Raw genomic sequence first — 173,113 nt, 5'->3', positions numbered from 1 at the left:
TCTGCGTATCGCAGTATCCGCAGCTTACGTTGAATCTCGCGTTGATCCTTGTTCATGAACATCTCCTTCTTCCCAAATCTGGGAGGTTAAAGGAAATGTCCCGCGAGTAACGGCATTTCTACAATGTTTTCTTGTCAACAATTTCGGGACAGAATGGCGGCCTGGTGGGAACGTTAGCTGTTTGGCTTCCGAAGATTAGAGATGTGTTCCGCTAGGTTTTTTTCCGAACTTTGCAAAGGTTCACGGTTTGCCTCCAAACGAACAAGCCGAGCGCCACAGCAGTGCGGAGGATCGCACGCTTTGCTTGTTACGTCTATTCTCTCCACTCGCTTGATCTCAGGCATCCGGCAATTGAGGTCCTAGCTCTGGGATCACAATTTCTCGTATTTCCGGAAATGTTGGTCGCATTCGCAATCAGGTGCTAGTGTCAGATATTGATTAGGCTTGGAGAATAAAATGAATTGTTCAGTCAAGAAATTAGCAGCGAGTTTTGGCCTGTCGGTTTTATGTGCCCTGCCCGCCCATGCAGATGGCGTCGACCAAATGTTTACGGCGGATGGAAACTATGTTGACGACATCGAGATCATCGGGGACGTGCAGGTGGCTTCTGGCGACACCATGGCGCTTTTGGAGATGCGCGCGAAGCACATGAAGTTCTATGTCGATCCTGATGCAATCTATGTAACGATGGATGAAAACAATCCTATCCTTACAGAAAACAAACCCTTTTATGGGTTCTGGGTCAGTACTCAGTCTCCTGACGACTCCGATTGGCCCAACTGCGGGTACAATGTCGTGGATGAACATGGAACCCCGTACTATGCACATGGTACCTTGGTCTGGACCAATACCGACATCGCCCCAGACGGCTATAGCCTGGCTTTCGGAATTGACCTCGGCGTATGTGAAAAAGGCCAAGAGCAATGGGCGTACAGCCGCGCTGCGATCGAAATGTCGCCAGATGCGGGTGTTCCACACGGTGATATTCCCGACCAAAACGTCTACACAATAACTGACTCCAAAGGTGCTGAATACAATGTTGAGGCCAGCGACGGCTGGGCCATTTTGACCTCGGTTGATGCACGCGAAATCGTTGTCCCAATGGCTGATGCAGAGCAAAGTACTCAAACGTATTTCGAACAGGACGTCCTGAATATGTATGCCGACTGTGTGACTGGTAGTGTGCACTACGGTTACGGAACATGGAGTTGGGCAAATGGGGGATTTGTGATCGATTTCGACAGCGTCAGCTTTTCTTTCCCGCGTATGGATGCTCCACCCGACAACGGCGGTGCCTGTCGCATGTAACCTGACAGTGTTTTGAGTATGTTCTAGACCGCGACTGTCATTTCCAGTCGCGGATTCAACTAAGGATACGATATGCGATTATTGACCAGAACCTTACGTTTGGCCTTGCCTCTGACCGTCATGATACCATTTGCAACCTATGCCGCCGACGATGGTGGATGGCACTGTACCAACGCTGATTTTGAGATCAGCTGTAGCGATGGAAAATGCACACAGTCCGACGCCCACACCCCCATGAGCATCGATGTTACCCGTGACGAAATCAGCTGGTGTGCCTACTCCGGCTGCTGGACGGGGCCTGCAGGCGCGACAGTGTTGTCTGGCCCGTTCATTTCGTTCCACGGGCTTGCATTGGAAAACAACGTAGATCCAAGCTACATTGTTGATGTTGCGGTTATCATTGACACAAGATCAAAATCGGCGAGTGTTATGGCGTCTGAACTTTTTACAACGCCGGCAATTTGTGAGCCAAAGTAACACCCGAATGGGTGTCTTCTTTGACTTCTTTAATGGACCGAATGTACAGCTGTTCCGGTTTTTCCCACTTTGGTATCTTGGTTTTAGTTCAGGAAAACGAGATTAAGGCCGTCAGCACTTTTTTCCGTCTTGGCCCATGTTGACCTTGCGGACTTTCCAGGTGCCTGCTTCATGTTCGAGCTGTGTTGTCTCGTCAATGGCCTCGCCGTCTAGGCACCCTGTTGCGTGAATGGTGGCTTTGATACCGTTGATCTCTTCACTGACAATTCGAAAATCCGTTTGATCAGCGCGGATACCTGAAATGAAGCCAAGCATGCCTTTCTGGTCGGCGGCAGATAACGCAGACAACTTGCTGTTCGCCGCATCGGACATCAGTGGCGTTATTTGGCTCCATGATGTCGCCGCCGCAACGGTTTTGACGTAGGCTTGGAGGGCGGCTGACGGTGTCGATGAGCCTGCGAAGGCCGGTGAAAAGGTCGCAAGAATGGCAATTGTGGAAATTGCTTTTCTAAACATGGGCTTCTCCTAGCAAATATCTTTGATTTTGTCCTTTAGTTTCAGCCATTTAATACGGGACGTGTCAGTGATCTCTTCCTTACACCGGCCCTGCGACACAAAAATACAAGGTCCATGCATTTCCAAACAGACGCTTGAGCTTGCAATCTTTCAAGTCAACAGCGCAAACTCTGGGCGCAGTTGCGACTTGGGGAATTCACTGCCCATTCCACATTCTAGGTTGGGTTTAAACCAATGCTGGATGCAGAATGAGCCAATGGATTTCTTCAGTTTTTAGCACTCAACAACTCAGGATCGCGACGGGAAGGTTCCAACCAATGCGATAATGCAATTTATCCCGAGATTAGACTCCGTATAATTTCCTTCGCCTACGGGTAGACTGCTCTTTTGACCCAACTTTTTAATTTCAAGTCCAGGTCCATCGCCCGCGTGGACCGGAGAGCGGCCACGCATATCGGGCAGCGCAAAGGTGGTTACCCCGTCACCGCCATAGGTCGTACCTATGAGGGCAAACAGCGCTGTATATTGATTGACGGGCAACAGTTGACCGTCGCAAAATGCCCAGCCACGTGGTGCAAAATTCCCTGCAAACCACGAAATTTCGCCTATATACGGTGTCTCACCAGCCTGTGCCGGCGTGCCGGCCAATGAAGTGAAAATCGTTGATGCCAACGCGATCGATGCTAGTAGTTTTTTCATTTGGTCTCTCCAAGATGTCGTTGAGTAATAGATTAGGTCATGCAAAATTCCGTCGAATTTTCGCGAGTAATAGCAAGATTATTGGTGGAAGATTGAACGAAATCAACGCAAAGCTACCTGTTTTCATAACACGTACTGAAGATTCACCTTAGAGCTGAAACGACTTCCACTGAACAGCTATGGTATTACACTTCGACGCTAATGGACGGCAGGATGGGCGCTGCGCAGTAGAATTTCGATGCAATGCTAGGCACCAGTGTTAACGAAAACTGGACCTCAAATGGCCCTCCTCTTTCAAAGTATAGTTATCGAGCTAATTTCGCTGTAGATCAGTTGGCCCCACTGACAACCTTTACCGCAATTGATGCAGTCACTCCGGGTGCGTTTAAAAATGAAAGCAGCAGGTTCGCAGTCCCTATGCCACGACCAGTTGACGTCAACTGCCCAGCGAATTGGGGTCCATGTGGGTTGTTGTCAAAAACGGGCCATTGTACAATTTCGATCAGATCATAGGGATCACCGCTCACATCATCGATGATCACATTGTCTGCGAAATCTTTTTGATAGGAATGATCAACCGATGTTCCGTCCTCAAAATGGGCAGTCACAAAAATGGCCGGGAACAAATCAAGCTGTGACACCGTATAGGCGCGATCTCGACGGCTTAGGGGGAGCGTATAAGACTGCAATGCCAACGCTGCACTGACGGGTGTTTTGATCTGCGGGATTGCGCTGACCACTGTAGCCGTTACCGAGGCAGTAACATATGGCGCGTCCCTGAATGAAACCAAAAGTTCCGCAGTTCCCACGCCATTTCCAGTCGATGTTAACTGGGCTGCATATTGACCAAGACCGGGGTTGTTTGAATCTATGTCCCAGTAATTGATCTTGATGATGTCATTCGGATCACCTGATTCATCGTCAAACATGATATTGTTGGCCGAGAACTTCTTGTAGTCGTAGTCCCCAGACGTCCCATCCGAAAAGTCCACATTCAGATAGATTGCCGGGTTCTTGTCGAGGCCCTGAACCGTATAAGCAGGATCATTGACGCTTAAGGGGATATGGTCAGATTGTAAGGCAAGAGTGGCAGTAGTTGGTACAACAGGTTCGTTGGCGGACTGGTCCCAAGCATATCTGCCAATGACTTGCAGATCTAGCGACGTTCCGTTGCACCGCCATCTTTGCAAAATGAACTCATCACTGCTGGTCCATTCCATCCGCGCAGAGCCCCATTCCTTTGCGTCATAACCATACGCATCGGTGATTGTTGTTCCGCAAGGATTTATGATTTCCTCAGGCATATCAACGGTGAAATACCCATCATAAATTCCGCCTGACCACCCATCTCTGCCGCCAGACGGGTTGTAGATAAAGAAATCTACTTGGCCCTCTTCGTTTGGCCAAACCCAATGGGTGTATTCTCCGACAGTTTTTTCAAAAGTAAGTTCACCCCATTTGTCGCCATGAGATCCGAAAAGATCATAATACCCGTCGGCAAAGCCCGACGTTGATATAGACATCATGGCTGCGGTTGCTGCGCCCAGTAATTTATTCATTTTGAAGTCCAATACATTTGATTTTGAGATGTTGTGACGTCAAGAATCTAACCTCCGTCTCGAAGGCTGGACAGAAGTTCGCGAATATCTGCTCTCTGGTCCTCGCCCAGTCGATCTGAACCACAGACAAAGTCGCTTAGCTCATTAGTATCCCAGGAATGCCGTTCAATCACACAAGGATCTATGGCTAGCTGGCGGCAAATCGGATCAGGCCTTTTATAGAAATCCACATCCGCAAAGGTGGCGTGAACTTGATCAGCCTCTTGGTTGCTCAATGTTCTCGATGGTTGGGGTTTTGCTTTCAGGCAACCTTCTTGTGCAGCCACGCCGTCTTCGCATTGTTCTGGATCTGGTCCAGCAAGAACCAATAGTGAATGATCGAATGCCATTGTTCCATCAGCCTTACGGGTGATTTTGGCAGAAAACACCAAATCTTTGTCAGCGCAAAATCCAAGACCGGGTGTTTGTTGGAACTGGTATGTCTGAAACGTCGAGTAGTCGCGCGTTGTAACATCGCCGGGTAGACAACCAGCCAACATCAGGGCGAGAAAAACCATTCCGACGCGCCGCTCTTTGCAGAAAGGTCGTAACGCAAAAACATCGAAGGTTTTTTGGTTGGCTGACATAGATAGAACCTCTTGCAGGGTTTAATTCACTGAATGTAGAATAATCTGTCGAGCGGGCAATCAAGTGTCGCTAAATCTATGTTGCATCCTTCCTTTGGAACCACAGTAAGTTTAGGTCCCATCCGCACAATCAACCAAGGCGTATCTACCTAGCCAACAAGGTCAATCTAGATCATTGAAAATATAGCGTTAAGCCCAAACGCAGCTGAAACGCCACCGACCAGAACACACATGACACCAATAATTAGCATGTGATTGCCCTTGGTATGCACAGTGGTGGGATCGTCGAAATCTACCAAAATCGGGTGCTGGCTGCCGATGGAGTAATTCATATTGCTACTAATGCTAGCGGATTTCCCGCGTAAGGCAGATCCATCCGGAGCCAGGAATTCGAAAACTGGTTGATAGACGTACAACGTGCTTTGTGCGTCGGCTGAGTTATTGGTTTTTATAACCTCAACCACCGTGCCAGTAATCGATTGAGCGCGTTCTTTGAAACGCAGTGATTTGAGAGTTAAGCGGCTGCCTATAACAATAAAGCCGATCGGCAGGGCGACAAATAGGGTTGAAATCAAAACGAGAATCCAAAACGGCGGAGTTTCCAAATACTTTCCTTTGATGTTTAGCTGACAGTCCCCAATTAGAATGCCCTATCATGCAGGTTGCAGCTAATTTGCATTCCAATCAAGCCGCCTGTACGATTCTAGACGTCGTTGGGAATTTCTCTCAACGGGTCGCAGCCCTGCTGGGCTGTGGCGTTTCTAGGTATCTTGCAAACGTTTTGTGGTTGGCCGGCAGGCTGCTTAGTTACATTTCCCGATAGCCTCTGTAGAACATATTCTGCCGTCAACTCCAAGTTGTGCCAATCAGGAACACGATGTACATCTCCCCTTTATGAAAAATCAGCTGGAAGTCTCCTCGGGCAACTCATCACGCTGAATCGAGACATCCAGAATGAAAATAAAGCTTGGTTCCGTTGGAAAGGTGACTCTACACTTGCTCAATTGCTTCATATTGAGGATTTCCAAATGAGAATTGTAAATTCAGGTTATTTGACCGCAGCAAGTCTGGCCTTGGCCACAATAGTGTCCACCCCAGCTTCGGCGGACTTTTGGTGGGATACGCGCGAAGGACCTCTGTATTTTGATGGCGCCAGTGGCAATTACGGCGTGTTCTACTTTTTGGATGATAACAACAACCGCAGAAAAGAAGTTGCCATCTATATCGATGGAATGGGACCACAGTACACAGACAACCACCCTGGCGTCTTCCCAGGAAGATATGGGGCGTTTTGGTTCAACTATGATGGCGATAATTGTGAAACACAATCAACCGACCCAGACGGACGGGTTGCAAATGAATGGGGCAAGATGTGGTTCACTGTAGATCAAAACAGCGATTATTTCACCGCAGAGGTTTACGATTGCGACGAACAGACCCCATCGGAAGAATTCAGCGGAACGCCGGGCACTTAAAGCGGAACTTTTCCAGCTGATTATTAGTGCTCATCGCGCATCTGAAGCTGTGTGTTTTTTCTCTCAGGCCCGACAACTTGCAATCGTCAGTTTGGTTAGGCTCTTGGCTCATAACCAAAGCAGTAACGTTGCCGCGAAAGCGGTGGTGGCCATGATGATAATGGCAAACGCAAAGCAGGCTAACATTGGGACGACATCCAGATGGATTTCCCTTCGATTTCAGGAATCTTGGAGGAACAGGATTGCACCGGTCCAATCTTGATAACACTCTGGCCTCATGGTTGAGTCGTCAAATGGACTGTCTCTTTGCCAATACAAAGTGCTTGTCGGATACATTGACTAGGGGCGCCTTGCGTCATTCATCTCCCGGCTAAGAATTGCACTTTGGGATTTCATTCCAATATGGTCTACAAAATCACCAAGCTCATTCCGACAAATCGTAGAGCTGAGGCCAATCGAAAGTTCTTCAATTAAAGAATGACCTATTGTAATTGCAGGATATCAGGAACACAGGGTTGGCGTTTTTGTGGCATGGTTTTTGCCCCATCCGAGCGCGCAAGGCGTCGTGGTCCGTCTTTAACTTTAATTTTGGGTTTCGCAAATGGACCAACGACGGTAAACGGCCAGGGGCTGCGAGACAAGGGTTTCCCGATCTTGCGAGGCTGTCCCGCGAGATCCAAGGATTTTCCCGCTAAGCTCACGTCACCATAGACCACAAGCTGCACTTGGTCCGTTTCCACAACAGTCTGCTTGGTGGTTATGTGCCCATTTGAAAAATAGAGAGGTGCTCGGGCACAAACGATAGGAACGGCTGCGCCTTTGTCCTTTGAAAAAAGCCACGGAATGACACCTAATCCCGCCAGATCCAGCAGTTGTGTATCTATACTCCCGTTTCTCATAGACACCGTGGCGGACCCTGTCGCCGTCCCCAAAAAGTCGCTTACAGAAGTATGGTGGCCCGAGATGTCGAAACTTCCCTTCAAAATGCCATTTGCTTGTTTCTTCACTTCAAGCGCTTGCATCATCTCACCGAAATCCCATCCTCCGGTCGATCCGGTTAGCGTCAAGATATCCGGCGTCTCACCCAAATCTATCGATCCTGTCAGGTCAAAATATGCGCCGCCATACTCTATTTTCATGGGGCCCAGTCGTGCTTTTTGGCTTTTCATCTCTAGCTCGCTGGACAAACTGCTAACGCCTTTTTCCCCCTCGATCTTTCGAAGCTCGATCTTTACCCCAAGATCCAACCCCGACATCAAAACCGCCTGCCCCAACGGTCGCAACGTGACATTGCGAATGGGACCTTGGTTGCCCGCCTGCCCGTCTGCCGCCGGATCTGAGGGGTTAGGAGAATTTAGAACCAATGGCTGGATTACGACGACGTCTTCCGTCGCTCCAGTTTCTTGAGCCCCTTGTTTTGCCTCCACTTCAAGCTCTTCGAGCTTTTTCAACTGTATGTAGGCCGCAACGATCTGACGCAGATGCTCAATCCGGATCAGGTCGCTTTCAATTTGCCCTCGTAACACCGGATGCGGTTCAACTAAGTCAAATTCGGCGTTTAAGCTAAGGTCCGTTTCATCCATATCGATAGCTGCAGCGACCTGCCACTTGGTGGCCTCGCTTGATACATCGGCTCTCAAACCGACCGCCCCCGTTTCGACACCAACCAATCCCATGGTTTCGAGCAAAGCAGAACCCGATGGAACATCTGCCGAAATACTGAGCGCAATATCCTCGAATTTCAGCGCGTTACGAAGCGTTCCAGTGATATTCAGGTTCCACAGGTCAGTGCCACGTGTGGCAGCCTGGAGCTCAGAAAGTTCAAGCGCTCTACCCGTCCCTTTCAAACGAAAACCGCCAGAAACCGTCCCAAGAGCATCTGAGGTTTGAAACAGTTCCGGAGCCACCAGACTTGCAGCAGGCAAGTCAAGCGCTGCCTTGAAATCAATACCTTCAAGCCGCAACGCGTCTGCAATCCCTCCATCAAGGACAATAAACGGTGTTTCTGGTGGCCCAATCCGCAGCACTGCCTTACCCAATCTTAACTTGCCGTCTTCTGTGCGAGAAATCTTGGAGACTTCAATCGGAGGCGGCCCCTCACCTGTGGTGTCTAATATGAAACCGTTGGTCTTGATCACCATGGCCCGCTTGGGGATTCCGTTGGGTTGGGCGACCAGTTCCATCACAACCCCCGTCAGTTTCAAGTTCCGCCGTGACGTTGTTGAGGGCGGCATATTGGATGCGGAATACAGGCTAATATCAGTGTGAACTGAGATATCTGTAGGATCACCCAGCACACCTAAATCACCAGTGACTTTCACGGCTTGACCACTATCCAGCACTGCAACCACACTGAGTTCAGGGATGCGGCTAGCACCCTCTTCAATTTCATACGTCACCGCAACCTGCGCAGTACCGGAAACTGATTTTTCTAGTTTCAGGGCGTCAAGAAGTTGCCCAATCTCGTCCACAGACAAGGAGAGTTTCCCTTTGTATCCCTCTTGATCCACGGCTCCTTCCAAAGAAAGGTCCATCTGGCTGAAATCCGCAGACACCTTGAAGGATTTATCTGCCGACAGTTCCCCCCTGAGCGTCAATTCCTCACCGTTCAGGGCGCCCTTTGCAGATAAAACAAGCGGCGCCAATGTATCCGTTTGGCCGACGTCCACACTGGCCAGCAGCAGATCTAGGTCCAATCCGTTTCTGGCATCTTGATAAATCATATGCGAATTTGAAAACTGAACGCTGATGTCAGACGGGAACTTCCAAAGTTCATTGTCATTGGTATTAGGTGGTTGCGGAGATTTGTTTTCTGAACCCGCTACCCAAAAGTTCTCTCCTTCTGCATCAACAACAAACATAAGGTTTGCCGCGTTAATGCTTAGATCCCGCGGACTAATTTGGCCATTTAGCAGATCCTTCAGAGAAAGTACGAATTCCAACTGCTCAACAGTAGCGAGATTGGCATCGGACAAACCTTCGCGGCTCAAGACTATGCCATTTGCGTTGACTTTCACATTGGCCCCAACCGAAACTATCAAACCGTCTTTGATTTCAACATCCTGTCCAAATCTGTCTGATAAAAGCCGCGCCGCCAAATCTCCTCGGGGCTTTGCCAAAAGCGATGACGACACCAACACCCATGCCGCAAAGAGTGTCAGCCCCATTAAGCCCAGCAACCAAAGTAAGATTTGTTTTATCCGTGGCAGCATGGAACTCTCCGCATAGTCTAACAAAAGCTGTCGATGAGACTGAATTTTGCTCGGCCCCAAACGAAAACCGCGGTCTTAGTGCGGTTCCCCTATCTAAACAGGTCAGCAACTAATTCGATAGTCCGAGATCGCTATGCAGATCAAGGTTCGGTCAATCATAGCCCTAGCAGCGACAAATTTTCAGTTGGCAGACAGCTGCTAAAGGCTAGGTTGTATTCATTAGACCTCTGCGGGCGCCCTGTTTACCGCCCGTGCGAACAGATCAGTTTTGAAATTTGGGGTGCTGGATTATGGCAAAGTGGATTTCCCGGATCATAAAATGGACGCTTGGGACTGCAGTCCTCTTACTTGTCCTTGGCTGGATGTTCCTTGCAGCACCAATTTTTTCAAATTTTAGGGCTGGAATTGTAGAAGAGGTTCTATCCGAGCAGATCGGACAACCGTTATACGTCAAAGGCGATGTCAGCGTGTTTCCTGGCCGGATCAGCCGGATTATGGTCGCAGGTGTTACTATCCCCAGTGAGGACATCTCTGGTACCAATCTGGCGGAATTAAACCTACTGGAACTGGACCTAAATCTAGTTTCGCTGCTTAACCGACAAGTTGATCTGAACAATTTGACGGTGGACGGTCTGCAATTGAATCTGTTGACCCAAGCAGACGGATCCACCAGCTGGACACCGAGGAATAAACTTGCAGATCCAGAAATTGAGACGAAGGTCGATGCCCAGACAAGTGCTCCAGATAGTCCGGTAACAAACAACGGAGGCATTCTCGATTTTCTACGGCACCGAACTGTTTCGTTCACCTCAGTTGGATTGGCAGTTGACGACCAAGTGTCTGGGTTTTCATTTATTTTTGACCTTAAGAACTTAAACCTTGACCAACTAGACGATGGCGCACGACTTGGTATCACCAGCCTAGGTTCGGTTAATGGGCAGGCCTTTGAAATTGATGGCAGCTATCCCACCGGGGCCCCATTCACCACGCGGGCGAAATTTGGTGAACTCATGTTGAGCTTTGATGGCAGTGCCGTCCCTCCCGGGCAAGGTGGAGGGTTCATGGGATCTTTGGATTTGGATACCGGAGAATTTGGCGACTTTCTGGATGTGATTGGATTGGAACGTGTATTGGAAGGCTCAGGAAAGCTCTCTGCTGACCTGACAAGCCAGTCTGGCGCTTTAAACATAGCGAACTTGTCTGTGGTCGTTGATCTCGCCGAAGGCCAACAGATAAAGGCAGAGGGGGCGGTGGAAAACCTTCTGAAGGCGGACGGTATTGAAGTGTCTTTCAGCGCACGCTTTCATCCAGAAGGGCAACCTCCGGTGCCCGCCAATGAGTTGAAGGATCTCAAATTGGCGGGAATTTCAGCAAATATTATCAGTGAAGGCCAATCACTTAAGTTCGACGAATTGCTGTTAGCTACCAATGCCTTTGACCAGGGACTGGATCAAGTTGGACCCGTTTCAATCGGACGTATCCGCCGTACACCCACAGGGCAGCTAGCACTTGAAGACATCTCGCTTCGAGTCGGCCCTCGTGAGCAACCCTACATCGTCGCCAAGGGCAATATCTTAAACCTTTTGCAGCTAAATCAACTTGATCTAGCTGGAACACTTGCAGCCCCAGCTTCATTAGTTCTGAAAGACCTTGGCGAAGACGTGGCTGAATCTTTTGGAGGGATCAAGGCTGATTTTGCAGTTGACGATGCCCAAGGATTCCTGAGTCTGAACAAGCTAAATGCCTTTACTGTCAACACAGATGTTTGGGCATTGAAGGCCCATGTTGCTCTTGGCAACGTTACCGATCTTGACGACTTAGAATTTGACTTTGATCTCGACATCGAGGACGGAGCCCTGTTCCTTCGGGCGCTCAAACTGGATGAAGTGGATACTGGGCCATTGGAGATCAGTGCCTCTGCGCGCGGACAGGGAAAGGATTTCTCTACAACGCTGGGGCTGGGTGCTGGAACTTCTCGGTTGGACGCTTCACTGGAGACCACCGTGTCGGAAGGGCGACCCAAGATTGACGGGCGCATTTTTAGCGAGCAGCTGGACATTAATGACCTGAAAAATGCGATTGCTGGCGTTGTGCAACTGGGCAGGATCGGCGGATCAGACGAAGTGGAAGAACCCGAAACAGACAAACCAGAGGTGCAACCCCTGGTCCTTCCCAAGGAAGAGGGCAAACCAACCGATCTGGTTGATTTTGAGAAACTGTTCCTAGACTCCGATTTGACAGTGTTGATCGACCTTAAGCAAATCAGCGGTCAGAAAGGTGTTTCGAGCGTTTCAAGTGAACTTACCGCTCAGGAAGGACAGGTCCATTTGGGCCCGCTCGAAGTGACCTATGGCGGCGGATACTTCAAGATTGAAGCCAAAATGGATCTGCTGGAAACGCCCGAACTCGTGTCGGTATCTGGCGCCACCAGCGGATGGGATTTTGGGAAAATTCTTGATGCCGTTGGACTGAGTATCGATGCCCATGGTAAGCTGCGCGGTCGGTTTGACGTCACCGGCAACCGAAATTCGATCGAAACATTCATCAATTCCATGTATGGTTCGGCATCCATCTCGATGAGCAATGGTAATGTGGCCACCAGCTTGCTGGAGTTGGCCGGTCTGGGGATTTTTCCATGGCTGTTTTCCGAGGAGCTGCACCAGGGCTATACTGACATTACCTGTGTTGTCGCCCCAGTGCGGATCAATGCAGGTAATGTGACATTCGACTCGGTGGTTGCAGAAACAGACAGCGTTCAACTTGTTGCCAGAGGAGCAGTGGACTGGAGGCAAGACACAATCGCGTTGCGGGCCGAACCGCGTCGCGTTGGCAGGCCACTGGCGCGCAGCGCATGGCCGTTTGATGTGACTGGCAAACTCTCCGCACCAAATTTCAAGCTGGATGTCGGCGGAACGCGGACCAAACGAACCAATGGAGCGGATGAAATGCCAGCGAATCGCCAACCCTGCGTGCCAGATCTTCAGCAGTTGGAGTGACCCGCCACTTCAATCTGAGACAGGTTCAGGTTGCTCTTTCTGGCAGTCCAGAACCGCTTCTATTGCACGCTTGGATCCGGTCAGGTCGATCTCGATCAATCGACCACTTTCGCCAGATATCTTGACAGATTGACGTTGGCCAAATTCGGTAACAAAATTCGGGTTATCGAAAAATGCGTAACCGCCCGGCAAGTCTTGATTAACTTTACCAACCACTTCACCTGCAAACCGAGCATCACCGAAGTCCATATTTACAATGCCAGTTGCACCGATCTCGATATCCGACCACTCGGCGTTATAAGCTGCGAAGAAACCACCATTGCGCACCGGTTCAGCGCCTATCTGCACTAGCGTGCCGTCTTCAAATACTCTCTGCGCCAGGCAACCATTGCCAACAGATGCATCAACCAGAATCTCCCAAGCCCCCACTTCTTCCCAGTGTTCCACATTGGAAGCGGACGCTGGCACGCCAAAAGAACACAAAACAACAACCAAAACACGCATTATCGTCCCCTCCTTCAATCTTACATCAGCATGTTGATCTGAAACGCCGTAAAAACCAAGCATTGCATTTTGCAAACTTTTGATCGGCCTACTAAAAGCCGCAACAAAGTCCGACGCTATTTGTCGATCCAGAGACGGCGCAAAAAGTTCGCCGATATGATCAGCCGACTAGATAGAAGAGTGTAGTCAGGAAAGGAGTCATTCAAAATGAGCTGCGCACACAAAGCGCAACATCGAACTGGATCATCACACAAAATGATTTAACTACTACGGATACGATCTAAGATTTGGATCCATAACTGAAATAAATCTGGCATAGAAAACAACATAAAATCATCCTATAGTCAGCGGAAAAATCTACCATTGGAGGAAACATTGCATTCTCTAAAGCAACTAATGCGCGGATTACGTTTGGCTTTCAGGGACGGTCGAGTAAAGAGTATCTTAGCTTTTACAATAGCGATAGTTTTATGGGCCTCGGTTTTCTATCGTTATGTGGAAGGGTGGAGCTGGTTGGATTCCATATACTTTTCCGTCGTAACAATATCGACCGTTGGGTTTGGTGATTTCTCACCTGAAACCGCTGCTGGTAAGATTTTCACCATGTTCTATATTGTCATTGGTCTCGGGGTTTTCGTCACCGCGGTTACTACAATTGCGGATTCAATTCTTTCGCAAGGGGAGCAAGACGACGGTGACGTTCCGTGAAGGCGAGCACAATGAAAGCGTTTCGTGATCAACTACGAACCTGTCCGGAGCCGTTGATTGAACTTTGAAATGCCAATCAGTTTCCGTGATGAGGAATACGCACTAGGGTAGTCTGCAAACAGATGCCTACACTGTAGTAACGGGTAAGAATGGCCTGAGGGGACAGAAATGGAAAACACTCAAAACGCTAAGTTTGTAGACCTGATAATTAGATTGATATTCCTGGGTCTATTCATTTACAGCGCGATTTTAATGGTGGCGCCGCTGGCAAGTGCAGTATTATGGGCTCTCATCTTGTGCGTAGCCCTCTACCCGCTTTTTGATTGGCTTCAGAGTAAACTTGGCGGTCGAAAAAAAATGTCTGCAACGTTGTTGGCCCTTCTTGGTTTAGCTCTGACATTGGGACCCGTGGCTTCAGCAGTGTTTGGCGCGACCGAACTTTGGTCCGAATTTGCCGACAAAGCAGCCTCTGGGGGATTAAAGGTTCCACCTGCCCCTGAAGGTCTCAAGGATGTCCCTGTGGTTGGCGCCAAGGCTGCTGGCATCTGGTCGTCGTTCGAAAGAAACTTGGATGGGGCACTGGCAAAATATGCACCTCAAATTCTGGAAGTTGCCAAAACAGTCTTTGGAAAAGCTCTGGGAATTGGACTCGGCCTTCTCGGAATGGCACTTTCAGTGATCATCATGGGAGTATTGTTTATTCCCGGCCCAAATTTGGTTCGGGGTCTACAAAAATTTGGCAACCGCATATTTGCCCCTCGTGGCGGTGAGTTCGTGGTGCTGGCCGGCGCCACAGTCCGCAATGTCACCAAAGGGGTCATCGGAGTTGCCGCCATTCAAGCCGTTGTTGTTTGGATACTGTTAAAGGCCTTTGGAATTTCGTCAGCAGCCACACTTGCCTTGATCAGCCTGATCTTGTCGATCATTCAGATCGGCCCTGGGCTCGTCCTTTTACCTGTGATTATATACGCTTGGAGTTCAATGTCGGGCGGTGCTGCTCTGGCGCTGACTGTTCTGGCGGTTCCTGTCAGCATTATGGACAGCTTTTTGCGACCGGTTTTTATTTCCAAGGGATTGGATACGCCAATGCTCGTCATCTTGATTGGCGTGTTGGGCGGGATGATGGCCTATGGTCTGGTCGGTATCTTCATCGGACCAGTGCTACTAGCCGTGTTCTATGAGCTGTTTGTACTTTGGATAGAGGCAGAGCCCGACACCAGTGAAGCAGTTGCCGGAGAGGCGGAATGAAACGCGCCATTTGGTCGACCTTGGCAATTTTGATGCTGTTCCTTGGTTGGTATATCACGGCCGATCGGCGGACACCATTTACCGGAAATGCAAGGGTCAAAGCTGTCGTCACCTATATCGTACCGCAAGTGTCAGGCACAGTGGTTGAGGTTCTGGTTGAGAACGGCCAAGTGGTTTCTGCTGGTACCGTTTTGGCACGCATTGACCGCAGGCCATATGAAATAGGTAAATCCCGGGCGCAGGCAGATCTGGAGGCCGCGACCCAAGACGTCGGGGCTTCGTCAGCGCAGGTCAGCGCTGCTCAAGCCAGTTTGACCAGAGCCCAAAGTGATCTCGACACCACCCGACTTCAGGCCGAACGAGTGTTTGCATTGGAAAAGAAAGGCCTGATTTCACTAGTACAAGCAGATGACGCGCGTGGGGATCTTGCTGAATCCGAGGCCAATGCGGAAAATGCCGCGGCAGACCTGGACCGCGCAAAACAGCAACTTGGGGAAGACGGGCAGGAAAACCCAAAGATTCAACGTGCACTTGCTGCTCTTGCAGAAGCGGAGTTGAACTTGGAATGGACCGAGTTAAAGGCACCTTCCGAAGGGGTGGTTTCCAATATCTTGCTCGCTCCAGGTACGTATGCCCATGCTGGACGTGAACTCTTAACCTTCCTCGATTCAACAGATGTTTGGATCGAAGCCTATCTAACGGAAAACAATTTGGGGCTCGCACAGGTGGGCTCTCCGGTTGATGTGGTGCTTGATATGCATCCCGGGAGGGTCGTTCGGGGCGTAGTTGAAAGTTTCAGCAGCGCAGTCTCGATCAGTGGAGGTGATGAAGTGGGCCAACTGGCCAGCGCGCCCACATCAAAGGGGTTTCTGCGTGAGCCTGAAAGGTTCCCTGTCCGAATTGTTCTACCAGGCTACGAAGCTGGCAGCCTTGATGATGATCTCCGATTTCAACTCAATGGACAGGCGGATATCATTATGTATCTCAGTGACAATACAGTGATGAACGCTATCGGCCGTGCTTATATTGGCGTGGTGTCTGTCTTGTCTTATGCTTACTGAAGACCGACGATCCGTTATTCGCCTGACTCTTGGAACCACAGGGGTGTTTACACTCGGATTGGGTCTGGGCTGGCCATTAGCATCTATTGGGGCGGTTTTCACCGCGCTCTTTTTGCAGGCGCCGGTTGGGTTGACGTTAAAAGCATCAGGAAGTTTGTTTGCTTTTGCCCTTATCGTGATGATGTTCTCTTGGATATTATCGTCAATTTTGATGCCCTATCAAATTGTCTTTCTTGCAACGGTCTGCATTGCGATCGTGGCGTCATTTGCTTGGTCCCTCTCAGGTGCGGGGCTGTTACCTGGCGTTCTTGCGCTGATGGCCGCCATGATGGTTCCAAACCTTGTCCTGCAATCGAAAGACTTAGCACTTGTTCTTGCCGGCTGGGTTCCTGTAAATCTTTTGATTGCTGGGTTCACATCAGGATTGATGTTCACGATTCTGCCCGTGAAACCACCAACCGCAACGAAGAAAGCCCAACAAGCAGCACCGGAATTCGACAAAGGACGGCGAATGTTAAGAATGTCCTTGGTGACCGTTCCATTTGCACTTGTCTTCTTTGTTTCAGGCGGCACTGCCCTTTTGGTCTTGTTTTTTGTGGCTCTGCTTAGTCAGCAGCTGGCTGCTATGCCTGCAGCTGGAAAGAGTGTTGCGAAAGCCATGTTAACGGCAAATATCTTGGGCGCCGGCGTCGCGATTGTGTGCTATGAGATCAATGTTCTTGCTCCTAGTATCGTAACCCCTGCTCTTCTTTGTTTTCTGCTCTGCCTGTCACTAGGCACTTTGGGCAAATGCAGCAACAGTCTCGCCCCCGCTGCGGGCTCGGCGATTACCACAGCATTGATAATTTATGGTGGTTCAATCGCGCCATTTGCAGACGAAGCGGACGTCAAAAGCGTGACACGGGTCCTGCAAATTGCAAGCGCTGCAATTTTTGTTATTCTGGCCTACGTAGTGGTGGACGAGTTTTGGCCTGAAAAAGAGCAGCAAAAGGCATAGTGTCAGCAAAGCAACCCCTGCTTGGACATCACCTTGGAGTGCGTGTAACGATGCTGGAGGCAAGTCGTTTTAACCCGCGCTAACTGGCTGTGCCCCTGTAAGTTCGCTGTATGCATCATATTGAGACAAGTAGATTTCACCTGTCAGTTTGGTCAAAAAATGACCACACTTCAAACGATCCATGACCGGCCCCTTCACCTCTGATAGATGCAATAAGACACCTAGGTCGTTTAGTCGTTGGTTGATGGTCTCCAAAGACTCTAGGGCGCTTAGATCAATGTCATTGACGGCAGAACACATCAGCACAACATGCTCAAATGAACCGCGATCCATGTGCACACGCTCTAGCACTAAATCTTCCATTCTGCGTGCGTTAGCAAAATAGAGGCTTTCATCGATCCGAAGTGTCACCAAACGAGGGTCAGTTAGGACGTTGTGACGATGGATGTTACGAAAATGCTGTGAACCGGGTACCAAACCAACTTCAGCTACATGTGGGCGTGATGTTTTCCAGATGAATAATAGCAACGAAATCAATACGCCAGCGGCCACTCCTGCTTCCACTCCAACCAGAAGTGTCAGCAGCATCGTTGTAGCCACTGCTGCAAAATCGGCTTTAGAATAACGCCAGGCCGTTTTTAGAATTGAGAAATCTACCAGCGATACTACGGCAACGATGATTGTCGCAGCCAAAGTAGCCTTGGGGAGAAAATATAGCAGTGGCGTCAAGTAGACCGCGGCAAACAGCAGTCCAATGGCCGTAAATGCCCCTGCTGCCGGAGTTTGCGCGCCAGCGTCATAATTCACAACAGAGCGAGAGAAGCCACCGGTAACTGGAAAGCCGCCCGATAGTCCAGATGCCAAATTCGAAGCGCCAAGCGCGGTTAATTCCTGATTTGGATCTATACGGTGTTGACGCTTGGCGGCCAGAGTTTGTGCCACTGAGACACTTTCAACGAAACCAATGATTGAAATCAGCGCAGCCGGCCCAATTAAAGCGGACAACACTGACCAGTCTGTCAAGGGGACACTAAATGGCGGCAAACCTGTAGGAACCACACCGACAACACCGACCCCTAATCCTGGAAGGTCTAAACCCCAGGACAGCAAAACTGTACCAACAATCGCAAACACGGGACCAACCCGCGCAATAGTTCCCGCTAACCCTATCGGCATATCTAGTCGATCTTGAAGAACACGCGATAGGCTCTGGCGCATCCAAACCAATGAGGTGAGCGCAAAGGCAGCAATCATCATCGTAGAAAGGCTGATATCACCAACATTGGAACAAAGCGTTTCGATAATCTCAGGTAAATTGTGACCACTGGAAGAGACACCAATTAGGTGCTTAACTTGCCCTACAGCGATCAATAGACCTGACGCTGTGATAAATCCGGCAATCACAGGGTGTGACAAAAAATTCGCTACCACACCAAGCCGAAGCAGTCCCATACCGAGTAACATCAACCCGCTCAAAAGTGCTAGCACGCCAGCTGCCGCGATATAGTCAGTAACGCTACTTATCCCTAACGGTGCCAACGCAGAGGCCGTCATTAGCGACACAACTGCAACAGGTCCCACTGCAAGCGCCCGCGAAGTACCAAATAGTGTGTAGGCAACTAGTGGCAGAATTGAAGCATAGATCCCCACCTGTGCTGGCAAGCCCGCTAAAAGAGCATAAGCCAACGACTGAGGGATTAGCATGATCGTGACGATGCCTGCTGCTGTCAGATCTCCCGCTAGCTTTCTCTTACTATATCGCTGCCCCCAATCGAAGATTGGTAGATGTTGTTTCACCCTTAGGACCCGATTGATAGATTTCACTGCACGCCTCTCTGGCTTTGTAGCGAGCCACTACAACACATCAACATATACAAAAAATCATATATGTAAAAATAGGAGAGAACGAAAGCCACTTTTGAACTTTTTATTCAGTGATACTATCAGCTAGGTTGAGAATCGATTGAAGATGTTTGCTCACTCTGGAGACGCAGTTCCCCCAAAGATGAACCGTCAAAAATGCAATGGTTTCCACAAAAAACTCCCATTGAGCCGCAAAAAGCGCAAAATTAAGGCCTCCTGCGTTAACCATAAAAGAGTTAGGAGCGAGTGCCTTAGCCATCAAGAGATTGCAATTCCGTCATCATCACGCTCGGGAACCCCACGGATATGAAGCAATGCAATAATCAGCTGCAACAGAAGGAAAAACCATTAGATGGTTGCAAAAAAGCAAAGGAGTTGCCTTCGGAATTAGACAAAGTACACGCTATTACTATTCCGCTCGCAGCAACCGCAGCCATGCGAATAGGGAGCAATCTCCCAAAAATGTCAAAGTCCAACGTGTAGAAAGCGGAAATCTTTGCAGTTGCGATATCCCTTCCGACGAAGATCCCTAAGAGCCAATTTTCTTAGTTTCGTTTTGCACAAATACCTGCGCCTACAAGATTTGCGTTTCTGCAAAGCAGATTTTCAAAAATACAGCTGCACACAAACGTTAACTCGTAAGAAGCACGCTGACCGCATATCTCTCAATCCGTTAAATGTGCGTTCAACGGCCGCATTTCAATCCACTAGAAAAAAGAAACACGGCCGCAAGCTCAGCAGATTAGAAAAATGCCTGAAGACCAGTTTGGGCACGTCCCAAAATCAGCGCATGGACATCATGAGTACCTTCATAAGTATTCACTGTCTCTAAGTTCATCATGTGACGGATCACATCAAACTCAAGTGAAATCCCGTTTCCACCATGCATGTCGCGGGCATGACGAGCTATTTCCAGTGCTTTGCCACAGTTGTTGCGTTTGATGATCGAAATCATCTCTGGCGCAGCTTTGGCTTGGTCCATCAAACGCCCTACTTGCAGTGATGACTGTAGTCCTAAGGCGATTTCGGTTTGCATATTTGCCAGCTTCAACTGGAATAGTTGGGTCTGTGCCAACGGGCGGTTAAACTGATGGCGGTCCAGCCCATACTGGCGTGCTGAGTGCCAGCAAGCTTCGGCCGCCCCCATTGCGCCCCAACTGATTCCGTAACGTGCACGGTTCAAACAGCCAAATGGGCCTTTCAATCCCTGAACATGGGGAAGCAGGGCGTCATCACCAACTTCCACACCATCTAAAACAATCTCTCCGGTGATTGATGCGCGCAGTGACATTTTGTTTTCGATCTTTGGCGCAGTCAGCCCCTCGAGGCCCTTCTCGAGAATAAAGCCACGGATTTTGCCACCATGTGCTTCGGATTTTGCCCAAACCACAAAAACATCCGCGATTGGCGCGTTGGAAATCCACATCTTGGATCCAGTCAACTTGTATCCGTTGGAGGTTTTTTCAGCGCGCGTTTTCATACCAGCTGGGTCCGAACCTGCATCCGGTTCAGTCAATCCGAAACATCCGATATACTCACCTGAGGCCAGCTTTGGCAGGTACTTCTGACGTTGTTCCTCACTGCCGTAAGCATAGATAGGGTACATAACAAGTGAGCTTTGCACCGACATCATCGACCGGTAGCCAGAGTCTACACGTTCGACTTCACGGGCAACCAGGCCATAAGCAACATATCCTCCCCCTAGCCCACCATATTCTTCTGGGATAGTAGTTCCGAGCAGGCCCATTTCGCCCATTTCACGGAAAATTTCAGGATCACACTCTTCGTTAGCGTAGGCACTTGTCACCCGAGGCTGCAGTTTGTCCTGAGCATACGCCTTGGCGGACATAGCAATCATCCGCTCATCCTCTGTCAACTGATCGTCCAGACGCAGTGGATCGGCCCAATCAAAGCTAGTCAGGTCTGGCGCATCTTTGGCTCGGAGGGTGGGTTTGGTATCAGTCATTATGCTATTCCTTGCTCACAGCTGAATTTGAGCGGACCCTAACTGCAGGTTAACGGAAAAAACAGCGAGACTTCCACATCAAAATATGACTATTAATCATACATGATTGCACCTCGTCGTTTCCTACCCTCCATTTCTTCTTTGCGCGCACTTGAGGCACTTGATCGCCTAGGCTCAGCCTCAGCGGTTGCAGAGGAGTTATCGCTTACCCAAAGTGCGATTAGCCGACAACTACAGGCTCTTGAACGTCAGCTGGGAATTGATCTGATTGTGCGTGACAAAAAGCGCCTAACCTTGACAACCGAGGCTAAGGAATATGCGTCTGAAGTCCGTCAGGCACTTAATCAGATTGCCCAATCTACACTTCGATTACAAACATCTCCCTTGGTTGGGACCCTCAGCTTGGCAATCCTTCCTTCCTTTGGAATGCGATGGTTGATGCCGAGATTACCTAACTTTTCGCGATTGCATCCAGAAGTAACGATCAACATGGCTACTCGCCTCGAGCAGTTTAACTTTGCTGGTGAACCCTTTGATGCTGCAATACACTATGGTCACGCAGATTGGCCTGGAACGCAGTCATTGTTGCTAAAAAACGAACGCTTGATACCCGTCTGTGCTGCATCGTTGATTGAAAAAAAACAGATTGCTGCACCATCAGATATTTTGGACCTTCCCCTTTTGCACATTCAAACCCGTCCACTGGCATGGGCGCATTGGTTCGAAAGTCAGGGGGAGCTGAATCTACCACCTCTTTCGGGCACCATGTATGATCAATTTGCAACCATCATTCAGGCTGCGTTGCACGGACTAGGTGTAGCCCTATTACCCGACTATTTGGTCGAACAAGATCTTGCATCCGGCCGCTTACGAGCTCTACATCCTTTCCCGGTTGAAACAAGCGGTGCTTACTATCTAGTTTGGCCAGAAACAAAATCACGACATAACGCATTGCACAAATTTAGAGATTGGTTGGCAACCCAATCACAACCCGAAGACCCGCTGCCCCGGTGATTTTGAAACGTGGAACAACGAGTTTCCGGAAAATGTCCTCGCTATGCGAGATTTTATGACTTTTGCTCAACCAAGCGCATAACCGGCGCCACGTACGGTGCGCAGTGGATCATCTCCACCAAATTGGCTCAGAGCCTTACGCAACCGCCCGATGTGTACATCCACAGTTCGCGTATCCACGTATATGTCTCGCCCCCACACACGATCTAACAATTGTTCGCGGCTCCAGACGCGTCCTGGTTTTTCCATAAACGTGGAGAGTAGCCGGAATTCTGTTGGGCCCAATTTGAGTGGATGGTTGGCGCGGCTAACCCGGTGAGTTTCAGAATCTAGAACGATATCAGCGTATTCCAACTTGACACCAACGGATGAAGGTCGAACCCGACGCAACTGCGTACGTACCCTGGCCATCAGCTCAATTACAGAATACGGCTTTACCACATAGTCATCAGCACCAGTTTCTAACCCACGAACCTTGTCGATCTCTTCTGATCGCGCTGACAACATAATCACTGGAATATTGCGGGTTTCGGCACGTGACTTCAGACGTCGGCATACCTCTATTCCGCTGAGGTTTGGCATCATCCAATCCAAAACTATAATATCTGGATTTTCTTCCTTTACCAACAACAGTGCTTTTTCACCGTCTTCGGCCGTAAGGACACGAAACCCATCCGCTTCCAAATTGTAACCAAGCACTTCTCGTTGTGCCATTTCATCTTCGACAACAAGGACAGTTGGCTGATCAACGGACATAATTTAGGCCTCCTGAACCGCGGTCGAAGTCGTATCGGCTTTTGATCGGCCCTCTTCGGGACGCTCACCGGTGACCAGATAGATCACTTGTTCAGCAATTGATGTTACGTGGTCACCCATACGTTCAGTGTTTTTTGCTATGAAATGCAGATGCATACATGGCGTAATGTTGCGAGGGTCTTCCATCATAAAAGTCAGGAATTCGCGAAACAACGCATTGTACATCTGATCGACATCTAGGTCGCGTGCAATCACATCCGTCGCCAACTCAACATCTCGCTGAATGTACGCGTCCAACGCATCTTTTAGCATTCTCTCAACTTCACGCGCCATCCGGCGCAGAGCTGCCGTGCTGTCACTGACAGCAGGTCCTTGTGCCAACACGACGGTCCGTTTCGCCATGTTCTTCGCATAGTCCCCGATGCGTTCTAGGTTCGCAGAAATTTTCATAACTGATAGAACCAATCGTAGATCACTGGCCGCAGGTGAACGAAGCGCTATGAGCCGGGCAGCTTCTTCATTAATTTGCTCCTCGAGCATATCAATAACTTTGTCACCTGCACGAACCTGCAGTGCCAATTCTTCGTCACGGGTTTCAAGTGCCCGTGCTGCCTCGACAATTGCGGCCTCTACCAAGCCACCCATTTTCATAATCCGGGCCTGAATGGCCTCGAGATCACGATCAAAAGCCGATGCGATATGTTGCTCTTCCATGTCTTGTTCCTCTGGGTCAGCCAATACGGCCTGTAATGTAACTTTCGGTTCGCGGGTCGTTGGGGTTGGTGAAGATCTGACCTGTTTCCCCGAACTCCACTAAACTACCTAGGTGAAAGAACGCTGTTTTTTGACTTACACGCGCGGCTTGTTGCATCGAGTGCGTAACAATCACCACAGAAAACCGCTGGCGAAGTTCGTCGATCAATTCCTCAACCTGCGCCGTCGCAATCGGATCAAGCGCGGAGCAGGGTTCATCCATGAGCAGTACTTCGGGTTCAGTTGCCACGGCACGGGCAATGCACAGCCGTTGCTGTTGACCTCCCGACAGGCCCGTTCCAGGAGCATTCAAGCGGTCTTTGACTTCCTCCCAGATTGCAGCCCTTCGAAGCGCCTTTTCCACGATCTCGTCAAGTTCGCTTTTGCCACGCGCCATGCCGTGAATTTTTGGACCATAAGCTACATTATCATAGATAGATTTTGGGAATGGGTTTGGCTTTTGGAAAACCATTCCAACCTTGGCGCGCAGCTGCACCACATCTACACGTTTGTCGTAGATGTCTTCTCCGTCAAGAAGAATATTCCCTTTAACTGAACAGGTTTGGATGGTGTCATTCATTCTGTTCAAGCAGCGAAGAAAAGTCGATTTTCCACAACCGGACGGGCCGATAAAGGCCGTTACCGTCTTGTCCTCAATTGATACATTTACATCTTTTATGGCATGGGTTTCGCCGTAATGAACCTGCACATTACTTGCCGCGATTTTGATATCTTTTATATCCACGTTGCGCTCCGTTAGCGTCATGTCATTCATAACCTTTGCCCCTACCAGCGACGTTCAAAGCGGCGGCGCAAGATTACGGCCACCAAGTTCATAGAGACCAAAAACAACAGCAACAGGATAATACCACCCCATGCCCGTTCGTAGAACGCCGGATCGGCGCGCTTGGCCCATTCGTAAATTTGCGCCGGCATAGCCGAGTTTGGCGACAGCAGCCCCGAGGCGATGCTGTCCGGCGCGTTTGAAGCAACAAAACCAACCATACCGATCAGCAGCAGCGGTGCGGTCTCACCCAGCGCCTGTGCCAGACCGATAATTGTACCAGTTAATATTCCAGGCGCGGCGAGCGGCAAAACGTGATGAAACACTGTTTGCATGGGAGAAGCTCCCACCCCCAGTGCTGCATCTCGAATACTGGGTGGGACTGCACTTAAAGCCGCGCGCGTCGAGATTATAATCGTTGGTAGTGTCATAAGGGTTAGCACCAACCCGCCGACCAAAGGAGCTGACATTGGCAAATGCATGTAGTTGATAAATACAGCTAACCCCAAAATGCCAAACACAATCGATGGGACTGCAGCCAGGTTAGAGATGTTCACCTCAATGACATCAGTAACCCAGTTCTTAGGTGCAAACTCCTCGAGGTAAATTGAGGCGCCAACTCCGATTGGCAAAGCAAGGGCTAAGACAACCAACACCATCGAAAGCGAACCCAAAATGGACACCCCCATACCTGCAGCTTCGGGACGCTGATCCGAAGCATCTGCGCCGATGATAAAGTCAATATTGAAAGTTTTTTCGATAAGGCCTGCCTCTATCAATGAGTCAACCAAATCAAGATGTTCTGGGGCGATACTCTTGTCGTTTTCAATACTAGAACGGCTTACTCTACCTTTCAGATATCCGTCCACACGGCTTGTGGCGAGAAAACGAAATTGAACGGTGTCACCAATTCGACCCGGGTTGGCGATGACGTAGTCCCGTAGTTGAGCAGCTGCGCCTTTTGACAAAATTCCAGCCATCTGCTTTGCCTTTAGCCCGGTTACAATCCCCAGTTCTTCGACGGTTTCCGTGATAGATGCTTTGATGAGTGGAGCGTACCCAAAAGTTGAAACCTTTTTGATGTCGGTCAGATTTCGGTTGCCCTTTTTGTCCAATTTCTTCTCCAAGAGTTCCACTTGCAAGGTGATAAACGTCTGCTGATAGGCACCTAAACCTTTGCTTACAATTGTGGTGAGCAATACCATTAGCATAAGCAGGCTGACCGCTATGGCGGCGATACCGTATAGTTTGAACCGGGTTTCTGCAGCGTTTCGTCTTTTGGTCCTCGTGCTTTGCATCAGCAAAGAACCACCAGAATGTCTGTCTAAAGAAGTTTTCATCAGTCGTACTGCTCTCGGTAAGTGCGCACGATAGCTAGCGCTAGAATGTTCAGGCCTAGGGTCAACACGAACAGTGAGAGTCCCAAAGCAAAGGCCACCAGCGTTTCGGGGCTGGCGAAGTCCGTATCGCCGGTCAATTGGCTGACGATACGGGTTGTGATCGTGGTCATTGCCTCTAACGGGTTGGTTGAAAACTTAGCGATTGCCCCCGCCCCCATCACCACAATCATTGTTTCACCAATGGCACGCGATGCGGCCAACAGTACTGCACCGACAATCCCAGGAAGAGCTGCAGGAATGACCACCTGACGCACGGTCTCAGATTTTGTGGCCCCCAGCCCCAAAGAGGCATCTCGCATGGATTGAGGCACCGCATTGATGATGTCATCAGACAAGGAGGACACAAATGGGATCAGCATAATGCCCATCACCAGTCCAGCAGTCAGCACAGATGTGGCTCCAGTCATCCATGTCAGCCCTAGCAAACCTTCGGATCCACGACCAAAAATACGAACCAACATCGGACCGACAGTGAGCAAAGCAAACAACCCGTAAACGATGGTGGGGATACCGGCCAAAATTTCAAGCAAGGGCTTGGCAAAGGACCGCGTAGAGGAACTCGCGTACTCAGACAGATATATTGCTGCATACAATCCAATTGGAACCGCAACCAACAGGGCAATCAGTGAAATGTAGATTGTTCCCCACAAAAGTGGCAGTATCGATAGTTCACTATCGCCTCGAAAATTTGGGGCCCAAGTCGTTCCTAGGAAAAAATCTTTCCAGCTGTGCAAGCCAAAAAAACTTATGGTCTCGAACAACATCGAAAATACGATACCAACCGTTGTCAGGATGGCGAGCGAAGCCGCCAGCGCCAGCAATGCAAATACACAGCGCTCAACAACATTACGGGCCCGAAAGTCTTTGTCAGTAAGACCGTAAGATCTAGCAAATCCAACAATGGCCAACAACACGACTACAATCGTCATCATCAATCGACCAGCATGTGTCATATCCTGATGTTGACGGGCAGCAGTCAGGATTTCAGGTCGCACTTCGGACCCTAACGCAATACCCAGATCTGCTAACCTGCTACGCAGATCAACAGTGTCAGCATCCATCACACGAATTTCTTCGTTGGTCATTTCATTGCGGGCAACAGCAATGTTCAGACCTTCACTTACTCTCTGAACGTCGCTCATCATTAGTTCAGCACTGGTGTTTTCGGAGTTCATATCCGTGGAGATCATCCCAGACACTCGGGCGTCAATAACCAACGGTTGCAAGATGGACCAAAGAGCCAGCGCTGCGAGCGCCGGCAGCAATGTGGATAGCGCGACGTTGTAACCGTAGTAAGAGGGTAAAGAGTGCAGTTTTCGAACCTCGCCGCCAGTGGAAAGCACAGCGCGATAGCGGCCAAGGATAAATCCTGCGGCTGACATCAAAAACAAGCAGGCGATAAGCCAGAAAGTGGGCATCAACGGCTCCATTAGTGTTAGCAGGCTGGATTTTCAAGGTGAGAAAATGGATTGAGAACCGGGGCGAAACCCTTACCCCGGTTACATTTTTCTAAGCGGATTAGGAATTTCCGCCCATCACAACTTCGTCCGAGACAGACTCTTGAGTTTTTTCAAGTTCTGGGTCAGCAACCAAACCGTATTCGGCCAACGGACCATCTGGACCGGCAACTTCATCGGCAACAAAAAACTCAGTGTATTCCTTCAAACCTGGAATAACGCCAATGTGGGCTTTCTTGACATAAAAGAACAAAGGACGAGACACTGGATATTCGCCGGTCGCAATGGTTTCAGTCGAAGGGACAACTCCTGACATAGTCGCCGTCTGGAGCTTGTCGGTATTGTTTTCATAGAATGCCAGGCCAAACACCCCGATGCCGTTTTTATTGCTTTCAATTCGGGCCAAAGTTTCTGTGTAATCGCCATCGATATCTACCGACAAGCCATCGGTCCGCAGCGAGATACAGGCCTTTTCAGCAGCTTTCTTTTTGGCTTTTGCAGTATCGCCTGTTGCTTGATCCAACAGCACATCAAAGGCGCCTGTGGCCTCACAGCCTGCAAGGACCACTTTATCTTCAAACACTTCGCGGGTGCCGTGTTTAGTTCCTGGAATATAGGCTTGGATCGGCTGAGCCGGGAATTCTGCGTTTACATCAGCCCAGGTCTTGGCGCTATTTGCTACCATTTTTCCGTCGACCAAAACTTGGTCAGACAAAGCAAGGAACCAGTCGGTCGGCGTAAATTCAAACGCATTGCCCTGAATATCACTGGCAAATACAATACCGTCATATCCGATCTGTACTTCAATAATATCGGTTACACCGTTTTCAGCGCATTTTTCAATTTCTTTGGTTTTTATACGGCGTGAAGCATTGGCCACGTCGATGGTGTTTTCTCCAACACCCTCACAGAACCGCTTCAGTCCGGCCGATGAGCCACCGGACTCAACAACTGGGGTAGGAAAGTCGAAGTTCTCGCCAAAAGCTTCAGCAACGATTGATGCATATGGCAGAACCGTGGATGAGCCGGCGACTTGTACTTGGTCGCGGGCAACGGCAGCGGTTGCAGACACAGCAGCAATTGCCAGAGCGGAAGTTGTCAGTTTCACAAAGGACATCTCATGTTTCCTTGAGTAGGATTAAACTCGATCACCCCATGGTGATCTTGCTGCCCTGATAAGCGGGCTGCATGTGTCTTTTGTGACGGCAATGTAACAGGCACATGACAACCTGAAAAATTACTAACTAATTGCGCGTTGCATCAAGAGAGGTGAACCCAAACTCGATAGGAAACCCTTTATCGCCAGAAGGTTATTGACCACACCGCACTCAACTAACTATTTTTTCGGGGCAAAGCGGGAGGACAACAGTAAATGTGCTTCCCTGTTCCAGTATGCTCTCCACCCGAAACTTACCCCGGTGTCGATTGGTAATATGTTTAACAATTGCCAACCCTAGACCTGTACCGCCCATCTCACGTGATCGGTGACTATCAGCGCGATAGAATCTCTCTGTCAGACGGGGCAGGTGGTGTGGCGCAATGCCAGGCCCGTTATCAATCACCTGCACCTGTGCGGCACTACATCTCAGACCAGGGTCGCGCTGCAAATTGGTCAGCTTAACCAGTACCCGAGTGCCACCATACTTGATGGCGTTTTCCACAAGATTGGTGAAAACCTGTTGCAACTGGTCAGGGTCACCTATCAGTTGAGCCGGCTTTTCATCCGTTTCAAGTATCAGCTCAACTCCGCCGGATTTGGAAAGTGGTTCCAGCGAAATCAATGTCGAAGACAACAAAGACGTAAGATCCACCTGCATTTTGGGGCGAATTCGTTCCTGGCTTTCGACGCGGTTAAGTGAAAGTAAGTCGCCCACCAATCTGTTCATCCGGCTGGCTTCACCTTCCATGATTGATAGGAATCGATCACGAGCGTTTGCATCATCTTTGGCCGCGCCGCGCAGGGTTTCTATGAACCCCATCAGCGCAGTCAGAGGGGTGCGCAATTCGTGGCTGACATTTGCAACAAAATCCCGGCGCATCTGGCTGGCCTGCTCTACCTCGGTAACATCGGCGAAACAAAGCAACACTGCCCCTTTGTCATCCACACCAATGCCTGGAACAAACCGCAATGTAACGTCGTACGTGGTGTCCTGAGTGCCTTCGTTCGATTGATGGCGGGTAATGCGTGGCTGCTGGTCATTCAGACAAGATTCAACGGCATCTATTACCGCTGGCTGCCGAAGAATGGTGGCAAAATGACGGCCCTGTATTTGTTGTCCCAGTAATGACCGGCTTTCAGTATTGGTGCCAATTATACGTTCTCGCTGGTCGACCAGCACAGCTGGCAACGGCATGGCGGACAAAAAACCGTTTATTAGCTGCTGGGTCATTGAGTTGCCACCGATATTCCAATCACGGAGTGGCAAGATTAAGTTCACAATCCTGCCACTCGTTTAATCTGTTCAACTGACTCTATATCCGCCAATTGTAACTATGACGTGGCAGCCGCTACCGCATTGGTAAAGACCTGCAACAGGGCGCCAGGTTCTTCTAGCCCTACAGACACCCGAAAAAAACCTTCGCTCAGCCCAAGAGCCGCCCGATCGCCGGCACTAAGCGCCCTATGCGATGAAGATGCAGGATGAGATAAGGTCGTTCCAACATCGCCCAGAGTTGGTGCAAAATTTAATCCTTCTGCCTCGCGGGTAAAGGTATTGGCGGCTGCACGTCCCCCTGACAGTTCAAAACTGACCATGTTGCACCCCGAAGAGCCCAACAATTCAGAAGCTCGATCGGCATCTGGGTGGTCACCGCGCATTGGATAGATAACACGTTTGATACCGGGCATTTCTGCAAGATGATCTGCTAGCAGTGCTGCTGTTTCCTGTGCCCTGTCAAAGCGAAGTTCGAATGACAACATCCCCCGTTCAGCCAACCAGCAATCAAACGGGCTTGGGGTCATTCCAGTTGTAACGCAAAACACGCGCATACGGTCATTAATCGCCGGATCCCGGGCCACCGCATAGCCTAACATTACGTCCGAATGTCCTGCCAAAAGTTTGGTGATGGAATGAATGACAATATCGGCGCCGTGCTCGAAGGGCCTGAAGCCGCGGGGTGTCGTGAAGGTATTGTCAACCACCAACAGAATATCGCGATCAGCACAAAGTTTAGCCAGCCCTGTAATATCGGCAACTGCGAGTGTCGGATTTGAGACAACTTCAACCAGTATCATTTTGGTTTCAGGACGAATTGCCGCTTCGATAGCCTTCACATCTGCGGGATCTGCAAGTGTGGTTGCGATTCCTAACCGCGGGAGATCTTCAGCCATAAGCCGTAAAGAGCGACCATAAAGCTGGTTGGCACCAATCACGTGGTCCCCAGCCTTAAGCAATCCTATAAGAACCGTTGAAACCGCCGCCATGCCCGAACTTGTCACGACACCACCGGAAACGCCTTCCATTGCGTCTAGCCGTTTAGCCACCACATCAGCATTGGGGTGCCCCTCGCGCGAGTAGGTGTAGCCATGCACCCTGCCCTCGTACTGGTCATCCAAAGCGTCCGGAGTATCGCTGGCATAGACCACGGATGGGCTAAGCGGTGTCACCACCGGTCGACTGGCACTATATGGGAGCGGATCGGGGCGCATCAGTGAACCCTTGGTATTACGCATTAGTTAGATCTCTTTCAACTTGTCGCGGAAGTGCCGCATATTGTCCTGATAATGCAGGGCGCTCTGGCGTAATTTCTCTACTGTTGCCTCGTCAACGTCGCGGACGATTTTCCCCGGAGACCCCATTATCAATGAGTTGTCGGGTATGAGTTTGTTCTCAGTAATCAATGCGCCGGCACCTATCAGGCAGTTTTTTCCAATCTTGGCACCGTTCAGTACAATTGCCCCCATGCCGACTAAGGTATTGTCGCCAATTGTGCATCCGTGCAGCATAACTTTATGGCCAATAGTACAATTTCGGCCGATGGTAAGTGGAAATCCCGCGTCGATGTGCATGACGCAGTTTTCCTGAACATTTGAACCCTGACCAACCCTGATCTCTTCATGGTCAGCTCGAATTGTGCAGCTGAACCAGACCGAGCCCCCCTGCTCGACTACAACCTGTCCGACCAGATTTGCATCTGGCGCAATCCAGGCGTCATCGTGGATTTCGGGGCTGTGTTCTCCTAGTGCATAGAGAGTCATTGCTGGTCCTCGAATTCGTTTTGCAAAACCCTTACATGTTGAGTAAGCGATGGCTGTTGAATACGACGCATACGTTCGGCTTGAACGATTGTTTTCAACCGTTCTTCGGTTTCATTCAGATCATCATTGATCAGCACATAGTCATAGTACCCCCAGTGACTGATCTCATCCCAGCTTTTCAGCATACGTTTGCCAATAACGTCTTCGCTGTCTTGCGCCCGGGTCTCTAGACGACGGCGCAATTCACGGATTGAGGGAGGCAAAATGAAGATCGAAAGGGCGTGTTTACCAAGGTCTGAATTTCGGATCTGAATTTCACCCTGCCAATCGACGTCAAACAAAACATCTTGACCGGAATCAATTGTCTTCTTTACCGGTCCAGCAGGAGATCCATAGAAATTACCAAAAACATGAGCATGCTCAAGCATTTCACCGTCAATAGCTTGTTGTTTAAACTCTCTCTCCTCGAGAAAGAAGTACTCGCGTCCATGCTCTTCTCCGGGTCGCGGCTGACGGGTCGTGGCGGACACAGAAAATTTTAAGCTAGGATCCCAGTCCATTAGGCGGCGTGCCAATGTTGATTTACCAGCACCTGATGGTGAAGACAGGATTATTAATAGGCCGCGCCGATCTGCCATGGCGTGCTCTCCTTACTACTCTATGTTTTGAACTTGTTCACGCATCTGGTCAATCACCGCCTTCAGCTCTAGACCGGTGGCTGTCAGGTCACTGTTTTGTGCCTTAGAGCAAAGTGTATTTGCTTCGCGATTGAACTCTTGCATCAGAAAATCGAATTTTCGCCCAACCGCACCACCTTTGCACAGCAATTCACGTGCAGCCGCCACATGGGCACCAAGACGGTCAATTTCTTCAGTGACGTCCGCCTTTACAGCCAAGACCGCTAGTTCCTGAGCCACCCGCGCCGGGTCAGCCCCTTCGCTATTGTCTATAACTTTAGCCAGATTTGCCTTTAGAGCAGCCGCCACCAGCGGTTTTCGAGCCTCTGCACGTGCTGCAGCTTGGGTAGTCAACTGCTCAACCTGCCCCAATTGTTTGGTTAATATTTCTTCTAATGCAGCGCCTTCTGCGTCACGCATTTGAACGAATTCGGACACAAGGCTTTCGAACTCCTTAGTCAACTCTTTAACAAGCGGCGCAGGATCGTCACTACTGACTGAATGCTCTAAGACTCCACGCAAAGCTAAAAGATCCGCAGGATTTGCAGGAGTAAGTGTAACATCAGCAGACAACGCAGCTGCTTCAACAACCCCCACCGCCTTGAGTATCGATTCTAGAACCGAGGTATTCACTTCAAGCTGACTGCCGCTATCTTCAGTGCGCGAAACTCGCAAGGCTAAGGAAACATTTCCCCTTTCCAAAGCCTTAGCGAGTTGAGCCCGCAGCAAAGTTTCCAAGCCTTCCAGCCAATCGGGCACCCTCAGCCGAAGGTCCAGCCCTTTGGCGTTAACGGAGCGTATTTCCCAACTCCAACTATGAGCCCCCAGATTTCCCTGGGAAGAAGCAAAACCAGTCATTGATCGCAGGGTCATACGGCGGACTCCATACAGGGCTAGAATTTATGTACAGCACCTAAGCCCATGGCTGACTGCTGTACAGGGGCGGAAGGCTGTGTCTGGCAACCTTTATGGTTAACGTATTGGCGGAGGGAGTATTAACCATTGTTTAAACATTTAGTCCAAAATTGAACTAGATTGTGTCATCTTAACTCCAGAGTAACCATTCCGGTATTAATCATTACGAGCAAGTTTGCTCCGAATGAAGCGGGAATGACAATCGGACGCGAATGGAGGGATAGGACATGTTTTTTGGTAGCCGCAAAGGTTCCGAGCATAACTCGGGTCAAGACAAGGTGATATCGATGGATCGGTTCCGTGATGGCAGCTCCCTTTCACCAATCCGTCAGGCCGAATCATATTGGACCGCTCTACGTCAGGGCGAAGATGTTCCGAAACGCTCCCAGATCGATCCTCGTGGGCTTGAAAATATCTTAAGCCAAACGTTTATTCTGGAGCGTATTGCACCGGGCATCGCGCGGTTCCGCTTAGCCGGCCAAAAGCTTAACGAAATGGCAGGTATGGAAGTACGTGGCATGCCTCTCACTGCGTTTTTCACTCCAACAGCGCGTAAACAAGTCAGCGCAGCCTTGGAACATATGTTTGATGCGCCTGCGGTTGTCGAATTGTCACTTCAAACCGAGGCAACCCGCAACCGCCCTTCACAAGAAGCGCGCATGCTGTTGATGCCACTTCGCAGTGACCTGGGTGACGTGAGCCGCGCATTGGGCGTATTTGTATCCGAGGGAAATTCGATGAAGACTTCGCAGCGATTTAATGTCGTTGCTACAGAACTTCGCCCGGTCACACCGTTGTTGAAACCCCAAAAATCGCCTGCATCAAAGTCTCCAAACGAAGTCAATGCAAGTTTTGCTGAAACCCAAGCTAAGTTTGGTGATGAGCGATCAGTAATGGATGAGGCACGGGCGCTGGTTGAAGCTAGTCGTCAATCTATGGATGAGGCACGTAAGAGCCTGAGCGAAATTAGGAACCCACCGGAAAAGACAAAACAAAATCGCTCTTCACATCTGCGTCTCGTTGTTAGCCGGGATTAATCCAAAATAGTTTTGTTGAGGAGTAATGAGTTCAAGCCGTAATTTTCGGCATTGGTTAAGATGCGCCCTGTGGAGAAACCCAGGGCGTTTTAATTTTTTCGATCATCTAAATCTCAGAATTCATAAATTGATAGACGTCCAAAAAAATGCCCGGCAAAACCGCCGGGCATTGGTGTGCTCAAATTTAGGCAAAAGTTAACAAGCTTGACGCGTAGTCCGTTCAGTACGAAGTGCTGACAGTTCTTCGGCAACCAAGAATGCAAGCTCTAGGGACTGGCTGGCATTCAGCCGCGGATCGCAAGCCGTATGGTAACGAGCACTCAGATCTTCGTCTGTTACTGCCCGCACTCCACCAGTACATTCTGTTACATCCTGGCCAGTCATCTCAAAATGCACGCCACCCGGTACGGTTCCTTCGGCACTGTGCACTGCAAAGAAATCTCGCACTTCCTTAAGAACACTATCAAAGGGTCGTGTTTTGTAGCCTGATGACGATTTGACGGTATTGCCATGCATTGGATCACAAACCCAGGTTACATTTGAACCCTCTTCCTGCACCGCATTGACGAGGCGTGGAAGGTGTTCCGCAACTTTGCCAGCACCAAACCGTGCAATCAGTGTCAACTTACCTTCTTCGTTCTCTGGATTAAGCTTTGACATCAGAACCTTAAGGTCTTCTGCTGATGTCGTTGGACCGCACTTCAGACCTATGGGGTTCAACACACCACGACAGAATTCGACGTGTGCACCATCAGGCTGGCGAGTACGATCGCCAATCCAAATCATATGCCCCGAACCAGCCAACCATTTGCCAGAAGTTGAATCCAGTACGGTAAGCGCCTCTTCATACTCCAACAGCAAACCTTCATGGCTGGTATAGAACTCGACAGACTGCAAAGTATGTGCAGTTTCTTGAGTAACACCTGCCGCTTTCATGAAGTCTAGCGTATCGGTAATACGCGCAGCCATTTCTCGGTATTTGTCGACTTTTTCAGTCTCAGTAAAACCCAGTGTCCAGGCATGCACCTGGTTTACGTCGGCGTAACCACCGGTTGAAAACGCACGCAGAAGGTTTAGAGTTGCAGAGGCCTGAGTGTAGGCCTGCAACATCTTGTTTGGATTTGGGATTCTGCTTTCAGGAGTGAAGGCCAGCTCGTTGATGATATCACCGCGGTAGCTGGGCAGCTCAACACCATCGATCACCTCGGTCGCAGCACTACGCGGCTTGGCAAATTGCCCAGCCATACGCCCCAACTTGATAACAGGTACCTTAGCGCCATAGGTTAGGACCATTGCCATCTGCAACATCACCTTGAAGGTGTCACGAATATTGTTAGCGCTGAACTGTTCAAAACTTTCCGCACAATCTCCACCTTGCAACAAAAAGGCTTCGCCGCGAGCGGCGGCTGCAAGATGTTGCTTCAGGCGTCGCGCTTCACCGGCAAAGACCAAGGGTGGATAATTAGAAAGCTGCGCCTCGACACCCGCAAGGGCGTCAGCGTTGGTATAGTCAGGCATTTGAACCCGCGGTTTCGCACGCCAGTTCGATTTTTGCCACTTACTCATAGCTTTGTCTCCGCATCAAAGGTCTTCATTTACTTGAGGCCTCTCTATACAAAAGTGCAAGGCCTGTGACCAGTTCCGAATTGAGACTACTTGACGCCGCTTGTAAGCTGTGATCACGCTCTCAATAACGCCCCGGAATATCTCCCTCAGGCGACCCCAGGTTTTGAGGACTAACGCGCCATGCACGAGCAAAAAAAGCTTGTCGAAATCGACGGCACCCAGGACAAGCCTCGTCGGTTTGTCTTTGTTTTAATGAACAACTTTTCAATGTTGTCGTTCGCCTCCGCCTTGGAATGCCTACGGATTTCTAACCGGATGGGGAATAAGGATCTGTATAGCTGGACTTTGATTGGTGAAGGCGGCGAAGGAGTAACTTGTTCGGCGGGCACTTCGTTTCAGCTTGATGCTGATCTGGGTGACTTACAGCGTGACGATGTCGTCCTATTGTGTTCGGGTGTTCAAGTGCAGTCGGCAACCACCAAAAAGCTATTGGGCTGGCTGCGCCGTGAAGCTCGCAAAGGTCTGAAGGTTGGGGGATTATGCACTGCGGCATATGTTCTGGCCCGAGCTGGGTTGCTGGACGGAAAAAAGGCAACCATTCACTGGGAAAACGCAGACAGCTTTATTGAAGAGTTTGATGAAATAGAGCTAACCAAATCTGTATTTGTGATCGATGGGAACAGGATGACCACCGCAGGCGGCACTTCCTCTATCGATCTGCTGCTAAAATTGATCGCCAATGATCATGGCGAAGATCTTGCGAATGCTGTGGCAGACCAACTGATCTACTCGTCGATTCGAACCGATCAAGATACTCAACGGCTTTCGGTACCAACACGGATTGGCGTTCGTCATCCTAAGCTGTCGACGGTAATTCAGATGATGGAAGCCAATATCGAAGAACCGATCAGCCCGTCAATTTTAGCGCGTGATGTCGGAATGTCGACCCGCCAACTGGAGCGCCTATTTCGCCGTTATCTTAACCGCTCTCCCAAACGTTACTATATGGAATTGAGATTGCAAAAAGCACGTAACCTGTTGATGCAAACCGATATGAGCGTGATCAACGTCGCACTTGCTTGTGGTTTTGCCTCACCTTCACATTTCTCAAAATGCTACCGAGCCCACTATGATACCACACCGTATCGCGAACGCGGTAGCCTCGCCTCCAAACCATAAAGAACGCGGTGGTGACTATCTGTTGCATTGGGTTCCTGGACTAACAGCCGAAGGTCGGAGTCGTTCACGTTTTCTAGTTCGCAGGCGTAAGCCGATAGATTGCCCCATCATTTTCTGATGCAAACCAGATACTTCCATCTGGGGATTCTGCGATGTCCCGTATCCGGCCTGTTGCTGGCCCCTTCAACCGCTCTTTTTCAGCAAGGCTCTCGCCTGACAAACGCGAAATAAAGTCAAGTTTCAGCGATCCGACGAAAAAATGGCCGCGCCAACTAGGCCAGAGCTTTCCAGAATAGATCATCATGCCTGACGGTGCGATCGATGGATCCCAGTACCAAACTGGTTGTTGCATACCGGGTTTTGATGTTCCTTCGCCAATTTTCGCTCCAGAATAGTGCCGCCCAAAAGAGATTACCGGCCAGCCATAGTTGGCTCCTTTCCGGATCAAATTTATTTCGTCACCGCCTTTGGCGCCATGTTCAACAACCCAAAGCCTTCCCCGCCTGTCAAATGCAATCCCTTGTGGGTTTCGATGTCCATATGACCAAATCTGTGGCTGTGCGTCACGGCGCGAAACAAAAGGATTGTTGGCAGGAATTCCCCCATTTCGGCTCAAATGTATAACTGACCCTTGATGCCGTGATAAATCCTGTGCGCTGTCTCGCTCACCTCGTTCGCCCAAGGTCAAGAACAACGTTCCATTGGTCGATTCGATTACACGAGCCCCATAGTGCCGAGATGTGGAGGAACTGGGGGTGGCCTCAAATATCACACGAAGATTAGTCAGGCGTTTGAAATCAGTGCTCAACGTTCCTACAGCCAATGCTGTCCCGGAACCATTCCCCTGCGATTTCGAATAGGACAGGAATAATTGCCGACTTCGAAGAAAATCACGTGGCACAAGGACATCCAATAGGCCTCCCTGCCCCCGCACTACAACCCGGGGTACGCCTTTGATACGAAATTTATTCTGCCCAAGCACATAGTTTAAGTGACCTACACGTTCGGTCACCAATGCGGCTCCGTTAGGCAGAAAATCAATAGCCCACGGAACATCAAACCCAGAGGCTATTCTTTCCAATTTCAGCTGGCCTTGGCTGGTGTCCATTGTATCTGCATGGGCACCTACAACGGATAGTAGAAAGATAACTAGAAGAATGATCTTTGTCATTTTTCCTTCCTTTCAGGATCCTTTAAGTATATTGGATCCAACACAGCTGACCACCCCCAAGAAGTGGCAGCAATGGCCCGAAACAGGAACCGGTTTGATAGCACTTTTCTTTTCAACCGCCCTTGCCTAGGGTCAAAGATGAACAGTTATGTTCCAACAATGGGAGTTTTCTAATGAAAAAATTGCTGATGGCCACCGCTGCTGTTGCACTAACCGCTGGTACGGCCTTTGCAGGCGGCCACGCCAAAGAAGTCAAACTGGGAATTCTGTTTGGTTTTACTGGACCAATTGAATCCTTGGCTCCGTCCATGGGCGCTGGCGCCGAATTGGCAATGGCAGAAGTAACAAAGTCTGGCATGCTGCTGGACACTGCAACCGTAACCCCCATGCGCGCCGACACTGGCTGCATTGACAATGGACTGTCCACTGCCAACGCTGAAAAAATGTTGGCTGATGGCGTCAGCGGCATCATTGGCGGCGACTGTTCCGGTGTAACCGGTGCGATCCTGCAGAACGTTGCTATCCCTAACGGTATGGTCATGATCTCGCCATCCGCGACATCGCCTGGTCTGTCGACCATGGAAGACAACGGTTTGTTCTTCCGGACAGCTCCCTCAGATGCGCGTGAAGGTCAAGTTATGGCCGAAGTCCTGACCGACCGTGGCGTTAAGTCCATCGCTCTGACCTATACCAACAACGACTATGGCAAAGGTTTGGCCGACGCCATCAAGACTTCGTTTGAAGCAGTGGGTGGTGAAGTTACCATTTCCGCAGCACACGAAGATGGCAAAGGCGATTACTCTGCTGAAGTTGGCGCATTGGCCTCAGCTGGCGGTGATATCCTTGTCGTTGCGGGTTACCTCGATCAAGGTGGTCTGGGAATCATTCAGTCTTCGCTCGATAGTGGTGCATTCGACAAGTTCGGCCTGCCAGGTGGCATGATCGGAGACTCGCTGCCAGCTAACGTTGGTGCAGATCTGAACGGTTCATTTGGTCAAATTGCCGGCTCCGGTGGCCAAGGCGCAGAAGCTTACTTTGCTATGGCTGAGGAAGCTGGTTTTGACGGATCTTCGCCTTATTCGCCAGAATCCTATGATGCAGCTGCACTGGTGATGTTGGCAATGCAGGCCGCGAATTCCAAAGATCCAGCCGACTATGGCGCCAAGATCATGGACGTTGCCAACGCTCCGGGTGAGAAAATCTATCCGGGTGAACTGGGCAAAGCACTAGAATTGCTGAAAGCTGGCACAGACATCGACTATGTTGGTGCCTCCGCTGTTGAACTGATCGGACCCGGTGAAAGTGCTGGTTCCTACCGTGAGATCGAAGTCACAGACGGCGCTAACAAAACTGTGCAGTTCCGCTAATCCTCTAAGGATTGTTTAGTAAAGATCAGCCCGGGTTCAACCCGGGCTGTTCCAACATATGGGCTGCGAAAAAGCAGTTTGGGGGAATAGTGAAATGATCGTCGTCGAAGACGTACACAAGCATTTCGGGGGATTCCACGCAGTTGACGGTGCTACACTGGAAATTGCCAAGGGATCTATTACTGGCCTAATTGGACCAAACGGTGCCGGAAAAACCACTCTTTTCAATGTAATCGCAGGCGTTCTTCCACCAACCTCCGGGCGGGTGAAAATGGACGGTGAGGACATCACCGGTTTGCCGCCACATACATTGTTTCACAAAGGGTTGTTGAGAACGTTTCAGATCGCGCATGAGTTTTCATCAATGACCTGTCGGGAAAACCTGATGATGGTACCCGGTGGGCAATCCGGTGAGACCTTGTGGAACACTTGGTTTGGTCGCAAACGGATTGCTGATGAAGAGCGCGCACTGCGGGCTAAGGCTGATGAGGTAATGGAATTCCTTACCATTGAACACATCTCCGATCTCAAGGCCGGACAGATCTCTGGTGGGCAGAAAAAGCTGCTGGAACTGGGCCGCACAATGATGGTCGACGCCAAGATTGTGTTCTTGGACGAAGTTGGAGCCGGTGTGAACCGTACACTGCTTTATACCATCGCTGACGCTATCAAACGGCTGAATGAAGAGCGCGGATATACCTTTGTCGTGATTGAACACGACATGGAATTCATTGGTCGCTTGTGTGATCCGGTGATCTGTATGGCCGAGGGTAAGGTCTTGGCGCAGGGTACTCTGGACGAGATCAAAGCCAACGAACAGGTTATCGAAGCTTACTTGGGTACAGGTTTGAAAAACAAAGACAAACTGGAGGCCGGAGCATGAGCGGCAATCCATACCAAAACGATCGCGGCAACAAAGACGCATCGATCACCAGCACGTCGGGCCGGAGCACTATAGAACCCGGACTAAAGCACAGCGGCGAGGTCAAACCCGTTATCGGTGACAGCCCGTTTTTGGTTGGCGACACCATGACCGGTGGATACGGCAAGGGCCCGGATATTTTGCATGAGTGTACAATTGCAGTGAACCCAGGCGAAATTGCAGTGATCGTAGGGCCAAATGGCGCCGGCAAATCCACCGCGATGAAAGCCGTCTTTGGAATGCTGAATGTGCGCTCGGGCAAGGTGCTGTTGGATGGTGAAGATATCACCAATCTCAGTCCACAAGACCGTGTGGTTAAGGGCATGGGCTTTGTACCACAAACTAGCAACATTTTCACTTCTCTCACGGTTGAAGAAAACCTGGAGATGGGTGCTTTTATCCGCACCGATGACATCCGCAATACAATGGAGCAGATATATCACCTGTTCCCCATCCTTAAGGACAAGCGCAATCAAGCAGCCGGAGAGCTGTCTGGCGGCCAGCGCCAACAGGTGGCAGTAGGTCGTGCGCTGATGACGCAGCCCAAGGTGCTGATGCTGGATGAACCAACAGCAGGCGTTTCGCCGATTGTCATGGATGAACTGTTTGACCGGATTATCGAAGTTGCCCGCACAGGAATTCCGATCTTGATGGTGGAGCAGAACGCCCGACAAGCTCTTGAAATTGCAGACAAAGGGTATGTTCTGGTTCAAGGGCGCAATGCCTATACCGGCACGGGCAAGGAACTTTTGGCTGATCCCGAAGTCCGCAAATCGTTTTTGGGAGGCTGATAATGGATCTGCTCAACGCCCTTGTGGCGCTTACTAACTATGTAATGATCCCTGCGGTCGCCTATGGCAGCCAGCTGGCGCTAGGTGCGCTGGGGGTTACCATGATCTACGCCGTGTTGCGGTTCTCAAATTTTGCACACGGCGATACAATGGCCTTTGGTACCATGGTGACCATTCTGGTCACCTGGTGGATGCAATCTATGGGGATCAATCTTGGTCCACTGCCGACCGCGCTACTTGCTCTGCCTTTTGGTATATTGGGCTGTATGGCGCTGTTGTTGTTCACCGACCGGGTTGTCTATCGGTTCTACCGCGAGCAAAAAGCCAAACCGGTGATTTTTGTCATGGTGTCACTTGGTGTGATGTTCATGATGAACGGTTTGGTGCGTTTTATCATTGGCCCAGGTGATCAACGGTTCTCAGATGGTGAACGTTTCATCGTTTCGGCACGTGATTTCAAAGCAATGACCGGTCTTCGTGAAGGACTAGCGTTTAAAACCAGCCAGGGTATCACTATCATCACTGCTGTTGTGGTTGTGGCGGCCTTGTTCTGGTTCCTGAACCGCACCCGCACGGGTAAATCCATGCGTGCCTACTCCGACAACGAAGATTTGGCGCTGCTGTCTGGCATCAACCCAGAACGCGTTGTGATGTACACTTGGATGATCGTGGCTGGCTTGGCAACGATCGCCGGCGTATTGTATGGATTGGATAAATCCTTCAAACCTTTCACCTATTTCCAATTGCTACTGCCCATCTTTGCAGCGGCAATTGTAGGTGGATTGGGGAACCCAATCGGAGCCATCGCTGGCGGTTTTGTCATCGCTTTCTCTGAGGTTTCAATCACTTATGCCTGGAAGAAAATACTCAGGTACCTGATGCCAGAAAATTTGGAACCTGACGGATTGGTGCAACTATTGAGTACGGACTACAAATTTGCCGTCTCTTTCGTGATCCTTTTGATCGTCCTTCTGTTCAAGCCCACCGGCCTCTTCAAAGGAAAATCGGTATGAGCGAGACTGTAAAACACTCCCTTATGTTTGCCTTCGTCGGGGTGCTGATCATCTTGGATGGTACCACCAGCTTTGGCATTTTCGCGGGTTCTTGGAACTCAGCCCTTGGAATCCTAAATATGGGGCTTGTCTCAGCAATCATGGCCCTAGGTGTAAACCTCCAATGGGGATTTGCCGGGTTATTCAACGTCGGCATCATGGGCTTTACTGCTCTTGGTGGACTTGCTGTTGTTCTGGTCTCTTCCTCTCCAACGCCGGGTGCGTGGAGCCAGGGTGGTATTGGCATCATCATGGCCCTAATTCTTGGCGCACTTACCGTTGTAGCTGCTGTATTCATCACCAAGAATATGACAAAAGGAAAGCCGAGAGTTCTCGCTCTTACAGCGCTTTTGATCGCCGGTTTCTTTGCCTATAGAGCTGTTTTTGATCCTGCCGTATCTGGTGTCGAGGCCATCAATCCAGCGCTGTATGGCAGTCTTGGCGGGCTTGGTTTGCCAGTCTTACTGGCTTGGCCGGCCGGCGGTCTACTTGCAGCTGGTGCCGCTTGGTTGATTGGTAAAACCGCACTGGGGTTACGCTCTGATTATCTTGCGATTGCTACCCTTGGCATTGCTGAGATTATTATTGCGATCATGAAGAACGAGGACTGGCTGTCGCGTGGGGTCAAAAATGTTGTTGGCCTACCCCGCCCGATGCGCAAAGAAATTGTTCTGCAGGAAGATCCCGGTTTTCTGGACACAGCGGCTTCACTCGGTCTGGATCCGGTAGTTGCATCGACCCTCTACGTTAAGATCACCTATTCTTTGTTGTTTACAGTGGTGTTGTTGGCATTGTTGTGGATGGCTCAGATGGGTCTAAAAAGCCCTTGGGGCCGGATGATGCGTGCAATCCGTGACAACGAAGTTGCTGCCGAAGCAATGGGTAAAAACGTTACCCGTCGGCATTTGCAGATCTTTGTATTGGGCTCTGCCATCTGTGGTGTTGCCGGTGCGATGATGACCACACTGGATGGTCAGTTGACACCTGGCACCTATAACCCACTGCGGTTCACCTTCTTAATCTGGGTGATGGTTGTTGTTGGGGGTTCGGGTAATAACTTTGGTGCGGTACTGGGCGGTATCTTTATATGGTTCTTCTGGATCAAGGTCGAACCAATGGGCGCCGGGTTGATCAATTTCGTCACCTATGGATTGGCCGAAGACAGTGCCCTGAAACTTCATCTGCTGGACAGCACCGCCCATATGCGATTGTTCACCATGGGTTTGATATTGTTACTTGTCCTCAGGTTCAGCCCACGCGGATTGATCCCTGAGAAATAAAAATGCGCCGCCCCGGTAATTTGGGGCGGCGTTTCTTTTTACTGCGAACTTTGGTACTAAGCGCGGGCTTCATTCAACCTAGAGCCCTCACATTCAACGTCCTTTAAACAAGCTTCCCAGAATTCCGCGGACAAGACGGCGGCCCGTGGTGCCCTTCAGCTCCTTGATCACGGCTTCGCTCATCGCAGAACCAAAGGTATCTCGTGATCGGTTCATACGCGACGAGGATCTGCTGACCCGGTTTCCACTAAAACGCCGTGCGGATTGGTATTCACGTTCCCTAACGGGCAGTTCCTGCGATTCTTCTTCAACGACCTCTGCTTCGGTTGCCGCAGCCTGCGCGCGTTTTGATAGAATTTCATAAGCGGAGCGCCGATCCAACGTGCTGTCATACTTACCCGCCATATCGGATTGCCGCATGATTTCTTCGCGCTCTTCCGCGCTAATTGGTCCAAGTTGAGAACTGGGTGGACGGATCAGCGTACGTTCGACAATGCCGGGAATGCCTTTTTTCATCAACATAGAAGTCACGGCTTCACCAACACCAACTTCTCGGATTGCCTCTTCCGTCGAAAAACGAGGATTCTCACGGTAGGTTTCGGCTGCAAGCTTCAGGTTTTTGCGATCCCGCGCAGTGAAGGCACGTAAAGCGTGCTGAATTCGGTTCCCAAGCTGGCCTAGAATATCTTCGGGTACATCAGCTGGATTTTGGGTAATAAAGTAGATCCCAACCCCCTTGGAACGGATCAACCGAGCAACCTGCTCAACCTTGTCAACCAAGGCCTTGGGAGCGTCATCAAACAACAGATGCGCTTCGTCAAAAAAGAATACCAGCTTTGGTTTGTCTGGATCACCAACCTCAGGCAATTCCTCAAATAATTCGCTCAGCAACCATAACAGAAAGGTCGCATAGAGACCTGGCGAAGCCATTAGCTTGTCTGCAGCTAAGATATTGACCACACCCTTTCCATTTTCATCACAGCGCATCAGATCCGCAAGATCCAAAGCCGGTTCACCAAACAACTTGTCGCCCCCTTGGTTCTCCAACACCAGCAACCGTCGCTGAATGGCTCCGATCGAGGCCGTCGAGACGTTTCCGTACCGTAAGGACAGTTCACCGCGGTTCTCGCCAATCCAAACCAACAACGCCTGCAAATCCTTGAGGTCAAGTAGCGGCAGGCCTTCGCTGTCTGACAATCGAAAAGCGATATTTAAAATCCCCTCCTGCGCTTCACTCAGCTCAAGCAGACGGGCCAACAACAATGGCCCCATTTCTGCGATTGTTGTGCGGACCGGATGGCCCTGTTCGCCAAACAAATCCCAGAACGTTACTGGGCAGGCATGATAGGAAAATTGATCAAAACCAATAGTTTCTGCACGAGATGAAAAAGCCTGGTGCAATTTATGAGTGGAGCTACCTGGTTTCGCTAGCCCGGAAAGATCCCCTTTAACATCAGAGAGAATTACCGGAACGCCTGCGCTGGAAAACCCTTCAGCCAAAATCTGTAGGGTCACTGTTTTGCCTGTTCCGGTCGCCCCGGCGACTAGGCCATGCCGATTTGCGTATTTCAGAGTTAAACCCTGTTTGACGCTATAGCCGGCCGCTCCGCCACCTACAAATACCGTCTGTTCCATGCTCGATTCCCGATCAAATTCTCTATTTTTTGATATTGCACATAAAGTTAACCATTGTGTGCGAAAGTAACAATTGTCCGCTGCTGCCATCTTGGTGGGTTTGGCGGGCATTCCTCCCTGTCAGACTGGACCGTGCCGCATGGCACGGTCATTTTTTTTGCCTCTTGGAGAAGTAGAGCGTATTTCGCACAAAATTCAGCAGTTTTCAAACTCATCTACCTTTTTTCGAACCTAGCTGTTGACCGAACGCTGCCCCTTTCGTAACGTCACAACCAATAAATAAGTCGGCCAGTCCGACGGGGAGAAAAAATAGAAAGGGAGCTGTAATGGTTCCCTTTTTTAATTTTTGGGTCCAGCACGTTCACTTCATAACAGCATCAGCATACAATTCCTCGCCGAAGCGAAGGATAAATACCTGACACTGCTTTAACCCCATGGTACAGCCTATTTGGACGTCCAGAAAAAAAGAGGCCTTCATGTTCAATTCCCTGACCCCGCTTTCATTGTTAGCGATTCTTGCGCTCGCAGCCCCGCTGGCGGCACAGGAAGGCAGCACCGCTGCTACCACCGCAGACACTGAGGCAACCCAACCAGAAGCCGTTGCAGATCAGGGGCTCGATCTTGGTGAACCCGTTGATGCCGGCCCGCAAATTGGGGACCGTTATTCTAAAGAGAAATTTGGTGATTGGGATCTCGCTTGTGTCCGGACGGAAGAAGAAACAGACCCCTGTTCATTGTTGCAAATTCTAAAAGATTCTAACGGCAACCCTATGGCCGAGTTTTCTATGTTCCGGATCGGTCAGCAAGGTGGACAAGCCGTTGCTGCAGCCACTGTCATAGTTCCATTGGAGACTTTGTTGCCTTCCGCACTGACAATCTCAATCGATGGTGCACCCGGCAAGCGCTACAATTACTCCTTTTGTAGCCCATTAGGTTGTGTAGCACAGATTGGGCTAACTCAATCAGATATCACTGCCTTAAAGAAGGGTGGCGAAGCGACTTTGTCGCTGCGACCAGCACCTGCCCCAGACCAGATCATTGAAATGAAAATGTCGTTGAAAGGATTTACCGCCGGCTACAATATCGTAGATGTTGTTGAGCAGTAAACTCAACTGGAACTTGTCTTAGAATCCGCCGCTCCATTCTGAGTGGCGGTTTTTTCTTTGACGGATGATCAGATCTGCCGAAGCGCCAGCACAGCGTTCAATCCACCAAATGCAAAAGCATTACTAAGAGCAACCTTGACCTGCACCTCGCGAGCCTCGTTCGGAACCACATCAAGTGCACATTCCGGATCGGGTTCCTGATAGCCAATTGTTGGCGCAACCACGCCATCTCGAAGAGCCATAATACAGGCCAACAATTCTACAGCGCCAGTACCACCTATCAGGTGACCGTGCATTGATTTGGTAGACGAAATCATCAATTGATCTGCGTGTGGCCCAAACACATCCGCAACTGCTGCGCATTCAGTTTTGTCATTTGCAGCAGTGCCAGTTCCGTGGGCATTAATATAGCCAACGTCATCGGTATTTATACCAGCATCTGTCAGCGCTCCAGAAATGGCCCTAGCCGCTCCTTGCTTGCTTGGCATTACAATATCAGCAGCATCTGATGACATTGCAAACCCAATCACTTCACACAAAATATCAGCCCCGCGTGAACGGGCATGATCAAACTCTTCAAACACAAAAATTCCTGCACCTTCACCTTGGACCATCCCGTTACGATTTGCACTAAATGGGCGGCAGGCGTCTTTTGACATCACACGCAACCCTTCCCAGGCTTTGACCCCTCCAAAACACAACATGGATTCAGATCCACCGGTGACCATAGCAGGTGCCATACCTGTACGAACCATCTGAAAGGCCTGCGCCATAGCATGGTTGGAAGACGCGCATGCCGTTGAAACGGTGAAACTTGGGCCCTTCAGGTTATGCTGCATTGAAACATGGCTGGCGGCGGCATTGTTCATTAGCTTTGGCACAACAAAAGGATGTACCCGGTTCTTTCCATCTTCATAGACTGAACGGTAGTTATCATCCCAAGTCGAAACACCGCCGCCAGCAGTGCCCAGCACAACACCGGATTTGGCGGCGAGCTCACCGGTAAATTCAAGGCCAGACTGCTCCACCGCCTCACTGGCAGCAATTAGGGTGAATTGCGTGAACCGGTCATAAAGGCTCATCTGCTGCCGATTGAACCGGCCCTCTGTTTCAAAACCGCGTACCTGACCGCCGATCTTAATCATCAAACGATCGACGTCACGAAACTCAAGCGCACCAATGCCGCACAGGCCCTCGCTCATCGCTTTCAGCGTAGCTGGAACCGAATGCCCTAGTGCATTTATCGTACCAGCCCCAGTGATGACAACGCGTTTCATGGAAATAGTCTCTGCTCACAGGTCGTTGTTATTTCTTAGAAATCAGCTTTTCAATGCCTGCAACGATAGAACCAACATTTGTAATATCGAAGTCGCTTTTCGCGGGTTCATTGGCATTAAACGGTACGGTAATGTCAAACTCTTCTTCGATAGCGAAGATGCATTCTACCACCCCCATACTATCAATTCCAAGTTCCTCCAACGTGCTGATGAGCGAGACATCAGAGGGTTCTAGAACCGCTTGTTCGGCGATGATGGCAAAAACCTTTTTCTGTATGCTCATATCTGTTCTCTGATCGATTGCGGTAATGATGAACTAGCCGCTTGCCTGCTATTTGAAAACAGCCTTTTTCAGCGCATCAATGTCGCGCATAATGCGTGGTAACCGTCGCTGCGACTTATACATTTCGGTATGCGTGTCCATTTTAACAGCCGGATACCCCATTATCACCCGCCCAGCTGGGACATTTGAGATGATTTTGGTCCCGCCGCCAGCTACAACTCCATTGCCTATAAAGATATTGTCGTTCACACCGCATTGTCCCGCTAGCACCACATTGTCTCCAATATCCACCGACCCCGACACTCCAGTTTGGCCACAGATCAGGCAGTCCTTTCCGACACGAGTGTTGTGACCGATGTGAACTTGGTTGTCGAGCTTGCTACCATTCCCGATAACAGTATTGCGAATGGTTCCATTATCAATTGTGCAATTGGCTCCAATTTCAACATTATCACCGATAGATACCGCACCTAACGAATGTATTCTCAACCAAGTTTGCGCCTCGGCATCCCCTTGATCCGCCAATGATTTCCGAACATTTTCAACCGCTGAGGTTTCAGGTGTCACAAACGAAAATCCGTCACTACCAACACGGGCGCCGGGTTGTGCGATAAACCGATCTCCGATCGTCGCTCTCGCGCCAATTGACACCATTTCGCGCAGGAAACCAGCCTCGCCGATCACCACATCAACCCCGACAAAGCAATGTGGGCCGATCACAGTTCCGGCGCCGATCTTAGCGCCTGCGCTGATAATGGATAACGGCCCAACACTCACATCACTGGCCAAGATCGCAGCGGGATCAACAACAGCGGTTGGATGAATGCCGCCGCCAAAACCCTGCCCCAGGTCCAGTGTCGCAGTCACTCCTGCCATTGCCATACGTGGACGAGGGGCAAAAATCGCTGCACGGAGCCCCATCGACTGCCAATCTGCTTCAGGCCAAAGAAGCGCCGCCAATGCTGATCCTTGCCCCAGTGCGTCACCATATTTAGGAGACATGGCCATCGCAAGGTCTTTTGGCCCCGCATCCTTAGGCTCGGCAGCACCGGAGATCATCAAATCCAGATCGCCCTGTGCTTCTGAGCCCAGTGCCTCTGCTATCTGGCGAATGGTATACATTTCAGGCCCTTCCCGGCGATTTGGTATTGGGCCTGAGGATTACCCCTGAACGCCGCTTAACACCACCCCTGCCCGTTCAAGCGCATTCCAAACTTTTGCATCACGACCATAAACATCACGGCGGTATTCAGCCCGACCTTTAGCCGACACAACTGCAGTCCGGTAAATGATGTGAACAGGAACCTTTTTATCAAGCTCCACTTTTGTCTCTTTACCGCTGTTCAGAACGCGATGGAAAAACGCCTTGGGGTCTTCGGTTTGACGTGCAAGCAATGCATAAGCAAAATCAAAGGGTTGCTGCAAGCGGATACAGCCATGTGAATAGGCGCGTACTTCACGCGAGAACAGGTTTTTAGCCGGAGTGTCATGCAGATAAATATTGTACTTGTTCGGAAACATGAATTTGACCAGCCCCAACGCATTTCGACTGCTCGGTGGCTGACGCATCGCAAAAGGGAAGCTTCTTGTAGTAAACTGCGTAAAGTCTACCGCACTGCGGTCAACTCTACGACCTCGGCTGTCAGTGATTTCCATGTGGCCAGCTGCATTTGGGTTCTGTTTGAGCTGAGGAAGGTACTCTTTGGTTACAATCGAGCGCGGCACATACCAGCTCGGGTTAATCACCATATGCTCCATTACATCAGAGAATTCAGGGGAGCGGCGATCACCTTGGTTCTTTCCAATCACCGAACGGGTTTCAAATGTGACGTTGCCGTGGTCAATAATTTTGGCCGTAAAGTCCGTTTGGTTGACTAGGACATGGCGTTCACCCCGGTCAGTCGGCAACCAACGTTCACGCTCCATCGCGACAATCACAGATTTCAAACGGGTCAGAACGGATTTGTTGATTTCCGCTACCGTGCCTTTTCCTGCGACACCGTCAACTTCCAACCCATGATCTGACTGAAATTGCTGAACAGCACTTTCCATCGCCAAATCGTAGTCTCGGGTAGCACTACGTTGCAGATACCCCATGACAATCAACCTGTCGCGAAGAGCAACAACATCCGCGCCGCTTTGGCCTGGTTCCAGTTTGCGGTTTAGAACAGTGGGCCCCCAGCCGCCCTGCTGTAGCAAAGCTTCGAGGCGCAGTTTTTCTTTCATTAAAGCACGGTACTGAGGCGAAGCAGGTGTAAGAGAGCGAATAAAGGACATCGGCTGCTCATCCCGCATGCCGACCAAATATGTTGTCCCGTCAACACTCGGCTTTTCGCGCACCATCCCATCGTCAATCTGCGATGGGACTAGAAGTCCCGTTTGAACGTCGCGAGCATAGTCCACCAGTGCACGGCTTAATGCGACCTCGACCAGTCCAACGTCGCGAGTCGTTCGAGCATTTTTCATCTGTTCAGTCAGACGGGCAACTTCGACAGAACGGTCTGGCAAGCCATGTACTGACACATTACCAAGTGCTTCTAGCAATGCTGCGCGACGTGCTTGGCCCTCTGTGTCGGCCCCGGTCCAAATCGGCTGATAATTGTTCTCACGGTAAAACGCTGCCACGGCATCGTCGACCGAAGCAGCCTCGGCAATTGCTTGTTTGAACGCGGTAACCTGCGCATACGCAGGTGCGACACCAGTCCCCGCAGCCAGCCCACCAAGGACCAGAGCAAAAGCACCTGCTTTTAGTTTAGCCGCCAGTTCAGCGCGGGGAATACACATCATATTATAAAGTCCTTGAACAGCTCACAGATCGATTAAAGGCACTGCCTATATGAAACTTTGGTAAATACTAGGGGGAGAAGTCCATTCACATTTGCATCATTTTAGATTGGAATTCCTATCTGATGCAGTGTGGTCTCAACGTAGAACCCTAGAAGTTGAATGAAGGGGAAAAAAGTCTGGTTAACATCATAATTTGCGCAAAAATTCGCCGAAAATCCTAGATAGATACAAGTTGCGACAATCCTTTCTTGGCACACGAATCGACCTATGGCATACATGTTACATCCGGGGATGGATGAAAACAGCGCTCGTAACATCGAGTGCAGGCAGGAATAGCGTACGGGACGGCGCAGTAACTATGGTAGAAACCAATTCTTCGGGTATCACCCGACGCAGCTTGCTGGGTGCTTTTGCGGCAACCACTCTTGTTGCAACTCCAACTTTCTCAAAGGCAGCAGGTTTTCTGCGCGGTGCAGGCGACATTCGGCGAATTCGAATGTATTCAGGCCGAACAGGCGAGCGGATCGACATGATCTATTGGATCGATGGCAAGTACATCAAAGATTCAATGAAAGAGATCAACCACTTCATGCGGGATTGGCGAAACGATCTGGTCAAAGAAATTGATCCCCGCACAATTGATATTATGGCCGCATCGCACAACCTCCTTGATGTAAACGAACCCTACATGATGCTTTCGGGTTATCGCAGCCCGCAGACCAACGCTATGTTGCGTCGCCGGTCTCGTGGTGTTGCTAAGAACTCATTACATATGCGTGGCGAAGCTGCAGACTTGCGGCTTGCTTCACGTTCAGTCCACCAAATGGCACAGGCCGCTCAGGCTTGTAAGGCTGGCGGAGTCGGTAAATACCGCCGCTCCAATTTCGTCCATATGGATTGCGGCAATGTCCGCAGCTGGAATGGCTAAGCCATAAATGTTTCGGCCATGCGCCCACCCCGCAAGCGCAAGGTTTGCGGGTTTTTTGCATTTAGTTTGCTGAGCTTCTGTAACTTCTATCAATGGTGCGTTTGATAGGCGTCGACCCACAATTAGCCATTGCGGCTGCTACCTTCCGCAGCTATACCGCCGTTGAAATAAGCACCTGTAGCTCAGCTGGATAGAGCGCTGCCCTCCGAAGGCAGAGGCCAGAGGTTCGAATCCTCTCAGGTGCGCCATTTCTTTCAACTCTCAAATAATCCAGAAGTTCTTGATTTGTAGATTCTGACGTATTGGCCAGATCGATCGAACTGACGACAGCTTCAAGTTTAAGCGACAACCAGAACAGCCCAACATATCTTGCAACCAACATGTATGGCTTGATCAGTGTTGTAGGAAATCCGTCCAGAACACTTGGCATAGTCTGTAGCTGCATGGATGAAGAATTCTGCAATCCCTAACGCAAGTGAACCTGTGATGATGCCGACAAACCCTGCGTGAATTGTACAGTGAGCAGCTAATGCATGGTACCATGGAACGCCACATATCGGGGCTGTGTGGTTTTTTGCACGAGCAAGAAAGTCACCTTGCAAAGGATAGTCTGCCATCGCATGAGCAAAGATCAACAGCGCCAGAACTTCCATATTCACCTCAAGTTTTGAAATATTGGTGCGTAGAGAGCTCTAACGTAACAAAGCCAACGCTCTACCTCTGTAACCTTGTTCACTTTGGCGCAGGCAGCTAGCGAGTAGCTGACAAAGTGCTCAATACTCACGTCAACTCGTTTTGGCAGAATCGGACTATGGCGAGAGCTCTAGAACAAGGACGTCGCGCAACTTTTTTCCACGGCGAAATTGAAGCGACATGCAAGAGCTTACCAGGCGATGCGTTTATAGTTTGGCGTACAGGAGAGCTGTTGCCAGCTAACTCCGTGCGGATTCAGAATACCAATGTATGACTGATATGATATCGCATCACTCAATGTTATCACAAGATGTCACCCAATTACGTTGCTCCGGATCTCCCATTGATATTAACGTCGACCTGTCGGCCTGACGTGATTTGAAATCATGTTTTGACGCCATGTTCTGCCATCCCCCCAAGACCAAAGATTGCGCAACAGCGCCGCCGAGAGTCGTGCCCGGTCCTGTGACAATGAAGAGATCGGGAGCAAACTCCTGGGCAGCAGCCTGAACTGCAAGGGTGAAATTGTAGGGCTGCACAACTTGTTGTCCCAAAGTGTAGTCCCATAAAACTTGGGTATCACAGGCCCCTGGCCACCATGTTTGGCCACGTCCATCGATCAACGCAACATTAGGCTGACAAAACAAGCTTTCTGGCAGTAGTTGACGACCCAATTCTGCAACGGGGGTCTGTAGATGGGTATGAAACGCTGCATGGTTTGGCAGCCGCATTGGAAACCGCTCCTGCAGGACAGGTACAGCCTGCTCAAAACCTTGCAATCCCGCCTCATTACCGGCCAAAACCAACATACCCCCCAAATCAATTGACAGCGAAAGGGTCTGTCCATTTTCTCCATTAATTCTTGCTATTAGTGCTAGTAGCTCATCCTTCAGATGTGGTTTAGGCAACCAATTTTCGTCCACAAATGGATAAACCAACTGACCACCAATAAGGTGCTGTTGCATCAGCGTGCCCATGGTATTCACCACATGAAATCCATCGTTTGAAGCAAGCGCACCGGCAACGGCGAGCGCGATGTACCACCCCATTGAGTTGCCAGTAACTGCCACAACTTCAATATCGTCCGATAAAGATTGTGCATCCGCAACAGCGCTTGCATAGATCAACGGCGAAGCGACATCACCTCGTGAATATTTAGCCATTGAAAATTTGGCAGCACGATCAAGTTCGATGACCGGATCCTGTCCTCCAAGGCCTCGCAATTGGTCAAAACCCGAAAGCAATTCAGCCTTATCAGCGTGATAGCGATTAAGATAGCCCAGCTCAGTTTTGTTATATGTACCACGTCCAGGGCAAATTAGAACTGCGGTACGTGTCATCGTACATCTCCGAGTAAATCAAGGGCCGCATTGGTAATGCTTTCTTTTGACGGCAGACTGGCGGCATAGGCCGGCCCCGTGGCAATGAAGCAATCACCGGCAACATGGCGGGCCGTTTCTATCTCCGTATGTTCTGAAAACAATGTCATCAGTGCCTCAGATTGGCTGCCTGTACTGCGGCATTCATCGACGATCAGAACGCGTTTACACCCTTTTGTGGCTGCCAAAAGCGCCTCAGCAGGTAAAGGCGCGAGCCATCGCATATCAATTATACGAACGTTGTATCCCTTAGCCTCCAACTCCACCCGTGCTTGGGTCGACAGGTACCGCCCATTTCCGTATGTGACGATAGCCAGATCATGGCCGTCGCCATGAATACCGACCTCTCCCAACACAATACTTTGGCCAACTGGAGGATAGGTTTGCATCCACCCCCCATCTTTGGCCGAATGCAGATCACGCATCGGATAAAGTGCGATCGGTTCTACGAACACCACGACCCGTTGTTCTTGTCGTGCCAGCCGAACGCATTCCCTCAACATCATCGCCGCCTCGGCCCCATCAGACGGACAAGCAATAATTACACCCGGAATATCACGAAGAACTGCTAGCGAATTGTCGTTGTGAAAATGGCCGCCAAAGCCCTTCTGATAGCCCAGTCCAGCAATCCGAAGCACCATAGGATTTGTAAACTGACCGTCCGAGAAAAACGGTAAAGTAGCTGCTTCGCCCCGGATTTGGTCTTCAGCATTGTGAAGATATGCCAAAAATTGGATTTCCGGGATTGGAACAAAACCATTGTGTCCCATTCCTATGGCTAACCCAAGAATGGATTGCTCATCCAAAAGCGTATCGATAACGCGATCCGGGCCAAACCTGTTGTGCAGTTTCTGTGTGACCCCATATACACCACCCTTACGGCCAACGTCTTCCCCCATCATCACCACGTCAGGGTGCTCCAACATGAGATCGGTAAGCGCCCAATTGATCAATCGGCTCATTGGCTGCGGATCAGCAAGTGCTTTCAAATCGCTGCCAAAGGCTGCCGCGCGCATGTCATCACTTGGCCCGTTAGTTGTTTTGCAAGAGCGTACTGGTGGGACTAAACTACGCGCCACCTCCGAAGCTGTTTTCAAATGTGGTCGCTCGACAACTTCTGCTGCAATGCGCTCTACACGCGCAAGCGTTTCCTGATAAATATTTAGTGCAAGTTGTGGCGATAACGAGTTGGTATCTCGCAACAAACGGACCGAATGCAAAAGAGGGTCATTGGCTTCATCCGCCTCCACTTCAGCTTTGCTAAGATATGTTGTCGGCACATCTGCGCCCGCGTGACCATAGAGCCGAACGGTTCTAAGATGTAAAAAGGCGGGTTTACGGTGACAACGTACATATTCAGCAGCTTCGGCCACGACGCTATGTGTTTCAAATAAATCAAGGCCGTTCGCCTTGAAGTATTTGATACCTGGACGGTGGGCCATAGAAGACTCTATCCAGCCCATCGGCGTTTTGGTGGATATCCCAATCCCATTATCTTCACAGACAAATAGCAGTGGCAGCGGCACTGACTGTACCGACGTCCAGCCAGCTGTATTGATGGCACCTTGAGCAGTAGAATGGTTGGCAGATGCATCACCGAAAGAGCACATAACAATTGAATCGTCCGGCAGTTTCTGATGTTCGGGAGGATGACGACGTGCAGCCCCAATTGAGTATGCTGTGCCCAAGGCCTTGGGAAGGTGGCTGGCAATGGTTGATGTTTGCGGCGGGATCATAAGGTCTTTTGAACCCAACACCTTGTGACGCCCACCTGATGTGGGGTCATCGCTGGAACAGGCAAAAGATAGCAACATATCCCAGGCGATGGTTTGACCGGGAACCTGCCCCGCGCGGGCGATCTGAAACGCGGCATCGCGATAATGAAGAAACGCCATATCGCTGGGGCGCAAGGCATGGGCCACCGCCGCCATTCCTTCATGGCCGCTAGATCCAATCGTATAGAACCCCTGCCCGTTTTTCTGCATTTGACGACTGGTTAAGTCCAGCGCCCGACTAACACATTGCGCGCGGTAAATAGCGACTGCCTCAGAGGCTGTCAGAGAGGCCGATGGTGCATGACCTTCCGGTAAATCATTTACCCCCACCCGGTGGCGAAAATTACCGTCAACAATCTGAGCGCGATCCATTTGAAATCCTCAATTCAGGTCAACTCCGCTACTGCGTATCGGTCAACTTAAGCGGAAAATCCAATGAAATAAAATCGTGAAAGTATGAGTAAAGCGAATAACACCGAGCCTCCAAACCAACTCACCCAGATTGACAATAAAAAGGCCGGTCAGAGGTATGACCGGCCAAATTCATGTTTGCATTCCCATGTTACCCTCGACGGCGACGACCACCGCCTCGACGGCCACGCCCCTCGCCTTCGGCTTCTGGAGCTTTGTTAGACCTGATCCACTCTCCGCCATGTGGATCATTGTTGGTCAGGAAGTTGGCAGCACGTATCGCCTCCATTTCGCTTCCTGAACGTGCTTTGGTCGACCCAAGGCCAAACATGGTAACAAAAGCTTCGTCCTCCATGCCTTCAGGTAGGATGATGCCAGCAGCTTCTACAATTGCCTTTTTCTCAGCAATCTTCTTCTGTGTAGCAGGCAAGGCAACAGGGTTCATAATGGCACTGGTCATGCCCGCCCCCATGGCCATCGGCAAAAAGGCATTGTTGATACCATGCCGATTAGGCAGACCAAACGAGATGTTTGATGCGCCACATGTGGTATTTACGCCGAGCTCTTCACGTAGTCGACGCACCAATGCAAATACCTGCAGGCCAGCGGTTCCCATTGCGCCAATCGGCATAACCAATGGGTCAACGACGATGTCATGTGCTGGGATACCAAAGTCAGCGGCACGTTCGACGATCTTTTTGGCTACTGCAAAACGAACGTCGGGATCTTCGGAAATACCTGTATCATCGTTAGAGATTGCCACCACAGGAACATTGTATTTTTTGACAAGTGGTAGCACCAATTCCAACCGATCTTCTTCACCGGTGACTGAGTTAAGAAGTGGTCGCCCCTCAGCAGCTGCAAGTCCAGCCTCAAGCGCACCTGGAACGGAACTATCAATACACAATGGTATATCGACCAAACCCTGAACCATATTAACGATCTTAGCCATAAGCGGTGGCTCAGTCTCGTTTGGGTTTGGGTTCGAGTTGTAGACAACGCCAGCGTTGATATCCAGAATGTTAGCACCGGCCAAAACCTGTGCCAAAGCGTCTTTCTCAACAGTTGAAAAATCCCCCGCTTCCAACTCGGCCGCCAATTTTTTTCGCCCCGTGGGGTTGATACGTTCACCAATGACGCAGAACGGCTCATCAAAGCCCAGCGTTGCGGTTTTTGTTTTTGATTCTACGACGGTACGGGTCATTATTGATCCTTAGGAGTTGACCGGCTTCGCCGAAGCGCCGCCATTGTTGATCGCCCAATTGGCATTGGTTTTGATCCCGCCCAACGGGAAGAAATGCACATTGGTGATGTTGAAATCTGGGTTTGCAGCTTTGTGCGCCGCCAACTTAGTAATCACATCAGTTGGTTCATATGGCAGCAGCAACTTGGTTACATCCATTGCACGTTTCTGGAGTACCTTCAACGAAGGTCCGACACCACAGGCAATGGCAAATTTAATCAACGTCTGAAGCTTGGCCGGTCCAGCAATACCAATGTGGATAGGAATATCAATGCCTGCATCGCTCAACGCATCAGCCCATTCAATTATTGGATCGGCTTCAAATGCAAACTGCGTTGCAAGCGCCATTTTTGCGTCGGTACGTTCAGAGAATTTCTGTTTCCATTTAAGAGCTTCGACAACGTTCTTGTCAGATCCATCGGGATCGATATCCCGATTTCCCTCTGGGTGACCCGCGACATGCAAGCTGCTAAATCCGGCCTTATCGAACAGCCCAGTTTCCAGCAATTGCAACGAGCTTTCAAAATTTCCATGTGGATCTTTGACGCCACCGGCAAGCAACAGAGCTTGTTTGACGTCTGCCTCACCCTGGTACCGTGCGATCCAGTCAGCAAGCATCGCATGATCTTGAATGATACGGGCCGGAAAATGAGGCATCACAGGGAAACCCTGATCATTCAATTTCTTGGCTGTCGCAACCATATCTACAATTGGGGTGCCTTCGATATGGGCAACATAGACTCGGGTGTCTTCGGGCAACAGGTCTCGAAAATCCTCGATCTTAGATGCGGTGCGCGGCATCACCTCAATCGAATATCCCTGCAAGAATGCTTCAACCTGAGGGTTGACGGGCTGAACACCAGCGGCGTCACGTTTTTTAAAGTTCAACAAAGCCATCACGGCCTCCCATAGTCGTGTCGAGCCTAGGCCCATCCGTCATTCTGAATCAGTGTCTTAAGAAGATCCTGATCATATTCAGCTTCGAGCCGTTCGGCCTCGGAAACAACAATTTCGGCAGCGTCACCTTCAACAGTATAGGATGCCGCTTTGCGCCATTCTGCCAGGTAGGCATCGGCGTCTTTTGCGTTCACCCTCATGGCTGCACGGTCGATCGCTTGCTCGAACCGTTCCTCCAATTGGCGCTTAGAGCCACGACGACCCTTTCCGACAATAACCTGCGCCGGAATATCGCGCCAGTAAACGATGGTGACCTCAGGCATTGCTGCTTCCTTCCAGATAGCTCTGATACCTTTGGTTTAGTGCGCCTATGGGATGCGCGTAGGTCGAATTTCGACAAACCGGGGGTTCTGAGCGACGTTTTCAATATCAGGAAATTACAATTTTGCTTCATTGAAGGCTACAACCCTGCACCCTCATAATTTTCATCTGGTTTATGAATTTGACGGGAGCGAATTCAAGCAGATGTCAGACAGAGCGTCACAGCGTCTTGCGTGTGCCAGCCTGCGCACCTATTGTCGGATGTAACACGATAATCGGAGGGCGTGACTCATGGCGCCCAAGCGTTCTAATGGTGCGGGCGCGTTCCCCAAGGCGGTAGAGCCACCTGTGCCAGCCCGACCCAATCCTGATGCGCTGTATGCAGCGTTGGATCTGGGTACAAATAGCTGCCGGATGCTGATTGCCCAACCCAAGGGCAGCGGCTTTCATGTAGTGGACAGTTTCTCCAAATCGGTGCAGCTCGGCGCCGGGTTGGAGCGGACCGGACGATTGTCACGGTCTTCAATGGCGCGTACCGTTCAGGCGCTGCGCATCTGCCAACAAAAACTGAAACGAAACCGCGTCACCCACATGCGGCTGGTTGCCACTGAAGCCTGCCGCCGGGCTAAAAACTCTCGAGAGTTCATTCGTCAGGTTCGGCGCGAGACCGGGCTGACATTGGAAATCATTCAGCCCGAAGAAGAGGCGCGACTGGCTGTTATTTCCTGTGCGCCACTGGTTTCGACCCAAACGGAACAATTGTTGGTGGTTGATATCGGCGGCGGGTCGACCGAATTGGTGTGGATTGACATTTCATCGGTTCCTCGTCGCGACCGGTCTGCCGCCATTATGCGCCTTCACAATGGGTTCCGGACAACCGACAGCCTGTTTCCTGCGGCCAAAGTTGTTGACTGGATCTCGGTTCCTTTAGGTGTGGCCACTCTGCGCGATCAGTTTAACGATGTCGAAGACGACGGCGCTCGCTTTGCGTTGATGAGTTGGTTTTTTGAAGAAAATCTGGCTGATTTCGCCCCCTATAAGGATGTGCAAGCTCGGGCAGGATTTCAAATTGTTGGAACGTCCGGTACAGTTACTACTGTTGCAGCCTCACATCTCGGGCTAAAACGATACGACCGCACCAAGGTAGACGGATTGCGGATGACCAGTGATCAGATTGACAAAGTTATCCGTGGGTACCTGGACCTTGGACCCATGGGGCGGCGCCAAGATCCACGCATTGGCGAAGACAGACAGGCCCTGATCATGTCTGGTTCAGCCATCCTGCAAGCCTTGTTGCGTTGCTGGCCAACTGATCGGTTGTCTGTTGCGGACCGCGGCTTACGCGAAGGTTTGCTTTATGCCCAGATGAGCGCGGCAGGTGTTTTGGACGATGGTCCGTTTTAGGAATTCAACACTTCGAAAGCGTAGATGTTGGCTCCACATTCCGGCAAATTTCGCGTATAAGTCAAATACATGCGGTCGATTGCTGTGAGACAAACGACTCATTAGGTGCGGCCAAATAGCTTTGTTTACAAGCTCTTTGCCTCGCATTTTTCTTATTCAGCATTCCAAATATCATCGGTCCGCCCTCCCCATTTCTGCATAAGCCTCTTCAAACACTTGGCCCACTCACTCCCTAAAACCTTTGAAAACAAGGATACTAACCTCCAAGCCCACAACAACAAAGTACAAGAGTGGCGACTTTTCCAGCATTTTGCTTTAAAAACCGAACCACACGCTTTAGTTTTTAAAGCAGACAGTTTTGAGGGATGCTAAGTGGCAAAAACTCGGACTTATAAATTAGGTTGCCCAATTGCCCGCGCACTGGACCGCGTTGGCGATCGATGGACTTTACTAATTTTACGCGACCTCCACGCTGGCCCAGGACGGTTTACAGAACTACAAAAGGGGTTAACTGGAATTGCTGCGAACCTATTGACCGACCGCCTGACCAAAATGACAAGCGATGACCTGATCGAAAAGACTCAAGAAAAACATGGTGCAGTTCTGTATCAACTTACTCAAACCGGAATGCGCACAAGCAGCCTATTGTTTGAGCTTGCGCAGTTTGGAAGGCAGTTTCCGCTGCAAGGTGAGGTCTCCCGCCCTGGTAATCTACGAACACTTGCAGCAACCTTAGGAACCGCCTGTCAGCGCGCGGTCACTTCAAATACTCGCTTAGAAGTGTCCATATTGGTTGATGGAGAAAATTTTTTACTCATCGCCAATTCTGGTCAAGCAGAATTGACTTATCAAGCTGCGACGAACCCTGACCTGGAGCAAAAAACTTCGTACGATGCGATGGTGGCTTTGACCGATGGGAAGATCACATTTGAAAAATTTGCTGCTGAAGAATGCGAATTCAAGGTTCACACGAAAGGCAAGGAATTCGAGTTCATGGCCCTGATGACGGCGGCGCTGGAGCAGCTGCAGGGTTAATGCCCCTTTTCCTTTGGCTCATGTTACCCTAAATCGGCATGTAACACGCTGATGGTTTCAAGTTCTGAACCGACTGGCGGAATGAAACGGATCTATGTGATGGCTAAAACACCAACTGGCAAGAATACCTCTGGACGCGGTCAACGCGACCTCAAGGTAAAGGTCAAAACAGCACGCGGCCGCACACTGAGTTCGAGCCGCTGGCTGCAGCGACAGTTGAATGACCCATATGTTAAGCGCGCCAAGCTCGAGGGCTACCGCGGGCGTGCAGCCTACAAAATCATGGAAGTCGATGATAAATATCGCTTTCTAGTCCCTGGCGCGCGTGTAGTCGATCTTGGGTGTGCGCCTGGAGGTTGGTGTCAGGTTGCGGTCAAACGCATCAATGCTCTGGGTGAAAAAAAGGGGAAGGCAGTCGGCACAATTTTGGGCGTCGATCTTCAGGAAATGGAGAGTTTGGCCGGTGCAGAGTTGTATCAGCTCGACTTTATGGATGATGGTGCTGACATTCAGGTTAAAGAATGGCTCGGTAGTAAGGCTGATGTAGTGATGTCAGATATGGCTGCGGCCAGTTGCGGTCACAAACAGACTGACCACTTAAGGATCATATCTCTTTGCGAAGCTGCAGCCTATTTCTCATTCGATGTTCTTGAAGAAGGCGGTACTTTTGTCGCCAAAGTTCTTGCCGGCGGTGCCGAAGGTGAACTTCAGAAACTTCTAAAGCAAAAATTCACGAAAGTGATGAACATGAAACCACCTGCGTCTCGCTCGGACAGTTCAGAGAAATTCGTTGTTGCAATGGGCTTTAGAGGTTGACGTTAATCAAGCCAAATCCCCTAAACACGCCCGTTTGACGGTACAATTAGCGAACGCTCAGCCATAGTGCGTAGCATCAGTGTATCTTTACCCTCGCCGTCACTGCGGCGAGAGACTTGAAGGCGTCGATTGACCTGGTCTGACGCATTTTTTTGACGCAGCATTTCAAACAGTTGCGAGTGGCGAATTTTTTTACCCAATTTTGTCATCGAAACCCTCTAACCGGTCACCAAATGATCCATGCTATGGTTAATGGCTAGCTAACAACTAAGCCGGGCAAATGGCCGAAATAAGGCAATTTGGCCACTTTTCGTCAAGTGCCATAGTTGCGATCGAGAAAATCATCGATTGCATAGCGGCTTTTGTTCATGCCCCATCAATCATCAAGGCTACTAGCATCCAGATCCTTGCTTGAGTTCACGTCTTGGTCTTCTTCATCAAAAGTGCGGATCAAGGCGCCGTTAAATTCAGCGCCAAAGATCAATATCGCTGCATTCAAATAAAGAAACATCAGAGCGGCCATCGCACCAGCTAAGCCAGCATAAGTCGCTGAATACCTGGCGAAACCTCCGACATATACCGAAAACCCCCAACTGGCGACCCACCACAATAGCACTGTCAATGCTGCGCCAGGCAGTATCTGTACAAGACTGTGTAGGTGTCCAGGCAACCAAACATGACAACCTAACACCGCAATCAAGGGTATAAGTGCCACCAACAGCCCATTCACCCCAGTCTCCCATCCCTGAGAGATAGATAGTTGGGGGAAGTACTCGGCCAAATTCAACACAAACAACGGTAAAAGGAATTCGAAAAAAGCTACTGCCATAATTCCGGCACCACCGAGGATGACAAACATCAAGCATAACAATCTGCTTTTCCAGAATGGCCTTGAATCGCTATCGCGATATGCTTGAACCATGGCCAATCTTACCGCATCAACGCCATTTGAGGCAAAATACAAGGCCAGCACTCCGCCCAAAGTCATCAGCTTCGAATTAGATGCTGCCAGCACAGCGTACAATTCCCTTACAATCGGCTCAGCAACGGCTTGTGGCCATGCGCCAAACAACAGATCCAGCATATCATCCAGTTGCACATCCTGTGACAACGCTCCGGCAATTGCGCCTGCTAGCGCAACGGTGAAAAGGACAAATGGGAACAAGGCCAACATCATCGACATTGCGATATGGCTGCTAAGCACCCAACCTTGTTTTCGGTTGAAACGCTTAGCTGCAGCCACTAGCGCGGGTGGCAAGGCTTGAACAAAGGTCAGCGGCATTGGGCCTGTCTCATCGTTAGAAATTCGGGGACAAGTGCTCTTGGTTGCAGCTTAGCCCTTTCGGCAATTAGGTCTTACGCGCAACAGGTATGCAACAACTTTGTAAAGTATCCCATCGAAACTCTGGTGTGGTTGAAATCGCTATTGATCAAAGTGCTAGGTCTGGAGCTTTATGAACATATGCAACTCATTGTAACGCTAGATGGAAACCTTCTAAGGAGTAGATACCCGATGACGCGGTCAAGATGTAGCCCGTTAAAAATCTATTGAAACAAGATCAGCCCCAGATGGCCACAAGTGTGGCTGTAACCAAAAAAATCTAGTAGGGACAGAACTTATGTTATCGGTAACTCTTAGCTCACTCATCGTGCTAGTCATGTGGACCGCAGCAGGCATATCTGCCCTAAGTGCAGCTCGCACCGCCAGAACACCACAAGGCGCTATGGGATGGGTCGTTTTCTTGCTGGCCCTGCCCATTGTCGCTTTGCCCGCCTATATGTTCTTCGGCCATCATCGTTTCAAAAACTATCGCGCGACGAGACTGCAATCTGAACGGGTAGTACGCAAAATTAAAAGTTTCCCGGAGGACCACATCGCATTTCCCGAAAAACTAACGATCAACCCTGCCCCGTTCCAAGCCGTTGCCGGGCTGCCGATATGCCGAGGGAATGGATTTGAGTTGCTGATTGACGGACCGGAGGTGTTTGACTCTATTTTTCAAGCCATGGACACCGCGCAGGAATATGTATTGGTACAATTCTATATCGTCCGTGACGATGACTTGGGTAAACAATTACGAGACCATATGATTGCAGCAGCCCACCGTGGAGTGGCTGTCTGGTTCATAACAGACGCAGTGGGCAGCCATGCGCTGCCCCGGAGCTATTTTGCTGCGTTAGGGGCTGCGGGAGTAAACCTCGTGGATCCAACAACCAGACGCGGACCAAAACACCGCTTTCTGTTAAATTTCCGCAACCATCGCAAGACTGTGATCGCAGATGGGCAGATCGGATTTATTGGAGGTCTGAATGTAGGTGATGAATACCTGGGGAAAAATGTTAAGATTGGTCACTGGCGAGATACCCATGTCCGCTTGACAGGTCCAGTAGTCCTGCAGTTGCAGCTGGTCTTTGCCGAAGACTGGCATTGGCTAACAGAAGAGCCACTGTTGGATTTGCTAACTTGGGACGCTAAACATGCAAGCCAAGATCTTTCCGCACTCATCATCGCAACCGGTCCAGGGGACAATACAACCGAAACTGGGTCTATGATGTTTTTCTCAGCGATTTCAGCAGCCCGAAGACGAGTCTGGCTTGCCTCGCCCTATTTTGTTCCAGATTTAGATGTTGTTGCCGCACTGAAGCACGCAGCCTTACAGGGTATAGACGTGAGGATCCTTTTACCGAACAGTATCGACCACTATGCCCCTTGGCTAGCTGCCTATTCCTACTTCGACGACCTTCGTCGTGCGGGAGTTAAGATTCTACGTTACAGCCATGGTTTCATGCACCAAAAAGCCATTCTGGTTGACGATAGTATTGCTGGTATAGGTACAACCAACCTGGACAATCGATCGTTTCGCTTAAACTTTGAAGCTATGGTATTTTTCTTCGACAACGGAGCTGCACAAAAGGTGGAGACAATGCTTGAGCAGGACTTCTTGCATTCGGTTGAGCTTACGCAAACTCTGGATCAGCAAAAATTCTTGATCCGGATTGGAGCTCCCGTTGCAAGATTGTTTTCGCCAGTACTTTAATTACTATTGCTATCCTCATGGGAAAAAACGAAAACTTTCCCCATCGCCCCTACCAGAAAAGCAGTACTAATACCAAACCCCAGCAATCCTGTTACAGCTCCAAAAGCAGCAAAAATGCGCAAATCAGGCCCCACAACAACGTCGCCATACCCAACAGTTGTGTAAGTCACCAACGAGAAATAAATCGCTGTATTCCAATCTGGCAACGCCCCTGAGAGAACAAAGCCAGACGACCAAATCCATACCTGCAACGTGTGCGCAAATAGGATGTATGACAGGGCCACCGATATCAGAACCGTTGTATGCCATGGCATAAACAACTTACCCAACCGACTGGACATGTTTCGCAGGGTGTTGGCACACCTCAGCAAAATGGCGGTTTCCAAAATCAAACATAGTATCAGAACCAGACTGCCCCAAAGTAACTGCTGTAGAAGCGACATCTTGTATCCCTTTGGTTCCAACTACGTAATAGCAGTCAGCCTGTCTTTTTTTCTGGGCCACTATATTGGATTATTGCGCCTTCATGCAATCGTCAAACACTCTCCAGTAAAGATCTACCTTTGCATCCTGTTTACGGTCTTCTGCACTTTCACTACTATTGGAAGGCTTTGTATCGGTGTTACCGCCAGTTGATGTAGAAACCCCAATCGAAACTGACCCGGATAATCTCAATCGCCCACGGTGGTCTCCGATGGTCAGCCCACGAGGCTTGTAGCCACTGTAGTTCTCCGCACGTTTAGCGCAGACATCTTTCATCAAATTTGCACGTGCCGGCGCTGCGAGCGCAAATACGATACAAGCAGGTCCCACGAACCAGCCAAATTTACTCATGTGATGTTCACCTTCGCTCAAAGATGCCCTGTTGTCTCCTCGAGCTTGGGCAACGTCAATTCAGTTCTCCAAACCACGCGGCAATCCGCCATCCCTCTTGGTGCTGGACACTCTCCTTCAACAGGTATTCTGTTACACCAACGGATCGCAGCCATATGGTGGATTGGGAAATGACCGATAACACACTGCTTCAGATACGTAATGTGAGCAAATGTTACGCAGGCCTAGGCGAGTCACGCGCAGTTTTACGTGATGTCTCGCTCGACTTACAGGCCGGAGAAAGCATCGCGTTAACTGGTGAAAGTGGTTCCGGCAAAAGCACCCTTCTGCACTTAGTTGGAGCACTGGACTACTACGACAGTGGTGAAATAGAGATCGATGGCACCAGCCTGACCAATCTGAATGACAGTGCCCGATCAGAATTGAGACGCAATACGGTTTCCTTAGTTTTTCAACAATTCAATCTCGTACCCTCGTTGAACGTGGCGCAAAATATTTCCCTTCATGCCCGGTTGGCCAACCGTGTCGATCTGACCTGGATTACATCATTAACTAGTCGGTTAGGTTTGACGGAGCTAGGCGATCGCTACCCTGAGCAGTTATCCGGTGGACAGCAGCAAAGAGTGGCCATTGGACGTGCATTAGCTGTACGGCCAAAGTTGCTTTTGGCGGACGAACCAACCGGCAATTTGGACGAAATAGCAAGCTCCGCGGTGATGGATTTGATGCTTAAACTTGTCCGTGAAAGCGGGGCAGCCCTGTTCTTAGTGACCCATTCGGTACAGGTAGCAAATCAGCTGGACCGAAGGGTACATCTTAGTGCTGGAAAAATTGCATGAAACGAGCAGCCTTAGGAGCATTACTCTCGCATTGGTGGCGTCATCGTTTGCAGCTGATAACATTACTCACAGGGCTCGCATTGGCCACCGGACTGTGGTCAGCGGTCCAGGCGATTAATGGAGAGGCAAAAGCCAGTTATGACCTTGCGACCTCCAAAATGGGGGCAAGGCAAAATGAAACACTCGTCCCTAAAGCCGGATTTATTCCTCTTTCGCGTTACGTAGAGTTGCGTCGTTCAGGCTGGAGGCTGTCTCCGGTACTCGAAGGACACTGGCCGCAGAATACCGGCTCTCTTAGACTTATTGGGGTGGATCTACTTAGCCACCCAACCTTTTCAAATATCGCCAAAAATTCAACTTCCGGGTCGTCCTATTCTCTTGATGCACTTAACTCACAAGGACAGCTATTTCTTAACCCCAAAACGTTGAAACAGTTGACTGTTCAAGTTGATTTACCGCCAATCGTCCAGTCTGACCAAATTCCGATTGATGTTGTGCTAGGCGACATTAGCTTGGTCGAACGCCTATTGCAGCGGCCAGGTCAGATCACGAGATTGATAATTTTACCCGAGCAACCATTAGGTTTGCATCCGTTAGAAGATCTGGCTCCTGAATTGCAGCTTCAGTCATACGATGCGGGTCAGATCTCGCGACTGACTGATAGTTTTCACCTGAATCTTACCGCGTTTGGCTTGTTGTCTTTTGCAGTTGGTCTTTTCATTGTGCACGGTTCGGTTGGTTTGGGTATCGAACAGCGTCGCGGACTGTTTCGGACGTTACGAGCAATGGGCGTTCCGTTGCACTTGTTGACTGTCCTACTTCTTAGTGAACTTTTGTTGATCGCAATTGTTGCTGGGTCCGCTGGTCTCGTACTCGGATATTTGATCGCAGCCGCCCTATTGCCCGACGTCAGTGCAACGCTTTCTGGCCTATACGGCGCCACAGTGGAGGGCAGCCTGAACCTACGGCCTGGCTGGCTTATATCTGGTATTGCTATGGCCGTGGTTGGTACGCTGATTGCAAGCACTCAGGCCATCACAAATATCTACAAAATGCCCCTGTTAGCCGCACCTGGACTTCAAGCTAGGGCTCAGGCTGCGAGTAACCAACAATACGGCATAGCAGTTTTAGGCCTTGGCCTAATCGCCTCTGGAACAGCTTCAATGTTGGTTTTTGATGGATTGATTGCAGGATTCGCCCTGCTCGCAGGGGTGATGTTGGGGACAGCTTTGATGTTGCCATTGCTGCTATCGTGGGTTTTGACACTTGGCCTACGCAATGCACGTAGTGCACTCGGTGAATGGATCTGGGCCGATATGCGTGCACAACTGCCGGGGATCTCACTTGCTTTGATGGCTCTCTTATTGGCCCTCGCTACAAACATTGGTGTAGGAACAATGGTTTCCAGCTTTCGCCTCACTTTCCTTGGCTGGATGGATCAGCGATTATCTGCAGAGCTGTACGTAACTGCAAAAGACGAAGAACAAGCGCAGAAATTCGTCCTTTGGCTGGTCGGTCGCGATGTTACAGTTTTGCCAATTCGCTGGAGTGAAGTGCCCTTCCACGAAACAAAGTTACGTATTTATGGTGTACTAGACGACCCCACTTACAGAGAAAAGTGGCCAATGCTGCAGGCTCAAGACGGGGCTTGGGACCGGGTTTCAAATGGCACAGCCGTGATAATCAATGAACAGTTGGCCCGTCGTCGTAATCTATGGCCGGGCGATGATCTGAACCTTACATCCAGTTGGAAAATGACCGTGGTTGGTGTCTACTCTGACTATGGCAACCCGCACGAGCAAGCGATCGTTACTCTACCAGTACTACTGCTGCATGCTGACAACGTTCCAAACCTTCGGTTTGGCTTGCGGCTACCGCCATCAAGCGTTCAAAACCTAATTAAGGAAGTCCAGCAAGAGGCTGACTTCGAAGGTATAACGTTGGTTGATCAAAACGACCTAAAAGCCCGTTCGCTTGCTGTTTTTGACCGTACGTTTGTAGTAACTGGCGCATTGAACCTGCTCACATTGGGGGTCGCGGGATTTGCTATCCTGACCAGCTTATTGACACTGTGGAATATGCGTTTGCCACAACTAGCACCAATTTGGGCATTGGGGATCACGCGACGCCAGCTTGCATGGCTGGAGTTGTGGCGAAGTCTTGCACTGGCCGCGCTAACCGCCATTCTTGCCCTGCCTCTTGGGTTGTTGCTGGCCTGGGTGCTTCTATCGATAATTAATGTCGAGGCTTTTGGCTGGAAACTGCCAATGTACCTATTCCCACTAGACTGGCTGCGTCTTCTTTTACTGGCTTTGGTTGCAGCGGCTATCGCTGCCGCGATCCCTGCCCGAAAACTCGCGCTCATCAAGCCGTCTGACCTACTCAAGGTGTTTGCTCATGAACGCTAAGTTCTTTTTGACGGCACTCTTCCTATGCTTACCAGTCACTGCTTCTACACAGGGATTTGCGGGGCTCGGGACCAATGCAAAAGGCTTCGCTATCCCTCAGCGGGGAGCGGTTTTGTCTTTCCCCGAAGACCATGGATCACATCCTAACTTTCGCATAGAATGGTGGTACTTAACTGCCAACCTTAAAGGAGATGATGGTCTGGATTACGGGGTCCAGTGGACGCTGTTTCGTAGTGCACTAAGACCCGGATCAGAGGATGGATGGAGCAGCCCACAATTGTGGATGGGTCACGCCGGACTAACCACGCCAACACATCAGTTCTTTGCTGAACGATTGGCTCGTGGTGGCATCGGTCAAGCTGGCGTTACAGCCGAACCCTTTATGGCCTGGATCGATAATTGGGAGATGACCGGTGTAAGGCCAGCCCTTCAACACCTGGACCTGAAAGCCAGTGGGGCTGACTTTGCTTATGACCTCGACATGTCAACACAGGGTCAACAGTTGGTTCTGCATGGCGATAACGGTTACTCTGTCAAATCCGCTGGAGGCCAAGCCAGCTATTACTACTCACAACCCCACTACCAGATCACAGGTACGTTGATCCTGCCCAATGGTCCTGTAGCAGTTACCGGACAAGGCTGGCTGGATCGAGAATGGTCAAGCCAACCCCTAGCCGAAGATCAAAGTGGGTGGGATTGGTTCTCTCTGAGTTTTGATAGCGGCGATAAGCTGATGGGGTTTGTTCTGCGGGGAGCCAGCGCTGACTTTACCTCAGGCAGTTGGATATCAGCGGATGGAACGATAACAGCTCTGCAGCCCGGCGACTTTCAGGCGCTCGCGCTGAAACATAGTGACGTTTCTAGAAGGAGCATCCCAACAGAATGGAAAATCACTCTTCCGACGCAAGAGCTATCTGTTGTGATTCAAGCTGTTAACGAACAAAGCTGGATGGGAACATCCTTTCCTTATTGGGAAGGGCCTGTCACCATCTCAGGCAGCCACACTGGCCGCGGATACCTGGAAATGACTGGATATGAATAGGGGCGCCCTAAGGCGCCCCTATTTAGTTTAACGTACAACAAAAACTGAACAGCTTGAATGGCGGACCACTCTGGCAGCATTTGGCCCCAACAGATAGTCCTGCAGATCTGGCTTATGTGCTCCAATCACAATCAGGTCAGACTTGGCCGTCTTTGCGGTTTTCAAGATTTCCTGATAGGCAGTCCCTGTGGCAACCAAGTGACGGATCTTTGCGTTACGCTCAGCCCCGACGGCTTGCTCACAAACCTCACGCAGTAGTATGGAGGTTTCCTTGACCGCTTTCTCGTGGTGATGTTCTTCAAAGAAACCCGACACCCAGCTTTCGCCAAAATCGGGCAAAACCGTCACCACATCAAGCTGCGCACCGTCCTGTTCAGCCAGCTTAGCCGCCTGAACAAGGACCCTATTGTCAGTCTCAGCATTACCAAGATCAACAGCGCATAAGATAGACTTGCTCATGCCGGCACTCCTTCTTTACTAGCCCGCCCACGCTGCAGCATGGCCACCAGTGCCAACAGCAGTAGCGCCGGCAAGAACACCAGTTCTTTAGGCAATTGATCTGCAGGCGCTTGAACTGCGGTGATTTGAACGGGCTCGTCACCATAGAAATCAAAGCTCTCGATCTTGGTTGAAACCGGCGTGCCAAACATTGGCTCGTCTAACTTCATCAACCCATCTTCTGCAAGCAGCATGAACCCATAGGCATCAGCTCGGGATTGCCCATCGCCCTCTCCTTCTATCACCATGACCAAGGTGGTAGATTTCACTTTGGATGTGTCGAAATCCGGACCTTGTACGGTAATACGAAGCTCAGATCCGACTTCCGCAGCAGTCAAGGCCTGCACCAACTCAGTTGGTGCGACGTCACTATGGGCGGGCATCAGCCGGTTCATAAAGAAGTCAGGCCTGAACAGCACAAAAGCAATCAGCACCAATGCTACGCTTTCGTAGATACGGGATTTGGTGATAAAGTGGCCCATAGTACCAGCGGTGAACACAAGAATGGCAATCGTCGCCGAAATCGCTACGATTATACCCTGGACAAGAGTGACATCAATCAACAGCAGGTCCGTGTTAAAGATGAACACAAACGGAAGTGCCACCGTGCGCAAGCTGTAGAAGAATGCAATGAACCCGGTCTTGATAGCGTCCCCACCAGATACAGCAGCAGCCGCAAAACTGGCCAGTCCCACCGGCGGCGTCACGTCCGCCATAATGCCAAAGTAAAACACAAACAGGTGCACAGCGATTAGTGGAACAACAAGCCCCGATTGAGCGCCCAGTTCTACAACGACACCAGCCATAAGAGAGCTAACAACGATGTAGTTTGCCGTTGTCGGCAATCCCATGCCCAAAACCAGAGACAATAGGCCAACCAGAACCAGCATCAGGATCAGGTTGCCGCCCGATAGGAACTCAACCAGATCAGCCATCACCTGACCAATACCTGTCAGGGTCACAGTGCCAACGATGACACCGGCCGTAGCAGTGGCCAAAGCGATGCCGATCATGTTGCGCGCGCCTTCGATCAAGCCGTCCCACAGATCCACCAATCCCTCTTTAAAGGCATTGGCCGTTTCGCTTTCACCGCGAAACATGGATTTGATTGGTTTTTGTGTGAGCAAGATGATGAACAGCAGCGCCGTTGCCCAAAACGCGGACAGACCCGGAGATTTTTGTTCAATCATAAGAAAATAGACCAACACGATGATTGGCAGCAGGTAATGCAAACCAGCTTTGTAGATCTCAGACACAACCGGCAGTTCAACAACCTTGGCGTTTGGATCATCCGGCACCAGATCTTCGACACCGGAAGCAACCCACAACAGAGCAACATAAGTCGCCGCTACAATTGCTGACATCACAATGTTTGAAACACTAGGCATCAGATAGGCAACGAGCTTAACCGGGTATTGAACACCATAACACAGCCCAGCAAAACCGGCAAAGAACAGTGCCATGCCGCCAATGGTTCGTCCCATTGAAATCACCCGGTTGCCCAGGGTTGGCATGTTGCGCTTAACCGCCTCCAAATGCACGATATAGACAAGTGCAATGTAAGAGATCGTTGCTGGCAGGAAGGCATGAGTGATCACTTCGACATATGAAATGCCGACATATTCAACCATCAAGAAGGCTGCTGCCCCCATAACAGGTGGCATGATCTGTCCATTGACGGACGAAGCAACCTCAACTGCACCAGCTTGCTCTCTGGAAAAGCCCACGCGCTTCATCAGCGGGATGGTAAACGTACCGGTGGTCACAACGTTAGCGATGGACGAACCCGAGATCAGGCCAGTTGCCGCGGAGCCAACGACCGCCGCTTTGGCTGGGCCACCGCGTAGGTGTCCAAGGGCACCAAAGGCCATCTTGATAAAGTAATTGCCAGCGCCAGCTTTGCTCAGCAGCGCGCCGAACAACACAAACAGGAAGACGAATTTTGTAGAAACACCCAGAGCAATGCCAAACACCCCTTCCGAGGTAATCCACATATGGCTCATTGCCTTTTTCAGGCTAGCGCCTTTCCACCGAATAACGTCAGGCAGAACATCAGAGGATCCAAAGAACACATAGCCGAGGAAAATCACCGCAATGATTGCCATCGCCGGGCCTAACGCTCGACGGGCGGCTTCAAAAAGAAGAACGAGGCCAGCCAGTGCAAACCATTTGTCGACATCATCTGCCAAACCACCAGAATTCACCACTTTTTGGTAAAAGATATAACCATACAAAGCGATGAACGCCCCGCCTACTGCCATGATCCAATCTTGAACCGGAACATAGTTCCGCGGGCTGGTCTTAAGCATCGGGTAAGCTGTGAAGGCAAGAAACATGGCAAAAGCCAGGTGGATCTGCCGCGAGTTATTCACCACGCTGCCTGGAAGCAGAACATTCGAAAGTGGTGAGGCCAGAATGACCTGAAACACCGACCAAATTACCGCAACAATTGCCAGAAATAGCCCGATTGACCCTGGTGGGTTTCGTGCGCCGGCGTCCGAGGACGATACCAGATCTTGCAATTCTTCTTCGGTAAGCGGCCGATTTTCATGAACATTAGATGTCATGGATAATCTCCCCTATGGCCGTCGTCTTATACGCGGCCTTAATTTTTGACGTTTGGGCTGCCCCAAGCGTAAAACGGGGCGCTAAAAGCGCCCCGCCGTATTAGATAAGTAGGACTATTCGATCCAACCTTGCTCTTTGTAGTACTTGGCAGCGCCAGCGTGCAGCGGAGCGGACAGACCTGCAGTTGCCATTTCTTCAGGCTGAAGGTTGGCGAAAGCTGGGTGCAGCTTGCGGAAGGCATCGATGTTTTCAAACACCGACTTAACCACGGTATACACGGCTTCTTCCGAAACCTTATCCGAAGTCACGAAAGTTGCGCCAACACCAAATGTCATAGTATCAGCATCCGACCCGCGATACATGCCACCAGGAATGGTAGCTGTCCGGTAGAACGCGTTGTCGTCGATCAGGCCAGACACGGAGTCACCGTCAACAGTAACCAGAACGGAATCACAGGCTGTTGTGGCTTCCTGAATGGAGCCCGAAGGGTGACCAACGGTGTAAACCATCGCATCAATCTGGTTATCGCACAGCGCCGCAGACTGCTCAGCAGCCTTCAGCTCGGTTGCCAGAGCAAAGGCATCCATGCCCCAGCCTTTGGCTTCCAGCAGCACTTCCATTGTGCCGCGCTGACCGGAACCTGGGTTGCCAATGTTTACGCGCTTACCTTTGAGGTCATCAAAGTTGGTGATGCCTGCATCTGCACGTGCAACAACTGTAAAGGGCTCAGGGTGAACCGAAAACACAGCGCGCAGACCTTCAAACGCACCAGCGTCAGAAAACTTGGATGTGCCGTGGAACGCATGGTGCTGCCAGTCTGATTGCGCAACACCAAACTCCAGCTCGCCTTCGCGGATGGTGTTGATGTTGTAGACTGAACCACCGGTTGATTCGACCGAGCAGCGAATGCCGTGCTCTTTACGGCCTTTGTTGACCAGACGACAGATCGCGCCACCTGTTGGATAGTAAACGCCGGTTACGCCACCGGTGCCAATCGTGATGAACTCTTCAGCCATAGCTGCAGGTGCCATAACAGCAGCTGCCAGCAAGGCGCCGATGGTCATTTTTGTGTTTTTCATGATCAAGTCTCTCCCACTTGTATTATGTACAGATCGGAAGACGGCCAATTCACGTTCTTAAAGGTGACCCCATTTAAGACGTTTGAAAGGCTTGGTAGGCCTGTTTTTAGCTTTATCCCCGATCCTGTCGAAAGGTTTCATTGCCCCAAGTTCAAGTCAAGAGTGCACATTATTGTCGCACCCCTCTGACAGGTGAAAATCGCGTATTTGACAACCGCAGCGAAACTTTCCCCGTCCCTGACAAAACAACTCACCGTCGAATTGCCCTTTCGCTGGCCACGACCAACAAACAGATCTCAGGAATTGTCAAAATTGACCCTACGGCAACTTCAAGCATGACAAATCGTAAAAAACCCGCTATGCACTCGAAAATTATTTCTGGTCAGTTTACACAAGATTTTTTTGGGAGACATTTAGTGACATTGTTAAGCCAGTTAATTTCAGACAATCCATCAGTCGATAGTTTTTGGTCACTGGAACGCTGCGTGTCAGTGGCTGCCCGATCTGAACCTCATGGCCCGCGATCACCACTTATGTTTGATGTTGAACCGGAATTTCGCTCAACCCCACGTAAATGGGATCTAATTTTAACTGCGGCCTATGAACGTGGTATGCGCGCGCGTTAAATCACCTTTCCCGTTGTCGCAGAAATTAGCCGAAATGTCGTAGTACCGATGGACCTTCGCGAAACAGGCGCCTAATCTCCCGCTCTGGAAAATCCTTTTTCCAAAACAGAGTCGAGGAGCCTCCATGCAATACCACCGCCCAACTAGCTTCAACGAGGCTGCCGCCTTAGCCAATCAAGCGACTGGTGAAACCCGCTTCTTGGCTGGTGGGACCGATGTATTGGTGCAATTGCGCGCCGACATCGTTACACCCGACACCCTGATAGACATTAAATCCATTCCAGGTGTTGGCGATATATCCCAAGCCCCAGATGGAAGCTGGACCATAGGGATTGCTGTCCCCGGAGCCGAGATGCGAGAGCATGTTCAACTTGGTCAGGATTGGCCTGGATTGGTCGAAGCCATGGACCTGATCGGTTCAACTCAGGTCCAAGGACGCGCCACATTGGTAGGAAACCTGTGTAATGGGTCACCCGCTGCTGATTCCGTACCTGCAATGGTCGCTGCTGGTGTAGAACTGTCAGTAACTGGCCCAACCGGCAACCGTCGTATCGCGGCGGTTGATGTTCCAGTTGCCCCTGGACGCACCTCTCTCGCAAAAGGTGAAGTTGTGTCAGCCGTTCATGTTCCTGCACGTGGTACAAACGCAGGCGACGCCTATTTGCGTTTCATTCCCCGAACAGAGATGGATATTGCTGTAGTCGGATGTGCTGTAAACTTGTCTCTGGACACAGAGGGTACTGTCACCGCCGCACGGGTTGCACTTGGTGCGGTCGCTCCAACCGTATTGCTGGTAGAAGATGCAGCCAACGCTCTTATTGGCAGTTCATTGGATGATAAGGCCCTCGACCGATTGGCCTCAGCCGCTTCAGCAGCCTGCAACCCAATTTCTGACAAGCGTGGGACCGTCGAGTTCCGAACTCATGTCGCCGGCGTGCTGGCAAAGCGCACCGCCAAAATAGCCTATGCGCGCGCTCAAGGAGAAAACACATGAAGAAAATTCACGTTACAACCACTGTCAATGACGACAATGTCGAGTTCCTGTGTGACCCGCGTGAAACACTACTGGACGTTCTCCGTGATCGCCTGAACCTGACTGGTGCCAAAGAAGGCTGCGGAACGGGCGACTGCGGAGCCTGTTCGGTCACTGTAGATGGACGTTTGGTCTGCTCTTGCCTGGTTTTGGGCGCTGAGGCAGAAGGCAAGAAAATTGCGACTGTTGAAGGCATTGCAAAAGGCGAAGAACTGCACCCTTTGCAGCATAAGTTCATTGAATATGCAGCCCTGCAATGCGGAATTTGCACGCCGGGCATTCTGGTCGCTGCAAAATCTCTGCTAGAGAAAAACCCAGACCCAACTGAGACCGAAGTTCGCTATTGGCTCGCAGGCAACCTGTGCCGCTGCACAGGTTATGACAAAATCATTCGCGCCGTGATGGATACGGCAGCAGACATGCGGGAGGCTTCTTAATGGCTCTGGACGATCAAAAACCCTCAGGTTTCAAGTTTGTTGGCACCTCCCCTGACCGCCCAGATGGTTTGGACAAGGTCACTGGGCGCGCACGATTTGGTGCAGATGCCTATGCCCCTGGCATGTTGCATGGGGCCGTCGTTCGCAGCCCTCACGCGCATGCTCGTATCATTCGAATTGACACATCCAAGGCCGAGGCGCTGGAAGGCGTCAAAGCCGTTGTAACCCGTGCTGATTTTGTTGACGGGCTACAGGGGGAATTTGGCTTTGTACTTGAAAACGTCATGGCCGGCGAAAAAGCACTGTATGATGGCCATGCAGTGGCCGCAGTTGCAGCAAGCTCGCAGCTGATTGCCCGCGATGCAGTCAAACTGGTCGAAGTTGAGTATGAAGTTCTACCACATGTGACCGATGTTGATGCGGCTATGGCAGAGAATGCCCCGGTACTAAACGACAGCTATGCAGATGCATCAGTGCCTGCAGGGCACCATCCCAATGTCGTGCGTTATCACGACAGCGGCCACGGCGACATTGATGCAGGCTTTGCCGAAGCTGATCTTGTCATCGAAGACAGCTTTAAAACTGAAGCCACTCACCAAGGCTATATCGAACCACACGCCTGTTTGGCCTCCCTTGGCGGCGACGGTAAAGGCGAATTGTGGTGCACAACGCAGGGTCATTGGATTGCGCAGAAAACCTGTGCTGCATTGGTTGGCATTGACACGTCGCAATTGCGGGTCACAGCATCCGAAATCGGCGGTGGGTTTGGTGGTAAAACCACCGTATTTATTGAACCTGTCGCTTTGGCGCTGTCTCGCAAAGCAAATCGGCCGGTCAAAATCGTTATGACCCGCTCCGAAGTGTTTCGCGCAACTGGCCCAACCTCGTCCACTTCGATGGACATCAAAATTGGCATGAAGAAAGATGGCACCATTACCGCCGCTCAGGGTATCTTCCGCCTCCAAGGAGGAGCATTCCCCGGCGCGCCGATGGAGTTCTCAGCCATGTGTGCCTTTGCGCCTTATGCACTGGCTAACGTCCACCAGGTTGGCTATGACGTGATTTCCAATCGCCCAAAGCAGGCTGCCTACCGGGCCCCGGGGGCTCCAATGGCTTCATTTGCCGTTGAATCAGTCATTGACGAGCTCTGCAGCCAATTGGATCTGGATCCAATCGACGTTCGTTTGAAGAATGCCTCACGCGAGGGCACAAAAGCATCTTATGGACCTAAGTTCGAGCGCATCGGACTTGTTGAGACCCTTGAGGCAGCCAAGGCACACCCGCATTACTCAGCACCACTAGAACCAGGACAGGGACGCGGAATTTCTTGCGGATTCTGGTTTAATCACGGCGGTGAAACCTCTGTTTCTCTTGCCCTTTCTGAAGATGGTACTTGCCAGATATCGGTCGGTACGCCGGACATTGGCGGCTCTCGTGCCTCAATGGCGCTGATGGCTGCTGAAGAACTGGGCATCCCTTACGAAAACATCCGGGTCACCATCGCAGATACAGCGACACTTGGTTACAATGATGTCTCCCACGGCAGTCGAGTAACCTATGCATCGGGTTTAGCCACAATCAAAGCGGCCAAAGATGCTGTTGGAAAACTGTGTAAACGTGCCGCCGCTAAATGGGGCATCCCTGAGGATGCTGTTTATTGGGAAGACGGCTGTGCCAAGCCGTCAGGCGCAAATGCTGGTAATTTTGATCCGATGCCACTGGCAAAGATCACCAAAAGCATGGGCCGCACCGGAGGGCCAATCTCAGGTCATTTCGAAGCAACACCTGAAGGAGCAGGCGTTTCATTCGGCACCCATATCGTAGACGCCGAAGTGGATCCAGAAACAGGCAAGACAGCGGTGGTGCGCTATACCGTCATTCAGGATGCAGGCAAGGCTATCCATCCGTCATATGTAGAGGGCCAATTTCAAGGCGGCGCTGCGCAAGGCATCGGATGGGCGCTGAATGAGGAGTACATCTACGGTGAAGACGGTCGGTTGCAGAACTCGATTTTCCTGGATTATCGCGTTCCGGTCGCCTCGGATCTGCCAATGATTGACACAGTGATCGTCGAAGTACCAAACCCCGGCCATCCTTACGGTGTTCGTGGGGTTGGCGAGACCGGGATTGTGCCACCTCTTGCGGCCATTGCGAATGCGGTATCCGCTGCTGCTGGTGTCCGCTTGCGTCACTTGCCGATGTCACCTCCTCGCATTTTGCGCGCCCTGAAAGACAAGGGTTAAATGGTAAAGGTCCATCTTTGGTCCGGTCTGCGAACGCTCACCGGAGGGTTAGAGTGTGTGGAGGTTGAAGCCTCCACCACTGGCCAGCTATTGGCCGCTCTGAGCTTGAGCTATCCTGAGCTGGAACCGGTAATTGAAGCAGGAGTATCGATTGCGATTGACGGACGCATCATCGCCACCAGCCTGACCGAACCAGTATCACCGGAGAATGAAATCTTTCTGATGCAACGTTTGAAGGGCGGATAGAATTGGGGCCCTGCCCCAAGCCCCGGGATATTTCTAGCTAGATGAAGATGGATAAAAATTAGGCCCGCCGGTACAAAACCGGCGGGCCTTTGTGATAAATTACAGTTAACCGACTGATGTCGTTTTACTTCCTGTGCCCTTCACACGTTCTCGCAGCCCCTGCATAAAGGCATAGAGCACTGGGATTACGATGACACCCACGGCTGTTGCCATCAGCATGCCGCCAAACACTGCAACGCCAATTGCCTTTTGGCTGGCTGCCCCTGCGCCCGATGCAATCAACAGCGGAACAACGCCCAGCAGGAATGAAAAGGCGGTCATCATCACAGCCCGAAATCGCTGACGTCCAGCCTCATAAGCAGCATCCTTAATCGACAGGCCGTCTGCTCGACGCTCCATCGCAAATTCGACGATTAGAATACCGTTTTTAGCCGCCATACCAATCAGCATGATCATACCGATCTGTGTATAAAGGTTGATGTCGCTGCCAGTTAAGGACACCGCGGAAACCGCACCAAACATGGCCACAACCACCGACAACAGAATTGCCACCGGCATCGTCCAGCTTTCATATTGGGCCACCAAGAACAAATAGGTGAACAAGACAGCCATAAAGATGATCACAATCACAAACCCGGATGAGGATTGCTGCTGCTGGGCGGTTCCAGTCCATTCAAAAGCGTAGCCTGGAGGCAGTGCTGTCGCAGCTTCTTCCTGCATAACCCGGATAGCATCCCCAGTTGACAGGCCCGCCGCAGGTACCGCGGTGACAGTGGCCGACCGGAACATATTGTGACGCTTCAACATGACTGGACCGAGGATGTTTTCGACATCCATCAGCGTGGACAACGGAACCATATTCCCAGCCTGAGACCGGACATAGAGATTGCCGATATCTTCGATCTTGTCTCGGTAAGAGCCATCAGCCTGCACCATAACCCGGTAGACCCGGCCAAACAGGTTGAAATCATTCACATAGAATGACCCCAGGTGTGCCTGCATAGTCTGGAACACTTCTGAGATTGGCACGTCCAGAGTTTTGGCTTTTTCGCGGTCCAGATCAACAAACACCTGCGGTACGTTGGCCCGGAAAGTGGTATATGACTGACCGATTTCAGCACGCTGATTGGCGGCATATACCAAGGACCCAACTGCCGCAGCCAAATCCTGAGGCGTACCACCCGCAGTTTGTTGAACTTCCATCTCGACCCCAGCTGACATACCTAGACCTGAAATCGGTGGTGGGTTAAAGGCAACGATGCTGGCAGCAGCCTCACCATTTGCAATGCCATAAATCTGACCCAAGATAGCATTGGGCTGCAATTCATCCGCTTCACGCTCATCCCAGGGATCAAGGTTAACAATGATCATAGCCCCGTTTGCACCAGAGCCATTGAGCAGGCTAAAGCCATTGACCAGAATGGTGTTATTCACCCCTGAGATTTGCTCTATCTGTTCGTTGACCCGCTTGGTTACCACTTCAGTACGACCCAATGCCGCAGCATCTGGCAGCTGTACATCAACAAACAGGTAGCCATTGTCCTCGGCTGGCAAGAAACCCTTGGAGGTGACGCCAAAAAGTGTTCCCGTGCCGGCATACATTGCTATGACGATTGCCACCGCCAAGAACGGCCACCGTAGTAGACGACCAACAATGCCAAGATAACCATTGCGCATAACATCAATCACGTTTTCAAACTTGGCCAGTAGTCCCGTCGGAGGACCAGAACGCGCCTTAAGAACCAGTGCGCAAAGTGCAGGCGACAGCGTCAGAGCGTTGATCGACGAAATCACAACCGCCACCGAAATGGTCACAGCAAACTGAGAAAACAGTCGGCCAGTGATACCGGGCATAAACGTCACTGGAACAAACACCGCCAACAAGACCAATGTGGTCGCAATCACGGGTCCGGTGATTTGCCCCATGGCCTTACGGGTTGCATCAGCGGGGCTCAGCCCTTCCTCGGCGATAATGCGTTCTACGTTTTCCACTACGATGATGGCGTCATCAACCACGATGCCAATGGCAAGAACCAAAGCAAACAGCGAAATTGTGTTCAGTGACATCCCCAGCAGCAGCAAGAATGCAAATGTGCCGATCAGGGATACAGGGATTGCGACCGCTGGCACAATTGTTGCACGCCATGAGCCAAGGAAGACAAAAACCACTGAAACTACGAGTACAAAGGCAAGAATTAGTGTCGACACCACATCGTTTAGAGATTGTTCAACGAAGTCAGTTGTGTTGAACGGTACTGAATAAACGACGTCGTCTGGAAAAGACGCTGACAAGCGGTCCAGTTCCGACAACACATTCTCTGATACGGCAAGTGCGTTGGCTCCTGGCGCCTGATAGACAGCCAGAATTGTTGCTTTGTTACCTTCATAATAGCCTGAAACACTGTAATATTCGGCTCCCAGTTCCACGGTGGCCACGTCGCGCACACGTACGGTGCTGCCTGCCTCACCGGTACGGATAACAATATCACCAAACTCTTCAATCGTTGTCAGACGGCCTTTGGATTTGATGGTGTACTGGAATGTTTGATCTCCGGGAACCGGTGGCGCACCAATTTGCCCTGCAGAAACTTCGAGGTTTTGCTCTCGTACCGCATTGATCAAATCACCGGGTGTGATGCTCAGCCCAGCCATTTTGTTCGGATCCATCCAGATCCGCATAGCATAGCTCAGGTTGTTTAGAATGTCAGCTTTACCAACGCCCTGGACCCGGCTGAGCGCGTCCTTGATGTTGATGGCTGCATAGTTAGACAAGAAAACATCATCATAGGTATCATTGGGCGAGGTCAGCGTTGCCACCAATAGCATATTGGTGGAACTTTTTTGCGTCACCACGCCGGACGATGTGACTTCAGCCGGTAGGCCAGACATCGCCTGAGCTACTCGGTTTTGAACGTTGACCGAAGCAATGTCGGGATCAGTTCCCACTTCAAAAGTAACAGAAAGGGAATAGCTGCCAGTGTCAGAAGAACTGGACGACATATAGATCATGTCATCCACACCGTTCACCTGCGCTTCAATTGGTGCGGCAACACTTTTCTCAACTGTTTCTGCGTTGGCGCCAGTGTAGTTGGCGCTCACGCTGACCACGGGCGGTGTAATATCGGGAAACTGGGCGACTGGTAGAGCTAGGTACCCAATTGCCCCCATAATGGTCAGAACCAGAGAAATTACGATCGCAAACTTAGGTCGCGAAATAAATACGGATGAAAGCATGGCTTATTCTCCGGCCTGATTGGCCAGAACCGGATCGACCTTGGCGCCGGGGCGTATACGTTGCAGGCCTTCCACTACGACGGTTTCACCCGCTTCAAGCCCATCCAGCACAATAATACCGGTTCCCACAACATCCCCAGTTTCGATGTACCGCTGTTCAACCAACTGCTGGTCATCTACTACCAGTACAAATGGTCCTTGTTGATCGCGCTGCATCGCGGCCTGGCTGATGACAATCCGGTCCTCAGCTTTCTGCGCCTCCAACCCAACCGTAAGAAACGATCCATCAACAATCAAACGGCTGGTATTCTCAAACTCAGCTCGCAGAGTGATTGCACCTGTGTTTGGATCAATTCGGTTGTCAGCAAATGCAAACTTACCACGTTTTTCCAGCTCGGTACCATTGGGAAGGATTACAAATACTTCGAACAGTTCTCGTTCTTGTTCTTCCGTAACTTCTGCGCCTTCTATCTTTTGCAGAATGCTGACGAACTGTTTTTCGTTCAAAGCAAAAGACACATAGATCGGGGCTTCGCGCACAACATTTACCAGCGGCTTGCTGGTTGGACCGACCACATCGCCAACACTGACAGCAACCCGGCCTACACGACCAGCAAAAGGCGCAAACACTTCGGTATAACTCAGGTCAAGCTCCGCCTGTTGAATAGCTGCCTTGGCTGCTCGAACCTGTGCTTCACTTACTTTTTCATTTGCCAAAGCGGTATCTCGCTCTGCTTCGGGAACCGCACCACGCGTGAAAAGTTCCTGTTTTCGGGCAAGATCAACTGACGCCAGCTGTAGATTGGCTTCGGCCTTGTCTAAATCGGCGCGTCGGGCTTCCAACGTAGCCTCATAGGCACTTCGCTCAATACGAAACAGCAGATCACCAGCCTGCACTTCAGCGCCGTCTTCGACCAACACTTCTTCAAGATACCCACTCACGCGTGCAATTACATCCACCTTATCTTTGGCTTCGCCGCGGCCAATGAAGGATTCCGAGTTGCGGATGGGCTTAGTCACCGCCGCCATCACCGACACCTTTGGTGCTGGAGCTGTCTCTTGTGCGATGGCCATTGGTGCAGTGCAAAGGGCTATTGCGGTACTCACCGCCAAAATCCGGCGTGTCACGGAACGCAGTGCTGGTTGTGTTTGTTTGATACGGGTCATTCTTGCGCCTTTCGGGTGCATCCGGCGGGCAACTGCCTGCCGTGGCAAAGGAATCCCTAATGTAATTTAGGTTCAATTCACCCATGTGTATCAAGCGTACAGCCAACTGCAAGAATCCTAGAACATTTGGCATAAGTTCGCTGATCTTCTGGATCTGGCCGTAGGGCCGCAATTCCGGAGGTCCAGAAACAAAAATCCCGGTGCGAAACCACGCACCGGGATCAATTAGTCGATATTTGGCAGAATTAGCGCTTCGGCAAAGGCATCCAGTCAGCCATCGAAACATCAGCGTGGGCGAACTGCGGCATTTTCGAACCGAGATCCCCCATGTTCTTGATGTCTTCGGCATTCAGGAAATCCTGAGTGATCAAGGTTGGTGGCACAATAACCTGTGCATCAGGCGTTTCACCGGCCAACATCAGCGCCAAAGTCCGGACTGAAACTTCACCAACAACAGCTGGGTTAGTGGCAACAGTTGCTGCCCAGGCAGACCCCGGCTCGCGCATTGCCGAGATATCAGCTGTCGACACATCCGCCGAATAGATCTTGATGTCTGAAGTCAATCCAGCCTCGTCCACGGCGATTTTTACACCCTTGGCAAATTCATCATAGGGCGCAAAGATCACATTGATATTTGGATTGGCCTGCAAGACAGACCGCGCCTGGTTGGCAACCGAGTTTGCAATTGGATTATCCAAAGTCCCAAACATTGCGGCTTGCTTGATGCCTGGGTTGGCCGCTTTGATATCCTCCCAAGCCACGTCACGACGGTCCAGCGGTGCAATACCTGGAACGTAGACATAGCCGGCGGTGAAGTTGTCGCCATTGTCAACCACTGCCTGCTCAAGCGCCAGTTTACCCAGCATATAGTCCGATTGCTCGACCTGCGGAATAGCGGTGTTTTCGACATTCACATCAAAAGCGACAACCTTAATGCCTGCTTCGACAGCGCGTTGGGCTGCGTCCTTCATTGACTCAGTCAGTCCATGCTGAATGATGATCCCGTCAACCCCAAGCGCAATCGCCTGATCCACCATGTCAGCCTGCAAGGCCGCATCCTGGCGACTATCAAATACCCTTAGATCGACACCCAGTGCTTCCGCTTGGGTCTCAACTCCAGACAGGTAGGATTGGAAAAAGTCACCCGTAGACAGATAGCGGACAAGGGCAATTTTCACCTCACCAGCCTTATCGAAGGGTGCAGGCATATCACCAGCCAGCGCCGCCCCGCCCATTCCCAAGGTCAGCGCCGCAGCGCCCGTGAGTTTCAACATCTGACGTCTCAGAAACATGTGTATTCCTCCCATGAAATAACGATATTCAATGCCGACCAGCAGAGGATCTGCGGGACGACAGGTAGAATGTGAAAACAAGCGCTGCGACCAGCACCGCTCCCTTCACAAAATCCTGTGTGTAGTAAGGGGCGTTCATCATTGTTAGCCCTTGCAACAAGATGCCAACAAACAGCGCACCAATTGCGGTGCCAAATGCGTTAGGACGAGCGGCTCCCAGCACTGCAAACCCGATCAGTGCCGCCGCCACACTATCCAGCAGCAGATTGTTACCTGAGGCAATATCTCCGCGCCCAAGGCGTGCTGCCAATAAGATCCCCCCGACCGAGGCCAGAACACCGGAGATCATGTAAGCTAGGACTTTGTAGCGGCTGACGTTGGTCCCCACCAGTTCAGCGGCGCGTTGGTTTGAGCCGATCGCGTACATAAGTCGACCGTGGCGCGTGAAACCAAGGAAAAGCCAAACCGCAACAGCCACCAGTAGGAACACCACTACGGGCATCGGAAAGAGCTTTTCTATAAACATATCAAACCGGTGACGGCCAATCCAAAGAAATTCAGCTGCAAAGGTTCCCTCTGCAATGCTCCCATCGGGCAAGCGCATACCGGTCGCAATCGAGTTCCCTTGAGTAGGAATGCGCTGCAATCCAATCAGCAGAAACATCATACCCAATGTTGCCAACAAATCCGGCACCCGCATTTTGACGATCAGCAACCCGTTTACCAACCCAACTAGGGCGCCCATTGTCAGGCAAAGCAAAACTGTTACAAACGCGGAATATTCCAGAATAACCATAGAATACGCAGACAGCATCAAAGATGAGGTCGCAACAGATCCAATGGAAAGGTCAAAACCATCGACCACAAGTGTGCTGGTCACCCCAAGTGCCAGAATGCCGGTGATAGCCACCGATTGCAGCACAAAAACGGCCGATCGAGGGCTGGCGAACCCTTCTGCCGCAAGGCTGAAGTACATAACAATACCGGCTAGCAGAACCAAAAAACCATAGCGGATTGCCAAATTTAAAATACGTTCGTTGTTCATGATTTTCGCCGACTTATCCTGCTAAGGCTGGGCTGAGCGACGGGCCAGAGACCTCTGCCACCAGTTTTGCCAAGTCTATGTTTTGGTTGATGTGTTCGCCGGCTATTGCGGCCTCGTTCAGCACAATTATCCGATCGGCTATTTCAAGCGCCTCGTCGATCTCAGCGACAAATACAATTGTTGCACGCCCCTTGGCGGTGGCTCGAATATGGCGACCAATGTCCCGCCGAGCGCCAATGTCCACTCCCTGAAACGGCTCATCAAGTAACAAGACCCGACCGGGCTTTAGCAGCCATCTCGCAATCATCACCTTCTGTTGGTTTCCTCCAGACAGGGTGCCAATCCCGTCACGATTGGATTGGCATACGATGCCAATGTTTCCGATCATCTCTTCGGACGCGCGCCGCTGCTTTCGATCCGACAGCTTATAGTAACGGCTAAAGCTCCCCAGGAATGGCAGCGTCATATTATTCGCAATGTCAAAATCAGGGATAACCGCATTACTTGCGCGATCTTTGGGCGACATGAAAACGCCGGCACTCACGGCGGACTTTGCATTGGCGGGCTGATAGCTACCGCCATCCAACTTCATTTTCCCTGCAATGGGCCGCGACAATCCAAATATGACCTCAGCCAATTGGCTTTTGCCGCTACCAAGCAAGCCAGTCACCGCGATCACTTCACCATCATTGGCAACCAGATCAATTGGAGGACTGTCTTCACGGAGCTTGATGGCCTTTAAACACAAAATAGGTGCGCTGTTGGTCTCCGGGGTGATATCCACATCCGTCATAGCGTGACCCAACATGGATGTAACCGCCCCCTCATAATCCAACGGTTGAGTATCAAACAAACCCGAAATACTACCATCACGCATTGATACAATTCGGTCAGCAATGCGCCTGATATCAGACATCCGGTGAGAAATATATAAGATCGCCACACCGGCTGACCTAAGTCGATCGATCAACGCAAATAACCGCTCGGCTTCTGTTGCTGAAAGAGAAGACGTAGGTTCATCAAGGATCAACAATTTGGGAGAACGCGCGAGTGCGCGCGCGATGGCAATCATCTGACGGTCAGCCACATCCAGCTCAGATACCAATTGGCGCACATTCATCGTCAGCCCCATGGCCTCTGCGACTTTTCGCGCTTCAGCCCGGAGTTTGCGGTCATTCACAAACAGTCCAGCGCCTGGTGCAGTCAGCTTATCCAACATCAGATTAGTGGCGACATCCAAGTCAGGAATAACCCCGTCATCGATAGATTGGTGAACAGTTACAACCCCTTGGGAAATTGCATCTGCTGCATCCACTGGCGTGTAAGGGTTTCCAGCCAAAACCAGCTCCCCTTCATCCGCTGAATGAACACCACAAAGCACTTTGACAAGCGTCGACTTGCCGGCACCGTTTGCCCCCATAAGGACGGTGACTTCCCCCGCACACATAGAGAGGTCAATTCCACGCAGAACACGATTGCTGCCAAAGGACTTCTCGACGCCACGCACTTCGCAAATTGTTTGGCTCATACATCCCCCAACACGCCACGATGAAGGCGCTCCTTACCTGTTCCTAACCTCGATATCAAACATTGTCAAACGATTTGACATATGTAGAAGTTTGTGCGATTTCCGATCTAAGCCAAAGGGAGGAAGACCCAGCACATGCTTCAAACGACAGCGTATAAAGCTTTGACGTCAGACACATTGAGTACCCGCCTGGGCGAATTGACCTCTCTCACCAGCCGGGTCGGGACAGAAACCAAGGACTGGAAGATTCAGGAGGTCGGTGACGGCAATCTCAACCTAGTGTTCATCGTCGAGGGCAGCAAAGGCAGTGCTATTGTAAAGCAGGCCCTGCCCTATGTTCGCCTGGTTGGTGACAGCTGGCCGCTGCCGCTGTATCGCGCCTACTATGAACATGAAGCACTTGTTCGTCAGGCTGCACGCAATCCCGGTACCGTGCCCGAGATATATCACTTTGATAATGACCAGGCGTTGATCGTGATGGAGTTTCTATCGCCCCATACGATATTGCGGCACAAATTGATCGCAGGTGAAAGAGTTCAGGGTCTGGCGACTTTCCTTGGAACATTTTGCGCCCGCACAGCCTTTCGTGGATCAGAGCTTTCCATGAAAAGTAGTGATAAGAAGACTGACGTCAGCCTGTTTGCAGGCAATATTGAAATACCAGCAATTACCGAGGCTCTGGTATTTGCTGATCCGTATTTCAACGCGGAACGAAATCATCACACCCCTGAATTGGATGATGTGGTCAACGAATTGCGGCAAGATGTCGAATTAAAGACGCGGGTCCAAGAGTTATTCATGAGTTTTGCCTCTAACACTGAAACCATGGTGCACGGCGACCTGCACAGCGGTTCGGTGATGTCTACGGCAACCGACAGCATGGTGATCGACCCGGAGTTTGCACAGTACGGTCCAATGAGCTTTGATCTCGGAATGCTGATTGCGAACTTCCTAATGGCCTACTTCAGCCAACCCGGCCATCGCAGTGAGGATACACTCGATGAGTATCAGGAATGGATACTGGCCATAATCAGTGAGAGCCTTGTCACGTTTGAAGACGAATTCACCACACTTTGGAACAATGAACGAACCGGTATGCTATATCCGGCGACATTGTTTGAGGATCAGGGACATTCCTCGCAAGCCGCACTACAGTCGCTGTTAAACCACCTCCGCACCGAAGCCATGGGTTATTGTGGCATTGAAATGCATCGCAGGACACTATCATTGGCCCACAACGCAGATTTTGAAGAAATCAAAGACAGCGCATTTCGGGCGTCGCTAGAAGCCCGTAACCTTATGATGGGCCGAGAACTTATTCTTACATCAGATCAAATTTTGGACGCCGGAACCCTAGTTGCCCTGGCACGCCAATACAACAAGGGGGATTTCCTGTGAAAGTAAATGGAACTCACTACCGCTCGCTTTGGTGGGACACAGACAAGAACGCATTGCAGATTATCGACCAGCGTTGGCTGCCACATGACTTTCGCGTTCAGCAGATCGATACCCTAACTGAATTTGCCGACGCTATTATTGAAATGCGCGTGCGAGGCGCTCCGCTCATCGGCGCCACAGCAGCCTATGCCATGGCACTGGCAATGCGGCTGGACCCGTCAGACAGTGCAATGGACAAAGCTTGGGAATATTTTAATGCAACTCGCCCCACTGCGATCAACCTGCGCTGGGCGTTGAACCGCTGCCGGGATCTACTGCGTCCAATACCCACTGAAGCACGCGCTTCTGCAGCACTGGCTCTGGCCCATGAAATGGCAGATGAAGATGTCGAAATCAACCGCATGATCGGCGTGCATGGGCTAGAAATCATTAGAGAAATTGCGGCTAGGAAACCAGAAGGCGAACCGGTTCGCCTGTTGACACATTGCAATGCAGGCTGGCTCGCAACTGTTGACTGGGGCACGGCCACCAGCCCCATGTACCACGCACATGACGCAGGTCTTCCGATCCATGTCTGGGTGGATGAAACCCGTCCGCGCAATCAAGGTGCTCTGACCTCATGGGAACTGGGCTGTCACGGTATTGACCATCAGTACATTACCGACAATGCTGGCGGCCACCTAATGCAACATGGTCAAGTAGATATGGTCATTACTGGCACGGATCGCACCACCCGGCGCGGCGATGTCTGCAATAAAATTGGAACCTACCTCAAAGCGCTTGCAGCGCGAGATAACAATGTACCGTTTTATGTCGCCCTGCCCTCATCTACCATCGACTGGACCGTTGATGACGGTGTTGCCGAAATTCCGATCGAGGAACGTGGTCAGGAAGAAATCACTCATGTACAGGGCCGGTTGGTGGACGGCCGCATTGGGACAGTTCAGGTAACCCCAGACGGTACCGCAGGTGGCAATCCAGCCTTTGACGTCACACCTAATCGTTTGGTCACAGGTTTAATCACTGAGCGCGGAGTCTGCGAGGCGAGCACCCAAGGCCTGGCCGCGATGTTCCCAGATCGCGCCGAAGCTGACGCGGCTTGATCATGGCCCCACCCAAAGGCAAATCCACCGTTATGGCTAGTTCCTCCCGATCTGACCGCCAAGACGATGCAATTCTGGAAGCAACCTGGTGTTACTATATAGAAGGCCTGAACCAAAACGATATCGCCAAGCGTTTGAACATCTCCCGGGCGTCTGTGGTGAATTACCTGCAAGAGGCACGTCGGCGCGAATATGTTCGGATTACAATTGATCCCGATATTTTCCGGCACCAGAAATTGGCGCGCGATATGGTTGCAAAATTCGGCCTCAAGGATGCATTGGTGGTGCCCTCCGAATTGACAGATCGCGGCACGTTGGAGCGTGTCGCGCGCGGCACTGCGGATTGGTTGCCAACATTGCTGGAACCCGGTGATCGATTAGGTGTTGCCTGGGGCGAAACTGTTTATCGCGTGGCCGAGGCCGCACCTCACACAGTCATGGATGACTTAACCGTGGTGCAGCTGGTCGGATCGCGCCCTGCGGCCCTTGGATTTGCCGCAGAGACCTGCTCTGCAACGCTGGCGCGACGGTTTGGCGCGCATTGCATCAACCTTCATGTCCCATTATTGCTGACAAATAAGAACCTTGCTAACCAACTCCGTGCTGAACCCGTGGTGGCAGAACAACTTCAGGCCGTAGAAAGCTGTAATAAAACGATATTTGCTGCCGGCACTTGCCGTGAGGACAGCCATGTGGTGCAAGCAGGTATCATCAGTGCGGCCTCAATGCGCGATCAGGTCACCAAAGGGGCTAGCGCTGTAATCTGCGGCCGCATTGTCGATCAGGGCGGCGCAGCCCTGCCGATATCTATCGAAGACAGGATGATCGGAGTTTCGTTGGATCAGATGCGCAACAAAGATTTGTCTTTGATGGTTGGTACTGGGCCCGATCGAATTATGCCGATGCTGGCAGCCATTAAAGGTGGCTATGCCACCCATATCGCAACCTGCACCGATACCGCTGCTGCCATGCTGGAGACAACAACTTGAAATCCCCCTATTCTGACTGCACTGAAATTCGTCAAGCAGTGATCGATGCCTGTCTTTCGATGAACACTCTGGGTATCAATCAGGGCACATCAGGCAATATTTCTGTTCGAGCGGGTAACAAGATGCTGATCACCCCGTCTGGGGTCGCATATGATCAACTGACCCCCGAAATGATTGTTTCGATGCCGCTTACGAGCGACACGCCAGATCCTGGACAGTTGAAACCTTCTACCGAATGGCGGTTTCATCAATCGCTGCTGCTTTCCAAACCTGACAGTCATGCCGTGGCGCACGCCCATCCAGTCTATTGCAGCGCTCTGGCCATGAACCGCCGCGAAATCCCTGCCTGTCACTATATGGTTGCCGCTTTTGGTGGCAATTCAGTACGACTGGCCGACTATGCAATTTTCGGCAGCGCAGCACTCTCGGACAACTTGGATAAGGCGATGCAAGACCGGCACGGCTGCCTAATGGCCAACCACGGTTCCGTCGTTGTTGGTGACACTCTGGAGCGCGCCATGTGGCGGATGGTTGAGCTTGAAACACTCGCCAAAGGATATGTCGCAAGCCTGAGCATTGGTGAGCCACACATTCTAAGCAATTCTGAAATCGAGGATGTTCTCGCTGCGTTCAGCAACTACGGGCTGAAAGACGCGTAAATAAAAATACCTCTTACTTTCATCAATTTAGGCGGCATACTTAGCAATATGAGAAGTCCATTTGTCACTCAAAGGTCCGCTAGACCTATGAACTCATTGAATAATGCTGCAAGGTGCCACTTACGACGATTCACTCCAAAGGACTATTCATGCACGAACCGCTGATTTTCGACGGGCACAATGATGTTCTTCTACGCCTCCACCAACGCGATATCAGCCCGGGCAAAGATGGCTTCCAGGGATCAGGTGGTAAGCAAATCGATCTAGACAAAGCTCGTACCGGTGGTTTTGCGGGCGGGTTCTTTGCGATCTACATCCCCGGTGCAGCAGCTCTGTCCGACAGTCACGACGAGATGATGGCAAGTAGCTATGACTTACCGCTGCCCCCTCAAGTTGAATGGGGCGATGCCATCAAGGTGGCTCTGTCACAGGCATCAGTTCTATTCAATCTGGAACGTGATGGTGCACTAAAAGTCTGCCGATGTACGCAAGACATCAAAGACGCAATGGCCGAAGGCAAAATGGCTGCTGTAATGCACATGGAAGGCGCCGAAGCCATTGATCCAGATTTTCACACGTTGGAAGTGCTTTATCAGGCAGGTTTGCGGTCTCTTGGCCCAGTGTGGAGCCGCCCAACCATTTTTGGTCATGGTGTTCCCTTCCGCTTTCCTAGCACGCCGGATACCGGCGAAGGACTGACCAGCGACGGCATTCGTTTAGTCAATAAATGCAACGACCTAGGCATCATGGTTGATCTGTCTCACCTGAACGACGCTGGGTTTTGGGATGTTGCGAAGCACAGCACTAAACCGCTGGTCGCCACCCACTCGAATGCCCATACACTTAGTACGCACAGCAGGAACCTGACTGAGCGTCAGTTGCACGCCATTCGCGAAAGTGACGGAATGGTTGGTTTAAATTTTGCGGTTGCCTTCTTGCGTTCCGATGGTCGAATGGATGAAGATACCCCCATCACAACCATGTTGGATCACCTTGACTATCTTATTGCACAGCTTGGCGAAGAACGGGTTGGACTTGGGTCCGACTTTGATGGTGCCGCTGTGCCAATTGAAATCAAAACCATCGCTGGATTGCCAAACCTGCGCACCGCTATGGTTGACCGCGGTTATGACGCCGCACTTATCAGGAAGCTTTGCCATGAGAATTGGCTGCGCGTCCTCGACCTGACCTGGATGTAAAAATACACAGGGTCTTATCTGCTAATAAACAAAAGGGAGTAATATCATGAATGCTTTTACAAAATTAATGGGGACAGCTGCACTTGGCTTTGCCTTGGGCGGCGTTGCCCTGCCAGTTATGGCAGAAACACCAGCGAACATGCTGGTCATTGCCAATCGCATAGACGACATCACAACTCTGGATCCAGCACAAAGCTTTGAATTTGCTGGCTCAGACGTGCTGCGCAACATCTACGGCAAACTGGTCAACTTTGACCCCAACAACTTAGACGCTGGTTACCAGCCTGATTTGGCCGAGAGCTGGACTGTCTCAGAAGATGGCAAAACCATCACCTTCACCATGCGAGAAGGCGTCAAGTTCCATTCGGGCAATCCAGTTCGCGCCGAAGATGTGGCTTTTTCGTTCAAGCGCGTTGTCGCACTGAACAAAACACCATCCTTCATCCTGACACAGTTTGGCTTCACTCCTGAGAACATGGACGAAACCATCACTGTCAGCGGCAACACAGTGTCGATCACCACAGACAAAGAATACGCGACATCTTTTGTTCTGAACTGCCTAACAGCAACTATCGGTGGTGTTGTTGATGAGTTGACCGTTATGGCCAACGAAGTTGATGGCGATCTTGGCAATGAGTGGCTGAAAACCAACTCAGCTGGTTCCGGCGCCTATAGCCTTGCCAGCTGGAAAGCCAAGGAAAGCGTCACTCTGACTGCTAACCCTGACTTCTATCTTGGTGCGCCAGCCATGCAGCGCGTGATCGTTCGTCACGTTCAGGAAAGTGCTACCCAGCGTCTGATGCTGGAACGCGGCGACATTGACGTGGCTCGCGATCTGAACCCATCAGATGTTGAAGGTGTTCGCAACGCAGAAGGCGTCGAAGTGCTCGAAGAGATGCGCGGTCGTCTGATGTATATCTCGATGAACCAGAAGCACCCGGAGCTGTCCAAGCCCGAAGTCCGTCAGGCACTGAAGTACTTGATCGACTATGAAGGCATGCAGAACAGCTTCCTCAAGGGCGCATATGTTACTCACCAGAACTTCCTGCCGCGCACCTATCTTGGTGCCGTCGACGAGAACCCGTTCTCAATGGATGTTGAAAAGGCAAAGGCTCTATTGGCCGAAGCTGGTGTTGACGGTCTGGAACTGACTGTTGGTGTACGCGAAGCTCAGGAACGTCTGGAAATCGGTCAGTCGCTGCAAAACACCTTTGCGCAGGCTGGCATCACGCTGAACCTGGAAGTTGGGACTGGTAAACAGGTTCTGTCCAAGTACCGCGCCCGTGAACTGGACATTTACCTTGGTGCTTGGGGCCCGGACTATCCTGATCCCCACACAAACGCTGGCACCTTTGCTTACAACCCCGACAATTCGGACGAAGCTCAGGCGACTGGTTTGCTGGCATGGCGTAACAGCTGGGATACTGGCAAGCTGACTGGCATGTCTGCCGCCGCCGTGGTCGAAGGCGACCGCAGCAAGCGTGAAACGATGTATCATGAAATCCAGGCAACATTCCGCGATACCTCTCCTTTTGCTGTGATGTTCCAGAAGATTGAGCCAGCAGGCATCAACGAAGATGTCGAGGGTCTGAACCTCGGTGGCGCGATTACTGCGGTTTCATATTGGACCGTGACCAAGTAAATGTCGTCAACGCACTATAATCCGAAGAGGCAGCCCCGGCTGCCTCTTCCTTCTTGGCTCAAGGGCACGCTCGTCACCCTTGCGTCAATCTCGGTCACAATGCTTGGCCTGTTGTTTGTCACCTTCTTCATTGGTCGGGTTATGCCTATCGAACCGGTTCTGGCTGTTGTAGGCGAACGCGCCACGCAGGAACAATATCACGCGGCATATCTTGAGCTTGGGCTCGATAAGCCGCTCATCGTACAGTTTTCTTACTACGTTTGGGATGTCCTCCACGGCGATTTTGGCATGTCGTTGTTGACGGCAAGACCCGTCTCTGACGACATCGGACGTGTGTTCCCCGCTACAATGGAACTGGCCACAATTGGAATTACCATTGGTATCGTTCTGGGTGTCCCACTTGGTGTGATCGCTGCCGTGCGCCGTGGCAGCTGGATTGACCAAATTGCCCGCGTGGTGGCTCTTGTTGGATATTCCATGCCCATTTTCTGGCTGGGCCTTATGGGACTATTGCTGTTTTATGGTGTGCTGGGATGGGTTGGAGGACCCGGTCGTCAAGGTATTTTCTACGAAGACATGATCCCGTCCGTGACAGGCATGATCCTAGTGGATTCCGCTCTTGCACGTGATTGGGGGGCCTTCCGCGACGCCTTTTCCCATATCATCCTGCCTGCCTCTTTGCTGGGTTACTATAGCCTTGCCTATATCAGCCGAATGACACGGTCGTTTATGTTAGAGCAGCTTTCAGCAGAATACGTCACCACCGCCCGGGTCAAAGGTATGAGCGAATGGGCCGTAGTATGGCGCCATGCATTCCGCAATATTCGGGTCCAGCTGATTACGGTAATCGCGTTAAGCTACGCTAATCTGTTGGAAGGCTCAGTGCTGACCGAGATCATCTTTTCTTGGCCTGGTATCGGGAACTATCTGACAACTGCACTGTTGTCTGCGGACATGAACGCTGTGCTGGGTGCGACCGTGGTAGTCGGGTTGATCTTCATCTGCCTGAATATCTTCTCCGACCTTCTTTACAAAATCTTCGACCCGAGGTCCAAATGAGCAGCCAATCACTTACTCTGCGCCAATGGTTGCTGACCGACACACCAACCTCGCGCCGTCAAGCCCGCTTTGCCGCCCTGTACAAGGGTTGGTTATCGCTGCGTTCAAACCACATGGCTATGATTGGTCTGGCCATTCTGGTTGTTCTGGTAGGATCTGCAGTGTTTGCGCCTTTGCTGGCACCGCATGATCCCTTTGTTCAGAACCTTGCCAATCGTTTGCAACCTCTGGGCACCGAGGGTCATATTCTGGGAACGGATTCACTAGGACGCGACATTCTTAGCCGCATGATCTACGGATCCCGGATTACCCTGTATATCGTTGCGCTGGTTGCGATGATTGCACCTGTTGCAGGCCTCTTGGTCGGCACAGTCTCCGGGTATGCTGGTGGATGGACTGATATCGTCTTGATGCGTATCACCGACATCTTCCTTGCCTTCCCTCGCCTGGTTCTGGCTCTGGCCTTTGTTGCCGCTTTGGGTGCCGGTATCGAAAACGCTGTTCTGGCGATTTCACTGACCGCCTGGCCTCCCTATGCCCGTATGGCGCGCGCCGAGACGTTGACGATCCGCTCATCGGATTACATCAGCGCCATTCGCCTGCAGGGTGCCGGTCCGATGCGGATCATCACCAAACATATCTGGCCTCTGTGTATCAGCTCGCTGATCGTCCGGGTTACGCTTGATATGGCGGGCATCATTCTGGCCGCTGCGGGTCTGGGTTTCCTCGGCCTTGGTGCCCAACCACCTTCGCCTGAATGGGGTGCGATGATTTCAGAAGGGCGCCGGTTCATTCTGGATCACTGGTGGATTGCCACCATGCCTGGTCTTGCCATTTTTGCCGTCTCTTTGGCCTTCAACCTCCTGGGTGATGGTCTGCGTGACGTGCTAGATCCAAAGGACAGCGCATCATGAGCACTCTTCTAGACGTAGATAACCTCTGGGTGAAATTCCCGACCCGCAACGGCATTTTTGATGCCGTACGCGGGGTCTCCTTCTCGCTGGGACGTGAACGACTGGGAATTGTTGGGGAAAGTGGGTCAGGTAAATCCCTGACCGGCCGCGCCATCCTTCGCCTGATCCGCAATCCAGGTATCGTCGAGGCAGGCCATATCAGCCTGCACGGTGAAAACCTGTTGGATAAATCTGAAAAGGATATGCGTGCGATCCGAGGCGAGAAAATCTCGATGGTGATGCAGGATCCTAAATTCTCACTGAACCCCGTTATGACCGTGGGGGATCAAATCATCGAGGCCTATCGGTTGCATGCCAAAGCCAGCAAATCCGAAGCTTACAAAAAATCGGTAGAGATGCTGGAAGCGGTAGCAATCCGTGACCCCAAACGGGTGATGAAAGCCTATCCGCATGAAATGTCCGGCGGTATGGGACAGCGCATCATGATTGCCATGATGCTGATCCCTAATCCGGAAATCCTGATTGCGGACGAACCCACCTCAGCACTAGATGTTTCAGTTCAGGGCCAGGTTCTGTCGATCATGGACAAACTGGTCAAAGATCGTGGCATGGGTCTGCTCTTTATCAGCCATGACCTGAACCTGGTTTCACAGTTCTGCGACCGGGTGCTCATCATGTATTCTGGTCGCATTGTCGAAGTCTGTGACGCCGACAAACTACATGAGGCGCAACATCCTTATACCAAAGGGTTGCTGGGCAGCCTGCCAAAGTTTGATGAACCAAGCGATCGGTTGCAGGTCCTAACCCGCGATCCGGCATGGCGAGACGCCCCCAGCGTGGAGGGACGCGCATGAGTACTGCAATTTCCATCGAAAAACTGAGCGTCTACTTTGGCGAGCATCACGACCTGTTTCAGGCAGTGAAAAATGCCAGTCTGTCGGTAGAGCAAGGCGCCAGTTTTGGTCTCGTTGGGGAAAGTGGGTCAGGAAAATCCACTATCCTGAAAGCGATCACTGGCTTAGCCCCACAATGGGATGGCCACATGGCCATCGAAGGCGCTGATCTGACACACAAACGCGACAGGGCATTCTACAAGACCGTGCAGATGGTTTTTCAAGATCCCTACGCTTCACTGCATCCGCGCCATTCGGTTGATCAGGTGCTCACTGAAACCCTGCATCTACACGGGTTTGATGACATAAATAATCGGATCAACAAACTGTTGTTGGATGTAGGGTTAGGGCCAGCGTTCCGCTTTCGCTATCCACACCAGCTATCTGGCGGACAGCGTCAACGGGTGGCCATTGCCCGTGCACTCGCACCCGAGCCTGATATCCTGCTTTTGGATGAACCAACTTCGGCATTGGATGTATCCGTTCAGGCTGAGATCTTAAATCTGCTCAGTGACTTGCGGTCTGAACATGGTCTCACTTACCTGATGGTGTCACACGATTTAGCTGTGGTGGCCCATATGTGTGAACGCGTCGCAGTCATGCAGAATGGCGAGATCGTTGAGATCATCGACGTTGCTGATATGCGGGCAGGCAAAACAACTCAGGACTATACGGCAACCCTCCTGCATGCCTCCGCCAACCGGGTAGCATAACCCTCAAATACTGTCCGGTCACATTGTGGTCGGACAGTAAAACTAGTGCTGTGTCTTGGTCTTTGGAACCGAAAAGAAATAGTCTGATGCAATGTCATCAGACAATACTGTATCGGGTATGCACTCTGGCCCGGCCAGAAACACTGAACTGCCAAAATGCGCATGCAGACGCGACAAACGCTGCAACCGCTCACCAGTCAATTCTTCATAGAAATCACTGTATTTTGGGGCTTTCTTCAACTCGTCAATCCGGGTGCGATGGCGCGCAACTGAATACACGTGGGCCGCCGCGATATCAGGGTCTGCCAGCAATCGATCCATCTCAACTTGCAGCGCCGGCAACATACGGTAAATAGAGCGATCCTGCTCAGCATTGTTGTTCATCCGAAACCAGTAGGCCATGCCTTGATCCCGGTCGACATGGTTCACCCTGCCCCTGTCCCGTTTAACCAGAAAGCTTTCAGCTGACCGCAGAGCATAATGATTTAGTGTCACCAGGTTATATCCAACCGTCTGCACAGTTGAACGCCAGGCATTTCGGTATTCTTCTTTTGGCATGTTGACGCCGGAACCATTGACCCAGTTAATCTGATCCACCAATTGCGGCTTCAGTCCTTTGGGGCGATGTACCCCCAATTTCTTGAACAGCCCAATGTTGCGGAACAAAGTTTTGAACCCCCAGGCCTGATGCGGTTTGCGGGTCATCAAAGGCGCGCAATGTGTGAACCGTTCGGTGATCAACTCGTCACGGAATTCTTCAACATCAGCGTTACCAAACAGCCGCCAGGTCAACGAGATCATGTTGGCATCTGGCACCGCCTCGAACAGCGCCTTCAAAGTCCCATCTCCAGTGTGAACTGTGATGAATTCATCCACATCCATACAAATCGCCCAACCCGCATTTTGGATCAACGGCTCCTTTTCAGCCGAGGCCAGGGCCGCATGCTGAGGCTTCAACCCGGTGTCGCGAAAGCGATTATCGCGATGTTGTACAATCCCTTTCTCCTGCAACATCGCCAACATTGTGTCAGTGCCGTCATCGCAGTCATTGGTGTAAACTAAAAAATCATCGACCCCGATTGCACGGTGATAGGCCAACCATTCCAAAATAAATGGCCCCTCGTTTTTCATCGTGGTGACAATCGCCACCCGGTCACTGACTTGTTGTTGCGTCTCTGTCTTTTCTTTTGGCATCCGAACAGGCTTACCCGTCCAATACTTTGCTATTTTCAACAGTTCATCATTTTCTATCAAGCTGGATTTGGGGACGATCCTCGAGATCTTACCCGCATCCTCGCCATCTGCCCGGTAACGTAACGACATGCAGCGATAAAAGGGGACAACCTCTGCAGCAGGATCCGCTCCCACTACGCGAACCAAACGCCAGACAACTGTTTTCGGGGCAACAGCGGGAGCAATAACCCAGCGCCCGTGCCGCCTTGTTCCATCAAACTTGCTACAAATATGATCGCCAAATTTTGCCTTGCGTCCCTTGCGCAACGCCCATGGATAAACCCGCTCTCCGGCTAGAACCACCAGGCCTTGTGGGGCCGCCACGGCCTTATCAAAAACTGTTGCTGCATTCTCCGCGGGTGCAGGTATCAAGTCATAGACATCGATATTCATTACGGCGCGCGCATTATACAGAAACCTTTGGCGTACAAGTTCATACAGATTCAGAACTCCCAGCGGCGCATTCCAAGGATCGGGATCGGGAGCCTCCATGCGATCCTTACCTGGTGCATCCGGTGCGTTCATGGGGTGCATTTCCGGCCCAGTATCCGGTTTACCCAACGGCTTATCCGCCGCTAGCACCACAATGGTCAGCTGATCACCCAGCCCATCGGTCAATGCAATTGTCCGCTCCAGTTCAACAGCAAAGTGGTCCGCCTCATCCGGCAGTGAACGGTCCACAATCACAGCACCCTGTAACCCGTGCCATCTCTGATGCCACTGCAACCAATCACACAGAGTGCGCGCAGTTTCACCGTTGCGCTCACTGATCGCACAGTTCAATCCGGAAAACAGATCAAGCTCAGGAGTGGTCGCAGGCAAGTCAAGAATGTCAGCGCCCAGTCTTACTACATCACTTCTGCTAGTAGTATTTTGTAATGTGACAATCCCTGCCCCACCGATACTCCTAAATCCATGCTCTACTCCGGGACCCTCAACAGCAATGTCTTGCTCTGCAATACCTGGCATCAAGAACAAATGGGTCACCTGTTTACCATCAGAATCTGGCGCCACGTGGATATTGTCCAACACCATATCTTTTGTGTCAGGCTGCACAGTTCCAATTTGAGGAGATCGCCCCAAATTGCGTCTTAGGACAGTCACTTACTCACTCCCTGAACTCGCCGCATTTCGGCTCGCTTTGCGTCGTCGTTTGAACCCAGTGCGCAGCATATCCACCAATCCGGACTTGCCCCGCGCCAGCAAGTAAGTCTCCATATGCAAACGATACATATAGATGTCTTTGCGGTTGCGAATGAGCTGATAGAACTCATGCGGGCTCAGCTTACCAGTTACGGCTAATTTCATAATCGGCTTCAGTCGATCCATTCGCCTTAAAACCAGAGCCGATTTGTGACCCAGACCAAAACTATGAAGGTGGACGATATTGTCACCGTTCAGACGCGACACCTGCTTGACGTCATCCTCATAGAAAGGATCGTACACTACATAAACTTGTTCTGCGCGCGATGTTTGGCTGGCAGCATCTGAATAGGGCAATGTCCAATCCATCTTGCGCCCTTTTCCGAACCGCTTTTCCCAAGGCACCAGATCAGCCGCCAGCGTTGACTGGGGGCTAAAGGCTATGACCGTCGATCCCGGCGACAGATCGCAAAACGTCAGCGCCCCAAATCCCCCCATAGAAGCGCCACAAAAAGTCACCCGATCAAAGCGCTTAAAAAAGCCTGCGTCGCGTAGGTGCTCCAGGAAGTGGATCAAAGGCTTGTCGCGAAACCACGAAGGAGGCTGCGCCAAAATACCCAAATGACTCCAGCCATTGTCAGCGCAAAATTTAGCGGCCCAGGGTTCCCGGTCATAGCGCCTGCCACCGGCTTCGGCCAGATTATCAAACGACACCACTAATTGGTGCGCACCCCGATCGACGTACACGGCCGAATGCAAGCCAAGTTTTTGATAAAACCCATCGCGAGGTCCATTCGGAAAAATTTCGCGATACCAAGAAGGTACCCCGCCAAGCTCTTCTTTCTTTTGATCAATATTGTCCGGCATGATGCTTATCGCTTATGGATGACCGCAACTTGATCACGCTTCTTCTTATTGAACCCGGCCTGAAATACAAAACACCCCGAAATGTCTTTGCGCAACGCATTGAATTGATCCTGCACATCCGGATCGTTATGGGTAAAGACACCGTCGACCTGGTATCCTTGGAACATATCGGCCGTTTTGGTAATCCCGGATTTTTCCATCATCTTGGGTTGCCAGCGTAGATCTTCAACCACATAGAGCCCGCCTGATTTCAGCCGGGGAAACAGCTCTAAAAACGCGTTCTGTTGATGATGCGAGGCATGTGAAGCATCGTCAATCACTATATCCATAGACGGCATCGCGCCCGACGCTTCAGCGATATTTGCGCGTGAGTCCATATCGCAGCGGAAGAACTTGAACCGTTCATGTTCAAACCAGGAAAAATCTGACACGTCCAAGCCGTGAATTTTGGCTTTGGCGAAATACTCCAGCCACATACGGATTGACGGAAGGTCCTCGGTTTTACGATCTTTGTCGATACCATGTTCTGGTCCGCCAATCAGCAAACCCATTTCGAGGAAATTGATGTCACGCTCACGAAACGGCAGGAACAACATTTGATACAGTTCGGTATAACGATGTTTAGTTGATCCCTTGTCAGACCCAAACCGATCCGCCAAGTCAGTCAGGTTTTTCTGCCCACGACCAATACGGTCCGAGGCTGGAATTGGTCCGTTTTCTGCAAGCTTCTGCGCCGCGCGTGGCATAGGCAACGGGGCCTTTGCAGGATCGATATCATGTTTGATCAACAGCTTGCCCAACAGGCTTTTGTTGTTCGGTGCACCACCTTCTTTTTCGACTAAACGGGCGCGCATACGCCGTCCATACAAGTGAATAGAATACGTGTTTTCTGTCACATAGGGTGCGACATCAAAGTTCCGTTTCAACATCATACGGCGGTCTTTAAAAGTAAAAGGGTACAATCCTTCTTGGGGCAATGCGTATTTTGCCTCTCCTGTCTGGTGCAGGAAATGAGTGACCGCATGTGGCCCCCATACCCCCCAGGGCTGCTCGCTGGCATGAACCGGATTGCCTGCGTCACGTGCCTCCTCCAGCTCTCTGACGTACTCTTCCCCATACCAGCTAGGTATCGCAAATTCATCCTCGGTGTATTCCAGCAGTGCACGTAATGTTTCGCTGTCTGCTGGCAATCCCAACACGCCGCCATTGATGTGTTTATCTGACTCCCAGCCGTAGAAATGGCCGTTGGATGTTTTAAATGCCTTCATGCAATAGGCATCAGTATCCGCCCAAATCGTGTTTTCGCTTTTTTCCAGCATCTTGTAGCGAAACAAATCTGAATGCAGAGCCGGGCTGCCGGTACGTTGATGAGTCAGAAAGTCTGTACGCGGAAGAATTTCATCTGCACTTGCCAGCTCAATTCCATCCGGTACGTTTTGCAATGGTCCATAGTGATACAATTTCACCTGATGCCCTGCGTCGACAAAGGACTTGAGGCACAGTTGTTCCAAAAAACTTAGAGATCCCTCCATCCAAAGGGCTGCAATTGTATAATCTTGTGATGAAGAACCTGGAGTTGCCACGTTAGCCTGCCTCATGCCTGCCCGAGCTGGATCGGACCAAAAGAACGCGACCTGCCTACGGGGTTTTGTGTCGCAATAACAAACCATTCACCCGTAATTGGTTGAAGAACCTGTCCGACGATTTGCGCCCTTATATTCCTGGGCTGTTTTGCTCGATACTCGGCGAAACAGTCCCTCATTCCAGTCAAAATGTCAACGAAGCCGGGACCCGCGACAAGCGTAAGCTGCACACCTGCATCACTTTGCAAAGGCCATGCAGCATGAAGAGGGCAGTAGACAGTCTACTAGTACATTTGTTTCTCATGTTTGACGCATCAGCTAAGCTTTACCCCTCAACAATGTCAGACATAGTTGACTCATTGTCAGACATTGTTACATTCCATTACGAGTCACTACAAACGCGAGACCAAAAGTGCTAAGACCGGAAAGAAAAACGCTCCCCTCAGACGATCTGAAGGCAAGCAAGGTGTTAAACCACATCAAACCTCTTGTGGCTGGGCGGGATGTGCTTGACGCATTGGTTGAACTGATTGAGGCAGCCAAGCTTACTGTTGGTGACAAACTGCCCCCCGAAGTTGAATTGGCGCGGCGATTGGGGGTTGGCCGCTCCAAAATTCGCGAGGCACTGAATGCCTGGCAGAAAATGGGCATCGTGGTGCGCAATAAGGGTGCAGGAACCCGGCTCGCGGCAGAAATCGCTTCGCATTCTGTCCATATGCCACTGACCATGAAACTTGAGGCGGAAAGCCTGCTTCGAACCCACGCGGTGCGTCGCCCACTAGAGATTGAGGCCGTCCGCCTTGCCACAGTTGAAGCAACCGATCAGCAACGGAAAGTTATCCTCGCCCGCATGGCAGAGCTAATGGCTGTCTACGAAGCCGGAGAAGACTGGCGCCCAGCCGATCACCGATTTCACAATGAGATTTTTGCAGCCACCGGAAACCCCCTTTTTGGCCAGCTAATTGCGCAAATACAAAAGGCCTTTCAGGACATCTATGAAGCTCCATTTGGCAAACCTCATCTGGGTCAAAACAGCATCGTCTTGCACCGGCCAATGGCCGAAGCAATCGCCTCTGGTGATCAAATCAGCGCTGTAAATTATACAACGCAAATCATGGACATCGTGGAAGCCGAAGTGCGCGAGATCATTGGTGCGGGCAAATGACTGGCACAGACTATCCAAATCTCTCGTTGGCGACGATATTGGCAGAAGCGCACGCAGAGAGCGGCGGCTCAGTGACACCACCCATCGTTCAAAGCTCTCTCTTTACCTTCGACAGCTATGAATCCTTCGAACACCGTATGGCCGGACATGGTTCTGATCCGATCTACACGCGGGTACAAAATCCAACTGTCGCCGCCTTCGAAGGTTTGATGGCAAAAGCTGAAAAGGGAGAGGCAGCTGTGGGGTTTGCCTCGGGCATGGCAGCTATTTCGTCCACACTAATGACATTTCTCAAACCGGGTGACAGGGTTGCATGCATTGAACACGTCTACCCAGACACATACCGCCTATTTGAACGCCTATTGCGTCCATTCGGCGTCGAAATATCCTACCACTCACCCACAGCATTTGAAAATGACCCCAATTTGCTGGACGGTGTGCGGCTGGCTTACCTCGAAAGCCCTTCCTCAACGGTGTTTGAAGTCACCAATTTGCTGAAGGTTGCAGAACATGCGCGGCGTCATGGTACACTAACGGTAATAGACAATTCCTGGGCCAGCCCAATATTGCAAAACCCTCTGGCTTTGGGCATCGACATCACCCTTCATTCTGCCTCAAAATACATCTCGGGACATTCCGATACAGTGGCTGGAGTTGTGGTCGCAAGCCAAGACATGATCGACCAAGTCCGAGAGCTTGCCCTGCCACTTTTAGGTGCCAAACTGGCCCCGTTTGAGGCCTTTTTGCTGACACGTGGTTTGCGAACATTAGATGCACGAATCCAACAGCATCAACGCACTGCGGATCTGATGGTGGATCGGTTGTCACGCCTGTCCTGTGTCACCAGAATTCACTCTCCCAGCTCAAATTCCGTTCCCGGCTTAAAAGGGCGGTCTGGCCTGATGTCGGTGGAATTCGCGTCAAACATCGACATCAAGCGTTTTTCAAATGCGCTGTCTTTGTTCCGGCTGGGCGTTAGCTGGGGCGGTTTTGAAAGTTTGATAATGCCAGCGCAGGTCGGTCTTTCGCAAAAAGGCGAAAAAAACTCAATGCAACGGTTTGGCGTATCGCCGTCATTGGTACGCCTCAACCTCGGGCTGGAGGAGCCAGAGGACCTATGGGCTGACATCACAACAGCCCTCTCACACGCAACATTGTGAAGCGGGACTAACCCGCCATTTCTTGGAGGAGAAAACATGAAGACTCTGATTAAAGGCCTTGGCCTAGCTGCAGTGCTGTCTGGATCAGCAGCATATGCCGACACGACCTTGAAACTGGTAGAAGTGATCACCAGCCCGGAACGCACCGAAGTTTTGCAGGCAATGGTAGATAAATACGAAGCCGCCAACGAAGGCGTCGAAGTTGAAATCATCTCCCTTCCGTGGGGACAAGCGTTTGAAAAATTGGCGACAATGGTCGCAGGTGGAGACATTCCGGATGTGGTCGAAATGCCTGATCGCTGGCTTGCGCTCTATGCCGGATCAGGCAAACTGGCCAATCTGGAAGACCAGATTTCAGCATGGGAGCACGGCGGTACGCTAACGGACAAAACCATGGCCATGGCACGTCTGGCCGGCGGCGAAGCCCATATGGTGCCTTATGGGTTCTATTTGCGGGCAATGTTCTACAATAAGAAACTGCTCGCTGAAGCTGGTGTTGAAAGCCCCCCTGCCACTATGGATGAATTCATGACAGCATCGGCCAAAGTGTCGGAACTGGATGGAAAATCTGGTTATTGTCTGCGTGGTGGCCGCGGAGGCCTGAACGCATGGGTGATGATGGCGGCTGCGATGAACGGCACCAATGATTTCTTCACTGAAGACGGTAAGTCCCGCATCAACGAACCGGACTCGGTCAAGGGCTTTCAGTTTCTGATCGACATGTATCAAAATGGGAATGCACCAAAAGATTCAGTCAATTGGGGCTTCAATGAAATTGTTGCCGGCTTCTACTCTGGTACCTGTGCGTTCTTAGATCAAGATCCAGATGCCCTGATCGCGGTGGCTGAACGTATGCCAGCCGAGGATTTTGCTGTTATCCCAATGCCGGTTGGTCCCTCGGGCAAAGCCTTCCCTACTATTGGTTTTGTTGGCTGGTCGGTGTTTGATTCATCTGAGCACAAAGAAGACTCCTGGAACCTGGTTGCACATCTCTCCAGCCCCGATGCCAATTCCACCTGGACCAAACGTGTCGGCGTAATCCCAATCCACGAAGGCGCTGATCAGGATCCTCACTTCCAGACAGATCAGTTTGCTGGTTGGTTCAAAACCCTCAATGGGGCCGAATATGTGCCGACTATCATGCCGTCATATCTTGAAAAATTCGGTTTCTTTGCAGATTCCATCGCGTTGGAAAGCAGCCAAGAAGCTCTTTTGGGACAACGCAGCGCACAGGATGTTGCGGATGAATGGGCTGCATTTTTGACTGACGAATACACAGCGTGGAAAGCGGCGCAATGATCGCCAACACCCATACTTCAGTCACGTCCGGGGAAACCCGGGCGCGGCGCTCATTCTACTGGCGATACATGGTCGAACCCTACTTTTACCTGTCGCCAGCCCTGATCCTGATCGGCGTGGTCATGCTGGTGCCACTGATTGTTGGCATTTCCTATTCGTTTCAATCAATTGCACTGCTCAAACCGTTTGATACCGGCTGGGTTGGTTTGGAAAACTACGCAGCACTCTGGGATGATCGCAAATTCTGGCTGGCACTGGAGAACACCTTTCGCTGGACCATCGGTTCGTTGAGCCTTCAGTTCCTGCTTGGGCTGGGGCTGGCTTTGCTTCTCAACACCCAGTTTCGCGGCAAACGGTTGTTTCAGGCATTGGTGTTTCTGCCTTGGGCCGTGCCCACATTTTTATCCGCCCTCACATGGGCCTGGTTGTTCAATCCAGTCATCGGCCCCCTGCCCCATTGGCTGCATGATCTTGGGCTATTGTCTGAGCCATACAATATTTTGGGCGATCCAGATCTCGCCATCTGGGGCCCGATCACTGCAAACGTATGGTTTGGGGTTCCGTTTTTTGCCATCACATTGCTGGCAGCCCTGCAGTCCATTCCCAGTGAATTGTATGAGGCCGCCGAAATGGATGGCGCATCCGCCTGGCAGTGCTTCACCAAAATCACCCTTCCGTTTCTCGCTCCAATGATTGCGATCACTGTAATGCTGCGCACGATCTGGATCGCGAACTTTGCGGATATGATCTATGTTATGACCGGTGGAGGGCCCGCAAATTCCACCCAGATCCTGTCCTCCTATATCTTCACCACCGCATTTCGAAAGCTCGATTTCGGCTACGCCTCTGCCATCGCCGTTGCACTGCTTGGATTGCTTTTGATCTATGCGGTCATTCTGCTGTTTGTTCGGCAGAAACTTGTCAAAGTCTGAGTACGGCCGATGTCTGACACCACTCGTCGAAACCCAATGCTGATGATGGGCAAATCTGCTGCCATCACGTTCTACCTAACCTTTGCGCTGTTCCCGCTCTACTGGTTGCTCAAAATAGCGCTGACGCCAGATCGCCTCATCTTCACCGAAGGCACAAATTTAGCGCCCAGCGAAATTACATTCAGCAATTTCACTTCAGTCTTGTTCAAAACAGATTTCCTCTCCTATTTTGGCAACAGCCTGATTGTTTCACTGGGGACAGCAGCGGTGACAACCGTAATTGCTGCCGGTGCAGGATATGCGTTCTCCAGGTTTCACTTCAGTGGCAAGAAAATCATCATCGCCGTGATGTTGATTACCCAAATGTTCCCACTCCTGATGATCATTGCGCCAATCTACAAAATCATCGCCTCATTTGGTTTGCTGAATTCCCTGTCCAGTCTGATCATCGTCTACACTGCGTTCAATATCCCTTTTGCGACCTTCCTGATGCAGTCATTTTTTGACGGCATTCCCAGGGACTTGGAAGAAGCAGCTATGATGGAAGGCTGCACCCGTTTCCAGGCTTTGCGCAAAGTTGTCATACCGCTTACTTTGCCAGGCCTGGGGGCTACTTTAGGATTTGTTTTTACCGCAGCCTGGTCTGAATTGCTGTTTGCGCTGATGTTAATCAGCAAGAATGACACCATGACATTCCCGGTTGGCTTGTTGACATTTGTGTCCAAGTTTTCAGTTGATTGGGGGCAGATGATGGCCGCCGGTGTGCTGGCACTGATCCCCAGCTGTCTCTTCTTCATCTTCATCCAACGTTACCTCGTCCAGGGGCTCACCTCTGGCGCGGTTAAAGGATAGGAGGCCCAAATGGCCCGTATGGAAATTAAAAACCTGATGAAACGCTATGGCCAGACCGAGGTCATGCGCGACATCAATCTTGACATAAAAGACGGCGAATTCATCGTTTTGGTTGGGCCCTCGGGCTGTGGGAAATCAACGCTTCTGCGTATGATTGCAGGGCTTGAACCGATTTCTGGCGGCGAATTTCTGATTGACGGGCTTCGTATGAACGACATGCGACCGCGCGACCGAGACATTGCAATGGTGTTCCAGTCCTACGCGCTCTATCCGCATATGGATGTGGAGCGGAACATGGGATTTTCGATGGAAATCCGCGGCGACGATAAGATCAAGCGTAAGCAACGTGTGCTAGAAGCTGCCAAAGTTCTCGGTCTCGAAAATCTGCTGTCTCGTTACCCAAAGGAACTGTCTGGTGGCCAACGCCAACGGGTCGCCATGGGGCGCGCCATCATCCGAGATCCCCGCGCCTTTTTGTTTGATGAGCCATTGTCCAACCTTGACGCCTCTTTACGTGTTGAAATGCGATTGGAGATTGCGCGATTACACAAAAGACTTGGCGCAACAATGGTCTATGTCACCCACGACCAGGTAGAAGCCCTCACCCTTGCAGATCGAATTGTGGTGTTGGAAGGAGGTAACATTCAGCAGGTCGGGTCTCCCCTTGAACTCTATGAACGCCCTGCAAACCGATTTGTTGCCCAATTCATCGGATCTCCAACAATGAACATCATCCCCGTATCACCTGCCAAAAATGGTGTGACACTGGCCAATGGAACAAAAATTTCTCTTTCTGACATGCTCGACTTGAACGCAGCAGCCGAGCTCGGAATTCGTCCCGAGCACATTGACGTTCTGCCATATGGGACCGGAGATTTCGACGCCGAATCGGAGGTGGTTGAACATTTAGGGTCTGACACAAACCTCTTTGTCCGGGTCGATGGTATTGGGCCTTTGATGGTGAGGGTCCACGGCAATGTCCCAAACCAACCTGGTGACAAAATCGGCCTGCGTTTTCAGCTCCATAACACCCATATTTTTTCAGCGGATGGCCAGTCCCTTGGCCAGCGCATCACGCTGGCTGCCTAACTTTGTGCACCTCACCATACCCGGACGACCTGCGCTCCGGGTATGGGTTTCAAGAAAAAACCCGTTTTATAAGTGACTTACGTCATTTGAGAGTTGTCAAAACATCTTTCAATTCGACGCCAGGCTTGGAAACACCTGTAGGCAACGGGAAAAGCGCGGCTTGCACAGAGTGATAAATGTCAGGTTTCCCGTTGAACTGTATTGCTGTTGGATCCCCTCGAGCATCAATTTCCGGAAACCAACCTCCGTGCTGATGGTCGATGAAATGCGTATCGGCAAACTTCCACAAACGACTGTACCACTGGTGTAGCTCTTCCGTCGGCTCAAGCTTTAGAAAGCTGGCCAGAACACCAATTGCCTCGGTCACCGGCCACCAGTACCGTGAAGTGACCGCAGGCACTCCCTCAAAATCAAGCGTATAGACAAACCCGCCAGTCTCTGGAACCCACGCATCCGACAGTGCGCGCTTGGTAAGTAACCACGCAGTATCGATGACATCAGCGTTCGATCGCCCGGATAGATCCCAATGCTGTAACAAAAGCCGCGCCAGTTCAAAGGAATGGCCAGGCGTTGTCCCGGCCGGACGGAACATCGGATTCCCACTATAGGTGCGATCGATTTTCCAATCTTGCGTATAGTGTTCCGGTAGTCGCCACCCTTCATTTGCTCCTATCCGGTATACAAGAAAATCAAGGATCCGTCCTGCCATAACCAGATAGCGTTCGCGGCCGGTGGATTCATAGGCTGTCAACAATGCCTCAACACTGTGCATATTTGCATTCAATCCACGATAGGTCGAAAACGGTGACCAATCACGGTTCCATTCATCAGAGAAAAGCCCATGGCTGTCTTCCCAAAAGCGGGTTTCAAGAATGGTCGTGACATCATCAATCAATCGGTCCGCATCGGGGTGATCGGCCATTTTGGCACTTGCACCCGCCAACAATACAAAAGCATGCCCATAGGCAAGCTTACGGTCATCGTGGATCTCATTCCCATCCAGCGCCCAAAGATACCCACCATGATCGCGATCCCGGTGATGGCTCCAAAGGTAGTCCATCCCCGTGCCGATTACCGCCTCACATCCCTTATGCCCGGCAATCTTCCCCAATGCATACGAATGGATCAACCGAGTGGTCGTATGCAATTCCTGCACTGTATCTGTCAGCGGCAACCCTTTGTAATCAAGCGTGTGAAATCCGCCTTCAGGTCGAACGCTGGCTTGAAAAAAATCAAACTGCCGTCGCGCATCTTCGATCAAAAAGGCACGATGTGCAGCTGTTCCAAATCGATACTGGTCAGCCTTAGAGTTGTGGTCATGGGATATATTTTTCAAAGTAGTCTCACCATGTTAGCTGAAGGTTTAGGTGCACAATTTTGGTTCGGCGTGTACAGCCGTGCCCGTTTGTGTGCTCAGAACAGGTTGGATAAACTGAAGGCCAGCATTGGGTTCACCAGAAATCCGTTTTAGCAAGAAGTCTGTCAGGTGTTCACCGGCTGCTGACAGGTCCTCATATAGGCTGTCCACCTTTGGTCTAACAAAGTCGAAGACCCTGGACGTGTGCTTGACGACGACGTTGATATCTCGCCCTGGGATCAAACCCAAATCCTGGATCGCCGCAAGTGCAGCTAAACCAGATACATCTCCCGGAAGGACCAACCCATCCGGAGCATTCGGAGCGTTGAATCTGGTCTGGAACCATGCATGTATTTGGTCTGCCCCACTATCTAGTGTGACATCCTTTATGATCTCGAATTCAACACCCGATTTGTGCACGCAAGACATGAATCCATGCAGAAGGTGATGGTGAAACGTAAACTCTTTTGGCGGTAACAAAATACTCAAATGCTTTGACCCACGGTCTAACAACATCTTTGCAGCGCTTTGTCCAAATCCAAAATTGTCAAAATCAACAAACGGATGCTGCGTCGCCAATTCCGAACGACCATGTGTTACAAATGGAAACTCCGCCTCCGAAAGAAACCGAATTCGACTGTCGTTAGGCATCGTGCGCGAGAAAATGATACCATCCGCGAGTTTGTCCTGAACGATCCGCTCAATATGTTCAACAGACTGCTCAGTGCCAAAATCAGGCAGCACCACAAGATGATAATTGGTGCTTTCAAGGCGGGTGCTGATACCCCGGATCAACTGTGTGCCAAATCCAAGAATTTCCTCATGTGGTGGCAATATCAAATTGATAACATGTGTCCGCCCTGTGCGCAGCCGTTGCGCCGCTCTATCAGGTGAATAGCCAAGCTCTTTGGCAGTCTTCTGAACCAGAGCCCGAGTGTCTTTTGCCATCATTGGATCATTTGCCAAAGCTCGCGACACCGCTCCAACAGACATCCCAACCTTATCAGCGATTGTACGCTGGGTGGGGCGCGACTTAACAAGATTTTCAGCCATCTTTGCACATCAACTTCAGGAAAGCTCACATCGATTTAGATCGTTATAAATGAGCATGTCACCATTACAAAGATAAACACCAACCAAACCCCGAAAAACCTACACTTTTGACAGAAAACAATGCGATGACGTCTTGATAAGGACTAACATTACTACGTTATAAATTGCTAACTGCAAACATCACGCAAAAAAAATCTCGCCACTAGATGTTTGATGTCGCTCTCCATCGATATTTGAGAGCGAGAGAAACACCACGACCCTCTGTTGCAGTGAACCACAAATTGACCCGATACCAGCGCTCTTGGCATCAGATGCCCGTCACCGTCAAAGATAACATTATTGGAGTAGTCTACATAAGCCGCACCCCAAATCACATCTTTCGCTTCCTTTACGGCGAACGTTTCACCCTTGCCAAAGCGGGCGCTTTCATCTTCATTTCCACGGCTTTGATTGGCCTGGTGTTCTGGCGTTTCATTACCCGCCCGATACACACCTTAATGCAGCGCACACGGTCAATTGGGAACGGAGGCAGAAGATGGGAACCTATCAACCACTATGGAACCCGAGAAATTGAAAATCTCAGCAACAGTTTTCAATCACTGACGGCGCGGCTTCAGGACCAGCAAAACGCATTGAAATCCTATACGGCTCATGTGACGCATGAATTAAAATCGCCACTGACTGCGGTGAAGGGCGCCGCTGAATTGCTGCGTGAAAATGAAATGACGGATGAACAGCGGCATAGGTTTCTTGATAACATCGAGAATGATGCAGCCCGCATGGAAGAGCTATTGGCCAGCATGCGCAAATTCAGCCTAGCTGACCAAAATGCAAACGTTGGGGCCTGCAATCTAGGTGGGTTAGAAAAAGACATCTGTTCCAGCTTCCCCCACCTCGACATCGGGGTGAAAACGAGAATTTTACTCTGCCTGTCCACCAAAACACATTGCGGATCATCTTGGCACATCTTTTGGAAAATGCCGCCCAACATGAGGCCGGTACAGTCAATCTGGAAGCTGGCACGAATCCCAAAGGAGTTTGGTTGACGGTTAGCGATGATGGCACTGGTATCAGTAAGGGAAATCGGGAAAAAATCATGACTCCCTTTTTCACGACACGGCGAGAACAAGGCGGGACTGGAATGGGGCTAAATATCGTAAAATCAACTGTTGAGGCACTGGGGGGAAGCCTGTCCTTAGAACCTCGGGAAAACGGGACCTGTTTTCGCATCGTTTTCTGACAATTATAGTTTCGGTCGACGCAAAACTCGCCTGCGACATCTCAGGGCCGAAAGCTCCAGTTGGGCCCTACAGCTGCGTACGATCGAAATGCTTTTCATAGCAGTCGTTGACGGTGGATAAATGGACACGTCCCAGCAATGTCGGTTGGTCGCTGTTTCACGACCTAGGCGGGTCGTACAGCATCCGATACAAAAGGCGGACAGCACGACGGCCGTATCAACGGCGGCAAGGCGCAGTTAGCGACCTTTGCATAGCCTGTACCTTCAAACTTCGTGCAAGGGGGTGAGCTGCCCAGCGGATATTCATGAAGATGCGTTTTCCAACTTCAGTGTTAAGCGAGTAACCAAAGCCCCTGTTGCCTTCGACAAGAGAACCAACTGGGGAGTCACTCAAATCACCGTCAGACCAGCTGAACTGCGCCTGATTATCAAAATAGAACCCACTATGGCCCAACCAAGCACCCGTGATACCAAGACCGTAGCCTTCAGTCGATATTGAGCCACTTCAATATTAAGACATGACATTGGTATTAGACGCGCCATAGTAGCCCCAGACCGCACTTTCGTCTGCAGCCCATCGATCACCTGACAACTCGACACTCATGCGGGACACTTATGCTATAGGGAAACTTGCACATACAGCCGCCGCTACCTGTTCCAGAAGGATCGTCAAGGTAATCCGTTAACGCTGCCTATACAACCGAATTGCAGTGCGCTAGCGTGCTGGAGATAGGAAATTCACTGCAGAGGACGGCATGTCAGAATTCAAGATCGAAGGCCCTGAGCTGAAGAAAATGATAAAACTGGCACGTAAGGGACCGTTGCCGTTTGCCTTTAACCCTGGCAAGAACGAGTCCGAACACTACTTAGCTATGCACCGCAAACGCTCGGCCGAGATTTTAGGCAAGGCTGCCAAAAAAGAAGGCATGGGCGCTAAAGTTGCCTTTGGTATGTGCGTCGTTGAAGAAAAACTAATGTCGCTGACTTGCGAGCGTGCTGTCCCTGCGCTGGCGCGCCTGTTAAAGAAATTCCTGAAAGCCAACAAAGTATCGCTGAACGTCCGGGTTCTTGATGCCGACGGAAATGTGCTGGACGAAGACATCGAAGATCTGCCTACCGACCCCAGTCAGCAGGATGAGGGCACCCGGGCTGTCATCAAAGGTGGCGACGCAGCAGGACTCGTAACCCGTATTAAGGCCGCACAACCCCGTGTCGCCACAGCCCCAGCGCCCTTCTCCAAAAAACTCAAATCCGCACTTGATGGTGTGGTTGCACAGGTTAAAGCTCAAGATTTCGCCGCCGCCGATCAGGGAATGGTCCGGATCGAAGCAGCGCTGGACAAGCTACGAGCTGAACAAGGTACAGCAACCGAGGCAGCTGGCGCTGGGGATTCATCCGACTTAGTTGCCCGGATCAAAGTAGCTCAGCCGCTGCTCAAACAGGCGCCAGACCAGGTAGCTGACAAGCTCAATCAGGCCTTGGCGGACGTTGTTCAAAAGATCAAACGGGGAGAATTGGAGCCTGCTCGCACCACAATGGGCCAGATAGAGGCCGCACTGGCGAAAATTAGCGGGACCTCTGCCAGCGAGGAGGCGGCGGAGATCTCTGCACAGCAGCCCGAAAACGCAGACTTGGCTGCGTTGATCACCCGTCTAAAAGCGTTGCAGCTGCGCATTGCAAAAATGCCCGAAGTTACCGCCGAAAAGCTGCAAAAAGCCTTGCTGGGGGTCGCAGCCAGTATCAAGAAAAAGGATGCAACCGCTGCCGAAACAGGCCTTTCGAGAATTGAAGCCGCTCTGGATAAACTTGCGGGAACCGATACGGCTCAGGCTGCGGCCAAACCGGAGCAAGATCCGCGTGTTGCAAAGATTCTGGCCGACGTTGACGCGGTGCGCAAGAACGTTAACGCGCTGCCGCCAGGCGATGTGCAATCATCGTTGATCACTCAACTTGACCAGATACAGAACAATCTTTCTGGTGGCGAGATAAAGGCGGCGGTCAGCGGGCTGGATAAGGTCCGCGACGCGTTGAAATTGCAGGCAGCGATAGATCGGGTGATGCCCAATTTCGTAGCGGCCATATCGGCGGGTAAAGTCGCGGATCCGAACAAGCTGAGTATCCTGTTCAACACCGCGGTTGAACTGGTGCCGGGCCCGGATCATGCAAAGGCGTGGAACCAACTAAAGCTCGCGGAAGAGATGATTGCAGCTGGCGCGACGCTGGAGGAAACGGCCCAGCATTCGGAAATTCCGTCGGATGTTCAGCCTTTCGCGATTTCCCGCCTGAACTGGAACAAAACGCGCGGCGTGCTCAAATTGGAAATTGAGAAATTGCAATCGGCCATTCTCAAATTTTGCTCGGGAAACAATGATTTGAAAGAGGTTGGTGATAGAGTTGGAAATCTGACTGGTTATATCGAAAAGCTAGATGCCCGACTGGAAGATAAGCTCGATGAAATCGTCAATTCCAAGGAAGGTGAGCAGCGGGAAGCCGCGAAAAAACAGGCTCGTTCGTTGGTGAATGAATATCAAAACGAGCTCAATGCTCCATTTTTCAAAGATGTCGATCAGGGCAACGGGTTTGCGAATGTTGCCGTCGCGTCCACTTCACGCGCTGCACTTGGCGAAATTGACAAGGTCCTCGCGGCCTGACGGTATCAGCGGATACTATGGTGTCAGGAAAAGGCGATCGTTTTCTGTTTCGGCAGTTCTCTGCCGTCTGGGCAATGTTGACTCAAGGCGTCATTGCCGCTCGTTTCACCTCACGTTATTATCTCTAATAAAGTCTCTGGAAACTATTTACGTCCTGCACGCCAGTTTTGTTGACACACACGATATTGCACACGACAGTGGGTTAATTTTCTTAGGAAACTGTTTCTAAAGAGTTTCGCGAGTTGCCAGCAATGGATTGTTCTAATGACTGAATTGACATCAACCCAATTGACGTTCCTAGCAAATTATCTACACGTCGTGCCGTCCGCAGGAATGTTCAAGCGAAAAAAGGCCAAACAGAACGCGGAAATTGAGCATAACGAAAAGGTCAAGCAAGACTACCAGAGCTATTTGGAGAAAAAAGCCGAAGTAGACTCTTTGCTTGATGCAATTCGGGCCATGTTGGGACAGTGCAGCCAAGCTCTTAAGTCGATACCCAAAGGGCAGGTAAATGCGGAAGTTCTGGATTTTCGTGAAACAGTTGTCACCCTGACTAAGTCATATACGTCAATCAAGCAGGCGGTGGACGGTATCCACGTTTCTATAACAAACGCGGATTCTGAAAACCCTGAATTTGAACAGGGCAGGAGAAGTCTGGAAACACATCAAGTAAACCTTGTTTATTTGAAGGCCAAAATACCAGATCAGCCCAAACTTATAGAAGATGGAACAATTGGAGTTCTGTTCAAAAAACGCACAGAGATTCAGTCGCTTAAACAGTTTGAAGACACTAAGCTGTTATCAGAGAGCATCGTGAGACTGGAGCTGCCGGATGAGGTTGCTGAACGACAGCGATCTCAGGCGTTGGCAGATCATGATTTGCTGTGCCGAAAATGCCGTGATCGTATTGATGCGATGATTGTTGACGCCCAAAACCCGGATAAGGCTTCTCTGCGAGATAGTTTGGTCTCGTCGGCTGGGGACCTGGTTGAGAAACTCAAGGGCGACCGCCAACCCATAATTGATATTTTGATCAATGCAATCAACGGGCATGCGCACGATAAAATTGCCCAACTGATGGCAGATGGTAGTCCTGTTGCGGCACGTGAAATGCAGCGCACCAAGATTATCACCGAAAGCCTGAAAACGTTGAACCGACAGACCGACGCGCTGACATTGGACGTTACGGAGCTGCGCGTCGCCTTTGCCGATGCCAAGCCTGGTGTTGCCAAACGAGAAGCCGCAGCAGCGTTTCACGAGGCGCAGGCGCAACTGGATGAGCTCGTAGCCCGTAAACGCCGACTTGAAGCCTATGAAGCCTTGATGGCCCAACATGCAGCCAAGATCGCCGAGGCTGAGAGTGAGTTGTGGGAGTGGTTTGAAGACCCGGTGGAGACGGTTACCAATTTGCTTGCTGATCCGGAAACGAAGTTGCGGCCACCTGGCGAACCGTCATTGGAGATGTTGGTTGGCAATGGCGGGATGTATTTCAATCAGGCCAATCAATACGAAACTGACCGAAAACGCGTTGTCCTGGATGCAAAGCTGTTTCCCGACGAAGAGGAAATTACCTATCTTGATGAGGATCAGTTCAACATCCTTATGAGCATCATCGACGAAGGTAAAAAACTTGCTGAAGCGGGTAAAAACCCAGAAGCAGAATTTGCCTTTATCAAGGCGCGCAGTCTGCACCAAGTCTTTCGCGAGTCCGCCCGGATGGCATTGCCACCGGCACAGGAACCGCCGTTGTCAGAGATTGAAAAGCTGAACAAACAGCTCGCGTCGTTTAATGTGGAACTCGACCGGTTTTGGGGCCGTGGAGGGGACGAGCAAAACACACTACGTACCCAGCTTAAGAAAATTGCCAAAGCGCGGGACATTGAAGTCGCAAAAGACGTACCTGATGTTGCAAGCATTCAGGCCCATGCTGACAATTTTGATAAGGCACTGGCACAGGCAATTGCTGCCTATGTACCGCAGCAGCGTGACCAATTGGCCCGCGACCGGGCGCAGGATGCAAAGAACGAGATCCTGCAGGGCCTGTTATCTATGTATAATACAAAGGAATTACAGGAAGCCCAGTTGGCTGATGTCCCTTCGGACAAACTGTTGGTCATCGAACAAGACGGTGTCACAAAGTACTTCGAGATAAAGACGGAGCGTGGTGGAACACAGGACAAAGTTTCAGACAAGCATATTCCGCGCGAAGCTATGGACCTGCTGCTTGAACAGGCCACAATGTTGGAACTGCTTGCCCAAAGTCAGTCCCCGGATTGTTTCGCTGAAATTGAAGCCGCCGTTGCCAAGGGCCAGGCGGACCTGGCTGCAATATCAAAAGGTGGCCCCGACTATGATTACGTGGCGAAACAGGTCAAGGAATGTACTAAGCTGCTGGCGGCAAAGCGATTTTCTTCCTGGGTTCCGGACGGCCTTTACGAACTGAAGGTTGAATTTGAGAATTTCAAAGACAATTATATCACTGGTTACCTGCCAGCGAAGGCCAAACTAAAAGTGGATGAACTGCACGCGGCACTCGAAGCCAAAAAGGTAGAGGCAACAGCTTTGTCCAAAGCATATGACAAAGCGGAAATCGTCGTAAAACGGGTCGAAGCAAAGCTGGCTGGTGGTAAAAAGGCGCCTAAACCAAACCTGGCAGATCAATTGCGAGACCTTATTAAGAAAGGGCCCGGGGCCTTAATGCTTGGGTACACCAGTGCCCCCGGAGAGCTTAAGGAAGCAGACGCTTTGTTGGCCCGCATGAAAAAAGCGCTGGAAGACATCGGCCCGGCGCTGGAAAGTGACGGGCTCGAAGGTGAGTTTAAATCCGACATCAATACGGCGCGCCAGACGCTCGAGACCAAATCGGAAACCGGTATCAGAACTGCTAAGGCGAAAGCCGAAGCGATAGAGGCCAAGATAGACGGCAAGATGGCCGAATTTGATCCATCGAGTAATGGCCTTAAAGCTCTCGAGGATTTTGCAAAATTCCTCGAGAAAGAAGCCAAAGGCGCGTCTGACCGCAAGGCTGCGGTCGCCGAATTTGAAAGTGGTAAGGAAAAAGTTGAAGCATCTCTGAAGCATGCGGCCGCGACTTTGGAAAAAGAGAAATCTACTCTCGCGTCTTATACCGAATACAAAAACGTATATGATGCTATGAAAGCGCAGTTTGATGCGACCAAGAAAATAACTGACCCCGTACAGGGGGTGGCTCAGATCAAGCCGCAAATTTCCAGTGCAAAGCAATTGGATGACGAACTTCAGAACCTTTCGGTCATCAAATCAGGCAAGGCAACGGGCCCTGATTTCCCCGGATGGGAAGATGCGCTGAAAACCAAAATGGAAAATATCTCACAGTCAGCGTCGAACGTTGCAGACAGCATCATTGATAAGGCCAAATACAAACCTTCGGGTGTGGCCGAGGAAGATAAGGCGCTGGAAGAGTTGAAAGACGCGGCTGCAGACGTCGCCGGAACCCTTCGGTTGGTTACCTACCCCAATTTTAAGAAAATCCTGACCCTGGACAAAAACATTGCTGTTGAAGCGGCCGCGGCCCTTGCGGACACAAACACCGTGACCCGCAAGAAAGCACTGGCTTTGGTTAGGGAAAAAGCTTTGGCGGAAGTGCGTAGAATACGTACCGAAATGGACGCCCATCCGGCGCTTAAGGTTTATCGCGGCAATCCGTTCTCAAACAAGTCATGGGACGGTTTTGCCTCGGCATTACACGGATTTGACGTAGATGTTCTTACAAAATTACAACCGGCTTAATCGGGGTCCGACACATGTCCTTTAGCGAAAACGAAGCCAATTGGATCAAATGGGTCTCGGGCAAGAAAATCGACATTGCAGCGGTCAATGATCAGATCGCGCATGACGCTTTAAAACAAAAGGTTCTTGACGAAAATATTCGCCAACGCCTGGATGAAGTGCGTGACGAAATAGACGAGGCGCAGGGCATCGTTGTTAAGAAAACTAAGGATCCAGGTGCCCTAAAAGCTGCTTGGCGTCAGATGACCGGTTCTGACGCGAAAGATGTTGGCGAAATGAAATGGCGCGCTGACGACAGCGACACCAATAAGGGGCTGTTGTCAAAATATGAACTGCGGGCCGACGTGGAAGTCGACACGATTGCCGATATCAACGAGAAAACCCAAAACATCGACCCAAAAGACTTGATCGCGCTGACTGACTCTTTTCAGCGGATCAAAGAGATGGAAAAGACCATGCGGTTGCAGTTCGATGACAAAGGCAATCCCCTTTTTACCGATGAAGACATCCGTAATGAACTTTGGACGCCTTTGGTTCGATCGGGACTGATCCCAGAAAACATGGTGCCGGACGATTTTTCCGAACACGCCATCGCCTTCAAAGGCGCGCAGGAGCTGTACGGCGATAAACTGGCAGCCTACACAGCCACGCATACTAAAACACAGGATAATTTGGCCTTTGGTCTGCGCATTGCCAAAGAGACGGTCACCGTGACCGGGGCCATCGTGTCCGGGTCGTTTCAGATGAAGAATGCAACTGACGTCGCCGCTGGTAAGACCGAATTGAACGAACTGAAAGAGCAAAAAGAAGTCCTGAAAGGTCAAAACCCTCCGGGTGATACAGCAGCGGTTGACGCACAAATTGCGACAAAAGACAAGCAAGTGAGGGAGCTGGAGAACATACCCAGGTACATCGATGCGGGCACGGCGTTGTTGAACGGTGGACTGTCGATGACTGAGCTTGCAATCGAGCATAAATACGCCCCAAAGGATCAGGACAAATGGGCAAAATGGGCGCAAACCCTGACCAAAGGTCTGGAAATTGCGCAGGGCATGGCGGTGAAAAGCGCAACGGCAGGGATTTTGGCGGGTTCCCAAGATGGGGGCAAGTCCGAAGCCGGATTTATAACCTGCATTACCTGTTCACTGAATGCTGGCTTTGCTGGTGCACGTTTGGTTCCCGCGGCATACGCCATCTGGAAAGAACCAGATGAAGCCAAAAGGGCCGCCATGATTGCGGGGGCGGTTGGGACACTTGCTGGGGCTGTCGCCGACAGTATCAACGCAGCGGCTTCGCAGATCAACACCGTTGACAAGAACGCAACAGCCGAAAAGCAAGCTGAACAAAAGCAGGCCGATAAAGACAGTAAAGCTCAGCTTGCTCTGCTTGCCAATGGTCTAAAAGTGGCAATCACCCAGGCTGGAAACGGCCCGGCAATTGTTGCGGCCTACAAGCGCGGTGATACCAAAGCATTGGGAATGCTGCTTGGCGGAGCTGCTGTTGCCGCCGCACTGGCTCCTTCATCCGAAGCCATTTTTGACGCGATGCACAAAGATGTCAGTGCAGAGGAAAACTATCGCCGACAGGTGTCTGACACCCCCATTGAAGGCAACTACCTAGAAACCACAGGTGCCAATCAGGAGGCATCTCAGGATGCCGCGGCTGCCAAGGCGATGGATGCGATCAACAGTTCAGTCTCAGGCGTTCAGAAGATCAACATGGCGCAGATCAAACCGAACCTTCCAACGATGGACCCGGCTTCGGTAGAGGAGCTTCAGAAGCTTATCGATGCCGAAGTCGACGCCAAACAACAGGAACTTGCAGAAAAAGAGTTGAAAGACGCTCTGAGTCCAGCAGTGGTTCAGGAAATGTTCGACGACGTTGATGCCGAAGTTGGCGCCTTTGAGGAAACCTATTCCAAGGCCTTCCCCGACACCGGGATTACGTCTCGAACACCGCAAGAAATTGCTGACGCCGGAGATGCCATTGACCGGGCTATGGCAAACACAGCAGCACTGCGCCAGAAAGTGGCGTTGATCAACGGCCTGTCCGGAGGGGCGGCTGGCGTAATCGTAGCGCTGGTTCCTGGTGCCAGCGCCGTCGCTTCAATGCAGGCACTGGTGCGCGACATTTATACGCTAGTCAAATGCGTCGAGGTTCATAACACTTGGTGCGACAGCATGGATGTGGCTATGGCCGGGCAAGGTGGTGCGGCGGCGGCGATTCAGAACACTGTACGCAATGCCAAAATCCATCTTTCCCAAGCTGCAATTGTGGCCATTCTGTCCGCGCTGAAAGCCTCGTCTGACGTGGCCCGTATGTTTGATCCCTCAGGCGTTGCGACGGCAGTATCTGCTGGGGCAAGTATGGCTTCGGCTGTGGTGAATTTTGCCTATAAAATGCAAAAAGAAGCCGAAATCAAAATCGGCTGGGCTACTTATAAAGATGCCCGTAGCAATCCGGGCAACCGAAAAGCTGCGCGAAAGGCTTTGAGGTTGAACAGTACGCTTGCCAAATGCTGTATCGCCTATGGCGCAGCCATTCAGGGGGATACTGCCGCCAAGCAGGCGATAAAGGCCACCGGTTTGACGATCACTGCCCTGCAAAATGATAAAGACATCTGTGTACGTCTTGTCGCATACCTTGAAAATGAACTTGTCGACGATCCAACTGTTCTTGCTGTTGATTACCAGAAAAATAACAAGTGGGCACCGGGCAAGCCCGCTTTGGAACTGGCGAACTGGACGATGTTCAAAGCGACAGCGCGGAAATCGGCGACACCTCTACTAAACGAAGCCAGCACGTCCACCCCAGCCATTGACCGCCTTCTTGCCAATCTCGCCCAAGTACCCGACTGGGGCGAAACCGCGAAATTCGACGGGGCCCGCAGTGCAAAAGCGGCCCAAAGCGAAGAAGGCGTAGCCAAAGATTTTCCGGGTAAACATCAGGCAGTGCTGGATCGACTTGAGACACAACAGGATATTCTCGACCGCCTTGAGGCCGCTTATTCTGCCTATCAGCCGATGAATGAAGCGGGCAGCGATAAACATGACGGAATGGCCAAGGCATCAAAGACATATGCCGCAATTGCCAAAGCGGGCAGCAAGGTTGTGACCGGTAATATTACGGCCCTGAAGGCCTACCCTGAACTGGTAGCCTAAGCCTAGATGCTTTTGATCATCCGCCCCCCCCCAAAGGATTGGCGGATGATCGACAGTTTTGGTGCATTATTTTGAACTACATACTTGCAGGCCAACCTGTAGTGAACTCCGGCAGAGAAATTTGAGACATGTGTTGCGACCAACAGTTCAAGCGCAACCCAATGAGGAGTGGTTGTTCTTGGATCAGCCAAAAACGCGTTCTGCGCCGCTGTTACGATCTTCCTGGCAAGATATCGGATGATTGGGGTCAGCCCCACATCGCTAACAATGTTCGGGCATCTTCTAGACAATAGTCAGTCTGCCCCAGTCGTAAAGCACTAACTTCAGGTGGGGTAGTCTTCAATTACTTGAATGGATTAGCATTCATTGTTAATTTTTTTCGCCGAACCTTCGACTTTTTGCACGGTTGCCGCAAACTGCCATGTCGCACCACAGCCGGGATTTGTTTTTGGAAAAATCATGGAAAATGAATTTGCAATCGAGTGCAGGACAACACTTCAGTCTCGCACTATCAATCTTTGACAGATATTCAAAAAAGGACTGCAATATGGGACCAAAAATTGCTGCTCCCAACACGTTACTTTCCCGCCAATCCCAGCGTCCATAATTGTCGTGAACAGCAAATCTGGCCACGCGCAGGCACGCAACATAATGATCCTGCAAAACCTTCAATAGATCCGCCGAGGGTGTTTCATTATCACCAATGGCCAATATTACAGCGTACACGTTTTCTCGAATTGAACGCGCTGTACGAACGAGCGATGCTGTTTGTCGCGGGTTTAACGCATTGACGGCAGTCTCGATCCTGTTTTCCGCCCAAACCAGACATTCTGACTGCAGAGACCATGCAATCAAATCTGAAAGTGTAAGGATACGCTCTTCATAGAATGCACCGTCCCTTCCACTACATGTATTGGCAAAATCCAGGCAAAGCACACCACCAATAAGAGTGAAGCCGCGATCAGTTGGACGGTTTATTGCATTACACATTTAACCAGTGTAACCTGTTTTAGCGGTTAGGATCAATTGACAAACTTTGCCGGTTGATCATCAAGTATATATGTCGCCACGTAGACGATCGCATTTGTAAATGAATGGGCCATCACGGGTGCTGAGTAATCGCACCCGGTCACCTCAGTCGAAGAAGCATGGATTTTTTTTACCAACGAGGATATGAAATGATACTGGTTTACCGTCGAGGCATTGGTCATTGGGTCGCTTTGAGCGCTGTTTTGACAGCGATCTGCCTGCTAACCGTTATAGCTAATCAGGCCCATGCCGCGGATGAAAGAACCAGTTTTTTCATAACAAGCGAAGGCAAAGGAGAAGGTGCCAATTTGGGTGGCCTTGAAGGGGCGGATGCGCATTGTACCCAGCTTGCCGAAGCTGCGGGTATTTCAGGAAAGGTTTGGCGGGCCTATCTAAGCACTTCTGGTGATGATGCCGTGAATGCACGGGATCGTATTGGAACCGGCCCGTGGCACAATTCAACTGGTGTCATGATTGCGCGCGATCTGGATCATCTGCACAGTGAAGATACTGGCATTGGCAAGCAAACCTCTTTGACCGAAAAAGGTGACGTTGTGAATGGTCTGGGGGACAAACCCAACATGCATGATATTCTCACAGGGTCATTGCCAGATGGGACGGCAAATTTGGAATACAACCTGACATGTTCAAATTGGACAACAAACGGGAAAGGTAAGGCGTTGGTTGGCCATCATGATCGCGTTGGTGGCGGAGCACGTCCCAAACAGTGGAATTCAGCACATGTGACATGGGGGTGTAGCCAAACGAAACTTCAGGGTTCAGGCGGGACTGGGCTATTCTATTGTTTTGCTGAAAACTAGCGATTTTTTGGTTCGTTTTGCTACGTTTAAACCTGCTGCATATTCATAATGCGCAATCACATCTAAATGGCGTCCTTGGCACCCTTCCATATCAAGGGGTCGGACTTATTCGCCAATCAGCCCACTGAAGAGACTCCGACCAGTTTGACTGCATTGGGTTTGGTTAGGTGAAAATTAGGACTATCAGGTGTGGGGTCGCTCATCCAGAAGATCTGGTTTTGTTTGAAAGTCGACTTATGGGAAGATCCTCATCGTGAAAATAGTACTGCGTTTTCCCCCCTGAATACATCATCAATGCAAGCAGGGGTTCTTCAATTCTCCTGCCCTCTCTGGTGATATGCATCGGAATGGGAAAGCTATCTCGCAGCTTCCCGCCCGCATATGCCTCAACACGCTCTTGCAGCTCGATCAGCCCGGTCTCAGCCATGCAAGCCAGATTCTGACAAAGCACCGTTTTAGACCGCAGTCAGCCCGGCTTGAGTATTGTCGATTTCTTACCTAACCCCATGTACTCTGGCGGCGTGCCCAACAAACCCATCACCCGCGTTTCACCAGCCACCCGTTAAATCGCTTCCATTTCACTGCGCTTACTCTTTCTAGGCAAATTCGATTTATCCATAGGCAGAACGTCCGCTGTCTCGCGCAACTGTCCTGACTGGCATGACTGTCCTAGATTGAGCATGTGGGTGGCCCAAGCTTTCATTGCCCTCTCGACCCATTCACCGCCCCGATAGGTGCAGCCCTCTTTCGTCAATTACTCATCCATCCAGCGAATGACGGCATCGTTCTTAGCCAAATAAACCTGATAGTCTGACACAGTGCCCCGCATAAACGATAAGGCACCAAACACCAAACTGCTCCAACGTCTTCATTGCAGGTACTTTTCGCAGTGCGATAGGCAAACAGTCTATGCCGACAAACAATTTCCGTCTTGTCGCAAAAATTTCTTTAATCACAGCATACCAAACCGAACAAAACTGGCGCTTCCAAACCACTTGGGATGTTACTTTATCCCCGGAACGCCTGCGATCAATGGGAGAGCAGAAATTTCCAAGTCTCAATAGATGGCGCGCCAAAAATTCAGCCACCGCACGGTATCTCTCAAGATTTCATGTACACAGGCAGACTGGACACGTTACCCAACAAGATGGCCTTTGCCATTTCTTCAAATCCCCTGTTCAAGAACTCAATTGAACCCCAGTCAATCTAGTCTCCTGAACCGCACTAAAAAATCATCTAACTTTCTGTCGCACACGACCATTCTCTGCACGATTTTCACTCGCTACAGGTTGCAACACACGCTAGTGTTGTGCAACAATTTGTATGTTTTGTACGATAAATTGGACTTTACATGCCCACTATCCACGAAAAAATCGAATGCCTCATCGCAGATAGGGGGCTAACGAAGCGAAAAGCAGCCGAGATGGCGGGTATCAAATATACCACTTTCCACAGCGCCATGACCAGTCAACGTAAGATGGATTTCGAGACCATAGACGCAATTTCAAAAGCCCTCCGCGTTGATATTCGCTTCTTCTCACAAACTAAATCCAAGGTAACCTTGGAGCCATGCTCAGAAATTGATGACCTCAACTCTAAAGCGATAGGCCTCCTCGACGAAGCCTTTCAAGCTGGCGTTCGGAGCCACCTATACGCCGGTAAGGAAATTTCGCTAGAAGCTTTTCTTAATTGGTGGTTTGCTAGCAGTGGGAGACTGGAATACGCTGATCAACTAATTCCATATATAGATCTATTCAACAAACCCACGAGCGATGACAAGAGAATCCAACCGCTCCAAACGGGCCCACAGAGTCTCGCTTCTGTTTGCTTTGACGTACAGCATCCAGGTCAGCTTATTGAAACCCTGGAAGGATTTGATGGTAACATAAATGCAAGACTGTTGAATGCCCACCGAGAAGCATTGGAGAAGGGTGAACCTGTAATCAGCCACCCTTCGCTAGATGTAAATTTACGAGACGGAAAACGATTTACTCGTAGATACCGAAGGGTTTTAGCCCCAGTCACCTTAGCAGATGGCACGACCTTGGTGGCAAACTACTCACAGGACATTCGCCCTCAGTAAATCCGCCTGAAGAATGTGTTCCAACTCTGATCGAGGCGCCCCAACCCACCATTCGGTGCTGCAACGCAGTTTCGGCTCTGGAGTGGTCCATTTTTGTGCTGCGGACAATGATTGCGTAAAGCCGTAAACCAAATCTAACCGGGCTTGGATATGCCTTTCAGGAATGAATGCATAGACCCAGTCTACGTTCCATTGTGTAATCGCTAACACCTGCAACAAGCGCATAAACGAAGCTAGTCGATCCCGCTTCCCCCTGCGACCTGGCTGAAACGTCAGCTCCCCGATATAGGCAAGCCTTCCCGACAGTTTTTCTCCCAATGGGGGAGCAACCCAGTCCAACGCAGCTCCCGATCTATTGGGGAAATGATGGCGTGAAATTCGCTTTTGGTATTGGATGAAATTTTCTCGCCCAATATCCTGCAACATCGCCGCTGCGCCACCGATACGTTGATCCCCATCCTTTAGATACAGCCAGAACGCCGTCTTTTCAGTGTGGTCAACTCGTGACACATCAAATCCTGGCATTTGAAAATTTCTTTCAAACTCTCGCGCATCTTCCGGCACCGCCTCAAAGTCGGTCGAATATTCGACCGACAGCCCCTGCTCTTTCAGCTTTCGCAAGTATAAAGACGCCACCTCTAGAATTTGAAGCTGGTTCATCTCACTATCTCTCCCTCACTTTTAGATTTCGGTCACGATATATGCCCCATTACCCTCGTCCAAGTTCGTACGTGATCTAATAAATTTAGATTTGGGAGATCGAAAGTGTGCCACGTCAGTGGGAGACACCAAAAACAGCGCGCGGTGAGACACTGAACATGGTCTGCCAGCCCCCCCCAGCAAACCTCCACTGGCCCCACGCATCTTGACACGCGCCAAATCCTTTGGCGCAGTACCCGTCGCCAGCCAATATTCTTAGATGACGCAACACTCTCCAATAGAGACTTGTAGCTAGGACATCTATTTGGCCGGGTTTCGGGCCCCGGCCCTTTCCCACACCGGCGCGCTGCGGCACATCACAGAGGGCGCGCTTTTCACTCACGGAATTCCCCCGGGACCCCCCGCAAATCCAACAAAGGAACCTAAGAGGACGCCATGCAGGTACAAACGGAAACCTCAATCTGTACACCAGAAACTGGTGCACAGCAGCACTTCGAAACGAGTTCTAAAACACCCTAGCTGTAGCCAATAGCCGCTTGTGGCTTACCGCTTTCCCTAAATAAATTACTCTTTGAACCCCAACGCTACACGTTGGATCATCAGATTTTCGCCTAGCTATTTGTCGAGTATGAGGTGTGAGCCAAATTGAAACGTGCCTCAATTTGATCACAGAACTCTGCCACAGATCCTTCGTGAATTGTATTATTGCTCGGCATATTATTATTAGGTACTCAATGAAAACCAATATCATAATTCTTGCATTTCTCGGCGTCGCGGGATGCAGCGAACCGGTGGAAGGGCCCAAAGGCTATGGGTTTGGACCGGTCACCTCGGCGGCTCCTTACAACTCCCGTACAAGGTCTGAAACTTTGACCTACGGAGAAACGCATTCTCGTCAAACTGGACATCTCGGTCGGGCTCCCGGGCTGTACCAAACGTCGACCGGAGTACCTTGGCTCGTTTTTGAATCATCGAACGCTGCAAAAGGAGGCGCTCCATTGCAAGGAACCCCTGCCATGCGAAGTGCGATCAGCTACGCAAGCAGTAAGTGGACCCCACCTTACGCCAAGCGCATAAAGAGTGATGATGGTGATGCGCTAATTCGTGTGGTGACCGTTGATGGTAATTCGTTTGCAGTCATGAGAAGTATTCGTCCGAAGAACCTTTTGAATGCAATGTTTTCGAACGACACCTACTACAAAATATTGGATCAAGGCATTAGACAATCCGGTTGTGTGACATCGGGTGAAACCATTGCTCAAAGCTCACAAGGAGTGATTCAAAGCCTTACCGCGCCAGTAAATTGCTGATCTGACTTTCTATTGTAGTAGCAATGTTCAGTGTTGCTATCTGGATATTCGGCGCACGGAGAATCCTAAGTCTGCTCTGGGCCGTTTGCGTTGGTTGGGTCATCAACACTGAGTGACCGCAAGGTCCCGCATAGTTGCCGTTGATGCCCCTAAATGGTTTGGCGACCCTTCGATGTTGCACTTCAGAAGACCCACATTGACCAATAGTAAAACTGCAGATTGCAACTGATTGACGAATACTCACTGCACACATCTACCAGCCCAACGAACTCCAATGAAAGCAGACGGCAAACAAATGAAGAATGGGAGAACGAAAATAAAGTTCCCCGCCTATCAGCACGTGATCGATCCGTAGAATCAAAAAAGTCTCTGCCTTTTCTTTCGAAAAAACAGAGACTTATCTTGGTACCCAAGGCCGGACTCGAACCGGCACGCCCGTTAAGGCGGGGGATTTTGAATCCCCTGCGTCTACCATTCCGCCACTTGGGCCTCGGGGAACTCTCTAACCAAGCCCGCGACTGAGGTCCAGAGGCAATTTTCCTTCTGAGGCCAACATTTTGACGAATTATCTGCCCTTCATGTTGACCAGCCACCCAACACCAGTATTCAACCTATAAAAACCGATAACAGGACACCCAACAATGCTTCGCAGCCTTTACAATCGTACAATGGCGCTTGCCGATCATCCGCATGCTTTGTGGTGGCTGGCTGCAGTGGCCTTTGTTGAAAGCTCGTTTTTTCCCATTCCACCAGATGTCCTGATGATTCCGATGATTCTTGCGCGTCCTTCTCGGGCTTGGCTGATTGCGCTTGTGGCACTGGTGGCCTCTGTCCTGGGTGGAATGCTGGGCTATGCGATTGGTGCCTTTTTCTACGACAGCATTGGTCAGCCATTTTTGGAGGCTATGGGCAAAGGTGACGCCATGTTGGCATTTAATGACAAGTTCAACGATTTTGGATTTTGGGCCGTACTGGGCGCGGGGATTACCCCGTTCCCGTTCAAAGTGATCACCATCATGTCCGGCTGGACAGGCATGCCGTTAGGGACCTTTATTGCCACTGCCATTCTGGCCCGTGCACTGCGGTTTTTCCTGGTCGCTGCCCTGTTATGGAAGTTTGGGACACCAATTCGTGACTTCATCGAGAACCGTTTAGGGCTTGTCTTTACTGTCTTTCTGGTGCTGCTGTTTGGCGGATTTCTATTGCTCAGGTATATTTGACATATGCGCCGACTTCTTATTCTTGCCGCTGCTGGCGGCTCTGCCGCGCTCCTTCTGGGGGCGCTTGGGTTCCAGTACATCGGTGAAATGCCGCCCTGCAAACTGTGCTACTGGCAGCGTTATCCCCATGTCGCAGCCGCCGGTATCGGTGTACTAGCACTGATGATCCCCGGCGCGCTACTGCCCTACCTGGGTGCGCTGGCTGCGCTCACCACATCTGGCATCGGCTTCTACCACAGTGGCGTTGAACGCGGATGGTGGGAAGGCCCCACAACCTGCACCTCTGGGCCCATTGGCAACCTCACACCGGAACAGCTGATGGAACAAATCATGGGTGCGCCATTGGTGCGCTGCGATGATATCCCATGGGAGATGTTCAGCCTTTCCATGGCCACATGGAATGGAATTGCATCTTTGATTTTAGTTGGAATCTGGATTGCGGCAGCCCGGACCAGCGCCCACTGAAGCAAACAGGGCCTGAGGTGGTGAGATTGCCGCCTCAGGTTTCTTTTTTGGTCGACAACAGCAGATTTGTTTCACTACTGACAACCCCGTCAAAAGTCCGGATCTTGGCCAGAGCCATATCCAGCGTCTCCAGCGTCTCGGTCCCCAGTTCAACGATCAAATCCCAACGCCCATTGGTCGAATGAATGGCTCGCACTTCAGGAATACCTTGTAATTGCCTGGTAATCCTGTTGGCACCACGCCCCTCAATCCCAATCAGCATCAACCCGCGTACAGGGTCCCGTAGCACGTCCTCTTTGACAACAACTGTAAAGCCAAGAATATCGCCACGCGACTGAAGCCGCTCAATCCGTGCTCTCACTGTGGTTCGTGACAGGTTTAACTGCAGCGCCAGGTCCGACAATGAAGCCCGCGCATCATGTCGTAGCGCTGACACCAGTCGCTCATCCGTTTTGTCCATATTAACTTCCAATTTGGCAATACAGCTACCCTTATGTACAAATTCATCCCTGTATTCCACCACTAAACGGAGATTTGTTGCACTTAACCAAACGCAAATCCAAGGAGTCCACCCACGTGACCCCGCAAACATGTATTCTCATCGGTGCTCCGGTCGACAGTGGCAAACGCCGCGATGGTTGCCTGATGGGACCAGATGCCTTTCGCACCGCTGGCCTGAACGCAGCCCTGTCCGATCTTGGTCACAGGGTCGAAGATTTGGGCAATCTATCCCCTGCCCCATATACGCCTGACACTGATGACGGCCCTCTTGTTGCGCCAAATGAAACCATTGGCTGGACCAAACAGCTTATGGCCAGCGCGGAACAGGCCATGACACAGGGGATGCCAATCTTCCTTGGTGGTGATCACGCGCTGTCGCTTGGCTCAGTTGCGGGTGTTGCCAACTATGCTGCAGATCAGGGGCGCCCACAGTTTGTGCTTTGGCTAGACGCCCACACTGATTTTCACACACCACTGACCACGGACAGCGGCAATTTGCACGGCACACCAGTTGGCTATTTCACCGGTCGCAGTGACTTCAACGGATTTCCGACCGTGAAAAACCCGGTACCCCAGGAAAATGTCTGTATGATTGGGTTGCGTTCCGTCGACACGCCGGAACGACTGGCGCTAGAGGCCAGCAATATCCATCGCCACGATATGCGTGACATTGATGAAAATGGTATCGCCCGCCCACTCTCCACCTTTTTGAACCGTGTGGCACAGGCCAATGGGTTTCTCCACGTCTCTCTGGACGTAGATTTCCTGGACCCCTCGGTTGCTCCGGCTGTAGGCACCACAGTCCCCGGTGGCGCGACTGTTCGTGAAGGCCACCTAATATGCGAAATGTTACATGATTCCGGCCTGATGACATCTCTCGATTTAGTCGAGCTCAACCCCTTCTTAGACGAGCGCGGTCGTACCGCACATCTGATGGTCGATCTGTGTGCCTCAGCTCTTGGGCGCCGTGTATTTGACCGCCCTACGCGGAGCTATCCGTGAATACGCTGCAAGCACCAAGTGCGGTTGTCATGATACGACCGCACCAGTTTCGTTCGAACCCAGAAACCAGCGGCGACAATGCCTTTCAAACTCTGCCGAGCCGCTCGCTCAGTGACACTTCAAAGACTGCACTTGCCGAATTCGACGGTGCAACCAAGGCGTTGCGCTCTGCTGGTGTAATCGTACATGTGTTTGACGACACAGGAACAGAAACTCCTGACAGTGTCTTTCCCAACAACTGGTTCTCGACCCATGTCGGTGGTCACGTCGCCCTCTACCCGATGTCCGCTCCAAACCGCCGCAAAGAGCGGCGGTCCGATGTGATCGAGATGCTGAAACAGAAGTATCGGGTGCAGGATGTCATCGACTATTCCGGGCTTGAACACGACAATTTGTCGCTCGAAGGCACCGGTGCCATGGTTCTGGATCACATTGGCCGCATCGCATACACAGCTAAATCCAATCGCGCGGATCCCGTGCTGCTGGAGCGTTTCTGCACGCACTTCAACTATGAACCCATTGTATTTGAAGCCAAAGATTCAAACGGAAACGACATCTATCACACCAACGTTCTGATGGGTATCGCCACTGAATTTGCATTGATCTGTCTAGACATGATTGTTGATCCAGCTCGACGCGCAACAATTGTGCAGCGGCTAGAGGAAAGCGGCCGGGAGGTCATTGATCTGACAGCAGACCAGATTTCCTCATTTGCTGGAAATGCCATGGAGCTGAACGGACACCAGCGCCACCTTGCCCTGTCCGCGCGCGCTCTCGATGCACTCACACCCAGTCAAATTGCAACAATCGAACGCAGTGCAACGCCACTGCCACTCACCATTCCCACAATCGAAACTGCCGGAGGATCCGTACGCTGCATGTTGGCCGGCATCCACCTGAACGCCCGCGAAAGGATCATCCAATGACTCAACCTTCCAATAAGGCACTTGTACCTTTTGTCAGCGTAGACAACATGATGCGGCTTATTCATCATGTTGGAATTGAGCAAATGCTGATTGATTTGGCCAACTATGTTGAAGATGATTTCAAGCGCTGGGAGAAGTTTGACAAAACCCCTCGCGTAGCCAGCCACTCAGAGGTTGGTGTCATTGAACTGATGCCCACGTCAGATGGCGAGGCCTACGGCTTTAAATACGTCAATGGCCACCCCAAGAACACTTCGGAAGGGCTGCAAACCGTTACTGCATTTGGCCTGATGGCGGATGTCTACACCGGCTATCCGGTGTTGTTGACAGAAATGACAATACTGACGGCTCTACGCACTGCGGCAACCTCAGCCATGGTGGCAAAATACCTGGCTCCAAAAGGCGCTGACACAATGGCCATGATCGGCAATGGCGCACAGTCCGAGTTCCAAAGCTTAGCTATGAAAGCCATCTGCGGCATTACGTCGGTTCGCCTTTACGACACCGACCCAGCTGCCACTGCAAAATGCGCAGCAAACCTGGCCAGCACTGGATTGGATGTGGTCATTTGCAAAACGCCGGAACAAGCCATTGAGGGAGCACAAATCCTCACCACCTGCACCGCGGATAAGCAATGCGCCACAATCCTAACCGACAACATGGTTGGCGCAGGTGTCCACATCAATGCAATCGGCGGCGATTGCCCCGGCAAAACCGAGCTGGCGGCCGGGATCCTAACCCGTTCGGACGTTTTTGTTGAATTCCCACCTCAGACCCGTATCGAAGGTGAAATCCAACAGATGGCTGAGGATTTTCCGGTCACTGAATTGTGGCAAGTGATCAACGGTACGAAAACCGGCCGTACCAGTGATCGCCAGATCACGTTGTTTGACAGTGTTGGCTTTGCGATCGAAGACTTTTCAGCACTCCGCTACATCCGAGACCGCATCAAAGACAGCGATTTCTTCTTTGAATTGGACATGTTGGCCGATCCAGATGATCCACGTGACCTGTTTGGTATGGTTCAACGCGCCGCCCAATAAGCCAGCAAATCCCGGCATTCTGTGCCGGGATTTCTCCCTCAACATTGCCTATGCATCCAACTCAGCGTCCCAGTACAGAAAGTCCATCCAACTTCCATGCAAGTGGTTCGGTGGGAATTTTCGGCCTGTATTGCGCAATTCTTCTGCGCCAGGTTGCCTTGGCGCCTTTTGCAAGAACATGTCCAGCCTGTGCAACGGTTTTGACCCCTTGCGCAGATTACAGGGTGAACAGGCCGCAACCACGTTTTCCCAGCTGGTAACACCGCCGGCGGCTCTTGGCACAACATGATCAAACGTCAGGTCACCACGTGCCCCGCAATATTGGCAACAAAATTCGTCCCGCAAGAATAAATTAAAGCGCGTGAAGGCCACGCGCTTTTGGGGTTTCACATAGTCCTTTAGCACCACCACCGAAGGTATTCGGATCACTGTACTGGGGCTGTGCACCTCTTCATCGTATTCGGCTACGATATCAACACGCTCCAGCCAGGCTGCTTTGATCGCATCCTGCCAAGGCCATAGGGACAAGGGATAATAGGACAATGGCCGATAATCGGCATTCAACACCAGCGCCGGATGTTGTTTCAAGGCGCCTGGCGTGCGCACAAAGTCAGTTCTAAAGTCGCCATCCATCTGAAACGTCTTCCTCGCCCTGTCTACCCGTCTATCCGGTACCAGAGCGGGGAACCCGCCCCAGCATATGATTAACTATATATCGTGGTTGAAACCTGACAAGCCCCCAGTTTCCACTATATCTCGCAATTAGCATATGCGGGAATTGTAACAGCAAAATGATAGCAACCCTTGATTTGCCTGTGCCCGCCTCGTATGGGCGGGCATGACCCGTTTGATCCGCTTTAACAAACCCTTCGATGTGCTGCCACAGTTTACTGATCGTGGCACAGCAGGTGGGACTCGCCGCACCCTGAGCGATTTCATTACCCTGCCCGGTGTTTATCCAGCCGGACGGCTTGACCGGGACAGCGAGGGCTTGATGCTGCTGACCGACCACGGCCCGCTTCAGGCCAAGATCTCGGACCCCAAGCACAAAATGGCCAAAACCTATTGGGTGCAAGTTGAAGGCACCCCAGACATGGCCGCCCTGCAAGCGCTTGCCCAGGGGGTTGAACTAAAAGACGGGCTGACCAAACCAGCCCAGGCCCGCGTCATCGACGAGCCAGAAAACCTGTGGCCGCGCACACCGCCCATTCGTGTTCGTAAAAACATACCCGACACTTGGGTTGAACTAACGCTGCGCGAAGGCCGCAACCGTCAGGTGCGCCGAATGACCGCTGCAGTGGGCCATCCGACCCTGCGACTGATCCGCTGGAAGATCGGAAACTGGACATTGGAAGGGCTGAAACCAGGAACCTGGCAAGATGCCCCCCAAACGACCAAACCAACCCGAACGCGTCGCTAGCGCATATGGGCCAACAATAACCTGAGCCAGCTGTTGCCAGTACTGCGTACGGTCAGGTCATCGGATGTTCGGAACTACCATTCAGTATAGCGCCCAATCGCGATTGCCGTCGGGTCTGACACCCCCGACATCAGGATCAGGGCCCTGTTTAAATCAGGGCGCTATTGAGATGCATTTACGCTCGGGGATAAAATCCCCGGCCTACCCCGCTTGCGCGGTACCGCCGCTAGTATTTGCCTTTACCACCAGCTTGAATGCTGAAATCCAAACTGGATCAGAACCGGCAGGGATCTACCCTGCCGGTCCATAGACTGTGGTTACAACCCCAATTTGTCGCGCATAAAGGCCAGCGCAACACTCAGCCCATCCTGCGCAATTCCATGACCAGTTCCCTTTTGGATATGGGCAAACACATCCTGAAAGCCAGCTTCCTGCAAGGCTTCTGCGGCCTCAGGTAGCGATTGCGGTGGAACCACGTCATCCGCGTCTCCATGGACCAGTAGGATCGACATTTTGCTGACCACTTCATCCTTCAGCGTTTCGGGTGACAGTAAGCGGCCCGAAAAGGCGACGATACCCGCAACCGGATCTTCGCGACGCGGTGCGACATGCAACGCCATCATCGTGCCCTGGCTAAAGCCAAACAGGACCACCTGTTCGGGCAGCACGTCCTCGTCCACCATCAACGCATCAAGAAATGCATTCAGATCATCAATCGCCGACCGCATCCCGCGCTCAGATTCTTCCTCAGATGACCCGTCAATCCACGGGATAGGAAACCATTGGTACCCCATCGGCGCCCCAGCACAGCGCTCAGGGGCATCAGGAGCAACAAACAGCGTATCCGGCAGATGTTCACCCAAAGGATCTGCCAGCCCAAGCAGGTCAGCACCATTGGCCCCATAGCCATGTAGAAACACCACAACCGAACGGGTGGTGCCTGACACAGGCTCTTTTCGTTCGGCGGTCAATACTCGAGTCATCTGATACCTTCTCTGGATTTTGCTACATGGTAATAGGAAAACAAAAGCCGGGCTGCAACCGACCGCCAAGGCGACCAATCCTCAGCCATCTTGCGCAACTCTTTTTCTTTTGGGCGGTCCGGCAATTCAAACAACATTCTTGCGGCTTCCTGCAAGGCCAAATCCCCCGGTGCAAAAACATCCGCACGGCCAAGCGAAAACATTGCATAAATCTCTGCGGTCCAGGCTCCTATCCCAGAAACCGTGACCAATTGCTCCACTACTTCGTCATCAGGAACATCGCGCAAAGCATTGTAATCAATATTCGCTTCAGCCAAAGCACGCGCATATCGAACCTTCGGTCTGCTTAAACCTGCCGCTCGCAACTCCTCTTCGCTGGCTGCCATAACCTGAGACAATTCAGTAAGGTTGGCCTCCTCCATCCGCCGCCAAATGGCCCGCGCCGAGGCAACACTGACCTGTTGACTGATAATCGCCGACAACAACTCAGAAAATCCATCAGGTTTGCGTCGAAGCGGCAATGGGCCGGTTAATTCCAGCGCAGCCGCAAAACGCGGATCGTAATTCGCCAACCACTCGGCCCCCTCCGCTACACAGGCATCACTTGATATTATGCGGCCAATATTTTGATCTGACGCCACGTCATTCTCCTGCTTCACAATCACTTGCAGATTAGCCACAGGTTCCAGCACAGCAAGCGGCTTGTGCACACTGTTTTTCGCAGCTACGCATTCGCCATGACAATTTGTATGACCACTCACGATGACCGTGCCGCCAAACGCAATGTCGCCATTCTGGTAATGGCGCAGGCTTTCCTTGGCTCGCAAATGCCAATCATCTTCATCGTTGGCGGCTTGGCTGGCCAATCCCTGGCCTCTAACGCCTGTTTTGCAACCTTGCCAATCTCACTGATTGTTCTTGGCTCGATGTTATCGGCCACACCTATTTCAGCCATCATGCAGAAATGGGGTCGCAGGTTCGGGTTTATCATTGGCGCTCTGGGTGGCGCCGTCGGCGCTATGGTTGGTGCTTATGGTCTATATCTTGGGTCATTCCCCATTTTCCTAGCCGGGAGTTTCCTGACGGGTGTCTACATGAGCGCGCAGGGTTTTTATCGCTTTGCTGCGGCAGACACAGCCAGCGAAGGCTTTCGCCCAAAGGCCATTTCATATGTTATGGCTGGTGGTTTGCTCTCCGCAATCATTGGCCCACAACTGGTCAAAGCCACCAGCGATGCCTTTGTCATTCCATTTTTGGGCGCCTATATGGCGGTGATCGCAATCAACGTAATTGGCGCGCTCTTATTCCTGTTTCTCGATATCCCCAAGCCCGCGGCCCCTAGCGCAGACGCGCCGCATGGTCGGACCCGTTGGGAGCTGTTGAAAACGCCCCGCATTGCCGTTGCGGTGATCTGCGCCATGGTTTCATACGCTTTGATGAACCTGGTGATGACTTCGACACCGCTCGCTGTGGTTGGCTGTGGTTTCACCCAGAACAATGCGGCTGACGTGGTCACAATGCATGTACTGGCGATGTACATCCCTTCGTTCTTCACCGGTCACCTGATCTCCCGCTTTGGTGTTGAAAAGGTAGTTGCCGCAGGTCTGGTCATTTTGGCTGGCGCAGGCGCTGTAGCCCTGAATGGGGTTGAACTCAGCAACTTCTTTGTTGCGCTAATTCTCCTGGGACTGGGCTGGAACTTTGGTTTCATCGGTGCCACCACCATGTTGGCTGGGGCCCATGAACCACACGAACGTGGCCGGATGCAGGGTCTAAACGATCTGTTGGTCTTTGGCGGCGTGACCTTTGCCTCGCTGTCCTCAGGCGGCTTGATGAACTGCTCGGGCGGCAATCCGGTAGAAGGCTGGAACGCCGTCAACATGGCAATGGCACCGTTCCTGGTTCTGGCTGGCGGAGCACTACTGTGGCTAACCCTTAGGCCCAGTACCGATAGCCTTCCAGCCGAAAAAACATAACTCACCACCTCTCGGTATTCTCCAGGGAGGGTTTCACCAACGCCTATTTACTTCTTTTCAAACGATAACACTAAAGCTTGCGAGATTTCATGTTCTGGAAACAGTCATTGATTGGTGAAGATTTACGCCATTGGATCGAAGACAACTACGATTGGGTGCATGAACATCGCCCGACCTGGTGGAAAACCGCCCAATTGGTAACTCCTACTCGAAAACATTTTTCAGCCACACACGGTGACGACCACAAAACTGCTCAGGCTGTTACACACGATATAATGCGGCTGCTAGGTATGGATTACCAAATACAACTGGAACCGCTTCCAGAACTACCGGACGAGTTGCGTCACGAATATGGTAAGTCTTCTGAAGTTGTTGGAGAATACTGGCACGACGATGATGCTCCTCTCATCACGTACCGCCCCAGCTTGCTCCGAACACCACTCGCCTTCATCAACACTATGGTACATGAACTAATCCATGCCCGGCTTGCACCAGTTGCAGATGAACTTCCTGGTGGTCTTGTTGCGCATGAACTTGCAACCGACCTACATTGCATAATTGCAGGATTTGGCGTGATCCAGCTGCAGGCCGCGGAGCAAATGGGTTGGACTGGATACATGACACAACCCTCTCGCGCAGTTGCTCTGGCTGAATTTCTGCGTCTCAAGGAATTCGAGCCCGAGCAGGCACTGAAGCACCTGTCCGGCCGCCCCAACAGGTGGCTGAAAAAAGCTATGAAGGCCGCCTAGATTTACCAGCGCCCCAATGCTGCACGCCACAATAAACCCGACCGACGGTTGAATTCGCTTAATCCCAAAGCGCCCTGTACAACCCGTTCAGGCTGTTTGATGGCCTGTTTTAAAATACCTTCGGCCTGCCATCCAGCCAACAGAGCAACACCGGACTTCGTCGAAACCCGTCCCGAGTTTTTACGGGCATTCAGCAACCGTTCCAGTGCCTTGCGTGCCAGCGCTCGTACACCTTCGGGTGTCCCATCCAAAAGTGGAACTCGTTTTTGGGCTTCCAGTTCCGGAATTGCACGCAACCAATTTGCCACCCCGACACCATAAGCGAAATCGCGCACGACGCCCTCCTCCGCGGGGCCCAGTGCCCCTGCAGCCATCCACATTAGCCCCCCCGATGTAGCATCGATATAGGCGTCAAACTCCGCCTCATCCCCAAAGGGGTCGCGGTAGATGTCCCAGCGCCGCGCCTCAGCCATTGCATCAATGACACGCGCCAGTTCGGGTTTCAGCAACCGCGCTAAAGGTGTGGCCACAAAATGCCGCCGAACCGACTGACCTGCAGCAATCTCAGTTCCCAGATCACGCCACCACTGTAGTCTCATTTCAGCAATCATGCTCTCCGAGCTGGCCCAGGGCGCACGCGACAGCTCTACATTGAAAGCATAGATCGCAAACAGCACCTCACGTGCGGCGACTGGCGCAGCCATAACAGCCTGAAACCGGTCCGCGTCTCCGGTCTGCACCAGTTCGGCACAAGACCGCAGATCATCATCAAAACCCATCCAAATAGTCCTCAATCGCGGCTAATGCCTGCGGTGAATCCACGATATCCAAATGTCCTGTTTCAGGAACAATGTGATATCGACCTTTTACCGTTTGCGCCGACATCAGCGGCTTGTATTGTTGTGCCACAAAAGCCTCGTCCTGCTCACCCGCAACAACAAGAAAGGGTGGCAAGCTACTGATATCAGACAAATAGTCAGATCTCGGCGAATAGCTGACATTCATCCGGTATGAATACTGTGTTGTCGCAAGATCCCCTAGTGGCCCGTCCAAAACGGCATTTGGCATGTTAAACTCAATCACCGAAACAGAGTTCAACAGCTCAATACCAACAGCATTTAACATGCTCACGCCGATAATGCGTCGGGTCAGTGGTCGTGCCCAGCCACCAGAATTTCGTCGAGTCGTTGGTGCGTTGTACTTCAAAAACGGCGCTAACAAGATAGTGCCATCTAGCATGTTTCTATGCGCACCACCTGCCATCCGCACCGCCAGACCACCGCCCGATGAATGTCCGAGCAACACGACTTTTTGCCCCGGGGCCCGCTCTGTATCTATCAGATCAGCCAAGTCATCTTCAAGCTGGCCAATGTAATCTACATCCCCACGCCGACCCGGTTTGGCGCCATGGCCACGCAGGTCCGGAACTAAAATTCGACCATACTTCAAAAGGCTCGACGCCAGTCCGCTAAACTGTAATCCATTCCAGCCAGAGCCGTGCAGCAAAAGGATCAATGGCCCATCTGCGCCCGAGGTATATTCGCGCACTTGCAGATCGTAGCCATCACGCATTGTTACAGCGCCGGGAACCGGCGCATCATCGCTTTTGGCCAAGACCTGAGTGAAGTCCAACCCGCCGTCAGTGAACGTGCCATTGGGTCGCTGCGAGGCAATCAGCCCCAGCGCCAACACTCCGAACCCAACAATGCCATAGACGACACAGCGCAACAGCGGCGCGATCACTTGGCCTCTCCGTCACGGATAAGTTTCCAGCGTATTGCATCCAGCAACGCCTCGAACGAGGCATCTATTATGTTTGGGCTGACGCCAACGGTGGACCAACGTCGGCCTGTGTCGTCTTCGCTGTCGATGATGACACGGGTCACCGCTTCGGTGCCGCCCTGAGTAATTCTCACTTTGAAATCCACCAGACGCATGTCGTCAAGCGCCGCCGAATACCGCCCAAGGTCCTTTATCAGCGCCTTGGCCAACGCGTTTACTGGCCCCCGGTCACTGCCGGTTTCATCAACCGATTCACTGACCGACAGCCGCTTTTCGCCATCGACCTTAACAACCACAACGGCCTCAGACAGGCTGATCATCCGGTTGTACTTATTCTTGCGACGCTCAACGGTGACTTTGTACCGTTTCACCTCAAAGAACTCAGGAAGCTGCCCCAATTCAGCCCGGGCCAATAGCTCAAAACTGCCCTGCGCGGTGTCATAGGAATAGCCCAGATCCTCGCGGACCTTGATTTGCTCCAGAATACGACCCAACGCCGGATTGCCCTTTTCGACATCCAGCCCGGCTTCGGTCAATCTCCTGCGCAGGTTGCTTTGCCCGGCCTGATTTGACATCGGAATGATGCGCGCATTGCCCACCAGTTCGGGTTCAATATGTTCATAAGTCGTAGGATCTTTCAGGATCGCACTGGCGTGCAGCCCGGCCTTATGCGCAAATGCCGAAGCCCCGACATATGCCGCTTGCCGCATTGGCACTCGGTTCAGTATATCGTCCAGCATTCTGCTCACGTGGGTCAACTGTGCAAGCGCCCCCCGGTTCACACCAATGTCAAATTGGCTTGTGTAGGGCTCTTTTAGCAGCAACGTCGGGATCAATGAGGTCAAGTTGGCATTGCCACACCGTTCCCCCAGCCCGTTCAACGTCCCTTGAACCTGCCGCACACCAGCCTCTACGGCTGCCAGCGAACAGGCCACTGCATTTTCAGTGTCGTTATGAGTGTGGATACCTAAACGCTCACCGGGCAGTCCAGCCGCGATCACCTCTGCGACGATGCGGTGCACTTCACTTGGCAGCGCGCCACCATTGGTATCACACAGCACAACCCAGCGCGCGCCAGCATCCAGTGCGGCTCGACAGGCGCTAATCGCATACCCCGGATTATCCTTGTACCCATCAAAGAAATGCTCGGCGTCATACAGCGCTTCACGCCCCTGTACCACGATATGAGCAATCGAGGCGCGGATGTTTTCGATGTTCTCTTCCAGCGAAATGCCAAGCGCAGCCGTCACATGGTAGTCATGTGCCTTACCTACCAGACACACGGACTGCGTCCCCGCGTTCATCACTGCCGCCAGCACATCATCATTCTCGGCTGAACGCCCGGCCCGTTTGGTCATCCCAAAGGCGGTCAAGCGCGCCTTGGTTTTGGGTGCCTCGTCAAAGAACGCGCTATCGGTCGGATTTGCTCCGGGCCAGCCACCTTCGATATAATCTACACCTAGGTCGTCCAATGCCTGGGCAATCTGCTTTTTCTCGGCAGTGGAGAACTGTACGCCTTGGGTTTGTTGCCCATCACGCAATGTCGTGTCGTAGAGATAGAGGCGCTCTTTGGTCATGCCACCGCCCCCAAATCTAAATCAGCCCCGTGCCTTTGGCACGGACAGCGCCCGACCCTCCCCATGGGAGGGAGCATCAAGCCCCCCCAGGATCGGTCGCTGTCTTGTGTGGGTATTGTCAGGACTTTCACAGCAGCCCCTCCAGTTTGGAAGCATCAAAGCCAGGGCCCGGAACCAGTTCCACCCCAGCCTTGCTCATCCGGACCTCAAGACCGGCCTCAACAAAGCCTGCCTTCAACCGGTCCACTTCAGAGAAGTCTTTACTCGCCATGGCCGCGGAACGCGCCTCGGAAAGTCTGACCTCAAAACCAGACAAATCGATATCGGCAGTCTGAGCCCACTCACCAGCCTCATCGCTGAGCAGCCCAACCAATTGCCCTGACGCCAGCAACCCAGCCGCATCACCAGCCGCAGCCAGTTTATGCAGTTCGGTAATGGCACCCGCAGTATTCAGGTCATCCGACAGTGCCTCGACAACCGCGGCAGCAGCGTTGGCGGCGGGTTCGATGCCCTCCGTCAGCGCCCGCCATTTACGCAGAGTGACCCCCGCTTCCTTTGCCTTTTTGTCAGTCCAGTCCATCGGTTTACGATAATGGGTCGACAAAAACACAAAACGGATCACTTCTCCCGGAACGCCCTGCTCCAGCAAATCCCTGACAGTAAAGAAATTACCCAGGCTCTTGGACATCTTCTTGCCCTCTACCTGCAACATTTCGTTATGCAGCCACACTTTTGCAAAGCTATCGTCGCCATTTGCGCAGCAGCTTTGCGCAATCTCATTTTCATGATGCGGGAACATCAAGTCATTGCCACCACCGTGGATGTCAAAGGTATCCCCCAGCAGCTCAAACGACATGGCAGAACATTCGATGTGCCAGCCCGGACGTCCACGACCCCAGGGGCTGTCCCAGCCCGGCTGTGTCTCGTCCGATGGCTTCCACAGAACAAAGTCCATCGGGTTGCGTTTATATGGTGCCACCTCAACCCGAGCGCCAGCAATCATGTCATCAACTGAGCGACCAGACAGCTTGCCATAGCCCTGCTTCCAGCTGTCCACCGCAAATAACACATGACCTTCTGCTTCATAGGCATGGCCCTTTGCGATCAGTTGTTCGATCATTGTCACCATCTGCGGGATGTACTGCGTGGCACGCGGCATGTGGTCCGGCTCATTGGCCCCCAAGGCAGCCATATCATCGAGAAACCATTGGATGGTTTCATCGGTAATCACCCCAATATCACGGCCGCTCTCTGCTGCACGAGTGTTGATTTTGTCGTCAACATCAGTGAAATTTCGCACATAGGTCACCCGATCCGCACCATAGGTTTGACGTAGCAATCGGTTCAATATGTCGAAGACGACCACCGGGCGTGCATTGCCTAGATGGGCGCGGTCATAGACTGTTGGGCCACAGACATACATCCGCACATTATCCGGATTAATCGGCGTAAAGACCTCTTTAGTGCGGGTCTTGGTGTTGTGCAGTTTGATCACGGTCTCGGTCCTCATGACAGATTCTTAGTACGGCACGAGCAAGTGCCTGGCGCGCAGCGCGGGCTTAGCAATTTGTCAGATAGATTGAAACGACAGATACCGGCCCGCTGGATTGATCAGCAGGTAATGCAGCAAATAATAATGGTGCGGGTCTGGTTCATGGGTCGTGGATACCACGACTAACGCGCTTCGCCAAGCCTGTTCTGACTGTTCATGCTTCACAAAGCCAAAACCGGCTACTGGTCTCCCTGATGTCGCAAACTGACGAGGCTGTCGCAGTCAGTGTTGACAGCCTTCACAATGCCTGCCCCTCTCGGGGCCTGTAGACAGGAGGGCCAACATGTCGTTGTCGCAACGGATTACACATCTGAACAAAAACGGGACAGATGGCTGGGAAGTGTTTTTGCGCGCGCGCTCAATGAAGGCCGCAGGTTTGCCTGTTGTTGAACTAACCATCGGCGAACACGATATTCGCACTCAAGCAGACATCCTGGAGGCCATGCATGTTTCCGCCATGAATGGTCATACCGGTTACGCAATGGTTTCGGGTACAGATCAGTTACGGGACACAATCGCTAAACGAGTCAGCCTCCGCACAGGTGTTCCAACCGATCGTGACAATGTTCTGATCACCCCCGGAGGCCAATCGGCCCTATTTGCCGCCCATATTGCGCTGTGTGACCCCGGTGATCGAGCCCTGTATCTGGATCCTTACTATGCCACTTACCCAGGCACCATCCGTGGCACAGGCGCCCAGGACGTTGCTATCCAAACTCATTCGCGCGACGCATTCCTCCCACAACAGGCGCCATTGGACGCAGCAGCGCCGGGTGCAAAATCCCTGCTGATCAATACGCCCAATAATCCATCTGGTGTCGTCTATCCAAAGGAAACGATAGAAATGATATCGGGAGTCTGTCAGCGCCATGACCTGTGGCTGATTTCGGACGAAGTTTATGACACGCAGATTTGGCAGGGAGAGCATGTCAGCCCTCGTGCCCTGTCCGGCATGGCAGAGCGCACGCTGGTGATTGGTTCAATGTCAAAGTCCCACGCGATGACAGGGTCGCGCTGCGGTTGGATCATCGGACCGAAAGATGTGATTGCGCATCTGATCCATTTGGCGACCCATACCACCTATGGCGTTCCGGGGTTCATTCAGGATGCCGCTGATTACGCCTTGAAGCAGGGGGCTGATCTTGAGGTCGTTATTGCAGAACCATTCAAACGACGCAGGGCCTTGGCCCTAGAGGTTCTTTCCCAGCAAACTTTGCTGCGTGTGATCCCACCGCAGGGGGCCATGTATCTGATGCTGGACGTTCGGGAAACCGGACATAGTGGAAATAGCTTCGCCAATCTATTGCTGGAAACGTACAACATTGCAGTAATGCCGGGTGAAAGCTTTGGTCACGCTGCTGCGGCTCATATCCGTATCGCCATGACCGTCGATGACGATGTATTTGTTACTGCACTTCAAGTGTTGTGTGACTTTGCTCAATCTCTTGGCAAGTGACCGTTCAACAGTTGGCAGGCTAAAACCGAAACGACGCGCGCAGGGACAAGGAATTAGAACGCATCATGCCCCCGTTCTCCAATCCATTGACTTCCTGATGCAGAATTTCGCCACCAACCCGTAGGTTTTGATTTAGGGAATACGACATTCCAAGCCCGATCACCGCGCCGATATCGTCATCCAGCTCAGTTTCAGCCCGCACCCCCCCAATAGCAACATAACCAAGGGTCTGGCCAAAATCATAACCAACACGCAGTTTTATCCGCTGCATTTCCTGGGTTTCGATACTACCAAGTTGGATTTGGGCGCGCTCGACCTCAAGCTCACCGCCAAGAACCAGTTGACCAAAATCAAGATCATACCCCAAGTGAAGTCCAGCGGCTCCAGCGTCATGCCCAGTCGAACTGTCCATACTTGCATTCTGACGGGCAATGGATGCGCCAAGAAGAAAGCCACTCCAATCAGCAGAGGTAACCGGTGTCGCGACCGCCAATGCAGTCGTCAGGCTAACCACAAGCCAGGTCAGGTTTTGATTTTGTTTGGCAACAGGCATGATCTTGTCTTTCTTCAGGCGCCCACAGGTATCTACTACCCCCTTGGCCTTCAGTATCACTCAAATTGCTTAACAGTTGGTTCCTCAGATCACGTCTTGCGCGCCCATGTCGTCATCTTTCTAGCGCTCGTTTTGCAATTCGGCACGCAAACCAAAGCAGCCCCCTGACATTTGCCCAACCTCCTGGATCCGGATCTAAAAGCCAGACGATTTAGGAAGCGGCTTGAACTTCAAGTTTATCCCGATGACATGATGGGCCTAAAAAATAAGGGGGGCCATAGCCCCCCAGTTTCGTTATCCAAGCTCAATAGTTTACCGCTCGTATTTTATTGCCTGCGGCTTGAATACCGTCTGGGGCGAGCGCACCCACCCCTTGTTCTCTTGAGACCTGAAAATAAGTCTCATACATCCGTTATTTTGAAATCTGGGCCGTACTGGGTACAAATTTCATACGCATTCAAGCTGACATAGTGCTGACACGCGCCCCAATTATTTGGGGCGCGCAACACCTTAGCTACAACCAGACGTTCCTCCACAGGTATTACACTTCATGCATGTTCCATTGCGCACCAGTGTGTAATTCCCACATTCATTGCAGGCCTCACCTTCATATCCCTGCATCTTCGCCTTAACACGTGCATCCATTCCGGTACTGGACGTCACAGGTGCTGCCGAGCCCGAAGAGGTTTCTGGCACCAGAGTCTGCAATGCAGAAACCGGATCGGCACCACCGCTCAGAGCAGTGGTCTCCCCCTGCCCGCCCTGTAGCACGACCAGCTCTTGCGGTAGACGTTTACGCAGATACCCTGTTGATGAGATCTGCTTTAGCACCTCCAGCGATTTGCTAGCCGCACTTTCACTCAGTTCCGAGACGTTAGAAACGCCCTCTTCCTCACCACGCCCCAGATCATCAAAAGCCGCACCTTGCGGTTTAACGTGGGCCAGATCGGTCCGGTCCAGATAGCTGACGGCCAGTTCGCGGAACACATAGTCTAGGATTGAGGTGGCGTTCTTAATGCTGTCGTTGCCCTGTACCATGCCGGCGGGTTCAAACTTGGTAAAGGTAAAGGCGTCGACGAATTCCTCGAGCGGTACGCCATATTGCAGACCAACGGACACTGCGATGGCAAAGTTGTTCATCATCGCGCGGAAACCAGCACCTTCCTTGTGCATGTCGATGAAAATCTCGCCCAGGGTGCCGCTTTCATACTCCCCAGTCCGCAGATATACCTTGTGGCCCCCAACAACAGCTTTTTGGGTATACCCTTTGCGACGATGAGGCATCTTTTCGCGGTGCGATTTGATGATCTCTTTGACGATGACCTTTTCAACGATTTTTTCAGCAAGCACCGCTGCTTTTTCGTGCGAACTGCCGGTTTCCAGAACTTCAGCCGCATCATCGTCATCTTCGACCAGTGCCGCCGCCAAAGGTTGGCTCAGCTTGGATCCGTCACGGTACAGGGCGTTGGCCTTAATACCCAGGCTCCAGCTTAGCTCATAGGCTTTCTGACAATCCTCGATGGTCGCATTGCTCGGCATATTGATGGTTTTGGAAATCGCTCCCGATATAAACGACTGGGCTGCAGCCATCATGGTGATGTGGCTGTTCACCGACAAGAAACGCTTGCCCTTTTTCCCACAGGCATTGGCGCAGTCAAAAATGTCGTAATGCGCCTCTTTCAGGTGCGGCGCACCTTCCAGTGTCATGGTGCCACATACGTGATCATTGGCGGCTTCTATATCTGCCTTGGTAAAGCCAAGGTGGCGTAGCAGGTCAAAGGTTGGGTCGTTCAGCTTGGTCGCTGGGATCCCTAGAACACCGGTGCAGAAATCTTCGCCTAGCGTCCACTGGTTGAACACGAAGCGGATGTCAAAAGCACTTTCCAGCGCGGCATCAACTTTGGCCAGTTCATTGGGGCCAAAACCATGGCCGGCCAACGATGTATGGTTGATCCCCGGTGCATTGCCGATGGTCGCATGCCCCACCGCATAGCCGGTGATTTCTTCGATCTGAGCCGAAGAGTATCCCAATCCTTCAAGCGCAGAGGGCACCGAACGGTTTATGATCTTAAAGTAACCGCCGCCGGCCAGTTTCTTGAACTTGACTAAAGCAAAGTCAGGCTCGATCCCAGTGGTGTCGCAATCCATCACCAAACCGATAGTGCCAGTTGGAGCAATCACAGTGGTTTGAGCATTTCGATAGCCGTGCTTTTCGCCCAATTCCAAGGCTTCGTCCCAGGCACTCCGCGCCAGTTCAGTGAGCTGTGCATCCGGACAATTGTGCAGATCCAGCGGAACCGGCGCTACAGACAGGCCTTTATAGCCATCAGTGTTACCATAGGCTGCATTCCGGTGATTGCGGATTACACGCAGCATATTTTCAGCGTTACGGTCATAGGCCTCAAACGCGCCCAGTTCGCCGGCAATTTCAGCCGAGGTCATGTAGGCAACACCCGTCATCAGGGCCGTCAGAGACCCGCACAAGGCGCGACCTTCGACGCTGTCATACCCGTACCCCATATTCATCAGCAGACCACCGATGTTCGCATAGCCTAGCCCAAGGGTGCGGAAGTCATGCGACAGCTGGGCAATTTCCTTGGATGGGAACTGCGCCATCATCACCGACACTTCCAGTGTCAGCGTCCACAGACGGCACGCATGCATATAATCCTCGGCCTGAAACGCCCCATCTTTTAGGAACGTCAGCAGGTTGATCGATGCAAGGTTACATGCGGTGTTGTCCAGAAACATATACTCGGAACAGGGGTTGGATCCGCGGATCTCGCCATCTGCCGGGCAAGTGTGCCAGTCATTGACCGTGTCGTGGTACTGAATGCCCGGATCTGCACAGGCCCAGGCCGCATGGCCAACTTGATCCCACAGTTCACGTGCCCGGATGGTCTTAGCAACTTTGCCATCGGTACGATTAATCAGCTGCCAGTCAGCGTCTTTTTCAACAGCCGTCAGGAACGCATTGGTGACCCGAATTGAGTTGTTCGAGTTCTGCCCCGAAACAGAGCTGTAAGCCTCAGAATCCCAGTCAGTATCATAGGTGGGAAACTCAATGCTGGTGTGACCCTGCTTGGCATAGTCCAAAACCCGCTTGATATAGGTTTCAGGGATCATCATCTTCTTAGCTTCGCGGATCGCGGTTTTCAGACTAGTATTATGTGCCGGATCATAGGCGTCTGCCTCGCCGCCATCCCAGGACCGGATTGCTTCAAAAATGCCGTTCAGCATCTTTTCATGCATTTTAGAGCCAGCAACAATCGAGGCAACTTTCTGCTCTTCGATCACCTTCCACTCGATGAATTTTTCGATATCTGGGTGGTCTGCATCAACGATAACCATCTTGGCGGCCCGACGGGTTGTTCCACCTGATTTAATCGCACCGGCGGCCCGATCGCCGATTTTCAGGAAGCCCATCAAACCAGAGGATTTCCCACCGCCAGACAGCGCCTCGCCTTCGCCGCGCAGGTGACTGAAGTTTGTGCCCGTACCGGATCCATATTTGAACAGGCGCGCCTCGCGAACCCAGAGATCCATGATGCCACCATCATTGACCAGATCATCCTGAACGCCCTGAATGAAACAGGCATGCGGCTGTGGATGCTCGTAAGAGCTGTTGGATTTGGTCAGCTTTCCAGATTTGTAGTCGACATAATGGTGGCCCTGAGCTGGTCCATCTATCCCATAGGCCCAGTGCAGGCCTGTGTTGAACCATTGCGGGCTGTTGGGTGCAGCGCGTTGGCTGGCCAGCATATAACGCATTTCATCGAAATAGGCGCGAGCGTCTGCTTCACTAGAAAAGTAACCACCTTTCCAGCCCCAATAGGCCCAAGCGCCAGCCAAACGATCGAATACCTGCTTGGACGAACTCTCCCCCTGGAAAGTAACGTCATCTCCGTCTGGAACCGAACGCCACAAGAAGTCTGGTACGCCTTTTTCACGCACCCGCTTCAATTTGGAGGGGACGCCGGCCTTGCGAAAGTACTTCTGCGCGATGACATCGCTGGCCACTTGGCTCCAGTCAGATGGGACCTCGACGTTATCAAGACGGAACACTATTGTTCCATCCGGATTACGGATTTCCGACGTCGCAGAAGTGAATTTCAGACGTGCATAGGCATCTTGCCCAGCTGTTGTGAACTTTCTTTCGATCTTCATGCTGCTGCCTTCACTTTTTTTGTTGCCTTAAAGTGCTGCCCGCACACCCCACATTCGTAAACTGATGAAACAACCATAAGCACCACACAACACAGCAGGCACCTGACCAAGCTGGCCATTTGAACGGTTGTTTCAAATATCTTATTTGTAGTTATACGGGCGGACATCGCCACTATATTTAGTGGCACCCCGATCTACCGCTACAATTTGGCGTATATCTCCATACATGGTCAACGCTAAATTTACTTTTAATTAGGGATCTTTTCGGTTGACCGACCGTTAGGGTTTGGACGCGCGTAAGGGCAGATGATTCATCCACAAGTTATCCACTAACGCCGACCGGGATCCTCGTTTCAGGTCATCCCCAAATTATACCGAAACCGTAACGGGTTGCTTCCTTATCTTCATGGCAAAATCACACAGTTCCATGACTTGGAAAGTTGAATATGGAAAGTATGGCTAATCAATACACCAACACAATCATTTCCAAGTGGGTAGAGAATGCCGCGGGACAGCATTCGTATAAGTTGCAGGGGTAAATATCGAACTGTGGACGCGCGACCACAGTTGTTAACATAAGGTTAAAGTAGGCGGGTTTTCATAGTCATTCTAGAAACAAAACTGACCTTCACAGTCGTTGGGCAAGAATCAAAACTGCAGCTGACTTACGCTCCACGTCGCCTGCCTTCGCTCAGAGATCACTGAGAAAAATGAAGACAGAAGAGTGAAAACTGGTCGGGACGGCAAGATTCGAACTTGCGACCCCCTGTACCCAAAACAGGTGCGCTACCAGACTGCGCCACGCCCCGGACCGTGCGCCTTCTCTAGCTGCGTCAAACGGTTTTGAAAACCCCTAACAAGGCCATTTTCCACCGCCTGGTGAAAAAACACTGTGCCGCATCTCAGTGCCGACCGAAATCCCATAAAGGGCGGTCAAACCAGCATTAATTTCGAGGACGGCTAAAACGTTGTCGCCGCCGGGTATAGGTTTCAGGTCACCCGGCACAGCATCAGAATGCACATGCGTGACCACACCACTTTCATCTGTAAAAATGATATCCAACGGAATCAGGGTGTTTTTCATCCAGAAGCTGGCGCGTTGAGGGTATTCATAGACAAACAACATGCCGGCCCCCCGGGGCATGCTTTCCCGGAACATCAGCCCGCGGGCGCGCTCTTCATTGTCATCAGCAATTTCAATGCTAAACGAAGCTTGGCCCCAATCGCCGCGCAAATCCACTCGATCCGCCTTGCACTGGGCATGGGTAAGACCAGGAACTGCTGCAGCAAGGACCAAAGTAAAAGCTGCAGCATATTTGTTCATCGGTCCTACCTTACGCTACTGTTGGGACAGCACTTTCCCAGGCCATGACTTCAACTGCCATGCGGCCACGATTGCCATCTATCACGCGCATCGCCAAGGCTTCTCCCGGTTGTAGATCAGCCAGACCAGATTGACGCAGGACTTCTACATGCAAAAACACATCGTCGTTGCTGCCGAAAACATTGGCAAAACCAAACCCTTTGCCCTTGTCGAACCACTTGACGCGTGCCGCTTCCAAAGGCTCTGAACGCAGCTCATCAAAATCAAGTTCGGCAAAGTCAGCCAGCACCGGCGTATCCTCACGCTCTGGTGCAACAATCGAGATCACTTCAACCGCCTGAACGCCGCGATCAGTACTATGAGACATGATTACGATTTCGGCCCCATCCGCAACAGAGCTTTGCCCAAAATTCCGTAACACATTCACGTGCAACAAAATATCGGGGCCGCCGTCATCAGATACAACAAAGCCATACCCTTTGGCCGGGTCGAACCATTTAACAAGGCCCCTTACTTGACGCATACCGCTCAGATCGTCTGCCAATTTGTAGTCCACCAGTGTTCTTGTTTTTATTGCTGTTCACGACGTTGATGCGCGAAAATGGATACATTTTTCAAGCCTAAAAGTTTCGAATATCGGCAGTTTTTGCTATTCTTGTCACACTCAATTTAGGGAGATAAACGCGCAATCTGCCATGGTAATGATGGCGTTTTGCGACGCCAAACAAACCGGTCATGCAACCGGAAGGTGCCATCTGCCCAAAATTCAATTTCCTGTGGAACCAATCGATACCCCCCCCAAAACGGCGGACGTTCTGGTGACGTCCCTTTGGCAGCGGTCACTTTTGCAACTTCGGCCATCAGCGCCGCACGGCTGGACAGAGGTCGGGATTGCTGCGAAGCCCAAGCACCCAAACGGCTTTTCAAAGATCGTGACTGATAGTAGGCATCTGCCTGAGTACCGTCTTCGCGACTGATCGCGCCACGGACCCTCACCTGTCGACGCAGAGATTTCCAGTGCATTACAAATGCCGCCTTGCCTGCCCCATCCAACTCCTCCGCCTTGGCACTCTCGTAATTGGTGTAAAAAACAAAGGCCGTGTCTTCGATCTCTTTCAACAGAACCATGCGCGCATTTGGCACGCCCTCTGAATCGACCGTCGACAAAGCAATTGCATTTGCATCATTGGGTTCTGTCTTTTCAGCCTCGGCTAACCAAGTGCGGGCAATCTCGAACGGATCATCGCCTGCAAAAATTCCACTGCGGTCTGACATAGCGTCCCTCATTTGTTGTTACCGGCAACCTAGGCAGGTTCTGTCAGACCAACAAGACCTCCTCCCCTTGAAGCAAGCCGCTCAATAACTTAAAGATCGCTAAATCAATCGAACACGGGCGGAGAACCTGCATGTCTAATCAGCTGATGGCCGGAAAACGTGGCCTCATCATGGGCCTGGCCAATAACAAATCAATCGCCTGGGGTATCGCCAAAGCCTGCGCCGACGCTGGCGCAGAACTGGCCTTTTCCTATCAGGGCGAAGCCCTGAAGAAACGCGTTGGTCCATTGGCCGCAGAATTGGGCAGTGACACTGTCCTGCCATGCGACGTCTCAGATGAAGCCTCGATTGACGAATTGTTTGCGTCGCTTGAAGCAAAATGGGGCAAGTTGGACTTTGTCGTCCACGCGATTGGCTTTTCCGACAAGGGCGAGCTGCGCGGCCGTTATGTTGATACCAGCCGGTCGAACTTCCAGATGACCATGGATATCTCGGTCTATTCCTTCACTGCCGTTGTAAAACGCGCCGAGAAGATGATGAGTGAAGGCGGATCATTCCTGACCATGACCTATTACGGTGCTGAGCAGGTGATGCCACATTATAATGTCATGGGTGTTGCCAAGGCGGCGCTCGAGGCCTCGGTCAAGTATCTGGCCGAAGATCTGGGCAAGGACGGTTTGCGCGTCAATGCCATCTCGGCTGGTCCAATTAAGACGCTGGCCGCCAGCGGTATTGGTGATTTCCGCTACATTATGAAATGGAATGAATACAACTCTCCACTGCGTCGCAACGTGACCATCGATGACGTGGGCAAATCGGCATTGTATCTTCTGTCTGACCTCAGTTCAGGGGTAACGGGTGAAAACCTGCACGTCGATGCGGGCTACCATGTTGTAGGCATGAAGGCCGTGGACGCGCCGGACATCACCAAAGCATGAGCCTTGCCGCCTTCATTGCTGCAGTTCTGCTCTGCCTGATGGCAGCCATCAGTCCTGGCCCTGCCGTGTTGATGGCGGCCCGCATCGGGTTGGCCGAAGGTTGGCGCACCGGTGTTGCGCTGGCCATTGGGATTGGCGCAGGCGCAGTGATCTGGGCGGCAGCAGCTCTGTTTGGGCTGGCACTGTTGTTTGACTATGCGCCGGTTCTGTTGACAGGGTTGAAAATTGGTGGTGCAGCCTTACTCATCTGGCTCGCCATCAAAATGTGGCGTCGTGCTGATGATCCTGTTGCTCAAGCTGAGATGCCACCGACACCGCGTTCACCTTTTGCTGCGTTTCGTCTTGGCCTTGTGACACAGCTGGCCAACCCAAAACCCGCGGTGTTTTTTGGTGCGGTTTTTATTGGCACAGTACCCGTTGGCACACCTGGGGTGGTCATGGCTGCGCTGCTTGCCTGTATCTTCCTTGTCGAAACCCTCTGGAATGCCCTGATTGCCCGGCTTTTCTCGTTGGAAAAAAGCCGCCGTATCTATATCAACCTGAAACATATTATCGACCGGACCTTTGGCGGGCTGCTTGCCTTGCTGGGGGTCAAGATCGCTGCAACCTGACGCGCTAAGCGGGGAGCCCAAACATGACCGATCGTTTGCCACACGAAAAAGGCTTTCACATCTCGTGGGACCAAATCCACCGAGACAGCCGAGCCCTGGCCTGGCGACTGGATGGCCAAGGGCCAAATGACGGGGCCTGGCGCGCCGTTGTCGCAATTACTCGTGGTGGCATGGCGCCAGCCATGATTGTTGCGCGTGAGCTGGATATCCGCACCGTCGACACCATTTCAGTTCGCTCTTACCACCATCAGGAACAGGGTGAGGCCGAGGTGTTAAAGGCACCGGATGCGGACATCATGGGGGACGCAGGCGAAGGCATCCTGATCATTGATGATCTGGTCGACAGCGGCAAAACCCTTGATCTGGTGCGGAACCTGTATCCCAAGGCACATTTTGCCACCGTCTATGCCAAGCCAAAGGGCCGCCCGATGGTGCATACGTTCATCACCGAAGTGAGCCAGGACACCTGGATCTTCTTCCCTTGGGATATGGCTCTGCAGTATGTCGAGCCATATCGCGGAACCGACTGATTTATAATTATATATCCGAGAAAACGCGTCCGATGGGCGCGTTTTTTTTTCGAACACTTACCTGCCGTGCTCGGTGACCAGCTGCAAAGTCAGCGCCAGTAGTTCTGCCCCGGCAGGTTCACCATGACCGGGGACGACCAGTGTCGCGTCAGGAAACTGGTGTCGAACAGATCCAACAGCATCCCCCCAATGCATCAGATTCGCATCAGCAATATTACCCAATCTCTTTGCACGGGCCGAACGGATCAAGCAGCCTCCGAACAATATCTCTGCCTCTGGAATATAAGCGACGAGGTTGTCCGCTGAGTGACCAGCGCCAGGATAGAAAACCTCTACTGGCCCAAAGTTCAACGCTTTATCATTTTGATTCAACGTTAAATCAAATTCTGCAGGCATGAGCCCACTCGCGGATGCGATCTGATTACTCAAAGCCAGCGCGTGGGTGTCGATGCCGCGCGCCAGAACAGCCCCAACGCCTCCCATTTTGTCGCTATGTGCATGGGTGAAAATCGCCTGTTTAACCGGATGACCCAGCTCATTGCGCGCCCAGTCCAAAATCTCAGTGGTCTGTGCATCCGTCCAGGCACTATCAATCAGGATCGAATTGGCGCCATCAACAACAACCAATCCATTTGAAGGATAAGCACCAAATTTTTTAAGCACCTTATAGCTGGTGTGCATCCATACCGTTTCAGACAGCTGCAAAAATTTGACCGGTGGGACGGGTTGCTCCGTTGAGGTGTCAGCCATGACCGCTGACGATCCAAGGCTGAATACTGTCACAACGACATGCAGAATCTTTTTTGAAATCATCTATTGGCACCAAATTTTTGGAAAGCTTGGTCGAAAGCAATCCCAGAATGCAAGCGCTTGGCAAGCAAGCTGGCACATCTTCGCGCATGGTAAACATGTGGTATCGGACTGAGCGATTTGTCGGGCTACGCGCATTTCGACTTGAGCCTCTGGTCGTCTCATCGCAGGATCGCCAAAACTTGAGGCAAGATCTAACACAAGATCATATGCCAGAAACACCAATCGCCCGACAGGACCCGCCGATGTCACTCCCCCGTACTGCTGCAACTTTTGTCTCGCCAATTGTCGAATCCCGGCGCTGGCTTGAAGGTGTTCACTTTTCTGCCGAGCAGCCGTTGATCAATGTCAGTCAAGCCGCCCCGATTGATCCTCCCCCCCAAGGCCTGCGTCAGGCCATTGCACAGGCCGCGTTGGATGATGACAGCGCCCATCTATATGGTCCGGTATTGGGGCGCCCTGATCTACGCACCGCCTTGGCTTCACAGATTTCAGAACACTATGCAGCCAACCTGACCAGCGACCAGATTGCGATCACCTCGGGCTGCAATCAAGCCTTTGCAGCCGCGATTGCAGCCCTGTGCGGTGAAGGGGATGAGGTCATCATTCCTACCCCATGGTACTTCAATCACAAAATGTGGCTTGATCTGGCTGGCGTTGCGGCTTGCCCGCTGCCTGTCGGTGCAGAAATGCTGCCCGACGTCCAGCACGCCGAAGACCTGATCACGCCGCGAACCCGCGCCATTGCACTGGTGTCCCCCAACAACCCCTGTGGCACAGAATACCCTGCCCCCTTGTTACGGGCTTTTTACGAGTTGGCCAAATCGCGCGGCCTGACGCTGATTCTGGACGAGACCTACCGCGATTTTGACAGCCGCACCGGCGCTCCACACGATTTGCTGCAGTCAGATAGCTGGGATCACACCCTTATTCACCTCTATTCTTTTTCTAAGGCTTACCGCCTGACCGGGCACCGAGTTGGCGCAATTGCCACCTCTCCTGCCCGGTTGTCCGAGATGGAGAAATTCCTGGACACCGTCACCATCTGCCCAAATCAGCTGGGTCAGATCGGCGCGCTTTGGGGCATTGAAAACCTGTCTGACTGGTTGGCTGGCGAACGGGCAGAAATTCTGGATCGCCGCGCTGCAATCCATGAAAGCTTTGGTATACTGGCTGAACGCGGCTGGAAGCTGCTTGGTTGCGGCGCGTATTTTGCCTATGTCGAACACCCGTTTGACGCACCATCAGAACAGATCGCACGTGACCTTGTCACTCAGGCCTCGGTACTGATGTTGCCGGGATCGATGTTCCTGCCGGTAGATGATCCGGCTGGGGAACGTCAATTCCGAATAGCCTTTGCCAATATTGATCGGGCCGGCATCACTGAATTGTTCCATCGCTTAGCTGCAGTTCAACACTAGGTGCACGCAACACCGCTTGCTCCTCAACGGGTGGCAGCGTATTCAGGGCACCAGACATTTTTTCACCCCCTGCCACGGCTGTTGCATAGACGCTGACCGGCAGAGGCACCGACAATATGAGGGCATCATGGCCGCAGGCATGAAACATCTTTCCAAAACCTTTGTGTGGATCCTGATGGGATTGATCATGCTGAGCCTTGTCGGCTTTGGTGCGGTGAATTTTTCCGGCTCAGCCAGTTCCGTAGCGACAGTCGGCAACCAAGAGATATCAGTGCAAAACTTCTACCGGGAATTGCAGCGCGAGCAGCAGGCCCTACAGGCACAGACCGGACAGTTTATCCCGTTGTCGCAGCTATCTGCACTGGGAATGGACCAACAGGTGCTGTCACGGTTGATTTCAATTGCAGCCATCGACAATGAGGTCGATCAACTGGGTATATCTATCGGCGATGAAAACCTGTTAAAGGAAATCACCGAAATCCCCAGCTTTCAGGGATCAAGTGGTGAGTTTAACCGCGACACGTACGAATATACACTAGACAACGTTGGTCTGTCTGAACGCGAATTCGAAGACGACCTGCGCCGCGAATCTGCCCGTACACTGGTACAGGGTGCCATGATGGTCGGCGCAACAATGCCAGCAACCATGCGCGACACCATCACCAGTTTTATTGGCGCGCGCCGCAGTTTCTCTTGGGTGCAGCTGCAAAATGATGAGATGGCGATGATCGCTCTGGCGCCCACCGACGCAGAACTTCAGGCCTTCTACGATAGCAACCCTGACCTGTTCACGCTGCCCGAAACCAAACAGATCGCCTATGTTCAGTTGACCCCGGCCATGCTGATGGATCAGGTCGATGTCGACCAAGACGCACTGCAGACATTGTTCGACCAACGCGCCGATCAATATCAGTCCCCGGAACGCCGTTTGGTTGAACGTCTGGTCTATTCAGACGACGAAGCAGCTTCTAGCGCCAAGGCGCAGCTGGAAACTGGCGGCACCACCTTTGAGGCCTTGGTTGAAAGCCGCGGCCTTGCTCTTGCCGATGTAGATATGGGTGACATGACCATTGGTGCGCTTGGTGCCGCTGGTCAGGACATCTTTTCGGCCCAAGTCGGTGATGTTGTTGGCCCGTTGCCATCTGACCTAGGCCCCGCCCTGTACCGGGTGAATGGACGTCTGGAAGCCCGCGTCACACTGTTGGCTGACGTCGAAGCCGAATTGCGGGAGGAACTGGCCGCTGGTCGGGCCCGTCGCCTGATTGAGCAACAGTCCGAAGAGATTGACGATATGCTGGCTGGCGGTGCCACGCTCGAAGAGATCGCCGATGAAACCGACATGCAGCTGGGCCAGATCAGCTGGACCGAGCAAAGCCGCGAAGGTATCGCAGCCTATGATGGGTTTCGTCAGGCCGCTGCCGCTGTCACTGTAGACGATTTCCCGGCCGTAGAGTTTCTGGATGACGGAAGCCTGATTGCTCTGCGTCTTGATACAGTATTGCCCCCTCGTGCCGAACCGCTGGCTGACGCTTATACAGCCGCTTTGCAGGGCTGGAACGCTGAACAGCGCCAAAATGCAATCACCACCGAAGCTGAAGCAATTGTGGCCCGGACCAAAACCAATGGTGATTTTGACGAGGCGCTGACTGTCACCACTGAAACCGGTCTGACACGTACTGCCTATATCGACACCACACCGGTCGATATGCTGAACCAGGTTTTTGAAATGGAACCCGGCGAAATGCGTATTGTTTCAGATGAGAACTCAACTGTTGTATTGCGTTTGGATGAAATCCTTCCTCCGGGTGACAGCGACGATCTGCGAGCGATGTCCAACGCATTGGAAGCGCAGCTAAACCAGGCGCTGTCACAGGACCTGTTTGAGGCTTTTGTGCAAGATGCCCGGACCCGTGCACGACCCCAGGTTGACCAGCAGGCGCTAAGTGCCTTGCAGGCCAATTACCTTCAGTAACCTAGGCAACAGATCATGGCACTGACTCCCGATTTCGATACCTTCGCCAAGGCCTATGAAGCTGGTGAAAACCAAGTTGTTTATACGCGACTGGCTGCGGATCTAGACACCCCGGTGTCGCTGATGCTCAAGCTGACAGGGGCCCAAAAGGACGCCTTTATGCTGGAATCAGTGACTGGTGGAGAGGTCCGCGGGCGCTATTCGATTATTGGGATGAAACCGGATCTGGTCTGGCGTTGCCGGTGCACAACCTCGTCACTGAACCGATCGGCGCGGTTTGATGCGGATGATTTCAGCGATCAGGCAGGCGATCCAATGGATAACCTGCGTGCGCTGATTGCCGAGAGTCGCATCGATCTCCCCGAGGACCTGCCACAGGCCGCCGCAGGCCTGTTTGGCTACCTTGGCTATGACATGATCCGACTGGTCGAACATCTGCCCAACGTCAATCCCGACCCTCTGGGATTACCCGATGCCTTGATGTTGCGGCCTTCGGTTATTGCTGTGCTGGACGGGGTAAAGGGCGAGGTTACAGTGGTGTCGCCAGCCTGGGCCAGCGATGGCCAGTCCGCCCGTGCGGCCTATGCGCAAGCGGCCGAACGAGTAATGGATGCGGTCCGCGATCTGGAACGCGCCATGCCTGCCGAAACCCGCGATTTAGGCGAAGCGGACGATGTGGCTGACCCGGTCAGCAATTTCACCAAATCCGGCTATATGGAAGCGGTTGAAAAGGCCAAAGAGTACATTCGTGACGGTGATATCTTTCAGGTGGTCCCTGCGCAGCGCTGGACACAGGAATTCCGCCAGCCGCCGTTTACACTATATCGGTCGCTGCGCCGCACTAACCCGTCGCCGTTCATGTTCTACTTCAATTTTGGCGACTTTCAGGTGGTTGGCGCCAGTCCGGAAATCCTGGTGCGAGTGTTTGGCGATGAAATCACCATTCGTCCCATCGCCGGTACTCGCCCGCGTGGCGCCACACCAGAAGAAGATCGGGCACTAGAGGCCGACCTGCTGGCCGACAAGAAAGAACTGGCGGAACATTTGATGCTGCTGGATCTGGGGCGCAATGACACTGGCCGCGTCGCCAAGATTGGCACCGTGCGCCCAACTGAAAAGTTCATCATTGAACGTTACAGCCATGTCATGCACATCGTTTCCAATGTCGTTGGAGAGATGGCAGAAAACAAAGACGCGCTGGATGCGTTTTTTGCCGGTATGCCAGCAGGTACGGTATCAGGCGCGCCCAAGGTGCGAGCGATGGAAATCATCGACGAGCTGGAGCCCGAAAAACGCGGTGTCTATGGCGGCGGTGTTGGCTATTTCTCAGCTGGTGGCGACATGGATATGTGTATCGCGCTGCGCACTGCCGTGGTGCAGGATCAAAAGCTGTATATTCAGGCGGGTGGCGGTGTTGTCTATGACAGCGACCCCGAGTCTGAGTTCATGGAAACGGTCCATAAATCCAACGCCATTCGCCGCGCTGCTGCAGATGCCGGTCGTTTTACCGGCGGTGGCAACAGATAATCTGTCCCAGTTAGGGTCCAACACTCATCAGTTTAGCCTGAAACTATCTGTTAGTTTCAGGCTAAACTACGGGCGAAAAACACGGCTGTCATCACCAGCCCCACAACGACCACGATGCTTTTGACCATCGCCACCGGCATCAGTCGCGCCAATCGTGCGCCGATATAGCCGCCAATAGTGGCTGCCACCATCATGATAGCCGCTTCGTACCAATAGACGATACCCGCCAGCGTGAAGGTTACGACCGAGGCTGCTGACAAAACAAATGACAGGATGTTCTTCAACCCGTTCATCAGGTTAAGATCGCGCATCCCCTGGGCAGAAAACAGCGCCAACAGTACAATACCCAGCCCACCGTTGAAGTAACCGCCGTAGATTGACACCACCAATGTGGCGAACCAACTGTTTTTGTCCTGCCTGCCACGCGCTTCGATCCAGGAATTGATGCGCCCCCCTAACAAAAATAGTATAGTGGCAAACAATAACAGCCATGGCACAACCCAGTTGAACACACTTGCCGGCGTGACCAGCAGCAGCAATGATCCAGCGACACCGCCGACAATCGACAGCCCAACTAGCTGAAGCAACGCCCGCCGATCAAAGCTGCGCAACTCGCCCAGAAACCCCAATGCGCCACTGGCATAACCGGGGAAGACGGCCACCGCGCTGGTGGCATTGGCTGCAATTGGTGGAATGCCTGTGAAAACCAGTGCCGGAAACGTCAGAAAGCTCCCCCCGCCTGCAATTGCATTTAGTCCGCCAGCCAGAAATGCAGCGGTGCAAAGAACCACAAAATCAATCACAGTGTCCGGTCTTTCTTCAAGGAATTAGGAATAGCCCTAAACTAAGTCAGAAACTTAGCGGTCGATGACCTGTTGGGACAATGCGGCCGACACTGGTGACAGCGCAACTCGCGTCGCTCGGTCCTGCAGCCCCCACAGCAGCAAGGCCGAAATGGTATCCGGTTGCACCCGACCCAACATAATCACCGCACCTTCCTGACCAGCACGGAAGGCCGCCTGATCCAGAAAGCGCCGGATAGCGCGGGGATTTTGCCCAGCCCCATCAAAATCGCGAAACACCACTGCAGCAGGGATGCCATCACGGGCCGCCAGTTTTTGGACAGTGTTCAGCCCGTGGTCTTGTGTCAACAAACCACGACCGGATGCCGCCGCAACCGCCGACACTTGATCCGCCAAAGGCCGGTTTCCCTGAAACCCGGTACCGGTGCCTTCCAGCACTGCAATGGTTTCAGGCAGGGTATCAAACCAAACCGCCAGCGACGTTTCGGCATCCTGCGGCGCGGCTTCGCGCGGCAGATTGGTTAGCACCAAGACTTCAAACCCAGCTGCCCGTCGCGCCGCCATTTTCTCAGCGGCTTTGGGATCCTCGGGATCGATGGCAAAACTCAGGGGATAAGGAAACCCAACCAGGGCTTCGGCCCCAATCGAATTTTCATCATCAATCAGCACAATGGCCATCAACGGACGACCTTCGGGATTATCCAGAGGCTCAGCATATAGTTCAAATGGAGAGCCATCCTGCGAGCCGTTTGAAATTCCACTCTCATTTAACCTGTTGCGTTCCGTCAGCGGCACCACAGGCGTTCCAATTGTTGGGCCATCGGTTCTTGTTTGTGCGCCTAATGTGGTTGGCAGGGCCGCAATTCTCTCACTTACTGCATCTTCTTCGGCGGTGCCTGATGCCTCGCCACGAGATTCGCCCGGAACCAATTGCTCTGCTGGAGCATTGTCGACAGTCGGTAAAATGGACGGCAAAGTTCCAATAGGCACATTTCCAACTTCTGGCGTTGCCAAAACAGGAACATCAACGCCGACATCAGGCGCGGCCACCGTTGCATTTTCCGCAACTTCTGGCGCAATCGGTGCGGTTTCAGTTTCCGGGTTAGCGACAATATCCTGGCTGCGTGCGCTGGAGGGCACCGTGTCACCGTTATCAGGCCCGACTGATGTTATCTCGGGTGCAATCGTTGGGGGGGTAATGGTGGCCAATTCAGGCACGACAACCGGAGCCGGAGGTTGCGCTGGCTCGCTGGACACCACAATTTCGGATTCCTGTGAAGGTAAAGCTGGAGCCGGAAGTGTTTCAACCGGCACCACAGGTGTATCAGTTTGCAAAGAAATATCCGGAGCAGAAGTAGAATTGTCTCCGGTGTCGGTGGACTCGGTCAGAATTGTATCATCAGCCGCAACTGACGGTCGGGCAGCAGGCTGAGTATCTGCGTCACGCAACGCACTGAGGTCATCGACCGCTTCACCCTCTGGCGCGGCTGGTGCTGCCTCGACCAGATCGGCGTCCTGCCCAGGAGCTTCATCCGGGGCAGAGGTTGCGTCCACTGGTTCAAGCGTTCCTGCGGGGGGCTGTACGGCAACATCCACCACCTTGGGAAGCGGAGCTGACAAGGACAACATTGCCGCTCCGGCGGCAGCCACCAGCGCCCCAATACTTACACCACCCAGGAATCCTCGCATGCCTGTCTCGCCTCTCACGTCTTGTTTCTGCCCTTCGGAACCTAAGGATCTACGCCCAGATGCCCCTATGGAAAAGTTGCTGCGCCACCCTGCGCCCTTGACGCTGCCGCGCAACCCTGAACATGTATGTTACGACCACTATACTGCGGCAGGGCCCTGCCCCGCCAGCCCTTAAAAGAGCCTGCCAAGATGTTGCTGCTAATCGACAACTACGATTCCTTTACCTACAATCTGGTTCACTATCTGGGCGAGCTGGGCGCAGAGATCGAAATCCGCCGTAACGATGCCATTGATGTCCAAGAGGCGATGGCAATGAAACCGACAGGGATTTTACTATCCCCCGGCCCCTGCGATCCAGACCAAGCCGGGATTTGTCTGGCCCTGACCGAAGCCGCCGCCGAAACCAAGACACCCTTGATGGGTGTTTGTTTGGGGCACCAGACCATTGGTCAGGTGTTTGGCGGCAAAGTAGTGCGCTGCCACGAGATTGTGCATGGCAAAATGGGCAGCATGTCCCATACCGGCAAAGGTCTGTTTGCTGGCCTGCCCTCGCCGTTTGACGCGACCCGCTATCACTCTCTGGTGGTTGAGCGTGAAACTCTGCCGGACTGTCTGGAAATCACTGCCGAGCTGGAAGATGGCACCATTATGGGCCTGCAGCACCGGGAGTTACCCATTCACGGCGTTCAATTCCACCCGGAATCAATTGCATCCGAGCATGGCCACGCCCTGCTGCAGAACTTTTTGAACGAGATGAAGGACCCGACATGAGCGATCGTCTAAAGCCACTGATCGGGGCCGCTGCCGAAGGTCCGCTGACACGTGAACAGGCTGAGACCGCCTTTACGCTGCTCTTTGAAGGCGAAGCCACGCCAAGCCAAATCGGCGGCTTGCTGATGGCGCTGCGCACACGTGGTGAAACTGTCGACGAATACGCTGCAGCCGCTGCGGTGATGCGATCCAAGTGCAACGCCGTAAAGGCCCCAACCGGTGCAATGGATATCGTTGGCACCGGTGGCGATGGCAAACATACGCTGAATATTTCAACCGCGACCGCCTTTGTCACCGCTGGTGCGGGTGTGGTTGTTGCCAAACACGGCAACAAAAACCTGTCGTCCAAGTCCGGCACAGCCGACGTTCAGACCCAAATGGGTATCAATGTCATGGTGACACCTGATGTTGTCGAAAAAGCAATTTCCGAGTGTGGCATTGCCTTTATGATGGCCCCGATGCACCACCCGGCAGTTGCCCATGTCATGCCCACCCGGCAAGAGCTGGGCACCCGCACCATCTTTAACATCCTTGGCCCGCTAACCAATCCGGCTGGGGTAAAGCGCCAACTGACCGGCGCCTTTTCCCGTGACCTGATCCGGCCAATGGCCGAAACTCTGGGACAATTGGGATCCGAACGCGCTTGGCTGGTGCATGGGTCAGACGGTACAGACGAGCTGACCATCACCGGCGTAAGCTGGGTTTCGGCGCTTGAAAATGACGGCAGTGTTGTTGATTTTGAATTGCACCCGGAACAGGCAGGCCTGCCTGTGCATCCCTTTGAGGCCATTGTAGGCGGCACACCCGAAGACAATGCCAATGCATTCCGCGCTTTGCTGGATGGGACACCATCGGCCTACCGCGACGCAGTCCTGCTAAATTCAGCCGCTGCACTGGTGGTAGCGGATGCCGCCAGCGACCTTCAAGAAGGCGTTGAAAAAGCCCGTGAAAGCATCGATTCCGGCGCAGCCAAAGCCAAGCTTCAGGCCCTAGCACGGATCACAACAGGAGCCACCTGATGGCATCGCCGCCTTTGCCAAAGGCTTGGGAGCATTTGGCTTTTTTTACTCAGGAATGGCCTGGTATCAACAGCGCCATTGAAACGGATCCGCGGCAAGTTTTGCCCCCCGTGCAGGATCGGTTTGCTGCACTAGATCTGACCTCGCCCAAGAGCACCCGTGTGGTAGTCTTGGGCCAAGATCCCTACCCCACTCCGGGTCACGCCCATGGATTGGCTTTTTCGGTCAAACCAGATGTGCGTCCTTTACCGCGATCACTGTACAATATTTTCAAAGAGCTGACCGACGACATCGGCCAGTGCCCAACAAGCGGAGATCTGCGCGGTTGGGCCAATCAAGGCGTTTTGCTGCTGAACACGGCACTTTCAGTTCCGGCAGGTGACGCAAATGGCCACAAGAGCCTTGGTTGGACGAAACTGGTGCATCAGGTGCTGGATCTGACGTCACTGCGCCCCACGGCATATATTCTCTGGGGCAATGCAGCGCAAAAGCTTGAATCTTTTATCAATCCGGGCGATCACCTGATCCTGAAATCTGCCCACCCCTCTCCTCTGTCAGCTCGGCGTGGTTTTTTTGGCTCGCAGCCATTTTCCACTGTGAACCGCTGGCTGTCCGAACGGGGCGAGGCTACCATCAACTGGACTGCACCATCGGAGGCGTTGGAATGACAACAAATGTGCTGGATAAGATCAAGGCCTACAAGCTGGAAGAAGTCGCCGCCGACAAAGCTGCCAAACCGTTGTCCGAGGTCGAAGCAGAGGCCCGCGCTGCCAGCCCAGTTCGTGGCTTTGCGCAAGCCCTGATGTCCGCCAATCGCGAAGGCTATGGGCTGATTGCCGAAATCAAGAAAGCCAGCCCTTCCAAAGGTTTGATCCGCGCCGACTTTGATCCTGCGGCGCTGGCCCGTGCCTACGAAGAGGGTGGTGCCACCTGCTTGTCCGTACTGACCGACACCCCCAGTTTTCAGGGAGCCAAGGATTTTCTGGTACAGGCCCGTGCCGCCTGCGCGCTGCCAGCCCTGCGCAAGGATTTCATGTATGACACCTATCAGGTGGCAGAGGCCCGTGCCCTAGGTGCCGATTGTATTCTGATCATCCTGGCCTCGGTGTCGGATGCTCAAGCCGCGGAACTGGAACAGGCTGCGTTTGACTGGGGCATGGATGTACTGTTGGAAGTGCATGATGCCGAAGAGCTGGAACGTGCTTGCACGCTGAAATCACCACTGATGGGCATCAACAACCGCAATCTCAAGACCTTTGAGACCACGCTGGACACGACACGCACCCTGTCCAAAATGGTTCCCGCTGACCGTACGATTGTCTGCGAAAGCGGTCTCAGCGGTTCTGATGATCTGTCTGCCATGGCGAAATACGGGGCACGGACCTTCTTGATTGGTGAAAGTCTGATGCGTCAGGATGACGTGGCCAGCGCCACCCGCAACCTGCTGTCTTCGCCACTGATGCCCGGAGCAATGTAATGTCACTGACCCATTTTGACACCAAGGGCGATGCCCATATGGTTGATGTCTCGGACAAACCCGTCACGTCGCGTGTCGCCACTGCTGAGGCTCACATTCGTATGGCGCAGGCTACATTTGACATCATCGCCGATGGGCGCGCCAAAAAGGGTGACGTTCTGGGCGTGGCCCGTTTGGCAGGTATCATGGGGGCCAAGAAAACCCCCGATCTTATCCCGCTGTGTCACCCGCTGCCCGTCACCAAAGTAGCCGTTGAGCTGATCTTGGATCCTGACCTGCCAGGCGTTCAGATCGAGGCGACTGTTAAAACAACAGGGCAAACCGGTGTCGAGATGGAGGCCCTGACTGCGGCCAGCACCGCAGCCCTTACTGTCTATGACATGAGCAAAGCGGTTGATAAGGCCATGGAAATCGGCGGCCTGCGCGTCACACTGAAAGACGGCGGAAAATCAGGTCGTTACGAGGCATAAATGATCACAGTTGATGACGCTCTTGCGCAATTGATGACACTGGTTTCCGTTCTGGAGGCCGAAGACGTTCCCCTGATTGAAGCGGCGGGCCGTGTGCTGGCCACTGATGTGTCTGCACGTCGGGATCAGCCCCCCTTCGCAGCTTCGGCTATGGATGGCTATGCGCTAAAATCCACCGAGGTCGAACAACATTCCATCCTGAAGGTGATTGGCGAATCTGCAGCTGGCCACAGGTTTGATGAGCAGGTCGGCCCCGGTCAAGCAGTGCGTATTTTCACTGGAGCGCCCGTACCTGAAGGCGCTGATTTTGTCGTCATACAAGAAGACATCACCCGCAATGGGGATCTGATTACCATTGCAAATGCACCAAGCTCTAATTCCAACATTCGTGCCAAAGGCAACGATTTCGCCATCGGCAGTACCCTGGATGCGCCACGCGTCTTAACCCCCAGTGATATCGCCCTACTGGCGTCGATGAACGTCGCCACGGTTTCGGTGATCCGCCGCCCCGATGTGGCGCTTATCTCAACCGGGGACGAGTTGGTCATGCCCGGCGACACGCCTGGCCCTGACCAAATTATTGCCTCCAACACTTTTGGCCTGAAGGCCATGATTGACGCATTGGGGGCGCATGCGCGTATTCTGCCCATTGCCCGCGACAACACCGCATCCTTGCGCACCGCGTTCAAACTGGCACGTGGGGCTGATCTGGTGATCACCATTGGTGGGGCCTCAGTTGGCGATCATGATCTGGTTGGCAAAGTTGCAGCAGATCTTGGACTTGAACAATCGTTCTACAAAGTTGCAATGCGCCCCGGCAAACCGCTTATGGCGGGGCGGATGAATGAGGCCGCGATGGTTGGGCTGCCGGGTAACCCGGTTTCAGCGATGATCTGTGGTAAGATTTTTATCGCACCAATGATCGAGGCAATGCTGGGCCTTGATACAGATGCACCGCCCCTTCTTAAGGCACAGCTGTCCGAACCTCTTACTGCCAATGGACCGCGTCAGCACTATATGCGCGCCCAACTGGATGGGGCAGAAATCCACGCGTTTGATCGCCAGGATAGCGCTCTGTTGACAGTTTTGGCCTCAGCCAACGCGCTTTTGATCCGCCCACCATTTGATCCCGCTCGTAAAACTGGCGAAATGGTAGATTACCTGCCGCTCTGACCCGTACTCGCATTATGATCAACACCCCCAACCCAAGGCTGATGGCCTAGGTTGGGTTGCACCTGTTCGCGCGAGCTCTAATACCGTTGACACAAAACGGGAACATGCGTAGAACAAAACAAAACGCAATACGGCGGAGGGAAAACCCATGTTGACCAAGAAACAGTTGGACTTGCTGGAATTTATTCACAAGCGCCTGCAAAAAGACGGTGTGCCTCCCAGTTTTGACGAGATGAAAGTGGCTTTGGATCTACGCTCAAAATCCGGCATTCATCGATTGATCACTGCCTTGGAAGAGCGTGGCTTCATCCGCCGTCTTGCACACCGGGCGCGGGCCATTGAAATCATCCGCCTTCCGGAATCTCTTGGCGGCAGTCAGACGCCGGTTGGATTTACGCCGCGGGTGATCCAGGGCGGCCACCAAACGCCGCCCCCCAGCCAGCCCGCAAATGTCGAACCAAGCCATATGATGGCGATGGAGTTGCCGGTGATGGGCCGTATTGCGGCTGGTGTGCCAATTGAGGCGATCAGCCAGGTATCACATCAGGTGGCCGTGCCCAGTTCGATGCTTTCAACCTCGGGACAACACTATGCTCTTGAGGTCCGCGGTGATTCAATGATCGAGGCCGGCATCAATGATGGGGATGTGGTGGTCATCCGTGAAACCAAGGTAGCCGACAACGGTGACATTGTTGTTGCATTGGTTGAAGGTCACGAAGCGACACTAAAGCGGTTCCACCGTCAGGGTGGATCTATTGCGCTGGAAGCCGCAAACCCAGCCTATGAAACCCGCGTTTACCCTGAAGATCAGGTAAAGGTGCAGGGCCAGCTGGTTGGGTTGATCCGAACCTACTGATCCGGCATCACTGACCAGCCCCAAGCATTTGCGGGGCTGGTGCATTTGTCCACAAGCGGTGCCCGGACAAGTCTTGCGCGCTGTACAGCTTTCCCTCGGCAGTTAGCATCACACTTCCGATATCGCGTAACCGCACTGGATCGATAATTTGGCAACCTCCGGTCAGGTCTTTTGCAACGGTTGTGACAATGATTTGACCAGCGCGGCACTCGGAAAACGCATCAACGGCGCGCTTGCCAATCACATGTATAACTTCGGTTGAGCCTATAACCACCCGCCTTGACGCCCCTACCCAACGCGCCGCCGCATCAGACTGGTTCACGTCGTCCCCGTCATTTTCCAACCAAATCCGCGCCGAAAATCCTGCGCCTTTGGGTTTTGACAGCGCGCGACCCTCACTGGTCATTTTGCCAACCAAGGCCGCATCCGCAGAGATGAGCACCGCCGGACGCTCATGCTGGCTCCACAAAACCAAACCAAATAATGCAGGTACCAACCCCAAAACCCGTAGCCACCCTTGCCAGAGGATCAACAACAACATCCCCGTTCCAATCAACGGAAGCACCATAGGCCCGGGGGCGATCACCCTGCCCTGGGCCCCCTGCAATCCGGATACCCAATGCGCAACCAACAAAATCCACTCCAATCCCCAGCCCATAAGCGTCAAGCCGATCATCTCCAGTCCAAACGGCGCAAGACTGAGCGCCAATACTGCCGAAGGGATGGCCAGTACCCCCATCAAGGGCACCGATAGAAGATTAGCGATCAACCCATAGTACGATAATGTGTTGAAATGGGCCGCTCCAAATGGCGCAGTCGCGGCACCAGCCACGGCGGACGATATTATCACCGCAAGCACCGGACGCAGCCAGGCAGGCCCCAGTGTAATCCCACTGTCGCGAATCCATCCGAACACGGCCACCAACGCCGTTGTGGCGGCAAAGCTCATCTGAAAACCGGGGCTCATCAGGCTTTCAGGGCGACGTATCAATACAATCAGCGCGGCCAATGCAACTGCGCGCAGGGAGAAGGCCCTCCTATCCATCAACACAGCCCCCAAAACCACGGCCACCATTACAAAGGCGCGCTCGGTGGCGACATTTCCGCCGGACAATGCCAGATACCCCGCCGCTACCAATAAGGCCCCGATGGCAGCAAGCTTTTTGACTGGTAGTCGCAGCCCGACCCTTGGCCACAGATTTAGCAACACCCGCAGGGATGCAAAGACAAACCCGGTCAAGAGCCCCATATGCAAACCTGAAATAGCCAATAGATGGGCCAGGTTACTTCCCCGCAGCGCCAACAGACTTTCCTGCCCTATGCCACTACGATCTCCGGTGGTGATGGCAGCGGCGAATCCGCCGATGCTGCCCGGCAATTGCTGTTGTATGTAAGTTGACGCAACACGGCGCAGCCGTTGCAGCCACAAGTCCTCACCGCCGGGTGTCACCAACAAAACTGGTACGCGGGTGTACCCTACCCCTCCGAGACGCTGAAACCAGGCATGCCGACGGAAGTCAAAACCACCCGGCTCCGCCGGCCCCTGAGGCGGCATAAGATGTGCAGTGGTCATAATACGGCTACCTGGCGCGGGTAGCTCCGTGACACCATGTAATGATATGCGGACCCGCTCCGGCGTGTTGACCGGAGATATTTTGTGCAACCGGACCTGATCCAGCGTCAGACGCAGCGCATCGCTGGCCGAACGATCAATCACAACCACCCGCCCCTCAACCGGGCCGTAGTAGCGATACGTCAAAACCGGAGCAGTAACCCCGTGCGCGCGAAGGCCTGCCACACAAAAACCCGCCGCAACAAGTAAAATCATCCAACCCAGAATCGAGGCATTGCTCTTGCTCCGCAACACGATCAAACCACCGATACCGCAGATCGCAACCAAGGCCAGATAGTTTTCAAGTGTGGGTTCTGTCGTTTGAGCAAAATAGCTCCCAACCCCTGCCCCCAGCAATACTGGAGCGAAAGGGAACAAATGTCCCCGCTGTTTCACCAACAGGGAGTCCAGGGCAGCGATCGTACGCATCTTGCTCCTCGCCGTTTGGCTCGGTAGACAGGCATCAAATCTAGCTCTTCAAAAGTTTCCAAAAGGTAAATGGCCCCATGTCCAAACCGGTCGTCACCCGTTTCGCACCGTCTCCTACCGGCTTTCTACATATCGGTGGCGCGCGTACTGCTCTGTTCAACTGGCTATACGCCCGTGGTCGTGGCGGAAAATTCCTGCTGCGCATCGAGGACACTGACCGTGAGCGTTCAACACCCGAAGCAACAGCTGCCATTTTGCAGGGCATGGAGTGGTTGGGTTTAGACCATGATGGCGAGGTCATCAGCCAGTTTGACGGCGCCGCTCGTCATGCAGAGGTGGCACATCAATTGCTGGCAGAGGGCAAAGCTTACAAATGTTTTGCCAGTCAGGATGAAATTGCTGCCTTTCGAGATCAGGCCAAAGCCGAGGGTAAATCGACCCTCTATCGTTCACCCTGGCGCGAAGCCGACGAGGGCGACCACCCCGATATGCCTTATGTCATTCGCATCAAAGCGCCGCAAAGCGGCGTTACCACTATCAAAGACCAGGTTCAGGGCGATGTGACGATCGGCAATGACCAGTTGGACGATATGATCCTTCTGCGTTCTGATGGTACCCCAGTTTATATGCTGGCAGTTGTTGTTGATGACCACGATATGGGTGTGACCCATGTGATCCGGGGAGACGATCACCTGAACAACGCCGCCCGCCAGATGACAATCTATGAGGCTATGGGGTGGGACATCCCTGTTTGGGCCCATATCCCGCTGATCCACGGCGCCGACGGTAAGAAGCTGTCCAAACGCCACGGTGCATTAGGCGCGCAGGAATATCAGGCGATGGGCTATCCTGCGGCCGGAATGCGCAACTATCTGGCCCGTCTGGGTTGGAGTCACGGCGATGATGAGTTCTTTTCAGACGCTCAGGCGTTGGAGTGGTTTGATCTGAATGGAATCGGTAAAAGCCCGGCCCGGTTTGACACCAAAAAGCTCGAAAACCTATCCGGCCAGCACATCGCCGTTAGCGATGACGCTGCATTGCGGCAGGAAATTCAGGCCTATCTCGTTGCTGCTGAACAACCAGTGTTGAATGACGCACAGTCAAACAATCTTGAGCGGGCCCTGTATTGCTTCAAAGAGCGTGCAAAAACATTGCCTGAACTCGTTGACAAAGCACATTTTGTTCTAATTTCACGACCTGTGGAACAAGACGAGAAAGCAGCTAAAGCGCTTGCATCAGTATCCGATGGTATACTGGATGAATTGACGCCGCAGCTGCAAAATGCTAGCTGGTCCAGAGATGATCTGGAGATGCTTCTGAAAAACTTTGCAGAAGCCCATGACACCAAGTTTGGTAAGCTGGCTGGCCCACTGCGGGCAGCACTGGCCGGACGTGCGGTGACACCTTCAGTTTTTGACATGATGCTTGTACTGGGCCGCGATGAAACCATGGCCCGTCTAACCGACGCCGCAGGTTGAACACATTAAATGTTGTTCTGACCTGCTCAAAAGTGACAATGCCTGCACTCTGAATTCGCAGGACTGCCCGCATGGAATGGCCCGGTGCCATTCCATGCCAGTAACAGGAAGGGATATCCATGACCGACACCAAGAAATCCGCTACGCTCAGCCTCAATGGCGAATCCTACGAGTTGCCTATTTTTTCCCCGACTGCCGGACCCGATGTCCTTGATATCCGTAAACTCTATGGTCAGGCTGGTGTCTTCACCTATGATCCGGGTTTCACCTCAACTGCCAGCTGCGACAGCACCATCACCTTTATTGACGGTGACAAAGGCGAGCTGCTGCACCGCGGCTATCCAATTGATCAATTGGCCGGAAAATCGCATTATCTAGAAGTCTGCTATCTGCTGCTTTATGGTGAGCTGCCAACCGCATCTCAACTGGAAGATTTTGAAGCACGCGTGACCCGTCACACCATGGTGCATGAGCAAATGCACAACTTCTTCCGTGGTTTCCGTCGTGATGCCCACCCAATGGCCACGCTTGTGGGTGTTGTTGGTGCGATGTCTGCCTTCTACCACGATTCCACCGATATTTCTGATCCTTGGCAGCGCGAAGTCGCCTCGATCCGACTGATTGCCAAATTGCCGACCATTGCTGCGATGGCCTATAAATATTCAATTGGCCAGCCATTTGTATATCCTCGCAATGATCTGGATTACGCAGCCAACTTCCTGCACATGTGTTTCTCGGTTCCCGCCGAGCAGTACGAGGTCAACCCGATCCTGGCCCGTGCCATGGACCGGATCTTTACACTTCATGCGGATCACGAGCAGAACGCGTCGACCTCGACCGTACGTCTGGCCTCATCTTCGGGTGCCAATCCGTTTGCCTGTGTCGCGGCTGGCATCGCATGTCTTTGGGGGCCGGCACACGGCGGCGCAAACCAGGCCTGCCTGGAGATGCTGAAAGAAATCGGCAGTGTTGACCGCATTCCGGAATACATTGCACGCGCCAAGGACAAGAGCGATCCGTTCCGTCTGATGGGCTTTGGTCACCGGGTTTACAAAAACACCGACCCGCGTGCCACTGTTCTGAAGCAATCGGCTGATGAGGTTCTGGACCTGCTGGGGATCGAAGATAACCCGTTGCTACAGGTTGCAAAGGAACTGGAGCAAACCGCTCTGAATGACCCCTACTTCATTGAGAAGAAACTGTTCCCCAACGTCGACTTCTATTCGGGCATTATCCTCGAAGCGATGGGTTTCCCAACATCAATGTTCACACCGATCTTCACTCTGTCACGCACCGTTGGTTGGGTATCACAGTGGAAAGAAATGATCGCAGACCCACAGAACAAAATCGGGCGGCCTCGTCAGTTGTATCTTGGTGAGACTGCTCGCGACTACATCGACATCGAGAATCGCTAGTAATTTCGATCACCTGATTGAAAAACAAGGTTAATGAGCGCCCCAAACCGGTTGGTTTGGGGCGCTTTTTTTGAAACAACCTTTCATCGGGCCGGGTATTGTCCCGTGCTGCCTTATAATCGCCATATTCTCTTGACGCACCAAAGGTAGAAATCTTAACAATTCATTAAGTTGCATTTTAATTCAAATAGTTGAAAGTGAGTACTCAATATGCTGTGGATGACATTGCTGGGCCTGGGCTTGCTAGTTGGAGTTGTTTCCAATGATGATGACGCAGAGGCCACTGGAGATACAGCAGAAGAACCTTCGGTCTGTAAGGTGCGGTTACCCGTGGTACATCCCGTTTGTTGACTATAGCTTTTCCCTGAGGACTTCGTAAGGCGTCTTTCCGTCGTGTGCGCCGTGAGGTCGGTGGAAGTTGTAAAAGCTCTCCCA

At 51.8% G+C, this 173,113-nt stretch carries 147 protein-coding genes, 3 tRNA genes and 2 pseudogenes; 79 read left to right on the top strand and 73 right to left on the bottom strand.

Annotated elements, in window-relative coordinates:
* Nucleotides 1-456 precede the first annotated feature (456 nt).
* Together FEE96_RS20825 and FEE96_RS20820 are read left to right on the top strand one after the other, a co-directional pair.
* Entirely contained in the window at nt 457-1,308 is an 852-nt protein-coding gene (locus FEE96_RS20825; protein WP_138165056.1) for a hypothetical protein, read from the top strand.
* Between the two features lie 72 nt (nt 1,309-1,380).
* On the top strand, nt 1,381-1,785 hold the full coding sequence (locus FEE96_RS20820) for a hypothetical protein (RefSeq protein ID WP_138165055.1): 405 nt from the start codon (nt 1,381-1,383) through the stop codon (nt 1,783-1,785).
* 111 nt (nt 1,786-1,896) lie between these two features.
* Here the strand turns inward: FEE96_RS20820 and FEE96_RS20815 are convergent, their stop codons facing one another.
* From FEE96_RS20815 to FEE96_RS20795, 5 genes and pseudogenes are all read right to left on the bottom strand, one after another.
* On the bottom strand, nt 1,897-2,301 hold the full coding sequence (locus FEE96_RS20815) for a hypothetical protein (protein WP_138165054.1): 405 nt from the start codon (nt 2,299-2,301) through the stop codon (nt 1,897-1,899).
* 383 nt (nt 2,302-2,684) lie between these two features.
* Nucleotides 2,685-2,949: pseudogene (locus tag FEE96_RS24150) on the bottom strand (phage tail protein); the annotation flags it as partial.
* 380 nt (nt 2,950-3,329) lie between these two features.
* Nucleotides 3,330-4,559, bottom strand: coding sequence for a hypothetical protein (locus tag FEE96_RS20805; RefSeq protein WP_138165052.1), 1,230 nt, complete (start codon nt 4,557-4,559; stop codon nt 3,330-3,332).
* A 47-nt stretch (nt 4,560-4,606) separates the two neighbouring features.
* Entirely contained in the window at nt 4,607-5,116 is a 510-nt protein-coding gene (locus tag FEE96_RS20800; protein WP_138165051.1) for a hypothetical protein, read from the bottom strand.
* A 236-nt stretch (nt 5,117-5,352) separates the two neighbouring features.
* The gene (locus FEE96_RS20795; protein ID WP_171021770.1) at nt 5,353-5,790 is read right to left on the bottom strand and encodes a DUF3592 domain-containing protein; all 438 of its coding nucleotides are present in this window, start codon (nt 5,788-5,790) and stop codon (nt 5,353-5,355) included.
* Nucleotides 5,791-6,213: 423 nt separating this feature from the next.
* Between FEE96_RS20795 and FEE96_RS20790 the strand changes: the two genes are divergently transcribed.
* Entirely contained in the window at nt 6,214-6,660 is a 447-nt protein-coding gene (locus FEE96_RS20790) for a hypothetical protein (protein WP_138165049.1), read from the top strand.
* 482 nt (nt 6,661-7,142) lie between these two features.
* Here FEE96_RS20790 and FEE96_RS20785 read toward each other — a convergent pair whose 3' ends face one another.
* The gene (locus tag FEE96_RS20785; protein ID WP_138165048.1) at nt 7,143-9,872 is read right to left on the bottom strand and encodes an AsmA family protein; all 2,730 of its coding nucleotides are present in this window, start codon (nt 9,870-9,872) and stop codon (nt 7,143-7,145) included.
* 290 nt (nt 9,873-10,162) lie between these two features.
* Between FEE96_RS20785 and FEE96_RS20780 the strand changes: the two genes are divergently transcribed.
* Complete coding sequence (locus tag FEE96_RS20780; RefSeq protein ID WP_138165047.1) at nt 10,163-12,868, top strand: AsmA family protein; 2,706 nt, start codon at nt 10,163-10,165, stop codon at nt 12,866-12,868.
* Nucleotides 12,869-12,877: 9 nt separating this feature from the next.
* On the opposite strand, the gene FEE96_RS20775 is transcribed toward FEE96_RS20780, so the two are convergent.
* Entirely contained in the window at nt 12,878-13,372 is a 495-nt protein-coding gene (locus FEE96_RS20775) for a hypothetical protein (RefSeq protein WP_138165046.1), read from the bottom strand.
* Between the two features lie 396 nt (nt 13,373-13,768).
* Between FEE96_RS20775 and FEE96_RS24015 the strand changes: the two genes are divergently transcribed.
* From FEE96_RS24015 to FEE96_RS20755, 4 genes are all read left to right on the top strand, one after another.
* Nucleotides 13,769-14,080 carry a potassium channel family protein gene (locus FEE96_RS24015; RefSeq protein ID WP_138165067.1) on the top strand — a complete coding sequence of 104 codons (312 nt, stop codon included), beginning with the start codon at nt 13,769-13,771 and terminating at the stop codon, nt 14,078-14,080.
* Between the two features lie 168 nt (nt 14,081-14,248).
* Nucleotides 14,249-15,328: an AI-2E family transporter gene (locus FEE96_RS20765; protein ID WP_138165045.1), complete on the top strand. Its 1,080-nt coding sequence runs from the start codon at nt 14,249-14,251 to the stop codon at nt 15,326-15,328.
* A complete protein-coding gene (locus FEE96_RS20760) occupies nt 15,325-16,389 on the top strand; it encodes an HlyD family secretion protein (protein WP_138165044.1) in 1,065 nt (354 codons plus the stop codon). The genes FEE96_RS20765 and FEE96_RS20760 overlap by 4 nt, the downstream gene beginning before the upstream one ends.
* A complete protein-coding gene (locus FEE96_RS20755) occupies nt 16,379-17,386 on the top strand; it encodes a DUF2955 domain-containing protein (protein ID WP_138165043.1) in 1,008 nt (335 codons plus the stop codon). The genes FEE96_RS20760 and FEE96_RS20755 overlap by 11 nt, the downstream gene beginning before the upstream one ends.
* Before the next feature lie 69 nt (nt 17,387-17,455).
* Here FEE96_RS20755 and FEE96_RS20750 read toward each other — a convergent pair whose 3' ends face one another.
* Both FEE96_RS20750 and FEE96_RS20745 read right to left on the bottom strand, forming a co-directional pair.
* Nucleotides 17,456-19,201, bottom strand: coding sequence for a SulP family inorganic anion transporter (locus FEE96_RS20750; protein ID WP_138165066.1), 1,746 nt, complete (start codon nt 19,199-19,201; stop codon nt 17,456-17,458).
* Between the two features lie 790 nt (nt 19,202-19,991).
* Complete coding sequence (locus tag FEE96_RS20745) at nt 19,992-21,215, bottom strand: acyl-CoA dehydrogenase (RefSeq protein WP_138165042.1); 1,224 nt, start codon at nt 21,213-21,215, stop codon at nt 19,992-19,994.
* Nucleotides 21,216-21,317: 102 nt separating this feature from the next.
* Between FEE96_RS20745 and FEE96_RS20740 the strand changes: the two genes are divergently transcribed.
* Nucleotides 21,318-22,229 (top strand): LysR family transcriptional regulator, encoded by a 912-nt coding sequence (locus FEE96_RS20740; protein ID WP_138165041.1) that lies wholly within the window; start codon nt 21,318-21,320, stop codon nt 22,227-22,229.
* 66 nt (nt 22,230-22,295) lie between these two features.
* On the opposite strand, the gene phoB is transcribed toward FEE96_RS20740, so the two are convergent.
* The 11 genes from phoB to FEE96_RS20685 form a co-directional block, all read right to left on the bottom strand.
* Nucleotides 22,296-22,985, bottom strand: a complete 690-nt coding sequence (gene phoB / locus FEE96_RS20735; protein WP_138165040.1) for a phosphate regulon transcriptional regulator PhoB — start codon at nt 22,983-22,985, stop codon at nt 22,296-22,298.
* 3 nt (nt 22,986-22,988) lie between these two features.
* Nucleotides 22,989-23,699: a phosphate signaling complex protein PhoU gene (phoU, locus tag FEE96_RS20730; RefSeq protein WP_138165039.1), complete on the bottom strand. Its 711-nt coding sequence runs from the start codon at nt 23,697-23,699 to the stop codon at nt 22,989-22,991.
* Nucleotides 23,700-23,715: 16 nt separating this feature from the next.
* Entirely contained in the window at nt 23,716-24,513 is a 798-nt protein-coding gene (gene pstB, locus FEE96_RS20725) for a phosphate ABC transporter ATP-binding protein PstB (RefSeq protein ID WP_138165038.1), read from the bottom strand.
* An 11-nt stretch (nt 24,514-24,524) separates the two neighbouring features.
* Nucleotides 24,525-25,862 (bottom strand): phosphate ABC transporter permease PstA, encoded by a 1,338-nt coding sequence (pstA, locus tag FEE96_RS20720; protein ID WP_138165037.1) that lies wholly within the window; start codon nt 25,860-25,862, stop codon nt 24,525-24,527.
* A complete protein-coding gene (gene pstC / locus FEE96_RS20715) occupies nt 25,862-27,340 on the bottom strand; it encodes a phosphate ABC transporter permease subunit PstC (protein WP_138165036.1) in 1,479 nt (492 codons plus the stop codon). Before pstC ends, pstA begins: the two co-directional genes overlap by 1 nt.
* Nucleotides 27,341-27,440: 100 nt before the next feature.
* A complete protein-coding gene (locus FEE96_RS20710; RefSeq protein WP_138165035.1) occupies nt 27,441-28,496 on the bottom strand; it encodes a substrate-binding domain-containing protein in 1,056 nt (351 codons plus the stop codon).
* 211 nt (nt 28,497-28,707) lie between these two features.
* Nucleotides 28,708-29,769, bottom strand: coding sequence for an ATP-binding protein (locus FEE96_RS20705; protein ID WP_138165034.1), 1,062 nt, complete (start codon nt 29,767-29,769; stop codon nt 28,708-28,710).
* Between the two features lie 101 nt (nt 29,770-29,870).
* Nucleotides 29,871-31,052: a trans-sulfuration enzyme family protein gene (locus FEE96_RS20700; RefSeq protein ID WP_138165033.1), complete on the bottom strand. Its 1,182-nt coding sequence runs from the start codon at nt 31,050-31,052 to the stop codon at nt 29,871-29,873.
* Nucleotides 31,053-31,055: 3 nt separating this feature from the next.
* On the bottom strand, nt 31,056-31,577 hold the full coding sequence (locus FEE96_RS20695) for a gamma carbonic anhydrase family protein (protein ID WP_138165032.1): 522 nt from the start codon (nt 31,575-31,577) through the stop codon (nt 31,056-31,058).
* Complete coding sequence (gmk, locus tag FEE96_RS20690; RefSeq protein ID WP_138165031.1) at nt 31,574-32,215, bottom strand: guanylate kinase; 642 nt, start codon at nt 32,213-32,215, stop codon at nt 31,574-31,576. Before gmk ends, FEE96_RS20695 begins: the two co-directional genes overlap by 4 nt.
* 15 nt (nt 32,216-32,230) lie before the next feature.
* Nucleotides 32,231-33,127: a YicC/YloC family endoribonuclease gene (locus tag FEE96_RS20685; protein WP_138165030.1), complete on the bottom strand. Its 897-nt coding sequence runs from the start codon at nt 33,125-33,127 to the stop codon at nt 32,231-32,233.
* Nucleotides 33,128-33,396: 269 nt separating this feature from the next.
* Here FEE96_RS20685 and FEE96_RS20680 point away from each other — a divergent pair, with 269 nt between their 5' ends.
* Nucleotides 33,397-34,206, top strand: a complete 810-nt coding sequence (locus FEE96_RS20680) for a PAS domain-containing protein (protein ID WP_138165029.1) — start codon at nt 33,397-33,399, stop codon at nt 34,204-34,206.
* 195 nt (nt 34,207-34,401) lie between these two features.
* Here the strand turns inward: FEE96_RS20680 and FEE96_RS20675 are convergent, their stop codons facing one another.
* Nucleotides 34,402-35,772 (bottom strand): class II 3-deoxy-7-phosphoheptulonate synthase, encoded by a 1,371-nt coding sequence (locus FEE96_RS20675; RefSeq protein ID WP_138165028.1) that lies wholly within the window; start codon nt 35,770-35,772, stop codon nt 34,402-34,404.
* 180 nt (nt 35,773-35,952) lie between these two features.
* On the opposite strand from FEE96_RS20675, the gene FEE96_RS20670 reads away from it, so the two are divergent.
* Complete coding sequence (locus FEE96_RS20670) at nt 35,953-36,951, top strand: GlxA family transcriptional regulator (protein ID WP_138165027.1); 999 nt, start codon at nt 35,953-35,955, stop codon at nt 36,949-36,951.
* 73 nt (nt 36,952-37,024) lie between these two features.
* Here the strand turns inward: FEE96_RS20670 and FEE96_RS20665 are convergent, their stop codons facing one another.
* Complete coding sequence (locus FEE96_RS20665) at nt 37,025-38,122, bottom strand: PQQ-dependent sugar dehydrogenase (RefSeq protein WP_138165026.1); 1,098 nt, start codon at nt 38,120-38,122, stop codon at nt 37,025-37,027.
* Nucleotides 38,123-38,295: 173 nt separating this feature from the next.
* Between FEE96_RS20665 and FEE96_RS20660 the strand changes: the two genes are divergently transcribed.
* From FEE96_RS20660 to FEE96_RS20640, 5 genes are all read left to right on the top strand, one after another.
* The gene (locus tag FEE96_RS20660) at nt 38,296-39,489 is read left to right on the top strand and encodes an ABC transporter substrate-binding protein (RefSeq protein WP_138165025.1); all 1,194 of its coding nucleotides are present in this window, start codon (nt 38,296-38,298) and stop codon (nt 39,487-39,489) included.
* Between the two features lie 94 nt (nt 39,490-39,583).
* Nucleotides 39,584-40,372: an ABC transporter ATP-binding protein gene (locus FEE96_RS20655; RefSeq protein WP_138165024.1), complete on the top strand. Its 789-nt coding sequence runs from the start codon at nt 39,584-39,586 to the stop codon at nt 40,370-40,372.
* Nucleotides 40,369-41,202, top strand: coding sequence for an ABC transporter ATP-binding protein (locus tag FEE96_RS20650; protein WP_138165023.1), 834 nt, complete (start codon nt 40,369-40,371; stop codon nt 41,200-41,202). Before FEE96_RS20655 ends, FEE96_RS20650 begins: the two co-directional genes overlap by 4 nt.
* A gap of 2 nt (nt 41,203-41,204) precedes the next feature.
* A complete protein-coding gene (locus FEE96_RS20645) occupies nt 41,205-42,215 on the top strand; it encodes a branched-chain amino acid ABC transporter permease (protein WP_138165022.1) in 1,011 nt (336 codons plus the stop codon).
* Nucleotides 42,212-43,534: a branched-chain amino acid ABC transporter permease gene (locus tag FEE96_RS20640; protein ID WP_138165021.1), complete on the top strand. Its 1,323-nt coding sequence runs from the start codon at nt 42,212-42,214 to the stop codon at nt 43,532-43,534. Before FEE96_RS20645 ends, FEE96_RS20640 begins: the two co-directional genes overlap by 4 nt.
* A gap of 93 nt (nt 43,535-43,627) precedes the next feature.
* On the opposite strand, the gene FEE96_RS20635 is transcribed toward FEE96_RS20640, so the two are convergent.
* Complete coding sequence (locus FEE96_RS20635; RefSeq protein ID WP_138165020.1) at nt 43,628-45,169, bottom strand: helicase HerA-like domain-containing protein; 1,542 nt, start codon at nt 45,167-45,169, stop codon at nt 43,628-43,630.
* A gap of 476 nt (nt 45,170-45,645) precedes the next feature.
* Here FEE96_RS20635 and FEE96_RS20630 point away from each other — a divergent pair, with 476 nt between their 5' ends.
* Nucleotides 45,646-46,275 carry an invasion associated locus B family protein gene (locus FEE96_RS20630; protein ID WP_138165019.1) on the top strand — a complete coding sequence of 210 codons (630 nt, stop codon included), beginning with the start codon at nt 45,646-45,648 and terminating at the stop codon, nt 46,273-46,275.
* 68 nt (nt 46,276-46,343) lie between these two features.
* On the opposite strand, the gene FEE96_RS20625 is transcribed toward FEE96_RS20630, so the two are convergent.
* The 4 genes from FEE96_RS20625 to FEE96_RS20610 are packed head-to-tail and all read right to left on the bottom strand — an operon-like array spanning nt 46,344 to nt 50,619.
* Nucleotides 46,344-47,552, bottom strand: coding sequence for a beta-ketoacyl-[acyl-carrier-protein] synthase family protein (locus FEE96_RS20625; RefSeq protein ID WP_138165018.1), 1,209 nt, complete (start codon nt 47,550-47,552; stop codon nt 46,344-46,346).
* Between the two features lie 28 nt (nt 47,553-47,580).
* Complete coding sequence (locus tag FEE96_RS20620) at nt 47,581-47,835, bottom strand: acyl carrier protein (RefSeq protein WP_138165017.1); 255 nt, start codon at nt 47,833-47,835, stop codon at nt 47,581-47,583.
* A 48-nt stretch (nt 47,836-47,883) separates the two neighbouring features.
* Entirely contained in the window at nt 47,884-48,957 is a 1,074-nt protein-coding gene (locus FEE96_RS20615; protein ID WP_138165016.1) for a UDP-3-O-(3-hydroxymyristoyl)glucosamine N-acyltransferase, read from the bottom strand.
* A 39-nt stretch (nt 48,958-48,996) separates the two neighbouring features.
* On the bottom strand, nt 48,997-50,619 hold the full coding sequence (locus FEE96_RS20610) for a L,D-transpeptidase family protein (RefSeq protein ID WP_138165065.1): 1,623 nt from the start codon (nt 50,617-50,619) through the stop codon (nt 48,997-48,999).
* A gap of 361 nt (nt 50,620-50,980) precedes the next feature.
* On the opposite strand from FEE96_RS20610, the gene mepK reads away from it, so the two are divergent.
* Together mepK and FEE96_RS20600 are read left to right on the top strand one after the other, a co-directional pair.
* On the top strand, nt 50,981-51,550 hold the full coding sequence (gene mepK, locus FEE96_RS20605) for a peptidoglycan L,D-endopeptidase MepK (RefSeq protein WP_138165015.1): 570 nt from the start codon (nt 50,981-50,983) through the stop codon (nt 51,548-51,550).
* A gap of 171 nt (nt 51,551-51,721) precedes the next feature.
* Nucleotides 51,722-51,798: transfer RNA gene (locus FEE96_RS20600), tRNA-Arg, on the top strand.
* A gap of 90 nt (nt 51,799-51,888) precedes the next feature.
* Here FEE96_RS20600 and FEE96_RS20595 read toward each other — a convergent pair.
* The 6 genes from FEE96_RS20595 to FEE96_RS20570 form a co-directional block, all read right to left on the bottom strand.
* Nucleotides 51,889-52,203 (bottom strand): DUF3307 domain-containing protein, encoded by a 315-nt coding sequence (locus FEE96_RS20595; protein ID WP_245227019.1) that lies wholly within the window; start codon nt 52,201-52,203, stop codon nt 51,889-51,891.
* 330 nt (nt 52,204-52,533) lie between these two features.
* Nucleotides 52,534-53,583 carry an ACP S-malonyltransferase gene (locus FEE96_RS20590; RefSeq protein WP_138165013.1) on the bottom strand — a complete coding sequence of 350 codons (1,050 nt, stop codon included), beginning with the start codon at nt 53,581-53,583 and terminating at the stop codon, nt 52,534-52,536.
* A complete protein-coding gene (locus FEE96_RS20585; protein WP_138165012.1) occupies nt 53,580-55,769 on the bottom strand; it encodes a thiamine pyrophosphate-dependent enzyme in 2,190 nt (729 codons plus the stop codon). Before FEE96_RS20585 ends, FEE96_RS20590 begins: the two co-directional genes overlap by 4 nt.
* A 190-nt stretch (nt 55,770-55,959) precedes the next feature.
* Complete coding sequence (locus tag FEE96_RS20580; protein ID WP_138165011.1) at nt 55,960-57,012, bottom strand: dihydropteroate synthase; 1,053 nt, start codon at nt 57,010-57,012, stop codon at nt 55,960-55,962.
* 9 nt (nt 57,013-57,021) lie between these two features.
* Nucleotides 57,022-57,948 carry a methylenetetrahydrofolate reductase gene (locus FEE96_RS20575; RefSeq protein WP_138165010.1) on the bottom strand — a complete coding sequence of 309 codons (927 nt, stop codon included), beginning with the start codon at nt 57,946-57,948 and terminating at the stop codon, nt 57,022-57,024.
* Between the two features lie 26 nt (nt 57,949-57,974).
* The gene (locus FEE96_RS20570; RefSeq protein WP_138165009.1) at nt 57,975-58,271 is read right to left on the bottom strand and encodes a virulence factor; all 297 of its coding nucleotides are present in this window, start codon (nt 58,269-58,271) and stop codon (nt 57,975-57,977) included.
* Between the two features lie 289 nt (nt 58,272-58,560).
* Between FEE96_RS20570 and FEE96_RS20565 the strand changes: the two genes are divergently transcribed.
* From FEE96_RS20565 to FEE96_RS20555, 3 genes are all read left to right on the top strand, one after another.
* A complete protein-coding gene (locus tag FEE96_RS20565; RefSeq protein ID WP_138165008.1) occupies nt 58,561-59,673 on the top strand; it encodes a Ppx/GppA phosphatase family protein in 1,113 nt (370 codons plus the stop codon).
* A 372-nt stretch (nt 59,674-60,045) separates the two neighbouring features.
* The gene (locus FEE96_RS20560; protein WP_138165007.1) at nt 60,046-60,708 is read left to right on the top strand and encodes a winged helix-turn-helix transcriptional regulator; all 663 of its coding nucleotides are present in this window, start codon (nt 60,046-60,048) and stop codon (nt 60,706-60,708) included.
* Nucleotides 60,709-60,807: 99 nt separating this feature from the next.
* Complete coding sequence (locus tag FEE96_RS20555; RefSeq protein ID WP_138165006.1) at nt 60,808-61,524, top strand: RlmE family RNA methyltransferase; 717 nt, start codon at nt 60,808-60,810, stop codon at nt 61,522-61,524.
* Between the two features lie 20 nt (nt 61,525-61,544).
* On the opposite strand, the gene FEE96_RS20550 is transcribed toward FEE96_RS20555, so the two are convergent.
* Nucleotides 61,545-61,733, bottom strand: a complete 189-nt coding sequence (locus tag FEE96_RS20550) for a hypothetical protein (RefSeq protein ID WP_138165005.1) — start codon at nt 61,731-61,733, stop codon at nt 61,545-61,547.
* Nucleotides 61,734-61,900: 167 nt separating this feature from the next.
* Entirely contained in the window at nt 61,901-62,806 is a 906-nt protein-coding gene (locus FEE96_RS20545) for a YihY/virulence factor BrkB family protein (RefSeq protein WP_138165004.1), read from the bottom strand.
* A 337-nt stretch (nt 62,807-63,143) separates the two neighbouring features.
* On the opposite strand from FEE96_RS20545, the gene cls reads away from it, so the two are divergent.
* Nucleotides 63,144-64,562 (top strand): cardiolipin synthase, encoded by a 1,419-nt coding sequence (cls, locus tag FEE96_RS20540; RefSeq protein WP_138165003.1) that lies wholly within the window; start codon nt 63,144-63,146, stop codon nt 64,560-64,562.
* Here cls and FEE96_RS20535 read toward each other — a convergent pair.
* Both FEE96_RS20535 and FEE96_RS20530 read right to left on the bottom strand, forming a co-directional pair.
* Nucleotides 64,559-64,954, bottom strand: coding sequence for an ion channel (locus tag FEE96_RS20535; RefSeq protein WP_342770989.1), 396 nt, complete (start codon nt 64,952-64,954; stop codon nt 64,559-64,561). The genes cls and FEE96_RS20535 overlap by 4 nt on opposite strands.
* A gap of 121 nt (nt 64,955-65,075) precedes the next feature.
* Nucleotides 65,076-65,396 (bottom strand): hypothetical protein, encoded by a 321-nt coding sequence (locus FEE96_RS20530; protein WP_138165001.1) that lies wholly within the window; start codon nt 65,394-65,396, stop codon nt 65,076-65,078.
* Nucleotides 65,397-65,566: 170 nt separating this feature from the next.
* Here FEE96_RS20530 and FEE96_RS20525 point away from each other — a divergent pair, with 170 nt between their 5' ends.
* The 3 genes from FEE96_RS20525 to FEE96_RS20515 are packed head-to-tail and all read left to right on the top strand — an operon-like array spanning nt 65,567 to nt 69,685.
* Nucleotides 65,567-66,235 (top strand): ABC transporter ATP-binding protein, encoded by a 669-nt coding sequence (locus FEE96_RS20525; protein ID WP_138165000.1) that lies wholly within the window; start codon nt 65,567-65,569, stop codon nt 66,233-66,235.
* Nucleotides 66,232-68,643 carry an FtsX-like permease family protein gene (locus tag FEE96_RS20520; RefSeq protein WP_138164999.1) on the top strand — a complete coding sequence of 804 codons (2,412 nt, stop codon included), beginning with the start codon at nt 66,232-66,234 and terminating at the stop codon, nt 68,641-68,643. Before FEE96_RS20525 ends, FEE96_RS20520 begins: the two co-directional genes overlap by 4 nt.
* The gene (locus FEE96_RS20515; protein WP_138164998.1) at nt 68,633-69,685 is read left to right on the top strand and encodes a lipocalin-like domain-containing protein; all 1,053 of its coding nucleotides are present in this window, start codon (nt 68,633-68,635) and stop codon (nt 69,683-69,685) included. Before FEE96_RS20520 ends, FEE96_RS20515 begins: the two co-directional genes overlap by 11 nt.
* Nucleotides 69,686-69,712: 27 nt before the next feature.
* Here the strand turns inward: FEE96_RS20515 and FEE96_RS20510 are convergent, their stop codons facing one another.
* The 3 genes from FEE96_RS20510 to FEE96_RS20500 form a co-directional block, all read right to left on the bottom strand.
* On the bottom strand, nt 69,713-70,144 hold the full coding sequence (locus FEE96_RS20510) for a universal stress protein (protein WP_138164997.1): 432 nt from the start codon (nt 70,142-70,144) through the stop codon (nt 69,713-69,715).
* Nucleotides 70,141-72,750, bottom strand: a complete 2,610-nt coding sequence (locus FEE96_RS20505; RefSeq protein ID WP_138164996.1) for a TRAP transporter permease — start codon at nt 72,748-72,750, stop codon at nt 70,141-70,143. The genes FEE96_RS20510 and FEE96_RS20505 overlap by 4 nt, the downstream gene beginning before the upstream one ends.
* Nucleotides 72,751-72,864: 114 nt before the next feature.
* Nucleotides 72,865-73,830 carry a TAXI family TRAP transporter solute-binding subunit gene (locus FEE96_RS20500; protein WP_138164995.1) on the bottom strand — a complete coding sequence of 322 codons (966 nt, stop codon included), beginning with the start codon at nt 73,828-73,830 and terminating at the stop codon, nt 72,865-72,867.
* A 416-nt stretch (nt 73,831-74,246) separates the two neighbouring features.
* Here FEE96_RS20500 and FEE96_RS20495 point away from each other — a divergent pair, with 416 nt between their 5' ends.
* The 5 genes from FEE96_RS20495 (at nt 74,247) to FEE96_RS20475 (ending at nt 78,415) form a co-directional block, all read left to right on the top strand.
* Nucleotides 74,247-74,456: a hypothetical protein gene (locus tag FEE96_RS20495; protein ID WP_138164994.1), complete on the top strand. Its 210-nt coding sequence runs from the start codon at nt 74,247-74,249 to the stop codon at nt 74,454-74,456.
* Nucleotides 74,457-74,580: 124 nt separating this feature from the next.
* Entirely contained in the window at nt 74,581-75,450 is an 870-nt protein-coding gene (locus tag FEE96_RS20490) for an FAD binding domain-containing protein (protein WP_138164993.1), read from the top strand.
* Nucleotides 75,447-75,926, top strand: coding sequence for a (2Fe-2S)-binding protein (locus tag FEE96_RS20485; RefSeq protein WP_138164992.1), 480 nt, complete (start codon nt 75,447-75,449; stop codon nt 75,924-75,926). Before FEE96_RS20490 ends, FEE96_RS20485 begins: the two co-directional genes overlap by 4 nt.
* A complete protein-coding gene (locus tag FEE96_RS20480; protein ID WP_138164991.1) occupies nt 75,926-78,169 on the top strand; it encodes a xanthine dehydrogenase family protein molybdopterin-binding subunit in 2,244 nt (747 codons plus the stop codon). The genes FEE96_RS20485 and FEE96_RS20480 overlap by 1 nt, the downstream gene beginning before the upstream one ends.
* On the top strand, nt 78,170-78,415 hold the full coding sequence (locus tag FEE96_RS20475; RefSeq protein ID WP_138164990.1) for a MoaD/ThiS family protein: 246 nt from the start codon (nt 78,170-78,172) through the stop codon (nt 78,413-78,415).
* Nucleotides 78,416-78,520: 105 nt separating this feature from the next.
* On the opposite strand, the gene FEE96_RS20470 is transcribed toward FEE96_RS20475, so the two are convergent.
* The 5 genes from FEE96_RS20470 to FEE96_RS20450 all read right to left on the bottom strand — a co-directional run bounded on the left by FEE96_RS20470 (nt 78,521) and on the right by FEE96_RS20450 (nt 86,681).
* Entirely contained in the window at nt 78,521-81,649 is a 3,129-nt protein-coding gene (locus FEE96_RS20470) for an efflux RND transporter permease subunit (RefSeq protein ID WP_138164989.1), read from the bottom strand.
* Between the two features lie 3 nt (nt 81,650-81,652).
* Nucleotides 81,653-82,816, bottom strand: coding sequence for an efflux RND transporter periplasmic adaptor subunit (locus FEE96_RS20465; protein WP_138164988.1), 1,164 nt, complete (start codon nt 82,814-82,816; stop codon nt 81,653-81,655).
* Between the two features lie 245 nt (nt 82,817-83,061).
* The gene (locus FEE96_RS20460; protein WP_212744806.1) at nt 83,062-84,108 is read right to left on the bottom strand and encodes a substrate-binding domain-containing protein; all 1,047 of its coding nucleotides are present in this window, start codon (nt 84,106-84,108) and stop codon (nt 83,062-83,064) included.
* 28 nt (nt 84,109-84,136) lie between these two features.
* Nucleotides 84,137-85,153, bottom strand: coding sequence for an ABC transporter permease (locus tag FEE96_RS20455; RefSeq protein ID WP_138164987.1), 1,017 nt, complete (start codon nt 85,151-85,153; stop codon nt 84,137-84,139).
* Nucleotides 85,154-85,166: 13 nt separating this feature from the next.
* Nucleotides 85,167-86,681: a sugar ABC transporter ATP-binding protein gene (locus FEE96_RS20450; protein ID WP_138164986.1), complete on the bottom strand. Its 1,515-nt coding sequence runs from the start codon at nt 86,679-86,681 to the stop codon at nt 85,167-85,169.
* 135 nt (nt 86,682-86,816) lie between these two features.
* Between FEE96_RS20450 and mtnK the strand changes: the two genes are divergently transcribed.
* From mtnK to FEE96_RS20400, 10 genes are all read left to right on the top strand, one after another.
* On the top strand, nt 86,817-88,079 hold the full coding sequence (mtnK, locus tag FEE96_RS20445) for an S-methyl-5-thioribose kinase (RefSeq protein WP_138164985.1): 1,263 nt from the start codon (nt 86,817-86,819) through the stop codon (nt 88,077-88,079).
* Nucleotides 88,076-89,182 carry an S-methyl-5-thioribose-1-phosphate isomerase gene (mtnA, locus tag FEE96_RS20440; RefSeq protein ID WP_138164984.1) on the top strand — a complete coding sequence of 369 codons (1,107 nt, stop codon included), beginning with the start codon at nt 88,076-88,078 and terminating at the stop codon, nt 89,180-89,182. Before mtnK ends, mtnA begins: the two co-directional genes overlap by 4 nt.
* A gap of 2 nt (nt 89,183-89,184) precedes the next feature.
* Nucleotides 89,185-90,171, top strand: coding sequence for a sugar-binding transcriptional regulator (locus FEE96_RS20435; RefSeq protein WP_138164983.1), 987 nt, complete (start codon nt 89,185-89,187; stop codon nt 90,169-90,171).
* Nucleotides 90,168-90,830, top strand: coding sequence for a class II aldolase/adducin family protein (locus FEE96_RS20430; RefSeq protein WP_138164982.1), 663 nt, complete (start codon nt 90,168-90,170; stop codon nt 90,828-90,830). Before FEE96_RS20435 ends, FEE96_RS20430 begins: the two co-directional genes overlap by 4 nt.
* Before the next feature lie 149 nt (nt 90,831-90,979).
* Complete coding sequence (locus FEE96_RS20425; RefSeq protein WP_138164981.1) at nt 90,980-92,029, top strand: dipeptidase; 1,050 nt, start codon at nt 90,980-90,982, stop codon at nt 92,027-92,029.
* A 46-nt stretch (nt 92,030-92,075) separates the two neighbouring features.
* Nucleotides 92,076-93,671 carry an ABC transporter substrate-binding protein gene (locus FEE96_RS20420; RefSeq protein WP_138164980.1) on the top strand — a complete coding sequence of 532 codons (1,596 nt, stop codon included), beginning with the start codon at nt 92,076-92,078 and terminating at the stop codon, nt 93,669-93,671.
* A complete protein-coding gene (locus FEE96_RS20415) occupies nt 93,672-94,730 on the top strand; it encodes an ABC transporter permease (protein WP_138164979.1) in 1,059 nt (352 codons plus the stop codon).
* On the top strand, nt 94,727-95,644 hold the full coding sequence (locus tag FEE96_RS20410; protein WP_138164978.1) for an ABC transporter permease: 918 nt from the start codon (nt 94,727-94,729) through the stop codon (nt 95,642-95,644). Before FEE96_RS20415 ends, FEE96_RS20410 begins: the two co-directional genes overlap by 4 nt.
* Entirely contained in the window at nt 95,641-96,498 is an 858-nt protein-coding gene (locus tag FEE96_RS20405) for an ABC transporter ATP-binding protein (protein ID WP_138164977.1), read from the top strand. Before FEE96_RS20410 ends, FEE96_RS20405 begins: the two co-directional genes overlap by 4 nt.
* A complete protein-coding gene (locus tag FEE96_RS20400) occupies nt 96,495-97,250 on the top strand; it encodes an ABC transporter ATP-binding protein (protein WP_138164976.1) in 756 nt (251 codons plus the stop codon). Before FEE96_RS20405 ends, FEE96_RS20400 begins: the two co-directional genes overlap by 4 nt.
* 42 nt (nt 97,251-97,292) lie before the next feature.
* Here the strand turns inward: FEE96_RS20400 and FEE96_RS20395 are convergent, their stop codons facing one another.
* Genes FEE96_RS20395 through FEE96_RS23865 form a run of 3 tightly spaced genes read right to left on the bottom strand, consistent with a single transcriptional unit; the run spans nt 97,293 to nt 102,025 of the window.
* Nucleotides 97,293-99,587 carry a glycosyltransferase family 2 protein gene (locus FEE96_RS20395; protein WP_246079530.1) on the bottom strand — a complete coding sequence of 765 codons (2,295 nt, stop codon included), beginning with the start codon at nt 99,585-99,587 and terminating at the stop codon, nt 97,293-97,295.
* Nucleotides 99,588-100,493, bottom strand: a complete 906-nt coding sequence (locus FEE96_RS20390) for a hypothetical protein (protein ID WP_138164975.1) — start codon at nt 100,491-100,493, stop codon at nt 99,588-99,590.
* 5 nt (nt 100,494-100,498) lie between these two features.
* Complete coding sequence (locus FEE96_RS23865; RefSeq protein ID WP_246079529.1) at nt 100,499-102,025, bottom strand: hypothetical protein; 1,527 nt, start codon at nt 102,023-102,025, stop codon at nt 100,499-100,501.
* Nucleotides 102,026-102,542: 517 nt separating this feature from the next.
* On the opposite strand from FEE96_RS23865, the gene FEE96_RS20375 reads away from it, so the two are divergent.
* The 6 genes from FEE96_RS20375 to FEE96_RS20350 are packed head-to-tail and all read left to right on the top strand — an operon-like array spanning nt 102,543 to nt 108,573.
* A complete protein-coding gene (locus FEE96_RS20375) occupies nt 102,543-103,241 on the top strand; it encodes a FadR/GntR family transcriptional regulator (protein ID WP_246079528.1) in 699 nt (232 codons plus the stop codon).
* Complete coding sequence (locus tag FEE96_RS20370) at nt 103,238-104,401, top strand: aminotransferase class I/II-fold pyridoxal phosphate-dependent enzyme (RefSeq protein ID WP_138164974.1); 1,164 nt, start codon at nt 103,238-103,240, stop codon at nt 104,399-104,401. Before FEE96_RS20375 ends, FEE96_RS20370 begins: the two co-directional genes overlap by 4 nt.
* A 36-nt stretch (nt 104,402-104,437) precedes the next feature.
* The gene (locus FEE96_RS20365) at nt 104,438-105,700 is read left to right on the top strand and encodes an ABC transporter substrate-binding protein (protein ID WP_138164973.1); all 1,263 of its coding nucleotides are present in this window, start codon (nt 104,438-104,440) and stop codon (nt 105,698-105,700) included.
* Nucleotides 105,697-106,632, top strand: a complete 936-nt coding sequence (locus tag FEE96_RS20360) for a carbohydrate ABC transporter permease (protein ID WP_171021767.1) — start codon at nt 105,697-105,699, stop codon at nt 106,630-106,632. The genes FEE96_RS20365 and FEE96_RS20360 overlap by 4 nt, the downstream gene beginning before the upstream one ends.
* A gap of 9 nt (nt 106,633-106,641) precedes the next feature.
* Nucleotides 106,642-107,484, top strand: a complete 843-nt coding sequence (locus tag FEE96_RS20355; protein ID WP_138164971.1) for a carbohydrate ABC transporter permease — start codon at nt 106,642-106,644, stop codon at nt 107,482-107,484.
* A 9-nt stretch (nt 107,485-107,493) separates the two neighbouring features.
* Nucleotides 107,494-108,573, top strand: a complete 1,080-nt coding sequence (locus FEE96_RS20350) for an ABC transporter ATP-binding protein (protein ID WP_138164970.1) — start codon at nt 107,494-107,496, stop codon at nt 108,571-108,573.
* Between the two features lie 82 nt (nt 108,574-108,655).
* On the opposite strand, the gene FEE96_RS20345 is transcribed toward FEE96_RS20350, so the two are convergent.
* Complete coding sequence (locus tag FEE96_RS20345; RefSeq protein WP_138164969.1) at nt 108,656-109,909, bottom strand: AGE family epimerase/isomerase; 1,254 nt, start codon at nt 109,907-109,909, stop codon at nt 108,656-108,658.
* Between the two features lie 27 nt (nt 109,910-109,936).
* Nucleotides 109,937-110,983, bottom strand: coding sequence for a LacI family transcriptional regulator (locus FEE96_RS20340; protein ID WP_138164968.1), 1,047 nt, complete (start codon nt 110,981-110,983; stop codon nt 109,937-109,939).
* Between the two features lie 311 nt (nt 110,984-111,294).
* Between FEE96_RS20340 and FEE96_RS20335 the strand changes: the two genes are divergently transcribed.
* Nucleotides 111,295-112,029, top strand: coding sequence for a histidine kinase dimerization/phospho-acceptor domain-containing protein (locus FEE96_RS20335; RefSeq protein WP_212744805.1), 735 nt, complete (start codon nt 111,295-111,297; stop codon nt 112,027-112,029).
* Nucleotides 111,930-112,223, top strand: a complete 294-nt coding sequence (locus tag FEE96_RS23705; protein WP_342770988.1) for a sensor histidine kinase — start codon at nt 111,930-111,932, stop codon at nt 112,221-112,223. Before FEE96_RS20335 ends, FEE96_RS23705 begins: the two co-directional genes overlap by 100 nt.
* Before the next feature lie 217 nt (nt 112,224-112,440).
* Here the strand turns inward: FEE96_RS23705 and FEE96_RS24145 are convergent, their stop codons facing one another.
* Entirely contained in the window at nt 112,441-112,719 is a 279-nt protein-coding gene (locus FEE96_RS24145) for an autotransporter outer membrane beta-barrel domain-containing protein (protein ID WP_138165060.1), read from the bottom strand.
* Between the two features lie 259 nt (nt 112,720-112,978).
* Here FEE96_RS24145 and FEE96_RS20325 point away from each other — a divergent pair, with 259 nt between their 5' ends.
* The 3 genes from FEE96_RS20325 to FEE96_RS20315 all read left to right on the top strand — a co-directional run bounded on the left by FEE96_RS20325 (nt 112,979) and on the right by FEE96_RS20315 (nt 121,803).
* Nucleotides 112,979-114,874: a hypothetical protein gene (locus FEE96_RS20325; RefSeq protein WP_138164967.1), complete on the top strand. Its 1,896-nt coding sequence runs from the start codon at nt 112,979-112,981 to the stop codon at nt 114,872-114,874.
* A 264-nt stretch (nt 114,875-115,138) separates the two neighbouring features.
* The gene (locus FEE96_RS20320; protein ID WP_138164966.1) at nt 115,139-118,642 is read left to right on the top strand and encodes a hypothetical protein; all 3,504 of its coding nucleotides are present in this window, start codon (nt 115,139-115,141) and stop codon (nt 118,640-118,642) included.
* Between the two features lie 14 nt (nt 118,643-118,656).
* Entirely contained in the window at nt 118,657-121,803 is a 3,147-nt protein-coding gene (locus FEE96_RS20315) for a hypothetical protein (RefSeq protein WP_138164965.1), read from the top strand.
* A gap of 369 nt (nt 121,804-122,172) precedes the next feature.
* Here the strand turns inward: FEE96_RS20315 and FEE96_RS20310 are convergent, their stop codons facing one another.
* Nucleotides 122,173-122,793, bottom strand: a complete 621-nt coding sequence (locus FEE96_RS20310; protein WP_138164964.1) for a CGNR zinc finger domain-containing protein — start codon at nt 122,791-122,793, stop codon at nt 122,173-122,175.
* Between the two features lie 188 nt (nt 122,794-122,981).
* On the opposite strand from FEE96_RS20310, the gene FEE96_RS20305 reads away from it, so the two are divergent.
* Nucleotides 122,982-123,653, top strand: a complete 672-nt coding sequence (locus tag FEE96_RS20305) for a hypothetical protein (protein WP_212744803.1) — start codon at nt 122,982-122,984, stop codon at nt 123,651-123,653.
* Between the two features lie 1,351 nt (nt 123,654-125,004).
* On the top strand, nt 125,005-125,736 hold the full coding sequence (locus tag FEE96_RS20300) for a helix-turn-helix domain-containing protein (protein ID WP_138164963.1): 732 nt from the start codon (nt 125,005-125,007) through the stop codon (nt 125,734-125,736).
* Here FEE96_RS20300 and FEE96_RS20295 read toward each other — a convergent pair.
* Nucleotides 125,713-126,396, bottom strand: a complete 684-nt coding sequence (locus FEE96_RS20295) for a hypothetical protein (protein WP_138164962.1) — start codon at nt 126,394-126,396, stop codon at nt 125,713-125,715. The two genes, FEE96_RS20300 and FEE96_RS20295, sit on opposite strands and share 24 nt — an antisense overlap.
* 734 nt (nt 126,397-127,130) lie before the next feature.
* Between FEE96_RS20295 and FEE96_RS20290 the strand changes: the two genes are divergently transcribed.
* A complete protein-coding gene (locus tag FEE96_RS20290; RefSeq protein WP_138164961.1) occupies nt 127,131-127,706 on the top strand; it encodes a hypothetical protein in 576 nt (191 codons plus the stop codon).
* 403 nt (nt 127,707-128,109) lie between these two features.
* Here the strand turns inward: FEE96_RS20290 and FEE96_RS20285 are convergent.
* A tRNA-Leu gene (locus FEE96_RS20285) sits at nt 128,110-128,195 on the bottom strand.
* A gap of 152 nt (nt 128,196-128,347) precedes the next feature.
* Between FEE96_RS20285 and FEE96_RS20280 the strand changes: the two genes are divergently transcribed.
* A complete protein-coding gene (locus FEE96_RS20280; RefSeq protein WP_138164960.1) occupies nt 128,348-128,926 on the top strand; it encodes a YqaA family protein in 579 nt (192 codons plus the stop codon).
* 3 nt (nt 128,927-128,929) lie between these two features.
* Nucleotides 128,930-129,391, top strand: a complete 462-nt coding sequence (locus FEE96_RS20275; protein ID WP_138164959.1) for a disulfide bond formation protein B — start codon at nt 128,930-128,932, stop codon at nt 129,389-129,391.
* A 34-nt stretch (nt 129,392-129,425) separates the two neighbouring features.
* Here the strand turns inward: FEE96_RS20275 and FEE96_RS20270 are convergent, their stop codons facing one another.
* Nucleotides 129,426-129,851, bottom strand: a complete 426-nt coding sequence (locus tag FEE96_RS20270; RefSeq protein WP_138164958.1) for an Lrp/AsnC family transcriptional regulator — start codon at nt 129,849-129,851, stop codon at nt 129,426-129,428.
* 116 nt (nt 129,852-129,967) lie between these two features.
* Between FEE96_RS20270 and rocF the strand changes: the two genes are divergently transcribed.
* Genes rocF through FEE96_RS20255 form a run of 3 tightly spaced genes read left to right on the top strand, consistent with a single transcriptional unit; the run spans nt 129,968 to nt 132,863 of the window.
* Nucleotides 129,968-130,894 (top strand): arginase, encoded by a 927-nt coding sequence (gene rocF / locus FEE96_RS20265; protein WP_138164957.1) that lies wholly within the window; start codon nt 129,968-129,970, stop codon nt 130,892-130,894.
* Nucleotides 130,891-131,820 (top strand): citrulline utilization hydrolase CtlX, encoded by a 930-nt coding sequence (gene ctlX / locus FEE96_RS20260; RefSeq protein WP_138164956.1) that lies wholly within the window; start codon nt 130,891-130,893, stop codon nt 131,818-131,820. Before rocF ends, ctlX begins: the two co-directional genes overlap by 4 nt.
* A complete protein-coding gene (locus FEE96_RS20255) occupies nt 131,817-132,863 on the top strand; it encodes an ornithine cyclodeaminase (RefSeq protein ID WP_138164955.1) in 1,047 nt (348 codons plus the stop codon). The genes ctlX and FEE96_RS20255 overlap by 4 nt, the downstream gene beginning before the upstream one ends.
* A 48-nt stretch (nt 132,864-132,911) precedes the next feature.
* Here the strand turns inward: FEE96_RS20255 and FEE96_RS20250 are convergent, their stop codons facing one another.
* Complete coding sequence (locus tag FEE96_RS20250) at nt 132,912-133,496, bottom strand: HNH endonuclease (protein ID WP_138164954.1); 585 nt, start codon at nt 133,494-133,496, stop codon at nt 132,912-132,914.
* Between the two features lie 205 nt (nt 133,497-133,701).
* Between FEE96_RS20250 and FEE96_RS20245 the strand changes: the two genes are divergently transcribed.
* Nucleotides 133,702-134,283: a pseudouridine synthase gene (locus FEE96_RS20245; protein ID WP_138164953.1), complete on the top strand. Its 582-nt coding sequence runs from the start codon at nt 133,702-133,704 to the stop codon at nt 134,281-134,283.
* A gap of 317 nt (nt 134,284-134,600) precedes the next feature.
* Here FEE96_RS20245 and FEE96_RS20240 read toward each other — a convergent pair whose 3' ends face one another.
* Both FEE96_RS20240 and FEE96_RS20235 read right to left on the bottom strand, forming a co-directional pair.
* Complete coding sequence (locus tag FEE96_RS20240) at nt 134,601-135,266, bottom strand: alpha/beta hydrolase (RefSeq protein WP_138164952.1); 666 nt, start codon at nt 135,264-135,266, stop codon at nt 134,601-134,603.
* Nucleotides 135,263-135,907 carry a DNA-3-methyladenine glycosylase family protein gene (locus FEE96_RS20235; RefSeq protein WP_138164951.1) on the bottom strand — a complete coding sequence of 215 codons (645 nt, stop codon included), beginning with the start codon at nt 135,905-135,907 and terminating at the stop codon, nt 135,263-135,265. Before FEE96_RS20235 ends, FEE96_RS20240 begins: the two co-directional genes overlap by 4 nt.
* Before the next feature lie 96 nt (nt 135,908-136,003).
* Between FEE96_RS20235 and FEE96_RS20230 the strand changes: the two genes are divergently transcribed.
* Both FEE96_RS20230 and FEE96_RS20225 read left to right on the top strand, forming a co-directional pair.
* Complete coding sequence (locus tag FEE96_RS20230) at nt 136,004-137,242, top strand: MFS transporter (RefSeq protein WP_138164950.1); 1,239 nt, start codon at nt 136,004-136,006, stop codon at nt 137,240-137,242.
* Between the two features lie 89 nt (nt 137,243-137,331).
* Entirely contained in the window at nt 137,332-137,991 is a 660-nt protein-coding gene (locus tag FEE96_RS20225) for a hypothetical protein (RefSeq protein ID WP_138164949.1), read from the top strand.
* Between the two features lie 2 nt (nt 137,992-137,993).
* On the opposite strand, the gene FEE96_RS20220 is transcribed toward FEE96_RS20225, so the two are convergent.
* The 4 genes from FEE96_RS20220 to cysS all read right to left on the bottom strand — a co-directional run bounded on the left by FEE96_RS20220 (nt 137,994) and on the right by cysS (nt 142,860).
* Nucleotides 137,994-138,770 carry a squalene/phytoene synthase family protein gene (locus FEE96_RS20220; RefSeq protein ID WP_138164948.1) on the bottom strand — a complete coding sequence of 259 codons (777 nt, stop codon included), beginning with the start codon at nt 138,768-138,770 and terminating at the stop codon, nt 137,994-137,996.
* On the bottom strand, nt 138,760-139,734 hold the full coding sequence (locus FEE96_RS20215) for an alpha/beta hydrolase (RefSeq protein ID WP_212744802.1): 975 nt from the start codon (nt 139,732-139,734) through the stop codon (nt 138,760-138,762). The genes FEE96_RS20220 and FEE96_RS20215 overlap by 11 nt, the downstream gene beginning before the upstream one ends.
* Nucleotides 139,731-141,350: a citramalate synthase gene (gene cimA / locus FEE96_RS20210; RefSeq protein WP_138164947.1), complete on the bottom strand. Its 1,620-nt coding sequence runs from the start codon at nt 141,348-141,350 to the stop codon at nt 139,731-139,733. The genes FEE96_RS20215 and cimA overlap by 4 nt, the downstream gene beginning before the upstream one ends.
* A 127-nt stretch (nt 141,351-141,477) precedes the next feature.
* Nucleotides 141,478-142,860, bottom strand: coding sequence for a cysteine--tRNA ligase (cysS, locus tag FEE96_RS20205; RefSeq protein WP_138164946.1), 1,383 nt, complete (start codon nt 142,858-142,860; stop codon nt 141,478-141,480).
* A gap of 325 nt (nt 142,861-143,185) precedes the next feature.
* Between cysS and FEE96_RS20200 the strand changes: the two genes are divergently transcribed.
* On the top strand, nt 143,186-144,358 hold the full coding sequence (locus FEE96_RS20200) for a pyridoxal phosphate-dependent aminotransferase (protein WP_138164945.1): 1,173 nt from the start codon (nt 143,186-143,188) through the stop codon (nt 144,356-144,358).
* Nucleotides 144,359-144,377: 19 nt separating this feature from the next.
* Here FEE96_RS20200 and FEE96_RS20195 read toward each other — a convergent pair whose 3' ends face one another.
* The 6 genes from FEE96_RS20195 to pdxH all read right to left on the bottom strand — a co-directional run bounded on the left by FEE96_RS20195 (nt 144,378) and on the right by pdxH (nt 151,677).
* A complete protein-coding gene (locus FEE96_RS20195; protein ID WP_138164944.1) occupies nt 144,378-144,911 on the bottom strand; it encodes an outer membrane protein in 534 nt (177 codons plus the stop codon).
* 510 nt (nt 144,912-145,421) lie between these two features.
* Nucleotides 145,422-149,078 (bottom strand): vitamin B12-dependent ribonucleotide reductase, encoded by a 3,657-nt coding sequence (locus tag FEE96_RS20190; protein WP_138164943.1) that lies wholly within the window; start codon nt 149,076-149,078, stop codon nt 145,422-145,424.
* Nucleotides 149,079-149,810: 732 nt separating this feature from the next.
* Nucleotides 149,811-149,887: transfer RNA gene (locus FEE96_RS20185), tRNA-Pro, on the bottom strand.
* A gap of 44 nt (nt 149,888-149,931) precedes the next feature.
* Nucleotides 149,932-150,402 (bottom strand): DUF192 domain-containing protein, encoded by a 471-nt coding sequence (locus FEE96_RS20180; RefSeq protein ID WP_138164942.1) that lies wholly within the window; start codon nt 150,400-150,402, stop codon nt 149,932-149,934.
* A 10-nt stretch (nt 150,403-150,412) separates the two neighbouring features.
* A complete protein-coding gene (locus FEE96_RS20175) occupies nt 150,413-150,946 on the bottom strand; it encodes a cold-shock protein (RefSeq protein WP_138165057.1) in 534 nt (177 codons plus the stop codon).
* A gap of 125 nt (nt 150,947-151,071) precedes the next feature.
* Entirely contained in the window at nt 151,072-151,677 is a 606-nt protein-coding gene (gene pdxH / locus FEE96_RS20170) for a pyridoxamine 5'-phosphate oxidase (RefSeq protein WP_138164941.1), read from the bottom strand.
* A gap of 131 nt (nt 151,678-151,808) precedes the next feature.
* On the opposite strand from pdxH, the gene fabI reads away from it, so the two are divergent.
* From fabI to gpt, 3 genes are read left to right on the top strand one after another with little or no spacing between them, the layout of a single operon-like run.
* Complete coding sequence (fabI, locus tag FEE96_RS20165; protein ID WP_138164940.1) at nt 151,809-152,615, top strand: enoyl-ACP reductase FabI; 807 nt, start codon at nt 151,809-151,811, stop codon at nt 152,613-152,615.
* A complete protein-coding gene (locus FEE96_RS20160; protein ID WP_138164939.1) occupies nt 152,612-153,226 on the top strand; it encodes a LysE family translocator in 615 nt (204 codons plus the stop codon). The genes fabI and FEE96_RS20160 overlap by 4 nt, the downstream gene beginning before the upstream one ends.
* Nucleotides 153,227-153,249: 23 nt before the next feature.
* Nucleotides 153,250-153,756 (top strand): xanthine phosphoribosyltransferase, encoded by a 507-nt coding sequence (gene gpt / locus FEE96_RS20155; protein WP_138164938.1) that lies wholly within the window; start codon nt 153,250-153,252, stop codon nt 153,754-153,756.
* Nucleotides 153,757-153,813: 57 nt separating this feature from the next.
* Here the strand turns inward: gpt and bla are convergent, their stop codons facing one another.
* A complete protein-coding gene (gene bla, locus FEE96_RS20150) occupies nt 153,814-154,569 on the bottom strand; it encodes a subclass B1 metallo-beta-lactamase (protein ID WP_138164937.1) in 756 nt (251 codons plus the stop codon).
* A gap of 242 nt (nt 154,570-154,811) precedes the next feature.
* Between bla and FEE96_RS20145 the strand changes: the two genes are divergently transcribed.
* The 3 genes from FEE96_RS20145 (at nt 154,812) to trpE (ending at nt 159,486) form a co-directional block, all read left to right on the top strand.
* Nucleotides 154,812-155,987, top strand: a complete 1,176-nt coding sequence (locus tag FEE96_RS20145) for an aminotransferase (RefSeq protein WP_138164936.1) — start codon at nt 154,812-154,814, stop codon at nt 155,985-155,987.
* Between the two features lie 127 nt (nt 155,988-156,114).
* Nucleotides 156,115-157,959, top strand: a complete 1,845-nt coding sequence (locus FEE96_RS20140; protein WP_138164935.1) for a peptidylprolyl isomerase — start codon at nt 156,115-156,117, stop codon at nt 157,957-157,959.
* A gap of 15 nt (nt 157,960-157,974) precedes the next feature.
* A complete protein-coding gene (gene trpE, locus FEE96_RS20135) occupies nt 157,975-159,486 on the top strand; it encodes an anthranilate synthase component I (RefSeq protein WP_138164934.1) in 1,512 nt (503 codons plus the stop codon).
* A 56-nt stretch (nt 159,487-159,542) separates the two neighbouring features.
* Here the strand turns inward: trpE and FEE96_RS20130 are convergent, their stop codons facing one another.
* Nucleotides 159,543-160,289 carry a sulfite exporter TauE/SafE family protein gene (locus FEE96_RS20130; RefSeq protein ID WP_138164933.1) on the bottom strand — a complete coding sequence of 249 codons (747 nt, stop codon included), beginning with the start codon at nt 160,287-160,289 and terminating at the stop codon, nt 159,543-159,545.
* A gap of 54 nt (nt 160,290-160,343) precedes the next feature.
* Nucleotides 160,344-161,978 (bottom strand): divergent polysaccharide deacetylase family protein, encoded by a 1,635-nt coding sequence (locus tag FEE96_RS20125; protein WP_138164932.1) that lies wholly within the window; start codon nt 161,976-161,978, stop codon nt 160,344-160,346.
* A 189-nt stretch (nt 161,979-162,167) separates the two neighbouring features.
* On the opposite strand from FEE96_RS20125, the gene FEE96_RS20120 reads away from it, so the two are divergent.
* The 7 genes from FEE96_RS20120 (at nt 162,168) to lexA (ending at nt 167,744) form a co-directional block, all read left to right on the top strand.
* The gene (locus FEE96_RS20120; protein WP_138164931.1) at nt 162,168-162,749 is read left to right on the top strand and encodes an anthranilate synthase component II; all 582 of its coding nucleotides are present in this window, start codon (nt 162,168-162,170) and stop codon (nt 162,747-162,749) included.
* The gene (gene trpD / locus FEE96_RS20115) at nt 162,746-163,768 is read left to right on the top strand and encodes an anthranilate phosphoribosyltransferase (RefSeq protein WP_138164930.1); all 1,023 of its coding nucleotides are present in this window, start codon (nt 162,746-162,748) and stop codon (nt 163,766-163,768) included. The genes FEE96_RS20120 and trpD overlap by 4 nt, the downstream gene beginning before the upstream one ends.
* On the top strand, nt 163,768-164,436 hold the full coding sequence (locus FEE96_RS20110) for a uracil-DNA glycosylase (protein ID WP_138164929.1): 669 nt from the start codon (nt 163,768-163,770) through the stop codon (nt 164,434-164,436). The genes trpD and FEE96_RS20110 overlap by 1 nt, the downstream gene beginning before the upstream one ends.
* A complete protein-coding gene (gene trpC / locus FEE96_RS20105; protein ID WP_138164928.1) occupies nt 164,433-165,245 on the top strand; it encodes an indole-3-glycerol phosphate synthase TrpC in 813 nt (270 codons plus the stop codon). The genes FEE96_RS20110 and trpC overlap by 4 nt, the downstream gene beginning before the upstream one ends.
* A complete protein-coding gene (gene moaC / locus FEE96_RS20100) occupies nt 165,245-165,715 on the top strand; it encodes a cyclic pyranopterin monophosphate synthase MoaC (protein ID WP_138164927.1) in 471 nt (156 codons plus the stop codon). Before trpC ends, moaC begins: the two co-directional genes overlap by 1 nt.
* Nucleotides 165,716-166,888, top strand: coding sequence for a molybdopterin molybdotransferase MoeA (locus tag FEE96_RS20095; protein ID WP_138164926.1), 1,173 nt, complete (start codon nt 165,716-165,718; stop codon nt 166,886-166,888).
* Between the two features lie 148 nt (nt 166,889-167,036).
* Complete coding sequence (lexA, locus tag FEE96_RS20090; RefSeq protein ID WP_138164925.1) at nt 167,037-167,744, top strand: transcriptional repressor LexA; 708 nt, start codon at nt 167,037-167,039, stop codon at nt 167,742-167,744.
* Between the two features lie 7 nt (nt 167,745-167,751).
* Here the strand turns inward: lexA and FEE96_RS20085 are convergent, their stop codons facing one another.
* Nucleotides 167,752-169,785: a ComEC/Rec2 family competence protein gene (locus tag FEE96_RS20085; RefSeq protein WP_138164924.1), complete on the bottom strand. Its 2,034-nt coding sequence runs from the start codon at nt 169,783-169,785 to the stop codon at nt 167,752-167,754.
* Between the two features lie 77 nt (nt 169,786-169,862).
* Here FEE96_RS20085 and gltX point away from each other — a divergent pair, with 77 nt between their 5' ends.
* Nucleotides 169,863-171,263: a glutamate--tRNA ligase gene (gene gltX / locus FEE96_RS20080; protein ID WP_138164923.1), complete on the top strand. Its 1,401-nt coding sequence runs from the start codon at nt 169,863-169,865 to the stop codon at nt 171,261-171,263.
* Nucleotides 171,264-171,382: 119 nt separating this feature from the next.
* The gene (gene gltA, locus FEE96_RS20075) at nt 171,383-172,678 is read left to right on the top strand and encodes a citrate synthase (RefSeq protein ID WP_138164922.1); all 1,296 of its coding nucleotides are present in this window, start codon (nt 171,383-171,385) and stop codon (nt 172,676-172,678) included.
* A gap of 351 nt (nt 172,679-173,029) precedes the next feature.
* On the opposite strand, the pseudogene FEE96_RS20070 reads toward gltA, so the two are convergent.
* A pseudogene (locus FEE96_RS20070) lies at nt 173,030-173,113 on the bottom strand (IS481 family transposase); the annotation flags it as partial.

Source organism: Parasedimentitalea maritima (genome assembly GCF_005771405.1).
GTDB classification, from domain to species: Bacteria; Pseudomonadota; Alphaproteobacteria; order Rhodobacterales; family Rhodobacteraceae; genus Parasedimentitalea; species Parasedimentitalea maritima.
Note: the sequence above shows the minus strand (reverse complement) of the source record. Positions and strands in the feature narration are given on the sequence as shown.

Bases quoted from the DNA above. Each gene is read 5' to 3' on its own strand.
- FEE96_RS20825 (WP_138165056.1), top strand. From the start codon at position 457: ATGAATTGTTCAGTCAAGAAATTAGCAGCGAGTTTTGGCCTGTCGGTT.
- FEE96_RS20820 (WP_138165055.1), top strand. From the start codon at position 1,381: ATGCGATTATTGACCAGAACCTTACGTTTGGCCTTGCCTCTGACCGTC.
- FEE96_RS20815 (WP_138165054.1), bottom strand. From the start codon at position 2,301: ATGTTTAGAAAAGCAATTTCCACAATTGCCATTCTTGCGACCTTTTCA.
- FEE96_RS20805 (WP_138165052.1), bottom strand. From the start codon at position 4,559: ATGAATAAATTACTGGGCGCAGCAACCGCAGCCATGATGTCTATATCA.
- FEE96_RS20800 (WP_138165051.1), bottom strand. From the start codon at position 5,116: ATGGTTTTTCTCGCCCTGATGTTGGCTGGTTGTCTACCCGGCGATGTT.
- FEE96_RS20790 (WP_138165049.1), top strand. From the start codon at position 6,214: ATGAGAATTGTAAATTCAGGTTATTTGACCGCAGCAAGTCTGGCCTTG.
- FEE96_RS20785 (WP_138165048.1), bottom strand. From the start codon at position 9,872: ATGCTGCCACGGATAAAACAAATCTTACTTTGGTTGCTGGGCTTAATG.
- FEE96_RS20780 (WP_138165047.1), top strand. From the start codon at position 10,163: ATGGCAAAGTGGATTTCCCGGATCATAAAATGGACGCTTGGGACTGCA.
- FEE96_RS20775 (WP_138165046.1), bottom strand. From the start codon at position 13,372: ATGCGTGTTTTGGTTGTTGTTTTGTGTTCTTTTGGCGTGCCAGCGTCC.
- FEE96_RS24015 (WP_138165067.1), top strand. From the start codon at position 13,769: ATGCGCGGATTACGTTTGGCTTTCAGGGACGGTCGAGTAAAGAGTATC.
- FEE96_RS20765 (WP_138165045.1), top strand. From the start codon at position 14,249: ATGGAAAACACTCAAAACGCTAAGTTTGTAGACCTGATAATTAGATTG.
- FEE96_RS20760 (WP_138165044.1), top strand. From the start codon at position 15,325: ATGAAACGCGCCATTTGGTCGACCTTGGCAATTTTGATGCTGTTCCTT.
- FEE96_RS20755 (WP_138165043.1), top strand. From the start codon at position 16,379: ATGCTTACTGAAGACCGACGATCCGTTATTCGCCTGACTCTTGGAACC.
- FEE96_RS20745 (WP_138165042.1), bottom strand. From the start codon at position 21,215: ATGACTGATACCAAACCCACCCTCCGAGCCAAAGATGCGCCAGACCTG.
- FEE96_RS20740 (WP_138165041.1), top strand. From the start codon at position 21,318: ATGATTGCACCTCGTCGTTTCCTACCCTCCATTTCTTCTTTGCGCGCA.
- phoB (WP_138165040.1), bottom strand. From the start codon at position 22,985: ATGTCCGTTGATCAGCCAACTGTCCTTGTTGTCGAAGATGAAATGGCA.
- phoU (WP_138165039.1), bottom strand. From the start codon at position 23,699: ATGGAAGAGCAACATATCGCATCGGCTTTTGATCGTGATCTCGAGGCC.
- pstB (WP_138165038.1), bottom strand. From the start codon at position 24,513: ATGAATGACATGACGCTAACGGAGCGCAACGTGGATATAAAAGATATC.
- pstA (WP_138165037.1), bottom strand. From the start codon at position 25,862: ATGAAAACTTCTTTAGACAGACATTCTGGTGGTTCTTTGCTGATGCAA.
- pstC (WP_138165036.1), bottom strand. From the start codon at position 27,340: ATGCCCACTTTCTGGCTTATCGCCTGCTTGTTTTTGATGTCAGCCGCA.
- FEE96_RS20710 (WP_138165035.1), bottom strand. From the start codon at position 28,496: ATGTCCTTTGTGAAACTGACAACTTCCGCTCTGGCAATTGCTGCTGTG.
- FEE96_RS20705 (WP_138165034.1), bottom strand. From the start codon at position 29,769: ATGACCCAGCAGCTAATAAACGGTTTTTTGTCCGCCATGCCGTTGCCA.
- FEE96_RS20700 (WP_138165033.1), bottom strand. From the start codon at position 31,052: ATGCGTAATACCAAGGGTTCACTGATGCGCCCCGATCCGCTCCCATAT.
- FEE96_RS20695 (WP_138165032.1), bottom strand. From the start codon at position 31,577: ATGACTCTCTATGCACTAGGAGAACACAGCCCCGAAATCCACGATGAC.
- gmk (WP_138165031.1), bottom strand. From the start codon at position 32,215: ATGGCAGATCGGCGCGGCCTATTAATAATCCTGTCTTCACCATCAGGT.
- FEE96_RS20685 (WP_138165030.1), bottom strand. From the start codon at position 33,127: ATGACCCTGCGATCAATGACTGGTTTTGCTTCTTCCCAGGGAAATCTG.
- FEE96_RS20680 (WP_138165029.1), top strand. From the start codon at position 33,397: ATGTTTTTTGGTAGCCGCAAAGGTTCCGAGCATAACTCGGGTCAAGAC.
- FEE96_RS20675 (WP_138165028.1), bottom strand. From the start codon at position 35,772: ATGAGTAAGTGGCAAAAATCGAACTGGCGTGCGAAACCGCGGGTTCAA.
- FEE96_RS20670 (WP_138165027.1), top strand. From the start codon at position 35,953: ATGCACGAGCAAAAAAAGCTTGTCGAAATCGACGGCACCCAGGACAAG.
- FEE96_RS20665 (WP_138165026.1), bottom strand. From the start codon at position 38,122: ATGACAAAGATCATTCTTCTAGTTATCTTTCTACTATCCGTTGTAGGT.
- FEE96_RS20660 (WP_138165025.1), top strand. From the start codon at position 38,296: ATGAAAAAATTGCTGATGGCCACCGCTGCTGTTGCACTAACCGCTGGT.
- FEE96_RS20655 (WP_138165024.1), top strand. From the start codon at position 39,584: ATGATCGTCGTCGAAGACGTACACAAGCATTTCGGGGGATTCCACGCA.
- FEE96_RS20650 (WP_138165023.1), top strand. From the start codon at position 40,369: ATGAGCGGCAATCCATACCAAAACGATCGCGGCAACAAAGACGCATCG.
- FEE96_RS20645 (WP_138165022.1), top strand. From the start codon at position 41,205: ATGGATCTGCTCAACGCCCTTGTGGCGCTTACTAACTATGTAATGATC.
- FEE96_RS20640 (WP_138165021.1), top strand. From the start codon at position 42,212: ATGAGCGAGACTGTAAAACACTCCCTTATGTTTGCCTTCGTCGGGGTG.
- FEE96_RS20635 (WP_138165020.1), bottom strand. From the start codon at position 45,169: ATGGAACAGACGGTATTTGTAGGTGGCGGAGCGGCCGGCTATAGCGTC.
- FEE96_RS20630 (WP_138165019.1), top strand. From the start codon at position 45,646: ATGTTCAATTCCCTGACCCCGCTTTCATTGTTAGCGATTCTTGCGCTC.
- FEE96_RS20625 (WP_138165018.1), bottom strand. From the start codon at position 47,552: ATGAAACGCGTTGTCATCACTGGGGCTGGTACGATAAATGCACTAGGG.
- FEE96_RS20620 (WP_138165017.1), bottom strand. From the start codon at position 47,835: ATGAGCATACAGAAAAAGGTTTTTGCCATCATCGCCGAACAAGCGGTT.
- FEE96_RS20615 (WP_138165016.1), bottom strand. From the start codon at position 48,957: ATGTATACCATTCGCCAGATAGCAGAGGCACTGGGCTCAGAAGCACAG.
- FEE96_RS20610 (WP_138165065.1), bottom strand. From the start codon at position 50,619: ATGTGTATTCCCCGCGCTGAACTGGCGGCTAAACTAAAAGCAGGTGCT.
- mepK (WP_138165015.1), top strand. From the start codon at position 50,981: ATGGTAGAAACCAATTCTTCGGGTATCACCCGACGCAGCTTGCTGGGT.
- FEE96_RS20595 (WP_245227019.1), bottom strand. From the start codon at position 52,203: ATGGAAGTTCTGGCGCTGTTGATCTTTGCTCATGCGATGGCAGACTAT.
- FEE96_RS20590 (WP_138165013.1), bottom strand. From the start codon at position 53,583: ATGACACGTACCGCAGTTCTAATTTGCCCTGGACGTGGTACATATAAC.
- FEE96_RS20585 (WP_138165012.1), bottom strand. From the start codon at position 55,769: ATGGATCGCGCTCAGATTGTTGACGGTAATTTTCGCCACCGGGTGGGG.
- FEE96_RS20580 (WP_138165011.1), bottom strand. From the start codon at position 57,012: ATGACCCGTACCGTCGTAGAATCAAAAACAAAAACCGCAACGCTGGGC.
- FEE96_RS20575 (WP_138165010.1), bottom strand. From the start codon at position 57,948: ATGGCTTTGTTGAACTTTAAAAAACGTGACGCCGCTGGTGTTCAGCCC.
- FEE96_RS20570 (WP_138165009.1), bottom strand. From the start codon at position 58,271: ATGCCTGAGGTCACCATCGTTTACTGGCGCGATATTCCGGCGCAGGTT.
- FEE96_RS20565 (WP_138165008.1), top strand. From the start codon at position 58,561: ATGGCGCCCAAGCGTTCTAATGGTGCGGGCGCGTTCCCCAAGGCGGTA.
- FEE96_RS20555 (WP_138165006.1), top strand. From the start codon at position 60,808: ATGGCTAAAACACCAACTGGCAAGAATACCTCTGGACGCGGTCAACGC.
- FEE96_RS20550 (WP_138165005.1), bottom strand. From the start codon at position 61,733: ATGACAAAATTGGGTAAAAAAATTCGCCACTCGCAACTGTTTGAAATG.
- FEE96_RS20545 (WP_138165004.1), bottom strand. From the start codon at position 62,806: ATGCCGCTGACCTTTGTTCAAGCCTTGCCACCCGCGCTAGTGGCTGCA.
- cls (WP_138165003.1), top strand. From the start codon at position 63,144: ATGTTATCGGTAACTCTTAGCTCACTCATCGTGCTAGTCATGTGGACC.
- FEE96_RS20530 (WP_138165001.1), bottom strand. From the start codon at position 65,396: ATGAGTAAATTTGGCTGGTTCGTGGGACCTGCTTGTATCGTATTTGCG.
- FEE96_RS20525 (WP_138165000.1), top strand. From the start codon at position 65,567: ATGACCGATAACACACTGCTTCAGATACGTAATGTGAGCAAATGTTAC.
- FEE96_RS20520 (WP_138164999.1), top strand. From the start codon at position 66,232: ATGAAACGAGCAGCCTTAGGAGCATTACTCTCGCATTGGTGGCGTCAT.
- FEE96_RS20515 (WP_138164998.1), top strand. From the start codon at position 68,633: ATGAACGCTAAGTTCTTTTTGACGGCACTCTTCCTATGCTTACCAGTC.
- FEE96_RS20510 (WP_138164997.1), bottom strand. From the start codon at position 70,144: ATGAGCAAGTCTATCTTATGCGCTGTTGATCTTGGTAATGCTGAGACT.
- FEE96_RS20505 (WP_138164996.1), bottom strand. From the start codon at position 72,750: ATGACATCTAATGTTCATGAAAATCGGCCGCTTACCGAAGAAGAATTG.
- FEE96_RS20500 (WP_138164995.1), bottom strand. From the start codon at position 73,830: ATGAAAAACACAAAAATGACCATCGGCGCCTTGCTGGCAGCTGCTGTT.
- FEE96_RS20490 (WP_138164993.1), top strand. From the start codon at position 74,581: ATGCAATACCACCGCCCAACTAGCTTCAACGAGGCTGCCGCCTTAGCC.
- FEE96_RS20485 (WP_138164992.1), top strand. From the start codon at position 75,447: ATGAAGAAAATTCACGTTACAACCACTGTCAATGACGACAATGTCGAG.
- FEE96_RS20480 (WP_138164991.1), top strand. From the start codon at position 75,926: ATGGCTCTGGACGATCAAAAACCCTCAGGTTTCAAGTTTGTTGGCACC.
- FEE96_RS20475 (WP_138164990.1), top strand. From the start codon at position 78,170: ATGGTAAAGGTCCATCTTTGGTCCGGTCTGCGAACGCTCACCGGAGGG.
- FEE96_RS20470 (WP_138164989.1), bottom strand. From the start codon at position 81,649: ATGCTTTCATCCGTATTTATTTCGCGACCTAAGTTTGCGATCGTAATT.
- FEE96_RS20465 (WP_138164988.1), bottom strand. From the start codon at position 82,816: ATGACCCGTATCAAACAAACACAACCAGCACTGCGTTCCGTGACACGC.
- FEE96_RS20460 (WP_212744806.1), bottom strand. From the start codon at position 84,108: ATGTTTCTGAGACGTCAGATGTTGAAACTCACGGGCGCTGCGGCGCTG.
- FEE96_RS20455 (WP_138164987.1), bottom strand. From the start codon at position 85,153: ATGAACAACGAACGTATTTTAAATTTGGCAATCCGCTATGGTTTTTTG.
- FEE96_RS20450 (WP_138164986.1), bottom strand. From the start codon at position 86,681: ATGAGCCAAACAATTTGCGAAGTGCGTGGCGTCGAGAAGTCCTTTGGC.
- mtnK (WP_138164985.1), top strand. From the start codon at position 86,817: ATGCTTCAAACGACAGCGTATAAAGCTTTGACGTCAGACACATTGAGT.
- FEE96_RS20435 (WP_138164983.1), top strand. From the start codon at position 89,185: ATGGCCCCACCCAAAGGCAAATCCACCGTTATGGCTAGTTCCTCCCGA.
- FEE96_RS20425 (WP_138164981.1), top strand. From the start codon at position 90,980: ATGCACGAACCGCTGATTTTCGACGGGCACAATGATGTTCTTCTACGC.
- FEE96_RS20420 (WP_138164980.1), top strand. From the start codon at position 92,076: ATGAATGCTTTTACAAAATTAATGGGGACAGCTGCACTTGGCTTTGCC.
- FEE96_RS20415 (WP_138164979.1), top strand. From the start codon at position 93,672: ATGTCGTCAACGCACTATAATCCGAAGAGGCAGCCCCGGCTGCCTCTT.
- FEE96_RS20410 (WP_138164978.1), top strand. From the start codon at position 94,727: ATGAGCAGCCAATCACTTACTCTGCGCCAATGGTTGCTGACCGACACA.
- FEE96_RS20405 (WP_138164977.1), top strand. From the start codon at position 95,641: ATGAGCACTCTTCTAGACGTAGATAACCTCTGGGTGAAATTCCCGACC.
- FEE96_RS20400 (WP_138164976.1), top strand. From the start codon at position 96,495: ATGAGTACTGCAATTTCCATCGAAAAACTGAGCGTCTACTTTGGCGAG.
- FEE96_RS20390 (WP_138164975.1), bottom strand. From the start codon at position 100,493: ATGCCGGACAATATTGATCAAAAGAAAGAAGAGCTTGGCGGGGTACCT.
- FEE96_RS23865 (WP_246079529.1), bottom strand. From the start codon at position 102,025: ATGGAGGGATCTCTAAGTTTTTTGGAACAACTGTGCCTCAAGTCCTTT.
- FEE96_RS20370 (WP_138164974.1), top strand. From the start codon at position 103,238: ATGACTGGCACAGACTATCCAAATCTCTCGTTGGCGACGATATTGGCA.
- FEE96_RS20365 (WP_138164973.1), top strand. From the start codon at position 104,438: ATGAAGACTCTGATTAAAGGCCTTGGCCTAGCTGCAGTGCTGTCTGGA.
- FEE96_RS20360 (WP_171021767.1), top strand. From the start codon at position 105,697: ATGATCGCCAACACCCATACTTCAGTCACGTCCGGGGAAACCCGGGCG.
- FEE96_RS20355 (WP_138164971.1), top strand. From the start codon at position 106,642: ATGTCTGACACCACTCGTCGAAACCCAATGCTGATGATGGGCAAATCT.
- FEE96_RS20350 (WP_138164970.1), top strand. From the start codon at position 107,494: ATGGCCCGTATGGAAATTAAAAACCTGATGAAACGCTATGGCCAGACC.
- FEE96_RS20340 (WP_138164968.1), bottom strand. From the start codon at position 110,983: ATGGCTGAAAATCTTGTTAAGTCGCGCCCCACCCAGCGTACAATCGCT.
- FEE96_RS20335 (WP_212744805.1), top strand. From the start codon at position 111,295: ATGCCCGTCACCGTCAAAGATAACATTATTGGAGTAGTCTACATAAGC.
- FEE96_RS20325 (WP_138164967.1), top strand. From the start codon at position 112,979: ATGTCAGAATTCAAGATCGAAGGCCCTGAGCTGAAGAAAATGATAAAA.
- FEE96_RS20320 (WP_138164966.1), top strand. From the start codon at position 115,139: ATGACTGAATTGACATCAACCCAATTGACGTTCCTAGCAAATTATCTA.
- FEE96_RS20315 (WP_138164965.1), top strand. From the start codon at position 118,657: ATGTCCTTTAGCGAAAACGAAGCCAATTGGATCAAATGGGTCTCGGGC.
- FEE96_RS20310 (WP_138164964.1), bottom strand. From the start codon at position 122,793: ATGTGTAATGCAATAAACCGTCCAACTGATCGCGGCTTCACTCTTATT.
- FEE96_RS20305 (WP_212744803.1), top strand. From the start codon at position 122,982: ATGATACTGGTTTACCGTCGAGGCATTGGTCATTGGGTCGCTTTGAGC.
- FEE96_RS20300 (WP_138164963.1), top strand. From the start codon at position 125,005: ATGCCCACTATCCACGAAAAAATCGAATGCCTCATCGCAGATAGGGGG.
- FEE96_RS20295 (WP_138164962.1), bottom strand. From the start codon at position 126,396: ATGAACCAGCTTCAAATTCTAGAGGTGGCGTCTTTATACTTGCGAAAG.
- FEE96_RS20290 (WP_138164961.1), top strand. From the start codon at position 127,131: ATGAAAACCAATATCATAATTCTTGCATTTCTCGGCGTCGCGGGATGC.
- FEE96_RS20280 (WP_138164960.1), top strand. From the start codon at position 128,348: ATGCTTCGCAGCCTTTACAATCGTACAATGGCGCTTGCCGATCATCCG.
- FEE96_RS20275 (WP_138164959.1), top strand. From the start codon at position 128,930: ATGCGCCGACTTCTTATTCTTGCCGCTGCTGGCGGCTCTGCCGCGCTC.
- FEE96_RS20270 (WP_138164958.1), bottom strand. From the start codon at position 129,851: ATGGACAAAACGGATGAGCGACTGGTGTCAGCGCTACGACATGATGCG.
- FEE96_RS20255 (WP_138164955.1), top strand. From the start codon at position 131,817: ATGACTCAACCTTCCAATAAGGCACTTGTACCTTTTGTCAGCGTAGAC.
- FEE96_RS20250 (WP_138164954.1), bottom strand. From the start codon at position 133,496: ATGGATGGCGACTTTAGAACTGACTTTGTGCGCACGCCAGGCGCCTTG.
- FEE96_RS20245 (WP_138164953.1), top strand. From the start codon at position 133,702: ATGACCCGTTTGATCCGCTTTAACAAACCCTTCGATGTGCTGCCACAG.
- FEE96_RS20240 (WP_138164952.1), bottom strand. From the start codon at position 135,266: ATGACTCGAGTATTGACCGCCGAACGAAAAGAGCCTGTGTCAGGCACC.
- FEE96_RS20230 (WP_138164950.1), top strand. From the start codon at position 136,004: ATGACAATTTGTATGACCACTCACGATGACCGTGCCGCCAAACGCAAT.
- FEE96_RS20225 (WP_138164949.1), top strand. From the start codon at position 137,332: ATGTTCTGGAAACAGTCATTGATTGGTGAAGATTTACGCCATTGGATC.
- FEE96_RS20220 (WP_138164948.1), bottom strand. From the start codon at position 138,770: ATGGGTTTTGATGATGATCTGCGGTCTTGTGCCGAACTGGTGCAGACC.
- cimA (WP_138164947.1), bottom strand. From the start codon at position 141,350: ATGACCAAAGAGCGCCTCTATCTCTACGACACGACATTGCGTGATGGG.
- cysS (WP_138164946.1), bottom strand. From the start codon at position 142,860: ATGAGGACCGAGACCGTGATCAAACTGCACAACACCAAGACCCGCACT.
- FEE96_RS20200 (WP_138164945.1), top strand. From the start codon at position 143,186: ATGTCGTTGTCGCAACGGATTACACATCTGAACAAAAACGGGACAGAT.
- FEE96_RS20195 (WP_138164944.1), bottom strand. From the start codon at position 144,911: ATGCCTGTTGCCAAACAAAATCAAAACCTGACCTGGCTTGTGGTTAGC.
- FEE96_RS20190 (WP_138164943.1), bottom strand. From the start codon at position 149,078: ATGAAGATCGAAAGAAAGTTCACAACAGCTGGGCAAGATGCCTATGCA.
- FEE96_RS20180 (WP_138164942.1), bottom strand. From the start codon at position 150,402: ATGAACAAATATGCTGCAGCTTTTACTTTGGTCCTTGCTGCAGCAGTT.
- pdxH (WP_138164941.1), bottom strand. From the start codon at position 151,677: ATGTCAGACCGCAGTGGAATTTTTGCAGGCGATGATCCGTTCGAGATT.
- fabI (WP_138164940.1), top strand. From the start codon at position 151,809: ATGTCTAATCAGCTGATGGCCGGAAAACGTGGCCTCATCATGGGCCTG.
- FEE96_RS20160 (WP_138164939.1), top strand. From the start codon at position 152,612: ATGAGCCTTGCCGCCTTCATTGCTGCAGTTCTGCTCTGCCTGATGGCA.
- gpt (WP_138164938.1), top strand. From the start codon at position 153,250: ATGACCGATCGTTTGCCACACGAAAAAGGCTTTCACATCTCGTGGGAC.
- bla (WP_138164937.1), bottom strand. From the start codon at position 154,569: ATGATTTCAAAAAAGATTCTGCATGTCGTTGTGACAGTATTCAGCCTT.
- FEE96_RS20145 (WP_138164936.1), top strand. From the start codon at position 154,812: ATGTCACTCCCCCGTACTGCTGCAACTTTTGTCTCGCCAATTGTCGAA.
- FEE96_RS20140 (WP_138164935.1), top strand. From the start codon at position 156,115: ATGGCCGCAGGCATGAAACATCTTTCCAAAACCTTTGTGTGGATCCTG.
- trpE (WP_138164934.1), top strand. From the start codon at position 157,975: ATGGCACTGACTCCCGATTTCGATACCTTCGCCAAGGCCTATGAAGCT.
- FEE96_RS20125 (WP_138164932.1), bottom strand. From the start codon at position 161,978: ATGCGAGGATTCCTGGGTGGTGTAAGTATTGGGGCGCTGGTGGCTGCC.
- FEE96_RS20120 (WP_138164931.1), top strand. From the start codon at position 162,168: ATGTTGCTGCTAATCGACAACTACGATTCCTTTACCTACAATCTGGTT.
- trpD (WP_138164930.1), top strand. From the start codon at position 162,746: ATGAGCGATCGTCTAAAGCCACTGATCGGGGCCGCTGCCGAAGGTCCG.
- FEE96_RS20110 (WP_138164929.1), top strand. From the start codon at position 163,768: ATGGCATCGCCGCCTTTGCCAAAGGCTTGGGAGCATTTGGCTTTTTTT.
- trpC (WP_138164928.1), top strand. From the start codon at position 164,433: ATGACAACAAATGTGCTGGATAAGATCAAGGCCTACAAGCTGGAAGAA.
- moaC (WP_138164927.1), top strand. From the start codon at position 165,245: ATGTCACTGACCCATTTTGACACCAAGGGCGATGCCCATATGGTTGAT.
- FEE96_RS20095 (WP_138164926.1), top strand. From the start codon at position 165,716: ATGATCACAGTTGATGACGCTCTTGCGCAATTGATGACACTGGTTTCC.
- lexA (WP_138164925.1), top strand. From the start codon at position 167,037: ATGTTGACCAAGAAACAGTTGGACTTGCTGGAATTTATTCACAAGCGC.
- FEE96_RS20085 (WP_138164924.1), bottom strand. From the start codon at position 169,785: ATGCGTACGATCGCTGCCCTGGACTCCCTGTTGGTGAAACAGCGGGGA.
- gltX (WP_138164923.1), top strand. From the start codon at position 169,863: ATGTCCAAACCGGTCGTCACCCGTTTCGCACCGTCTCCTACCGGCTTT.
- gltA (WP_138164922.1), top strand. From the start codon at position 171,383: ATGACCGACACCAAGAAATCCGCTACGCTCAGCCTCAATGGCGAATCC.